Below are 230,686 nucleotides of genomic sequence, written 5' to 3'. Positions count from 1 at the left end.
ACGAGTGAATCGACTGCAACTTGCGCTTGAGACGGCGTCACTAACGAGAAAATGCACTGTGCGCCAATAATGGCTTCGGACGCATTAAACGTTCCTTGTACTTGATGTTCGATGTATTCAAGTAACTTAGCCTCCCGTTCAAGAGTGGAACGAGTTTTAATGTCGTAAGCGCTGATCACTTCAGGCAGGTTATTTTGCCATCTATCTATGAAAGATTTCGCGGCTTCACCAAACCCTATAAATGCAGTTCGTGTTACTTTCGCCATAACCTTCCTTAGTTTTAACTGTATTTTGCTTAGTAAAAAGACTCTAACATTCGCGTTGTTTGGCGAATAATCAAAATAAGAGTAAGGGTATTCAGTTTTGGTGAAAGTAACGCTAATTATGACTCGATCGCTAAGCCATTTTTACGCAGTAGGCTGACAAAATGAGACTGCGTTGAAGTGGCAAACCAATTCTTACGGACTGTTAAACCAATGGGTCTGGACTGTTGGCTACAATCAAAAGGCAGTATTTTGAAATGACCTTCATTTAACTCTCTATGGATTTGATGTTGGGAAAGTAGAGTCAATCGGTCGCTGCCCAAAAGTAGTTCTTTAACTAACATCTGTGAGCTTGCCTCGACCAACCGAGTTGGTGCTTCAACCCCTTCGTTACTGAACATATCCTCAAACATTTTGCGCCCAGGAGTGTTTGCGCCTGAGACTACCCAACTTGCTTCGTGCAAATCTTTTAGGGTGAGGGACTGAGCTTTGGTCAATGGATGTTCTGCGCGGGCAAGTATACGGTTCTGCGATTCAAATAGCGTTTCTTGCCTAATGTCAGTGCTTGGGGAAGGGAAACGAAGTGCACCAATAAGAATATCAATTTCACCATACTTTAAGTGATTGAGTAAGTCGCTATAAGGGCCATCAACAACTTGGATTTGGCAGTCTGGATATTCCGCTGTGAACTCATTAATGGTGCTAGGTAATAAACAGGTTCGCGCAAGAGGTAAGCAGCCGACAGTAATCACACCGCTGTGTCTGTTACTCAGAACGTTTACTTCTTCAATTCCTTGCTTTATTTCAACAAAAGCGAGTTTGCTGGCTTTGACCAATGCACTGCCGGCTTTGCTGACAACAACGCCATTACTGTTTTTTTCAAACAAGGTAAACCCAAGGATTTCTTCCAAGTCTTTTGATGCTCGGTAAACAGAAGATTGTGATACAGACAGAAGGCGACTTGCTTCAGTGAAGCTTTGTCCGTTAGCGACCGCGACCAGCGCTTTTAATTGCGTGGTGGTGATGTTGTATAGATAGCGTTGAACACTGGTTTTTCTTTGCCCTTTGGCAATTTTTAGTGATTCAGTGATTCCGTCACTGATGTACTCAAGCGCTCGGTCAATACGAAAAGCAAAGGCGGAGCCCTGTTTAGTCGGGGACATACCATCTGTTGTTCGTTCAAAAAGCTCACTATTTATATTCTTTTCGAGCTTTGAAATGGCTTGTGTAATGGCGGGTTGAGAAAGAAAAACCGTTTCAGAAGCTTTGCTGATACTGCCAGTTTGTACTACTTCTGAAATGGCTCTTAAATGCCTTAGGTTAGGAATATTAAACATCTTTACACCTTTATGGTTGTAATTATATTGGCTGACTCTGAATTTAAGTAAATATACTAATTTAGTATTTTCAACAGTAAATTTACGGCATTGGATTAAATATAAAAGTTATGACCTTTCCTATTTATTAATACATAACTGACAAGTGGAAATGAATAAGAAATATAAGTTTTTGTAGCAAAGATGTGACAATTATCCCCAAAATTGAATTAAACAAAAGTTTAATGTATTAACAACTAATTAATACATCACTGATATTTATGTTTAAATAAGTATTTGAAATATAACGGTGTAAATTGATTATTTGAAAGTTATTGGTTTTCCAGTAAGCGTTGGTTATCTAAAAATTGAATAACACTTTCACTATATGAATTATCAATTGTTAATTCTTGGTGATAGCTTTGTTTACTGATGAAACAGGAGGTTCACGAATGAAAACTATAACGAAACTTTCACTTGCCTTATCGCTAGCTTACGCAGGTTCAGCTGCAGCTTTAGATATCACTATTGGCCATGTCGATTCTCAAGACTGGACTATTTCTAAGAAAGGTGCCGCTACTCAAGTATTTAAAAATATCGTAGAAGCGGAATCTGGCGGAAAAATTAAGGTAAACATTTACCCATCTGGCCAGTTAGGCGGTGAGACAGAGTTACTTCAGTCTACTCAAGAGGGTATGCTGACGATGACGATGGTGTCTGGTGCGTACTCAAAACTATGTAAAGAAGCGAACGTACTAGAAATCCCATATCTATTCCCGTCCTCTCCAGTAGCATGGGAAGTGCTAGATGGTGAATTCGGCCAAGCACTTAATGAACACTGCTTGAAGCAAACCGGCTTGAGAAACCTTGCCTATGGTGAAACTGGTTTCCGCCACTTCACAAACTCTAAGCGTGAAATTAACACTCCTGAAGATCTACAAGGTCTAAAAATCCGCGTAATGACGACGCCACTTTATGTTGAGATGTTGAAGTCATTGAAGGCAGAGCCTACGCCAATCGCATTTCCTGAGGTTCCAGCTGCACTTACTACAGGTGTTATCGACGGACAAGAAAACCCAGTGAGTGTGATTAGTGCGAACAAGTTCTACGAGCTACAAAAATACATCACGCTTGATGGCCACGTATACAGTACCGATTTCCTATTAATGAATGACGACTTTTACACCTCTTTGAATGCAGAGGATCGTGCAATTATCGACCGAGCAGCAAAAGTCGCCGGTACCGTTGGTCGCGCTATTCAGCAAGTAAACTCTGCTGAAGGCCTAGAAACATTAGCTAAGAAGGGGATGAAGATTACTTCGCTAACCCCTGAGCAACAAAAACAATTCCGCGATCAAACTCAACCAGCTGTGATCAAATGGTTGGAAGGCACAGTAGATGCTAAGTGGATTGATGGTGCGCTACAAGCAGTAGAACAAGCGAATCAGTAAAGATCGTGCCGCAGTGCAGGGCGCTGCGGTACTTTCCCATGGAGAAAGGGAATTATGATTGAACAATACAAAAAGCTACTTGCTGTGCTTGCCGGTACATCACTGTTCACTCTCTTTGTTGTCATGCTTGTGACGACAATCTGCCGATACTTCTTCAACATCTCAATTCTTTGGGGTGAAGAACTCAGTAAGTATTCAATGATTTATGGGGTCATGTTCGCAACTTCACTTTGTTACCTAGAAGGGCTACACATCAAGTTTGCGGTGCTAGATACAATTAAATCAGCCAAGTTTCAAAAGACATTAGAAGTTGTTGTTGACCTATGTGTCTTGGCATCTTCAGTGATCTTAACATGGTCGGCCTACCTGTTTGTTTCTAAACGTGGTGGGATTGAATCACCGGGTATTGGCGTGAATATGTACTACTTCCAGTCTGCTCTGATTGTTGGTGGTGTGTGCTTGTTTATCGCAGCGACTTTGCGCCTGATTTCTCATGTCAAAGTGCCACGTTCAGAGCGTGAGCCAACGTTAACTCAAAGCGACGTATAAGGATTTACTATGCCATCTATTGCTTTAATGGGAACCATGTTGGTTTTCGGGGTGCCGCTTGTCTTTAGTATCATCCTTGCCATGTCTTTTTATGTCACTAGCACACCTATTTCGATTAGCTTAGTGGCTCAGCGTATCTTTAGTGGGCTTGACTCATACTCAATTCTTGCGGTGCCACTGTTTGTGTTAGCGGGCGAACTAATGAACAAAAGCGGTATTACTAACCGCATTATCGATTTTGCTAACGCGCTGGTTGGCCACTTTAGAGGTGGGCTTGCACAAGTAAACGTGTGGTCCTCGGTTATGTTTGCTGGCATCTCTGGTTCTGCTGTTGCAGATACATCAGCACTAGGGCGAGTGTTTATTCCTCAAATGGAAAAAGAGGGTTACAGCAAAGAGTTTTCGTCGGCGTTGACTGCAGCATCATCTGTTATTGGGCCAATGATCCCGCCTAGTATTCCAGTCATCATTTACGCGCTAATCGCAAGTGGTGTCTCTGTTCCTGCACTATTCTTGGCAGGTATTGTGCCAGGCATCATGTCGGCAATTGCTTTATCCATTTTTGTGTTCATCTACGCAACTCGACACAACATTCGTAGCTCTGTTGTAAGACAAAGCCGCCGCAAAGCATTGGTTAAAGCGTTTATCCCGCTCACTATGCCAATCTTTATCCTTGGTTCGATTCTGTTGGGGATTGTTACTCCAACCGAAGCTGCTGCTTTTGCTGCCTTCTATGCATTAAGCGTCGGTATGTTTGTATATAAGTCACTGACGATTCGTGATTTACCTGAAGTGTTTATGCGCTCGATGCGTGACTCGTCGATAGTATTGATTTTAATTGCAGTAGTATCCGTTGCTAACTGGTTGCTGACGTTCTCACGTGTGCCTCAATACATCAGTGAGCAAATCTTAGCGACAATCAGCGATCCAATCATGTTCCTGATTATGGTGAACTTGATTTTGCTAGGGGTAGGGTTATTTTTGGAAGGTATAGCAGCGATGCTTATCCTAATTCCAATTTTCCACCCAATCGCGATGAGCTTTGGTATCGACCCAGTACACTTCGGAATAGTGGTGATCTTCAACCTAATGATTGGTTTAATTACACCGCCAATGGGCATCTGTTTATTTGTATCGAACACTATTTCAAAAGTTGGAATCGCAGCCATCTCGAAACAAGTTATTCCGCTGTTCCTGCTGGAGGTTGCGGTACTGTTCTTCATCACTTTCGTTCCACAAAGCGTGCTCTTCTTACCTAAATTATTCGGGTATTAGCGAGCCAACATGTCTGTAATAGAAATCTTCCTGCCGCTCGTGATAATCGTTGCGGCAGGCTTTGTGACGACTAAATTACGCTTTTTCTCCGACAAATTTATCGGTGACATTAGCAAGTTTGTTCTGTATTTCGCACTGCCATCAGTCATCTTTTCCGGCCTTACGCAAATGGAAATGAGCGACATCATCCAACCCAACTTCATGTTGGTTTACGCGATGGCAGGGTTGTCGTCTATGGCAATCGTAATCTTGATTACTCGAGGTTGGATGAAACGGTCTTGGCAAGATTCGTTTGTAAATGCACTGGGAAGTGGAATGCCAAATAGCGCATTCGTTGGTTTTCCTGTCGTATTGTCGCTTTTCGAAGGGCGCTACGTTGAAGCGTTCCTCATGTGCGTATTGGTAGAGAACTTAATCTTTATTCCTTTGTGCCTTGTATTGCTTGAGTTTACACAAAGCAACAATACGTCACTTAAGCGGCAACTAATATCTGTCGCGGCTAGGGTAGGAAAGAATCCTATCGTGCTAGCGATATGTGTATCCCTTGTTGTCAATATTGTGGGTTTACCGCTCCCCGAAGTATTGATGAACAGTGTGGGTTCCATCGCCAACACTTCAATCGCATTGGCTTTGTTTGTGATTGGAGGGGCATTGGGTCAATCACTTAAATTTGAACAAAAACGCCGAATGGCGTTGGTCAGTACAGTCAAATTGGTGTTTTTCCCACTCGTGGCGTTGGCATTTATGAACATATGGCCTGTTCAAGGCGAGATTAAGTATGCGCTGTTGATCTTTAGTGCTGCACCTATGTTAACCATCTACCCAATGCTTGGTGCGCTCTATAAACAACAGCAGTTCTGTCTAAACACTCTCGTTGCGACGACGATTGCATCAGCACTGACGCTGTCGGTCGTGGTATCGATGAGCAATCTATAACAATAAGTGAAAAATAAGGTCGAGAAACATGGAAAAAGTGAGAATCTCTGTCGCTGGTGCGGGACTCATCGGTAAAACTCATATTAAGCTTGTTGACGAAAACCCACACTGCGAGCTTGCCTCGATTATTGACCCATTCCCAGCTGCGCAAGAAGTTGCGCAGCAATATGGAGTGAAAGTCTATGCAAGCTTGGCTGAAGCCTTCGAGCAAGATAAGCCTGATGGTGTGATCTTAGCTACGCCAAACAAACTACACGCTATCCAATCTCATGAATGTATTGCCGCTGGTGTACCTGCAATCGTAGAAAAACCAGTGACGGACAGTATCGAAGATGCCATCGAATTGCTGAAACACGCTAAGCAAGAGCAGAGCATCATGTTGGTCGGACATCACCGTGCGTACAGCCCTTTGCTCGAAACGGCTAAAAAAGTCATCGATAGCGGTGAACTAGGTAACATCGTATCCATTATGGGCAGCGCTGCTTTCTATAAGCCAGATTATTACTTTGATGAAGGTGAATGGAGAAAAGTGAAGGGCGGCGGCCCAATCTTCATTAACATGATTCATGAAATAGGCAATCTTCGTCACTTGGTTGGTGATATCGTAGGGGTACAGGCATTAAGTTCCAATAGCACCCGAGAATTTGAAGTGGAAGATACAACGGTAATGTCGTTCCGCTTTGCAAATGGAACCCTCGGGTCATTCTTACTTTCAGATGCCTCTGCAAGCCCTCGTAGCTGGGAGCAAACCTCTCAGGAAAACAAATCGTACGCTACGTATGATACCGAAGACTGCTATCACGTTGCTGGCACGAACGGCTGTTTGTCTATTCCAACGATGCAAGTGAAATCTTTTGGCTCGGATGTTACGCCATCCTGGTGGAACGCCATGGAGTCTCGCCAAGAACCAATTAACCGTGAAGACCCGCTAAAACGACAGCTCGAACATTTCTGCGCATTGATTCGCGGCGACGAAACGACACCAAATGTCAGTATTTGGGATGGGCTACAGAACCTTCTCGTTATCGACGCCATCATCGAAGCGTGCGAGTCGGGGCAGTACGTGCCGGTACGTGATGTCACGCCATTAATTGGTTAGGAGAGTGGGTATGAAATATTCAATCGCGACTGTGTGCCTTTCTGGCACGTTAGAGCAAAAAATGCATGCGGCTGCAAAAGCGGGCTTTCATGCGATCGAAATCTTCGAAAATGACTTAACCCAGTACCGAGGATCGGCGTCGGATGTCAAACGTATCGCCGACAGCCTAGGGTTAGAGATCCTAGTGTTACAACCGTTCCGTGATATGGAAGGGTTACCACCTGCGCTGCGGGATAAAAAGTTCAAGATGATGGAGCGCAAGATGGATCTCGCGCATCAGTTGGGAACAAACCGTTTGATGATGTGCAGTAATGTTCATCCACTTTCATCGCCGAACGTACATCAATGTGCCGATGACCTACATACATTAGCTGAACTTGCGAAACGCGAAGGTATGCAGTTAGGCTACGAAGCATTGGCATGGGGGCGACACATTGCAGATTATGACGATGCATGGAACCTAGTCAAAATGGTTGATCATCCAAACCTCGGCGTTGTACTTGATACTTTCCACATGTTTGCACGTGGTAATACCTTAGATACGCTCAAGAACGACATTCCCGTAGAAAAAATCGCACTCGTTCAGGTTGCTGATGCTCCTAAAATGCAAATGGACATCTTGCAATACAGTCGACACTATCGCTGTTTCCCTGGGCAAGGTGATTTCCCAGTGATTGATTTCGTTCAGACACTAAAAGACAAAGGCTACAATGATTACCTTTCTCATGAAGTGTTCAATGATGAATTCCGAGCATCCTCGCCAATTGAAAAGGCGATTGATGGCGTACGTTCATTGAAGTGGCTTGAAGACCAAACGGATGAAGCATTTGATGCTCCTAAAGTTAGCGATGTCAGCTTTATTGAATTCGCGGTTAAAGATCGCGAGAACAACCCGTTTACTGATGTAATCGAGTCGCTAGGTTTTAGCAAAACTCATTGTCATAAAAGTAAGAATGTCGATTTGTATCAAGCGGGTGATATCAACTTCATCTTCAACTACGAGAAGAACAGCAACGCGCAAAACTATTTAGATGGACACGGAGAAAGCGTGTGCGCCCTTGGCGTACTGGCCGAGGATTCAAACCGTCTGGTTGAGCTAGCGAAGCGATACAACAGTCCAACCATTTACCAAGCTAAGCAAGAAAATGAATTGGATATGCCGACACTAAAAAGTTCGAGCCAACTTCTGATTCACTTATTAGATGAAAATCAAGCCGAGAAGTTCTACGACGTCGATTTTGAGCGTGTTGCACCTCAGGTAGAAGAGAGCAGCAACTTTAAACGCATCGATCATATGGGGCAGGTTGTGTCACCAGAAACTTTGCTATCGAATTTGTTTTTCTACAAATCGATCTTTGGCTTTGTACCTGAAGAAAGCTTTGATTTACCAGACATTAACGGCTTGATAATGAGTCGTACGATCAAAAGCCCGAACGGGAAGATCAAAATCGCATTAAACAGTACCAGTGCGAAACGTACGTCGGCACAGCGCTTCCTCAACGACTCAAACGGAGCAAGTATCAACCAGATTGCAATTGAATGTAGTGACATCTTTGCGGCTGGACGTTCATTATCGCCGATCTATCAGTTAAAGATCCCGAATAACTACTACTTAGATATTCAGGCTCAGTTTGATTTGTCGGACGAGTTTATTGCTCAGCTAAAAGAGAACAATATTCTTTACGCGGAAGACGATACTGGTAGCTTCTTGCATTTTTACACCAAAGAAGTGAATGGCCTGTTTTTTGAGGTGGTTCAGCGTTTAGGGGATTATGCAAAATACGGTGAAACCAATGCCTTTATTCGTTTAGCGGCGCAATCATACCAAGGCTAACTAACCGCTAAACAAATGGGTTTTAATCCTTTTGCTGCACTTATAGGGCTCTTCTATAGTGCAGCTTTTTTGTCTTTACGTAGCTAAAACTGACTGTAGAAGTAGGGAGTAGACTAGTGATCGTAATAAAAAAGGCCAGCACTACGCTGGCCTTAACGTTTAATGGATTTTGCTAGAGTTTAAGCTCACAATTTACCCATTGCCCACCTTGCTGGTGAGACTCGACGGTTGCATCCGAGAAGCGAACTCCTGCAGCACCACTTTCGACACGAGGAAATTGTAGCCAATCGTGTGGTGTTTCTAAGCCATCTTTGCGTGCCGCCACAGCGAGGGCAAATTCGGTGTACAAGTTTGCCCACGCTTCAAGAACACCTTCGGAAAAACCGCGAGCAAGGCGTGTACTGCGTTCTACTTGTGGGAACAGCTCTCCGCCTTGTCCACGAGTCAATACTCGATCAGCCTCACCAAACTTGCTGTACTTGAGACGTTCAGGATATTCCATATCCCACTCAATTCCGCCTTTGTCGCCATAAACGCGTAAACGAAGCCCACCACGGTTACCAGAAGCTAGGCGGGTAGCCATGAGTGTGCCAGGGATAGCGTTGTCGTATTTAGTCATCATAATCACGGTATCTTCCAGCGCTTTAGGCGCGCCACAAACGTGCATTTGCGCAAGAATGTCGGTCATAGGTAAGCCTGTCACAAACGTAGCAAGGTTCTGAGCATGAGTTCCTATGTCACCCGTACAGCTGGTGGAGCCACTTTTCTTTGGATCTAAACGCCATTTAACGTGCTCGGCTTGAGAAATATCCTCATTCATCATCCAATCTTGCATAAATTCAACATGAACTTGGTTGATTTTGCCTATATCACCACGTTCAACCATAGCTTTGGCTTGGCGGATCATTGGAAAAGCCGTGTTGACGAACGATACGCCAAATACCATTCCTGTTTGTTGAGTCAGACGAATCAACTCAACGGCTTGGTCGATTTCATTGGTTAACGGTTTATCGCAAAGAACGTCAATGCCTGCTTCTAGAAATACTTTTGCAGCATCAAAGTGTAGGTGGTTCGGCGTGGTGATCATTACTGCATCAATGCCATCATCACGTTCCGATTCTTTGTTGGCCATCTCTTCAAATGATGAATAGCAGCGGTCATCGTCTAAGTACCATTGTTGGCCTTTGGCTTTCGCTTTAACTGGGTCCGATGACAGAGCACCGGCTTTGATTTCCCAATAATCGCTTAAACGGGCCGCGATTGATTGTGTGACTGAAATTCGCCCCCCACCAACAATACCTAGACGTAAACGCCTAGACAAACGTGGAAATGGGCCGGAAAAAGTTAAATCGCTTGGTAGCAACTTTTCGGTCATTGGGGTAGCTCCTATGCTGTTTCTAGTTGTTTGTTTGGATTTACTGCATCTTCGGGTTCCATTTCTAGTTCAATAGCCATGAAAATCCCTGGTGTAATGGTTTCATACTGGTGCCATGGGTAGTTACCATTGGCGTCATACATTGGTTTATGACTGGCACCCGGCGCGAGTGGATCTTCCAAATACAAGGTCGAAATATCTTTTTCGAAGCACTGCTGCATTTTTCCGAATCCAACAATTTGAGTATGAATTTCTCGAAGGTGTTTAAAGCCGACGTGAGTTTGATGTAAGCCCACTTTCAAAGGCACACTGCCTGCGTGATACATAGAAAACGCAAGGTTGCCGATTTTTTGTTTAGGTGACATCCAAAAATCGATACCTTTAAGACGATCTTCTCCACGAACATCGTAGGCTAGCGGCCAAGTCGTTTTTACCTCGGCCAACAGCGCTTGTTCGTCGGGATAGGCATCAAAGCCTTCAATCAGAAGAACTCGCTTCAAATCTTTTAGTGTCACGTTGCCTACTATTTTTGACTCATAGAATTCAAGGGCTTGAGTGTTAACATTAAAGGGTTCAGTCGCCAAGTATAGTAGAATGGCTTGACCGGTAAGCTGGAAGTTAGCTTCACCTTCAATCAATGTGGCACTAAAAAATGGTTTACAAAAATCGAGTTGTGTAATGGCCATAATGTATCCTTAAGCGCTTGTGGCTAATGTGTGTGATTCAACCGTACAGATTTCAATCGTGACGTCTTCTGAGTGAGGGAAGTCAGTCGGTAGCAGGGTAGGCGTACTGCAGTCGGTTGAGATGTGTTCAAACTGACCAGATTGGTTTGAACGGACGATCGACTCCATAATGTCACAAACGTGAAGGGCCATTTCACCGCTCGCTCTCGGAGCGCGTCCTTTAATAGCGGCATACGCAAGATCAACAAGGCCTAAACCTCGGCTGTCTTCGCTGAATCGATGCTGGTCATCTGCAACTGACCACGCTTCTAGGCCTTGTACTCGAGGTCGATAGTTCCAGCGGGCGGTCTCTTTGGTCTTATAGAGCACCTCACCACCAAAGATATTGGTGCCGTCTGTCGGATCTGGGTCGTTAATACACAGCGTTCCTTCGGTGCCGTAAATCTCTAGTCTAGGCAATTGCGAGTCCCAAACATCGAAACTGGTCATCATCATGCCAGTCACACCGTTCTCAAACTCCAATAGACTGTTGATGTGTGTATCGACTTCGACATCGATATACTCACCAGTCCGTGGTTTTGATTCAATTAAACGTTGATTGAACGAGCGTTTCGCCATACCCGCGCAGCGTTTAACAGGGCCGAGTAACGCGATCATCGCTGTTAGGTAGTATGGGCCTAAGTCAAATAGAGGGCCGCCACCGGGCTTGTAATAAAAATCTGGGTTCGGGTGATGGCGCTCAACACCATGCGTACCGACAAACGCATTCACTCCAATAGGTTGGCCAATTAAACCTTCTTGGATTAGGCGTTGACATGTTTGAACTCGGCTGCCTAAAAATGTGTCCGGTGCATTGCCCACAAGCACATTGTTTTGCTTGGCTAACGCTAGGATTTCTTTTCCTTGCTCTAAATCAGTCACGAATGGTTTCTCTGAGTACACATGTTTTCCGGCTTTGACTGCTGCCAAAGAGATCTCGCCGTGTACCGCTGGGATAGTGAGATTGAGCACTGCATCAATAGACTCATCGTTAATGATTTCTTCCGGAGTGCAGACTTTTGCAATGTTGTATTGCTGTGCTTTTGCACGAGATTCTTCTATGTTGAGGCTGGCACAAGCTACGATATCAAGCACATCAAACTTCTGACTGGTTTTAAGGTAGATGTCACTTATTACACCACACCCAATGAGTCCAACTCTTAATGGTTTCATTTGTTCTTCCTTTGACTGTATGAACGGTGATTAGAGATCGTTTTGAGCTTGCTCGACTGAGCTTTGAGCCGATGTCATCCACTCCTTGTCGATACGGCTTGAAAGCCAACTGATCATTTTCGGCTGTGAAGCAGTTCGGAACGCTTCCAACTCGTTTTCGGTCAAAGTGGTGACTTGCATGCCGTTCTTCGTAAGCGTTTCGAGGCCTTGAGCAGAGTTGATTTGTTGAATAGCGCGGCCTACGGTACCGGCAACTTTAGCGGCACGATTAATGATGGCTCGGTCTTCATCAGATAATCCTTTGTAAAGATCGTCGTTGATCACGAGGAAATCTGCGCTGTACACGTGGCCATCTAGTGTGATGTGGTCTTGTAACTCATAAAGCTTCATTTCTACTATCACGCTGACCGGGTTTTCCTGACCATCCACCACTTTGGTGGTTAGAGCTGCAGGTAACTCAGGCGCCGAGATAGGCGTTGCTGTTGCTTTGAGTATTTTCATGAACTCAATAAACGATTGGTTTGGCATGACACGGATTTTCATACCTGCAAGATCTTCTGGCTTTTTGATGACTTTTTTAGAGTTGGTGAAGTGACGAAACCCTGTTTCTCCATAGGCGAGGGTACGAATACCTGTTTTTTCTAAGCAGTGCTGTGCGAGTTTTTGCCCGAACGGACCGTCTAACACTTCCCACGCCACTGGTGATGACGGGAATAAGTATGGTATTTCAAGTACGGCCGCTTCTGGGCAGATTTTGGAAAACGAACCTGACACGATCGTCATGCCTACCATGCCTTCTTGAACAGATTGAAGTAAATCCGTTTCGCTTCCCAGTTGTCCGGAGGGGAAAATATCAACGGAGATGCGACCGGCAGACTCAGCTTCCACTAGGTTTTTGAACACTTGTGTTGCAGCCCCTTTTTTGGAGACTTGCCAGTTTTGTGAATCGACATGGCCGATACTGATTTTAGTTTCAGCGGCAAGTGCCGACTGGCTGAATGCGCAAGCAGCTAGCAGCGCTACGGCAGTTTTAGCGAGTTTCATTCTAATTTCCTTATTATATTCACGGTTCGTTATTGGATCTGTTAACGAGGTGTTAACAAAACTATGTTGAGTAAAATTTGTCCTAATATGAAATTCAAAATTAATGGCGAATATAAGGAATTGAGAGATTGTAGCGCCAAAAGGCGCAAAGATACGTTGAAAAAAGTGGACGTTAGTTAGTAAAGAGAAGAACTAAAATAAGCGGGAAGGGTATTCAATAAATGAAAATAGGTGCATTACAGCACCTATTTATTTGAGGTTTGATTAATCTTCTAGCAAATATTTAACTGCTAGTGGGTAGCCTTTAGTACCCATGCCAATGATTGTCCCTGCTGCGACAGGTGAAATATAAGAGTGATGGCGGAAAGTTTCACGCGCATGGACGTTAGAAATATGAACTTCGATAACCGGTACGTCGACACCTTTAATTGCGTCATGTAACGCGATTGAAGTATGCGTATAGGCTCCAGGGTTGAATACCACACCGACACATTCGCCATTTTTAAATTCGACACCTGCTTTGTGAATAGCATCGATTAGGTGGCCCTCAGTGTTACTTTGAAAGCATTCTACTTCACAATCAAATTGTGCCGCGACTTGGCGACATTTTTCTTCGACATCTTTGAGTGTTTCATGACCGTATTGGCCGGGCTCACGCGTGCCTAATAGGTTGAGGTTTGGTCCATTTAGTACAAGTAGCTTTGTCATTGTTTTGTCCTTAACGTAAATCTGAAAACTGATCTTTTCGAAACTGACTCAATTGGTCAGCGGCCAGATCAAGGCCGGCAAAGAGTTCAAATGCATCTGTGGCTTGATTGAAGAACAACTCAAAGCCGCTTAAGGTTGCAATTTCTTTGTGCTTGGCGGCAACTACAAACTCAGTGTCGATGGGCGTGTATACAGCGTCAAACAGCCATTGTTGTTGGTTAATCCACTCGGAGGGGATTGGTGTGCCAGGAAGACTGTAATGGCCAACTGGAGTACAGTTAACTAATCCGTCTGCATCCAACGCTCGTACTTTTAGTTGCTCTTGGCTTGTTGGTATATCAACAGACACATTATCATGTTCGAGCTCTTCGGCCAGTTGTTTTGCTTTCGATAGGTCGTGATCGTAAAGACTGATGTGCTTAACGCCAAGATCCGACAAGCCTTTCGCAATCGCCTTACCTACGCCACCACAGCCAATCAACACCACATTACCCGGCTTCGCAACGCGAAAGGCTTTATAGGCTGCTATAAAACCTGAGTAATCGGTGTTGTACGCGACAATCTTGCCATTTTTACTAACCAGAGTATTTGCGGCGCCGACTCGCTGAGCGGAACGATCGAGGATATCGGCTACTTCGATAGCCGTTTCTTTGTATGGGTAAGTGATATTGGCAGAGTCAATATTAGAAGTCAGTAATTGACTGGCTCGTTGCTTAAACTCTATTGAACAACCACTGTCTATCGATTCCAAATGATAATTTAAATCAATATTTAATTGTTTAGATAAAGAGTTATGGAAATTAGGCGACTGTGATTTTGTGATGTTTTTTCCAAATAAGCAGCAACGAATCATAATACATCTCTCCGTGATATTTAATGTTACGTTAACAGAGCTAATATACTTCACATAATTGTTTTTTCTTAACACCCATTCAATTTTGAACAAACTCGGTAGGTTAAAGGGTTAGGGGATATTTAAGTCGCTGTAATTTGTCTTGGTTATCTCAAAAACTTATAGCAACGAAATAAATTGAAATAGTCGAACCATAATATTGCTCGATATAGTAATCGTAAATCAAAACAAAAAAGGAATGGATAGATGATTATCGATTGCCATGGACACTACACAACAACGCCTCCTCAAGTAGGTGATTACCGAGAAAGCCAAAAGGCAGCGTTGGCAAATGATCCAAACTACGTTGGTTCAAAAGGCACAATCCATATTAGCGATGACGAAATTCGTGAAAGTATTGTCAACAACCAACTGCGTTTACAAAAAGAGCGCGGCACAGACTTGACGATTTTCTCTCCAAGAGCAAGCTGGATGGGGCATCATATTGGCAACGAACACACTAGCCGTTTTTGGACTGAGCATCAGAACGACTTGATCCGCCGCGTGTGCGATCTATTTCCTAACAACTTTGCTCCAGTTGCTCAGCTTCCACAGTCTCCGGGTATTAGCCCTGAAAAATCAATTCCAGAGTTGGTTCGTTGTGTTGAAGAAATGGACTTTATCGGCTGTAACCTCAATCCTGATACGACAGGTGGTTTCTGGAAAGACGCTTCTTTGGGCGACCGCTCTTTCTATCCTCTGTATGAAAAAATGGTTGAGCTTGATGTTCCAGCAATGATTCATGTAAGCGGCTCGTGCAATTCTTGTCTACATACGACCACTTCATACTACTTGGGTGCGGACACGACAGCATTTCAACAACTAATGACTTCAGACGTGTTTAAAGATTTCCCTGAACTGAAAATCATTATTCCTCATGGTGGTGGTGCAGTGCCTTATCACTGGGGACGCTTCCGTGGTATCGCACAAGATATGGGGCTACCTCCGTTAGAAGAAACCGTACTTAAGAACATCTACTTTGATACGTGTGTCTATCACCAAAAAGGGATTGATCTGTTGCTCGACATTCTCCCGGCGGAAAACATCCTGTTTGCTTCAGAAATGATTGGTGCTGTTCGCGGTGTTGATCCGGAAACGGGTCATTACTTTGATGATACCAAACGTTATATCGATGCAAGTGACAAAGTCACTGATGCTGAAAAAGCACTTATCTTCGAGGGCAATGCTCGTCGTGTGTTCAGCCGTTTGAAAGTGTAGGAGTCGGTTATGCAAAACGTAGTAGTACAGAACATCGAGCGAGCAGATCAAGAAGTGATTGAGGGTTTGCGTAAGTGTGGTGTTGCCACTATCCATGAAGCACAAGGTCGTCGTGGGTTGCTCGCTCATTACATGCGACCAATTTTCGAAGGCGAAGCGGTAGCGGGATCGGCGTTAACAATTTCCGGCGCGGCGGGTGATAACTGGATGATGCATGTTGCGATTGAACAAGCACAAAAAGGTGACTTTTTAGTGTTTGCGCCAACATCGCCGTCAAATCATGGTTACTTCGGTGACCTACTGGCGACTTCTGCTCAAGCTCGTGGCGTTGTAGGTCTTATTATCGAAGGTGGTGTCAGAGATACGCGTGACTTACGAGAGATGAATTTCCCTGTGTGGTCAAAAGCGGTATTTAGTGAAGGCACTATCAAAGAAACGCTTGGCTCAGTAAATGTCCCGATGACGTGTGCGAATGAGTTGATTTACCCTGGTGACATCATGGTCGCTGATGACGATGGTGTAGTGGTAGTACGCCGTAAAGAAGCGCAACAGGTGTTGTTAGCATCACTTGACCGTATGGAGCGCGAAGAGGCGAAACGTGTACGACTTGCTAATGGTGAGCTTGGTTTAGACATCTACGATATGCGCGGTCGTTTAGCTGAAAAAGGGCTGAAATATGTCTAGCGGCACTCCGTGCATGTGGATGAGGGCTGGCACGTCTAAAGGGGCGTTCTTCCTAAAATCCGATCTACCTGCTGACAGCTCAGCAAGGGATGCATTTCTGATGTCGGTAATGGGAACACCTGACGAAAGGCAAATCGATGGTATTGGCGGCGCGGATCCTCTTACTTCTAAAGTAGCCATCGTAGAACCATCAAGCAGAGATGGTGTAGACGTTGATTATCTTTTCTTACAGGTATTCGTCGATCAGGCCCTCGTCAGTGGTAAGCAAAATTGTGGCAACATTCTTGCCGGAGTCGCTCCATTTGCAATCGAGCGCGGATTAGTTGAAGCAAGGGACGGTGAAACACCAGTACGTGTGTTTATGGAAAACACTCAACAAATTGCAACGGTTACCGTAAAAACACCAGGAAAGAAGGTCACTTATCAAGGCAATTGCTGTATCGACGGCGTGCCGGGTACGGCGGCACCAATAGCCGTAACGTTTGAAGATATCGCTGGCTCTACTTGTGGTTCATTGCTGCCAAGCGGTTCTCAAGTCGATGTTATAGATGGTGTTAGCGTGACACTTATTGACAACGGAATGCCGGTTGTAGTGCTCAAAGCGCAAGATTTTGGGTTGAGCGGTGATGAATCCCGTGAACAACTGGATGCAAACGACGAGCTAAAGCAAAAGTTAGAGTCGATTCGTCTGCAAGCGGGACCACTGATGAACTTAGGTGATGTAACAGAGTTATCGGTACCAAAAATGTCTCTGGTGAGTGCTCCTCAATATGGAGGTGCGATTTCCACTCGAACATTTATTCCACGTCGCTGCCATGCATCGATTGGGGTTTTGGGTGCAGTTAGCGTTGCAAGTGCTTGTATTCTTGAACAATCACCAGCGAATGAGCTTAGCTCAGTAAAAATGAGTAACACAATGACTTTAGACGTCGAGCACCCAATAGGTAAAATGACTGTGGTGTTGGATGTTGAAAATAACCAAGTCCAATCTGCAGCGATCTTAAGAACGGCACGTAAGCTGTTTGATGGTTGTGTGTTCGGCAAAGAATAATTAAGGAAGAAACATGGACGCTGATTACTTACCTTTCCATCCAAACCCAAGTAAACCAACGTTTGTCGTGCCAAAAGGGGCGGTAGATGCACATTGCCACGTTTTTGGCCCTGCAAACCAATTCCCTTATTCGCCACAACGTAAGTACACACCTTGTGATGCGTCAAAACAACAACTATTTGCGTTGCGTGACCACCTTGGTTTTAGCCGCAACGTAATAGTACAGGCTTCATGCCATGGTACAGACAACTCCGCCTTAGTTGACGCACTAGAGTCTGCAGGTGAACTGGCTCGTGGTATCGCATTTGTTGACGAACATGTTACTCAACAAGAGCTAGAAACTATGGACGCAGCGGGTGTACGTGGAGTGCGTTTTAACTTTGTTAAGCGCTTAGTCGATACCGTACCCAAAGATAAACTCAAACGAATCGCAGATAAGATTCGTCCATTAGGCTGGCATGTCGTGGTCTATTTTGAGTCGCAAGACATTGATGAAGTCGCACCTTTCTTAGACGAGCTGGATATGACTGTTGTTGTTGACCACATGGGTCGTCCAGACGTGGCTAAAGGGGTAGATAGTCAAGAGTTCTCAAAGTTCATCAATATGATGGAACGTAACCCAAACATCTGGACGAAAGTGAGCTGCCCAGAGCGTTTAACACTGACACCGCCAGATTATTCTGATGTAGTTCCATTCGCGAAAACGTTGGTTGAAAAATTCCCAACTCGTGTTTTGTGGGGGACGGACTGGCCACACCCGAATATGAAGTCACACACACCGAATGATGGTCATTTGGTTGATGTAATTCCAAAGATTGCAGTGACAGAAGAGCTGCAGCAAACCCTGTTAATCACTAATCCAATGAAACTGTACTGGTCGGAGAGCGTATAGCTATGTCTTACTTAAAAAATAAATCATCCATTCCTGGCACGACCATGTTCGACGGTGAAATGGCACAGAAGGGATACGGACTAAATAAAATGTGCCATTCACTAAACGGCGCTGAAGGCCGAGAAGCCTTTCTTGCGGATGAAATGGCCTACTGTGACAAGTATGGGTTAACAGAAGCACAAAAAACAGCAATCAAAGAGCGTGACGTACTGGGCCTACTTCAAGAGGGTGGCAGTATCTACTACTTAGCGAAGTTTGTTGGAATGCTTGGTTTGAACATGCAAGACATAGGTGCACTGCAAACGGGAATGTCGGTCGAAGAATTTAAACAAATGCTATTGGACGCAGGGAAGTAATTATGGCGAATATTATTGGTGGTATCACAACTTCACATATTCCTTCTATCGGTAAAGCGATAGAAAATAACCTTCAACAGGACCCTTATTGGAAACCTCTGTTTGACGCGTATCCGCCTATTCACCAATGGCTTGATGAAGTGCAACCAGATGTCGCGATCGTTTTTTACAATGACCATGGCCTCGAATTTTTCTTGGATAAGAAACCAACATTTGCGATCGGTGCAGCGCAACAATACAAAAATGCCGATGAAGGTTGGGGCATTCAAACTATTCCCGATATTCAAGGTGACCCAGATTTGTCTTGGCACATCTGTAACGAGTTAGTCGAGAACGAGTTCGATATTACTATCTGCCAAGAGATGAAAGTGGACCATGGATTGACTGTGCCAATGCAGCTTATGTGGCCAAATCAATCCTACGGACACATGAAAGTTATTCCAGTTTGCATCAACGTTGAGCAACATCCTATGCCTTCGCCTAAGCGTTGCTACGACTTAGGAAAAGCAATTGGTAAAGCAGTAGAAAGTTACGACAAAGACCTAAAAGTTGTCGTTCTAGGCACTGGTGGGCTTTCACATCAACTTGATGGTGAGCGAGCAGGGTTTATCAATAAGAAGTTTGATTTATATTGCATGGACAAACTGATCGATGATCCAGAATGCCTAACCAAGTTTTCGATTCTCGACTTAATTGAAAACGCTGGTGCGCAAGGGCCTGAGTTCATTATGTGGTTGGGTATGAGAGGTGCGTTACAGGGTGACTTAAACGTACTCCTCAGCAGTTATCATGCACCTGTTTCCAATACTGGGGCAGGAACCATGTTGATAGAAAACAACTAACCGTAAAAACAAAAACGCCGTCACTGACGGCGTTTTTTCGATCTAATCATTTTGCTTGACGGGAAGGAGAGCTACCTAACTTGTCTCAATTCCTAGGCCGTTACGTAGCGCGAACTGGACCAATTCTGTATGTGTGTTTAAATCAAGTAAATCCAACATACGGTACTTATGAGATTCTACAGTGCGTGGGCTAACGTAGAGCTTTTCTGCTATCTGTTTAGCTGTGTACCCTTGAGCGAGCAAACGCAAAATATCACATTGCTTCTGGCTTAATAGCAGTAGCTTTTTATTGTCACTTTTTCCTGCTTGCTTATCTGCATTCAAACTCAAACTCAAAGTCGCGTGATGCCAGTAATGAAGCCAAGTGTCTGATATCAACTTTAAACGCAAAATATCACGCTGTTGGTGTTCACCTGCATCATTGTTAAAGCGAGAAAAAGCAATGCCTCCCCACTGTTGGCCAAACTGCTTGAGCGTTACTACACCATGGTAGCGGATGCCTTCTTTATAGAGTTCTTTAAGTGGGTCGAGAGGGTGGCTTTTTAACTGCTCATCATGAAACAGCTGCCATTGCTTGTCGGTACGCAAAATCTGTAAGTAATCACGATAGTTACCCACCATCAAGTTTTGCTTGTTCAGCGGAGGGACACCATCACGTGAAACAGAAATGCGTTTGTCGGCATCAAGCAAAATCATAGAGTTTGGGAAAAGCGTTAGCCTATCTAGCTTAAACCAGTCGAGAGCGAGCCGTGCAACATGGTTCAGCGTTTGATCGTAGTCTTTAGCAGGGCGGTTGGTCAATATGTCGGTTTGAACAAAGAGTAAATCTTCAAAACTATTAATTTTATACATCAAGATTCAGGCTTAGCGATATGAAAAAGTTGCAATAGAGAAAACGAGTTTATGACGGTGATCGTACTTGAACAATACGGTATATGAGTGCAGTAAATTTACTGTATTTTCAATATTATCGATTAAATAAACTAATTACTCGATCATCATCAAATAAAATTATACATGGAAGTCACTAAGAAAAATATCCTACTCCTTATAGGTAGTGCGGTGTGTTCGGTGATATTAGTTTTTTTAGTGACTCACTTTCTCTATCATGATTTTGTCCGTGATAAGGAAGAACTTAAAAATAACCAAATCAATGAGTTAACCGAGCGGATAAATATATCCAACACCCAATTCGTGCAATTTATAAAGTCGGAATACGACCACCTTCGCCAATACTCCCAATTATTAATAAGGATGGAGGAGGCGTCTTATCTCGATATCATTATGAAGCCGCGATTACAGGTACTTCAAAGTCCCGACAGTGACTTGCTAATGAGAGTGAACCTCAACGGTGTGGTAATCGATGCTTCTGGGCATAGAGCAGAGCAAATGTTTGGCAGAAATGTCTCTGACAGGCGTTATGCGATAAGAGCATTCGAAACTGGGCGTTCATATCAACTCCAGCTTGATCAAGCGAAGCAGACGGCTGATATCGTAATAGCCGATCGCATTGAGAAGTCGGGTAAAGTTCAGGGGCTATTAATAAGAAAGATTAATATCCTCTATTTAATCAAATATATACATGTAAATGACAGTGCCGTTTTATTTGTCGATGAACGCGGTGTAGGTATCTCTAATCTTAGGATGGATCAATTACGCGTATTTAGGTTAGTGGGAGATGGGCCAAGTTGGAATTACAAACCGACAAAAGAAAGCCTCGATTTACTTCCTGACGTGATTACCCGTACTGAAATCGAAGGTTTCACCATCTTTAAAGCCAATATATTTCCCAATCAACTATTTTTGGCCCAGTCTATGCCACTTCCAAATGGTGGTGAAATTATCGCGGTAAGAAGCGCGAAGAATGCATTGGACCAAATCCGAAGCTTAAGACGTAATGCGATTGTGAAAGGGGCTTTGTTTGCATTTTTAGTTCTTGCCTTGTACTGGTTATTATACTCACATTTAAAAATCAGATGGTTAGTGAATATCGACCCGTTAACGGGTGCTTATAATAGAGCGCGCTTTGATACCGATTTTGGCGAATTCTGCCAAATAAACGCCAAAAATGAGCGTCAATGTTATTTGCTGCTACTAGATATCGATCATTTTAAATACGTTAATGACCGATTTGGCCATCTAGTAGGAGACGAAGTACTAAAAGCAGTTGCTAGCACCATTCGACAAAACTACAACGTCGAAGCGCTGTATCGTTACGGCGGAGAAGAGTTCGCTATATTGCTTCATAGCCTAAATCGTGCTGAAGCATTGCGAGTCGCTGAACAAATCAGAAATGACATTGAACTCCAAGCAAGCCGTCATCATATGGTCACTGTGTCGGGGGGAGTAGCTACACTGCGCTACATGGAGCTGAGTCACCAGCTATTCAAACGAGCAGATGATTTATTGTATCGAGCCAAAAGACAAGGTCGAAACCGAATTGAATTGGATGATGATCGTAACAATCTCGACCAGTTGCATTGGGTGACGGAATCCTAACCAAGTATGAGTATCGGAGGACAGCACACTTAAGTTCGAGATGCCTGCCTAAGAATTGGCAACGAATGTTCGCGAATAAGTTAATGTTTACTATGGTTTTTATAGTATCATTGCTCGAGTGAATATGTAGGTTGTGGATAAATTAATGCACACGGAAAAGCCACATAGTTTCACCATATCTTGAACAATTCAAAAATGTACGTAGAAGGAACAAACGTATATGAAAAATGCTGCACTCTTGAGCGTCCTAGCGCTTTCAAGCCCTGTCTTTGCCAATGACATTCAATCTGATGACGAATGGGAGTTCTTGCTGGTTTTTCCCATGATTTGGGCACCTAGTATTCAAGGTGACGTTAATTCCGGTGGAGATGTTGTACGCGTCGATGTGCCATTTGAAAACATATTGGATGGCTTAGCTTTTGGGTTAATGGGGGACTTCTACGCCCAAAAAGGAAAGTGGTTGGTAGGCGTACGTGCTAACTACCTATACATGAAAGATGAGGCGACAACTCAAGGGATGACAGGGCCAATATTCGGTACAGTTATTTCCCCTGGCCATAATGTCACCACGCGTATGCATTTATCGGTAAACGACTTGTTCTTTGGTTATGAAGTTTACCCGAAACTCGAGATACTGACCGGTGTAAGGCATACGTTTAGCCAAGTGCAACTTGATATTAGTGCGCGATCTGATGAGGGGTTAATCAATATAAACACTTCATCTATCCTTGCCGACGAACATCTTTTCGATTGGTTAGTTGGGCTCAAGTACAACACATACTTTAATGATGACTGGGGAATCAGTGTCAGTGCTGATTTTAATCTCGCTGGCGATAACGATGTAAACCGCAGTTTTAATCTTTCTGGGATTTATCGCTTTAACGAATCTCACAATCTTTGGTTTGGCTATCGTTACTTAAATATCGCCAATGAAACCAGAAGTGGAGATACCGTTTTGGAAATCGATCTTGTTGAGAAAGGGCCGCAGCTTGGTTATGCCTATTCATTCTAGGAGCGTTTCATTATGAAGATGCTTGATGTCGCTTCGAAATGTGTGCGCCAATGTGTATTGTTGTCTCTAAGTGCGTTGTTGGTGGCTTGTAGTAGCGCGCCGGATTCACCAATGTACCAATCTTCTCCATCCATCGCAGAATACCAGCAACCAAGTTTTGGCCTTTATGTCTCCGAAACCCGCGAATGGTTGAAAGATAATCGAGTTTTTCATGGCGACGATAAGGAAAAAGAGCTCGCAGCCGTAATGCCTTATGAACTTATCCCAGATAATCCAAACGGTGAAGGGGTCTTGTTGGTTCATGGGCTAGGCGATTCCCCATATTCGTTTTCAGATATTGCTCAGTCTTTTTACAATCAAGGCTATCGAGTAAGAGTGCTACTGCTACCAGGCCACGGAACGCGGCCAGCTGATCTAATGTTGCCTGAGCTTAGTGATTGGAATGGTATTGTTGACCATCACGTCGCACTTTTTGAGACGAAGGTTGATAAATTGTGGTTGGGTGGATTCTCGACTGGGACAAACTTGGTGACGACCCACGCAGCTCAGAACCCGTCAATTTCTGGACTCATACTGTTTTCTCCTGCATTTGTGTCGAAAGATCCATTGGTTAAATACGCGACGTTCGCAAGTAAATTCATAGATTGGGCCGACAGAGATACCGAGTTAAATTACAGCCGTTACGACTCGCTAGCCATGCATGGCGCGGGCTTGTATTACCAATCAACTCAAGAACTTGCTGAAACGTTAGAAACTGAAACCATCGATGTACCTGCAATCTTAATGATGAGTGAGGCTGATGAACTCATCTCATCAAAAGCCGTCTACGATTTATTTCATTCTTCGTTTACTCACCCGAATAGTCAGCTGATTTGGTACGGTGAAAAACAGTATGCCGACGAGCGCTTTGTACTATTCCCAATGAACCGTCCGGATCTATACATTCATACTGGCTCGCATATCTCCCCGCTATACAGAGAAGTGAACCCTTTGTATGGCAAAGACGGAGAAATGCGTCGCTGCGGTAAAGTGAATGAAGAAGATGAGTTCAGCACGATTGTTTGCCCAGAGATGAATAACGTTTGGCACTCCGCATGGGGGCTTTTATACCGCGAAGATGCAGTAGGCGCCCGCCTCAGTTGGAACCCTTATTTTGATGAGACAATGGCAAGAGTGTTTGAAGTGATGGGGTCAAGTGCACAGCGTTCTGAGGCTAAAACTGCGACCAAAGAGTAGAATGACCTAAACGATTGAGGCCTAGCTTTTGCTACTTTTGTCCGTAAGCCAATGCGACTTTAGATGTTGGCTTACGCCCCAACACCCGATTGATAAACCAACTGGTTTCAATCATTTTATCTAGATCGACTCCGGTTTCAATTCCCAGTCCCTTGCAAAGGTAGAGCACTTCCTCTGTGGCGACATTGCCACTTGCGCCTTTGGCGTAAGGGCAGCCGCCTAGGCCACCAATGCTGCTATCAATTGTCCCAATTCCCATGTGCAGTGCTTGGTAGATATTGGCGAGAGCCTGTCCATAAGTATCATGGAAATGAACGGCTAGCTTTCCTTTATCAACATCTGTCATGACGGCTTCTAGCATGCGTGCGACACGAAGTGGAGTGCCAGTGCCGATAGTATCGCCCAAAGAGATTTCATAGCAGCCTAGATCTTGCAATTGTTTTGCGATGCTTCGAACTTGCTGTGGATTGGTACTACCGTCATATGGGCAGTCAACGATGCAGGATAAATAAGCTCTTACAGGAATTCCGAGTTGTTTTGCTTTTTCTACGACAGGGATAAAGCGCTGGATACTTTCGTCAATGGAGCAGTTGATATTCTTTTGGCAGAAACTTTCGGACGCCGAGGTAAAGATTGCGACTTCATTCGCTTTTACTTCTACCGCCGATTCTAACCCTTGAAGGTTAGGCGTTAACGCCGAATAGCAGATACCTGAGTGGCGTTGGATGCGTTCAAATACTTGCTTAGAGTCCGCCATTTGTGGAACCCATTTAGGCGAAACAAACGAACCAACTTCAATATACGACAAACCGGTTTTGGACAGTTGATCAACGAGAAGCACTTTGTCCTCTGTTGAGATTTGTACTTCATTTTGTAAGCCGTCTCTTGGTCCCATCTCTTTAATGGTGACTGATTGGGGAAGGGAAGTAGAGTTACTCATAGTTTTCATATCATCATTTCACCCAGTTAGGTAAGCGCTTTTCAAAATACGCATTGAGTCCTTCTTGCCCTTGCTCCGATACGCGAATATTAGCGATCATTTGACTGGTTTCATTGATAAGCGCGGTATCTATCGGCTTGGAATCACAAAGTTGGCATAAGGTTTTGGCTTTGGACAGCGCTGCCGGGCTATTTGAAAGGATCTGCTTAAGGATATGGTTAAGCGATTCTTGCAGTGTATTGTGTGAACATAAATAGTGAAGTAGGCCGATATCTACCGCGGTTTTAGCTTCGATTCGTTCTGCGGTGAGCATATATCGGCGAGCATGACGTTGGCCAATCGCTCGGCAAACATATGGCCCAATCGTTGCTGGAATTAAACCGATTTTTACTTCACTCAAACAAAAGATTGAAGACTCTGTTCCGAGCGCGATATCGCAACAACAAATAAGGCCAAGTGCACCGCCAAAAGCACTCCCATGAACAACAGCAATAGTAGGATGAGGAAAGTTATCTAACACCTGCATCAATTTAGCGAGTTGAACCGCGTCATCTTGGTTTTCTTGCTTTGATTTGTTGGCCATTGACTTCATCCAATGCAAATCGGCACCCGCTGAAAAGTGTTTTCCGTTACCACGTAACACAAGGCAGCGTATAGTTATATCCGAACTAAGAGTGTCTATCTCGCGTATAAGTGATTGAATTATAGAGGCATCAAACGCGTTACTCTTATCGACGCGATTGAGGGTAATCGTCGCAACGCCGTTATCGGTTATGTCTGTAAGAACAGTGTTGTTTGATGATTCTGCCATTTGAGTGATTCCCTCTCATAATCTTATCGTTATCACATGCGGAAGATACCAAACTGGCTATCTGGAATGGACGCATGTGCGACGGCCGCTAATGCTTGAGAAAGTACTGCACGTGTATCTTTTGGGTCGATAATGCCATCGTCCCAAAGCCGTGCACTAGCGTAGTAAGGACTGCCTTGTTCGTCATACATATCAATAATAGGTTGCTTGAAAGCACTCTCTTGTTCAGCTGTCCAATCTTCGCCTTTACGCTGTTTTATTTCTCGGGTTACTTGTGACATGACACCCGCAGCTTGCTCACCACCCATGACTGAAATTCGGGCGTTTGGCCACATCCACATTAGGGTTGGGTCGTAGGCGCGGCCGCACATTCCATAGTTACCCGCTCCAAATGAGCCGCCAATAACAATGGTAAACTTAGGTACATCTGCACACGCAACCGCCATGACTAACTTCGCACCGTGCTTGGCAATGCCTTCTTCTTCATACTTCTTACCAACCATAAATCCAGTGATGTTTTGCAAGAACAACAACGGAATTTTTCTTTTGCAGCAAAGCTCGATAAAGTGCGCGCCTTTTTGTGAAGATTCTGAAAATAAGATGCCGTTGTTCGCTACGATCCCAATTGGATGGCCGTCAATGTGGGCAAACCCGCACACTAATGTTTTTCCGTACAGAGCTTTAAATTCGTCGAACTCGGAGTTATCGACAACCCGCGCAATGACTTCTCGTACATCGAATGATAAGCGTAGATCGGCGTTCACTATGCCGTAAATTTCACCGGCATCGTATCTAGGTGGCGGCGCACTTGCTGAGTTTGAAGACAATTGGTTGGAATAGGGCACTGCACTCGAAACAGCCTGCTTTGCAAGGGTCAACGCTTCAACTTCATTTTGTGCATAATAATCGGCAACACCGGACTTTTTGCAATGTACATCCGCGCCGCCGAGCTCCTCGCCCGTAACCACTTCGCCTGTCGCGGCCTTAACCAGTGGTGGGCCAGCGAGAAAAATTGTCCCTTGGTTCTTAACGATGATCGATACATCAGCCATCGCTGGAATATAGGCGCCACCAGCAGTACATAAGCCAAGCACAACCGCTATTTGTGGTATCCCTTTCGCTGACATTCGAGCCTGATTGAAAAAAATCCGCCCAAAATGGTCTTTATCGGGGAAAACTTCAGCTTGATGAGGCAGGTTAGCGCCTCCAGAGTCAACCAAATAGATACAAGGGATTTGGCAACGCTCTGCGATTTCTTGTGCGCGTAAATGCTTCTTAACCGTCAACGGATAGTAAGTGCCACCTTTGACCGAAGGATCGTTAGCAATGATCATGCAGGTGATGCCATTTACGGTAGCGATACCCGCAACCACGCCGGCACAAGGAATCGGTTCATCGTACACTTTCCATGCCGCAAACTGCCCAACTTCTAAAAAGGTAGACTGGTCGTCGATAAGGGCCTCAATTCGCTCTCGAACTGGCAGTTTGCCTTTACCTCGTTGACGCGCAATGGCTTTTTCGCCACCCCCCTGTTTGATACAGGCGATATCGTCTTTTAACTGTCCGACTAAACGCTCCATGTTTTCCTGATTACCAGTAAACAGAGGCGTGGAGGTTTTAATTTTAGTAGATAGCACGGCCATGAAACCTTCCTTAGTTCGATTCTACGAATATCTCACGACCAATAAGCATTCGTCGGATCTCAGAAGTACCAGCACCAATTTCATAAAGCTTGGCGTCACGCAGTAGTCGGCCAGCTGGAAACTCGTTGATGTATCCATTGCCGCCAAGCAGTTGAATCGCATCAAGTGCCATTTGAGTAGCGAGTTCCGCCGAATAAAGAATAACGCCAGCTGCATCTTTGCGGGTCGACTCGCCTCGGTCACACGCGGCTGCGACGGTGTAAACATAGGCTTTCGCAGCATTCATTCGGGTGTACATGTCGGCGACTTTGGCTTGTACCAGTTGAAATTCACCAATGGAGCGGCCAAATTGTTTACGGTCGTGGATATAGGGAACAACAAGGTCGAGGCAGGCTTGCATAATGCCCAATGGACCCGCTGCGAGTATGACGCGCTCATAGTCGAGCCCACTCATTAGCACTTCAACGCCGTGGTTCACTTTGCCAAGCACGTTTTGAGTAGGGACTACACAATTTTCGAACACCAGTTCACATGTATTTGAACCACGCATGCCTAACTTATCGAGCTTTTGGGCATGGCTAAATCCTGCAAACTGCTTTTCGATAATAAACGCAGTAATACCGTGCGACTTTGCGTCGGGATCTGTTTTTGCGTAAACAATTAGAGTGTCAGCATCGGGCCCATTGGTAATCCACATTTTAGTACCGTTAAGCAGATAATGATCGCCATTTAGTTTGGCGTCAAGCTGCATGCTTACCACATCTGAACCTGCATTTGGCTCACTCATGGCAAGAGCTCCAACGTGGGAACCATCGATTAATTTGGGTAGATATTTTTGCTTCTGTACGTCAGTGCCGTTGCGAAATATTTGATTCACGCACAAGTTAGAGTGCGCCCCATAACTGAGCGCGACAGAAGCGGAAGCTCGGCTGATTTCTTCCATAGCGACGACATGCGCAAGATACCCCATTCCTGAGCCACCATATTGTTCTGATACCGTTACTCCTAATAGTCCCATTTCACCAAGTAGCGGCCAAAGGTGGTTAGGGAACTCGTTGTCGTGATCAATTTGGCTTGCGATAGGGGCTATGTGCTCTTGGGCGAATCCAGACACGTGGTCTCGAAGCATGTTTATAGTGTCATCGAGTCCAAAATTCAGAGAGTGATAATTGGAAATCATATTGCCTCCGACATTTTAATTTGGATTGGTGCGATTGAGAGCGTCAAGACAACGTGCTTTGGCAGTATCAAGCTCTGACATAACAGCGCTTATGTCGTCGAGTTGTGTTTGTAGAGACGCCTGCTTTTGGGCAATGATGTCGAGCATTTTGGTCAGCTGAGTATCGGTTTGATTGGTATCGTATAAATCAAACAATTCTCGAATTTCGGCAAGGGAAAACCCCAGCCGCTTGCCACGTAAAATGAGCTTTAGCCGAATTTTATCGCGGTGTTGATATACGCGAATACTCCCTTTTCGTTCAGGATGAATCAGATCCATATCCTCATAGAATCGGATACTTCTGGTTGTGATTTCAAACTCTTTCGCGAGCTCACTGATCTTAAATGTTTCCACTTGATGATCTCCCCAAAAGGCTTGGCATATAAGGCTTAACCAAGGGTGGTGTCGCTAATGAAGCGGACTTGATTACACACTATAAAACCTAAAGTAGATTGCGAATGTTGACGCAATCATTGGGCAAAACACATCTGATGTTAGGTGTTTAAAAATCTTGACATGTAATCAACTTGTTTCTTTACGTTTACGTAAATGTTAGTGCTATGCTTACGAAAACGTCAAGAAATTGCAGTACAGAAAATAAACAGGTTAGCTGCATTGAATTTGGCGACGACGATAGCGTTATTGGAGAAAGAACAGCGGTGAATTAATGCGATAGCTAACACGCACCAACAAGCCATCTGTAACCCAATAAATCGTCGGTAAATAGAAAACGGAATGTTAGAGGGCATGATGGACGAGAACATTTGGATTGTTTCAGCGAAACGAACACCAATGGGTAGCTTTCAAGGCGCTCTTGCCAACGTGCCTGGGCCTAAACTTGGTTCAATAGCGATTAAAGGCGCGCTTGCAGACGCTCATCTTCCAAACGACCTGGTTGATGAAGTCTATATGGGATGTGTGTTGCCCGCTGGTGTAGGGCAAGCGCCCGCAAGGCAAGCTGCGTTGGGCGCTGGGTTACCAGAATCCGTTGGCTGTACCACTCTCAACAAAGTATGCGGTTCTGGTCTTAAAACGGTCATGCTTGCGCACGATCTAATACGCGCTGGCAGTATCTCTTGCGCTGTTGCTGGTGGCATGGAAAGTATGACCAACGCTCCTTATTTACTGACCGAGTCACGTCAGGGCATGCGAATGGGGCACAAATCTACCTACGACCATATGTTTCTCGACGGGCTACAAGATGCTTACGAAGGTGAGTTGATGGGGGTTTACGCTCAGCAGACCGCCGATAGATTTGATTTAAGTCGTGAAAAGATGGATGAGTGGGCCAGGTTGTCTGTCGAGCGAGCATTAGCTGCGCAGAACAGCGGTAAATTTTCCTCTGAAATTTCTCCGGTCACCATTTCAGACAGACACGGCAATGAAATCATCATTAGTGACGATCAACACCCTCAATCAATCGATTCAGCCAAAATCCCTAAGTTACGTCCTGCGTTTTCCAAAGAAGGCACTGTAACCGCGGCCAATTCCAGTGCAATTTCTGACGGAGCGGCTGCGTTAGTGTTAATGAGTGAATCGGCCGCCAAAAAGCAGGGGCTAACGCCATTGGCCGTTATCGCTGGCCATGCAACACACGCTAGGCAGCCAAGTGAATTTACCACCGCGCCTGTTTATGCCATGCAGGCCTTGCTTGACAAGTTGGACTGGAAAGTCGATGACGTTGATCTTTGGGAGATCAACGAGGCGTTCGCTGTTGTGACACAAGTAGCTGTCGAGCAACTTGGTATCGCGGCTGAGAAGGTCAACATTCACGGTGGTGCGTGTGCGTTAGGCCACCCAATAGGCGCAAGCGGTGCAAGAATCTTAGTAACGTTAATTTATGCGCTAAAGCAGCTGGATATAGCGAACGTAAAACCATTACGAGGTGTAGCCTCTTTGTGTATTGGCGGCGGTGAAGCTGTCGCTATAGGAATTGAAGTACCGCGTTCTCATTGAGCTACGCGGTAAAAATCGGAGTCTAGAGCTGACCCGTGAAAGATCAACAGCCCCTAACATGCAACTACAAAATGTAGCGGGCTAGTCATATAAGTCGATAGCGAAGGTAATTAGAAAACGCATGTGAGCAGATAAGGATGGAATGATGGCTAAGTCAGTACCACTATTTATCAACGGTGAATTTAGAGAATCAAAAACCTCAGAATGGGTAGATGTCACCAACCCAGCAACCAATAAAGTTATTGCACGGTTGCCATGTTCGACGCCTGATGAAATGCAACAAGCTGTCGATGGGGCATTAAGTGCGTTCAAAACATGGAAAGAAGTGGCTGTTCCGGAGCGATCAAGGCTAATGCTTCGCTATCAACATCTACTCAAAGAGCACCACGATGAACTCGCCACGTTGCTGTCACAGGAAACAGGCAAGATCATATTAGATGCAAAAGGCGATGTTTGGCGTGGGATAGAAGTAGTCGAACAAGCCGCCAATATTGCCAGCAATATGATGGGGGAAGTGGTAGAAAACGTCGCAACGGACATTGATACCTTTTCGGTCATTCAGCCTCTTGGAGTGTGTTGCGGCATTACACCGTTTAACTTCCCGGCTATGATCCCCCTTTGGATGTTCCCAATCGCTATTGCCAGCGGTAACACCTTTATCTTGAAGCCGTCTGAACAAGTACCTCTCACTTCAATCCGGCTAGCTGAACTGTTTATGGAAGCTGGCGCACCAGAAGGCGTGCTTCAAATAGTGCACGGCCGTAAATCTGAGGTCGACTTCCTCCTAGAACATAAAGATATTCAAACCATCTCATTTGTTGGCTCTGTTTCAGTCGCGCAGTACATCTACCACAAAGGTACTCAACACTTCAAACGAGTACAGGCATTCGCTGGGGCGAAAAACCATATGGTTGTCATGCCCGATGCAAACAAAGAACAGGTGGTAAGTAACTTAGTTGGTGCTTCTGTTGGTGCTGCTGGGCAGCGGTGTATGGCTATCTCAGTGGCGGTATTTGTCGGTGACAGCAAAGCGTGGATTCCAGACCTAAAACAAGCCATGTCGAAAGTCGGTCCGGGGGCTTGGGATAACGACGACGCAGGTTACGGCCCGTTAATCAGTAAAACTGCGAAAGAACGCGTGCTTAGGTTGATTGCAGAAGGTAAGGCGCAGGGGGCAACGTGCGAATTAGACGGCAGTGAATGTTCGATAGAAGGTTACCCTGACGGTAATTGGGTAGGACCGACACTGTTTAGCAATGTGTCCACTGAGATGTCGATTTATACCGAAGAAATATTTGGTCCTGTGCTGGTCTGTATTGAAGTCGACACACTACAAGACGCCATCGAACTAGTGAATCGTAATCCTTATGGCAATGGGACATCTATCTTTACTGCGAATGGCGGCGCTGCGCGCAAGTATCAACATGAGATTCAAGTTGGCCAAGTCGGTGTAAATGTACCAATTCCTGTACCTCTACCGTTCTTTTCATTTACGGGATGGCGCGGCAGTTTTTATGGCGATCTCCACGCCTATGGTAAGCAAGCCGTGCGTTTCTATACCGAAACCAAAACCGTCACTCAGCGTTGGTTTGATGATGACATTCCAACAGGCCCGAATATGACAATCCAGTTAAGGTAATGCCCTAAACAAAGATGGCGATAAACAAGCAAGGTAAGGAGTTCCTATGGATTTCGAACTTAGTGAAGACCAAAGAGCATTTAGTGACACAGCGTATCAGTTCGCCATGGATAAGCTCGCGCCGATGGCTGCTACTTGGGATGAAGAACATATCTTTCCTAAGGAGGTCATTCGTGAGGCCGGCGAGTTAGGGTTCTTAAGCCTTTATACGCCGGAGGAGGCGGGTGGCCTTGGGCTCAGCCGATTAGATGCTTCAATCGTATTTGAGCAACTTTCCAAAGGTTGTACTTCTACCACTGCCTACATGACGATTCACAACATGGTGTCGTGGATGGTTGCTAGTTTCGCAAGTGAGCAAGCCAAGCAACACTTTTGCCCTAAACTCATTACTGGTGAATGGTTAGGTTCGTATTGCTTAACAGAGCCTAACGCTGGCTCAGATGCGGCGTCGCTTGCTACAACAGCACAAAAGCATGGGAACAAATACTTACTCAATGGCGGTAAAGCCTTTATATCCGGAGCGGGTGAAACCGATGTATTGGTTGTGATGGCTCGAACAGACATTAACCAACTCGGAGCTAAAGGTGTATCGGCATTTGTGATTCCCGCGGATACACCGGGAATCAGTTACGGCCGGCCAGAACCTAAAATGGGTTGGAACAGTCAGCCAACGAGAGCCGTTACGTTCGAAAACGTAGAAGTTCCCAACGACTACTTACTAGGTGAAGAAGGTGAAGGTTTTAAGTTCGCGATGAAAGGGCTCGATGGTGGCCGGATCAATATTGCTACTTGCTCCATCGGCACTGCGCAGCAAGCGCTAAATAATGCAACCCAGTACCTTCAAGAGCGAAAGCAATTTGGTCAAAGCCTCTCTCAATTCCAAGGGCTGCAATTTAAGTTGGCTGATATGGCTACAGAGCTAGTTGCGGCGCGTCAATTAGTAAGGTTAGCAGCATCCAAACTCGATAATCAAAATCCAGATGCCACAACGTATTGTGCGATGGCCAAACGCTTTGCCACCGATGTGGGCTTTAAAGTCTGTGATCATGCCTTACAGCTCTATGGCGGCTACGGATACATCAAAGAATACCCAATGGAACGCTTCTTCCGCGATGTTCGTGTCCATCAAATTTTAGAAGGGACCAATGAGATCATGCGATTGATCATCACCAGACGAATACTGTCGGGGGACGAACTTACTTAACCGGCTGTAAGTTTTCGTTCACGAGTTTAGTCCTAACTTATGTTGGAATGTCGAGAGTATTCAAAGAATGAAGCAGTAGATAACAGACGCAAAATGCTAGGAGAATGCCAATGAGCCAAAAAGCCAATGACAGCGTTGCAGCGATAGAAATGAAGGTCATCGGGCACGTTGCGCAGCTAACAATGAATAACCCGCCAGCAAATACATGGACGCAAGACAGCCTGACTCAACTTAAAGCATTAGTAGAGTCGTTAAACCATGATAAGAACATTTATGCGTTGGTGCTAACTGGCCAAGGTGAAAAATTCTTCTCCGCAGGTGCCGATCTAAATTTGTTTGCGGATGGCGACAAAGCGATGGCTTCGACGATGGCGAGGGTATTTGGCGAAGCGTTTGAAGCACTGTCTTCTTTCAGAGGAGTCTCTATTGCTGCAATCAATGGTTATGCCATGGGAGGCGGACTTGAAGTTGCGTTAGCTTGTGATATTCGAATTGCAGAACGACAAGCCGTGTTAGCGTTGCCGGAAGCGAAAGTTGGACTGCTGCCATGTGCCGGTGGTACGCAAAACCTTACAGCACTAGTCGGTGAAGGTTGGGCAAAACGCATTATTCTCTGCGGGGAACAGATCAAAGCTGAGAAAGCATTAAACATAAGGCTTGTCGAAGAAGTGGTGGAGCAGGGGCAATCTCTTGAAAGTGCAATGAAGCTAGCGGAATCGGTAGCCAATCAATCTCCGTTATCGGTGACCGCATGTAAAACATTGATTCAGATTACGCGTGGTGCAACCCAGCAACATGGTTTGGTCAAAGAGCGAGATTTGTTTCTCGACCTGTTTGATACCCAAGACCAGAAAGAAGGCGTACAAGCGTTTTTGCAAAAACGTAAACCAGAATGGAAAAACGGTTAAACCGCAAGGTATAGCGTATGGCAATTAACGGTAAAAAGGTTCAAAGAAGCTCAGATCTAAAAAGAAAAACGGAGATACCCAAAGGTGCGGGTCAAGTGGCATTTCGTGAATTGCCGTGTGAAAACGGCTACTCAAAAATTGCCATTGCGACACTCGATAATCCTGGCTCGTTGAACGCGCTCTCATTCCATATGTTGGTAGAGCTAAAGCAGCAACTGGAACAATGGCAGCGAGACCCAAGCATCGCTTGTGTGGTGCTAGAGGGCTCGGGTGAAAAAGCGTTTTGCGCAGGCGGTGATGTACGTGCAATGTATGACGTGATGTACACAAAAAGTAAAGCCGAGGCACAAGAATTCTTCGAGGCCTATTTCACCGTCGAATACCAGTGCGACTACCTTATACATACTTATAGCAAGCCTTTGATTGCTTGGGGTGAAGGTATCGTCATGGGCGGCGGGATGGGGCTATACATGGGCGCTGAATTCAAAGTCGTTACACCAAAATCCCGACTGGCGATGCCAGAAATTAATATTGGGCTTTACCCAGATGTCGGCGGGACATGGTTCCTCAACCAATTGGACCAAGGTGTCGGGCTGTTCTTAGGTTTGACGGGCAGTATGGTTAATGCGACGGATGCTGAAGCAATAGGATTCGCCGACGCGGTGATATTGCCAGAACACAAACAGAACTTATTTGAGCAACTGCAGCACATTGGTTGGGAGGCGCTTGACGATGAATCTCAAGCAGTAAAAGAGCTCATTTATAGTCTATCTAAAATGGCGTCGGCAGATAAACCAGACCCACTCTTAACACCTTATCTAGACGCCGTGAAGTTCGCTTGCATGATGGGTGACACTGTCACTGTGGTCGGCGAAATTTTATCACTTGATGTCCCGACTACAAGCCCTTCGTATAAGTGGTTTGAATCTGCTAAGTCCGCGCTGCGTTCAGGTAGCCCTATTACTGCGCACATTTGCTTTGCGCAAACCCACCAATACCGCTCGTTATCTTTGGCGGACTGTTTCCGATTTGAACTTAGTTTGTCAGTGCGATGCGGATTACTTGGCGAGTTTCAAGAAGGGGTACGCGCGAGGCTGATAGATAAAGATGGCAACCCCAATTGGCTTTACAAAGGCGTTGATGAAGTACCGAACACTACGATGGATGAACTTTTTGCACCGCTCTGGACAGAATCTCAGCATCCATTAAGGGCACTAGGACAAATCCAAGAGGAGCAATAACATGGCTAGCAATAGTATTGCGTTTATCGGGCTTGGCAACATGGGTGGCCCGATGGCGACCAACTTACTCAAAGCAGGAATGGCCGTAACGGTCTTCGACTTAAACGAAGAAGTGACGAAACCATTAGGTGATCTCGGTGCGGTCGTCGCGTCTAGTATGGAACAAGCAGTATCTGAAGTTGCAACCGTTGTGACCATGTTACCTGCTGGGGTTCATGTTCGAGCGGTGTATTTAGGCGATCATAATGGCAATAAGGGTTTGCTATCGCTGGTGAACGCGGGAACTTTCCTTATTGATTCTTCAACTATCGATCCCGATAGCGCAAGATTGGTAGCCAATGAAGCGCACAAAAACAACTTAGAATTCGTCGATGCACCTGTTTCTGGCGGCGTAGCAGGAGCAGTGGCAGGTACGCTTACTTTTATTGTGGGCGGATCAGATTCGGCTTTCAGCAAAGCAGAAGCTGTGCTGAAACATATGGGTAAGAACATTTTCCATGCAGGGCAGGCAGGTGACGGGCAGATGAGTAAAATCTGTAATAACCTGATGTTGGGTATTTTAATGTCGGGCACGTGTGAGGCGCTCAATCTAGGTATCGAAAATGGGCTCGATCCAAAAGTGCTCTCTAACATCATGCTGCAAAGCTCGGGTCGGAACTGGGCGTTAGAGCTGTATAACCCTTGCCCCGGTGTGATGGAAAATGCGCCCGCAAGTAATCAATACCAACCTGGATTTATGTCTAAGTTGATGCTCAAAGATCTTGGCTTGGGGCTAGATGCTGCATCGAATAGCCAATCGCCTGTACCTATGGGCTCACTCGCTAGAAATCTATACGCATTTCATAACGCCCAAGGCAACGAAGAGCTCGACTTTTCGAGTTTGTTTGAATACTACCAAAGCGGGAAATCAAGTTAAGCGTTTCGACGTGGAAACAGCTTAGTTGAACAACGATTACAGCAAAGGATTATAAAGAATGAACCTTAAAGAGAGTGTGATTGCAATTACTGGCGCAGGCCAAGGGCTGGGGCAAATGATGGCGGTGACGTTAGCGCATTCTGGTGCTGAACTCGCTCTACTCGACGTTAACGAACAAGCGTTACGCGAGACCCAAGAGCAATGTCATATGCTAAGCACCAAAGCGATGATTTACACGGTGGATGTTACTAACGAGCAGGAAGTTGAGCACACTTTTGACCGGGTGGTTTCAGACTTTGGGCAGTTAGATGGGCTTATCAATAATGCCGGCATCCTTCGTGATGGGTTGCTCGTTAAGTCCAAAGACGGTGAAGTGAGTAAGATGTCCCTCGAGCAGTTCAATTCGGTTATCAACGTTAACTTGAATGGGACATTTTTGTGTGGCCGTGAAGCGGCAGCCAAAATGATAGAAACCAACCGTAAAGGTGTCATCATCAACATTTCGAGTGTTGCGAGGGCTGGTAACATCGGGCAAAGCAACTATTCAGCCTCGAAAGCCGCAGTCGCCGCGATGGCAACGTGCTGGGCGAAGGAACTCGCTCGGTATGGGATACGTGCTGCAGCTATTGCTCCCGGGATCATTAAAACCGCGATGGCGGACTCTTTAAAACCAGAAGCGATCGACAGGCTTAACAAAATGGTACCTGTGGGCAGAATAGGTGACCCCGCAGAGATTGCCCATGCTGTGAAATACATCTTCGAAAACGACTATTTCACAGGCCGAGTTCTGGAAGTCGATGGCGGAATGAGAATGTAATGTTGCGAAAAAATGGGAGCTACTCACTTGATTCGCTGAGTAGCTCCCTTTTTACGTGTACTAGCTCTTATTGCGTAAACCTATTTAACAGGTTATGCGATGGCTTCTGAACGCAGTGTTTGTTTTAGAACTTGTAGTACACCAGATTCCTTGTTGCTTGGCGCTGAAAAACGAGCAATCTTCTTTACGCCTTCGTGAGCATTTTCCATCGCGTAAGAGTGGTAACTTTCTTTAAGCATCTCTGCATCATTAAAGTAATCACCAAAGCTCATTGTTTGCTCATAGGTAAATCCGAGGTGCTGTTGTAAGAAGCGGATAGCAGCCCCTTTGGAAGCTTGGCGATTCATCACATCCAACCAAATCTTTGCACTAATCACTACCTGATGTTGCTGGCCAAATTCGGTATTGATCGACGGGTGAACATGTTTTTCAGCACCATCAAAGTGACAGATAGCTACCTTTACAAACTCATCATCAACATCGAGTAGGTCACTGACCACTTCACGCCTGTGGTAATACTTCTGAATCTCTTCTAGTGCTTGTGGGTCTTGAGTTTCAATATAGGCCGACTTTTTACCGCATAACACGATATGTGCGCCATTAACTTTACGTGCATCGATAATGATCTTGTGAATTTCTTTGGTATCAATCGTACAGCTGTAAAGCTCTTTCCCTTGGTGCATCACTATGGTGCCGTTCTCAGCGATGAACATCATGCGATCTTTAATTGGTTCGAACGTTTCCAGCAAGCTGTAATACTGCCTGCCAGAGGCCGCCGCAAAGATAATGTTTTGTTCTTCTAACTTAGGAAAGATTTCATAAAACTCTGGGTCGAGTTTACCTTGTTCGTTAAGTAGGGTGCCGTCCATATCGGACGCAATAAAGCGAATAGTGTGTGATGTCATGGATATGTTGTCGCCTAGCGCGCGTGCAGCAAATAAGAAGCCGTAGGATACCAAAATTTGCTCTAATTGGTTCGCGTTTGGTGCTTATTTAACAAATATTTTGGAGAGCGGACTGACGACGCCATTCGCACCTCTGTCGATGATGTGAGTGTATATCTGAGTTGTTTTGATGTCTTTATGTCCTAACTGTTCTTGTACCGTTCTTATATCAGCGCCATTTTGGAGTAGGTGTGTCGCAAAGGAATGCCTCAACGTATGGCAAGAAATGCTTTTGTGAATGTCTGCCTTAGTGCATACGACTTTTATGTGCTTTTGAAGTGCAGTCGGGTGAATATGGTGTCTTCTCAACTCGCCAGACGATAAGTCTTGAGACAGCCGACTTGAAGGGAACAAAAACTGCCACTCCAATGATGTTTCTGCGTAAGGGTATTTCTTTGCTAGCGCGTTAGGTAGATATACACCGGAATAAGCACTGTTGTTCACATCTTGTCGAAAGTAGTCGTTGACTGTTTGCTGCTGCTTCTTGATGGCAGGAAAGAGTTCAGGGGCCACTGTGACAATACGGTTTTGCCCGCCTTTGCCTTGCCATATACGTATCGACTTATACTCAAAATCGATATCTTGCACACGTAAGCGTAAACACTCCATCAAACGCAATCCTGATCCATACATTAATTGATAAGGTAACTTATAGAGTGGAGAACATTGGGTAAAGAACCGTTCAATCTCTTCCTGACTCATTACTGTCGGTAGTTTCTTTGATTTGTCGGAACGCCGAAACTGCATGTCTAAATCAATAGGTTCCTGAATTATTTCCCTATAAAGAAATACCAAAGCATTAAGGGCTAATCGTTGAGTTTTTCTTGCATAGTTTTTGTCGACAACTAAATGAGACAAGAAGTCTTCAACGTGTTGAGATTTTAATGTTCTAGGGTGTTGCTTGTTGTGATAAAGGATGTATTGGTGAATCCAATAAATATAGGCTTGTGTTGTGCGCAAAGCATAATGCCGGCTAAGCATGTGCTCTTTGATGAACGTTAAAAAAGGGGAGTTACTCATGCTAAGGTGTACTGGTTGTATATACAGCATAAGCGGTCTGGCACATAGTGTCATGTTATACAGAAATATTCTGTATTTTGTCTTACAACAAATGAAGTATAGTCCCTAACTGACTGTTAAATTTCATAAAAGAGAGGTATGGTGAGTGATAACGTAGGTGTTAGACAGAAAAAATCTATATTTAAATGCTGAATCTTTCTGTCTAATAACTGTTATGTGCAAATTTTCCAAGAGTTTCCGTATAGGTAACAGTCATTTATCTCAGCTTTAGTTGCGTTCGTGCATATACAGTTGTACTTTCAAGTGATCAGAACTTGAGAGCAATCACTTAGCTATGAAAAGGAAAAAACTCAAAACAGTAGATGTCTTGATTGACGAATATTTAACTTGTGCTAAGTCAGTCAACGAGGCTAATTTTCGACTCATTCAATCTAAAAGCGGTTTCAGAAATAGGAAGATTAAGCTAAGTATCGAAAAGGCTCTCATAGAGTATGAAAACTTTATCGTGGTGCTTGAGGAGTTAGAACCGTCCTTTATCGGTGACTTAGAGACCTATTACCATACTGACATTGCTCTTTTGGGGATAAAGCAAGTTAATCAAGACGCAGCGACACGAGCGAGAACCGTTTTTCTTGATAGTCTACAGCGCTTTAACAGTACCATATGCACAAAAGAAGAGAGTATTAACTTCAACCAAACGACTAATTTGGCAAGACTAAGTATCCTGATTGCTGCTCTTTCATTTGTGATTAGTTTTGGTTACTCAATACTAGTGACTTAAAATTTACACATAACAATCTGTTTAAGAGTGATTCGCAACGCGCGGCATTTTCACTATGCGTTGCGTTTGGTGTTTAAGGTGGTATGCAGGAGCTTCGGTATTGCGTTGCTCACACCTTAACAGGGCGTTAGCTTCTCATCGTAACCATTGCTTATGTACTATTAAGCTCGTTTTTTGTTCGTTATTGCATGTTTTCCTTCCTTAATACGGACCTTTATGTACTGGTTTGGTTCCCTTTGTGTACTATCTGTTTGTGTGTTAACTTACTGTATAAAAAGAGAATGTTATAAATATCTGTTTGTAATTTTCAATACTGTCTCTAGAAAGGATATCCATACCAATTTAAAATTTTTGTATTGAAATTGATTTGAGGTGTCCTATGGATGGTGTTTTAGAGGTAGTTAGTTCTGTTTTAGGGTTGCCGACAGAGAAACTAGCCTTAGTTATTGCAGGTTTGTCTTTAATGGTTGTTTTAGTCGCTTTGCGCCTGATTTCATCAGTGCTTAGTGAGGGAAGAGGGAGTAAATAAGTGAAAGAGTGGTCGAAAATGCCATCTTCTGTATTTATGGAGGCGAGTGATTCGCCTCTTAGATACATGATTTGGTCAGGCGAGAACAAATCAGACTATATAGCAGCACTGATGCTCTACATGGTGTTAGTACATCATGTTAATGAGCAAAATAGCCTCCTCAATGGTGAAGCAGGAACGGTCAGTCTTTCCTATGAGGCACTTTGTGAATTAACAAACATAAGTCGAACTAAAGTTTCTAAAGGTCTTGATGTGCTTGAGCGCTACGACTTAGTGAAGCGAACTACCGTAGGGCGAATAAATGTATATGAAGTGGTTGGCTATCTTAGTTATAGCGGTTGGGCAAAATTGCCTGCGAAAGGGGTATATGACAAAAACCTATCTCATGTTGAGGCATTCAAAAGTTTTAAACTAAGAAGCAAATCGGAGCTGAATGCTCTAAAAATTTATCTAGTTCTAGTAGCGTTTCGGGATGACCTGACAAATCACACAATGTTAGGTTATGACAAAATATCAGAATATGCGTTCGTACAACGTAACGATATAAAATCAGCTCTGTCTTTACTTGTTGCAATGAAGTTTATTCACATTGACTCGATTGCTACTGAGCACAATGCATACAGTACAAACAATGTGTATCGCCTGTGTTATCTTGAGGTATATAAACACAGAGGAACAAAAGCTCTTAGTGAGTTTATTGCACAAAGCTAACAAAGCGTTTAAGGCAGATTCGCAACGCGTGGCATTTTGGGTTTTATTCAGCTTAAGTGTTTATGGCACAATACTTTAGGTTCAGTGGAGGCGTTGCTCACTACTTAACGCGGCGTTAGGTGCACGCAGGAAATCGTGCTTTTGTAAGTATAATTGTCAAGAGGAAGTATCATGGCGTTAGTAAACGAAGTGAACTCAAGAAGTGTAGCGGACATTCTTGTTTGTGAAGTGAAATCAAGAAGTGTTGCTGATTTGTTGGTTTGTAAGGTTGATTCAAGGTCAATTGCTTCTGGTAATGACGGACTATGGTGTGAAGTTAACTCACGCAGTGTAGCAACCTCACTAATTAACTGGGTTTCTTCCCGTAGTGTTGCTGATTTATTGGTTTGTTTTGTTGATTCAAGGTCAGTAGCCGGTTGGCGAAGAGATCATCCACTAAAAGGTAAGCTGTAAGCACCTAACAAATCGCTTAACAGGGACTCCTAACGCTTGGCCACTTTTATACAAATCGGCTTCAGCGTTTAGGGCACAAATTTTAAGTTGGGTGGTATAGCGTTGTCGCCCGTTAGCAAGGCGTTATATTTTCTAAGATTCATCGCACCAAATGTGACTTGATTCATATCTTTGTATTGATTGCATAATTGTCCTAACCATAAAGTGGTCTTTATGATAAATGTGTTAACTAGATAGATAATTCTTCATTATTACATGAAGTTGCAGACTGCTGTGACAAGGAGGCTAGGTGGAAACTAATACTATCGCAGTTGAGAAACATAATGTTGCGCCATACTTATCTGTTTTATTAGGCGCAAAATCAACTAAAGAAGAATCATGTTCCGTTCATGAAGTAATTCTTCAACTATTGAAAGAAGAGTCTTCCGATGAAATGACGGTAGGACCAACTGTCAATGATGAAGTAGGAGAACTTGGAACAGTAAAAATCACATCATACACCATCTCAAAGGAACCTAGCTGGGCTAAAGGTTTGCCCCTTAAAGACTTAGAACACCACGTCTTCGTTAGCTTTAATGTTAGGGACCACTTAGCTTTCTATTTCTCTGAAAAAGGTAAAAAAGATACCATCCGAGAGTTTTTTGGGAAAAAACGATTGCCTAACTTGTTCCCAATTCCAATAAGTAAACTCAATGGCAACTTCATTAATGAAGATGAAATCAAAATGTTGTGGTTGTCAGGCATTCACGGTAGAGACAACTTTAAAGCAGACTCCAAAGTTTTAGGTGGTAAAAGTGTTGCTGACACACTTGACCCACTGATTGATCAATCGTACATGATGTCAGCTGTACGAACTGAAGTTTGGGGAACAAAATCAAAAAGCTCTGTCGGAATTAACCCGTTTAAATCGTCAATATGGCGAGGGCCTTGCAAAGATTGGAGTACTTTTGAGAACAGAGTACTAGAAATCTTAGATATACTGTCTGTTAACAGTGTTGAGTCAGAGAGCCCTATAGGGATTTTGTCTTATCCAATATCTAATTCTGATGACTTAAAAAAGCCATATGATTTTTCTCTTGTAGATTATGACTTTCTGCCAGAGGAAGACGGGCAACATCGTAAAGAATTGTTGAAAAAACTACAGTATGACTTTCATGTTGAACTGGTAAACAGTTTCATTGAAAGTGATGTTTCACTCGATATCTTCCACACAGGCAAGAAGGTGGGCAATATATGTGTAGAAGTTGAAGTTGACGACTATAAAGTTGCCTTTAAAGTTAAAAGTGAAACACCTTTAACCAAAAGTAAAAAACACTTCGACTTATTCAAGCGAGTGTTTTTGTATCCTGAACTTGTCAAGTGTTGGTTTGAGTCAGGGCACGCTGTAGTAAATGGCATGGTTTTCAGAACTGGTTATCAAGATGTAGAGTATGACAAATTCTTGTGGGCTGACTTTGAAAAATACGATATTAAAAAGGAAAAGCCTGGAGCAAATGCACAAAAACCATCGTTAAAGGACATTGGAAAAGAAAAGTCTTTATTTTGCTGGGTTCAAAAATGCTGGAGTGGAAATTGGCTAACGTCAGATGACTTTAACACCACAGAAAAACCACAAGGCTGGCTTTATTGTGATGATGGTGCTGGTGAAAAAGCCGACTTCATTCATTATGTTCAGCATGGCTCTCTTCACCTAATATCTTTAATTCACGTCAAAGCATCAAAATCAAGTGAGGCGTCCCGACGAATATCCGTAGGTGCTCACGATGTGGTACTAAATCAAGCTGTTAAGAATCTTAGGTATACTGCAAGGAAAGTCCTTGTTGAGGATCTAAAAGCAAGACATGACAATGCTGCTCACAAGGGATGTTGGTGCAATGGAGTCGAAGCAAAAGCTGAAGATTTCTTTGATGTGCTATTGGCTTTAAAAGATAACAAACATGTTAAAACTCGCGTTATTGTCGTTCAACCTCATACGCAGAAAAGTGTTTATCAAAAAAGTACAGGTAGCAAAATCAAAACTCAGCTAGATGTATTATTGGTCAGTGCTGAAAATGCAATTAGGTCTTCAGGAGCAGACTTTCATATTATTGGCCTTGCGGACAAATAAATATAACAAAAAGTTTAAGATGGATTCCAAACGCGTGCCGACTCGCTTACGCTCAAACATAGCACGCGTTTGTCACCACTTAACTTGGCGTTAGGCTAAATTATTTTAGTTAGGAGATACGGCTCTATGGCAGTAGAGAGAGTAGAGGCAATTAAAACAACATATAATGGTATTGAATACCGCTCACGAACAGAGGCTCGTTGGGCTGTGTTTTTTGATGGTATTGGAGTGCAATTTGAATACGAGAAAGAGTATGTAGAACTATCAAATGGTCAAAAGTATCTACCAGATTTTTTCCTTCCCGAATTCAATGCATTTTTTGAGGTGAAGCCAAATTCAGATGCTATAGTCACTGAGGAATGCGTCAAAGCTCGCCAGCTTTCTCAGGATTTGGCTGATAAAGCGATTAACGTTTGGTTAGCTACTGGTGGCCCCTCAGAGCAAAATGGAAATGTGATACCACTAAACCATTGGGATTTAGCAGATAACATTGAGCATATTCTATCCGTCAGGGAAAACCGTTATATGTTTTATCAGGATCGTAGAGACGAAGGTATCTACTGGCTATATGCGGTAGATTATTCAGATACTATGAGGTCGGCATACTTTATTGGTGGTTGGGGAACTGAAACCGATCATATGAGAGAGCCAATGATGTTTGGTCAGGTTCAGGCTGCATATCAAAGAGCCCGTGAGTATTCGTTCGAAAATTAAGCCTAACAATCTGTTTAAGAGTGATTCGCAACGCTTGGCATTTTTGCTATGCGTTGCGTTTTGTGTTTAAGGTGGTATGCGGGAGCTTCGGTATTGCGTTGCTCAAATATATGGTCTCCCCCTGTTTTGCAAGTCAGTAGCGTGATTAAAAGCGCAGGTTAACTTCCATATATGCGGCCTGTTTTAACGGCTATTGCCTTGGCCAAGATGAGGAAGTCGAACACGAAGTCCTAATCACCTTATCGACTTTAAAAGCCAGAGTGAGCAGAAGGTTTTCAACGTGTAGGATTTATCCTGTTATTCATCTCACTACGTACTTTGCAAAGGGTGGTGTTTGCTGTTTGATGTTGGTTGGTACTCTTCGTTTTTGTTGTGACTTATAAGCTACTATTAAGTCTCACGCACTACTAAGGTTGGAGGACCTATGAAAGGTAAAGGGAAATGTCTATGTGGTTCGGTAGAGCTGGAAGTAGAGTACGCCAGTAAAGAAGTGGCAGCTTGCCATTTTAGTATGTGTAGAAATTGGTCGGGTGGCCCGATGTTAGCGATTGATTGTGCCGATTCAGTTAAGATAACGGGTGAATCTAATGTAGTTAGATATCAATCATCCGATTGGGCGGAAAGAGGTTTTTGCGGTAAGTGCGGTACTCACTTGTTCTACTTTTTAGTACCGAACAATCAATACCACCTTCCTGTTGGGCTATTGGTGTCCGGCGATGAGTACAAACTCACTCACCAAATCTTCATTGACGAAAAGCCCGAGTATTACGAATTTAAGAATGAAACTCATGATATGACAGGAGCGGAAGTTTTTGCTCACTTTGAAAGTGGTGAATAAATAACGCCTTTTTGGTTACGCTGTAACTATAAGCTCATTCTAAATTGAACTTAATAAGGTTTGGTATATTGTCGTGGTAACCTTGTACCCGTACAAGGGCGTTAAAGGAAGAACATGATTATAGGACTTAACCATATAACTATTGCTGTTAGAGATTTAGAGCGTTCTTTAAAGTTCTACACCGAAACCTTGGGCTTCGCCGCTCACGTAAAGTGGGATAGTGGAGCTTATCTCTCCGTTGGTGAACTTTGGTTTTGTCTTTCACTCGACGAACCTTGCCCTAAACTCGACTACACACACATTGCGTTTGATATCGAATCGAAAGATTTTGAAGCTTTTACAGAGCGTGTGATTTCATCGGGTGTCGAAATCTGGAAAAAGAATAAGAGTGAAGGGCAATCACTTTATCTGCTTGATCCTGATGGGTATAAACTAGAAATACACTCAGGCTCGCTCCAAAGCCGATTAGAGTCGCTAAAAGCTAAGCCTTATAACGGCCTAGTTTGGCTTTAATGTTCCTTTCCTTTCAAACTTCCCATTCGCATGTTCACATAAGTCGTTCTCCTTTTATTGAGTATGACTTATGTGTGACCGGCGCATATCTACGACAAAATGATTCCATTCTTTACCAAACTCGCTAGATTAGTAACAACCAAAGGGTAGAACTTCATAAAACAGTGTTGTGTATCAACACGTTGATAATGACTTCGTGAGAGGACGTTTTATATTGATTTCATTTCAGCCTACCGCCGACTTAGAGGCTTCTGCCAAAGTAACTTTCGAAAATATGGCCCCTTATTACGCCCACTATGGCGTTGATTGGGAATGCTCGAAAATACACGAGCAAATTGTGTGTCTCGAAAACTTGGGATGTGCTGTACAACGGTGAAGTGGTCGGTGCTATTCGCTTAGCTTATGATGGCGATGATTGTTGGTTACGTGACTTACAAGTGAGCGGCGAGTATCAAAATAAAGGTATCGGTGCGGCAGCGCTATCTGAAGTTGAACGTTTGGCTCACAACAAGGGTTCGCGCCGAATGTGGTTAAGAGTATTTAAAATCAGCCCAGCGCGAAACTTGTACTTAAGATCTGGCTTTGTCATGGATAGAGAAGAAGAACGATTCCACTACATGTGTAAAGAACTATAGACTGGAAACTAAACAAGCAATAAAAGACCATAGCTAAGGAGAGCGAATGGATACGGATATCTTTAAAGTTGAAGTGTTAACCAGTGAGCACGTGAAACACGTTACTCAGCTGTGGCGCGATTCAATGAGTGAAGCGCTTGGCATCGAGCCTGTTCATTCTTTTCAGTCTCAAGCCTATTTTCTCGAATACGTTCTTCCCACCGATTATCAGGTTGTAGTAGTTGTTGACTCGCTTAGGGGGTTGAGGTCCAACGGAACGAAAGTGTACGTTTAGAGGGTTAAATTATTGATAAGACGTAATTTATCTTTCTCATGTCGACTCAATATTTATCACTATTATTAAGGTTTAAAGGTCTTAACTCTCCTTTCTCTAAGTCTTCTGGCAAGGTAAATGTGTAATGACCTAACATATTGATATGTTTGTATATTAGTGGAGATAGCCGAGATATATCGTCTTCTATAATTTCTTCATTGTTGGACCGCATCCAATCTAATGCTTCCTGCATATAGAGAGTATTCCATAACACGATGGCATTGGTAACGATACCTAAAGCACCTAGCTGATCTTCTTGCCCCTCTCGATAGCGCTTTTTAATTTCTCCACGTTGACCATAGCAAACCGCTCTAGCGACGGCGTGCCGACCTTCTCCTCTATTGAGCTGTGTTAAGATCCTACGGCGATAATCTTCATCGTCTATATAGTTAAGCAAGTACAAGGTTTTGTTCACTCTGCCAACGTCCATAATGCCTTGAGCTAAACCTGATGGACGGCTGCTCTTGAGCAAAGACCGAACTAGCTCGGATGCCCGAATAGTGCCGAGCTTCAATGAGCCAGCGGTTCGCATCATTTCATCCCACTGCTCTTCAGCTTTTGAAAGATCCGTACAACTTCGAGCTAGATCATCTAGCGGCCCGTAGTCAGCAGACTTATCTACTCGCCAGAATACCGCTTCTCCTGCATCAGCCAATCGTGGGGAGAACTGATACCCTAACAGCCAGAATAAACCAAATATAATATCGCTAGCGCCAGTAGTATCTGTCATGATCTCAATGGGATTGAGCCCTGTTTGCTGCTCCAGTATTCCTTCCAATACATAAAGTGAGTCTCGTAACGTTCCTGTCACGACGATGCCATGAAAACCAGAATATTTATCTGAGATGAAGTTGTACCAAGTGATCCCACGTCCAGCACCAAAGAATTTCCGGTTCGGACCTGCATTCACTGTTTTTGCTGAGGAAGTTAAACGCATTCCATCCGCGGAAGCAACATTTCCGTCACCCCAAGCATTTGTTAATGGTTGTTTTATATGGAAAGTAACTAACCTAGTATTCGCGTTAGTTAATGTTTCTGCTCGAAAGTAATTTTGTTTAACCCAACTTAATCTGTGCCGAGTTAGGGCAGGCACATTCGATTTGATCAATGGTTCTAGACCGATATTGCAAGCTTCAGCCATCAATACCGCACATACACTGATGTGTAACCCCTGCGCTCTTGCCTCGGACTCCCTAACGTGGGTAAATTCCTGTGTAAAGCCTGTCCAAGCATCAACTTCGAGTAATAACTCCGTTAAGTCTACTGGCGGGATCAACTGCTTTACTCGGCGATTCAGAGTTTTTAATGACAGAGACTCTTCAAGTTTATCTAAATTCGAAATGGTCAATGATGGGTGCTTACCATTGGTACAAATACTCACTTCGGTGTTTTCATCAAATCTGTCAGCGACTTCTCTCCATGTATCGTCTAATTGTCGCGCGAGCTGCCGCATAGCTTCATGACCGTTCGTTGGATGGCCAAGAGCCCGACAAACGGGCACTCGTTGAGCTTGCCACGCTTCACCATTTAAGAGCTTTTCTCTAGGATTACCCCAACGGTCACTCTTTGTCACCCAGACGTCTCGGCGGCGGAGTGAATCTTGCAGACGCTCTAAGAAACACAAAGAGTAACCGGCGCGTTGTATACGACCATCCCCGTCATATACAAGCCTTTTCCATGATGTCTTAACGATGTGCTCAGGCGCATCGTCGAGAAAGCGTCTTTTCGTCTTTTTCAGCTCGGCAAGGTAATGAATGCTTTCCAGTGTACTCTCCCCAGCGGCAACCGCTGAGAAATGAAGCTCCTCTAGAACCGTCGGTAAAAAGCGTTTTACGCGCCCATATTGCTCAACCATTTCGTCACAAAAATGATTGTTCTGGGAGCGAGCGAGCTCATTGATTTTTTCAACAGACTCAAGCAGATTCTCTTCTGAAACTCGCTTAAATATCGACGTTCTCAGTTCCGTGTCACCGGTTTTTTCGTCAAGCAAAACAGAGCAAGCTCTTGCTAACAACAAGGCTGCTCTGTCAAGGTCTTTTAAGGTTCTGAGTCGCTTTTTTTGACCGATTTTTTTGGCTTCGCGTGTAACATCAGTGATCAAGAGGTCGAGTACATCAATGGCGTCATCCAAAGCAATAATTTCTTGCGCTTTGACGAAAGCTGTCAGTACTGCAAGCTTTCGCTCCTCTGGCATTCGAGAAATATACTTCACTGAAACCATCCCCGCATAGCGAGCCAAGTTACGCAGTTGTATGAGAGGGAGATCTGTAAAATTTAGTTTAGAAATCTCTAAACTACGCAAAGTTGAATATTGAGAGAGTGCACTCAGAACGGAGGGACCGCTAATGGTGGTTGGGCCTTTTCTTAGTAATTCAAGTTGTGATAAGCGTTGACCTTCAGGCACTTCCAATAGCGCCAGCAACTGAGCCTTTTGCCATTGGTTGGGAAGTGCGGCCAACTTCTTCCAGAGTCTTTTCTGTGCTCGCTCGCGAACTTCACTAATCAAGCGAACCAATGTTGTGGCGCCTGGGAGCAAGACCTTATTTTGAAGTAGCCAGGCAGTAGCAAAATCAAACATGAGTCCTGGACGTTCATTACTCAACCATGCTCGAGCGAACAGTTGTCTCTTTAGGCGAAAAGACCAAGGAAAACTACCAAAATCTCGATAGCCGTAATGCTTTTTAATTAGAAAGGTGTGTTCTCGGTGAGTGGTGGGACGCTGAGCGTAACGCATGAGCACTTGCGGATGACGGATCCCAATTTGTTTGGCGACAAACTGTTTCACACTGGGGTAAATCGGCTCTAAGTCGGTAACGAATGTTCCAAGAAACCGAACCGTGGTCAGTTACGATTGTGCTTTCCTCGACGTTGCTGGAAAACGCCAGATCGCGCTCATCAAGATGGAAGTAACGAGCTAATTGAACATCATTTGGCTCGGCGGCATAACACCCATAGTTTTGCTTTTGTTCCTCGGTCAAAAAATCGACTGGCATATTCTTTTCCTACAAACTGAAAATTTAACAATCTCGCAACCGTCCGAAATGTTATAATTTATCGGACACCATAAAACAGATGCTTATGAGTGTCTATTTAATCGACAAAATGAGATAGTAGACACGGATTGTCTACTATTCGATATAGGAGACGATTTTGAGATTATTTGGGTATGCACGTGTATCGACCAGTCAGCAATCCCTCGATATTCAGATCAAGGCGCTAAAAAGTGCTGGCGTAAAACCGAGTAAAATTTTTAGCGACAAAGTTTCAGGAAATACTCAGAACAGGAAAGGACTCGAATTGCTTCAGATGAAAGTGGAAGAAGGTGATGTAATTCTAGTCAAAAAACTGGACCGATTAGGTCGTGACACAGCAGATATGATCAGTCTGATCAAATTATTTGATGGGATGGGTGTAGCCATCAAGTTTCTAGATGATGGGATCAGCACTGAAGGTGAAATGGGAAAGATGGTGGTCACCATCTTATCAGCTGTGGCCCAAGCTGACCGTCACCGGATACTAGAACGAACTAACGAAGGACGAATAGAAGCAAAATTGAAAGGGATTCGGTTTGGTCGTGAACGTTCTATCGATCGAAAACTACTGCTTGCCTTGCATGAAGATGGTATTGGGGCCACTCAGATATCTCGGCAGTTAAAAATTGCAAGGTCTACGGTCTATAAGATCCTAAAAGACATGGTGTAAATTCACCAAATTCAAGCACTCTGAAGAAGTCTTGGATGGACCTCAAAATTGACTCAAACTAAGCAAAGGAATATGATAATAACCTTACAATTTCAAAGGTTAAATTGTATGAGTTATTCAAAGCCAACAGTTTTAGCAAAAAGTTCTAAGTATATGGCGCAATGTCGTCCTAACAGCAAACCTAGCGGCAGACCTTGTAATCCACCTGGACCAAGTGGGCGTTAATTTTCACAACTGACACAACTCGAAGCGGCGATATTTTCGTCGCTTTTTTATTTATATAGAGGGGCATTGTTGCCTAAATCCATTGAACCTTTTCTAAGTCCTGCGATCTGATCCTTTGTGATGGCTAGAACGGCGGTGACATGGGTAAAGCAAAACCCATCATGGTAAGTGTGGTAGAGGCTTCCAGCATTCAGATACAGCGATTGAAACTGCCTTGATGCTCAAGGGGATTTTCTCTCTGCCATTGCGTGCACTTCAAGGCTTTATCGACTCGATCTACGAGTTATTGGATGTTCCGCTGACGTCCCCTGACTACACCTGTATCAGTAAACGCTCGAAGATGGTTCAGGTTAAATATCGTAATAAATCTAGAGGTGCTATTCGCCATGTGGCTATTGACTCAACTAGCCTCAAAGTCTTTGGCGAGGGTGAGTGGAAAGTGAAAAAGCATGGCGTAGAAAAGCACAGAATATGGCGTAAATGTGGATACTCACGAAGCTGTTAGTGCGGAAGTCAGCCTTGTAAATGTTGGCGATAGTGAAGTGCTACCGACGCTGCTCAATCCACTACGCAGAAAGATCACTGCCGTATCTGCCGATGGAGCATATGACACCCAAAATTGTCATGAGATTCTGAAAAAGAAAGGTTGTACTGCGTTGATACCGCCTCGGAAGAATGCAGCACTTTGGGAGGATGGTCATCCCAGAAACGAAGCGGTGGTAGCTCTGAAAAATGGCACAATAGCAAAGTGGAAAGCTGAATCTGGTTATCACTATCTCTCAATATCTGAGACCGCAATGTCTCGATATAAAGGACTAACAAGCGGTAAATTCAGCTTGAGATGTCACAACGCTCAAGTTGGTGAAATCATGGCGAATGTCAAAGCCATAAACAAAGTCATAGGACTAGGTATGCCCGTCAGAGGCTAACGGCTAGTTATACATGAAGTCGTTGTTCTCCTACCTGATTTGATCAACAACGCCCTTTACAGGTAATGACCCGTACCAGTGTGTACTATGTGGAGGCAGAATGGAATTTACAGGCTTTATGAAAGGTCCAAAAAAATGACCAACTACTGGATAATCGTCGAATGAGCATGCGCGAATCGCGTCGATTAGGCGTAGCAGCTTAGGATAAGTCCGTCTAAGTCCAGTAATTTAGTAGAAAAAATACCCACATTGTCTATAAAACAATCTGACCTTAAATTTGCAGTAAACACTCACGATTCAAACTGGATATTTACCTCGCAAACGACCTTGATGGTTATGATTGAGTTTCTTAACCATCAAGGCTGCACGCCTATTGTCTCCATAAAAATTAGTCATAACTTGCTTGTGCTTCTAGCTAATGTGACTTTATTTCCAGCCTCAAAAAAATATTGTTCTAATAATGACCACTTAATTTATGCTCCCTTTAAATATGAACCAAGTGGCACTGCTCATTTGTGCCTATGTTAGTTAGAGGAAGTAAAATTGTTACCTTATAAAGCGGTTGTTTCTGATTTGGACGGAACATTACTAAATGATAGTGGACAGCTATCCGATACTACACTGTCTGTGCTCACTGAACTTTCAAACAAAGGAGTCGAACTGATACTAGCGACAGGCCGCCACCCAAAGGATGCACAACAAATTGTCGGCGCCCTAGGGCCTAAAGTGAGTATTATTGGACTCAACGGTGCGCTAACTTTATGTCATGAAAATGGAAGTATTATTGATGAGCATCATATTGATGCAGGTTGCATGGCCGAGTTGCTAGAGCTGATTAAGGCAGAAGGTATCCACTTAAGTATTTTTGACGACGAAGGCTGGAAGTTGCACGAAGTCAATAAGATGGTCGAAGCATACGCATCCTTCTCTGGTTTTCCATACACATTAGTATCCCCTCAACAGTTCAACAACTTAAAAGTGAATAAACTTTTGTTATGGAAAGAAGAAGGGATCTACGCTGTCGAGAAAAAAATTAACGATACTATGGGGGGACGAATTGAGTGCTATCGAACGTCACAGCATCAGCTTGAAATCGGCCCGCCTAAAACGTCTAAAGCAAGTGCCGCAATTTACTTGCTGTCCAATAAAGGCATCTCTTTTCAACGTCAGGCTATAGCTTTCGGCGATGCCCTAAACGATTTACCCATGCTCAGCCAAGCCGCACAAGGGGTGTTGATGAAAAATGCAATGCCAGAGTTAGCCAATCAACTGAGTTCGTTACCAATAGCCAGTTGTAATGTCACCGATGGTGTCGCTCACTTCCTCAGACAAACGTTCAATATCTAAATATTAAAAGGTATATAGAATGAAACACCTTGCATCCAGCTACGAAAAAGCATTCTTCATTGATTCACAAACAGAAGCTCACAACGTTATCTCGAACACTTATCTTGTCCTCGATATTGAAGGGGAGCTCAAGCCAGAACTAATGCAGAAATCCATTGCTTACGGCTTTAGTTTTCCATGCTTTCATTACCAATATAAATTACAGAATGATCAGCTGTACAAGGAATTAAAACCTTACACAGTAGAAATTCCCTACTTTGACTTTTCTAACCAACCTTGTTCAGAACAATCGTTTCAAAACTTACTAGAAGGCTATTACCAAGATAAGCTTGTATTCGACGGGAGGCCACTGTTTAGAGGAGCAGTGTGCAAAATGGGGTCAAACCTCTACAAAGCCATTATCATGTGTCACCATATATGCCTTGATGGCACCGGATTTCAGATATTCTTTTCGCATATAAGAGAAGCTTATCAGACCCTCAACCTTGGGCAGTGTTTAGTCCCGCTTCATGAACAGCTTGCACTTGATGAGTATGCTGTTAAGGCAACGTTGTCAAAGGCAGACAAAGAATGTGCACTGCACTTTTGGCAAAGTACTTTAAACGGTGCACCATCCAAGGTTGAGTTCGACCATGTCGTATACCCTAATCAGAGACAAGTAGCCAGTGAACATCTGTCACTAGGACATCAATTAAGTCAGCAAGTGAAATCCTACTGTCGTAAAAAGGGCCTGACTACAAATATGTTCTTTAAGGGATTATACGCACTACTTGTATCACGAATGGCAAATCAATCGGTTGTTACTGTAACGTCGCCAATGGACAGAAGAACGAAACATAGCAAGCAACAAATGGGGTGTTTTGTTAATACTCGTCTAGATGTATTTAACTTGGAAACAGTGAAAACGCTGGATGATTATTGGTTGCAGATCAAACAATTCAATCGACTAAGTAAAGCATATGGTGATCTTCCGTATATGGAACTGGTACGGCACCTTAAGCAATATGGTGAAGAGCCTGAGTTGATGGTTAACAACGTTGCATTCGGCAGTACTATAGGCATCAACAACATGCTAAAACTGGATGAGCAATGTCACATCACGCAGAACTACAGTTTTATTGACCTTAATGCAGACATTCAGCTACTTTTCTGCGAAAGCTCTCAGCAAAGCTTCAACTTTCGTTTCGACTATCTCCAAACGTATGTAGAAAGTGGCTTGTTTACTGATTTTTTAAAGCGTTTAAAACGCATAATCGACTTTGTCATTACCGAACATCCACAATCACTGGCGAGTATTCCTCTTCTTGAACCTCAAGAAACACTCGAACAGCGATATCAAGGTTTTCCAGAAAAATCTCTTGCGCAGTTGGTGCACCAGTGGGTAGTTGAGTCCCCTGCCACGGTGGCAATGATTGATACTGTATCTGGTGAAGCAATGAGTTATCGCCAGCTTCACCGCCAAGTGTCTGACGTTGCACATTATCTAGCTCAAGTCAAAAGCCAAGTAAATGAGAAAAATGCATGCGTCGCTATAAACCTATCTAGTCTCAGTGACACCGTTATTACGATCCTTGCCACACAATATCTAGGGATCCCATTTACCTGCGTTGACTGCAGTGCTCCTATGGCGCGACAGCAATCAGTTATGAAGCAACTTTCACCAATGGCGTTAATTGGTGAGGCTATTCCTATGTCAGATGAAGTAAGTTATCGCCACCTTCCTTCACTTGAGGGGCTTACTATTGCCCCTCAACTCGTTGAACCTGCAATGACCTATGACTGTGGTATTAGTCAATACATATTTACTTCAGGTACAACAGGCCAACCGAAAGCAGTAGCTTTATCTCACCGTGCTTTTGTTAGCACGCTACATAACAGTGAGGCGATCCCAGTTGGTCAGAAAATTCTCTACTCCGCCAATGAAGCTTTTGATGCAGCCTCTCTTCAGCTGTGGTTAGCTTTTCTTCACGGTCGCACTTTGGTTATACCTGGACGAAATGAAATCGCCAATCCAGAATCAATGGAACGATTGATCAAAGATTATAATGTTGACCATATGTTTTTGACGACCGGATTGTTCGAAACCTACATGTCTTCTAATAAACGTGAAATGTTTAACGGGCTTGAAACACTTGTTTTTGGAGGAGACGCAGTTTCAAAACAAACGGTAGAGCGCGGACTGGATTGCAATATTCGTAACCTTATTAACATTTATGGCCCAACAGAAACAACCATTTATGTCACTTCGCACCGTTGCTCCCGCGAGGATCTCACCGCGAGTGCTATTCCGATAGGAAAACCTCGACCGAATGCCCAAGTTTGGGTTGTCGATAATAGTGATCGACTGCTGGGACCAGGTATGGTTGGACATATTATTGTAACAGGAGATTGTATATCAGAGGGCTACGTCGGTGTATCGTCACAAAACGATAAGTTCTGTGATGTATCAATTAATAGACGCACGCAAAGAGCCTATCGAACCGGCGATTATGGTTACTATCGTGAAGATGGAGTAGTGGTTTTCCGAGGGCGTAAAGACGATCAGATTAAGCTGCGTGGTTATCGAATAGAGCTGGCTGAAATTCGTCAGGCACTTGAACAAATCCCAGAAATTCAAATGGCAGCGGTGATACTCAAGAAGAAAGCAAATGGTAAACAGTTACTTGGCTATTATCAATCTGAGCACCCAATAGCGCCGCATGCGTTACGCAAGCAACTAAATCATTGGCTTCCGAGCTATATGGTACCAACATTCCTTATTCATGTTGAATCTATGCCGTTAAACCGAAATGGCAAGCTGGACAGGCACATGCTTCCAGAGCCAGATGTGGCAAAAGAAGATTTACGTGAGCTTACTGAATTACAACGAACTTTACTTGAACAAGCTTGTGATGTGCTAGAACTGCCGTCTTTATCTCTTAGTGACGACTTTGTTTCTCAGGGCGGAGATTCAATTTCGGCGATATTGCTATCTGTAGGCTTGGAAGAGAAGGGAATGCGACTGTCTACCTCAGATATTATGAAGTTCCGTTGTTTTGATGAGATGGCAGAAAAGATTTCTATATCCGAAAAAAAACAAATAATGCTTGGAGAAAAGCAAGGTAGCTTTAATTTGCTCCCAGCTCAGAGGTGGTTTTTTGAACAAAACTTTGCTAAGCCTGAACACTTTAATCAGGCGGTGCTGATGAAACTTCCCAGTTTAGCGGAATTTACACGCTTATCTGCAGCACTCACGCAACTCACGCAATACCACGATTGTTTTTGGTTGCGGTTTAAAGACAAGACACAGCAAACCTTTATAAACAAAGACCACTGCCACTTTGAACTCAAAGAAAAACAATTGGCTAATTGGGAGGAGGTAGAAGGAGAAATTGCAGCTCTGAATGCCTCGTTTGAGTTGAATGGTGGACCTTTAATGAAAGCTCTTTTACTACGGATATCTGAAGAAAGCCAACCTTACCTGTATCTTTGTGCCCACCACCTCGTTGTTGATGGCGTCTCATGGCGACGCATTAGTACAGACTTACAGGGTTACTTTGAGCAAGGTGCGAACTTTCAACCTGCCCCCTATTCCAATACACAATGCTATCAAGCGCATTGGGAGTTATTCGAGTTCGATGAAAAAGAAGTCGATTACTGGCTAAGCATGGAAGCAAATGCCTCTACGTCTTGCGGTGATGTCTTAGATAGTGTCATCACACGGCATAAAGTGGTCCTAACAGAGTCCCAGACTAATGCACTTCTTGGTGTGGCCAATCAACCTTATGGAACAAACAGCAACGAACTTCTCATCAGTGCACTTTACCGTGTATTTAGCGAAACGGATAGAGCATTTAGCCTACTGATAGAAGGCCATGGTCGTAAGTCTTTTAGCGATACAGTGCGCTGTGATGCCACGGTTGGTTGGTTTACTAGTATTTTCCCGCTTTGCCTAACAGCAAATGAAGGCGGATGGGCTGAGTTGATCAAAACAACGAAACAAAGTTTACGTAGCTTACCTTCCAAAGGAGAAAACTACCTTGCTCTTGCTTATGGGCATGCAGAAGAGAGTGTGAGAAAAGGTCTTCAGGCGTTTTTAAAACTTCCCGTCAGCTTTAATTTTCTGGGGCGTTTTGGCCGTGGCGATGGCCATGATTGGCAGATAGAGCAGCGTTACAACCAACAGCTCGTCAGCGTAGCTAACAAGCCTTTTCGTGCCCTAGATATTAACGCTTGGGTCAGTGGCGAAAAATTGTGCGTTGAGTTTGAAATGCTTGAGGGTGCCTTCAATCACCTGACGGTAGCTCAGTTGGGACACAAATTCCATACGACACTTCTGGAATTAGTTGAACATTGTAATGCTCCTGATTGCCAAGGAGGGCTAACGCCCTGCGACCTCACAGATCTTGTAGTGAATCAAAAAACTATTGAAAGCTTAGAAGATAAGGTCGGACCGCTAGAAGATATATATACAGCGACAGAATTTCAGCGTGAGCTGTTATATTTCAACCGAGTGAATCCTGACTACCAGATTGACCAACTTTACTTCGAACTTGAAGGCGAGCTAGATCAAGACGCTTTTAGGGCAGCTTGGACTCAGGCGTTAATCAAACATGATATTTTGAGATCTGGGTTTGATGACTCGGTTACGCCTGGACTCCCGTTGGTGCTGGTACCTCGTAAGACTCAATTGCCATTGATTTACCAAAACTGGGAAGAGTTGGATAATGAACGTCAACTAGAGGAGGCAATCGCCAGTGAACGCCAGCGCCCATTTGATTGGCATAATCCGCCACTGCTAAGGCTTTTATTGGCGAGAACTAGCGAAAAGCGTCACTTCTTGTTGTTCACTTTTCATCATGTGTTGTTTGATGGTTGGTCTATGCAGATATTCCTACGCGAGATTCGGGAAGATTATGAACGTTTAGTAAAAGGAGAGCCTCTGAATGCAGAGCTACGTCGTTTTTCTGATTTTCCCCGCTGGCTAAGTGCCCAGCCGAAACAAGCCGCATCACAATATTGGGCACAGTACTTATGCGATGCTCAGATGAATATGCGGGTTATACCAGATTGCAATGATATCGATAGTGCTGGATTACGTATTCAGTCAGTGAAAGGGAAACTAAAGCAATCACATAGTGAAAAATTACGACAAGCGGCTATTAACAAAGGTGCAACATTAAATCAGTTCTGTCAGTTTGCATGGGCGGCAACTTTATCGAAATATGCGGACAGCCGCGATATTGTATTTGGTACAACTCTCACTAAGAGACCAATGGAAATATCTAAAGTGACCGAGCTGGTTGGATTATTTGTAGCAACTCCGCCACTGAGAATACCGCTTGAGGGCTCTATTTCAAATATGGTTCAACGGTTGAATGAAAATAATGAACAGCGTATGGAGCATGCGTTCTATGACCTCAATCATTACGATGAGCATTGGCGACCAACTGCACCATTCGGAACTTTGTTTGTGTTTGAAAACTACCCCGAGCAAAACATGGGAGATAACTATAGTTTGGGGTATCACCATTTAGGTACAGTGAGTGGTACAAATCACCAGATAGTGTTGTGCTTGTTCCCTGGGGAGCAACTGGAGTTTAGTCTGTTTTATGACAGTTCAGAGATTTCCGCTGAATTGGCAAAAAATATTATACATGACTATCAGAAAGTGTTAACAAAACTGATTGATGCAGAGAGAGCTGAGGGCTTATTACTTACCACATAGTCACTGCCAGTGAGCCTTAAGCCCCTCATTAGAGTATTCTGATGAGGGGCTTTACACCTTAATAATAGTGATAAATATTAAACCGACATAAGAAAGATAAATAGCGTCTTATCAATAACTTAACCATCTAAACGTACACTATCGTTCCGTTGGACCTCAAACCCCGCTTACTGCATTGCCCGCGGCCTTTATGGCAAGTTCTGATCTTGAAGTAAACCAGTTGTACGTAGCTCCGCAGTACCAAAACCTTGGTATCGGCCGGCATTTATGAATTTAGCCAAAATGCGTTCAAACGGCTCGCTTATGTTGCGTACATTTGAAGTCAATCTTCGCGCACAAACATTTTATCAGTCCCACGGTTTTACCATCATAAGCGGCGATTCGAATAATGAAGAGGGCTTGCCTGATCTGGTTTGCCGCTGGAATCGTTAATGCCAGTTTCAGCAGCCCTGCAAATTACGCGCTAAGTGTTTGAGCGCTCAAACAAGGAATAGTTATGTCTCAGGAATTAAAAGCATCTTCTTTAAAGGTACAAACGTTTTTGTCTGACCGAGGACAAGACTTTGTTGTCCAACAAATGCCTAGTTCGACAAGAACGGCTAAGGAAGCCGCTGATGCGATAGGGTGCACGGTGTCCCAAATCGCAAAATCGCTGATTTTTAAACATTCGGAAACTGGCGAGCCTGTTTTAGTTGTGGCTTCTGGCACTAACATGGTGTGTTCCAATAAAGTAAAAGATGCAACGGGCATAGTTTTGAAAAAGGCTGACGCAGCATTTGTACGAGACAAAGTCGGATATGCAATTGGTGGGGTTCCACCTGTCGCGCACAATGAAAAAGTACACACCATTTTAGATAAAGATCTGCAGCAATATACAGAGATATGGGCGGCGGCGGGCACGCCTAATTCGGTATTTAAGCTTAACCCTCAACATTTGGGTGAATTGACTCATGGGACATGGATAGATTTGGCGCAATAGATGATGTAAATGGAGATTGCCCCGAAAGGGGCAGTCTTAGCAGCTTCTGAGTAGTAATGAACGTAAATCGCCACCAGAATTAAAGTAATCCATATGCTGAACTCTTCAATTATTCGATGTGACCACGACTGTGTTTATTGGGTTGAAATAGAACGAATGTTCCAACGCGAATGGCCCGATTTTTCATTTGATGATTACTCTAAGCAATTGCCTAATCCGATCGCTTTTTTCAATCAAGGTGCCTTAGTCGCAGCCCTTGCTTATACGTTTTATAAACACCCACTAAAAGATCAACAAGCGCTTTGGGTTAACGCGTTGTACGTAAATCTTAATATGCGTGGAAAAGGTATCGCCAGTAAGCTGATAGAACAGGCTATGGCTGATGCGGAGAGTTCAGGATATAGCCAATTGCTGGCTTATACCGATGCACCTAATTTGTATGAACATTTGGGCTGGAGCGAAATCGAGGCTAGCTCCGAGCCAAACCACAAAGTCATGGGCATTGACTTAACGCCAAAATATCATAAGCAGAGTGAGCAAAATTCATATCGGTAACGGACAGTCCGACACTAGCCTTTATACCTAATGTAAACTATCAATAACGAAACGTCATAAGCGATTTAGGTGAAAGGGGTTTTAACTTAGTGAAGTAACCCAATATATTCAAATACGTTCAACGTAATTAACGTCTTACCAATCTCGCTCTTTGCTAATGTTTGTAAAAGCGACATGAGTTTAGACAGCAAAGCACATCAGGTGCGAAATAATAAGAAGGACACACCATGACAAACCAATACACACCACCAAAAGTTTGGGTCAATGAAACAAATGGTGGAAACAAATGGGCTAACATCAATAGCCCGGTATCAGGTGCACGTTTCGATAAAGAACTTCCAGTTGGCGAGCATGCTTTACAACTTTATTCGCTTGGCACACCGAACGGTCAAAAAGTGACTATTATGCTTGAAGAGCTTCTGGCTCAAGGCATTAAAGAAGCTGAATACGATGCGTATTTGATCAACATTGGCGAGGCAGACCAGTTTTCTTCGGGCTTTGTGGGTGTAAACCCAAACTCAAAAATCCCAGCTCTCGTTGATAAATCTGGTACAGAGCCTGTTAATGTTTTTGAGTCGGCTTCGATCCTTGTCCACTTAGCGGAGAAATTCGATAAGTTTTTACCTAAATCCGGAGCGGCTAGAACCCAAGCGTTTAACTGGCTGTTCTGGGCACAAGGTTCAGCGCCATTCCTAGGTGGTGGCTTTGGTCACTTCTATGCGTATGCCGATGAGAAGCAAGAATACCCAATTAATCGCTTTGCGATGGAAGCGAAACGTCAATTAGATGTGTTGGACAAGCAGCTTGCGAACAACACCTTTGTTGCGGGTGAAGAATACACCATTGCTGACATGGCGATTTGGCCTTGGTACGGTAACTTAGCGCTTGGAAAACTGTACGATGCAGCAGAGTTTTTACAGGTTCATGAGTATAAGAACGTGGTTCGTTGGGCGGAAATGATGGCTGAGCGTGAGGGAGTTCAGCGTGGTCGTATTGTTAACCGCGCGTTTGGTGAAGAGTGGGAACAATTGGCCGAGCGCCACAGCGCTGCAGATATCGATGCAGTACTTGCGAAAGCGCCGAAATAATCTCATTCAGCGTCACCAGAGATAACGAAAGAACCCACATGAATGTGGGTTCTTTTTTAGTTAAATAGGCTTGGCATTAAGCAGGAGTGAACGGGTTCGTTGTTGTAATCCAATTCTGTAAGAAGCTTGTCACCTTGAACGGTAATGTTCTTTACGCCCATATGGTGAAGATCGTCGATTGTGTAATGCCAACCATCGATAGTTTGATTGTTCTGACAAGAGGTGTTTTTTGTTTGACCGTAGTTGGTAATGTGCTGATCGACTTCAATGGTTTCAAAGAATTTGGTTTCTTTTATTCGCAAGTGGTTTAAGTAAGCAAAGAACTGCTCTTGTGCGTCGATAGGTACTGAATGTTTCCACAATTCATCATCTTGCTTCGCGCCGCCATGCCAACCTATGAGGCTATCTTTTTTTACTTCGACGTTTTTTCCCGCCGTTAATACATAGTTTGCGCAGGCCGAAAAACAGAGTTTACTGACTACAACGTCCCAATTGTTCTCTTTCACAAAATAGCCAAATTCAATCCCTGCTTCCATGTCTCCACCAGGGCTGGTGATTCGAAGCGTATCAATTTTTTGGTCTGACTCTCGAACGATTCTTATCGCTTCCAGTACAGCTCCGCCGGTAATTGCGCCGTCGTAGACTAGAGTATTCCCTGTTTGCTGCTCGGGAAACCAAACTTCGGTCGTTGCACAGCCAGATAATAGGGCAGCAGTGACGACTAATGAGGCTCTGACCATTGAAAATATTCCTTGCTGTCGAGATAAAAGATGATGAGTCTAAGTAACGGATAACTAAGTCATCTTCACACGAGCGGAAGATTTCAAACACGAGTAAACCAGATTGATTCGGCGCTATTCACGGTTTGTTTGTTAACGTTACATTTGTGTATTAGATAAGTGCCGCTGTTTACTACCAGCAATTTTAACGATAGCTATGACTACATATTTTGATAGTTAGGCCCGTCGCCACCTTCCGGCGGGCGCCAAGTGATGTTTTGCGAAGGATCTTTGATGTCGCAAGTTTTACAATGAACACAGTTAGCTGCATTAATCTGTAGTGCTTTTTGTCCCTCAGTTTCTACGATTTCATAAACCCCAGCAGGGCAGTAACGCTGACTCGGTTCATCGAATGTCGCTAGATGCTGACTAATCGGAATTAAATGGTCCGCTAATACGAGATGACAAGGCTGATTTTCTTCGTGTTGAGCGCCTGATAAGTAAACAGAGGACGGTTTATCAAAGCTCAGTTTCCCATCTGGCTTAGGATAGGAAATCGGCTTAGATTCTGAAATGGAATTGAGGCATTGATGATCGCTTTTCGTGTCTGAGCCTGAAAGTGGGAAAGGGCGTGAAAATATCGGTTGCCAAACATTTTGATCCACAACGTTAAGCGCACCGCCTAGTACACTACCAAACTGGTGAATATAAGGGCCAAAGTTTCTCGATTCATTGAGTTCTTCAAACAGCCAAGACGATTCGAAATGTCCCGCATAATTGGGTTCTGTATAAGCATTACCTGCGTTGAGTTGTTCGGCAATCGCTTCAGCGGCGAGAATACCGGACTTCATCGCTGTGTGGCTTCCTTTGATTTTGGCAACGTTAAGAGTGCCGGCATCGCACCCAATGAGTAACCCACCAGGGAACTGCTGTTTAGGGAGTGATGGGAGTCCGCCTTTGGCAATCGCCCGTGCGCCATAGGCAATCCTTTGGGCGGTAGAGAGATGCGTTGCGATTGCTGGATGATGTTTGAAACGTTGGAACTCGTCGAATGGACTCAGATGGGCGTTCGAGTAATTGAGGTCGGTAATAAGGCCGACGGCGATTTGATTATCTTCCATATAATAAAGGAAACCACCACCGGTGGTGCTTGTTTCACTTAAGGGCCACCCAGTGGTGTGAATGACTTGTCCGGCTTGGCATAGCGCACTCTCTGTATCAAGTTGCCAGATCTCCTTAATGCCTAACGCATAGTGCTGTGGTGCGCAGTTAGCGTCTAGGTCAAACTGTTTGATCAGTGCTTTGCCCAAGTGCCCACGAGCCCCCTCGGCAAACACAGTGTATTTTCCTCGTAGCTCAATACCCGATTCGTAATTTTGCTTTAGGTTGCCTTTTTTATCTAACCCCATATCACCCGTGTTAATACCTGTCACTGCACCTTCTTGGTTTAGATTAAAATCGGCTGCAGGAAAGCCAGGAAACACTTCAACACCAAGTTGCTCTGCCTGTTGTCCAAGCCAGCGACATAGGTTAGCAAGACTAATAACATGGTTGTCGCTAGTGTTAGTCATGAGTTTCGGGGTTAGAAAGTGAGGGACAGAAACGTGGTTGTTTTCAGTCGTCAGGTAGACAAAAGAGTCACTGCTTACAGGTGTAGAAACTGGCGCGCCTAGAGAGCGCCAATCTGGAAACAGTTCTTCTAAGGCGTGAGTTTCAAACACGGCGCCAGACAAGATATGCCCGCCAACTTCGGCCGCTTTATCAACTACGCAGATACTAATGTTGCCTTGAGTTAGCTGTGCGAGTTTACAAGCACAAGATAGACCGGCAGGGCCTGCGCCAACGATAACAACGTCAAACTCCATGCATTCTCTTTCCATTTCTACACTCGCTCTGTTGGTGTTGTAAAGCTGCAAAAACAGTTAAGCCACAACAATAAATATAGTCCAGTTGACGTAAACGTAAACTCAACTAAGCTCATTGGTAATAGCGAAGCTCCCCTAAGTCTGGGAGGCAAATAGCTGGTGAAGCAATGAAATCTGTAGAGCTATTCGAAAGGAGGCACTGTGAAAATATTAGTTGCGATTAAACGAGTTATTGATCCTTACGTAAAAATTAGAGTTAAGCCCGATCACTCTGGGGTTGAGTCTAACAACGTTAAAATGTCGATGAATCCATTTTGCGAAATCGCTGTCGAAGAAGCCGTACGGCTTAAAGAAGCTGGCAAAGCTGAAGAAGTGATCGTAGTTTCCGTTGGCGATAATGCGAGCCAAGAGCAACTACGAAATGCCCTAGCACTGGGCGCTGATAGGGCAATTCATGTCCAAGTTCCAGAGCAGAGTTCTCCGTTAACTATTGAGCCCCTTACCGTCGCTAAAGTGCTTAAATCCATAATGGATAATGAACAACCGGGTATTGTGCTTTTAGGCAAACAATCTATAGATTCCGACAACAATCAGGTTGCTCAGATGCTTTCGGCGATAAGTCGACGTGGGCAGGCTACATTTGCCTCTAACGTGGATATTTCCGGTGACGCTGTCACGGTGGTTAGGGAAGTCGATGGTGGTTTAGAGACCGTCCAACTCGCCATACCCGCAATTATCAGTACGGATTTAAGGCTAAACGAGCCGAGGTATGCATCGCTCCCTAATATCATGAAAGCTAAGAGAAAGCCGTTAGAGGTTATTACGCCAAAGAGTTTAGGTATTGAGCTAACTAGCAGCCAAGAAGTCCTCGAGGTGATGGCACCACCGAGCAGAAGCGCTGGGATTAAAGTGGATAGCGTAGAGCAATTGGTTGATAAGCTTAAGAACGAAGCTAAGGTGATTTGAGGCTAAATTAGCTGATATAAAATACTTATTACTAAGTTGCTTGTTACCAAAACGTTTGGAGCACAACGACTTTAATTATTTCGTGTAAGGGAGACAGCGATGAGTGAATCCAACACAAATGTCTTGATTATCGCAGAGCACGACGGGCAATCTTTATCACCCGAAACCTTTAGAACAGTTACGGCATCGAAAGCGTTGTCTGATACTGACAGTAGAAGCGTTTCAGTTTTGGTTTTCGGTGGCAATGATCAAGTTACCGAGCAAGCTAAAACTCTTCCCGAGGTGAGTTGCGTGATAAGCGCAAACCAGCCACAGTTTGAGCATTTACTGGCAGAACCTGTTTCCGAGCTAGTGAACTTACTGCAGCAGGAAAAGAAGTTTACTCATATTCTCGCCGCAGCAACAACGTTCGGAAAAAATCTTTTGCCTAGAGTGGCGGCTCTGCTCGATGTAGGGATGCTTTCCGATGTGATTGACTTTGAATCCAGCGATACAGTTTTAAGGCCAATCTATGCTGGCAACGCACTTGCGAAGATTAAATCTAATGATTCCGTTAAAGTCATTACTGTCCGAGCCTCCGCGTTTGATTTACCAGAAGACATAACCAGTGGCGAAGCGACTGTAGAGAGCTTCGATGCTGAAATCACTAATGAAGTATCAAAGTACATTAGTGAGCAAAAAGTGAAGTCAGAACGCCCAGAACTACCTGCTGCAAAAGTAGTCGTCTCGGGCGGGCGAGGGCTGGGAAGTAAAGAGAACTTTCAGTTGGTTGAAACTCTGGCCGACAAACTAGGTGGTGCAATAGGGGCGTCAAGAGCGGCTGTAGACGCTGGATTTGTGTCGAATGATTTACAAGTTGGTCAAACAGGTAAGATCGTTGCGCCTGACTTGTATATTGCAGTCGGTATATCCGGTGCGATTCAACACTTGGCTGGAATGAAAGATTCAAAGGTAATTGTTGCGATTAATAGCGATGCTGAAGCGCCTATTTTTGAAATTGCAGACTACGGATTAGTCGGCGACTTATTTGAAGTACTCCCGCAGCTTATTGAAGCGTTAGATTAATCAGCAAGAAGTGAGAGAGGAAAACAGTTGGAAGAAGCTGTTTTCCTTTTTACGTCTTATCTATTGTCTCTTATCTCTTATAAAGGGGTTAAATTAAAACGCCCCATTCCCTCAGCGAATGGGGCGTTTATCTTATTAGACATTGGCTATTTCATGATTTGATTTTAGCTACTGGATTTCTGTAAGTGCTTAACCAGCGCTTTTATGAATCGAGCAGCTTCTCCGCCCGTACAAGCACGATGGTCAAAGGTCATGGATAATGGCATCGCTTTTACAGCGATTGGCTTGTCATTTTTCATGACGACTTTCTCTATGATTCGTCCTGCTCCCACAATCGCTACTTGTGGTGGTGAAACTACCGGTGTCGCATAAATACCAGCAATAGCCCCAAAGTTAGAAAGCGTTATGGTTGCATGCTGCAACTGTTCTCTACCAATTTTGCGTTGGCGAATGCCATCTACAGTGTCGTCTAACCACTGCCTGATGCCTTTTGCACTGTAATCATCGGCGTGACGTAGCACTGGTACATAAAGACCATGACTACTGTCTACGGCGATACCAATATTAACGGCCTCGTGTACACAACGAGTCATGGTTTCTGCGTCAAACCAAGCGTTTAACGCTGATTCTTGATGGCACGCGTGGATCACCGCTTGGATCAAACGGATAGAGGTGTCCTCACCATCACGCCACTTGTCCAAAAGTGCTTCTTCGGTGATCGTTACGTTAGCGACATCGTGATGCGACTCCGCCATGGTGTTCACCATGGTTCTCCTTGCTCCTTTTAATACCTCTGTACCGGGCTTTTGTTTGTCGCACTGCGAGTAAATATCAGCGTCTACAATCAAGCCATCAGGTCCGCTGCCGGTGATCAACTTAAGATCCACCCCAAGTTTTTGTGCGAGTAGTCGTGCGGAGGGCATTGCGCTAATCACATCGGCTGGTGGCGTGTTGTGTTGGCTCCCAATCCAGAAATCATCGACTTCAACTTGATGATTTTGCTGCGAAACATTTCCTACAACAGTCGCAGCATCTTGTTTCGTTGCCGAGGCGGTGGATTCAGCTTGCGCTTCGCCTTCTACTTCTTCTATTTCAAGTAGCAGGGCTCCGATATTAATCACATCTCCTTCATTGCCGTACCTTCTAACTATTTTCCCACTATAAGGAGCGGGAACCTCAACGACTGCTTTTGCAGTCTCAACCGTTAGAATGACTTGATCGATCTCTACTTCGTCACCGACGTTCACGTGCCATTGGATAATCTCTGAATCTGCTAAGCCTTCCCCTAGATCGGGCAAAGTAAATGTTTTCATTTCCATCCCTCCACAAGCTCTCGCGCTGCGTTCACTATGTCTTGCTCTGTGACTAAGAAATAATCTTCGTTACGGTAGTACGGCATCACGGTGTCCATGCCCGTAACCCGTTTTGGTGGTGCTTTAAGTAGACACATGGCTTCTTCGGCGGTACGGGTAATGATTTCAGCGCCAACACCACATGTTTTACTCGCTTCGTGAACCACAAGTAAGCGTCCTGTTTTTTCGACGGATTTAAGAATGGTCGCCATATCAATGGGTTTGATACTCGCGAGATCAATCACTTCAACTTCTATGCCTTGTTTTGAAAGAGCTGCAGTGGCTTGCAGCGCTTCGACTACACATGCCCCCCAGGTCACTAAAGTCAGATCTCGGCCTTTGCGTAAGGTAAAACAGGTATCTAAGGGAAGTGCTTGACCGTTATCGACAACATCGGATTTTACGGTTCTATAAATGCGCTTGGGTTCGAAGAACATAACCGGATCGTTACTGCGAATCGACGCGAGCAATAGTCCATATGCACGCTGCGGAGACGATGGAATGACAACTTTAAAGCCAGGAATGTGAGCAAATAAGGCTTCTATACTTTCTGAGTGGTGCTCTGGGGCATGAATTCCACCGCCGAACGGCGCTCGAAACACAGCAGGGCAGGTTAACCGCCCCCGGGTTCGGTTTCGCATTCTAGCTGCATGACACATCAAGTGTTCCATAGCAGGAAATACAAAACCTTGGAACTGGAACTCAGCGATAGGGCGTAAACCTTGCGTCGCCATCCCAACAGTTACGCCGCCTATCAGAGCTTCGGCTAGAGGGGTATCGATGACGCGCCGTAGCCCATATTTTTCTTTGAGCCCAACAGTGGCACGAAACACACCGCCGTTATCACCGACATCTTCTCCTAAAACGACGACATTATTGTCGTGTTCCATTTCATGATGCAATGCTAGGTTTACGGCTTCGACTAAGGTGATTTCACTCATGTTTACCTCCCTGCATGCGCATCGCTTTGTTAATCAACTCGTCTCGTTGACGGTGAAGCTCAGTAGGCATGGATTCGTAAATGAAATCGAACGCCGACTCTGGCGCTTGGGGTGGCATGGTTAAATACCGTTCTACGGCTTGCTGGACAAGTTCTTTGCTGTGTTCAGTCCACTCGACGTCTTGTTCTTCCGACCACTCACCTTGTGCGATGAGGTACTTTTTCAAGCGAGCGATGGGTTCATACTGCCATGCTTGCTGTAATTCATCTTCGCAGCGATATCGGCTGGCGTCATCTGCTGTAGTGTGGTCGCTGAGTCGGTAACTTATTGCTTCGATGAGGGTTGGGCCTTTGCCTTTTCGTGCTCTATCTAATGCTTCCGACACGGTGTCATACATAGCAACAACATCGTTGCCATCTACTGTTATCCCGTGAATTCCAGCGCCTTTGGCTTTTTCTGATAAAAATTCAGCGGCACATTGAAGTGCTCGGGGGACGGAAATTGCCCATTGATTGTTGTTCACCACGAAAACCAACGGAATGTTCCACGCGCCAGCGCAGTTAATCGATTCGAGGAAATCTCCTTTGGAAGTTGCGCCATCTCCGCAAGTAACCAGTGCAGCTTGATGCTGACCTTGAATTTTTAGCGCTGATGCAACACCTACCGCATGTGTACATTGTGTCGCGATAGGAACACAGAAAGGCAGGTCTCTACATTGATGGCTATCGTTATTTCCATCTTTTATGTCCATTGGCCAGAAGTCACTACCACGTTCATCGCCGCCCCAATATTGGAGGTTTTTCTCCATCGGAATTCCACGAGCCCACATAGCGGGTAGATCACGATAGTAAGGAATGAAAACATCGTCTTTATGCAGTGCTCTACCTACTGCGATACCGACGGCCTCGGCTCCTAAATGAGAAGGGTATGTGCCTAGCTTCCCCGTCCTTTGTAGAGCAACAGCTTTGTTGTCATAAGTACGAGTCAGCACCATGTCGCAGTAGAAACTTTTTAACTTTGCAACATTAGCCCAATCGGGAAGTGAATCGACAAGATTACCTTGATTGTCGATATAGCGTTTCATTGGTAATGCCTGAACGTTCATCTCAAGCTCCTTTTGAGTATGCCCGCAGGCTAGCTTCATATGAGCTCGCGACTAACAGGCAAATCGAAACCAACATTCATTTTCTGTTTCGGATGAGTGTGCTGTAGAAACCAACAACACCGCTTTATTTTGCTATTAACTCCGAACTATTTAGTGATGAATCTTGGAGTCACTGTATAAGTTAAGTGTAACTAAAATGTTAAACCCTGCTAAAAATCGAAAGCAAGCAAACAGTAAAGAGGGGCTTACAGTGCTTGTTTTTAGATGAATATTTCAGTTTTTCTTATGCTGAAGAGCAAAAATTGAAAACTTTCACTAGAAGCGACGAAAAATTCGCAATAAACGAGCGGGCATTTTTTCTTACTCGGAAGCAAGAGAGTTCAATCGAGTATGACCGAGATCTTAATCTTGTATAAGTGTTCTGCTAGAAGTCTAATTAAATGCTAATTTTATCATTATATTAAGGACTTATTGATCAAGTCTTAGTGACTTATTTAGTCAATGAAAGGAGCTCGAAATGGAATTTGATTGGGTCGAATGGTTTGGGTACTTAGCGTCATTGGTAGTGCTAGTCTCACTTACGATGACTTCTATCGTCAAATTAAGGGTAATTAACTTTATCGGTTGTTTGCTCTTTGCTGCATTTGCGTATTTCATTGATTCGTATCCCACAATGCTAATGAATCTGGGTATTGCAGGTATTAACGTGTATTACCTTTACGGGCTATACACGGCAAAAGAGCGTTTTAAACTGATTGGCGCTTCTGTTGACTCTGAATACTTCCAACACTTCGTCCAAACCAATCAAGCGGACATTGAGCGCCAAACCGATGTTGGCACTTTAAAGACTGCTGACACTGCCTTTTATATGCTGAGAAATAACAGCATAGCGGGTGTATTAGTCGGTAATTGTAACGATTCAGAAACCCTAGACATTCAACTCGATTTTGTGACACCCGAATTTCGAGACATGAAAATCGCACATTACTACTATGAGTCACACCCTGATGTGATGAAAGAAAGAGGTATTTCTCAGTTACGTGCGGTAGCGAAAACTGAAGAGCACCGCGAATACTTGCTCAAAGTTGGATTCGAAATTGATCAAGACCTTGAAGGTGAACTGCGTTATATAAAAGCACTTTAATTCAACTCGCTAATAGACATTACATAGGAATACATAGCGCATTCGGTGAGGTATACTGGCTTGGTTACAAGTTTGAACAGTAAAGGAATGAGATGAGTAGTATTTTAGAGTGTATACGCACAGTTGGACGAGGTGAAAGGGGGCGTAAACCTTTAACATTTGAACAAGCTTATCGTGTAATGAAGGAATATCTCGCCGGCGAAATGCATGATGACCAAATGGCCATGTTGCTGATGTTGATTCGTGTACAGAATGAAACCAAGCAAGAAATCGCAGGATTTGTTACCGCTTTCCAATCTTTAGTCCCAAATATCGGCGTTGATATTGATTGGCCATGTTATGCGGGAAAACGACCAGCAGCAGGTAAGCCATGGCATGTAATCGCTGCGCGTTTGTTGGCTGACAATGGCTATACTGTTCTTCTTCATGGTTACGACGACAAACCCGCAAGCAGAGAACACGCAGAGCACTATCTTGATGCGTTAAATATCCCACTTGCCGACAATGCTGACCATGCTAAAGCGCTCATTTCTGAGCATGGTATCGCTTATTTGCCGCTTGGTCATTTTGCTCCTCAAGCAGAAACGATGATCAGTTGGAAAAGTCGCTATGGCCTGCGAACTCCTATCAATACCGTTGTTCGAGCGCTCAACCCTGGCGGTGGCCGACTAGGGTTACGTGGGAGTTTCCACCCAGGCTTTCAACAACTACACGCTGAAATTGAATATGAAATAGGAGAGGTTGCTCATTCTGTTATCTCTTTTAAAGGCCAGTCAGGTGAATCGGAATACAATCCTATAGTGAGTCAAACAGTTTGGTTGAGTCAACCTGACGGCGTTGAGTCTTACTATTGGGATTCAATTTTCGACGAAGAGCCTTGTTTACCTGCAACTTGCCCACTTGGTACGCCAGAAGAAGAGGCTGTGAACATGGCAAACACTGTCATTTCTACGATGGCGTCAATATTGTTTACCGATTTGAAAGATCGAGAGCAAGCTCACCGTAAAGCAACAGATATTTGGAATACCTACTGTCAGCAGTAATAAACGGGTTCAATAAAAAATCCCGCGATAAGACGCGGGATTTTTTGTATCGATGGGAAATCTAGAGTTACGCTGTAACTATGCACCATGCAACTATGTAGTTATGCATACTGAGCAATCAATGATTCCCAAGATTGCCTTTGATTCTCTAAGTTCTTCTTAATTTGCTTATAGCGCACACTCAAGACTGAGTGTTCATACTTTTTAACCAAATCCGCTTTCTTACTTTCTAGCAATTGCTTTTTCACTTCATAGTATTCGTTCATGCAAGACATAAGTGCTTCGAACTCATTCTGAATATTGCTGTTCAGTAGGTGATAGTTAGGCAAGTGCTGGATTTTACTTTGAGCCGATTTCAACGTCATTTGTGCACGTGTCTTATCAATCTTAAGCTGGGGTGCCTTGCGCAGTTTTTTCGCTAACCCCAACCAAGAGGCACATTTAATTAGCCATTTAGTTGGATCGTATTGATACCAAAGAATGCCATTGCGGTAGTCATTTTCAAAAATATGATGGTAGTTGTGGTAGCCCTCGCCAAAGGTAAAGAACGCCAGAACACCGTTGTCACGCGCGGTGTTCTTATCGGTATAAGGCTGGCTGCCCCAGATGTGCGCAAGAGAGTTAATAAAGAATGTAGTGTGATGGTTTAGCACAAGTCGAACTGCACCAACAATTAGGAACATCCCGATGACATCGCTATAGATAAAACCTAGCCCGATCGGAACACCAAAATTCATTAATAGCGCCAAAGGCACGTAGTATTTATGTTGCCACATAACGATTTCATCTTTTTGCAAATCGCGGCAATTACTGTAATCAGAGTACTTGGCTTTGTTGTAGTGGCGAAGCATCCAGCCAATATGCGAAAACCAAAAACCACGTTTAGCTGAGTAAGGGTCTTTATCGTTGTCGTCTACGTGCTTGTGGTGGACACGGTGATCGGAACTCCAGTGCAGTGCGCTATTTTGCAAGGCGAATGCACCGCCCAATGCGAATAGGATTCGAAGGCTCCAATGAGCTTCGTAGGCTTTGTGAGACCATAGGCGGTGGTATCCGGCGGTAATCGATAAGTTGCAGAAAGAAAACGTTAAGATCAGCCAGACTAAGTGCTCTAGTCCGTATCCATTGAAGTAACCGTAAATCGGTGCTGCCACGGTAGCGAGCAGCATGCTTGAAGAAAAGATAAAGATATTTAGCCAAATCAACGGTGGCTTATCTTGGGTGTTCATTGTTGAATTTTCCTTTGAGCTAACAACTGTTCGCTAGAATATCAGCGAACACGTGTAAGTCAAATTGCGATTTTAAAAAATGTGAATAGAATGTTTGGCTTTCTAACTGTAAATGAATAGTATGAATGTTGTAATTTCCTCTTACAGGAAGTAATAAGGAACTAAGAATGGAACTTAAAGTAGCTGAATATAGCGATTACGAACGTATCGCGCAGCTTCATGCGCAGAGTTGGCGCACATACTACAATGGAATCCTAGGCGATTCTTTTCTTAAAAACGACGTCCAAGACGACCGTTCGGTAATCTGGCAAACGCGTTTGATCAATCCACCATTCAATCAACATGTGCTACTTATCGAAGAAGGCGGCCTGCTTTGCGGTTTTGTATGCGCATTTGGTAACCACGACTTCGAAAAAGGTACGATTATCGATGCATTACACATCGACGAGAACTACCGTGGTAGAGGGCTGGGGCAAAAACTTTTAATTGAAATAGCGAATTGGATTGAACAGCACTTTGGTCAATCGGGCGTGTACTTAGAAATTATGGCAGAAAACAAGCAAGCTGTTGAGTTTTATGACCGAATGGGTGGTAAGAATTCCCTACAAAGGCTTTGGAATGCGCCATGCGGAAATCAAGTACCGGAGTTAGTTTACACGTGGGATTCAGCGGCAGATTTGAAGAAATCGATAATTGAACATCACTCGAATCACTTCGTAACAGATTGAAACAGTTGAGCAAGTTGTCCTGATATTTCTCGGACATTGTAGCAATAGGCATTGATTAAATTGGAATATAGGTTATTCCTATTTAATTTAACGGTCTATTCATGAAAAAAACTCTTCTCCTATCGACGCTAGCCAGTGCAGTTATACTCGCTGGCTGTAGTGACGAACAAAATAAAAACACACCGCCTCTACCGTTAGTCGTTACGCAGCAAGTAACGCCAGTCGAACATAATCAAAGCAAATCTTACATTGGCCGAATTGAAGCTGTTGAAGATACGAACATTACCGCGCAAGTATCTGGATATCTTCAAGAGCGTCACTTCGAAGAGGGGCAAATGGTTGAGAAAGGCGATCTCCTTTACTCCATTGAGCCGTCTTCATTTGAAGCCCAATTAGCAAGTGCCAAAGCTGCTCTCGCTCAGGCTAGTGCAGCCCTTAAGAAAGCAGAGCTGGACTTCAATCGTGGTAAAAACCTATTACCTCGCGGCAGTATTTCACAATCGGAATTCGATGCGTTAACCGCAGCACTTTTGGGCGCTGAAGCAGAATTAGAAGCTGCGAAAGCGCAAATCAAACTTGCTGAAGTTAACCTTTCTTACACTCAAATCCGAGCGCCATTCAGCGGTCGTATCAGTGATAGTAAAGCAAGTAAAGGCGACCTAGTTTCTCCGTCGTCTGGTATTTTGACAACTTTGGTAAGCTTAGACCCTGTTCATACCGCGTTTAGCGTCAGTGAGCGCGAGCGCTTAGCTCTAGGGATGGATCGTATTCAGGGCGATGGTACTTCAGAAGCGCAAGGCGTAGAAGTTCAAGTTGTGCTTGAAAACGGTGAAGAGTTTGCTCACATGGGGCAGTTGGATTTCTTAGGAAACCGTATCGACATCAATACCGGCACTATCGCAATGCGCGCGGTAGTACCAAATCCAGAACAGCAGCTTTTACCTGGTCAACACGTAAAAGTCGAACTACGTGAAAAAGAAACAACGTCAGTTTCTGTTGTTCCTCGCCGTGCAGTGCAAACTGATTTGGAAGGCGATTTCGTTATGGTGCTGACAGAGGGCAATGTTGCAGAGCGCCGAAACGTAGCACTTGGTAAGCAGCTTGATGAAGGGATTATTATTCTAAGCGGCATTGATAGCAAAGACGTGGTGATCACTCAAGGCCTACAACGTATTCGTAATGGTATGCCAGTACGTGTAGAGCAACCTGAATCCGTCGAAGCAGAAAAAGCAGAATAAGGTTCTTAGATGTTAAGTCGTTTCTTTATACAGCGCCCTAAATTTGCGCTGGTAATTTCCATAATACTGACGTTAGCAGGTGCCATCTCTCTTGCTATTCTGCCAGTTGCGGAATACCCCAAAATTAGTCCACCGTCTGTAAGCGTTACTGCTTACTACACTGGCGCGAGTGCGGAAGTGGTAGAGCAAGCTATTGCCGACCCCATAGAAACTTCGGTTAACGGTGTTGAAGGTATGATCTACATGTCTTCTAAAAGCGCCAACGATGGTTCGTACAATTTGAATGTCACGTTTGAAGTTGGGACTGATCCAGACATGGCCCAAGTCAACGTTCAAAACCGTGTATCCCAGATTGAGTCAAAGCTGCCGGAAGAAGTTAGGATGGCGAGTGTAACGGTTAAGAAACGTTCACCCGACCTTCTTATGGTTCTTAACTTCTACTCTCCGGATGGTAAATATGATGATAAGTTCTTAATCAACTATGTGAATTTAAACGTCAAAGACCAGCTTTCTCGCGTTTCTGGAATTAGTGAAGTTAACGTAATCGGTGGCGGTGAATATTCGATGCGTGTCTGGCTGGATCCTGAAAAGATGGCCAACCTGAATCTCACGACTTCTGATGTTTATGCCTCATTGGCAGAACAAAACGTACAAGTCGCTGCTGGGCGAGTTGGTGCTGCGCCTTACAGCTCTCCTCAAGAGGTACAATTTAACCTTATTACTAAGGGCCGACTAGAAACTGTCGACGAGTTTGAAAATGTAGTTTTGCGTGCAAACCCAGACGGCTCAACGGTATACCTAAAAGACGTTGCCAGAGTTGAACTTGGCAAAAAGTTCTACGATGCGGCAGGAGAATTTAGGGGACAAGACGCATCCATAGTGACGTTGTCACTGCAGTCTGACGCTAATGCGTTAGAAAGTGGCAAGGCAGTTATGGAGTTGATGGAGAGAATGAGCCATAACTTCCCAGAAGGTTTAGCGTTTGAAACGAGTTATGACACAACCTTGTTCGTGTCTGAGTCTATCAAAGGTGTAGTTAAAACGCTTATTGAAGCGATTCTACTTGTAATTGCGGTAACTTATCTGTTCTTAGGTAGTGCGCGAGCTACGTTGATTCCTGTTGTCGCAATACCTGTGTCATTGGTCGGTACATTTGCCATCATGCAAATGACAGGATTTACGATAAATACTGTTACTTTGTTTGGGTTGATCCTAGCGATAGGTATTGTGGTTGATGATGCTATCTTGGTTATTGAGAACGTAGACACGACGATGGCGAAAGATCCAACGATGTCGCCACGTAAAGCTACGCTTCAAGCAATGAAAGAAGTAACAGGACCAATCATAACCTCTACGTTAGTTCTTCTCGCAGTGTTCTTACCTGTATCTATGCTACCGGGTATTACAGGCATAATGTACCGACAGTTTGCTCTAACCATCTGTATTTCGGTTGTAATATCTTCAATCAATGCTTTAACTCTATCGCCCGCTCTATGTTCTCTGGTGTTAAAACAGGGCGGAGGCAATACGGCAAATTGGTTTAAAGCATTTAATAGAGGTTTGGAGAGAGTTACTGGAGGTTACGGTAAAGTCGCGGGATACCTCGTCAAAAAGTCATTGCTATTAATTACATTCTTTGTGATTGCTCTTGCTGCGGTAACGTATTTCTCAAAGACAACTTCGACAGCTTTCGTGCCACAAGAAGATAAAGGTATTTTATTAGTAAATGTTCAGCTTCCAGATGCAGCGTCACTCTCACGTACGGAAGAGGCGACTCAGCAATTAATGGAAATAGTTAATCAAGAGCCTGGTGTTGATGGTGTGACTTTGGTTAATGGCTATGCATTTATGACAGGTGCAGCCGCCTCTAACGGTGCTTCACTATTTATCAAACTGCATGATTGGGAAACTCGTAACGCTCTGGAAGGGAGTCATTCAGCCCAAGATATATCACGTCGTATCAACGGCAGAGCCGCGACAGAGCTTCCGCAAGCAGTAGTGTTTGCCATGGGACCTCCTGCAGTACCGGGCATGGGTGCAGCATCGGGCTTTGAATTCGTACTTGAAGACACATTAGGACGCAGTCGTACCGATCTCGCTTTGGTGATGGAAGATGTTATCAAGGAGGCGACAAATCAACCTGAAATATCTCATACATTCAGTACCTTCCGAGCAAATGTTCCTCATTACTATGTCGATATTGATCGTGAGAAAGCACAGCAACTTGGTATCCCTTTATCCGAAGTGTTCCTAACTCTTCAAGGTAACCTTGGCTCGTTGTACGTTAATGACTTTACGATGTTTGGTAAAAACTTCCGTGTCACCGTACAAGCTGATAGTGAACACCGTACAACCATGGAAGATATGGAAAGGTTCCATGTGCGTTCATCTTCCGGCGCGATGATCCCGCTTAGTACCTTGGTAAGTTATGAGCAGGTGTTTGAACCGGATGTAGCGTGGCGTTACAACATGTACCGCAGTGCTGTCATTCAAGGTCAGCCAGCGCCAGGTTACTCAAGTGGTGATGCGATAGCGGCTATGGAACGTGTCGCTGCGGAAGTTCTACCGCAGGGTTATCAATACGAGTGGACTGGTATGGCATACCAGGAAGTTCTAGCGGGTAACCAAGCTATATTTGCTTTCGCATTGGCATTGATCTTTATCTACCTGTTCATGGTTGCTCAGTACGAAAGTTGGACTATACCTCTGGCAATCATTTTGGTGGTTCCGGTAGCAACGCTTGGATCTTTCCTCGCATTGAATTTAACGGGTACACCGCTGAACTTGTACGCGCAAATAGGTCTCGTCTTACTCATAGCGCTCGCCGCGAAGAACGCAATTTTGATTGTGGAATTCGCGAAGGTAGAGCGTGAAGAAAAAGATGTACCAATTGATGAAGCAGCAGTACAGGGTGGTAAGTTACGTTTCCGTGCGGTTAACATGACATCCTGGTCATTTATCCTTGGTATTTTCCCATTGATCTTCGCGGCCGGTGCAGGTCACGTGAGTCAAAACTCACTGGGTATTTCCCTAATAGGTGGTTTGTTGTGTGTACTACTTGCGGGTACGTTCCTCATCCCAGGTTTCTACGCATTCGTACAAAGACGCCGCGAGAAAATCCATGGTGGCAGTACCAAACTTGTGCCACTAGATGATGATTAATTAACAAGAAAATGAAAAGAGGGCCAATTGGCCCTCTTTTTTTACTGAAGTTTTAGGCTGTTTATATCAATGCCGTCACCATCGTATGGATTTACCGCTCCGCTCCCATAGATACCTAACGCATCTTCTACTTTAATCACCGAGACCGCACAGTTTTCGAATCCTTCACCGAAGCTAAACGAGAACGATTGGGCAGACTTGAAGGTCTTAGAACCATTGTCTAGATCATTCGTGAGTAGAGTAAATCCAGAGTTCAACTCCTGATTAGTACAGTGCTGTAGCTTAACCTTAACCATACCTACCTCGTTGTAGGCGGTAGGTGCAACCTCGTTAAGCGATAGCGTCTTACCAAATACTGGACAAGTGGAAATGAAGCCTTGCTCACGTAGTCTCAATACAACATTTCCGCTTTGGCCGAGTGAAAGGTGTAAAGACTCAGAAAGAATATTTGATTCAATACTGGTATTTGGATCCGCATGGCCAGTATCACTTTCACCTTGTTTCCAAACCATGACCGATTGAGTTAAATCACAACCAAGTTGCTCAGGTTCTTTATCGCCTAGTAAGCACATCGCTTGTGCATCGCCTTTATGCGGATAGATTTCTTCACATTGCGCTTGGCGTGGATTATTCGCAAATTCGGATACATTCACTGAGCGAAGAAGAACAGGGTTACTGCCATCTGGGCCTTCTTTTTGAATCGTCAAAGTTGTATGGAATTTACTTGCGGTTATAAATAGAGTCTCCGTTTTAAAGCCTTGTTCGAGCTCTTCATCCGGCTCAACTTCAGTAGACAAATAATTTAATTCTCCGCCAATATTAACAAACAGACTTGGTGATTCTTCCGATGTATCAGCAAACGTAATCGCTTTTACGGTGAAGTCACTGTTATCAGCTTGGCGATATGAGTTTCCATTACCTGCGGCTTTGAGAACAATCTTGTCAAAGCCGGAGTCAATGGTTTCAAAACGCTTGGTGTAACTGCCGTTTGCGCTGTCGGAAGCAAAGGTCTGTGTAGAAACCTTGATGCCATTTTTGTAGAACTCAGCAACACCGGTTTCTTTCTCATAGGCATAGAAGTGCTTAAATTCAATTTCAGCGCTGTACGAGATATTGTCTTTCAGATCGAATGTGAGTGCTTCCGAGACACCTTGGCGATACGCAAAGCGGTAATCAACTTCGTTTGAAAGAGCGAAACCATTACTTACGTGGCTTCTTACTCCAAGGCCAGAGTATGAACGATTGACGAACGCCCAGCCAAGGTGTGCAGAGCCTGGCCATACAAATCCTTTAGCGGTAACGGTGATACCATCTTTATGTAAATGGTAAAAATTACGTCCGTAGCCAGCAAAATCGATACGGCCAGTTAATACGCCATCAACCGATGTCGTATTTGCATCACTCTGATTACGACACCAAGGGTGATGCCAGTTACCTGAGCCCCAATGACGATTCAAACCATAAAAATAGTTGAGTAGGTTAGAGTAGTAACTGTAGCTGCCGTGGTGATAATTACGGTATGGCCCGTATGGGTGGTAGTGACACATGTTGTTGTCTGACGAATCATCGACAACCGGTTCTACCTGACGGTATTTAACTTCATACGCATAGATGGCACCGGGTACTGTAGGAATGTAACTCCTCATGCGGTAGTTTTTGTTACTTCCATCTTGATTGCACGATTCAAGCTCTAAGTTGGCAACCTCACCATCTGCTTCTGAAGGTGGAAAATCAGTTGCGGCAGATTGAGCAAAAATAGGTTTACATGCAACATTGTTTCTTAAATCATATAACGCTTCTTGTCTGCCTTTTTCTGTCTCTTTGTTAGGGTAGGCTGCCCATTCATCCGGGTACATTGATGACAGTGAAGAAAAGGTCCAACGGATATCAAACTTGATCTCATTATTAGTGGTAAAGAGGTCTTTTACGTAATCAGGTAGCATATCTGGATACAGTTCGACCTGTTCATCAAACTCTAAACCTTCAATGACTCCCCAATTGGCGTCTTGATTACCACCTTGGTAACCATAAACATACGGCTGAGAGGCAGCTTCTTCAGCAGTCGCGTTCATACACAACCCAGCTAAAGCTATGCTTACTGCGATTTTCGTTTTCATTGTTGTCCCTTACTTAAGAACTATTATTCGTGGAATAGACAAGTTCACTGCGTAATCGATTAACGATTCAGTTGCGCAGATTTTGGGACTAATCTCACATCAAATACACCGTGCTAGCCTCATTTAATGCAAATTCAGTGAAATAGCAGCGTTGAAAAGCCGAAAGGACTAAGAAAGAGGATTGGGGTAATCGACTATAAGACTGAGAAAAGCATGAGTTATTGCTTAGGTAATTAGGTATGTACAAAAAAGCCCCAGCAAATGCTGAGGCTAGATATTCTGTATGGTTTTAACGACTACTTAAGCGGTTGTTTCTACGCGATTCGCTTTCTTTTCGCTTTGCATTTTTGCTAAGAAGTATACATTAACACATGCGATGAAGCCGTTGGTGACAACAACTGGCCATGCGTCGATCATCAAACCGTAAGCTGTAAATAGTGCACAACCGATGAAGTTTAATACACGTAGTTTAACGATATCTTTCATGGTGAGTGAGATAGCAACCATAATCGACGCTGCGTAACCCAGTATTTCAACCATATTCATGTCCATAATTTGACCCTCTAATTTTTGCCGATCCTATCGGTACCAATTCTTCTCTCCTGAGATTAGTGAGGAAGCTCCATGCCTCGAATGGTCTAATTTGAATAACTGGGCGCTAATATAACAGGGCTAAATATGTGATGAAAGCCCCAAAAAGGACATCGGTGAAGGTTAGCGATTACGCAAACGTTTAACGCCAACTACAGAAAAAGTAATTACTCTTTCTGTTGCTGGCGCTTAGTTGTTTTCAGTTGCGTGGTGAATGATATTTTTACTTTAATCGTTGAGCGTTACGTCATAAATCCGAGGTTATTACTCGCAAAGTTATCGATATGAGGGAACACATACCGAAGTTCTTCAGGGTGCTGGACCCCCATCCATCGCGCTAACGTAGCGTGAACTTGGTCGCTAGCCAGTGTAGGAATCAATCTGCCTTTAGATATGTCATCGTCCCCATCTACCTGTAACTGAGGCCAAACCCCAATACCTTGATTTCCATTGACCGCTCCACCGAACACAAACTGGTGACCACCCCAACCGTGATCAGTCCCGTTGCCATTTGATGCTAAACGTCTGCCAAATTCAGATGTAGTAAACGAAGTTACGGCATCCGAAAGCCCGTGATGGGAAAGTGCATTATTAAAAGCTGCGACGTTTTTCGCTAAGTCAGCCAGTAATAGGGGATGCTTCTTCAGTTGATCGTCATGAACATCATAGCCAGTCTGTTTTAGGTAAAAAACTTGCCGACTTTGACCGAGTTGAGATTGACTTACAATAAGTTTGTAGGCGATTTGAAATTGCTTACCTAGATTGGAACTAGAAAACTCCGGCCAATCACTTATCTTGTCAATTTGGGCTGCTAACGCTTGGCTCACATGCATGGCATCACCCATAACACTGCGCATTTGAGCGATGAATGGATTGTCGGAGTCAGCCTCTGATATCTTTTGATAGTTCGATTCCATATGCTCATTGCTTAGCCCACTTAGTTTGATACTGCCATTCTGCTTTAATACATTTTGGCTGTGATCAGCTGAGCGCAACAACAGTGTATTTCCCGAAATACTGAACAAGGGTGCAATAGAGGTGTTGCTTTCAAGTACGTCAAACATCCTTCCGGCCCAACCCAGCTGAAGCGAGCTTCCTGCTGCACCGCGTTCCCATTCACTGGTTTGTGAATTGTGTGAGAAAAGCTGAGGTGGAAGTGGTTTCAGTTGAGACTCAATGTCCGATTTGGATAACGGCTCTTTAAGTATGCCGCTATTGATGATCACTGTGGCATTACCATCCTCAAATAGTGGCTTTAGGGGCGCTAGTTTAGGGTGCAAACCCAGTGTTACGGGCTGTCCATGGTTATCTAGAACTGTTTGAGGGATTTCAACAATCGTCGATTTTGAAACAGCAATACTCGGCCGAACCGCTTTGTACTCGTCGTAATGATTGTCATCTGTTGGCACTATGGTATTTACCGCATCGTTCCCCCCCGCTAAGTTGATACAAACAAGGGCTCGATAGTCTGTTTCGCCTGCTATAGCGACAGTGGGCACTGAAGTTGCGATAGAAGCAAGTGAGAGGCCACCTAAACTTGCAACAAAATTGCGTCTTGAGATTTTCATTAGCGTGTCCTCTAATTTTGTATAAAGAATTCGTCACTTGATAAAGCAATAATGACAGCGTGATAAAGCTTCTTGTACGGATTTACGTTGTCTCCATATTCGTCTAATCCATCAACTAACGTCATTTCGAGTTGCTGGCTCATCGTTCCGCCAAACAAGCGCAGGTTTACAACTTCTACCAGTTCAGGGTTGTTATCAACGACGTCGTACAACTCATCTAAGTCGAGGTACATATCAGCGACAGCCCCTTTTTTCAGGTAATGGCCTAAATGGTTGACCAAGGAGGCATAAGTAGACCACCCAAGTAGCTCAAATTCAGGTGCATAAAGGTCTTGGTCGTCAAGAATGCCGGGGGGCTGGTAGTCTGGAGAGTAATAATTAAATACAGAGGGTGATGCTTGTGGTTCTTGCTCTGCATTATTCATAACGCGATTGGCAACCGTCATTCTCGCACCGTCATACATAAGGCCCATCGCTCTATGATAGTGAGTCGCGACTAAAAGCGGTTCTTTAAGTTTAATCGGCTTATGAACGTCTTCACCCAAGGCTTCTTGATCAGTGAGGATAGCGACCAGCACAGCTTTCATGTCACCTTTTACGCCTTCGCCGTTGTCATTAAAAACAGAAGATACGCGTTTAATATAATTTGGAGAGGGGTTTGAAGTTACTAGTCGTTGAATGAGTAAACGAGAAACGTGTGGAGCAAGGTTAGGGTGCTCGAAGAGGATATCGAGAACAGCCGTCACATCTCGGTAGGGAGTTTGATTGGCAGGGAGCGTATGACCAAGCACGGTTTTCTCACCAAAATCATGATATTTGTCCAAACTTTTCATTGGTTTCATGTACGCCCAATCGCTGTTCTTCCACCCTGTGAATGCTCTTGCGACTTCTTCGATATCGGTTTGGGTATAGGTTGGAATGGGTTGGCCACTTTGCAATTTATGTGAACCATCAAGATTTAGCTCGTAGAGCCCTATAGTAAATAACTGCATTACTTCGCGAGCGTAGTTTTCATCGGGGTAACTGTTGGTGTTGGGGTTAGCGACTTTGCTACCTAGCATCGAGAGGTAGTTCCCCATTGCTGCATGCAACGTTGCTTGTTCAAGTATATCGCGATAGTTTCCGAACGCGTTGTTGACCAACATGTCGTAATAATGCGTTAAGGCTTTAGCGCGTGAGTTTAGCTTTCCGCCATGCCTCGACACAACTAAGACTTGGCTTAGAGCATAAGCGTATTTTTGGCGTAACTGATCGGGTGAAGATATCGCTATCTGATACCAGGCATTTTGCCTATTACGCTGAGCGTGACCGGGAAAAGAGGTGGAATAAAGCGCTAAATGGGAAGTTGGCAGTAATTCGAATTGGTCGCTAAGCCACTCGTCTAGCCCAATGTGTTTTAGCTGCTCAATGGAACTTGCGGTTGGGCCAAAGGTTGCCTGTTCGAGAAACCGGTAAGTTTGTTCATCGGATAATTCTGTTTCGCTAGCATTGGTAGGCTGCACAGTCCACCAACTGACAAAAATACAACATGTCAGCAACCAACCACTAAGGTAATTAGTTCTGATCATAATAACTCTCTTATCGCTGAAATGCGTATGCAATCATGCGAATATCTAATAAATTAACAAAGTCAACATGCAAACTGTCTTATTTCTGAGAATTCAATAATTTAGCTCGATGTCTCGGTAAATTATAGGCACAGATCACGTTTCGGTGAGCAAAATAACAAAGTGCATATATCAATACACTCCATTAACGGACGTAAGCGGATGTACTAAAAAGAAAAAATGATTCTATAAAATATTTGTGACTTATTTTTTGCCAAATTAGGTCAGTATTGATATTGGGAATATTGCACTCGACCTCAAAACTTAATTTGATAAAGAAAGCTATCTTTGCTGTAGTGGTATTTCTACTTTGCTGAAAACAAGGGAATTAAATGAAAACTATTGGAATGATTGGTGGAATGAGCTGGGAATCAACGCAGACCTACTATCGACTGGTTAATCAATACACCAAACAACGCCTTGGTGGCCTTAATTCAGCAAAAGTTACGCTTGTTAGCGTCAATTTTGATGAAATCGAAAAACTTCAATCATCCGGTGAGTGGGATGCGGCAGGAGACCTGCTAGCCAATGCTGCACTTAGCGTAGAGAAAGCTGGAGCAGATTTTCTACTGATCTGTACCAACACCATGCATAAGGTGGCAGAGCAAGTTTCAAACTCAATAAATATTCCTTTGCTACATATTGCCGACGCTACGGGTGAAAAATTGAAATTTGATGGAGTAAAAAAAGTAGGGTTACTTGGTACGGCCTTTACAATGGAACAATCGTTCTACAAAAGCCGAATTGCCGACAAATATGGTATTGAAGTCTTAGTTCCAAATGGGGTTCAACGTAAGCTAGTTCATGAAATTATATACAATGAGCTATGCCAAGGAGTGATATCTAATCGCTCAAGAAATGACTTTCTTACGGTTGTCTCTGACTTACATGAAATGGGAGCCGAAGCGATAATTCTTGGCTGTACTGAAATTTCACTTCTGATTGGGCAGAGCGACACAAACATACCATTGTACGATACAACGTCGATTCACGCGGAACTGGCAGTTCAAGAGGCGCTGTCTTGAAAGCAGAAATCAAACGTATCTCGACTCGCGATACGTTAGCGATCAGGCAACAAGTTCTATGGCCAGACAAATCGCTGGAAGAAGTTAGAGTGCCAGGCGATGACAAAGCGATGCACATAGGCGCATTCATTTCTAATAGCTTGGTGTGTGTGGCTTCTCTATTTGTTAGCGACGATTCGGCAATTCGACTAAGAAAGTTCGCCACGATAGAAGCTCACCAAGGGAAGGGAATAGGGACAGAAGTACTGAACTACGTGTTGGATTTGGCCGTCTCAAAGGGGGCTACCCATTTTTGGTTTGATGCACGTGAAAGCGCATTACCTTTCTACCTTAGATTTGGCTTTGAATCGAAGGGAGAGTGCTTCTACAAAGGAAGCATCCCTTACTTTCGAATGGCAAAACCGCTAAAGCATGGCGAGAGGTAGTTAGTCCGCACCTTGACGCTGATTGAGCTGATAGGCTCTCATCGCGTTAAACAAATACGTTTCACTTTGCCCGTTTAATGAAGGGTAATTTTTATTAGAGTTGGGGCCATTAGGATTGTGGCAGAATACACAGCTAGGAGCTTTCAGCTTTCCCGCTGCCGCATCGCCTTGAGCATAAGCTGGTAAGATGTTCGCAACAGCAATTAGTGCGATAAAACAAAATTTTTTCATAAATTAAGCGAAATTGGTCATCAAGCCTTGAAGATAAAGCTTCCCCTAAGGGGAAGCTCAATCGTTTTTACAGACACGCCGCAATCTTTTCGACCAATGTATCAATATCTTGTCGGCTCACATCGTTGTGAGTAACAAAGCGAATTGGGTTTCCTGGGCTAATAATGATGTCTTGTTTCGAAAGCTGCTCAGCGATACCTGAGATGTCGACACTATCATCTAATTTAGCGAACACAATGTTAGTTTGAACAAACTCCGCATTCACGTTGAAACCACTGAGTTCATTGAGGCGTGTCGCTAGATGCTTAGCATTCTCATGATCGACTTTCAGTTGCTCTACTTGTTCAGTTAAGGCGAGCTTACCAGCGGCAGCAAGGATACCTGCTTGTCTCATACCACCGCCGACCATTTTTCTTAGGCGGCGAGCTTTTGCTATGTACTCCTTACTACCGAGTAATAGAGAACCAATCGGCGCGCACAATCCTTTAGACAAGCAAATCGTCATAGAGTCGAAGTGTTTCGCGATTTCTTTGACATCAATATCAAGTGCTACCGAAGCGTTGTATACACGAGCGCCATCTAAGTGCATTTTTAGACCATGCTGGTCAACAAACTTACGCGCCTCAGCTAAGTAAGACATTGGAAGTACTTTGCCATTGATAGTATTTTCTAAGCTGAGCAAACGCGTTCTAGCAAAGTGGCTATCATCAGGTTTGATCGCAGCGGCAAGCTTGGATAGCTCTATTGTGCCATCTGGATTATTTTCGATTGGTTGAGGCTGAATGGAACCTAGAACAGCAGCTCCTCCTGCTTCGTATTTATAGTTGTGGGCTTGCTGACCACACAAGTACTCGTCTCCACGCTCACAATGTGCCATTAGCCCCAACAAGTTAGCCTGAGTACCTGAACTGGTGAAGAGTGCAGCTTCAAAACCATGACGCTGAGCTGCCCACTGTTCTAAATCGTTAACGGTAGGGTCATCGCCATACACGTCATCACCAACTAACGCATTCGCGATAGCTTCGCGCATTTTGGGAGTAGGGCGTGTTACGGTGTCTGATCTAAAGTCCATGAATGTCTCCTAAAGGTAGCCACATAACTTGGCTTTACTTAAACAAGCGATAGTTTTGGCATCTGTTATGGTGCCTTCTATTATCATTTCTTCTAATTTTTTGAGTGACAGCGTCACTACCTCAATGACTTCATCTTCATCGCATTGATGTGTTTCTACAAGCGAAAGAGACTTGGCCACGTACAAGTATTGTATTTCGTCGCAAAACCCTGCGAGTGGCGTAACTTGCCCTAGGGGGACAAAGGTATCTGCGTGAAACCCCGTTTCTTCGATAAGTTCACGTTGCGCACACTGCATAGGGGTTTCTTGTTGTTCGATCGTACCAGCAGGTAATTCAAGTAACCACTTGTTTAATGACGGTCTAAACTGGTTGATCAGAACAATATCACCTTGCTCGTCTATCGGAAGAATGACAGCTGCACCGGGGTGAGAAATAGTGGTGTGGGTAATTGATTGACCAGTTGGTAAGGTGACTTGCTCTTCTACTAAAGAAATACGCTTCCATGTGTGTATGGTTTTGCTCATGCAAAAAGGGCCGTTATTATAAAATAAATAATTATTAGGACTCACAATAACGGGATTAGTTCGCTAAAGAAACCCATAAATATGACCCCAGGTTAAACTTTCGTATAATCAACGTGTTGAATCGTAAAACTGCAAACAATGATTACATGGATCGCGTTAATAAAATGTTGTGATATAAGAGCCCCCTTATAGTTGAAAATCCACTTGTAACAAAGTGATAACAAATGTATAAACTTATATATATCCTATCTCCCCAAGGAAGTGCTCAATGATCCAACCTTCTCACACTTCGCATACCCAAAAAGCGTTGTTATCTGAAAGAATAAACAAATTAACCAAAGCGTTGTGCGACGGGGTATATGAGCGAGAAGAAACCATTAAACTGTGTTTACTTGCGGCTCTTTCAGGAGAGAGTGTTTTTCTATTAGGGCCTCCTGGTATTGCGAAGAGTCTGATCGCTAAAAGGCTCATTCAAGCATTTGATAACTCGAGCTACTTTGAATACCTAATGACTCGCTTTTCTACACCAGAAGAAGTCTTCGGTCCACTAAGCATTCAAGAATTAAAAGATAACGGACGCTACGTTCGTTTAACAAAAGGTTACCTTCCTACTGCGCAAGTTGTTTTCCTCGATGAGATTTGGAAAGCAGGCCCTGCAATACTCAACACGTTACTTACCGTTGTTAATGAAAAAACATTCAAAAATGGCAGCGATATTGATCGCGTACCGATGCGCCTATTGATTTCTGCTTCAAACGAATTGCCTGATGAAGACAGCGGTTTAGAAGCCCTTTACGACCGAATGTTAGTTCGAGTATTCGTTAATCGAATTCAGAATAAGCAGAATTTCAAATCAATGCTAACAGTTGGCACGCCACAAGAAGCCGTCATTCCTGAAGGGTTAGCAATCACAGACGCTGAATACCACCAGTGGCAGCAAGAGCTCGACCAGCTCGAATTAAGCGATCAAGTATTTGAAAAGCTATATGCACTAAAATCACTACTAGAAGAATCTGTAGAGTCTCAGGGCGTAGATATCGCGCAAACAGATATGTATGTGTCGGACCGACGTTGGAAGAAAGCGGTTAAGCTTTTAAAAGCCAGTGCATTCTTCAATGGCCGTGAATCTATTAACCCAATGGATCTGCTGCTATTACAAGACTGTTTATGGAATAGCCCTGAATCTAGGGAAGTGATTCAAGACGTAATCCGTAAATTTGCGCTTCAGCATGCGTTTGATCAACAAGATGTTGAGATGCAAATAGCTCATTGCCGTGAAGAGTTAAGTGATATCCAAGACGAATTAGAGTCCAAATTTGGCGTCGCCCTAACTGAAGAGTCTACGACTGGGTTATTAAAGAAGCATGTACATCATTACGATATCTCAGGCGCAAAAACCTACACCGTAGGGGCAACTTCCGGGCTAGTTAAACTGGTATTGCTACAAAGCAATATGTCTGTTTCTGAATCAGAAAAAGGCGACAGTCGCTGGGTGTATGTGCAAAAGAATGAACTTGAGCGAGTAATCAAGGAAGGTCACGGTGATGTTTATGGCTACGTTAACCAAAACACCAACATGTGCCGCATGCGATTTGACTTAGACGCAGACAGCAACCTTGTGATTAAAGACATCGCAAACAGGGCAGTTCTAGTTTCTATTGTGACTTGCTTTGGGCTAGATGAAGAATTGTACCAAGCTTGGGTTGAACGCACAGAGTCTGCATTGAAGCAGTTAGAGTCTGCAGAGCACCAATTGAGGAAAGCGAAATCCGATTTTCATGGTGCATTACCGCATAGTTTCGTCGATGAAGAATATCCTCGTCAGATGGAAGTGAGCCTGCAGCATTTACAACAGCAACTTGAATCAGTGAAAACAGAAAGTGAGAAAGCTGCTTTCCGATTCAAAAGCCTTAATCAATACTTTTCTTGAGGAACTCTCATGCTTGGAGCTGACGGCCTAAACTTAGCCATCATGGTTGCAGAATCGGGAATCATTGACACTGCTGTTAATGATCTTATGGCTCGTTCACAAGTAATGATGATGGCTGAAAACCGAGGGGTAAAATCCTCGGTCAAAAATCATCTTTTGAAATGGCGCGGTAGTGTTAAGAAACGCATCACAAAAGTATGCGAAACGGAACGTATTCAAAAAGAACTAGAGTTGTATCAAGAAGTCATCCACTGGGATGAAGTACAATTTTTCCTCAAAATTGAAGAAGTCATCAAAAAGTTAGAATGGCATTCCGCTTTTTACCTCAAAGCTCGCCGATTGCTAGAACAAAACAATACAGTACATAACCCGATGTTCCCGCATTACTTTTGTGACCAATGGTATCAAAGCCTAGCGGATGCGGTTAAACAAGCACAAATCAATGAGCTTGAAGCAAACAAGGAAAAGATGCTCAAAGACCTCTACCAGCGTATGGAGACCATGAAAAACATGGATAACGTCGCTGAAAGTGGGGATGAAAACAGCATCGGTCGCCTTTGGGACATGGCATCTGCAAAGCTAAGTAAAACCGACTTAGGGGTTATGAAGCGTCACGCCGATTTTTTGAAGAAAAATAAAGGTCTACAAGAAATTGCCGAGCAATTAGGTCGTATGGCTGGCCAAGTTGATGATCCGGATTTGAACAAAGCGCCGACTGAAGAGCCACAAATGGTTGAAGAAAAGTCGGACGAAGCTACTGATGACATCGTGGGAATTCATGAAAGTGATGACCTCAATAAATTGCTTCCAAATGAAACTATGTTTTTGGCGTACCCAGAACTTGAAGTCGTGTTCTATAAAAACTTAGTTGATAAGCGTTTAATGAACTACCGCATGCAGGGAAAATCTCGAACTTTGCGTAAGGTCAAAGCCCACAAACCAGACAACAAACAAGTTGATGTAGAGAAGGGGCCTTTTATCGTTTGTGTGGATGCATCTGGCTCAATGAGTGGTTTTCCAGAGCAAAGTGCAAAAGCGATGGCGTATGCACTAATGCAGATTGCCTTAGCTGAAGATAGGGATTGCTATGTGATTCTGTTTTCTACCGAGCAAATCACTTACGAGCTCACTCGTCAGGATGGATTACGTGAAGCCGCCGACTTTCTCACATATAGCTTCCACGGTGGCACTGATTTAGAGCCAGTTCTTATCAAATCTGTTGACCTCATGCACAGTGGAAAATACAAGAACGCAGATTTAGTTGTACTATCTGATTTTATCGCGCCAACCCAAACCGACGAGGTGATCGATAAGATTAACTCCCTCAAAGAAACAAAAAACCGCTTCCATGCAGTAAGTTTGTCCAAATATGGCAATCCTGAGCTAATGAAAATGTTCGATCATTGCTGGGGATACCATCCAAACCTTATGGGTCGAATCATGAAGAAGTGGTAGCGCCAGTTGCATTTACACCAAAAGGCGATCATTACTTCATCGAATTGATTCAAAACCAAGCAAGCGAATTTTTTTCTACTTTTTTTGTTTGACTCTTATCGGTAAATCCGTAAAGTACGCATCGAACGCAACGGTGGTGACATCTAAAGCGTTGTTATAAAAGGCGTGTTGGCAGAGTGGCTATGCAGCGGATTGCAAATCCGTGGACCTCGGTTCGACTCCGGGACGCGCCTCCAAATTTTGAAGTATGGAATACATGAAGTATTCGATACTAAAGATGGTGTCTTACCCATCGCAATAAAGAATTGCGTGCCCTGGTGGTGGAATTGGTAGACACAAGGGATTTAAAATCCCTCGGCGTTCGCGCTGTGCCGGTTCAAGTCCGGCCCGGGGCACCATCTCTCATTATCTTCCAATGAAATGGCGTGTTGGCAGAGTGGCTATGCAGCGGATTGCAAATCCGTGGACCTCGGTTCGACTCCGGGACGCGCCTCCATTTCAAACTAACTTTTCTCGACTCAATCTAACACTAAAGCACGACAACCTGTTATAACCCCTCATTTTAGAAGCTTTCACTTGGTAAATAAGTTTATTATTTGTAATATTCAATCGTTATGAATTGATTCACCTATATTTAACAAGGAAGTTAAATCTATGTCGTTTACTTTTCGCGCACTTGCGCGCAGTATCGTTGCAACCGCTTTTCTATTTTCCTCATATTCATTCGCTGACTCTAATGCAAGTTACCCAGAAGGCTGGGAAACTTGGCCTGTAGTAAAAGAGTCGATGAACTTGCCCGCAGATACCGTATTACCGCCAGATACATCGCTATTTATTCAAGAATCCGTAAGGGCGTACAGTTGGATTAACAATGGTAATGGTTCGCCACTTACCATTAGGGTTAACCCAGAAAAACTCGAGCAATACAAAACACACGGACCATACTCAGATGGTCCCACAGTGGTTGCTGTATCCGAAGTGCAGGGGATTGTTTGGGTAACGGAACATATAGGTGGCGTTGCGATATACGGTAGTTACGATCGCCAAGGAAAAGATATAACCTCAATGCACCCAACGCTTGAGCCAAGTTTCTGCCAAAACTGCCATACAACCTATAAAGATATCTGTATCAACGGCACCTGCGCAGAGCCCGTGTTACAAGTATACGGATCTAAATAGGTCGTTCAGCTTGCGAGCGCGATTCTTCCGTAACCTCACAATAAACCAAATGTTGTTCATTTCGCATTTGGTTTTGGTGATGACTATCATCGTTGGGATGACGTATGCACGTTATAACAGCGAGTGGTCGATTCGCGTATCGAATGCAACGTCACTAGCTGTTAGCCACTTATCTTCTCAACTAACATTTCTTTCAGGTTCTATAGCTGGACGTAACTATGCAAACCTAGTTATGCCGACAACCAAAGAAAACATTCTCAATATTCCGGATCTCATATTTTTAGAGGTCAAAGGTGTATCCGATTACCAATCTCAACCTGTCGGTGTCCGTTATTTAGTCTCGAGTAACCAAGTTTGGCGCACGGATGTTACTGACGAAGAGATTGAAGCACTACAAAAAAGTTATGACCGTATAAAAGGCATGATGGACGGTGAGGATGAGGGCTCAAAAAACAAAAAGCTTACTTACGTACTTAACAAGATTGAAAACGACTTGTATGGAACTACACAAAGCAAAATTCTCCACGATTCGAGCCGCTTACACTGGGCGAAACCTAACTTTAGTACATCAGATTCAATCTTAAAATTAGAGCACAACGAACTGCATTTGAAGCTCCCTTTACGAAACAAAAATGGGGGAGAAATATGGGCAGTACTAGACGCATCAAAACTTAATGAATTTCGTGCCGAACTAATTTCTTGTTTGCTTAAAGAAGCATTAATCGCATTATTCGTTTCTATGGTGCTTATTTATTGGGTCACGCTGTGGATTGTCAGCCCACTTAAACACCTTTCACATTCGATGAAGCAAGATATCGAACATATCGAGCAGCATCGCCCTGTTGAAATCGTCCGAAAGGATGAAATTGGTGACCTCGCAAGAGCGTACATGAGTCTGATCAAAAAGATTAAGAATCAGCTTAAAGTTCTTCAGCTACAAACAGACACCGATCCCTTAACCGGTTTAGGTTCAAGGTATAAATATGCTCGCTATTCAGAGTCATTCTTGGCTCTCTCGTTTTCACAGGGCGATCACGTAGGTTACCTAGTCTGTGATATCGACAACTTCAAAGCATACAACGATAGCTATGGCCACATTGAAGGAGACAACACGCTCACTATGGTTGCCAATGCAATTTCGGATGCAGTGTCAGGCAACGATTTAGCATGTCGTTTAGGAGGAGAAGAGTTCATAGTGTTGGTTCGAGCTTCTTGTAATGCCGAAGTGTTTGCCATTGCTCAACGCATCAATTCTGCGGTTGAAAATCTAAACATTCTCCACGTTAACAACCCACCGTACAAAAAAGTTACGATCTCCATTGGCGCTGTGGCAATAGGCCCACAGTGCCGCTCTGATTCAGAATTTTTGGATGATATTTTATCTAAATCGTTCAAACAGGCTGACATCAGTTTGTATCAATGCAAAGCAAATGGCCGAAATACGGTGATTTGTGAAAGCTACGACAGCGAAAATCAACAAGCAAGTTAGGATGACTTATGCAAAGTGTAGATATGGATTCTCGTCCATGTGACGAACAAGTGCGTCTATGGATCGATACTGATATTACTATAGGAACCTGCGGTAAATTAATGGCATTTCGCGACGTCGATGACGGTTACGCGATAGGCGCACTATTTCGTAGCCAAGAAGTCGATATCGTCGGCTTAAGCTCTACTAGGGGAAACACCGAAGACATTAACCTATCTACCGACATTGCAAAGTCCTTCGTTAAAAAGTTTGGCCCTGTAAGTTTACAAGTCAGCGAGGGTGCAAGTGAAAATTTTAATACATGCCAAACCATCCCAAAAGCGGTTGAAGATCTGGCCAACGAGCTGCGAAATGGCCCTTTAACTATATTAGCCATTGGTGCGCTAACCAATATTGCGTTACTGATTAAGCACTTTCCAGACACTATCGAGAACATCACTCAGGTAATTAGTGTTGCAGGAAGAAGGCATACCAATGATCATTTCATTTCTGGTTCCCATCAGCCAAAGCCTTTTAGAGACTTAAACTTCGAGTTTGACGTACCGGCGTTTAAACAAGTATTGGAAACTAACATTGAGCTAACACTTGTCCCGTTCGAAGTGTGCAAGCAAATGTGGGTAGACTTTTCAGCATTAGAGCAATTGGCACTGCACAGTGGATTAAGTCGTTATCTAGCTGAGCATTCTCTAGGTTGGTACAGCGAATGGAAACTTGTGTTTGGATCTAAGAATGGGTTTAACCCTTTCGACATGGTGGCAGCTGCATTTGCCATCAACTCTGAGTGGTTTACAGCAAAACGATGGAACGCTGAGGTTGTTGAAGCAGCGAGCGATACTTCGAAAGGGGAGCAAAAGCCTTACCTTATTTGCAACGAAGAAGTCACTAATCATCGTCCGGTGAACTACTTGGTAGAAGTCCAACCAAAGGTTCAAGACATTCTATTGCAGAGACTAGCTGAAAACGACATCGGGTCATTTGTGCTCGGACTATCACACATCAATGTGATCGTCGATGATGTTGTTGAAGCCGCTAACTATTACCAAAGAGTTCTTGGTTTTGAAGCAGCGTTCGATGAACAAGGTAATAAAATGGAATACTTAGGTGTTTCGATGGCTGAGTTTAATCAAGATGCAGGACTCGCAGGTCAAGATGTTAATGTTGACGTGAAGTTTGTGAAGCACCCTTACGCCAAATTGTATATCGAACTCATGACGTACCATCAGCCTGTGGGTAAGCAAACTCTACCGGAACAACCTAAAACATACGACTTTGGGGGGCCTAGACATATTGCGTTAGAAGTATCTAACTGCAACCAAGTATTTAACTACTTGAAGTCACAGCCAGATGCGAAGCTGATAGATCCTAGGCCAGACTATCACCCAGAGAAGTTAGCCGGATTTCCTATCACTTTTTTCTACTGGATTGATAAGTATGGAGTCCAATGGGAAATGGAAGAAGGGCGTAGAGTAGGGACGTCGAGAGGAATTGTGTAACGCAGAGCCAAGGTTAACACCTTGGCTCTTTCTTTTTGCGCTACTCATTGTGTGGCACAATAGAAGCTTAACAACATCAAAATGATTAAGAGAACAAGTTGGAAAAAGTCGCCATATTCGTCGATGTACAAAATGTGTACTACACGACTAGAGATAAATACCGTGCTAATTTTGACTACAACCAATTTTGGTATGTCGCTACTCAAGGCAGAGAGATTGTACAAGCCAATGCTTACGCAATTTCCAGCCAAGATCCAAAACAACGTCAATTCCACCACATTTTAAGAGGCGTTGGGTTTGAGGTTAAACTAAAACCGTTTATTCAACGTAAAGACGGCAGTGCAAAAGGCGATTGGGATGTCGGTATCGCATTGGATGCAATTGAAGTTGCCGAGCAGGCGGATGTGATTGTGCTGGTATCTGGAGACGGTGACTTGGAGGTCTTAGTCGACAGAATTCAGTCTCGATTCAATAAAACGGTTGAAGTCTACGGCGTTCCTGGCTTAACCGCTCAGAACCTCATTGATGCTTCGAACCGCTTTATAGCAATCGATGAAGATCTACTCTTGAGATGAAGAAGCCTCAGAACCGGACTCTGATTGTTCGGTCTCTTGTTGTAGTTCCATCTTTTCGCGCTCAGCCTTAGAAATATATTTAGGCTTATTGCTTTTGTGAAGCTTAGCATTTTGTTTTTTCAGCTTCTTTTTTAGAATTTGGTTTATCTTCTTTTTGCGGTTCATGGGGTTTGAGCACCAATGGAACAGAAAACAACGTTAAGAGGGTTAAGTGTTTGTATTAAAATAAAAAGCTCCACTGATTACAGATTGTAGTGGTACTACCTAGGTGTTTGATATTGATTTCTGAAGTAACGATATGAAGCCGACCATTACATATAAATTAGGGTATGTACCCCGTAAACTTTAAGAAAATCAAGCTTAAGATAAGGGCAATACAGCTCCACATCCCTAATGCATTCACCCACATAAACACTTTAAATTTAGTTGATTTCGTTGTTGCTCGTTTACGAATAAATGGGTACTTCACCCAGTAATCAAAGCAACGACTCCCTATCTCCCAAGACAATTGATATTTAGGTCGCATATAACCGTTATCGTCATAGTATTTACTAAGTTTCTTAGCCAGTTGTTTATCCATAAAAATAATATGCTTAAGACTACCTAGAGATACAATCGCACTCATAATAACACCCGGAACAGCCCAGATTGTAGCGTAGCCTCCGAAAACCAAACCTAAAAGCGCCACGACAGACTCATACCAAACCATCAGAATTTAGCCTCTATATCAGATACAATTTTGTCTGAACTTTCATATAGAAAATACAATCCATCTCCAACGGCTTTACCTGCCGTAGAGCCTGCAACCCCACCGACAAAACCACCTGTGACAGCTCCACTAATCACCGCGACAGCAAGTACTGGGGCGGTAGCAGTTATGCTGATGGCTAAAGCGATACCAGAAACGGCTGTTACAGCGAGCCCCACTCCAACGCTTCCACCTTTGATGCCACCGTATACTCCTCCAATAAAGCCCCACACTTCACGAGTTGTTGTCTTACCACATTCACCTGTACCATCAACCTTGCACGCTTCATAGATATTATCGACACCGCTGACGGTTCCCACTAGTAAACCAACATAACCAACGCCTCTAGCGGCAGAAATGCCAAGGGCAATATTGCCAATCCGCTTCCCTAGTTCTTTTACAAAGCCAGTCTTGAGAATTTCATCCGCATTGTGAACGACTGATTTAGTGGATAGTTTTAGATTGCGCTTGATTTGCGCATAGATGGGAAGTTGAACGCTACGCTTGGAAAGCATTGCAAATGAACCATCAAGTTTTTTGAATAACGCCGCTCGGTCAGCTACAAATGTTCCGTAATTTACCCCGCCAGTGCGACTAGCCATTGCTACTTGAGATGCATACAACTCGTTAATTTCTAACAGTACATTTTGAATATTTTTTAGATTCTGCTCGACTACGACTGCTGTAGCTCCAACGCCGGTTCCAACTTGAGCATAGTAGTCGGCAGGTAAACCATCCGATTCAATCCGCTCTTCCAATTGGTGAGAGAAAAGCTCAAAATGACGATTGAGTGTGGCCACTTCTTCATCAAGAAGCTTCCCTAATTCCTTACTGGCAATCTTCGCTTGTTCAATCCAAAGATTGAGCAGCTCTCGTTCATCCTTTGTTTTAGGCTCTGTAGTTGGAAGAAGGACAATTTCACCCTCTCGAACGGGCTCGTTCAAATGAAGATTACAACGCTTGATGGTCTGCTTTTGTTCCTCACTTGTCTCTGATGTAAAGAGGTTTGCCCACAATTTATCTTGTGATTGAGTGACAAGGGATTGCATCCAGCCTAACTCAAACGCCACCTTTCGCTGTGCTAGCGTTTCCGCTCTTTGCGCAGCATATCGAGACTGATTGGCCTGTACATACCTCCAAGATTCTTCGGATTGTTTCATTCGCTCTTGACGCTGCCTTTCAATCTTTTCGCGTGAGGTTTCTTGTATCTGTACTGGTTCGACAGTCGTACTCTGAGCAGGTATCAAGGAGCCTGTAGATGCAAAGTTTTTTTCCGTAGCACGTTTTAAAGCGGCCCCCGACTTAGCAAAGCGCCTAGCCGTATCACAGCTAGCACATGGACAGGCTTCAGGATTGGGATGACCTAATGGGCATCGATGAGGTTTCGTTTTATCAAAGACATCGGTGAGCATAAATAGAGCCGTGGATTTTAATTGTTTGAAATAGCATAACAGCAAATATTGAGAGGCAAAAATTTGCTCAGATAACGTCCTGTTTCATTTGTTTAGAGACTTTAGATATCGTGTGTCTTGAGCACCCAATAAGTGCTTCAATTTGACTGTAACTCTTTTTCTCTCTTAACAATCCTTCTATTTTCTGGTGTAGAACTTTGTCAACTGGTCGACCTTTGTATTTCCCTTCTTGCTTCGCTCTTTGTACGCCTTGTGCTTGGCGGCGGCGCCGATCTTCATAATCTTTTCTGGCTACGGCTGCTAGCATATCGAGCATCATGCTATTGAGAGCTGCCAGCATGCGCTCAGTAAACTCGTCGGTAGTGTGCATAAATTGATGACTGGTTGGTAAACCCAGCGCCACGACCTTCAATCCTTTACTGGCGATGATATTTTTTAGTTGTTCCCAATCTTTCGTGTTAAGACGGCTTATCCGGTCAACTTGTTCAACCAGAATGATGTCGCCAGCCATCGCTATGTCGAGCAGACGAAATAATTCAGGTCGGTGTAAGCGTGCTCCCGATTCATTCTCCTCAAACCAATAAGCAACGGGATAACCCATTTTTTCTGCAAACTCAATCAGGTCATTTTTTGCTCGCGAGGCATCTTGCTCGTCGGTCGAAGCTCTTAGGTAGCCATAAATTCGAATATTGGTTGCCATTAGTGCACTTTACATTGGTTTAATTAATTCGGTGCATTATACATTTATTTTTACGTATAAATGCACCAATTACACTAAGTGCATTAAAGGTACACCCAATTTAAACCAAAATGTATTCGTATTGATCTTGTTTTTCGGTAATGATAGTTTAAACGTAAGTTAATAACTTTACGTGAGTGTTATTATGGAGTTTAGAAATCCCGTTGCAGCAACTGAAGCAAATGCGTCTTCACTTAATTACTTGACGAAGAACCTATCTAGACCCGAAAAAGGCGAAGCTGAGTTTGATCGCTTGCTAAAAGTGTTAGGTCATTCAGTCGATAGCTATCCTGATTGGCATCCCATTTTAACGATTCCAAATAGAACGCGTACGCATGGCGAAACGTTACAAACACTCTATAAAGGGCTCGATCATACGAGAATGTTTGTTAGAGGCTTTGTTACTTGCCCTTATGATGAAAGCAGTGCAGATGCCCTTGTTGAGTCTGCTAGTATGTTGTCTGGAATTAATGCTTACCGACTCAGTACGCCATTGTATGCGGATACGGCCTATCCTGTTGTTGTTGAGGCCACTCAAGTTGAACTCGAAGCGGATGGGACAATCCGTAGCCGTGATGCATTAGCTTGGTACGTACAAAATATTTCCAAGCATGCACATTATGCTGAAGTGGCTGAAACATGGTGGAATATGAGAAGCTGCATTTTGGGAACACCACATGGCTCTCGTTCGTCACTCTTCGTGAATCAATACACAGGTGGCCACATGAGAAAAATCCTTGATGCCTTAAACAATAGTGGGATGTATGGACCAATTAAAGAATGGTCTTTAGATATGCTCTCTAAGAAAAAGAGAGATAAAATTGGTCAAACGCTAATTCGTACTGCTGTCAAAAATTACCAGCCTAGCAATGAGCAGTTTGAGTTCGAGCTTCACGGAGAAATTTGTAAAGCCACAATCAGAGATACATGGGATGACGGTACCGAGCTTTCTGTTAAAGTGCAAATCGGTGATATTGGTGATACGGATTTATCCGTGACAGGCTTTTATTATCCAGAGCAGAACTTGCTAGAATCTTCGGATCCAAAGGGTAAACGTGCTATTGCGGAAAAATTTCTGTGATTCAAGATAAGGGAGCGACGAAAATGCCTAAACTTCCACATGAACTCACTGACGATGAGCTGGCCTCAATGTACGGTGAAGCTCAAGAAAATAGCTTGCAACGCAACAAAATGGAAGGTGAATCTCTTCGTCGACAGTTATTGATGAGGCGTGAAGAGCTAAAATGGATCCGTACTGCGGCAATAACCGCCATCGTATCTTTGGTGGTTCTTGGTGTATGTGCAATTGTTGGTGTTGCTATCGATCTCATTCAGTGAAGGATAGCATTGATTTACACCGGATGAATAAGGATGTGGGCTTGATTAGTGGCTGCATTCCATTCTTTCATCTCAGCGATAAAGCACCCATGTGAATTGATCACGGGTACGAGTTCAGGCGCTCTTTCTGACTCAATCAATAAAGAAAGGGGGGCAACTTGGTTATTGTCAGCATCAAACCCAAGCTCTATATGTTCTTCCAGCATATAGAGCACGCCTTTTTTCGCTTGCTGTTGTTCATCGAATAAACGAGATTCTATCCCTTCCTGATCATAAAGAAAGACCAAGAGTGAATAGAGTTTTTCAGCTCCAGCCACTTTGGTTTGCTTCGCTTTATCATTGAGTTCATAGAGCTTTCTTTCCAAGTTGCCTCCTTTTTGACGAGCCACATTTATCATCAATTTAATGTCCTTTTTAATCATCGTATGTTGGCGCTCTTTCAATTTCGGTTTTAAGTACTTGATGAGCAGCTCATTGCGCTTCGAAGTGGGTAAATGACGCTGGCTCAATGAGACGTGAACAAGAAGATAAAGTAGCGCATGGGTTATCGTAGAGTGTAAACAGCGATAATAATCAAAGTCTTTTTTAATTTGCATAACAACAGACAGATGAGTCAGAACCTTCAATCGATATAGAGTGACTAATACCACATCATCATGCTAAGTGAACGTTGTATCTCAACACGTGAACCACTACATAACTCTTTTAGTAACAACAACATAGATCAATATCGACGGAACAAACAGCTTAATAATTAGTCAAAGTTTACCATCTTTCCACTATTCAAAAAATGCCTTCATGCCCGTAGAATTACTGACAAAAGAGCAAAAGCAACAATACGGTTCTTTTACCGACATCCCCAATGAATTACAGCTTACCCGATACTTTCATTTGGATGAATTTGATTTAGCATTGATCAATAAGCATCGAGGGAAGCACAATCGCCTCGGCTTTGCGTTACAGCTGACTTGCGTACGCTTTCTCGGAACTTTCTTTATGGAGTTCGACCGTATTCCTGAAGATGTCTTGTTCTTTGTTGCTGCTCAATTGAACATCAAAAACATTGAAGTTATGAATCGGTATTCTTTGAGGAAGAATACGTTATGGGAGCATCATCGGGAAATCAAACAAGCTTATGGTTATCAAGAGCTTCATGACGCCCATATGGGATTTCGCCTTATTCGGCAAATGTACAGTCGGACTTGGGTGGCTAACGAACGTCCAAGTGCGTTATTTGACTTTGCCACTTCGTGGTTGATAGACAATAAGGTCTTGCTACCTGGAGTAACCGTCCTCATTCGTCTAGTGGCTGAAGTCAGAGAGCGAGCAGATAAAAGATTATGGCGAAGATTGGCGTCGATACTTACAGAAGAACAAGCAAGAGAGTTATACACGTTACTGGAAATTGAACATGACGGTGGTAAGCAGTCTCGTTTAGAACGTTTAAGGAAAGGGCCGACGACTGTGAGTGGACCAGCGTTTGTGTCTGCTATTCGCCGCTATGAACACGTTCTCAGTTACCCAATACCGAAGGCTGCATTTGAAGCTTTGCCAGAAGCTCGTATTCAATCCATCGCCCGTTATGCCGTCACAGCTTCGGTTAATCGTTTAGCGCGAATGCCTGAAGACAAAAAGTTATCGCTATTACTGGCATTTATCCATACACATCGATTGACGACACTAGATGATGCCATTGATATACTCGATATGCTGATCACCCAAATGAGTACGCTTGCAAAAAATATCGGACAAAAAAAGCGTTTGCGTACACTAAAAGATCTCGATAGATCGGCGCTTTTACTTTCTCAAGTATGCAGTTTGCTCATCGATGATGATATCAAAGATGAGCACCTACGTGAGACCATCTTCCAACGTTTTTCTAAACAACAAGTGAGCCATTCACTGAATGCCGTCAAGGAGTTAGTGAGGCCTGCTAATGCACCGTATCATCAAGAGCTGGTCGAGCAGTACGGTCGTGTACGACTCTTTTTGCCTACCTTGCTCAATAAAGTACCTTTCAAAGCTTCTCCTGCTGGAGAGCCCTTGCTAAACGCCTATTATTATTTGAAAGAAGGCGGGATCAGCCATAGGCGGATTTTGAAAAACGCGCCTACCGAGATTGTGAAGCCGACATGGAAACACTTAGTGTTTCAAGAAGATGGACAGATCTCCAAGCAAGGCTATTGCTTGTGTTTTCTTTCGCAGCTTCAAGATGGGCTACGTCGACGAAACCTGTTTTTGGAAGAGAGCAATAATTGGTCAGATCCACGCTCTAAGTTGCTGTCAAAAGAAGCATGGAAACAGACCCGTCATCATGTTTGCCGTTCCCTAAGCTATCCAGTAGAACCACAAAAAGCATTAGAACAATTAAAAGCCCGACTCGATCAAACCTTTCATCTCGTCGCTTCGCGCTTTGATGAGAACAGTCAAGTTTCTGTAGAAATAAAGGACAATAAACCTCGTTTAAATATTTCAGCACTGGAACCGGATAAAGAGCCAACCTCCACGGTGGAGTTGAGGCAACAACTGACTCAATTGCTCCCCAAAGTGGACTTAACGGAACTTTTGGTTGAAATCAACGCCATTACGGGGTTTACCGAAGAGTTTACCCATGTCAGTGAGTCCAAGGCGAGAGCAAAAGATATTGATATCAGCATTTGTGCAGTGTTGATGTCTGAAGCATGCAACATTGGACTGGAGCCATTGATCAAACCTCATATACCTGCATTAAGTCGCTCAAGGCTTCAGTGGGTAAAACAAAACTATTTTCGCTCAGAAACCTTAATTAGAGCTAATGCGCGCTTAGTGGAGTATCAAAGCCAACTGTCTATCGCGCAAATATGGGGTGGTGGTGAAGTGGCCTCTGCCGATGGAATGCGATTTGTCACACCAGTGCGTACTATCAATTCAGGACCTAATAAAAAGTACTTTGGCGGTTATCGAGGTATTACTTGGTATAACTTCATGTCAAATCAATACAGTGGCTTTCACGATATTACCGTAACCGGTACCTTGCGAGATTCCTTGTTTGTTTTAGAAGGGTTACTTGAACAAGAAACCTCCCTAAACCCTGTCGAGTTAATGACTGATACAGCGGGTTCTAGCGATCTGATTTTTGGGTTATTTGCTTTGCTAGGCTATCAATTTTCTCCTCGGTTAGCTGATGTCGGGTCATCGAGTTTGTGGCGGTTTGATAAACATGCCGATTATGGCCCACTGAACGACGTTTCCACCAATATCTTAAAGCCTGAACGTATTACTGTTGAATGGGATGAGATGATGCGAACGGCAGGCTCTCTCACGTTAGGCAAGGTCAAAGCTTCTGAGTTGGTCCGGTCACTATTAAAAAGTGACAAACCCTCAGGACTTACACAAGGTATCATTGAACTTGGAAAAGCCAATAAGACACTGTATTTACTTAAATACCTTGATGATGAAGATTACCGTCGACGGATCCTTACTCAGCTCAATAGAGGGGAAAGCCGCCACGCCGTCGCAAGAAATATTTGCCATGGAAAACGCGGTGAAATCCGCAAGAAATACAGAGAAGGTCAGGAAGATCAGTTAAGTGCGCTTGGGTTAGTCACCAATGCAGTCATTTTATGGAACTCGATTTATTTACAAGAAGCGGTGGAGCATGTCAGCAAGCACGAAAACGTCAATAATGAAGATATCGCACGTATATCACCTCTGATGACTCGACATATTAATATGCTGGGTCAGTATTCATTCAATGTCTCACCAAGCATTCTACAGGGTGAGCGGAGGCCGCTTTACTTAGCAGAGGAGTCTTAAAATTCAAACAGAGCAGAAAACATCCTTAAATAAAAACTATTGCCTTGTAGAACAAGTAGTTAACCTTCTTAACGTTGTTTTCTGTTCCATTGGTGCCCAAACCCCTTCATCAGAAACCCCTCATTAGTTCGAGCGGGGAGGATATAGCTTTTGTTTATCAATCGCAAACATTAGTAACCCCTCAAATCTCGGTGACAATGTAACAGAATGGTTTTACGATGTATCAAAGTAAAATACTACTAGGTGAGTTAGCGCTTGAGTTCAAAACCGTGTCTGCAATGGTTGGGATTTATTGTCGCGGTCACCACAGTAGCGAGAAAGGCTTATGTAATGAATGCCAAGCGTTGTTGGAGTACGCGGAAGTAAGGTTGGACCGATGCCCCTACGGTGAAGCTAAGCCTACTTGTAATAAGTGTCCAATACACTGTTATAAGCCAGAACCAAAAGAAAAAATGCGACAGGTAATGCGTTACGCAGGGCCAAGGATGTTGTTACCGCATCCGATTTTATCGATTCGCCATTTGTTACACGAGCGTAAGCCTATACCGAGCAAACCCGGAAAACAGGCTTCAAATCGTCACAAGAGGGCGCAGAAATAAGCGCCCCCTTTAATCAGGTTACTCTCCAGCCATAATTTGGCGTTTACCTTTAACACTAGCAAGTAACATATAAATACATGTCGCTAACAGCGAGATAAACAAGTATCCCATTAAGCCATGTTGCGACTTCATAAATAGGTCGGCAATAACAGGGCCCAAAACAGATCCTATGCTGTAGCTAAATAGCATTACTTGAGTCGCAGATACAATATAACTGGTGTCTAATTTGTCGCAACCCAAGTTAATCGCGATTGGATACAGTGCAAAAGTCGCCATGCCTAGCAAAAATAAACATACCGCTAGCACTCCAAGGTTTGAATCCATTGCAGTTAGGGCGATAGAAGCAACTCCTAGCAGGCAAAACATCGCCATTAATAGAGTACGACCTAGATATTTTGACATCCACGGTACCATTGGCTGAACTGCCATTCCTCCCATAATCACAAGCGCCATTAGTGTGCCCACTTCAGTGTGATTAATCCCGCGTTGGCTTAACTCTAATGGCATAAGCCCGTAGATCGCGCCCAAAGTCAGCCCTGACACAATACACCCAATAATCGCTGCATGATTGAGCTTTGCAATTTGTTTTAAAGACAATGATGATGAATGTTCAGTTTCAGGTTGGTCTGATTCACCATAAATAAGCACCGTTACCGCTAATAGCATTAGCGTAAAGATTGCGATAAAAGGCACACCGCCTTCAGTCCCGAGTAAACCGATACCAAATTGACCTAATGCACTTCCGCCATAAAGCGCACCCATGTATAAGCCGAGACGTTTCGCTCGACTCATTTCATCGCCATGGAGCAACCAAGATTCAACGATCACGAATACTCCTGCCACCGCAATACCTGCGATTAAACGAGCAAACAACCAAACCGCAGCATTATGGAATACAGGCAGTACTAAAATCGTGGCAGTAAGAACGACTAAGCACCATACAAATGCATTTCTATGACCAAGCCTTACGACAACGGGCTCGATGCCTGCTGCACCAATCAAAAGTCCCGCATAAAACACACTCGCTAACCAACTGGCTAAGTCGCTGTCTAATCCATAATGCGGCAGCATTAATGGAATAAGGCTCATTAGGTAGCCTGACGCAACGGCATATAGAGTAAGTGCGATGACCGGCACCAAAATACGTGGAGTAGGTGCTGGAGACAGAGTGTTTTCCACAGTGTTTAGCCTCGAAATTAGTGGTAAGGATAGAAAGATTTCGGGGCGAATATGCAGCTTATAGGGGGGAAGGTAAAACGAATATTTATGACCATTACGACAACAGATATTTATCGTTTGATCGGGAGGGTTTACGCACTAAATTGCCGACCTAAATCGGCAAACATAACTATTACTATTTGGATAGTGCCTCATTAAGCCACTGATCAAATTGACCTTTAGGCAACGCGCCATTGATCATATCAACTCTCTTGCCGTGCTTGAACACCATCACTGTAGGGATGCTACGAATTTGATACTTGGCCGCGATCGACTGCTGCGCTTCGGTATCGACTTTTACAAATCGGACTTGCCCTTTACGTTCGGCCGCAACATCAGAAAATACGGGAGCAAAACCGACGCAAGGATTACACCAAGGTGCCCAAAAGTCGATAACGACTGGATGCTCGCTGGTTAATAAGGCATCAAGGTTAAGCTCAGTGCCTTCGACGGGAGAACCATCTAATAATTGTCCTTGGCATTTCCCGCAGGTTGGAGATTCTGAAATTCGGTTGAGTGGTACTCTGTTGACACCACTACACGATGGACAACGCGTGTTGAAAGTTGACATATATTTCTCTTCGTTTTCTTTGTTTTATTGTCGCTATGATTCCATTATTAAGTTTATATGGAAATTTAGCTTACTGGCCTTACCAGCAACGGTCATTTAGCCGTATACTAACGAGCATACGAGAAGAACAACAAAGAATAAATAGGTTATTAATGACAAACTATTACGCCGAAATTACAGGGTGGGGGAAATGCCTACCGCCAGCCGTCCTTTCTAATGACGATCTCAGTACTTTTTTAGACACTTCGGATGAGTGGATTAGAACTCGTACAGGGATTGAAAACCGTCGTATCAGCCACGTTAACACTTCAGAGCTTGCGACTGTCGCTGCAAAACATGCCATTGCGTGTGCAGGCCTTGAAGCTAAAGATATTGATATCGTTATCGTAGCGACCTGTTCACCGGACTCATTACTGCCTAACACAGCCTCAAAAGTGTCGCAAAACCTTGGGATTAAAACAGCAGCGGCATTTGATCTTAACGCTGCATGTACAGGTTTTGTTTATGGTTTAGAAATGGCGACACGTCTAATTCAAGCGGGTAACTATGAGCACGCATTGATCATTGGCGCTGAAAGGCTTTCGTTCTTCATCGATTGGACTAAGCGTGACACGGCCGTTTTATTTGGCGATGGAGCCGGTGCAGCTGTAGTTTCTCGTACAGAACAACAAACTGGTTTGCAGCAAGCTCAACTAGGGTGTGATGCAGCAGGGCGAGATATCCTAGCAGTGCCTAAATTCGGCACATCTATGGACAGGTTTGCTGCCGATAACGGTCACTGGGACTTTAACTTTGTCGGTAAAGAGATCTTCAAAAGAGCGGTTAAGGGCATGGGCTCAGCGGCTAACACTGTGTTAGGTCGCTCTGGTTTAACGAAAGATGACATTGACGTAGTTGTACCACACCAGGCGAACGTACGTATCATCCAAACACTTTGTGATTTGTCGGGTATCGACCAAGAAAAAGCGTTCGTTAATATTCAGAATTATGGAAACACATCAGCTGCAACAGTGCCAATCGCATTATGTGAAGCGGTAGAGCAAGGTAAGATCAAACCAAATGACAATTTGCTAGTTGCTGCATTTGGTGCAGGCTTAACATGGGGGGCTGGCCATATTAAGTGGGGCACTCGCGTTGAACCACTATCGACTTCAGATGCTGTATTACCTGATTGCGAGTCCAGCGCACTTGAACTAATGGCAGATGCTATCAAGCATTGCCAAAATAGACCCGAAAGCACTGAATAGAAAATAGGGCTAACTACTTGAATTTTAAAAGGAGCATATAAATTTGCTCCTTTTTTTATTTTTTTGCTAGACGAGGGGAAAAAGCAGGAATACAATTCGCTCGTTTGGGGAGTAGTCGCCTTGAGTTTACTTATCGTCATCTCGTTAAGCATTCGCTTATCCGGTAAGTATAAGTTTTAGCGCTGAGTTCAGTGATAAAACTTCGACGAGACCAACGCATTCGAAGCACATAACAGTGGTGTATCAAACACCTCCTGTATGGCACGTTTTGTATGCGGAAGGTATCGTCATTTTTGCTAACGCTACGACACCATCCTTCCGCTTTTGGAGGATACATGACCCCAACCACTTACCTAATTTTTGGTTTATTAACCTTATCTTTAGTTGCCCTCGATATCTGGCAGACTCGTGGTGGCAACATTACTATCAAAAAAGCAGCGATCTGGAGTGTATTTTGGTTTGTACTTGCGTTCGTATTTGCAGGTTCAATCTATCTGTTTTGGGACTTCTACGCGCCCACCAGCCACTATAGCGCAGAGAAAGCGACCGTTTCTTTCATCACAGGCTACCTTCTGGAAAAATCGCTAAGTGTCGATAACTTGTTTGTCTTCGCTATTATTTTCCATCAGTACATGGTTCCCCAACACTTGCGTCCGAGGGCACTACTTTGGGGTGTTATAGGCGCACTCGTTCTACGTGCGATTATGATTGCTGTAGGGGCACAATTGCTTGAGCAGTACCACTGGTTACTTTACGTGTTTGCGCTGTTCTTAATTTGGACAGGTATCCAGCTTGCCCGAGATAAAGGTGATGAAGAGCTAAATCCTTTACCTGAAAAGCTCATTCGCAAAGTTGCAAAAGTTACTGATGATTATCGTGGTAATGCTTTGATCATAAAAGAGAAGGGGATCTGGTTTGTTACACCGATGATGGTCGTTATTGGGGTGATTGCGTTTATGGACGTGATGTTTGCACTAGACTCAATTCCGGCGATTTTCGCGGTAACAAGAGAACCATTCCTTGTACTCGCAGCTAACGTATTCGCGTTGTTAGGTTTGCGGTCACTTTACTTTGTACTGCAAGGGATGATGGATAAGTTCGTTTACCTCAAACCTGCGTTGTCGTTCATTATGGTGTTTATCGGTATCAAAATGATGTTGGTCGGCAGTAACTGGGAGATTCCAACTTCAATTTCTTTACTGGTATTACTCGCTACTATGACAACAGCGGTAGTCGCTTCAATAGTTAATCAACGTAATAAGTCGAACGAAATGATAGGGTAAATGGATAGATAATCTAATCCCATAATTACATATCACTTAACTAATTAGGCACTTAGAACATAAATATATTGTAAATATTATGTGATCCACAAGTGCCTTTTTAGCACCCTGAAATCTATTTATTCATTTAAATGCGACCTTTTTTGAAGTTTAATTCACTAATGATGCATAACTTTACACCTAGCATGTTAACTTATTGTTTCATTAGAATATATAATCCGAAAATGTAATTTTTGTCATTTTTTGACCGGTAAAAAATTGCTTAATATTTACCGCATCAAAACGAATTAACGATTTATAGAGAGGCAATCATGGCACAAGCAATGCACATCGAAACAATCGCTGCACCAACCTCTATGGATAAGAAGACCTACTCGGTTAACTTCAAAGGACTAATTGCACACTTACTAGACATTCTATTTGTAGATAACAGCGCACCACGTGCTTACTACGCGACTGACATGTCTAACCACATGCAAAAAGATATTGGCCTAACTCGCTAAAACAGCATACAGATTAAAAAAGCCAGCTTATTCAGCTGGCTTTTTTGTTTTCTACTCTTCAGAACATTCCATTAACTATAATTAACTAAATGGTCATCTATGGGTTTAGGTACGTTGTGTACAAACAAACCAAGGAGGGCACGATGACAATCGCAACCAAAGTTAATTATTTCTTAGAAAAGAATGACATTCATTATCGAAGTATCAGGCACTATCACAGTGCAGGCTCAATTAGCAGCGCATTAGCTGCTGACATTTCAACGAAACAAATGGCTAAAGCCGTGATCTTAGAAGACCACGATGGACACAAAATGATGGCGGTGTTACCGGCAGATAAAAAAGTCAGCTTTTCGGTCATCAACGAAAAGTTTAACGCCAAATATCACCTGATCAGCGAAACAGACGTACATCGGATGTTTTCCGATTGTGAGGCAGGGGCAGTACCTCCAGTAGGGGGGGCGTACAACATTCGAGTCATTTGCGATCAGCTACTGGATATACTTGATGAAGTTTATATCGAAGCAGGCGATCACCAAACGTTATTACAACTCGATAAGCCTGCGTTTAAGTCTCTCATGTCCGGCGCAAAACATATGCGATTTGGCAAAGAAAGTTATCACTGATAATAAAAAAGGCGCTCAATATGAGCGCCTTTTCATTCACTCGAATACATTACTTCTTACGACAAAACTCAGCAATCACGTACATTGATTGGCCGCCATTCGCTTTACCAGATACAAGCTTAGGATCGTCGCCAATACTAATACCGCGGATTACTGTACCTTGTTTAATTACTTGGTTAGTGCCACGTACTGGAAGATCTTTAATTACCGTTACGTCGTCACCTTTTTTAAGTTCTACGCCGTTGCAATCAAGTGGCTTATCGTCAGCAGACATCCCTTGCATCGCCCAGTTCATTTGTTCTTCTTCCATGTACATCATATCAAGTAGGTCTTGAGCCCAACCTTCACTGTTTAAGCAAGTCAATTGACGCCATGCCGTTACTTGTACTGGTGGTTCTTGGCTCCACATGCTGTCATTTAGACAACGCCAGTGGTTGATGTCCTTTGGCTCATCGATTTCGCTTAAGCACTTGTCACACACCATAATCGCGTGGTCCACTGTTACATGGCTGTGCGGTGGAACTGCGTAGGCCGTTAATGATGTATCAGCACTACATAACTCACATTTAGATTGACAGCGTTCTAGCATGGTTGCTTCAGAAGACATAATGAACTCACATTTAATAGGGTGTTTAATTAAGGCGCATATTATCCACTTTATGTTTAGAAAATAAAGCGGATTTGTCTTTACACAACAATAAGCAGATAAAACTGACGTCAACGACTTTTTACACACGGATTAGTGCCCGTATCACAGGAATAAACATTGCCTTACCTTGTCGCAGTTGCTCACCAAGAGGTTGCTAGGCATAATCTTGCTCTTCGCGTAATCACGATTAGGTAACAAGTTGGAATTACTCTCCATATCATTATTAGGAAAGCCTTTACGGTTAGAAGGTTCAATGGCAGGTTGGCAACAGCTTTATTGGGACAACACGCTGGTTTCGCAACTCAATGCCGATTCCGACCGCGGGTCCCATGCACGCCATGAGTTTACGCTACAAAGAGGTGAAGAACGCTTGTTATGCCAAATCGACTCACAGTTAGAATGGCAACCATTTTCAATTGATTACTCTGTAACGGTTAACGGCGAGCTGCACGCTGAAGGCTCTAGAAACGAAAAAGACATCGAGCAACAAGTCCCGGTGAATGAACCTAAAGCCGAAAGACGATTCAGTGTCATCGGGCTGCTGTCGTTAGGTATGAAAGCGTTCAAAAGTGCGAAGCTCATTAAAGTTGTCCTAGCTTCAGCGAGCTTAGCCGCATATTCGTGGCTATTTTCATTTCAATTTGCATTAGCACTCATTGCCTGCTTAGTTTTCCATGAATACGGTCATGTACGCGCAATGAAGTACTTTGGCATGAAGACTAAAGGTATTTACCTGGTTCCGTTCCTTGGTGGGCTTGCGCTAAGCGATGAGAAAATAAACACCCGATGGCAAGACGTTGTTATCTCGATAATGGGGCCTTTCTTTGGGCTTATTTTGTCGTTGATTCTTGTCGTTGCGTACTGGGTGACAGGTGAAATGTTTTTCGCTGGCTTAGCGGTATTCAATGCGTTTCTGAATCTATTTAACTTGTTACCGATCCTGCCATTAGATGGTGGTCATATTCTAAAAAGCATCAGCTTTTCGATGAACAGTGTCACAGGAATTGTTCTTTGTACGCTTGCAGCCATTGGTGGCGTAGTATTGAGCTACTCACTAGGGCTTACTCTGTTTGGTTTCCTTTTAATAATGGGAACCATTGAAATCGTACTTGAGTGGCGCACAAGACATAACAGTCATTTGCTACCGTTGAACCGTTACGCACAAATTGTCTCTGCTGTTTGGTATGTTGGCTTAGTCGCGGCGCTAGTGGGGATTATTTGGTACTTCGCAAGCACCGGTGATGAACTGCTTAGACTGCCACTGTTGATCTTGGGAACGTAAGTTTAAGTGTTACGGATTCCATCTAAACACTAAAACGGGAAGCCTATGGCTTCCCGTTTACTCATATACCTAGCTACAGTTCGGCTTTTTACCTTCGTACTTAGGTAAGCTTTTAATCTTGGCACTCAAATCTCCGATACGAGTGTCGTGTGATGGGTGAGTAGAGAGAAGCTCAGGTGGAGTATTTCCGCCAGACGCCTTCGCCATGTTCTTCCATAGCTCGACACTTTGCTTTGGGTCAAAACCTGATTTGGCCATCAGCTCTAAGCCTACAATATCGGCCTCAGATTCTTGTGTACGACCATAAGGAAGAATGACGCCATATTGAACACCAACGCCTAATGCAGCCATAGTTGCGTTGCGGTATTCAGAGTATTCGGATGCACCTAAGGCAACGCTGGTCACTTGTAAGCCTGCATTAGCAAGTTGGGATTGAGATAGGCGCTCGTTACTGTGATCAGCCAGCACGTGAGCCACTTCGTGGCCGAGTACCGTCGCCAATTGATCTTGATTGACCGCGACGTCCAATAAACCGGTATAAACGCCAATTTTACCTCCGGGTAGGGCAAAAGCATTGACTTGGTCACTATCAAACACCACGACTTCCCACTCTTTAAAGCTGGATTGTTTAGGGACATTATCGGTAATGCTCTTAGCCACACACTGAACGTAAGCGTTAACCTTTTTGTCTGTGCTGATCTTCAATTCCTTTTTCATCTCTTCAAAAGATTGAGCGCCTAGGCTACTCATATCTTGGTCTGAAAAGAGGATTAATTGGTTTCGACCAGTCGGCGAGGACGAACAAGCGACTAAACCTGCAAGCACAGCTACTGCAGAAAATGATTTCCAAGCCTGCATTAAGATCTCCATATCATAAGTGGAAGCAATAATTGATTAATAATGAAGTAGTTTCGTGAAAAAAACTAGCTACAATAGCTCGGTAGATAACAATTCAACCATCGCTAGGAAACCTACCTATGAGCATCTGGAAACGCCCAATTGATCTAGAAGCATTAAATACGACTTCAAAAAACACTTTGATCGAACACCTAGCTATTCAATATACCGAAGTCACCGACAACACCATTTCCGCGACTATGCCCGTTTGTAGCTTCACTCATCAACCGTTAGGTATGCTACATGGCGGCGCTTCTGTAGTGCTTGCCGAAACATTAGGCTCTGTAGCCGCGAACTTTTGTGTTGAAGAAGGCTCATACTGCGTTGGACTGGATATCAACGCAAACCACGTAAGAGCAATGAGAAGCGGGCATGTTATTGGTACTGCTTCTCCGATTCATCTAGGCGTATCAACTCAAGTTTGGCAAATTTCGATTACCGATGAGCGTGAACGGCTCGTTTGTACCAGCCGATTAACCATTGCTGTTAAGCAGAAAAAGGAGTCAAAGCTTAGAGTCTGTTGATCTTTCGAGCTGATTTTTGCAGCACTTTATGGGAGATTTCTACAAGGCAGAGGCTTTGATGTGTAGCTAGCCTACATGAGAAGCCGATAACGCAGTAGAAATGAACCATAAAGGCTGCCCGAAGGGTTCGGTTAAAATCGTTTTATGCTTTGTTGAAGACTGTTTGCTTAGAATGACTAGGCTACACAGTCTTCGCCTCGCCTAAAACGTTTTTATCTCGAACAAAATTTAACCACAAAAGATCAACAGACCCTAGTATGCTCATCGAATTTAAAGGCGGAAAAATCATTACTACAGCGCACGAAATCGTTGTGAAAATTAATGGCGAACATATGATCACTTTGCAAGCTCAAATAGACGCTGTTCAGTTAATCGGCAGAGGGGCTAACGTCATCTCAGCCAACAGCGGGGAGGTAAAATGGTCAATAAAATTAGATAACTTACAACAGCTTGAGCAGTTAGCGACTGAGATAAGCGCTCCCATTCAATAATCGATACGAGTCTTGCAAAAACCTCATAAAATGAGGAAACTACTACTCACAGTCCATTTGGTGGAATTTCCTCTTTAAGACTTTCTACAATGACTTCCTTTGTGACTTTCTGCATGTGAGTAGCCCTATATGAGTAGCCCTCGTCTTCGCGTCCAATTTGAAACTTTGTTTGAACACTACAATGGGAAAGATTGTGGTGTTCAACTTGATGAAATTACGGAAGTGCTTTTTTGTACAAGGCGTAATGCACGAATAGTTCTTAATAAGATGGAGGAGGAAGGCTGGATTGAATGGCATCCAGCTCCAGGACGAGGCAAACTTTCTCAGCTCAAATTCAAGCGTAGCCGTACCGACGTCAGTGAGAATCTCGCAAGGCGATATCTGGATGAAGGTAAAATCGGTCAGGCGCTCAATGTACTCGATCAAGACACAGCGAAGCTTGCACAAGTCATCGAAAGCTACTTAGGTGTTCAACACCAAGAAGGGCTTCAGGTTGTGCGCTTGCCTTACTACCGCTCGTTATCAATGCTCAACCCGCTTAAGCCGATGCGTCGCTCTGAGATCCATATTATTCGTCAGATATTCAGCGGATTAACCAAACTGGATGAAAATGAAACGCTGCAGCCTGACTTGGCCCACTCCTGGGAGCAACTGTCTGACACTCATTGGCGCTTCTTTATTCGACCTGGCGTTCGATTTCACAATGGGCATCTTCTCACCACAGACTGCATTATCGAAAGTTTATGTTCGCTGAAAAGCATCAACTTATTTACTCATATCGATCAAGTTTCTTCACCATCCAATTGGGTCGTTGATATAACACTCGGTCAGCCAGACATGCATCTGCCTCTATTGCTCTCAGAAGCTTGTGCAAAAATTTTGCTTCCTGAGTCTGAACGGGCGGAAGACTTTGATTTATCACCAGTGGGTACAGGCCCTTATAAAGTCATTCAAAACGATCAAAAGCGACTAGTGTTGCAAGCTAACGATACATACTTTGGATTTAGGCCTTTGATTGACCGTGTTGAAGTATGGGTCATTGATGAAGTTCATTCCCCAATTGTGTTTCCAAGCCTGAACCACCCAATAAAGCCAAATGTCAGTGAATTCTCTGAGGAAGTTGCCCTTGACCCTGGGTGTACTTATCTACTGCTTAATCGAAGAAATGGGGTAGCCAAGTCGCAAGATTGGGCTCTGTATTTCTCTAACAAGCTGAACACACTGAATTTATTCAAACACATTCCACAAGATAAAGTTGTCGATTTTGGCCTGTTACCAGCACACGGATTAAAACCAGGCTGGTATCATCACACGCATTCCGACACCGAGATAAAGCCACCGCACTACAAACGTATCAAAGTCGCTTATCAAGCTTTGCATCCCATGTTTCCAACACAGGCAAAGCTCATCGAAATGCTGCTCAAAAAAGATGGGTTAGACGTTGAACTGATCAAATATGATTCCACGGTCCCAGACGTGTCAGAGGTCGATATTTGGTTGAAACCGATGGGAATAGCGAACCATCGTGACGATGCATTGGCCGGTTGGCTACTCAATTACAGTGACATTGAGCAATTGAGCACTACTGATGACTTCGAATATTGGAAAGGGCTTATCAATGACTGGCGTGCTCAGTCACAAGGGTTATTCCCGGCTCGTGAAATTGGTAAATCACTTATCGAAAGGCTGCAGATTATTCCGACTTTTCATTGTTGGCTTGGCGTAAGTAAAGATCAGTGCGGAACGTTACAAAACGCTAAGTGTAATGCCCTAGGCTGGTTTGATTTCACTCAAGTATGGGTGAAACCGGATTTGCAGAGTAATTAACATGTCGAAACCAAACAAAAAGCAGCCTACAAAAACGGTCGAAATCTATTGTAGCAAGTGCAAAACCTTACTTTTTAAGTATCGAAAGGGTGGAAAAGGCGCCTTAGTAAAATGTTTTAAAGAAAGGATTGTAAAAGATATGACTGTTACACCTTGCCATTGCCCTGGTTGTGATTGCGAATTCGCTCGAGACACCTTGGTAAGAGGGACTCCAGCTTATAAAATCATTGGCGGCAAGGTCACGATGAAGTAGGGGCTAAATCCACAATAAATTAACAAACATCCTAAGTTATATTGCGTAAATAACGTCTTGAAATCCTCACGGCCGATTATTTTTTGATCTAGATCGATAAAAGACTAAAAAACAAACACGATTGTTATATTAATTTTTAAACAGTGTTAGACTCGCGCCCAGTCCATATTTTGTTACATAAATTTTCTTCAAATAGGAGTCATCAATGGAATTAGGTCTGATCATCGCTTTCATCGTGACGTCTGCTGTAATGGTTAAAAAAGAGATGGCCTCAAACAAATAGTTTTCATTCGACTCACTTTTGAATCCCTTTATAGAATGAAATAGAAAAGCCAGCATTACTGCTGGCTTTTGTCGTTTTAGGCTAGATTAAAATTCGTAATCTAAGCTCACGCCCCAGTTACGGCCTGGTTGGCTGTAAAAGTCTAGGTTGTCTTCAGAATCTTTGTCGCGCAGATCATTGTACGTCCAGTACTTCTTATCGAACGCATTGAATAAGCCAGCACGTAGCGTCAAGTCAGTAACAGGGCGGTAGTATGCCGTTAGATCTAGGATACCGTAGCCACTTAAACCTACGTTATCTTCATCTGCCCAATCATCTTTACCGGCTACCATAGTTAGGTTAGCCAACGCACCAAACTTGTATTCAACGTTGTCGTAACCAAGGCCGAAGATACCAGTAAGCGGCGCTACTGAATCCAGTGATTTACCTGTTGTTTTGTCTGTACCTTCTGCGTACGCAATAGAAAGTTTAGTGTACGTACCAGTTGGAGCGTCGAAAGCGCCGTCCAGTAGGATAGTAGAGCTAAACTCTGCACCTTTGATTTCAACTGCGTCCCGGTTAACAACTGTGTAGCTTTCTTTGCCATTTACAGTGCCTAGATCTTCTGAATCAATGAAATCATCGTAATCGTTGAAGAAACCAACCAACTCGAACTGTGCGTTGTTGTTTTGACCACGGAAACCAATTTCGTAAGAAGTACTCTTTTCAGCTTCTAGGTCTGGATTTGGTACAAAAATCGAGCCAGTTTCGTATTCGTAGTAAAGCTGTTCAACAGTTGGCGCTTTGAAGCCTTGGCTTACTTGCGCGAAAGTACTTAGTGACTGGTTGAAGTGATAGACCGCACCAAGTTTACCTGTGAACGCATCGTTGCTGTTTTTGTCTTTCGGCGTAGTAAAACCATCATCAGTAGACGGGTCTGCTTCAAATGAGTCGTAGCGGATACCAGCATTAAGTACCAAGGTTTCATTTAAGAAAAACGCGTTGTCTTGAAGGAAAATACCCCATTCAGTAACTTTTGCATCTGGGATAGTTGTAGTACCTGGTGAAGTTGTACCGTTATCGTGGAAGATGTCTGTGTTGTTTAACGAGAAGTCTGTGCCTTTATAGTTAAATCCGTAAGTGAACTCGTGCACAGAGCTGTCAAACTCCACAAGCTTGTCGAGTTGAGCATCCAGCTGGATAGACTTATCTTCTGCCTCACGTAAACGCGTACGATCGCCGTTGTAACCAACGTAGCCCATGTGGTCAGTTAAAGTGGCAAAGTTTGCATTTGATGATTCAGTTACTTGATAGTCAACAGACCAAAGTAAGCTATCGAAAGCAGCATTTGGTGCCGTGTACTCGTGGTTGAAGCCAATTCGCGTACGCGTATTTTCATCTTGAGCACGAGAATTGTCGTAAGTTAATCCTGGCATCGGGCCAAAGTACATTGTGTAGTCACCATCTAAACTACGCTCGTCGTAGTTATAGTTGTAGCGTTCAAACACAAGACCAAGGCGGTTAGTTTCATTCAGTTGGTAATAGGCTTTTGCCAAAATGTTGTTAAGATCTTTTTCTGCTGGATTCTCCAAGCCTCGATCTTCGCCAGAAATGTCTGCACCATCACCGTATGTTTGAGTTTCTTTGCCTTCAGAGTAGGTACCAATTAGAAGTGTCTCTAACTTACCTTGACGCATAGCCCACGTAAGTGTGTTCTTGAACTGTTCATCGCCAGAACGGTAGCTGGACTTGATACCAAAGCGGTGCTCATCGCCCTCAGTTCTTAGAATATCTTCCGGATCTTTGGTTTGCATTACAACAGCACCACCAAGCGCGTCAGAACCGTATAGTGAAGAAGATGGGCCTTTGTTAATTTCGATACTTTTTAACGTATCTAACTCTATTGCGTTAGGGTAGATAGCCTGAGTAGCGCCGCCGCCTGGGTTGAATGGTGTTGTTTGTGTCACACCGTCGACGATCACTTTTACTCGATCGCCGTCCATGCCACGAATGTTAAAACCAGAGATACCGAATCGGCCTGCAGTTGTCGCATCGACACCAGGGGTGTACTTAAGTGCATCTTCCAAATCATTAGCAATCGAAGATTCAAGTTCATCCGAAGAAACTGATTCGATACTTGCCGATACATCCTGTTTGCTTTGTTCCGTTCTTGTCGCCGATACTACCACTTCATCAAACGTCGCTACCGATTCAGCCATTGCCGAAGGTGACAGGGCTATTATAATTGAAGCTGACAATAGAGTTTTCTTGTACATCTTGTTATTACCTTAAATCCTTAGGTTGTTTAGCGAGACGCATTTTATTAAACCTAAATGATAATTGCTATCATTCTCGTTATTGATAAATATAATTAATTTGCTTGTAAATTTAAATTGTTATATTTTTCAATAAGATAATAACCGTACGTAATGACGATAATATTCATCATTGTGATATAGATCACTTATATATATTGAACTTTTGGGGAGAAATGAGTTGCAAAGCCCAATTACGCTTGAAGCTCTTCATATTCTGGATGCAATAGAAAGGCGAGGAAGTTTTGCCGCTGCAGCCAACGAATTGAATAGGGCGCCTTCTTCTTTAAGCTACCAAATTCAAAAACTTGAGCAGGATCTCGATATTACGATCTTTGATCGTTCGGGTCACAAAGCAAACTTTACTGATGCTGGCCAGTTGATCCTAGAGCGTGGTCGCGCAATTTTATCTGCAACAGAAAAATTGGTGAATGACGCTAACTTGCTTGCTAATGGTTGGGAACTCGACTTAACCGTTGCTTATGATGGAATCATTCCGACCGCAAACTTTTTCCCTATGGTCGATGCCCTCGGAAATGTCAGTAAAACCAGAGTTCGTCTTCAAGAAGAAATTCTGGCCGGTTGCTGGGAGTCGCTAGCTGAAGGAAGAGCCGATTTACTGATTTGCCCTAAGCTTGAAACACTGCCTCATGATGTCAAGGCTGAAACGTTAGGTGAAATGTCAATGTTGTGGGTGGCGGCTGCAGATCATCATGTACACAAGCGTTCAGGCCCATTCGACGACGACGCCCGCGAACGTTATCGCGTTATTGCCATTGCTGATACTGCTAGGGGTCAGCCTGCAATAAGTGTTAATGTACTGCAAAAGCAGCCAAGACTCACTGTGACTAACTTTAACAGCAAGATAGATGCGCTAGTCCAAGGCCTGGGGATTGGTACGTTACCAACTCAAGTTGCCAAGCCTCTAATCGAATCCGGTCGGTTGAAAGTGATCGAGGGAACAGAGGAACAAAGCATAGACATCATACTCGCATGGCGACGTAATAAGATTGGTGAGGCTAAATCTTGGTGTATTCAATTTCTGAAAAAGAATTGGAAATTAGTGTAGAAAACAACGTAAAGGAGCGCGATGAGCGCTCCTTTTATTTTAATGAAACCTTACTGAAGCAACAGAACCATATCGGCAGTTCCGTCTTCAAACTGAATATCGAGTTCAAAACCAAGCTTTTGCGCTAATGTGAGCATGCCTCGGTTTGTCGGCATCGTCATCCCAGACATCTGTTTCGTTCCCTTGGAGCGGCAATAATCGATGACTTTATTCATCAATATCTTTCCGAGGCCATTTCCTTTCAGGTCGGAGCGAATCAAAATAGCAAACTCTGCGTCCGTGTTATCTGGGTTAATCAATGCACGTGACACCCCGATAATAGAAGGAAACCCATCAGCGTTTGATACTGCCACAAAAGCCATTTCTCGGTCATAATCGATTTGAGTCAAATTTGCTAATGCTTCATGATTGAATTCGCCTACGTCAGTAAAGAATCGCTTATACAAATCCTCTTTTGAGACGTTATGTATAAACTCTGCGTGCAGAGGCTCATCTTCAGGCAATATTGGACGCAGCAGTATTTGATTTCCGTCTCTAAGCACGACTGACTCTTCAAACTCAACAGGGTAAGGGCGGATAGCCAATCTCTGCTGAGCATCACCAACGTAAGGCTTCAAAATCAAGTCTGCATCAATGATGGTAAAATCGTTCCCATTTGCCAATACTGGATGGATATCCAGTTCATGTATTTGTGGACAATCGACCACCATCTGAGAGATGCGCACCAAGAACTCAGATAAACCAGTAATGTTCATCGGCTCTGGCAGTTTTTGAGGGCGTATCTTGCCGCCTTTAATCGCTCTAACGATTAAGTAACGCGCTAGTGTCATGTTAAGCGGAGGCAATGCGGAAGCGGCGTCTAGTCCTTCGTTCCACTCAGAACCGCCTTGACCAACAAGTATGACAGGACCAAACGTTTTGTCCGTTTTCACCTTGATTCGTATTTCTTCTCCACCCGCTAATTTGGCCATACCTTGTACTAACAAGCCATGAATATGAGCAGATGGATAACTCAACTTAGTACGATCTAGAATCGCTTCCGAAGCGCTGGCAACTTCATGACTATTACGCAAGTTAAGCATGACTCCCTGTACATCAGACTTATGCGCGATGTCGGGTGAGCGAAGTTTAACGGCAACAGGGTAGCCAATTTGTTCGGCAACATGGACTGCTTCACTGGAGTCGGAAGCAATCCAAGTCGGCAGCACTTTGAAACCAAAATGCTTCAAAAAAGTACCGATTTGATGTGTATCCATGGATACTGTATTTTTATCCAGTAACTTGTCTTGTATCCACTTTTGAGCTTTCGATAAGCTCTCGATATCCACTTGTTTAGCCGTAGTTGGTGTTTCCATCAACTGCTTTTGGTTTCGTCGATACTCAACTAAGTGCATGAACGCGACCACGGCACTTTCTGGGGTTCGATAGGTCGGTATGCCAGCTTGAGTAAATACTTGTCTGGCTGGCTTTGCCGTTTGCTCTCCAGACCAATTAGTTAGGATGTTAAAGCGCTTATGACGCGGATGCTTTTTAATCGTCTCTACGATTTTTTGCGCGGTTTGTTCAGAGTGAGCCACCGCTGAAGGGCTATGCATGATTAGGATTGCGTCTGCGATATCACTATCAAGTAGTGTATTGAGCGTATCGACATACCTTTGATGGCCGGCATCACCAACCATATCGATAGGATTACTGCGAGACCAACTAGAGGGTAACAATCCATCCAGTTTCTCAGTCACTTGATCATCAAGTTCTGCGAGTTTTCCGCCACGCTCAAGCAGTGTATCTACCGCCATGATTGCAGGGCCGCCGCCGTTGGTAATGACAGCCAAACGCTCACCACGAAGCGGAACTGAGTGAGTTAGCGTTTCAACGGCAGCAAATAGCTCATGGGTATTTTTAACTCGCAGCATACCCGTACGACGAATCGCGGAGTCATAAATGATATCGAGCGTGTCATCGCCGCCAGTATGTAACTGCGCTGCTTTTCGACCAGCAGATGTTCGGCCACCTTTTAACACCAAGATGCGCCGGTTGCGCGATGCTGCACGGGCAGCAGACATAAAACGACGCGCGTCTTTAATGGTATCGACGTACAGCAAAATTGCGTCGGTATGGGAATCCGTACTCAAATAATCCAATAAGTCTGCAAAATCGACATCAACTGCATTTCCGAGTGAAATGAAAGCAGAGAAACCAATTTCTTTGTCGTTGGCCCAATCCAAAATAGTAGTGCAGACAGCTGCAGATTGAGAAATGAACGCAATGTTTCCTTTTAACGCGGTAATCGGAGAAAACGAAGCGTTAAAGTTTAGCCAAGGGAGAATCATTCCAAGGCTATTGGGTCCCAGAAGCCTCATACCGTTTTCTTTCGCGATTTCTATGCAACGGGTTTGGATCGTATCGCCGTCCAAAGTTAAGTTGTGCATATCTGAGGACAAGATGATAACGGAACAGACACCGGCCTCTGCAAGTTGCGAAATAAGTTCGATGTTTCTAGACGCGTGAGTACATAAAATAGCGAGATCAGGAACAATCGGTAATTGACCAATAGACGGGTAGGCGAGCACACCACAAACCGATGGGTATTTTGGTGTGACCGGCATAATGGCTCCTTCAAAGCCGCCTTGTAGTAAATTCTTCATTACGATGTTACCGGCTCGCATGTCTTTAATCGAAGCGCCAACGACAGCGACTGATTTTGGCTTCAATAGATGATGTAAAGTGTTCATGCGCATCTCTCAACAACGTAAATACTGTGTATAGGTTAACCAAATTTATAGGCAGGAAAGCGAGCAAATATCGTCACTGTGATCATTTACACACAGTATGTCGAACAGTTTGTGCCGTAAGTCACAGAGTATTGATATATAATTAAAATGTTGGCTTGATTCTAAGCCTTTCAATCGGCATGATTTACAGTAATTTCCACTTAAGGCGTAAAACATTTCATGAAAAAGATTTCAATTGTTGGCTTGTCTGCTCTTTTAGCTGCGTGTTCATCTGGTACATACACTACTGATGTCACCTCGGAAAGCTATCGCGAAGACTACAAAGTCGCTGAAGTAGAGCAGCCAGTAGTCACTAAGGAAGGTACAGCAACAGGCGTTACAGAAAGTAATGTCGAGTCTAAAGTGGTGAAGATGTCACCAGAGACAGCTGAGAAAGAAGTGGTGAAAATGAAACCGCAAACCAAGCCTGCTGTCGCAATCACACCACCAACAGCTAAACAAGTTGCAATGAACCCACGCTACGGTTTCACGATTCAAGTCGTTGCTTTGGGATCTCAAGCAAAAGTTGACCAATTTGCACGTAAGCTGCCAATGGATGAACAGCAACCGATCTGGGAAAACTACAAAGTAGTGAATGGAACGAAGTGGTACACAGTGCTTTACGGCGACTACGCTACGCGTAAAGAAGCACAGAAAGCAGTGAAGTCACTTTCAGAAGAGTTCCAATCACTGAAACCATTTGTTAAGAGTATCGACTCAATTAAAAACTCTGAGTTCCCAACGCTTAACAAACTGAACTAATTCAAATTTAAAAGGGGCTTTTGCCCCTTTTTCGTGTCTAAAATTCACCCAAACAAACACCACAGCGTGAGTATTGACTCTTTACGAGTGTAACTTCTCAGTAGATTGATTATGATATCTGCCATGATTCTAACGTTGTGTCATGGAAAGAGCCTTAATGACTAAAACTACCATTCTTCTTCTTTGTGGCGGTGGCTCAGCCGAGCATGAAGTGTCACTTGTTTCTGCTAACTACTTGCAAGACCAATTAGGTCAAACTGAAGACTTCAATGTCATCCGCGTTGAAATGAAGCAAGAGGGTTGGTACGACTGTCATGGTCGCTTAGTTTACCTAGATACAAACACCGCCTCCTTAAACAGCGAAAATAGCTCAACCTCTATTGATTTCGTCGTACCTTGTATTCACGGATATCCTGGTGAAACAGGAGACATTCAATCAATGCTAGAGCTTGCCGGCATTCCTTACTTAGGGTGTGGCCCAGAAGCAAGTACCAATAGTTTCAATAAGATCACATCTAAGCTTTGGTATGACGCGTTAGGTATCCCGAACACACCATACCTGTTCCTATCTCAAAACGACGAAGAATCGTATCAACGCAGTGAACAAGCTTTTGATAAGTGGGGCTCTTTATTTGTGAAAGCTGCACGTCAAGGCTCTTCTGTCGGTTGTTACAAGGTAACAGATAAGGTGCAATTAAAAGAATCTATCGATGCTGCTTTCACCTATTCCGACCAGGTTTTGGTTGAAAAAGCGGTGAAACCACGTGAATTGGAAGTAGCTGCCTATGAGCAAGATGGCAAGCTATATATCAGCAAACCTGGTGAAGTTATTGCGCCAAGCGATGCATTCTATTCTTATGAAGAAAAGTACAGTGCCGATAGCCATTCAACTACCGTTATTGAAGCCACTGATCTGACAGAAGCCCAACGTGATATTATCGCTCACAGCGCAGAAACTGTTTTCACGCAAATGCGCCTAAGACATTTATCTCGAATCGACTTCTTTTTAACGGAAGAAGGGGAGATCTACCTGAACGAAGTAAATACATTCCCAGGTATGACTCCAATATCTATGTTCCCTAAAATGGTTGAAAACGCCGGACTGCCTTTCTCAAGGTTTTTAGCAAATTGCGTAAAAACGTCGTTAAAGAATTAATCCCAATTCTTGATTGATTTAAATTTTACCATTTCAGACTCAGAGCTTTCGACATTACCGAGATACTGGTAGGGCATAGCAATACTTTGCCAGCGTCCAAAGCTCTGAATATCTTTCACTCTAACACCTTGCTTTGCTAACTCTCTAGCTGCTCCGACACGCGTCGATTGGCCAGAAAACGACAAATCACCACCGATCAAATCCCCCGCATGTCGGACTATTCGATATATTGATGAATCATCCAATTGGTTTTTACCAATATTCCCGTGACGATCAATCCCTCTGAACACATACTGTGAATCGTTTTGGCTCATATTAATCCACTTAGCGACCGCAACAGTGCCTTCAAGGCTTAGTGCATATTTGTGTTCATTTAAAACAACCAGGTATTTGTTATCCACCAGCTCTAACTGAGTTCGGGAAAGTGACTTCAACTCCCGACGTTTGAGTGCGCATTCAAACATAACGTAATAAATAGCAAGATCGCGTACATCCTTCGCTGAGGAAGAGCTGGACAGTTTTTCATTAAGGATGTTTAAATGGGACGCAGTAAACTCGGCTGCTTGTTTTGCATCTCCTTTTTTGGCTAGTCTAAGTTTTGTTACGGAATTGCGTAGTAAGGCATTGTTAGTGGGATCAGGAAGTGACAGCAATCGGTGCACAACACCAATAGTCACCAGATAGCGCCTAATCGTCGAGTACTTACGGGTGCGAGCTTCTTTCTCTATAAACTGGCGAATTGCCGCGATAGACGAAGGTAGGGGACGAACGTTTCGAGTTTGGCAGAATTCAACGAATAGATTCCAGTCTTTAGTCATTGCTAACAATGTGTTGCGAGAATATTCGGAGTGCGTTAATTCATCGAATTTCTCTAATGTCACCAATTGGCAAAACTCCCCAAGCAATTGTTTCAAAACTGTTTGATCGGTGGTTATAGGTATATTTTTTCGCATCCTGACGCACTATAACGTTGTTTTTCAACACAATATACTTGATAACATCGCAGATACAATTATTATTTAAGTAACTATATCAATAAGAAATGTTATCAATATGGCTGTCGCGACTTATAGAGGCTTTAACCTCCAATCTGCTGGAAGTACCACCGATGTGTGGCAAGTTAAGATCAAAAACCATGTTTTATCTGGTAGCATGGCTGCTGTTAAAAAGAGTATTGATTGGTTTTGCGATACAGCAACAATCATCGACCCTAAGGAGTTTTCATCGGTAGGTAGAAAGCGAGAAGAGTCTGGTTCTCCTGCTGCGGAAAATTTTGGTGGCTACGCACTTAAAAACGATACTGGCGAGCCTAACGCGTGGTATTGTTTTTTCAACGGCCGTCTAATCAAAGGATCGAAGATCGCCATTCAGAAACATATAGAAGCCTATCTGCTCGCTAAGCAGAAAGCTGATCAACAAAAGAAGTAATTTAACTATGAGTCTCGTTTATTCCACTGAAGTGGGTCGAATTAAGCCAGAAGTAGAAAAAGTAGAGCGCCCAAAAGGCGATGGTATAGTGCGTGTTCAGCGTCAAACGAAAGGCCGTAAAGGCAAAGGAGTTTGCATCGTTACCGGGTTAGACCTTGATGATGCACTATTAAAACTGCTAGCTGCGGAACTTAAAAAGGTCTGTGGCTGTGGTGGCTCTGTGAAAGACGGTAATATTGAGATCCAAGGTGATGCTCGAGATAAAATAAAAGCACACCTCGAAAAGAAAGGTCATACAGTAAAACTTGCTGGTGGCTAACTCGAACAACGTTGGAAAGCCCGCTTTATAGCGGGCTTTTTAGTTCAAACAAACTCTTAACTCGTTAAGGTTTTCTCTCGGCCTTTAGTTGTAAGAACACCGACGTGTTAATGACTAGAAGGCGATATGGTCGTTTCATCAAACGAAATAATCAGTTAGAGAATCGAAGATTAACTAACTGATTATTAGGTATTTTATGGTAAATCACTATTATGTTTAATATTGTAGATTTAAAGGTGTAGGGAATAGGAATAGCGACATTATTAGTTCTTACTTAATGTCATTTAACATAAGATAGATAATACGCACTAAAGTCAACAATAGAATGAGCAAACTTTTGGTTTGTAAGGTTGTCAGTAGCGACCACCTGTTTTTATCATTCATTATTGCAACCCGGCTTCTACAAAACCTTCGACGCCATCTTTCATAAAGTAATAGTTACTGTAGCCTTGGCCCTCTAGAATATATTGAAGCCACTGTACCTGTTTACCCACAGCATCATAAATCATTATCTTCTGATCTTTGCTCTGTGTTTTAAGAAATGACTCAAAACGTTCAATTGGAATGTTTCGTGATCCAACGTTTGTGAGAATAAGGATGTCTCTCTGAATTGGATCTCTTACATCGACAACCAATGTTTCAGAATTCGAGGCTTGCTCCTTAAAATCACTCGGCTCTAATAAGTGCTCACCGAACTTATCTTTACTAATGATCTTGTCTTTATCATTAAGAGTCGCTCCCAACAAAATACTGTCTTGAGGATACGCTTCAGCCCAAGAAAACACACCACCACAAAAGCAACGACGTTGTTAACGCCGACGGCCATAGCTCTTTGAGCGGCAACATACGACTTTCTGCAAGTAATCCCGTTACAGTAGAAAACGATGCCCTTGGAGTTCGAACTTAACTTTTTAACTTTGTTTTCAAACCCTTTGTTCGACAATGTAATGTGTTTTGCGCCTTTAACGTGTAATACGTCAAATTCAAGCTTCGAACGCACATCAACAATATCTACTTCAGTCATCGTCGCATGAAGCTCGGACAGCTCTATTGTTTTTACATCAGGATATTCAGAGCGATAAGGAAATTCAGAAGCGATTACACCAAGTGGCAAAATAACGAGTATAAAAAGACAAATCGTTCTGATTCTTTTCATGATAAAGGCCCCCTATTTGATACCTCTATCAGTAATTGTAGAGCACTGTCAAAGATATGTGATATTTGTCACATAAAAATCGGCCAACCAAGGTTACACGGTCACTTAAAACTTCAACCCTCTAAGGTTCTGGACATGCGTCGCAAAAACCTGTTTCTGAAGTGCTTTAAGTAAGTGGTTGGTTTCGGACATCCCCATCGCATATGGATCACACTGCTCGTATCCAGGTAACCTGCCGCTCACATACGCCATTGTCCATGCTTCAAACATACGATTTGAAACTGGATAAGTTGCAAGGACCTTTAAATCAGTATGACGGCGATCCTTCATAATATGAGCGAGCGTAGCATTGACACGTTCAGCTGAACCCTCCAAACATTGAATAAAGAAATCTAGATTGAAATACAGTACGCCAGTAACACCGTTAGCGTGATTATTGTCATTGGACTTTTCTAGGATGTTTTCTGTAGCACTAAGTGATCCGTCTACCACTCTACTCACATAAGTTAATCGTACTAATGACATCTGCTGTGTACCGTTTTATTGGCTAGTCTACTAAATCTAGAACATGGCATTCCCTAGTCAAGAACCTTCATCACGACCCACTGTTCACTCTCAGAGCCAGTGTCGTGAATCTGTTACGTGATCACAGTAAAGTAGAATCCTCTAGCGAAAGTGAGTACAAACTTACTACCAAACAACCATCTGTAATTTAATTACAAATCAGACAGCGCAAGAACTCAAGCCAACACAACGTGCTAGCATAACCTGTTGTTTTTATTTGTATTTAAGTTAAAAGACAACAAGTTAACAGCCAGGAACCCGACAAAGGTTAGGTGTCATTATTTTTGTCACCAACTATGTAAGCCTCTATACATCCCAGTTCGTACGAATAGAGGGCACAAAAAAAGGAGCGATTACTCGCTCCCTTTGTCTTGGTTTTCTTCTCGTATTTGTTGTGCGACTATCTTTATCGCTTCAGCAGTACTTATCCCTTCAGCCATTAGCTTCTGAATTTTTTCTACCGCTTCTTGCTGTTCAGCATGACTTAGGACTAAATCGTCAAACATAAAAAAGCTCCTTTCGAAAAAGGAGCTTACTATATACCGAACAAACGCTTGAGACTATTGCTTTAATAGCTTCCAAGGAAGTTGACGTACACACCCATAGAATTTTCGTTGGTGTAACTGGCACCGATGTCTAAATTAAACAAGTTCAATGGCGTGATGCCGATACCTGCTGTAATCGTACCGTCGAGATCATCATATGCTAAGTTTTGTTTGTAACCTGCACGCAATTTAAGTTGGCGCATGATATCGATCTCCCCCCCTACTCTCAGCATTTGAGTGTTGTCGTCAAAACTCGTAAAACGCTCTTCCTCATTCAGGTCATAATCCACACTGATCGTCGCGTAGTCTGCTACCAAACCCACACCCACTGTGTATAGAGGGCGCATTTGATAAGCATAACTAACGTTAGGTCCACCCGTTGCTGAAGGAATTGAAGCAGTATCAATATCACGACTGATCAGGTTTGAGGCAGAGAATCCCACTCTTAGCGGACCATAAAACCACAATGCCCCTGCATCTAGGTTAAACATAGTCTCACCGGTACCATTATCACGGATATCACCTAAATCGTAATTTGTTAAACTCGCCTCATAAACATAGGTGTAGATTCTTTGAAGCTTTGGGGACACACCAAAAGAAATGTGCTGACCTAGAAACGTTTGGTATTTCGCAAGAGACATGCCCACTTCGGCAACGCCGATTGACACCGCATTGACCGTACTGTTAGACGCATTTTCAACTGTTCTTAAATCTTCTGTGGGTAGTGTGCTATCTGTAGCAATCTGTGGGGTTGCATAAGATTCGGTATAGATCTTGCCAAACACGTTAGCAGCAATATATCGGTTAGGTATAGCAAACGCTACGACACCACCCGCCTCTAGCTTCACTTGATCGCCTTCTAGAGCATCCAAAGACTCTTGCAGCGCTGGGATGTTGGCTGGGTCTAAACTCTCAATTAAACCAGCAGCAGTGTCTAAGTCATCGACCATATTATCTTCGTCGTTATAACTTAAGCCAATACTTGGAATGATCATACCAACATCGTCATTACGGCGGTATATTGCAACTAATGCAGGGTTATAAAAGGGAGCGGTAAGAAAGTTGGCTGAAACTACGCCGACGCCACCCATTGCGTCACCTCGAGCTTCGATAGCATAATTTGCAGCTAATGAACTGCTAGACGCTAGAGCAATAGACAACGATAAGATTCTAATGGAATTTTTCATAATATTATAAACGTGGAGTCCTTTATGTTTATAACGACCTATTGTCTATTAACTTTAGCTACTCCTCTACAGAAACATCATAAGTTTTGCTAATAATTTGTGACTGCTCAATAATTACCTGCCCTTGCCACCTTTGGTGACTCATCGATACCGCTAATACGTAACGGTCTGGGTCAATATTTATAGAATCCAAAGACATAGGGTAATCAGATTCATAAGTATTACTCCATACCTCATCATACTTACCGTCAACATAATCGTAGAGGGCAACAGTCAGCTTAGGTAAGGGGCAATAATCGTTAAGTAGTTGACGTTTTTCGATCACCCATTGATCTTTAGATGCCCAACGAACTACTTGCTTCGCTTTAGCGTCACCAAGAACGATCCAAGAACTCCATGTCTCTTGATCTTTTGCTGTGATATCGAGTCGATACAGTCCCATTTGAACACGGCTATTCAAGTTATAACGCTTTTGATAGACCAGTTCTGGTTGCTCTAGGTCGATATCAGATGGCTTGATAAAGAACGAAGCATCTGTTGAAAGTGGTTTATCAACCCAACGTTTGAGGCTGATATCCTGAATTTCTTTTTTTGCTGACACCAAGACATTCGCTCTGTAAGCATCTCGACCAGGACTTTGGATATTACTGCGGCGAACGATGACAGAAGACACCCAGTCGGGTAACTGCTTATTGTCTAATGACTGACCACAGTCGGCCTCTAACGCTTGGATGAGAAGATCGTTTAGATGGTTTCTTATGGCAGGACTTTGATCTCTTTGAAAAACTTCAACCAAAGAGTTAAACATCCCGGGAAGGTTATCATTTAAGAGGTGTTGATGAGCTTGAGTGAGTGGTGTGTTTGCTTCAAACCACTCTACACTGTTAGCTGTGAAAGGTGTGCAAGCAAGCACACCTAACAAGACAAACGCTTTTCGCATTACGCTTTCATCTTATAGCCAACGCCACGTAGCGTTTCAATCTCTAAACCTGGTAGTTTTTGGCGCAGCTGCAGTACGTGAGTGTCGACTGTACGAGTTGTTGGGAAATGGTTGTAACCCCAAACATGATCTAACAGTTCGTCTCGAGTAAATACACGACCTAAATTACTTGCCAAAAACAAAAGAAGATCAAACTCGGTACGAGTCAAAGTTACAGATTGATCTTGGTAAAATACTTCACGTGTAGCTTTATCAATTACTAGGTGTTCGGTTACGACTTTAGAGTCATCCATTTCACCTGATTCTGGTAATCTTAATTGCGCGCGAATACGAGCGAATAGCTCAGCTTCTGCGAAAGGTTTCGTTAAGTAATCGTTCGCACCAGCATCTAGCCCTGTCACTTTGTCTTTCACGGTGACAAGTGCCGTAAGTAAGATTACAGGCACGTCTTTCAGTTTTTTCCACTCTACTAAGTGGCTAACAGAATCACCGTCAGGTAACTGTCGATCCAGAATGACCAAATCCGCAGACTCCCAGTGTTGACTTACTTCCGCAATGGTTTCTGCGTGCAAACATTCATATCCTGCTTGTTCTAAGCTGACTAATAAGCCATCTGCTAGGTTTTTATCGTCTTCAACAAGTAGCAGTGTCTGTTTCACAGGGTATCTCCAATATAAACGTTGTTGGTGGGCCCGCAAGAGTCATACTCCCGCCCATTCGGCCTACCATAGATTCTACAATAGTCAGTCCAAGTCCTAATCCGGCTTTACTCACAAACGGTTTTCTTAACTGTCTCCAGTCTTTATGCGTGAGTGACCCTTGGTCAATGACTTTAAATGTAATTCCATTACTTGCAGTTGTTACGTCGATCAAGACTGGCGCTACACCATATTTGACCGCGTTTCGAATCAAGTTATCAATACAAGTGCCGAGCCAATACACATTGAGCTTTGCAGCGACATCTTGATTGATCCTCAATTCAATATCTGCAGAAAATTCTTCCTCTACTTTAAATTCTAACCAATCTTTTACTGATGGTACCCAGCTGGTTGACAGAGGTTTGTTATCAGATTGCAAGTAATCCTTACTTGCTTCGGCTAATTGCCTTAATCTACGTGAATCTTCACACAATCTTCTGAACTCATCATAAACACTTTCAGGTAAACGCTCAAATTCTCGCCTAAAGCCTTCAACGGTTAGCGACAAACTTGCAATCGGTGTACGCAACTCATGAGTCAAAATCTGTAGAACGAGCATCCGGCTTTTCATTTCCTGACGCTTAGTGTTCCAGCGGTATATCGACCAACCTAACACCAGTAGAATGTTTGCGATTACCAGCACTACCATGCTGATACGTAGAATGTCGGAATGATCTTCTATATCCCAACAAATATTGCCACGCTGTACAAAACAGGTATTGCTTTCACTTGAAAGCGCATAGCTCAACCCTGCTTTACCGATGTTCGGGCGCCACGTTTTTGAATCAAAAACGTAGTATGCATCCCCTTTCTTTAGCCAAAGTTCACTTTGCTCAATGAACATATTCGCTCCCGATAGCAAAGCGGTAACACTTTCTGTGTTCATTTGCTGAATTCGGCCAAGTAATGTGTCCGAAGCTGCAGGCGGGCGCTCATTGATGTGCATGTATTTCTGAAGTGACTCAAACTTCTCTGGGAATTTCGTCGCATAACGGAATGCATATGTACCACCACCAGGGTGAATTAGCCCACTACGTGCAAACCAGCGGGTTGAAAGCTTGGTGCCTTTACAGACTGAACGAGTAAACACTAAAGGTTCAGTAATAAGTGGACTCAAAGGCAACTTTCCCGTACATGTTTGCGACAGTTTATAGAGTTTCTGAATATCTCTGAGTGGATATGCCGACGTTTGTGGCAGCATTGTGTCTGGTGTGATGAGACGTGTTGGGTATTCTGATTGGATAATTCGAATGTCGTACGACACTACCGCAGCACTATAGTCAAAAAGCCCGACAAAGTTATCGATCCTTTCTGGTAGTGAGTCGGCTTGAGCGCTCGCCGATAACAGGACGAAACCGCTCAAAAGATGTTTGAGTGCTTTAGCGAACAAAGTGAATAATCGTTAAATCAGTACGTTACAAAACTATAAATCATTCTCCCACAAATATACATGGATTATGTGATATCTAGGTCAATATTAGTTGAGTAGATATAAAAAAGGCTCGCATTAAGCGAGCCTATATAAATAATGCGTTTAATTACAGCGCTTTAGAAATTGCATCTACACTTTCTTTCGCATCACCAAACAGCATTTGAGTATTCTCTTTAAAGAATAATGGGTTTTGAACCCCAGCATAACCAGTATTCATTGAACGTTTGAACACAATAACATTCTGAGCATTCCACACTTCTAGCACTGGCATGCCCGCGATTGGGCTATTAGGATCTTCTAGTGCCGCTGGGTTAACCGTGTCGTTTGCACCGATAACAAGAACTGTATCAGTCTCAGGGAAATCATCATTGATTTCATCCATCTCTAGAACAATGTCGTATGGCACTTTTGCTTCCGCCAACAGAACGTTCATGTGACCCGGTAATCGACCGGCAACAGGGTGAATACCGAAGCGTACTTCAACCCCCTGAGCTCGTAGCTTCTCCGTAATTTCATGTACTGGGTATTGAGCTTGAGCAACCGCCATTCCATATCCAGGAGTAATAATTACAGACTTCGAACCCTTTAGCATCTCAGCGACTTCTTCCGCTGATGCTTCTCTGTGTTCGCCCTGCTCTTCATCGCCGTTTGAAACACTTACGTCTTGGCCAAAGCCACCCGCTATCACGCTGATGAAGGAGCGATTCATCGCTTTACACATAATGTAAGACAGAATTGCGCCAGATGAACCGACTAATGCCCCAGTTACGATGAGTAGATCGTTTGCAAGCATAAACCCAGCCGCTGCTGCTGCCCAGCCAGAGTATGAGTTAAGCATAGACACAACTACCGGCATGTCAGCGCCACCAATTGAGGCAACTAGGTGATACCCGAACACGAATGCGATAAGCGTCATGACAATCAACGCAAACATACTGCCATCAGCTTTAACAAAATAAGACAGTAAATAAGCCGAGACCAAAATCGCCGCTAAGTTCCATTTGTGTTTATGTGGAATGTTTAGCGCCGAAGAAGAGATGATTCCACGAAGCTTACCAAACGCTACAACAGAGCCGGTGAACGTAACCGCACCAATGAACACACCTAAGAACACTTCCACCAAATGGATTACGTGTTCTGCGTGGATATCCGCTGGGTTTACTGAAACCGCAGCAGGTGGATCGATATAGCTGTTATAACCAACAAGCACTGCGGCCATACCAACAAAGCTATGTAGTATCGCTACTAGCTCTGGCATTTCAGTCATTTCAACTTTTTTCGCGTAATGGATGCCAATACCGCCACCGATAACCATCGCAATAATGATCCAAACCACACCTTGTGAATCTGGGCCAAAAATAGTCGCTAATAGCGCAATGGCCATACCCGCGATGCCATAATAGTTACCTGAACGTGCCGACTCTTGCTTTGAAAGACCCGCTAAGCTCATGATAAAGAATACAGCAGCAACGATGTAAGCTGCTTGTACTAATCCTGCAGACATATGTTACTCCCTTAATCTTTACGGAACATTTCGAGCATTCGTTTGGTTACTGTAAAGCCACCAAAGATATTAATACTCGCAATTAAAACAGCGATAAACGAAAGAAAAGTGACAACGCCACTTCCTTGCCCTATCTGCAATAGTGCGCCGACAATAATAATTCCTGAGATTGCGTTAGTAACAGACATCAGCGGCGTATGCAGTGCATGGGTTACATTCCAAACTACGTAGTAACCAACCACACAAGCTAATACGAAAACCGTAAAGTGGCTTAAAAACGCAGCCGGTGCCACAGAAGCTACCCATGCAAAAGCGCTTATACCCGCAGCTACCGCTACAAGCTTTTTGATCGTAGATTTAGGCTCTTCTACCTTAGTCTCTGCTTGCTTTGGAGGCTCTGCTTTTGCCTGTGGTTGAGCAGAAACTTGTATCGGCGGAGCTGGCCAAGTAACTTCCCCTTCTTTAACGACCGTGACACCGCGCAATACAACATCTTCAAAATCGATATTAATATTGCCGTCTTTTTCTTTACACAGCAGTTTCAGTAGGTTGACGATATTGGTGGCATACAGCTGGGAAGATTGGGTAGGTAAACGACCGACCATATCGGTGTAACCGACAATTTTAACGCCGTTATCAGTGGTAATGACTTTATCGGCAACGGTGTACTCACAGTTACCACCGTTTGCAGCCGCTAAGTCAACAATGACCGAACCGGCTTTCATGCTGTCTACCATTTCTTTGGTAATTAGCTTTGGTGCTGGACGACCTGGGATCAAAGCTGTAGTGATAATGATATCTACGTCTTTAGCTTGCGCGGCGTACAACTCTTCCGCTTTCTTATTGAAAGCATCTGACATTTCTTTTGCATAGCCATCGCCGGCGCCCGTGTCTTCTTCGAAATCAACTTCTAAGAATTCTGCGCCCATAGATTGAACTTGTTCTTTCACTTCTGGACGGACATCAAAAGCCCTAACGATCGCACCCAAGCTACCTGCTGCACCAATGGCAGCAAGCCCTGCGACGCCAGCTCCAGCTACAAGAACTTTGGCTGGTGGAACCTTACCAGCAGCGGTGATTTGCCCCGTGAAGAAACGGCCAAACTCGTGAGCTGCTTCTACAACCGCACGATAACCTGCAATGTTTGCCATGGAAGACAAGGCATCTAACGCTTGCGCACGAGAAATTCGTGGTACCGCGTCCATAGCCATTACATTGATGTTTTTGCTAGAAAGTTGTTCCATCAATTCAGGGTTTTGCGCTGGCCAGATAAAACTAATAAGACTTGCACCCTCATTTAGCAATGCAATCTCATCGGTTTCACCATCCACGACAGGCGCATTCACTTTAAGAATTAGTTCCGAGTTCCAAACTTCTTCTTTAGTGACTATTTTTGCACCCGCCGTTTCATAGGCTGCGTTTTCAAAACTTGCAAGCTCACCGGCTTGCGATTCTATTGAGACTTCAAATCCCAACTTTATTAACTGCTCCACCGATTTTGGTGAGGCAGCCACTCGCGTTTCTCCAGCGAGTACTTCTCTAGGTACACCAATTTGCATAGCTATTCCTTGACTATTGGCACAATGACTACTCTGTTTTTATCGAACGGATGTTTTAACTTCAAGCACTTTGTAATAAAAATACTAAAAATCATTACATATAACCGTAAGTAATGATTGAATTAGTAATTTCAGGCCGTAAAAAAACAACATATGTCGCCAGCCTTACTGGTCTTACCAGATTAAAATATAGCGTTTGATAACAGACACTTACTAAAGCTTTTTATAAAAAAAGAGCCATCAGCATAAAGGCTAATGGCTCTGGTATTTATGATGTTAATCAAGTTGAGGGGCAACTAATTGAAAATGCTGTCACCCATTTGGTCAATCAACATTTGTGATTTTTTAAGCATAAGTTCGTCAGCGTCATCTTTGCTAGACAATACATCAGATCGAATAAATCGATGAGTTTTCAGTTCACCATCAATCTCTTTCGTAATTTGACCAGCTACCCGGTACTGACCACTTTCAGAAATAGAATTTTGGTAAATAAGACACCCTTTATATTCTACTGGTTCTATGACAGGTTCAGGCTTCGGTTCGGATTTGCCAAAAAGGCGTGAAAAAAGTCCCACTTATACTTTCCTCTATACTTCGTTTTTCTTTTGTATTAACGGCTTTTCAAACCACTCAAGTTCAACGTCATCGTCAAAACGCGGTTGACTGAAAACGATTGGTATATCGTCACTACGGTCTTTTCTGCGATCATCGATGATCATGATCTCCGCTGTTTCTACCGCTGTTTTGGTATATTGCTTGAGAATAACAAGACGAGTCTCAGGCAAAGCGGATAAAAAATCGATATCGTGGCGAATATAAATTGGCCTTAATTGGCTAAGCGCCAAGCAAGCTAAATCCGCCAATTGACCATGATCGTATTTATTAACATATTGGTCTTTGGCGAGCTCATGACCTACTAGGGTTTCCATATAGTTATGGACATCTACGCTAATCTGCATTCAAAGACTCCTTGTCAACACATCAACAACTAATTTCATGGTTAACTTACCCTGCCAAGTCAATGACAACAAGTTCACTTGGTCAAATTTGGGGCTAGTTACAATATGACTCTATTATTCATTCATTAGTTTAGCAAAAAGCTTGGCAATTCAGTAAATCAAAGTATCCTATTACTTGTATAGTATAAAAAAAGTCGTCTACTACGACATGGAAAAAAATTTCATCAATGTCTCCATCAATTATCACGTCAAATTGGTTTAGATTTTCATTCCCATTGTTGCTAGCTGCAGTACTTGGGTTTGGAATGAATAACGTGATTTCAGTAACTCAAGCAAACCTTGGTATCGCAATGAACCTGCCTACGGTTCTTTTCCTTACTGCGATCATATTAGGACATACGTTCAACCAGAGTCGATGCTCAATGGTCGCTCTAGCAATGCTCATCACCTACAGCTTGATTCAGTATCGATTGCAAACCTCATTATCAACGGGCACAACATTGCTAGAGCTGTCCTTAATGAGTGTGCTACTCCCCATTGCCTGCTTACTTACATACGCATTCAAAGATTCAAACATTCTAACATTCTAACATTCTAACACGCACTTTTATCTACTATTGTGCAGTACTATTGATGTTCATCGCGTGGTCGTATCTTATTCTCCAACACTTTGCCTCTGGCGGGTTTGATAACTTTATCGATGATTTACTGTTCTCGGTACCTCAGGTCTCTAAGCTTCCTTTTGTGTTGGTACTCTATCTGATCGCATTATCTGGTATCACCGCGATTCTCGTACTCAAAAATAATCGTATCGCCGACGTGGTTGTTTATTCAGCGATTGTCACGGCTAGTTGTACATTTATCTTCTTCCACGTTCCTTATGTTTCAAGCACCATGTTCAGCCTTTCCGGTGTATTACTGCTGGTTTACCTTGTTTCGGCGAGCCACGAACTTGCGTTTAACGACAGTCTAACTGGCATTCCTGGTCGCCATGCACTTGAAATGGATCTCAAACACTTGGGACGTAAATACAGTATCGCAATGCTAGACGTAGACCATTTTAAATCGTTTAACGACACGTACGGACACGACACAGGAGACGATGTGTTGAAATTAGTCGCAAGTCGCTTAGCACTTATTACTGGGCGAGCCAAAGTGTACCGTTATGGGGGCGAAGAGTTTACCGCGATATTTAAAGGTAAGTATGTTGATGAAGTATTAGATCATTTAGAACTACTTCGAGTTGATATTGAAGAGTATGAAATGTCGCTGCGTAACATCGCTTCTAGACCAAAAAGTGATGTTGATGGGACTAAAAAACGCGGTAAAGCTAAGAAAACAGATACCGTCAACATTACCATCAGTATCGGTGTGGCTGATTCCACAACTGACAACAAACCGGAGTCAGTGATCAAAGCCGCAGATAAAGCGCTCTATAAAGCGAAGCAAACCGGACGAAATAAGGTAGCGTATTAGGATTAGTTGTACTAGCTCAGTCCTGATTGAAGAATAGAACGATACTTCCGCCTTTTAGGGCGCTACCATAATTGAAGTTGAGGCCGATACCTATGTTTTCTATCCATTCGGATTCAAACGGCGGCGTCATGAGCCAACCCACTGCGGCTTCATAATAGTAATGAGTACCAAATGGATCTGCAGTATCAGCCCCAAGATCGATCCGCCTTAAACTACTGTAAACAGACTGTACAGCCCTTCCCCAGCGGTCAAAATTGTACTTAGCGGTCACCTCATTTGCGATGTACCACCCCTCAGGATTGCCGACATCACCATGGTTGGCTTCTCCCCAACCATAGCCATAAAAATAGTGCCAAGTAGAGTTGACGTTCCAAGAACCCCAGTCTTTGTCTTTATGATATTTAAGCTTTATGGACGGTTCGTAAATATTGGCCCAAGCATTCGTATTGACCAAGACACCATCAATTGCAGGTTTAATTGAGTTAAAGAAATCACTCTTATAATCGAAGTCATTCTTGTAGTACATCAGGTGTGTACCTAATGAAGGCGTTAGCGACCAGCTCTCAGTAATTTGGTATTGATATCGATAGGCGACGTAACCGGAAAGCACCGTGTCTTTTTGCTGATCGGAGAATTCTGTTCCAAGAACTTCAACATTTTGCTCTGAGACAAACGCGGCAAGTCGAGTAACTAAAAAGTGTTTATGAGTTGCACCTTCTTCACTCAACTCAAACGTTATTGGTAGCGTACTGACCGTAATTTGCTTACGTAAACTTAGCGATTCATCAGAGCCTATTTGTTCATTTTCTAGGTTAAACCATTCATTAGGGTCAAAATCATGAATACCGAATGTTACAACGTCACTATCCATTAAGATGACAGCTGCCGAGAAGGTTTTTTCAAGGTGTTTTTCAAAAGCAGGAGAACCCTGCGCCCAAGCAGGGTGAACAATTAGGCTAGACGTCAACACTATAGCGGTGGTGCTACCCTTGAAGCGCATTTATCCCTCATTAATATGCAATTGAAACAACTAACGCCTTGGATTCTAACCCAAATTCAATTCTGAAATAAGAGATTTGTTTACCTAATCATCACTACTGATTAGACTGAATCACTTATCACAAAACAGTTGCGCCCTTGGTGTTTCGCTTTGTACAGCGCTTCATCTGCATAGTTGTAGACGTCACTTATGCTCTCTTTTCCGGTAGGGACAAAACCACACACACCCTGTGACACCGTCACGTAACCCAACCCTTGGTTGTAGTCATGTGGATAATGCATATCCTTCATAGCTACTAGTATACGGTCTGCCGCCATTTCTGCTGCCTCTCGGTCGGTATGACTGAGGATAACTACAAACTCTTCACCACCGTACCGTCCAACATACTCACCACTTCGCCCAAATAAATTTTTCGTAACTTCAGCCAATGCAATCAAACATTTATCGCCTTCAATATGACCGTAGTTATCATTAAAAGGTTTGAAGTTGTCGACATCGAGTAAGATTAACGACATAGGCAATTTGTGCCGACCATGCCAGCTGAGCATTTCGGCTAATTTCTCATCCATAAATCGACGATTGAAGAGTTTCGTTAACCCATCTTCATTGACTTGTTGCTGCAGTGCATCATTAAGCTCTTCGAGTTTTGCGGAAGCGCGTTTGAGTTCTCGCCTCATGTGGGCAATACGCTGCATTGCAATGAGCTTTGAGTTGAGTACGAGCTTATCGACAGGTTTAGTAAGATAGTCATCTCCACCAGCATCAATCGCTTTCGCAATCATGCTTGGTTCTTCATGGCTACTAAGAAAAATAATAGGAATCCAATCTGGATAAAGGCGGCGGATTTCTTGAGAAACTTCAAAGCCGTTCATATCCGGCATTGTAATATCAAGCAGAACCAGTTCTGGATCAAACTGGCTGTAGATGTCTAACGCTTCACGACCACTTCCTACGGACTCAACCATATGGCCCAATTGTTTAAGCCTGATAGCAAGTTGCATCCGATCCATTTGAACATCATCGACAAGTAATATCCTCATAGAGGAACCATTAACCGACATATTTGCTCCTATTAAATTGCTCTCATATGACTTATAGCACTTCATTCACTATATTTCACGAGTTAATTGATAGAGTTATGTGGACTTGATACCATATCCAACTAGCATTACGTTTTTATATAAAGAGATAAAGTCATGTCTGACGAACAACAAGTTGAACAACAGAAAGTCGACTTAGCAACTGTTTCACCTGAGCTACGCCAGGTTATCGAGTTTGACCAAGTACCAGAAGCGATGCACTTTATGGTGACTTCTATTCACGAAGTATCAGAAGAAGCGGTTCGTGAAGCATGGGATTCATTGCCAGCAAGTGCTCAAAATGTGTTAGATAACTTTGAACAGTTTCACGCACTCATTTCAGTAAGCCAAGCTTTTGCAGGTGTGAACGTAATGGAAGAGTTTCCTACCCTACAGTTGCCTGAAGGTATGACGGACGAAGATAAAGAAGCTTACCGCTCTACATTACTTGACCAAGTACTACACAACTGTGTGAAAGATATGGTCAAGCAGATCAAGAAAGCTCGCCGAGACGCAATTTTAAAGAAAGATTTCAAAGAAGTTTTCTTAAAATAATGTGCCTATGCATTATCACATAATGTATAAAGTCGCACCGTTTGGTGCGACTTTTTTATTCTGGCCCTTAAAACACATCGGGCCAAAGCTTAGATAACTCTAAATGCTCTTCAATCGCGTCAGCAATACGCTCAATGGCTTGTTCATTGCGCTGTTGGTGATCGAATGTCTCGATATCTTTAACACCAGCCCACTCACTAACCAACCTAACAACTTCTTGATTGTCGAAGAATCCATGTAAATAGGTGCCTAGGATTTGTTTACAATCTGACACGGCTCCGTCTGGTGTGCCATTGGTCAGTTGAATTGGAGATGTGTTATTCGTTTTAGTGCGGCCTACATGAATTTCGTAACCAGAAACTAAAATGCTTTCACTGTTGAACGTAAACATACCTTCAACATTGGATAAACGTTTTTCCCCAGTAAGCACGGTTGTTACCGGCAGCAAACCTAAACCATCCGAAGCCCCTGCAACACCCTCAACACCATCAGGGTCAGAAATAGACTCTCCGAGCATTTGGTATCCACCGCATATACCGATCACCTTACCGCCATAGCGTAAGTGCTTTAAGATATCATTATCCCAACCTTGCCGGCGTAGGTACTCTAAATCAGAGCGAACAGACTTCGTCCCTGGCAAGATGATGATATCCGCATTGTCTAATCGCTCACCTTTACCGACATAGCGAAAGTTGATTTGAGGATGCAAACGAAGTGCATCAAAATCTGTATGATTGCTGATTCTCGTAAACACAGGCACGACTACATTAAGTTTTGCTTGTTCATCTACATTTTGAACAGCAGAAATAGCGTCTTCAGCATCTAAATTAAACCCATGCAAATATGGAAGTACGCCAATCACAGGCTTACCCGTTTTAGCCTCCAACCAATCCAAGCCCGATTGCAACAGTCCGATATCTCCACGAAAGCGATTAATGACAAAGCCTTTCACTCTGTTTTGTTCAGACTCAGAGAGTAACTCTAAGGTGCCATACAGGTGAGCAAACACACCACCACGATCAATATCCGCAACGATGATAACGGGTACATCTGCTTCTTCGGCAAACCCCATGTTCGCAATGTCGTTTGCTCTCAGGTTTATTTCCGCTGAGCTCCCTGCTCCCTCTATCACCACGCTTTGATATTCTTCGTCGAGCCTTGTATATGAGTCCATCACTGTGTTTAACGCCACTTTTTTGTAGTCATGGTAACTCTGCGCTTCCATATCAGTAATGGCTTTACCTTGCAGTATGACTTGCGCCCCGGTGTCAGAGCATGGCTTGAGCAGCACTGGATTCATGTGAACAGTTGGTTCAACACAACAAGCCTGCGCCTGCACTGCCTGTGCACGTCCAATCTCGCCGCCGTCTTTTGTGACCGCACTATTCAACGCCATATTCTGCGGTTTAAAAGGGGCGACCTTTATCCCTTTTCTGTACAACACGCGGCATAACCCTGCCACCAAAACGCTCTTTCCAGCATCTGAAGTGGTGCCTTGTACCATCAAGGGTGAAATTTTTTTAATCATTAGAGTTTACCAATCTCGTGTTTTGCAGATTTATGCTAATAGAAGCGCTTTAATAACGAGAATTATATCAAGCCCAAAAACGAATTGTTGAGCTTATTCATAGCGTCGCACGTTGTAATCATTGGTCTTACTCGAGTTTTTTGTCTCTTCGTCACGACAATAAGTGAACGGAAAATGAATGTCTTAATCAGTATTAGTTCAATTTGGCAGTGCTTTAATACAACCATCGAAACGAACACAGTCATAAGGACAAACACCATGAAAAAAACAATCATTGCTACAGCCGCGGCACTAGTTCTTCTTCCAACACTTGCACTAGCCGGCAACGACAACCACAAACAAGAGTCTGTTATTAAGTTTAACGGCCCGGTAGATGTTGTCACTGTGCAGTCGTTACTTGAAGATACCAGTATGTTCACAGAACGTGATGTAGTAGTAGAAGGAACGCTAGTAAGACAGGTGCGCAAAGATACGTTCATCTTCAGCGATGGCCAAGCAGAGATCCAAGTCGAGTTAGACGATGATATCCACTTAGATACTGCGCTAGACACTACGACAAAATTGCGATTATTTGGCGAATATGAGGGTGGAAATACGCCAGAAATCGAAGTAGACCACATTCAAGTCATGTAAATAGTTGAAAGACTGATAAGTAACAGCAACAATTGATAGTATTAATGGCCTGCATTTTGCAGGCCTTTTTGCAATACGTCAAAATACTATCGATACACATAGACTTCGGAGTGTCCATGTTTCGTAAAATTCCAGCTGTAGGGCTGTTTAGCTTATCGCTTTTATTACCGCTATCTGCTCAAGCTAACAACTTCAATTACAATTACTTTGAAGTGAGGACTTCTTTCTCTCCTGAGGTCGTAGGTGCAGAGTTCAGCACATTCCTAACAGAAAACTCACACGTTGTTGCACGAGTTGACTCACAATTTGATAGCGACTGGGATGCTGCTGTAGGGGTGGGTTTCAACGGGCCAGTAGGTCAATTCGCTGATGTTTATGGGCAATTCCTTGTGCACCATATTAACTATACAGAGCGAGGTTCTAACGATACCGATATTGAAGCAGAGTTCAATATCGGAGGGCGTTTGTGGCTAGCAGAACAACTTGAGCTTACAGCTCGACTAGGTAAACTCGGGGATAGTTCTGTGTTTCATGCAGGAGCGCGCTTCCACTCAACTCAGCAACTTTCTCTTTCTGCTGAAGCTCGTAACAATGGTATCCACGGCCCTCAAATTACGATGTCTGTTCGTTTTCAATACTGAGCATTGTTTTTGCCTGTAATGCAAAGCCATCAATATAGCTATCTGATGGCTCTTTTATGCTCTTACGATTAGTCGCCTAGGGACCAGCTCGACCCCTGGCACATAGCGTTTAGATGCCGCATTAAGCGCAAGCGCTAACGCGCTATCAGCGATAACTTCAAATTGCTGCGGTAAAGAGTTGATCTTTATAGGCAGAAAGTCCAACAAACGGTTATCACCAAACGTAGCCAGTTTTACTCGCCCCATAAGTTCGGGTTTCTCCGACAATACGTCCAATACACCTTCAAGCAAAGTATATGATGTGGTGATGAGCGCATCTGGAATTTCGCCGTCTTCTACCCAACAAGAAAACAGTGCTTTTCCTTCTTCACGGTTAAAATGATTGCCATACGCCACTTTATGTAGTTTTCCTGCCTGCTGTACCGCAGATTCAAACCCGAGCTCTCGTTCCTTTGAAATCGTCAGCTCAGGAAGCGCACCAATTAGCCCGACACTAGTGACGCTGTCACGCATCAGCGACTGAGTCAAATCGTTCGCAGCACCAAAGTCTTCGCTAATCACACAGGAAAAATGTTCATCATCTAAAGGGCGGTCAATGGCAATAACAGGTGTACCTGATTTTTGCATCGTTAGGTAAAATTCGCTCCCTTCCGGGATCGCACTAGCAACAAATAATGCATCTATTCTTCGGCTAACCAACGCATGAGCAACCGTCTTTTCTGTTTCCGGGTCATCATCCGAGCAAGCAATTAAAATTTGGTAACCTGCTGAACGTGAGTTCTGCTCTAACAACTTTGCTAAACGCGCGTAACTGGTGTTTTCCAGATCGGGAATGATTAAGCCAAAAGAGCGACTTTGCCCTGCTCTCAAAGCACTTGCGGCATGGTCGGGTTTGTAGTCATGCGCTTCTACCACGGCCATTACTTTTTGCTGAGTTTTCTCGCTGATTCTATATTTCTGAGCTTTACCATTAATGACATAGCTTGCCGTAGTTTTGGATACTCCAGCAAGTTTCGCTATTTCATCTAGTGTCATATCAACAGCCTTAATCTGTGCAGTGGATCATAATTAGCCACTCGTGATCATTCTAATATTTGCATTATATGCTGAATCCATTCAGCATAAAAGCTGAAAGGATTCAGCAAGCGTTATTTGTGAACTGAAACAAGAGATATCACTCATAGCTGTGTTTTGTTTTATGAATAATGATTTTTGAATTTTTTTTGCCCTTTTGCTGAAACGATTCAGCAAAATATCAATTGGCGTTTCCGAATAAACAGAGGTAAGCATGCTTACACTAAAAGAATCAGACATTACATTGAACCAAGCTTTCGATAACAAGACGAAAGCGATAGAGAGCATTGCCCAACAGTTAAGCTCATCTGAACTTGTGGCGAGTGGTTATGTACAAGGAATGCTTCAACGCGAACAGCAAAACTCAACCTACTTAGGTAATGGCATCGCGATTCCACACGGCACCACCGACACTCGCGATTTAGTCAATAAGACCGGTGTAGCAATCCACCACTACCCTAAAGGTGTTGAATGGGGAGATGGAAACACCGTTTATGTAGCGATTGGTATTGCCGCTAAATCCGATGAGCATTTGTCGATTTTGAAACAGCTAACTAAAGTCCTTGCATCAGATGGCGTCGAATCAAAGCTTAAAAGCGCGAATACTAAACAAGACATCATCGCCGTATTAACCGGGCAAGCTCAGCTTGAATTCGATTTTGATGCATCTCTAATCCAAACGCTTTTCCCTGCAAGCGACATGCTTCAGATGTGTGCGGTAGCCGGTGGATTACTAAAAAATAGTGGCAATGCCGGTGCTGAGTTTGTCGCAGATATCATCACTAAGTCACCAACCAGCTTAGGTAAAGGGTTATGGCTTGCTAGTTCAAACAGTTCGGTTTCACGTACGGGGATGTCCGTTGTTACTACTGCCAACGACTGTCAATACGAAGGACAGCCAGTTAAAGGGCTTATTGCTTTTGCTGCCTGTAATGACAGCCACTTACCGGCCCTAAATAAATTAACTACTCTCATTGCGCAAGGTAAACAAAGCGTCTTACTGGATTCAACTCCAGAACAGCTTATCTCTCTATTTAAGTCTGAGCAGTTACAAGCAGATGTTAGCTCTTCAGACCAAGCAAATAGCGCTGGAAATACTGCCGTATTTGCGATCAAAAACGCCCACGGACTGCACGCCCGTCCAGGTGCAATGTTGGTAGCAGAAGCTAAGAAGTTTGAAAGTGATATTCGTGTATCTAACTTGGACTCCGAAAGTAGCCCTGTTAACGCCAAAAGCCTAATGAAAGTAATCGCTCTTGGTGTAAAACACGGTCATAAACTTCAGTTTTCCGCGATAGGTTCAGATGCTGAACAAGCCTTGGTCGCAATTGGTAAAGTAATCGAATCAGGCCTTGGTGAGGGTTAATTCAATGACGAATAAAGTTGTTACTATCACCCTAAATCCAGCACTCGACCTTACAGGAAGCCTATCAAGGCTGAATATCGGAGAAGTAAGCCTAGTAGAATCTAGTGACTTTCACGCAGCAGGCAAGGGGGTCAACGTAGCGCAAGTACTTTCCGACCTAGGTGCCGAAGTCACCGTTACCGGTTTTCTAGGCCAAGATAACCAAGAACTGTTTACCAAACTGTTCAATGAAATGAATGCGATTGACGCATTCGTTCGAGTTGAAGGATCGACGCGTATCAATGTCAAACTGGTTGAGCAAAATGGTTCAGTAAGCGACATCAACTTCCCGGGAATGAACGTAAGTGCGCAAGCCATCGAAGATTTCGATAAACAGCTTAATGCGTTGATGCAAGACCACGACTTCTTCGTGTTAGCTGGCAGCGCTCCAAAAGGCGTCACGACTGAGCATATCAATGGATGGATTCACACACTAAGGTCGGCTGGAAAGAAAGTCATCTTCGACAGTAGCCGTAATGCACTTGTTGAAGGAGTGAAAGCGAAACCTTGGATGATAAAACCCAATGAACATGAACTCTCTGATTTAGTGGGTTCCCCACTCCATAGCCGGCAGGACTGCCTGAATGCCGCAAACACTCTAACCCAAAGTGGCATAGATAATATTGTCGTTTCTATGGGCGAGCATGGTGTGACTTGGCTTGCTGACAACATTCACCTCAGTGCTAAACCGCCAAGAATGGACGTTGTAAGCACCGTCGGTGCCGGTGACACGCTGGTAGCTGGCTTTTGCTGGGGTCAAATGCAATCAATGCCAGCTAAGGAACTACTTAGCTTCGCTACAGCCTTGTCGGCTCATGCAGTTGAACAAATCGGCGTTGGTGCAAAATCAACAGCGCGTATCAAACAAATACAACAACAAGTAGAGCTTATATCGCTATCTACAGAAGAAACAAATCAGGACTAAAGGTATAGACTATGAAAATTGCGATTATTACTGCATGCCCGAGCGGCGTTGCAAACAGCATCATCGCAGCAGGTTTACTTGAACAGGCTGCACAATCTCTTCAATGGAATGCTTCTGTAGAGCGTCAATCTAGTGTTATTGACTCCCCACCACTGACTCAGGAACAAATTGATGAAGCGGACGTGATCGTTATAGCTGCAAACGCTAACATTAACGACAGTCGCTTCATTGGTAAAAAAGTGTACCGCTCTGAGATCAATACCTGTATTGACGACCCTAAGTCGTACCTAGAGAACGCGGTTAAAAGCGCACAAGTACTATCAGAATCAATAGAGTCGCACTCCACAGAACCAACATTAGAGAAAACCACTAACATTGTCGCTATCACCGCTTGTCCAACAGGCGTCGCGCATACATTCATGGCTGCTGAAGCGTTAGAAGAAGAGGCAAAACGTCTTGGCCATCAGATTAAAGTTGAAACACGCGGTTCTGTTGGCGCCAAAAACCAACTGACAGAACAAGATATTGCGCAAGCCGATCTGGTTATCATTGCTGCCGACATTGAAGTGCCACTAGATCGCTTTAACGGCAAAAAACTTTACAAGACCAGTACAGGCCTAGCCCTAAAGAAAACTGAGCAAGAGATCAATGCAGCATTCGACTCTGCCACTGTCTTTACAAGTTCAGCGGAATCACAGCCTGCATCAGAAGAGAAGAAAGGTGTCTACAAACACCTTATGACAGGTGTATCACATATGCTACCAGTCGTGGTAGCTGGTGGCTTGATTATCGCCCTATCCTTCGTGTTTGGTATCGAAGCGTTTAAAGAAGAAGGCACACTAGCAGCAGCGTTAATGACCATTGGCGGTGGCTCTGCATTTGCTTTAATGATTCCGGTACTGGCCGGTTTTATTGCGTTTTCTATCGCTGACCGTCCAGGTCTAGCCCCTGGCCTCATTGGCGGTATGCTCGCAAGCTCAACTGGCGCGGGCTTCCTCGGTGGTATTGCAGCAGGCTTTATCGCAGGTTACTCGGCAAAACTTATCGCCGACAAAGTACAACTTCCTCAATCCATGGAAGCATTGAAACCAATCTTGATCATTCCATTTATTGCCAGCCTTATTACTGGCCTAGTGATGATCTACATTGTTGGTGGACCTGTATCTGGCATCATGTCAGCAATGACAGATTTCCTTAACAACATGGGCACATCAAATGCTGTGTTATTAGGCATTATTCTAGGTGCTATGATGTGTTTCGATTTGGGTGGTCCAGTAAACAAAGCCGCATACACGTTCGGCGTTGGTCTATTAGCGTCGCAAACATACGCACCAATGGCCGCAATCATGGCTGCGGGCATGGTTCCAGCACTTGGTATGGGCCTAGCAACATTCCTGGCAAAGGACAAGTTTGAAGCGGGCGAACGCGAAGCAGGTAAAGCCTCTTTCGTACTAGGTCTATGTTTTATTTCAGAAGGTGCTATCCCATTTGCAGCGAAGGATCCGATGCGCGTGATCCCTACTTGTATGATTGGCGGTGCATTAACTGGTGCGCTATCAATGTTGTTTGGTGCGCAATTGATGGCACCTCACGGTGGCCTATTTGTTCTACTGATTCCAAATGCAATCAGCCCTGTATTGATGTATCTAGTGGCTATTGCAGCAGGTACAGCGGTAACTGGCTTTAGTTACGCATTCCTGAAATCTAAGCAAGATACTCAATCTCGCAGTACGGCTACAGCATAATCCCCCACAACCTGTAGTAACTTGTACTCAAAGGGCTTCCATTTGGAAGCCCTTTTCTTATAACGATCGTGAACGATCTTAATCTACTGATATTCCACTTAAATCACAGATACAAAAGTGTGAGATTGGTACAATAAACGACTTGTTAACTTTGCCAATCATCCTATGAACCGTCGAATCCCTCGCTTTATTGCTCAATTTGCTTTGGTATTCATCGCGCTTTCTGTCGTCCCTACTATCTATTTCACCACAGAGCTGAACAAAGTTGACTCCATCGCCAAAGACAAAGTAAGCAGCCAAACTCAAGCACAAATAGAGTTCACATTGAATGCGCTGAAATCGACCACTAACAATATTCGACGTTCAATCGGTATATTGGCACGTAACGGCTTACTCTATAATACAATAACGAAGCCGAATAATTACAACATTGAAGCGCTACAAGACCTTTGGATTCTAACGGCAAAAACCCAAGGCTATTATTCACTGCTCAAATTAGTAGATGCGCAAGGCAATGAAATTGTTCGCATCAATCAACGTGGCTCGAGTATCGAAATTGTCGCTAAGGATCATCTGAACAACGACTCGCAACAGGACTATTTTCAGAAAGCTCAACTTCTTGCCCCGAAAACCGTCGAGGCCTACAGCAGCAGTAATGATCGCACTGAAAATTCAGGCTTCACAAGCCTTGCTGAACGAGTCACTTCACCCATTGATATCGGTGGTGAACGTTTAGGCTACTTTGTAGCCGACATTAATGTTGATGCTATCTTCAAGGCGCTCACCTACGCCGGTACAGCAACCAATCGTCCTGATATGTTAGATGCCAGCGGCTATTATATTCGCAGCAATAACCCAGACATACAGAACTCAAGTGATACAGATGTTCATCTCAGTGACATCAACCCAGCGGTATGGAAACACGTACAAAGCGCCGACTCAGGGGCTATTTACAATGCTGGGAACTGGTGGGCATTTCAAAAGCTAAAACTGCCAGTGAACACCATCACTGAAAAGCTAATCCTATTAATTGTTGTCCCCGAGTCCTACATTGACGCATTAAAGTCAGACGAAATCACCGACCTCGCCATCCTCGCCATCCTCGCCAGCACCACCTACTTACTGATTTTCTTTTTGTCGGTGGTGTTTATGGCTTGGCACATCAACCACGAAAAAAACAGCATTGAGAGCCAAATCGCTCGCGCTGCGATGAATGGCATGTCTGCGGTTGTGATCACCGATAAAAACAACCGCATTGTACAAGTTAACCAAGAGTTCACGCGCTTGAGCGGTTATACATTGGAACAAGTAAAAGGCAAACGGCCCTCTCTATTTGCGTCTGGCAAGCATAGGCAAGAGTTTTACATGAACATGTGGAAAACACTGACTAGCGAAGGGATGTGGGAAGGTGAAGTCACCAATAAGCGCAAAGACGGCTCGTACATTACAGAAATTCTAAGAATTCAAACCGTCACCGATCGAAATGGTGACATTCAGTTTTACGTGGCTTCCTTTGTTGATATCACTCACCGTAAAGAGCTCGAGAATCGGCTACGTGAACTAAGCGAGCGCGATGCATTAAGTAAGTTGTGGAACCGTCGTAAGTTCGACATCGAGCTAAAAAATGAGTGTCGATTGGTTGATCGTTACCCTGAGACTAATCACTCCTGCCTCGCCGTATTGGACATTGACCACTTCAAACGGATAAACGATGCGTTGGGTCATGATGAGGGAGACCGTGTTATTCAATCTGTAGCGAAATCGCTGCTCGGTGAAATCCGTGACACCGATTTCTTAGCCCGTATTGGTGGTGAAGAATATGCGCTAATTATGCCCCATACCCATTTAGACGAAGCGGAGATCGTTCTTAATCGTTTAAGAACCTCTGTCTATCTTGCCCACAATGAGCAAGTATCAATTAGCGGCGGTGTTACCGATATTAAGTCCTCAGTACAAGAATCTTATAAGCGTGCTGACGTCGCGCTATACCAATCCAAAACATCTGGTCGAAATTGCATATCGACTTTTTCAAGCGCTCAAATAATCCTTAATGCACCAAATCGAGCCATCCCATTCTCTCGTTTGGTGCAATTCAACCCACTAGTTCTCTCCCACCCCAGTAAACTCAACGAAAATGGTTCTGGCCTATTTTTTGAAGTTTCATTTAGTGAAAATTTTTATAACGCTGCAATGAGCACCTTAAGTGATCAATAAAATGCACAAAGACAGGGAGAATGTCGATGCAAGATACACTAACCGTCGTTTTAGCTGGAGGAATGGGCTCTCGCCTCAGTCCGCTGACAGATAACCGCGCTAAGCCTGCCGTTCCATTTGGAGGTAAGTATCGAATCATCGATTTTACCTTAACCAATTGTTTGCACTCAGGGTTAAGACAAATTCTAGTATTGACCCAATATAAATCTCATTCACTGCAGAAGCACTTGCGTGATGGTTGGTCTATTTTCAACCCAGAGCTTGGTGAATACATTTCCGTTATACCTCCTCAAATGCGTAAAGGCGGAAAGTGGTACGAAGGAACTGCCGATGCGATTTACCACAACTTGTGGCTCCTATCACGCAGTAATGCCGAATACGTTGTTGTACTCTCTGGCGATCATATCTACCGAATGGATTATGCGTCGATGTTAGAAGAGCACAAACAAAACGGTGCTTCATTGACGGTTGCCTGTATGGACGTTCCCAAACAAGACGCTTCTGAGTTTGGCGTAATGGCAACCGACGAGCAAAAACGCGTCATTTCGTTCGTCGAAAAACCAGAAAGCCCACCCGCGATGCCACATAACCCAGAGCGCAGTTTAGTCTCAATGGGTATCTATATCTTCAACATGTCTACGCTGACACAAGCACTTATCGAAGATTCTGAGAACCCTTATTCGAGCCACGACTTCGGTAAGGACATTATTCCTAAATTGATCGACCAACAGTCGGTCTACGCTTACGAATTTGGCAATGACAAAGGACGAGTAGCTAAAGACTGTTATTGGCGAGACGTGGGGACTATCGATTCATTCTATCAAACAAACATGGACCTGCTCGAACCAGTCCCACCTATGAACTTGTATCAACCCAATTGGCCAATACGAACCTATGAGGCTCAGTTCCCTCCGGCACGCACTGTGTCTTCTGCTACCGGAAATGAAGGCATATTTATCAATTCTATTATTGCCAACGGCGTAGTTAACTCAGGCGGATCGGTTCAACACTCGATCATCTCATCTAACGTTAGAATTCACGACAGTGCCACGGTCACCGACAGTATTTTGTTTGATGAAGTCGAAATTGGTGAAGGTTGCATCATTGCCAATTGCATCGTCGATAAACACGTTAGTATTCCACCGAATACAACAATTGGGATTGATAGGCTGGAAGACCAAAAGCGTTTTCATATTTCAGAAAAAGGCATAGTTGTTATACCAGAGAGCTATCAGTTTTAAAGTTAACCCCGGCTAAATAGTTACATTGTAACTATGAATGATTTTATTTAAATACAAAAGCTTAACAAAGTTTTTAATTCTCAAAGGATGAAAAACAGGCCTTAGTCGGACGACTATGGCCTGCTCTTAATTGCGTTAACAATCTATCTTACGCACCACAGTAAAGGTTATGGACAAGTCACTTCATCCCAGAACCAATTCGACTGCGTTGGTGTTTCCCAGCTACCAGGGTTGTTTTTCGCCGTAAAACATTTGTCGTTGTACGAGTACGTTTCACCATTCTTTGGCTGAGTCGCACCAGGCTCAAATGCAGTAACGGTGTCAGAAGAACCCCCGTTGTCACCTCCACCTGTATTTCCGCCGTTATCTCCTCCACCCGTATTCCCAGATGAAATATCGCCGATTGGCAGGTCGGGTTGCTCAAACCTAAATGCGTAGTCAACACCATTTATGCTAACGGTGTAGTTAGCAGGGCCAGAAATCGGCAAGTAATACACCATATCAAGCTCATAGGTACCACCATTCGGAAGGTCTTTCCATGATGGCAATGAGAAAGCGACTCTGTGCATTGGTCCGTCCAGGCCACCAATGTTATCTGCGCGTGAGTGCCCTGACGCGATTACGGAAAGGCCGCCACCAGATTGATCTTTTGCGTTGTCCGGCGCTGATACAGGGATATCGAACTGGAATTCAGTTCCTCCAGGTAGCGCTTGACCCGTATTATTGGTAAAGGTCACTTTTGGATTAATTGGGTAGTTCTGATCGCCCACTTTGAATCCACCAACGGTGACGGTGATATCTAACGCTTCAGCAGGAATAGCGCCGGTCGCCACTTTGTTACCATATGGCGTTGCCGACTTAAACTTCTCGTAAATGGCTTTGGTCATAGTGTTACCCATGTGATATTCACCATTGCCCGAATTACATGCCTGTTCAGACTCATCGACTCCAGTTCGGTTGCCCGCTGAATCGAGCGTATAACAGTTGTAGTCACCCGCAAGTTCCCAGAACATGATGCCACCAATTTCTTTATCGATGACATAGTCGGCCTTCACGTTGATAGACGCTTTATCTTCTGTTGATAAGAATACACTTTTCTCTGCATTCCATAGCCAAGGAGCCACAGCCACACTATCGTAGTTGCGCGTATAGGTACCCACAATTGGGTTGGTTACAGGATCTAAATTGTAAGCGGCTGCATAAGAACCCCAAATGCCTTTCTCAAGGTTTTTCGCATGCCACATTGGGTTAGAGCCAGCCCCCATTTCCCTGCCTTCAGGATCCTTATCGTGCCACATGTTGTCGATACCCATAGCACCGTAACCACAGTTATTCTTTTCCCCTTCACCGGTACCAGCTGCACATTCGTTTTGATTTGGTAATGGTGCGCGCCCCCACAAACCATTTTCACCACCCGTCACGTTTTGCCAGCCGCGTGTGTAGTAAGGCACACCAATGTTGATACGCCCTGCTGGCATCGAGCCACGGAAATAGTGATACGCCCAATCCGTATTCAGATAACCGATTCCGCCATAAGCGGCTGTGCCATATACGTTCCACTGGGCTAACTCAGAGTCCTTACCAGTATCAAACAACGCAGCGTTATGTCCCACATGGTCGTTCCAAGCACCATGTAAGTCGTAAGACATGATGTTGACGTAATCGAGATACTTGGTCACATCGAACGTTTCCATACCACGGAGCAAGTAACCTGAAGAAGGCGCCGCTATCGTCAGCATGTAGTGAATCCCATCTTGCTCAGAAGCTCGATCTACTTTTTCACGTAGAACTTTCATTAGCTCTTGGTAAGATGCCCATAGATATTTACGGCGTGGTTCCATAAAGTCTTTATCGTATGGGTTACCCGCACCCGCCATTGAAGTTGGGTATTCGTAGTCGATGTCTAATCCATCAAATTTGTAGTGGCGCATCATTTCAACGGCTGAGGCGGCGAATGTTTCGATGCCTTGGTGGTTGATAGAACCGTCTGCATTAGTGGTCATGGTATAAAAGCCACCATCTGCAACTCTAGTACCATCACTGGCAAAATGACCGCCTGTTTCAGCCCAGCCACCGATCGAAATCAGCGTTTTAACACCATGCTTTTGTTTGGCAGTCGCCAATGCACCAAAATGCCCTTTGAAACCAAGTGCCGGATCGACTTCCACTCCAGGCCACTCTTTTCCTACTGCCGCATTCTCTGGATCATTCACATCACCGATGTTGGCTTTACCGTTAGCCCCAATACTTACGAACGCATAGTTAATGTGTGTTAGCTGTTCCCATGGAATGTCTTTTACTAAATATGCTGCTTGTGGGTCGTCACCTGCGCGCCAACTCGTGAAGTAACCAATAACACGTCGTGGATGATCAGCTCCCATGAGCTCGCGACCTTCTTCATCATAGACGGTACAGTAAGGTACATTGACCCCCTCAGTTTGATAAAGGCCATCTGGTCGACAATTAGCAGTCGTTGGCAATCCGTTTACAGTAAGCGTTGTCGCCGATGAATCAGTAGTCGCACCACGATCATCCGTTGCTTTAGCGTAAACAGCCAAAGCCCCCACTTTAGACGTTGTATAGTTAAAGGTGTAAGGCGCTGTAGCCACCGTACCGACTAATGATCCAGCAACAAAAAAGTCGACTTTTTCTATGCTCCCATCACTGTCGGAAGCATTTGCGGTTAACGAAACCACTTCGCCTACTTCGACACTTGTAGTAGAAACCGACACATCTACGACCGGTGGCACATTGACTGGTCCACTTGTTTCAACATTCAGAGAAAGAGAACTCTCGTTGCTGGCTGCATTTTGATCGTCGTACGCTACGACACTAAACAGCTGGGTACCAGCGACAGCAGTCCAACTGGTAGAATATGGTGACGAAGTTGACTGACCGACTAATACGCCATTAACTAGGAATTCAACTCGGCTTACGGTGCCATCACTGTCTGAAGCTGACGCGGATAGAGTGACAGCGTCACCCTCAACAATGGAATCTGACATCTGGGGCGAAGTTAGCGTAGCGACAGGTAGTTCGTTGGTACCACCACCCGTAGTTGAACAGCTATCAACCACTGACCAATGCGCATAATCCCCAGAAAAATCTATAGGGTTGTTGTTCTGTGTCCAATAATTCGCTTTATACGCAGTATCTAGGTGCTGTACTTGATCACCTCCTGTATAGACCGTTCCTGAATCCCAAATAGGCAAGTTACTACAGTCAACTGCTGCGTAGCTATTGAAAGCGATTAGGCACGATGCGGTCAGAGTGCTGAGGGTAAAGACCCCTTGCCCGACCTTTCCTTTGGTTATAAGCATAATTGCTCGTTCCTTTGTAGTTTCGACGTTGTTAGTGAAATAAAATCTAGTGAGCTCGAAGTGTCATTAGACTTAAAATCCAGCCCGAAGAAACCATAGGAAAGATCTTTGAATTGCGTGATTTCATTTGTATATTTTATACAATCACTCGCAATTCTCTGCTACATGAATGCAACATAAGGCTACTTATTTTGCATCAATAACCAAATTTTGAGAAAGAAACGAACGTAAAAAAGCCCATATTTCAAAATAAAATATGGGCTCAGTTACCAGAGACTGACTAGATCTCTATAGGGGTTAAACATAGTATGCAGAAATGCTGATTGTTATAAAACAGTAATCTTGTAGGAATTTCTTTCCCCTTTTCAATCAACTCGCTTTCATCCCTTTCGGAGTCTCATTAAAGTGCCTTTTGTATTCACGGCTGAACTGAGAAGAGCTGCTGTAACCAACCATCCTAGCGGCATCGCTGACTCGTCTTCCCTCGCCATGGATAAGCTCTTTAGCTCGTGTGAGCCTGACTTTTTTGATGTATTGCAAAGGTGATTCAAGTGTTACTGCGCGAAAAGCGGAATGGAACGCAGACACGCTCATGCTGGCTTCTTCGGCCAAAGACTGAACCGTCAACACTTCATCATAGTTACTGTGTACCTTACTCAGCGCTTTGGCAATTCGAGCATACTGTCCTTCTTGGTGCGCTAACTCAAATAAGATGTGCCCTTTTGGACTTCTCAATGCACGATAGACGAGCTCTTCAATGATTGAGTGCCCTAAAATTTCTGTTTCTGCGCGATCACACAGCGCATTAACCAATCGAGTGCAGCAATCAAGCATGGTTTCATCCATAGATACCGACTCTAACCCGCAAGTCTTGTGCTCTTTAATTGGTGTACATTCCACTGACATCTTTTCCAGTGAATTAACTAATTTGTGTAGCAGAGTCGCCGGAATATCAATTGAAATACCGAGCAGAGGTTTGTCTTCTTCGGGAAACGCTTCACACTCCAATGGCATAGGGACACCAACAACAAGGTAGTCACCTTCCCCGTATTTCACCGCATTGTCGCCCATGTGAATGTGTTTTTTACCTTGGCCAAGAATGATGATCCCAGATTGATAGACAAATGGCTGGCGCTTATTACCTTGGCTGCTGCGATAAAACCACACACCCGGAAGCTGGGTTTCACACACCCCCTCCAGTTCATTTAACCCTGCGGTATCGGCGTATCGTTGCATTGCCTGCTGTAATTTCATTGGTGATCTTTTCTGGTTGGAACGAAGTATTCAAAATACCAAGCATGTAGAAATAGGCAAGTAAATTCCACAAATCAGCCTTTAATGACGCAGTTTTCAATACTAATATGCACAACATAGAATTTATTTACCGCTCAGATTTACAGCACGGCGCGTAAATAAGGCATAACAACAAAGCCCATCCACTGGAAGCAAGAGGTTCAAATAATGAAATTCTCGTACGTTAACCCAACTCAAATTCACTTCGGTCAAGGTCAAATTGAGACTGTCGCATCGTCTATTCCAACGACTGAAAAAGTCTTAGTTATCTATGGTGGCGGTTCAATCAAATCCAACGGTGTTTATGACCAAGTCGCTAAGGCGCTAGAATCTCACACGTGGCAAGAGTTTTCAGGTGTAGAACCTAACCCAACCAAAGAAACGCTCGACAAAGCCGTGGCTATCGTGAAACAAGATGGTATCGACTACATCCTTGCTGTTGGCGGAGGTTCAGTCATTGACGGCTCTAAATACGTTGCAGCAGCCGCGAAATATGATGGCGAAGGTTGGGATATTCTAACGGGCGATCATCAGGTAACAGATGCGACACCGATCGGTGCAATTCTAACGCTACCCGCGACAGGTTCTGAGTCCAACATGGGCGCTGTGATCACCAAAGCTGAAACGCAAGACAAACTCGCATTTCTAGCGCCAGCGGTACAACCTAAATTTGCTGTACTTGATCCAGATGTAATGAAGTCTCTACCTGAAAAGCAACTAATCAACGGTATTGTCGACGCTTGGGTACACGTATGTGAACAATACTTAACGCTACCAACCAATGCGATGGTACAAGATGGCTATGCTGAGACTCTCCTTCGTAGCTTAAAATCACTCGGTGAACAGTTTGAACAACGCGACAACGACGAATGGCGTGCGAATCTCATGTGGTCAGCGAACCAAGCTCTAAACGGTTTAATCGGCAGCGGCGTTCCACAAGACTGGGCTACGCATATGATCGGTCACGAGCTAACTGCGCTATGGCATGTTGATCACGCTCGCTCTCTAGCGATCGTTCAACCGTCACTCCTGCGTAATCAACTTCAATACAAACGCGCTAAACTTGAACAAATGGGCGTTAACGTATTTGCATTAGACAAGTCTGAAGACCTAGCAGAGCGCACTATTGATGCTATCGAACAGTTCTACCTACACTTAAATGTTCCGACTAAACTGACCGAGCACGGCAGTGATAAGGCAGCAGCAATTGATGCAGTCATTGATCAACTTACTCAACACGGCATGGTAGTACTCGGTGAAAACCAATCTATTACGTTAGAAAAGAGCCGTGAGATTTTAACCGAAGCGATCGCTTAACAGTTTTCTCTCATAGATGAGAATAACAGTCGCATAAAGTTTACATTTAGTTAGAATAAAACAGCGCTTACTCCAAGCGCTGTTTTTGTATCTATTCTGTAGGATTATTCGCTTTCATGTGGTTGTTGATTACGCTTATCGCTGCTATCCATATCGTCTCAATCAACAATGGGCCGCGTTGGTTATTCTATCTTTCTAAACCACTGCCTATCTTACTGATGATTGGTTCGCTGGTCTTTAAAGGCCCAGAGCTGCCTACGTACGTCTATTTCGTTATATCAGGGCTGACTTTATCTGCACTTGGTGATGTCTTTCTCATGCATCCTAAAGATAAGTTTATTCAAGGCCTTAGCTCATTTCTTCTCGCTCACATTGCCTATTTCGTAGCCTTCCATCAGCAATTAGATGGGGCGGTAACAATTTGGGTACTAGGACTACTAATTAGCCTTGGCGTGATCGTGTACTTGCTGCTATTGCCCGATCTAGGTGAAATGAAACTTCCAGTCGCCGCTTATGTCACCGTTATCCTAGCTATGACATGGGCCGCAATTGAGTATCGTCTGACAGGCAGTACTCCCTCATCAGCGACCGCTCTCGTTGGTGCATGTTTATTCATGCTTTCTGATCTAGTGTTAGCCATCGACAGATTCCGTTCCTCATCCCGTTTTTCGCAACATGTGATTATGGTGACCTACTATACGGCACAATTACTTATCACAATGTCCGCATACGCCCTCATCGAACGATCCTACGGTTTTTGAACAATCCACCAGCATCAATTTCATCAAGATTGAAGCACATCAACTCCACACTACTTGTAACCTGATAACATAACCATACAAACACTACGTCAAATAGCCCTTTACAACAGATAAAATAACGCTATTATCCTGACGCAAACGTTTTCCTCACTATATTTACGGTTATTCGCGAGGGTTTTATGCTACAAGATATAGAAATTTGTCGTCAGGCAGATTTAAAACCAATCACCCAAGTTGCGTCTGAGTTAGGTCTTCAACCGGAAGAGTTTCATTCCCAAGGCAAGTATAAAGCCAAGCTATCGCTATCAAGCCTAAAGCGCCTACAAGATTCAACTTCAGGCAAGTTAATTGTGATCACAGCCATTACGCCGACGCCGCTCGGTGAAGGTAAAACTGTCACCACTATCGGCCTTGCTCAAGGGCTCAAAAAGCTTAACCACTCTGTTGCGGCATGTATTAGGCAACCCTCTATGGGGCCTGTATTTGGTGTTAAAGGCGGTGCTGCAGGCGGTGGCTACTCACAAGTCGCCCCTATGGATGAACTAAACCTGCACCTAACAGGCGATATTCATGCCGTAACAGCGGGTCACAATTTGGCCTCAGCAGCCATTGATGCGCGCATTTACCACGAACAAAGACTGGGTTACGCCGATTTCGAAAAGCGTACTGGGATGAAAGCCCTCAAGATCGATTCGAACAGTGTGGTTTGGAAACGAGTACTCGATCACAACGACCGCGCGCTACGCATGGTGACCATCGGCAAAAACGAAGTAAACAAAACCGTTAATGGCTTTGAACGTGAAGACGGTTTCGATATATCTGCAGCATCAGAGTTAATGGCTATTTTAGCTCTCGCAACCGATTTGAAAGATTTACGCGCTCGAATTGGCCGTATCGTGGTCGCTTACGATATTCACGGTAACCCAGTGACGACCGAAGATTTGCAAGTTGCTGGAGCAATGGCTGTAAGCATGAAAAACGCCATTGAGCCTACGTTAATGCAGACTCTTGAAGGCGTCCCAACACTCATTCATGCGGGCCCATTTGCAAACATTGCGCATGGCAACTCTTCCATCATTGCTGATGACATTGCGACCAAGCTGTGTGACTTCACCGTGACTGAAGGCGGCTTTGGCTCTGATATGGGCTTTGAAAAAGCATGCAATATCAAAGCTCAAACATCTGGCAAAGCGCCAGACTGTGCCGTGATTGTTGCTACTTTACGTGGCCTTAAGGCGAACTCAGGCTGTTATGATCTTAAACCTGGCCAACCGATCCCAGATTCTATTTTTGAGCCAGATTTGGATGCGCTTACGCAAGGCTTCGAAAACTTAAAGTGGCATATCAATAACGTCAATAAGTACGGCGTGCCTGCTGTTGTGGCGATAAACCGATTCCCTCAAGATGATCAAAATGAACTCGAGCAGCTGAAATCAATGATTGAAGCACTTCCGAATAACGTTGAAGTTGAAATCAGCGAAGGCTTTGCACAAGGTGGAGAAGGTACAATTGCACTAGCTCGTAAGGTGGTAGAGCAATGCCAACAAGAGGTCGAGTTCAAGCCATTGTACCAACTCTCCCAAACACTTGAAGAAAAGCTCATGAGCGTTGCTGAGGGTGGTTACGGTGCTAGAGGCATTACTCTTAGCTATAAAGCAACCAAACAACTCGAGCAATTCAAGCAAAATGGATTTGACAAGCTCGCCGTTTGTTTAGCCAAAACTCCCCTTTCGATTTCTACCGATGGTTCAATAAAAGGTGCGCCGCAAGGGTTTGATGTGCCTATTCGAGAACTCAAATTATGTGCTGGGGCTGGATTCGTGTATGCGCTGTGTGGCAACGTCATGACGATGCCAGGTTTACCTGAGAAGCCTGCTTTTATGAAACTCGATTTAGACGATGAAGGAAATATCATCGGTCTCAGTTAAACCCTCGGTCTCAACTAAACCAATAGGGCTAGCGAGCAAATCAACCTCGCTAGCTCTATAAGCGGTGATTCATATTATAAAGTGATCTTTTTTTGAAATTTATTCATATCTAACTCGTTCTTATTAGTAGCTGTTATCACAACTAACGAGGTTGGTATGAAATTCAAAGCCATTCTATTTCCCGTAGCCCTATTTGCTGTCGCTCTTTCACTTTTCAGCCAAGCTGACGACAAAGGCTCCGAACGTATTGTCTCTAGCGACATCGAAATCGCAACACTGGCTGGTGGGTGCTTTTGGTGTACCGAATCAGATTTAGAGAAACTTGAAGGCGTGATTGATGTCGTTTCAGGTTATGCTGGCGGTGATGTCGAAAATCCAACCTATAAACAAGTCTCATCTGGTAAGACTGGGCATATCGAAGTCATTAAAGTTACTTTCGATCCAGTTGTTGTTTCATACGAACAAGTCTTAGACCAATTTTTCCGCCATATCGATCCGACAGACGATCAAGGCTCTTTTGTTGACAGAGGACGACACTATCGCCCTGCTGTGTTCTATCACAATGAACAACAAAAGCAGATTGCAGAACAATTTATGGCTGAGATTGATGATCTAGGTGTGTTTAAGAAGCCACTTAAAACAGAGCTGATTGAATTCACTAAGTTTTGGCCAGCGGAAGCCTATCACCAAGATTACTACAAACGTAATAAAGTTCGTTATAACTATTACCGATATGCTTCAGGCCGAGATAAGTATCTAGATAAAATCTTCGGTGACGATCGAGAAGAAAACCCAGTTACACTGCGCCAGCTCATTGATGACAAAAACAAAGTGGCGAATATTAAAGCCTACAGTAAGCCTTCTGATAAACAGATCAAGGCTAAGTTAACAGACCTTCAATACTACGTAACACAGGAAGAAGGAACTGAGCGTGCGTTTAAAAATGAGTACTGGGATAACAAGCAAGAAGGTATTTATGTTGATATCGTCTCTGGTGAACCACTGTTTTCATCGACTGACAAATACAAGTCAGGAACCGGCTGGCCTAGCTTCACCAAACCTATCAACGAAGGTTACATTGTCACTAAAACCGATTATCACTTACTCTATCCAAGAACAGAAGTAAGAAGTCGATTTGCTGACTCACACCTAGGTCATGTGTTTAAAGATGGCCCAGCACCAACGGGTTTGCGCTACTGCATGAATTCAGCAGCGATGCGTTTCATCCCTGTCGAGCACCTTGAAAAAGAAGGCTATGGTGAATATCTATCCCTATTCGACAGTTAATCCATCCAAACGTCGACAACGAAAAAGGGCAACCTGTTTGGGTTGCCCTTTCTATGTACGCGAACTCGCGTCTTACTACAGTGTGTTTTTATAAACCAGCCCGTCTTTCATAATCAGCTTCTTCGACTCGTCGCTCATCACGCAGGCTACCCCCTCTAGTGGATTGCCATCAACGATCAATAAGTCCGCATATGCCCCTTCGCAAACTCGACCCAGTTTACCTTCTTGATAAGGGTGCTGGTAGGTCGATAGCTCGAACAGTCGACCGCAATTAGAAGTTGCCATTCTTAACGCAGTAATGGTGTCGAATACTTCTTCTATCGCTGCGAGTTCCTGCATTTGGGCTTTATGGACATCCGATTTACCGACGCAATCCGTGCCGTAAACGATATTCTCAATATTGTATTTCTTAATTAGCTCCGCCGACTTCATCATCGCCTTACCCACACGCTCGGTCTTCTTGTAGGTTTCTTCATTTGGCATTGGAATTTTTCGGTTAGCAATAAGTTCCGACGTAAAGTACGAAGGCACTACCCAGATACCTTTCTCTTTGATGATCCGAGCAATTTCGTCGTCCATAATCGTTGCATGTTCAAAAGACATTACTCCAGCTTCTGCAGCTCGCTTCATTGCCGGTGCAGTGTGAATATGGGCTGCAACGTATGTACCGTAATCCGAAGCAGCCTCAACCGCTGCTTTCATCTCATCCATGGTGTATTGCAGAGTATCAAGTGGGTCGAAAGTCGAAGACGCGCCACCACCCGCCATGATCTTGATTTGTGATGCACCCATGAATAGCTGTTCGCGTACCGCTTTCAATACTTCAGCCCGGCCATCAGCCACTTTGAATGCGCCAGTCTTCATTAGCGGTGAATCTTCGTGGCCGTTCGCCAAACGCTCTTGTGCACGGTTCTGACGATAGTCTGAATGCCCACACGTTTGTGAAATCGCAGCCATTGAAGGAAGAATTCTCGGCCCTGTCGCATACCCTTTATCGATGCTATTTTTTAGACCCAATGTGTTGCCCGCGACATCACGAATTGTCGTAAACCCGCGCATTAGCATTTGCTCTGAAATCCTCGCAGAACGAATCGCGATTTCTTCTCGCGTCATAGCATCCAACTCATTGAACCCTGCAGACATGGTGATATGCACGTGGGCGTCGATGAGTCCCGGCATCACAGTACCGCCCTTTGCATCGATAACTTCATCAGCGACAGATACATCAATATCACCAATACGAGTAATGAGGTTGTTTTCTATCAGTACCGATACGCCCTCGATTAGCTTGTCATCGGTGCCATTAAATACGTTCGCATTAATAATCAGTTTTTTCATCTTGTTGCCTCATCGGTAGGAAACCACTTGGTTGATGAAGCGATCATAAACACTCGGATTAGAATTAAATTGCCATTTGATGACATGGCTGATACTAGGTTCTGTATTGAATACGAGTATGCAGATACGAAAATAGCGACCTCACAGGGTCGCTATTTCAAATTTCAGCAATTTAATACCTGCTAGTCGTTATACGCTTTGAGCCTGGGTATGCTCCACTTTGTCACCCAACTTGAAGTAAATCTTCGAGACCGCAATTTCAGCTATTAAAATCGTGAAAACCACAGCGAAGAAAGCAACAACGCCATTCCAAGGGCCGGTAAATTCTACTTCGCTGCCAAACGCCAAGTTAATCGCTTCCAACATAACAAACTTTGAACCCACTAAAATTATGTATGAAGATAATCCGCGCATAATTTTCGGCGCTAACCCTTGCTTAGATTTGAAATAGTTGGCCAATTGATGCTCTGCTTTAATCGATAGTTTTAGGAGCAATTGAAGTAATACTGCGGCAGCTAAAGAGATAGAAAAAGAACTGATCGTTACATAACCCCAAAACTCGTTGTACAAATTCAGCACAGTAAGGTCGACCAATACTGCAAGTGTATATCCAACGAACAAACGTTGAGGAGTGTTAAAACCATATTCTTTCTGTGATGCGCTCATATCTCTACCCTTTTAATTGCCTATAATTTCGGCTCGTTCTTATTTACGAAATCAATACTATGGGTAAACAAACGCCAATAATTGCCATTTCACGCCAATTTGGAATTCAACCGAAATAAAAAAGGGTAGCCTTATTACAAGGCTACCCTTCCTACTTGTTGCAATATGAGTCGGTTACTTCATGACTCGCGCTTTAAAGTTGCGACCTTTCATCTTTCCAGTTTGTAGCTGTTTTAGCGCTGGCTTGACGATATCGTGCTCTAGCGCGACATAAGACACCATTGGCAGAATATTAATCTTACCGATCTTATTGCCGTCTAAGCCCGCTTGTTTAGTCAGTGCACCCAGAATGTCACCTGCACGTACTTTCTGTTTCTTACCACCTAAGATTTGGATGGTCTGCATCTTCGGATAGTACGGGCGCTCAACTGGCTTCTCAGGCAATACTGATGGGTTGATCGCAATATCCATATACTCATCAATACGCGCAACACGATACTCTTCTTTTTCGTTGTAAAAGCTGAATGCAATACCTTTCGAGCCTGCACGACCAGTACGGCCAATACGGTGGACATGAACTTCAGGGTCGCGTGACAACTCAAAGTTGAAAACAGCATCAAGGTTGTCAACATCTAAGCCTCGAGCCGCTACATCGGTAGCAACTAAAATAGAAATGCTCTTGTTGGCAAACATGGTTAACGCTTGCTCTCGTTCTCGCTGTTCCATATCACCGTGCAGCTCAACAACGCTAAACCCGCGATGGCTCAATTCATCAGTCACGTTTTGCACTTCTCTTTTGGTATTACAAAACACTACTGAAGATTCAGGCTTGTGTGTAAGTAGCAGAGTTTCAAGGGCGTTATCTCGGTCTTCCGTGCTTTCTATTTTGTAAAAACGTTGCTCGATAGTCGTGGTTTGATGCGTTGATTCCACTTTGATCATCTCTGGATCAACCATCACTTTCGCAACCAAAGACTCGATGTTATCAGGGAAAGTTGCACTAAATAAAAGCGTTTGGCGCTTTGAAGGCGCCGCTTCAATGATGGTATCAATGGCTTCTTCAAAACCCATCTCTAACATTCTGTCTGCTTCGTCCAGCACTAGTGTGTTTAGCTCATCTAAGCTAATGCGCCCTTTCGACATGTGATCAAGAATACGACCTGGCGTGCCCACCAAAATGTGAGCCCCATGCTCTAGTGAGCCGATTTGAGGCCCCATTGGCATTCCACCACACAAAGTCAGCACTTTGATATTGTGAATACCACGCGCAAGAGTTCGGATCTCTTTTGCTACTTGGTCTGCCAACTCTCGAGTCGGACAAAGCACCAACGTTTGCACACGAAAACGCTTCACGTTTAAATTGCTAAGTAAACCCAGTGAGAACGTCGCCGTTTTACCAGAGCCCGTTTTACCCTGTCCAATGACATCTTTACCTTCCAGTACCATCGGAAGTGCCTGTTGCTGAATCGCAGTCATCTCGGTGTATCCCAAACTGTCTAGCGTTTCGGTAAGTTCCGGTCTTAAATTCAGCGTCTTAAATGAAGTCGTCACAATATTATCCTTGTAAGGATTGGCTAAATGAACATTTCAACTAGCAGTATAAAAGTAAAAACCGCTTCTTAAACGAAGCGGTTTTGAAAAATCTTAGTACGTTCCGACGTACTATCGAATCCCGTGTAGAAACTCGTGTCGCGTTGCAGGGTTCGATTTGAAGATCCCGCCTAGTGCTGTTGTCGTGGTTTCGCTCGTTGCATCCATTACGCCACGTGATTTCACGCAGTAATGTGTTGCATCAATTGTTACAGCAACATCATCTGATTCGAGTAATGTTTGCAGCGCAACTAAGATTTGCTGCGTCATACGCTCTTGCACTTGAGGGCGCTGGGCGAAGAATCGAACAATACGATTAATTTTAGACAAGCCGATGATTTTTCCACGCGGAATGTAAGCGACAGCGGCGCGGCCGTCTATCGTCACTAAGTGGTGCTCACAAGTACTGGTTACGGTAATGTCTTTTACTCGAACCATCTCGCTTACGTTCATCTTGTTTTCGATGACAGTAATCTTAGGGAAGTTTTGATAGTCAAGGCCAGAAAACACTTCATCAACATACATTTTCGCGATGCGATGCGGCGTTTCTTCGAGGCTATCATCTGTTAAGTCTAATTCCAGCAGAGATAAGATCTCTCGCATATGATGCTCGATCTTTTCCTTTTTCTCTTCTCGGCTTACCTGATTAGGACGCATCGGCGTTTCTAATCCACGGCTTTCTAGCGCATCTTTTACCAACTTCGCGGATTCGCTAAGACCTGACATTCCACTTCCTCTATTTAAACTAATCTTGCTTGATGAAAGTGCTCTACTCCGCCGCTTTCATCGACTGCTTACTCTTATCGTTAAATCTTTAATACGATTGAAAAGTTAGGCAGCTCGGCATGCCCACAGCTCAAGGAGTTTAACCCTTTTAGATGGCTGACAAGGATACTCGGATTTATCGATAATTACACCCATAATTTAAGGGAGGTCATTATTGCCGTTGATAAATCTATGCTAAAGTCCCTTGCTAACAGAATTTACAATAAAACATAGGATTTAAACATGGGCTGCTGTGATGCTCCAGGCTTGATGCCTCTTGAAGATGCCATGGACAAAATGCTTTCTCGCATCAAACCAATCCAAACGACTTTGCGCCTGCCTCTTGCAGAAGCACTAGGCTATGTCCTTGCTGAAGACGTTCTTTCACCCATTTTTGTTCCACCTTTTGACAATTCAGCGATGGATGGTTACGCCATCAGACTGCAAGACTTAGCTCAGTCTTCTACGTTACCACTGGCAGGAAAATCTTTTGCAGGGCAACCATTTGAAGGTGAATGGCCTCTAGGTACCTGTATTCGTATTATGACCGGCGCTAAGATCCCTGAAGGCTGCGACGCGGTAATCATGCAAGAAAACACGCAAGTCACTGATGACGGTATTCTTTTCACTCAAACTGATGTCAAACCACAGAACAACATTCGTCCTTGCGGTGATGACATTAAGCAAGGCGACCTTGTTCTGGCGAAAGGTTCACGCTTGTCACCGCGTGATATTCCTATGATTGCGTCACTTGGAATTAGCCACTTAACGGTTGTTCGTAAGCCTAAAGTAGCGTTCTTTTCGACTGGTGATGAGCTGAAACCGCTGGGTGAACCTTTAGCAGACGGGCAAATATACGACAGTAACCGATACGGAATTAAGCCGTTGATTGAAAACTTCGGCTGCGAAGCAATCGACCTCGGGATCATTCCTGATTGCCCTACCAAGCTAAAAGACACGTTTGAAAAAGCTCAGTCGCTGGCTGATGTTGTCGTTACTTCCGGTGGAGTAAGTGTCGGTGAAGCAGATTACACCAAAGATATTCTTGAAGAGCTTGGGGAAATCGGTTTTTGGAAACTCGCCATCAAACCGGGTAAACCATTCGCTTTTGGCGAGCTAAGCAATGCTTGGTTCTGTGGATTGCCCGGCAACCCAGTCTCTGCAGTGTTAACCATGTATGTGCTGGTTCAACCTATGCTGGCTAAATTAGGTGGTAACACCCAATGGTCAGCACCTGAATCGATTCCAGCTATCACCAAGACAGCGTTTAAGAAGGCGCCGGGGCGTACCGATTATCAACGTGGTATTTACACGCTGGAAAACGGCCAATTCGTTGTGGAAACAACCGGCAACCAAAGTTCAGGCGCATTCCGCTCAATGAGTCTTGCTAACTGTTTTGTTGTGCTTGAGCGTGAACGTGGCAGAGTTGAAGTTGGTGAAACGGTTCAAATCCAATTGTTTAACTCAACACTCTACTAACAGGAGCTAATGTTGGAGATCCTTTCAGATCAAGAAATGCTTCGCTACAACCGCCAAATCATTCTCAAGCAGTTTGATTTTGATGGGCAAGAAGCGTTGAAACAGGCTTCTATTCTCGTATTAGGTGCTGGTGGTTTAGGCTGTGCTTCTAGCCAATACCTCGCAACTGCCGGTGTAGGCCACATCACTTTGATTGATGATGATGTCGTCGAATTGTCTAATCTTCAGCGCCAAGTTCTCCACACCGACAGTGATATCGGGCGTCACAAAGTGGATTCCGCTTCAGACTCACTAAAGCAGCTTAATCCACACCTAAGAGTTGACACCGTTTCAGAGCGATTAAGCGACGATAAACTTTCTGAATTAGTTCAGTCACATTCGATCGTGCTTGATGCTTCAGATAATGTCGAAACCCGTAATCAGCTCAACAGGTTGTGTTTCGTGGCCAAAACACCGCTCATCTCCGGTGCTGCAATACGGATGGAAGGTCAAGTCAGTGTTTTCACCTATCAAGACTCTGATGCGCCTTGCTATCAATGCTTAAGCGCCCTGTTTGGGAATACCGCACTTACCTGCGTTGAAGCTGGGGTAATGGCTCCATTGGTCGGGATCATAGGTGCGGTTCAAGCCATGGAAACAATCAAGGTCATCGCCAACTATGGCGAACCAAAGCAAGGTAAAATTCTGCTGCTCGACGCACTCACGATGTCATGGCGTGAAATGAATCTAATGAAGATGCCGAGCTGTCCTGTTTGCAGTTAATTCAAACATTTCTCAAGTTGAAAGCCAGCATTCGCTGGCTTTTTTATTTTGACAATCAGATTAAGAAGCCATTGAATCAATAGACACTTACCCCTTAAATATCAACATCTTAAATAATGGTACAGTCCTTGTAATAGCTAGATAAACGTCTATTGGAAGGAGTTCATTATGACGAGGTTCATCTTATCTCTAACAGCTATTTTGTTTTCATCACACGCTTTAAGTACGCCGTTTGACACCTGTCCAAGCAAAGCGTATTTATTCCAATCTCGCCCGGTTCAGGTCTATGGTGTCAATCTAGTAACCGGTACAACCACTCTGCTACAAGACGATACAGGTACCAACGGTAACGTGAACGCTGTAGGGTTTGATTACGAAGACCGTTACATCTATGGATACGACACGACCAACATGCAAGTGGTACGTTTAGGTCAAGATTTCCAAGTACAAACACTAAACGTAACTGGCTTACCTTCTCATACCTTTTATGTGGGCGATGTGTACGAGCACGTGATGTACTTCTACAGGAAAGGGAAAGGTCTATTTAAAATTGACCTCGCCCCCCTAGATACCGATCCAACCGCTACACTCGCTCTTGAACAGATTACCGCGACTTCATCTGTATCCCTAACTGACTTTGCGTTCCATCCGTCAAATGGAAAACTGTATGGCGTCGACAACGGTTCAGGTAATTTGTACGAGTTTAACACCGACGTGGGTGGTGAGACGTTGCTTGGAAACGTCGGTGTGACGGGTACATTTGGCGCTGGCTATTTTGATGTAGACGGCTATTACTATATTTCCCGTAATTCCGATGGTCATATTTTCCGTATTGACCTATCCGACCCGGACAATATCACCGACGAAGCGATAGCCGCACAGATATTCGCCTACGGCCCGGCATCTGGTCAAAATGATGGAGCTCGCTGCGCGAATGCACCTGTAATCGATGAAGATTCAACTATCGACTTTGGTGATGCGCCCGACTCTTACTTAACACGCCTAAGTTCAAATGGCCCTCGTCACGGTATCGGGTCTGGGTTTTACCTTGGTTTAATCAGCCCTGATGGCGAAGGTGATGGCCTGTTGCCACCGTTAGATGACAACAAAGCTGGCTCACAAGATGAAGATGGTGTGGGTTTTGTCACGGCTATCGAAGCAGGCATGAACGCGCTCGTTGCGGTACAAGCCTCTACAACTGGTTACCTTTCTGCTTGGATTGACTGGAACAAAGACGGTGACTTTGCAGATGCTGGCGAAAAAGTATTCTCCGACCAACAACTAACAGCAGGAACCAACACTTTAACGCTCTCTGTACCGAATGATGCCACTCAAGGTTCAACTTGGAGCCGTTTCCGTTTCAGTGACCAAACAGGTATCGACTACTTCGGTGGTGCTCAAACAGGTGAAGTGGAAGACCACCAGTTATTGATCACCAAGGACGGTGCTGCTGTTAGGCATTACCCAAGTGAGTCTGGATACGCGACGGTTGCATTCGAAGATAACTGGCCGCACACCGCCGACTACGATATGAACGATGTTGTCATTCGTTACCGCGTCACAGAGACAATCCAAGATGGCCGAGTAGCAAGAAGTGTCATTGAAGGATATTTGTCAGCCTATGGTGCAGATTATCGTAATGGATTTGCGATAAGGCTCGCGGGTTTGAATCGTACAGATATCGACACCACCCTAACGACTCAGTCTCAAAATGGGATTGTACTGGCTGATAGCGGATTAGAGTCTGATTCGAATGAAGCCATCTTCATTATCTCTGAAGACTTATCGCAGTTTACTGGCTCAAGTTGTGAGTTTTACCGTACCCAGCAACACTGCCAAGATGGGCTAACACTGTCTTTCGAAATTGATATCACCACTAACGATGATGCCGACACGAGTGGATTAATGGCGATGCCGTATGACCCATTTATCTTCGCAACACCAGGATATTACCACGGCGAATCACTCCCACTTCACCCTGGCAGAACTTTGGAAATTCACTTAGCCGATCAATCACCAACCGAGAAGTTCGACGACCAAAACCTCTATGGTTTGGGAGTAGATAGCAGTGATGCAGCACAAGGGCGTTACTTTAAAACATCCGATAATCTACCTTGGGCACTGCTAATTCCACACGATTGGAAATGGCCGCGCGAAAAAGTTGACTTGGTCAACGCCTATCCAGAGTTTGCAGAATATGCCGAGTCTTCCGGTAGCAAGAAACAAGATTGGTACTTGGAAGAAAAAGCAACCAACAACAAATATTACCAACCACAGGAGTAATCACCATGAAAACTAAATTACCCTACTTTGCGCTGATTGGTTTACTTACTGCCTGTGGTGGCGGTGGTGGAGATGGCGGTGGTTCATCGGCAGGCTCTGCTGATTCGGGCTCGCCTAGCACAACTCCGGCTGATGCGAGCACAACAGAAGATGACGTGACATTAAGATCGATGTCGGATTTGAGTATCGCGGATGGATTCAGCTTCAATCCAGTAATGGGACATAGCTTAGATGTTGATATCAGTGCTTACAGCACAGAAAGAGCTTACGTTTCAGTCTATGGCGAATACGTCGAGAATGGTGACGGTAGTTATTCGCCTAACTACAACAGTCGAATCAGTTCATCCTCATTAGATAATGGTACCGTAAGCTTGGATTTCTGCGTGTCAGAGGCCCAGCAATATGTTCTTGCGGAAGTGTGGTTTTATGACGGTTCAGCGCCAATTCAAGAGATCCTAGATACCTCTTCGATGAGCATTATTCAGTAAGTTGTTGGCATCACTCATAGAATCACATCTCAAAGAGCCCTTATTCAGTGCTCTTTCTTTTGAATGTCTCATACAACTAGTACACTGAAGTTACCTATATTTTAGTGCCCTATTCAACCATTAGAATCCGCTGACTATGAACAACCCAAAAGTTTACGTTCTGTGTCTGCTTGTAGCATTCGGCATACTGTTCGCCGTATTAAAATTGCAACCAGATACCTCGATAAATGTAGAAACTCAAGCAACAGTATTGGAGTCAACGCTAACTCAATCGCTTGATGGTCATCGCCGTTATCTAACCGTAGAAACACAGCAGGCGAAATTGTACCGCGTCAGTGTCCCTATCACTAATGAGTGTACTAAAGGAGACACCGTAAAATTACGTGGTAATACTTCCAATTTGGAAACATCGACCAGCTTTCAATTTATTTCTTGTAAATAATTGATTATCTTGAGTAGTCAATGAATCACAATAACAACAAGCACAAGGAGCTGTGATGTATCCACTCGTTACTCCGCAATGGCTAGCCGAACAAAAAATTTCCAATCAAAACCTATTTATTCTGGATGCCAGCATCGATTTTCAGATCCCAAGTGAAACTGAAAAAGACAAAGAGCACATGATTCCGGGAGCCATGCGTTTTGATTACGACAAACAATTTTGCGACCCAGAGGCTTCACTCCCGCATATGATGCCGAGCGAGGAGCGATTTAATCAATTGGCGCAACAACTCGGCTTAAACAACGACTCTACCATCGTTGTTTATGACAATAGCGGTACATTCGCTTCCCCACGAGCATGGTGGATGTTTAAAACGATGGGACACAAAGAAGTCTATGTGCTAGATGGCGGCTTAACCGAATGGAAAAACTCAGGGCAACCTCTAGACACCTCATACGCGGTACCTTTAGCTAACGGCAATTTTTCCGGCCAGCTGAACCACAGCCTGTTTTTATCTGCACAACAGGTACTCGAGCAAACCAGCAATGATAGTAGTTTAACCGTAGATGCTCGCTCAAAAGCGCGATTTTTCGCAGAAGTTCCTGAGCCAAGAGCTGGGATCAGAAGCGGCCACATTCCGAACTCAGTTTGCCAACCATTTGCTGAGTTAATGGACGGTCACAAAATTAAGCCAGTGGAACAATTAAAGCCGATTCTATCTTCTTCAATCGCCCAAGATAAAACAAGCTACATCTTCAGCTGTGGCTCTGGCGTAACCGCCTGTATCGTTCTACTTGCGAGCCAGTTGTGTGGCTATGAAAACTTAGCTGTATACGACGGTTCTTGGACCGAATGGGGCCAAAGACAAGATTTACCGATTCAAACCCAATAGTTTGATAACGTTAAACAACCCTTAATAGAAAAAACCCTCGCAGTGCGAGGGTTTGTTTTTAAGCATTTAGCTTACTTGTTCATTTCTTGGTGCATTATCTCGACCAGTTCACCTGATGGGTCGCCCGACAGCTCCCAAGTGAAAATGCCACCTAGTTTAGTCGATTTAGCCCATTCAACTTTTGCTTTGATTGAACGCTGATCTTCAAAAGAGATAAACACTTTTTCTTCATCATTCCATAAAAATGGCGCTTGCGCTTGCTCATCATACTTATAGGCATAGCCTTGGTCTGCACCATAGTTTTTCAGCAGATCCCAGAACATGAAGTATCCATTTTCACCCGTACCGAACTGAGCACCTTGTTCGGACACGAGATCACTTTTAACATTGCTGCCGTCAAAATCTTTTGTTCCTTGCCAGCCTCGACCATAAAACGCCGCGCCGATAACGAGTTTCTCTGGAGGAATTCCCTGCTCGATCATTTGATTAATGAACACGTCGCTACCCATGCCCCACCAACTATTGTCGGTCGCGTGAAGGTTGGTCATATGGCCAGTTTGCGTACCCCAGCCTCCCAAATAATCGTAAGTCATTGCGAACATGTTGGTGAGGTATTGACTCGCTGATTTCCAATCAATTTGGGCCGATTTAGCTGCAACACCAACGGCTGTAGAGAGTTCATATTCTCGCTGAGTTTGCTTTTCAAGCGCATCAAGATCGCCACGCATAGTCTTCACTAAAAATGTGAATGCATCACGCTCTTTTGCCTTTTGCTCGTCGGAAAGCTTGGTATCAGGATTCCAAGGCGATGTCGTCAGGCCGCCGCCACCTGGGTATTCCCAGTCGAGGTCGATACCATCAAAGAATGGGTATTGTGCGATAAGTTCAACCGCTGTTTTAGAAAAATGTTCCATCGCTTTTGGATCTTGTGCCATTGCATGGAAAGGTTCAGACATTGTCCAACCACCAAATGAGGGTAAGATCTTAATGGAGGGGTTATCTTGTTTGAGCTGGCTAAGCTGGGCGAAGTGGCCTTTGTAATCCACTTTTACATCAACGTTGCCAAAGTCATGCTCTAACGCCGCCTCGCGATCGACAATGATAGCGGTATAAGGCGCTTTCCCTTCACATGCCTTGGCAACTTGGTTCTGAACGAGCTCACTTGCACCTGTATGTGGACCACACATACTCAGAAATGCATAGATAATGTGAGTTAAGTTTTCAGCCGGAATATCCTTAACCGTATATCCGTTATCTGGATTGGCGTACTGCCAATCGGCAAAGTAACCGGCAACGACGTTAGTGTTCGCTTGAGCACCAAAAGCGGTTGTTGCGGCAATAGCCAAAGTTATCAGTGATTTGTTCATGTTCTTCTCCCTTAGTCTGTATACAAACTAAGCAGAGATTTTTATTTTCACCGCTAAAGTTATTAACACTGCGAGTGATCATCAATTTCGCGCAGTGACTATTACATCATTTTCATAGCAATTTGATTTAGTTAATGTTTTTCACTCAGCAACAACACTTGCCATTTGCTCGTCAAGGTTAAGAACTGTCAGCGCATTGCTTACCGTCGTCGCGATTACATCGATTGCTCCAGTTCTCAACGCTCCCAATAATGCTAAGGGCTTACTGTTCTCAGCGGCAATGGCGATAACTTCTGAAATTGGTCGAAACTCGTCGAGGCTCAAACCGATAACGCGATCGCTCATCACTGTCACCGCTGACTCACCGTTGATATCAAAGAAATCATACCCGGCAAAGTCACCGACAACCCCCTGCAACATACGTGACTGCACAACTTCGTCGGCGGTAAACCACCCTAGGTCAACCATATAACTGTTTTCACTCATATCGCCGATCCCCACTAGCGCTACGTCTGCTTTACGTGCAAGGTCGAGAGTTTGTTTCACGGTGGCATTCTGCATAAAGGCCAGCTTCTGTTCACGGTTTTCTGCATAAGCCGGAGCATAGAGCGTTTCTGAACTGCCCCCATAGGTTTTCGCAAACTGACGACAAATATGGTCGGCATTAAACATACCGCCCCTTGGGTGAATACCGCCTATACCACAAACAAACTTAACATCACGCTGCGGAATAACGCCGATGTGGTGGGCAACCGCAGATACATTTCGCCCCTGACCAACAGTCACCACCGTGCCATTTTGTAGAGTCTTTGCCATATACTTGGACACTAAACCCGCCACCTGTAAGCGCTGCTGCTCCTCACTCGGTTGATCTAGCGCTACCAAAGCACGTTTAACTCCAAAACGCTCTACCAGTCGTTGTTCGATTTTGGCACTAAACACTGGGTGGTACTTAACTGTGATTTCTACGATACCTTCATCGCGCGCTTGCTTTAGCATCCGCCCAACTTTTGCGCGTGAAACAGCAAATTTTTTTGAGATCTCTTCTTGTGTTGCACCATCTTGGTAATACGCCACCGAAATCTCGGTTAGAAGATCCGCGCTATCATCTGACATCTCATTTTGCGTCTTACTCATAAAGCCACCCGCTCCTGCTTGTTTAGTTGGAACATATGTTCATAGCTGTAGCATATGCTATATCGCCAAATAACACCAACATTTGCTCACTACCATTACATTTTCTCACCCTTAGTTCTATACATTAACTTGTGTTTTTCAGCCCTATTTACACTGGGCAAACGTTACACTTCAGCGCTTATTCCTTATAAGGATAAAATTACTTGATGAATGTCACCATAACTTCCATTCCCAGATTGACTTTCTCGCTAGATAAGATAAATATGAACTCATCATTTACTCAACGACAGAGCAAATGTTCACGACATCTGCTCATACGCTGAAAAAATTTCTGGTCAGTTGATTTTCCAAGCTGATTTGTCGCTTTGGATAGTTGGCTGCCTTGCTTGCAAATGCATTACTCACGTTAATCAAATTACGTGGGAGCCCATTAAATAGGATGATCGAAATGAGCAACAAATTAGAGCAACTTCGTAAACTAACGACAGTAGTAGCAGACACTGGTGAAATTGATGCAATCAAAAAGTACCAGCCAGAAGATGCAACAACTAACCCTTCTCTGATTCTTAAAGCAGCTCAAATCGAAGAGTATGCACCACTTATCGATGCTTCAATCGAATACGCTAAAGCACAAAGCGCTGATAAAGCACAACAAGTACAAGACACTTGTGACATGCTTGCAGTAAACATCGGTAAAGAAATCCTGAAAACAATCCCAGGCCGTATCTCTACAGAAGTAGATGCTCGTCTTTCTTACGACACTGAAGGCAGCGTTGCTAAAGCTCGTCAGCTAGTAAAAATGTACAACGATGCTGGCATCACTAACGATCGTATCCTAATCAAACTGGCTTCTACTTGGGAAGGTATCCGTGCTGCTGAAATCCTAGAGAAAGAAGGCATCAACTGTAACCTAACGCTTCTATTCTCTTTCGCACAAGCTCGCGCATGTGCTGAAGCTGGCGTATTCCTAATCTCTCCATTCGTTGGTCGTATCATGGACTGGTACAAAGCGAAAGAAGGTCGTGACTTCGAAGCATCTGAAGATCCAGGCGTAATCTCAGTAACTGACATCTACAACTACTACAAAGAGCATGGCTACAACACTGTTGTTATGGGCGCAAGCTTCCGTAACATCGGCGAGATCCTAGAACTTGCTGGTTGTGACCGTCTAACTATCGCTCCTGCTCTTCTAGCTGAACTAGAAGCTGCTGAAGGTGAAGTAGTAGAGAAGCTAGTTGACTCTAAAGGCTCTAAAGAGCGTCCTGATCCAATGACTCACGCTGAGTTCTTATGGGAGCACAACCTAGACGCAATGGCAGTTGAGAAAGTTGCAGAAGGTATCCGCAACTTCGCAGTTGACCAAGGCAAACTAGAAGACATGATCGCAGCTAAGCTGTAATCACACAGAATTAAAAAAGGGGAACGTTTGCGTTCCCCTTTCAATTTCCAATCCAATATTTAAACACTGGTAGTTATTATGGACCGTAAACATTTAGCTAATGCTATTCGTGCTCTAAGCATGGACGGCGTACAACAAGCAAACTCTGGCCACCCAGGAGCACCTATGGGTATGGCTGACATCGCTGAAGTTCTTTGGCGTGATCACCTAAACCACAACCCATCAAACCCAGAGTGGGCAGACCGCGACCGTTTCGTTCTTTCAAACGGCCATGGCTCAATGCTGATTTATTCTCTGCTTCACCTAGCAGGCTACGAGCTATCAATCGAAGATCTTAAGAACTTCCGTCAATTGCACTCTAAGACTCCAGGTCACCCAGAGTACGGCTACGCACCGGGTATCGAGACAACAACTGGTCCACTAGGCCAAGGTATCACTAACGCTGTGGGTATGGCACTTGCTGAGAAAACTCTAGCAGCACAATTCAACAAAGAAGGCCACGACATCGTTGACCACTTCACTTATGCATTCATGGGTGACGGCTGTCTGATGGAAGGTATCTCTCACGAAGCATGTTCTCTAGCAGGTACACTAGGTCTTGGTAAGCTGATCGCTTTCTGGGATGACAACGGCATCTCTATCGATGGTGAAGTTGAAGGTTGGTTCTCTGACGATACGCCTAAGCGCTTTGAAGCATACGGCTGGCACGTCATCCCAGCAGTAGATGGCCACGACGCTGAAGCAATCCATGAGGCTATCGTTGCAGCGAAAGCAGATCCGCGCCCTACGCTAATCTGTACAAAAACTATCATCGGCTTTGGTTCGCCAAACAAATCTGGTTCACACGACTGTCACGGTGCACCACTAGGCGCTGAAGAAATTGCAGCTACACGTAAAGAACTTGGTTGGGAGCACGGTCCTTTTGAAATTCCGTCGGAAGTCTACGCAGAGTGGGATGCGAAAGAAGCAGGCGCAGCTAAGGAAGCAGCGTGGAACGAGAAACTTTCTGCTTATGAAGCAGCACACCCCGAGCTGGCGGCTGAGTTTAAGAGACGAGTAAACGGCGAGCTACCTGCACAGTGGGAAGAGAAAGCAAACGCAATCATTGCTGATCTTCAAGCTAACCCAGCAAACATCGCATCACGTAAAGCATCTCAAAACGCACTAGAAGCGTTCGGTGCTATGCTACCTGAATTCCTAGGCGGCTCTGCTGACCTAGCACCTTCAAACCTAACTATGTGGTCTGGTTCTAAGTCTGTTTCTGCTGAAGATCCAGCAGGTAACTACATCCACTACGGTGTACGTGAATTCGGTATGACTGCGATCATGAACGGTATCGCTCTACACGGTGGTTTCGTACCATACGGCGCTACTTTCCTAATGTTCATGGAATACGCTCGTAACGCAATGCGTATGGCTGCTCTGATGAAAGTTCAGAACATCCAAGTTTACACACACGACTCTATCGGTCTTGGCGAAGATGGCCCAACTCACCAACCAGTTGAGCAAATGGCTTCTTTACGTCTAACTCCAAACATGAGCACATGGCGTCCATGTGACCAAGTTGAGTCTGCAGTAGCTTGGAAACTGGCTATCGAGCGTAAAGACGGTCCAACGTCTCTCATCTTCTCTCGTCAAAACCTTGCACAGCAAGAGCGTAACGAAGAGCAAGTAGCAAACATCGCACGTGGTGGTTACATCCTGAAAGATTGCGAAGGCAAGCCAGAGCTAATCCTTATCGCTACAGGTTCTGAAGTTGAACTAGCGGTTAACGCTGCTGCTGAACTAACAGCTGAAGGTAAGAAGGTACGTGTAGTATCTATGCCTGCAACTGACGCATTCGACAAGCAAGACGCTGAGTACCGTGAATCTGTACTTCCATCTGACGTAACAGCTCGTATCGCTGTAGAAGCTGGCATCGCTGACTTCTGGTACAAGTACGTTGGCTTCGGTGGCAAGATCATCGGTATGACAACATTCGGCGAATCTGCACCAGCAGGCGAGCTATTCAAGATGTTCGGTTTCACTACTGAAAACGTAGTAAACACAGCGAAAGAACTTCTAGCATAACTTTGATTTATCAAGTTACCTAAGTAAAAGCCCCGCTAGCATAGCGGGGCTTTTTTATTTGGCTGCTCGGCTATTCATGAGCACTCAAATCTATCTCCGTTGAGAACTTCACTGTTCTCAGCGATACCGACGTATGAAATTTACGAATGTTTAAATCGGTGTGTAATACCCTTTCAACAAAACCTTCATAGGCTTGAATGTCTTTAACACACACCACCAGCATAAAGTCATAACTCCCAGAGATCTGATAGCACTGGCTCACCTCTGGTGCTTTCATTATCGATTGCCTGAAAATTTGATAGATATCGGCTCGGTCACGCTCCATTTCTACCGATACCAGCAAAGTCATTTTGTTGCCCGCCAATTCAGGGTTGATGATCGACACATCGTTCACTATCACCCCTCCTTCCCTCAAACGCTTCACGCGCTTAAGGCACGCTGGTGCGGACAACCCTACAGACTCCGCCAATTCAATGTTAGGGATACGGTTACACTTTTGTAGTTCGACCAATATTCTGCGATCAATTCTGTCAATTTCCATAATTTCCCAATGAGCACTCTAAAGAAACTTTTGAATCACATAGTGGTTCAAATAAGAAATATTGTCCACTTCAAGTATGTGAATAGAAAATTTAACAACAGTCAAATCACTTAAAATAGCCCCTAAGTTAAATATCAAGGACGTATCCATGCCACACATCCGAACCTTTTTTATCGAGCTATTTAAAGAAATCATTGATGTCACCACCACTCTGTTCAAAATAATGATCCCGATTATTATCGCAATTAAGATCATTGAGGAGTTTGGAGGCATTGTGCTACTAAGCAACGCATTAGGACCCGTGATGGAAATGGTTGGCCTACCAAAGGAAATGGGGCTAGTTTGGGCAACAACTATTCTCACCAATATCTACGCTGGCCTAGTTGTATTTATTAATATGGATGCAACATTGAGCGTCGCCCAAGTCTCCATATTAGGTAGCATGATGTTACTTGCGCACTCACTGCCAATCGAGGCAGCGATAGCGAAAAAAGCAGGAGTAAATCTCAGTGTTACTTTGCTTATTCGAGTCGGCGGAAGCTTGTTGCTCGCATCGATTCTGCACTTCACCTATGAGACAGGTGATCTTTTGAACCAAACGGCCGTTACTATTTGGCAACCCGACCTTGCTGAAGATCCTAGCTATTTGGTTTGGGCATTAGAGCAATTAAAAAGCTTCGTGATGATTTTTGCAGTTGTCTCTCTACTGTTGTTTGTATTGAAGGTTTTGAAACTTATCGGAATAGAAAAAGCGATGGCTATCCTGCTTCGCCCATTTCTACGATTATTGGGGATCAGTAAAGAAGCGACGAACCTAACGATCATCGGAATCACTTTAGGTTTGTCATTTGGTGGTGGGCTATTAATCAACGAAGCCAAGCGTGGTCATATACCCGCGAGAGACGTGTTCACGGCCATTATGCTATTGAATCTACTCCACAGCTTGATTGAAGATACCTTGCTCATACTACTGATAGGAGCAGACTTCTTCACGATATTCTGGGGACGCTTGATTTTCTCCGTCATACTGATCGCCATTGTTGCTCAAGGAATCAAACGACTAGACGAACGTACCTGCCAGCGATATTTCTACCAAAAAGTCTCTGAAAACTAATATCACTGCAACCAACTAATGGGCGTTTACAAATTAATCGAAACTAAAGCGCCCTCCGAGTTGGATATTGTTTTGTTTTAGGTGCTTGCTATATGTAACCGTAATTCGCTTCTAATGAAAACCATGAGCTTAGGCGAAATACGTTGCCAACCTGTAGCTTGTTGATCCCGTTACTGTAGACATCACTGCAACTATAAGAAGGATGCATCGACCAACGGTCATTCAAGTAATATACGCCACCTACTTCACCATACATGGCTGTGTCTTTATTGTTTGTCACTTCACGATCACATGCGCCAAGCAAATCATCATTGCGACAAGATGAACGACGTTCGGCCGACACCCAATTTACGCCAGTATGAATGTAAAGCTCAAGGCTTTCCGATGTTGAAAAACTGTACCCTGCACCGAAGCTAAAATCAGATACGGATGTCGAACTTCGAGTAGTCGCTTCTAAATCCGCAGTCACAAACCAACCGTTACTTAACGCGTGGTTTCCGCCAAGAAACACACCGTAGAGATCTTTGCTCCCTTGGTTATTGTATGCACCTTCAAAATAATCTTGGAAACCGTTGTCACTAACGCGAGCGTTTTGATACCCAACGTACACGTAGTCGGACGTTTTAGACGCGAGAGCGAGGCTTGGGCTAGCAAGTACTGAAGCAAGAAGACAAAAACGAAAAAGCTGCATAAATGACCTATTTACTTAATTAAGTAGGCAATTTATAGCAGCTTTGTTAACGAGTATTGGAATTTGGGTTATTCCTAAACATTTCAAACAATGCTTAGGAAATACGCATCAGTTATTTGAAACAATAAATAGCACTTCTACGCGGCGATTACAGGCTTTACCCGCCTTGGTTTTGTTTGAACACGCCGGAACGTATTCTCCATAGCCACGAGTGAATATTGAGTCCATTGCCACATTGTTTCTTACCAGTGTCTGTTTCACCTGCTTAGCACGACGTAGTGACAACCCATCGTTAAAGTTTGGTGTGCCCGTGCTGTCAGCGTGGCCATCAATGACAACATCAATGCCCGGCTCTGTCGCCAAGTAGCGCCCCATCATACCTAACCAGTATGAAGAGTCAGGAGAAACGACACTGGATCCGGTTTCGAACTTTACTGTATCTTTCAACTTCACCATGACATGGTTGCCCGGTAACACTTCGTAGTCGACACCGTTTTTAAGAAGGAAACTCTGCAATGAGTCATAGCTAGTGGTGCGCTCTTGCCCCATAGGGCCTTTCACGCCAGCTACCGATGTTTTCGGAGCATCACCCCAACTTGGTTGACGCACATCCATATCACCCTTTGGCGCAGTATCAAGCATACTATCACCAAATAGCATCGCATCTGGCGGTAGCGTTCCACATCCAGTTAATAGTAACAACATAGAAAGAGATAAATACTTCATCGTCACACCGTCTCGTATTCCAACTTACATAGACTTTATCGGCACCGATATAGAAACTTTAGCAAAAAATAATTCGAATCACTTTTCTAAAAGATATCGGTTTTCGATTACAGCCTTAACCGCTAGAATCTAGGCACTTTCTTTTACTTTGTATATTTATATGAAAAAACTCTCTCTGATGTTTGCAACGGTAGTCCTAAGTGTTACTGCACTGATTGGATGCTCTGAATCTTCTCTGCCAGTCGAAGGTAAACAGTTCGAGCAGTTGCCAGCAAACCTGTCTACTTACCGCCTCCCGCCAGTGACAGAGGTATTCTCACTAAACTGTGGTCACTGTCGTAAAATGGAAGCTGTCATCCCTGAGCTCGAAAAGCTAACCAACCAAAAATTTGGCAAGGTACACGTTACCTTTAACGAAAGTGCTCAAATTGGTGCAATGATCTACTACTCTGCAGAAATGCAACTGGGTAAAGCACCAGACCATAAAATGATGGAAGAATTGTTTGCTGCTGTGCAAATGGGTGACGGCGCGACACTGCAAGAGAAAAAAACAGCAATTGACACTGTATTCACCAGTCGCGGCTTGATCAGCCCATACGATTTCGATGAAAAGCAACAAAAACAACTGTTTGCAGCCATGCAAGTCGCTGACGATATCTCAGTGAAAGCGCAGATCAACTCGGTTCCAACTTTCATTGTTAATGGTAAATATCAGGTCATTACAACGGGCCACAAAGACGAGCAAGACATTGCTGCAACGATTAACTACTTAATTCAGAACTACTAAGGACACAACAACATGGGCAAGTTTGCTTTTCCTATTATCATTTTCCTACTAGCGGGCTTTTTCATTTACCGCACATGGACTAACCACAAAGCTGCCGATGTAAACTTCCAAGAAGGCCAAGCATTTCTTGCTGAAAATGGTCAAAAGGAAGGTGTCATCACCACTGAGTCTGGATTGCAGTATCAAGTGCTTCAAGAAGGTACCGGCACGGTTCACCCAACCGCGAACAGCCGCGTAAAAGTTCACTACCACGGTACGCTAATCGATGGCACTGTGTTCGACAGCTCAGTAGAGCGTAATGAACCAATAGCATTTGGTCTTAACCAAGTGATTAAAGGCTGGCAAGAAGGTGTTCAGTACATGGTAGAAGGCCAAAAAATTCGCCTGTTCGTACCAAGTACACTTGGCTACGGTAAAAGCGGCACCGGCCCTATCCCACCTTCAGCGACACTGATTTTTGATATTGAGTTACTAGAAATCCAGTAACAGTGCCTCATTAATGAGTAAGACAATAAAAGCCCCGCTTATCAAGCGGGGCTTTTTATATTGACTGAATAAGGGTTTACTAGGGCAATGGATAGAAAACCAGTTTATCACCTTCGACCATAACACAGTCCATTCCAGCAGCATGCGCTGCTTGCTTCCCCAATGCGGTGTCTTCAAACACAACGCACTGCTGTGGCTCTAAACCGAGTTTTTCAGCCGCCAACAAAAAGGTGTCTGGCTCCGGTTTGTGCTTGTCGACGTCGGTCGCCGTCACAACTGCGTCTAACTTATTAATGATACCTGTTGTGTCCAACAACCTATTTGCACTGTCGCGCTGGCTTCCCGTTCCAACCGCCATTTTCTTTTTACCGTAAAATTCATTTAGTACGTGATTTGTGCAAGGAATGATAGCACCGAAATCTTCGAATGATGCGAATGTCGACATCTTAAACTCAGACACCTCTCTCGGATTTAATGCCATACCGTGCTTACGATTTATCTCGCCTACAATTTTAACACTTGGCATTCCACCCAAGCTGTGAAGCCATTCTTTGGTGAAAGGGAATTTGAAATGCTCTGCCGTTTGAGACCAAGCTTCGAGGTGGGCAGGCATGGTATCAATAAGGGTACCATCCATATCAAAAATGAGGCCTTGATACTTCTCTAAATCAATGTACATTCTCGTACTCTAATAACTTCTGGATGTACGAGCAGTATGCTGAAAATATCAAACACTGTCACCATACAAGCATGGGAAATTCAACTCACTGCAATTCGAGCTCAAGGTGCGGGCGGACAAAATGTAAATAAAGTTTCCTCCGCAATACATCTACAGTTTGATGTCGCTCACTCAACATTACCCCCTTTCTATAAAGAAAGGCTTCTCGCATTAAGGGATAGCCGAATCTCAAAAGAAGGCGTTATCACCATTAGAGCCCAGCAGTTTCGTACCCAAGAACAAAATAAGGAGGACGCATTAAACCGGCTAGCCGAACTAATACGGGGAGCAACGGTGGTACAAAAGAAACGTAGAGAAACGAAACCAACAAAAGGTTCTAAAGAACGCCGATTAAAAGCGAAGAAAACACGCTCGACAACCAAAGAGCTGAGAGGAAAATACAAGTTTTAATATTAAATTTCGGTTACTCGTTCAGCACTCTGAACAAAAAACTTGTTTTGTTACAAAAAGATATGAGAAAAGCGTCTAACAAACGTTCTCCTAGCCATCCCATCTATTGATATTCATATAATTAATGCCTACGCTTATTTCATAATTAAAATAATGCATTAAATATTATTAACTTAGGTAATCTTATGAATATCAAACAAAAACTGTATTCATTAGGGGTTATTGCCATTGTCGGAGTTATAGCACTTGTTACAGCGACGACTCAATTTGCCCATACTACAGAACAACTTCACAAAGCCACTAGCTTAGTACAACAGTTAGAGATTCGGCTTTTAAACTTGCGTAGAAACGAGAAAGATTTTCTACTGCGTAAAGATATGAAGTATCTAGACAAGTTTGATAAAAACATGGATACCTTCTTATCTCTAGAATCTGAGTTATCAACCATTCTCACCAGCCACGAACTTCCATCTAGCCAGCAGTTACGTTCCGATATCCTTAGTTACCAAAAAGGCTTTCAAGCTTTGGTCGCTGCCTACGCTGCACATGGCCTAAAACCCGATCAAAACTTACTAGGAACGTATAACTCTGCCATGGCAGCCTACGAGTCGTCATTGAGTGATACTCAGTTGGTTAAGATGATTGAGTTTGATCGCCTAATACGTAAAGGTGAGTTGAATGAATCTTTGGTAACCGCACCTGGGGCGAGTTCGTTTATCACGGCGGCACGTTCATTGGTCAACCAAAAGGTTGTAATTGGCCTTAAATATAATGAAGGTGCGTTAGGACAAACTCGCGCTTTATCCCACACAGTAGAAGAGCAGTTCAAGAGCTTTTCTTCAGCGTTAACATCAGAAACAGCGGCATCGAGCGAACGACTCTTCATGATTAAGCAAGCGGTTACGGTAGGTGTCATCCTGTTGATCATTGCGTTGGTTTATCAGATCTCACGTTCAATCAACACGCAAGTTGCTCAGTTGCTATCCGTTATCCAAGATATCGCGAGAACGAATAATGTCAGTATGCGCGCTGATCTAACCGGTAAAAATGAATTAGTCTCTATCGGTAATTACTTCAACCGCTTGTTGGATAAACTCGAAACCTTAATCTCTAGCACTCAAGAGAAATCGGGGCAGCTTTCTAGCAGTACTAATAGCATGCACAACGAGCTACAAGGTGTGATTGAGCAGTTCCATGTTCAAGCAGACCACACCACTACTATGGCGACGTCGGTGCAGGAAATGGTTGCTACCATTAACGAAATTTCTGAAAGCACCGCCGTAGCAGTTGAAGGGGTACAACAGGCTTCTGTGAATGCGCAAAATGGCCGCCAAGTGGTTGAATCAACGGTACGAAATATTGACGAGCTTTCTCATATTCTTGGTGAAAGTCAGCACTCAATTTCGTCATTGAACGAACATGTCGACAAAATTGGCGGTGCAGTCAACATTATTCAAGAGATTGCCGAACAAACCAATCTACTGGCTCTTAACGCTGCGATTGAGGCCGCTCGTGCGGGCGAGCAAGGCCGAGGCTTTGCGGTCGTTGCCGATGAAGTTCGCGCTCTAGCTAGCCGTACACACCAATCGACTGAAGAAATTACCAAAGTGGTATCTGCGATCCAGAGCCAAATGTCCGCGGTTGTGGTGAACATTGATAAATGTAACGACCAAGGGCAACAAACGTTGTCGGCATCTCAAACTCTGGATGAGAGCTTAAGCCAAATCATTTCAGATATGGACAATATTCAAGCCAACTCAGAACGAATTGCTTCAGCGATTGAAGAGCAAGGTATCGTAATGAATCAGGTAAGTGAGTCAATTACTGAGCTCAACAGCATATCAGACAACAATATGCAGTCGGCTCAGCAATGTTTAACCGAAGTGGATGTAGTGTCTGGTCAAGCCAAAGACATGGACGTTGCTGTTGCAGAGTTCACTACCAACAAATCGTAGTTAACCAAAGTCAAACGGGTTCGAACGCTAGAAAATTCTACGCTTCAAGCCCGTTCTTTCTAGGATTCTGGTGGAAATTTCTTCTACCGACATGTTCGATGTATTGATATACGGTATCGCTTCCCTTCTAAATAAACTCTCTACGCTATTGAGCTCAGTCTTACATTGAGCCGCACTCGCATAATCACTGCCTGCTAGGCGATTACTGCGAATCTCAGTTAAACGCGATGCATCAATGGTAAGGCCAAACAACTTATGTCGATGGATTTCAAACTGTGGCAGCAATCTAAGCTTAGCAATATCTTCATCAATAAAGGGATAGTTAACGACTCGCAGGCCAAACTGCATGGCCATATATAAACTGGTTGGCGTTTTACCACTTCTGGATACTCCAAGTAGAATGAGATCCGCTTCTTCTAACCCTTTTAGAGACACGCCATCATCGTGAGCTAACGTGTACTCAATCGCTGCTATACGGTCGAAATAGCCTTCGTGATCTTTTCCAACACTGTGCGAACGTTGCAGTTTCGGTTTCGCTTCTAGATTTAAGTCTTTTTCAACCAAGTTCACCATGGTATCGAGGACATCATAAAACAGTGCGTTTGCGGTCAATAAACGCTGCTTTGCTTCAGGTATAACCATGGAAAAGAAAACCAATGGTTTTTCTCCGCTCTGGTTATAGGAACGCTCAATTTCTTTAACAACATCTTCAACTTTGTCTTCATTTTCGATGAAAGGAAACGTTTGCTGGTTCACAGAGAAGGGAAATTGGCCTAGAACGGTGTGCCCTATCGTTTGACATGTGATGGCAGTACCGTCAGAAACGTAGAATACATCACGACTTTGAACTTCTGTTTGCATTTTCTGTTTAAACCATAAAATTTTTTTGAGTAAGATAACAAAATAATAACGATAACTTACTAGAGTGTTCTATTACGTAGCCCACAGCCTTACAAAATAATTACATTTTTTTAGGTATGTACGTAAACGTTTGCTCCCCCCTACAAACTTGCTGAATGTTTCTGGAGAAATACATGCAAAAGTACACCCTTTGGTTCAACACCCTGTCCATGAATGACGTGAACCAAGTCGGCGGTAAAAATGCCTCACTTGGAGAAATGGTTTCAAACCTATCTAATGCGGGCGTTTCAGTCCCTAATGGTTTCGCGACTACCTCCTTTGCCTTCCATGAATTCTTAGAGTATGAAGGACTAAACTCTCGAATTTACGAACTGTTGAACAAGCTAGATGTAGAAGACGTAGATGCACTACGCGAAACTGGCGCAACTATTCGTAATTGGATTCTAGACGCACCCTTCCCTGCCCTACTAGAAGAAAATATCCGTACTCACTACGCAACGCTTATTGAGGACAACGAAGAATTGTCTGTAGCGGTGCGTTCTTCAGCTACAGCTGAAGACTTACCTGATGCCTCTTTTGCAGGGCAACAAGAAACATTCCTAAACGTGAAAGGTATTGATGCCGTGCTTGAGGCAACTAAGCACGTTTATGCTTCATTATTTAACGATCGCGCAATTTCATACCGTGTTCACCAAGGCTTTGACCACGAAGGCATCGCTCTTTCCGCAGGCATCCAGCGTATGGTGCGTTCAGATAAAGCTTCCTCTGGCGTGATGTTCACTCTGGACACTGAATCTGGTTTCGACCAAGTGGTATTCATCACCTCTTCTTGGGGCCTAGGCGAGATGGTTGTTCAGGGCGCTGTTAACCCAGACGAATTCTACGTACACAAACCATTACTAGAAGCAGGCCAAGCGCCAATCGTTAAGAAAACCTTTGGTTCTAAACTGACTAAGATGATCTATTCAACCAACCAAGAGATTGGTAAACAGGTGGACATCATCGACACCACGTCTGAAGAGCAAAATGCATTCTCGCTGAACGACGACGAGATCAAAAAGCTGGCTAAACAAGCGATGATCATTGAAAAGCACTACGAGCGTCCTATGGACATCGAATGGGCAAAAGATGGCATCGACGGCAAGCTCTACATCGTTCAAGCTCGCCCAGAAACGGTATGTTCTCAAAGTGAGCAAAATGTCATCGAGCGTTATGAGCTCAATAACAAAGCTGAAGTTCTTATTGAAGGCCGTGCTATCGGCCAGCGTATTGGTTCAGGTACAGTTCGACTGGTTGACTCATTGGATCAAATGTCACTGGTAAAAGAAGGCGATGTACTGGTTACAGACATGACTGACCCTGATTGGGAACCTGTCATGAAGAAAGCGGCAGCGATCATCACTAACCGCGGCGGTCGTACTTGTCACGCAGCGATCATTGCACGTGAGCTTGGTATCCCAGCCATTGTAGGCTGTGGTAATGCAACCACAGCTCTAACCGATGGCAGTGTTGTTACCGCTTCTTGTTCGGAAGGTGAAACGGGTTATGTTTATCAAGGCGAACTGGATTTTGAAATCCGTCGTTCTGCGGTTGATGAACTGCCGCTGCTACCAACGAAAGTAATGATGAACGTCGGTAACCCAGATCGTGCTTTCGACTTTGCTCAGATTCCAAACGAAGGGGTTGGTCTGGCGCGTTTAGAGTTCATCATCAACAAGATGATTGGCATCCACCCTAAAGCCCTGCTTAACTTTGACCAACAAAGCGAAGAGCTGCAAGAAAAGATCCGTCACTGCATCCGTGGTTACGACAACCCTATCGACTTCTATGTTAGCAAGCTAACTGAAGGTATCGCGACCATTGCAGCTGCATTCTGGCCAAAACGTGTGATTGTTCGTATGTCTGACTTTAAGTCAAACGAATACAGCAATCTAATTGGTGGCCAAGGTTACGAACCGCATGAAGAAAACCCAATGCTGGGCTTCCGCGGTGCATCTCGCTACATTTCTCCTGTTTTCGAAGACTGTTTTGAGCTAGAAACTCAAGCTATCAAGCGTGTTCGTAATGAAATGGGATTGAAGAACGTTGAAATCATGATTCCATTCGTTCGAACTCCAAGCGAAGCCGCTTCTGTTATCGACCTACTCGCTAAGTTTGACCTGCGCCGTGGCGACCAAGGCCTGAAAGTTATTATGATGTGTGAACTACCATCAAATGCGGTACTGGCAGAAGAATTCCTGAAGTACTTCGATGGTTTCTCTATCGGCTCTAACGATATGACTCAGCTGACTCTAGGACTAGATCGAGATTCCGGCGATGTTGCTCACTTGTTTGACGAACGCAACCCAGCAGTTAAAGCGATGCTGAAAATGGCGATCGACGCGGCAACCAAAGCGGGTAAATATGTGGGTATTTGTGGCCAAGGACCATCGGATCACGATGATCTGGCTAAGTGGCTAATGGAACAAGGCATCAGCTCTGTGTCATTGAATCCAGATACCGTTATCGATACTTGGCTGAAATTAGGCGAAATCTAATTCAATCCATTTTATGTAAAAACTCAAAGCCTAGCGATTTCGCTAGGCTTTTTTATTTATGAATCAATACAGTAGCTATTCGCTTGAAGCACCTATTGGAACCCCGCACCTCTTGAATAGCCGTTGCCAATAATCCACATGCGCCTTTACCGCTAATCTAAATCTTTCATGATTGTTCTGTAATGAGTATTCATAGCCCGATTGGTGCGTTAGAAAAGTAAGCTGTGGGCTCGCTTGTAGATAAGCTCCATCTAACAAAGCGCTGTATGGTTGGATCTGCGCAATGTAATTGTTGTTAAACACATTGCGAAGGTATCGAAATTTTGTAGAGTCGCGGTTTTGGCGGCATATCACTTGAGCATCATTAGCATTTAGCAAGATCGTGATACGCTCTAGCCATTGTGACGAACGCAACAACGAGAAGTTCAACTCTCCAATTAGCCTTATTTTGTCGAGTGACTCTTGATATTGGGTCACATTGATTGGATCAACAGGAGCTGTATTAGCTATCAAGATATGAGTTTTGTTGATTGCAGTTAAGGCCGGCAATAACGTTCCTAAGTTCCAAGTATCCTCTTCAATCAACCATCGACTACTTTGTAGTTGGTTGCGCATTGCATCATCTCCAAACACCATGTTTTCAAAATGGAGCATCAATTGACTTTGCTTGAGCGCTGCAACTCTATTGAGCTCAGAAGCGACTTCAGAACTAATAGATTCATCACTTAAACATTGATATGCAGTATCAATAAAATTGAGCTGATAGTCGAAGTTACGAAACTTGTCATGAACTTTGCCGAGCGACGAGTTTTTCTCCGCTATGAGATGAAACAACCCACACGCTTTGAGCTGATAACTGTCCAATAACCCCATAGTGATGGCTGGAATATCATGCATTAGTTCACGTTTAGCGGGTAATGAAATGGACGTCGTAGCCGGCGGTTCTGGGGCATCAACCTCTAAGACATTTGATAGCCTTTGCAGGTAATCTTCAAAGCTGGCTTCTATCTTTTGAGATGGGCTATCACAACCAGACAATATAAAAAGGCTAGTCAATACGAAAATGTTAGTCGCTAGCTTACGCACTCGTTTATTCCAATTAACACCGTTTGTTCTAATTAGCTTACCAACGATTTCGCGTGTCAGAGGCCCTGAAACGCGAAAAACCGCTAGCCGAACACGAAAATCAACACCAGTATACCTAGGGCAAACCCGCCAAAGACCTTCAACAACATACTCAAACTACGCGTACCACCAATCGGTGATTTGTTGCAACAAACCATAATATTTCCTCCAAGAATTCATTTACGGTAAAGCCTCACCTTAGGTTAAGGTCAATCAAAGGCTTTACTCTCAACGAATTCCCCTTACAATTAGCGCAAACTTAAAAAGCTCAAGGTTGTCACCATGTCTATCCAATGGTTTCCGGGCCATATGCACAAGGCTCAAAAAGAGATTGCTGAAGCAATCCCTCAGATTGATGTAATTATTGAGGTGCTTGACGCTCGTATCCCTTTTAGTAGCGAAAACCCTATGATTGCAAAATTAAAGGGGGATAAGCCAGTTGTAAAAGTGCTTAATAAACGTGATCTTGCCGATCCTGAATTGACTCAACTTTGGATTGACCATTTTGAGAAAGAGCACAATGTAAAAGCGATTGCCATTACCACATCTCAGTCGCACGAAGTTCAAAAAGTCATGGAGTTAGTTCGTAAACTTGCGCCTCACCGTGAAGAGATTGGTAAAAACATTCGCACCATGATTATGGGTATCCCGAATGTGGGCAAGTCGACAATCATCAACTCACTGGCTGGTCGTACTATAGCTGTCACCGGTAACCAACCGGCAGTAACACGCCGTCAGCAGCGAATTAACCTGCAAAACGGTATTGTGTTGTCTGATACACCAGGAATCCTTTGGCCTAAAGTAGAAAACCCACACAGTGGTTTTCGTTTAGCGGCGACAGGGGCCGTAAAAGACACCGCGATGGAATATGATGAAGTGGCATTCTATACCGTCGAATACCTTGCTCAACAATACCCAGAGCTATTGAAAGAGCGCTACCAAATCGAAGAGCTTCCAGAGTCGGACATTGAGTTGATGGAGGCGATTGGCCGCAAACGTGGTGCACTTCGTGCGGGCGGGCATATCGACATCCACAAGTGTTCTGAAATCCTACTTCACGAGCTTCGCGGTGGTATTCTGGGTCAAGTTACCTTAGAGCTTCCAGAGATGATCACTCAAGAGCTGATCGAAGTTGAAGAAGAAGCCGCTCGTAAGGCTGAAGAAAAAGCAAAGAAAAAAGAAGAACGCAGAAAGCGCTACCTAAAAAACAAACGTTGATTATTTCGATACCATCAACGAAAAAGGGCGAACTGAGTGTCCGCCCTTTTTTATCGCCATTAACTTAAAGTTCAATACCCGCTAATTTCAGCAATATTGATTCAAGGTCGCTCCAAGGCATCAATTGCGAATCAATCACCTCCAGTCGAGACTCAAACCCTTCTAAGCTCAACTCATTAACCGACACAACACCATTAGCTACATTGAATGCGTAGCAACCTTTGTTAGTGTTCACGACGGCCTTGACTCGTTCCGCGGTAAGCGCACTGAGCATTGAGAATAACTCATCGAAATCAAAACGATACTCAGCACCGAACAGCCACCCACAACTAAAGTAACCTTGCCCTTTGTTTTCTTTGCGAATGTATTTTTCGCCTGGCGGTAATTCAAACTGCGGCTCTTGTTCTGCGTGCGCGTGATGGTGTGATTCAATTTGGCTTGAGGCTCCGTCGTACATACGTTCAATATCGAGTACTTCAATCGGAATACTGCCATTTTGAACTAGCTTGCTAAATACCTTCGATGGTGTTTGGTTCGTTACCCAGTCATTAAACTCATCGACATCATGTACAGTACATTGGTCAACTTTGTTACCTATAATCACATCGGCACTTGCCAGTTGGTCATTAAAATTCTGATTTTGCGTGTACTTTTCAATGCTCAGATTTCTTGGGTCTAGTAGCCCGATTGTCGCTTTCAAATCCACATAAGGTTGATACTGACTAGAGGTTAATGTGGCTATCACTTGTTTAGGGTGCCCAAGTCCGGTTGGCTCAATCAATAAGCGATCTGGCTTTTGTCTGAGCAACGCATTGATGCCAACAGACATAGGAACACCGGCAGTACAGCACATACACCCGCCTGGTACTTCTTTTATTAAAGCACCTTGATCAGTCATCATGGCACCATCAATGCCGATCTCACCAAACTCATTAACTAGTACCGCCCAGTTTTCGCCTTCGGGCTTATTTTTAAGTAACTCTAAAATTGCGGTAGTTTTACCAACACCTAAAAAACCGGTGATGATATTGGTGGGCACTTTGTTTGCCATTCAATACGCTCCTATCTGTAAAGGCTAAGCATTTGGTAAGTATACCCAATTAGCTCAAGAAAGTGTGTTTGAGTGCGGCAAACATCCATCTGTTTTTGACCATTTAAAACGACAAAAGGCGCACTACTAAGAGCGCGCCTTATCCCTCGTTACTCAATCGTGAGTTTGCGAATCAAGACGTCTATTGATGCGACTTGAACTGTTACGAGGATCTAGATTTGATTAGTTTGAATCCATCCAAATTGTAGGTAAGGCCAATTTGTGTCCTCCCTGCGAGTCGGTTCAGATTGCCTTACAACTTAACTATGGCTCAAGATAGGTAAATTACAAGCCACTGCATGTTTCATTTTCAAGAATGTGGCATAGGTCAAATCACGATAATTGAAAATCAATATTGCAAATATGTCGCTATAGTTAGACCAACTCAAGCGTATAATTCAAAGGTATGATTTCCTAGTCTTATTAAATGCCAGAGGCCTTCCTTAAATGACCAAAAGAGAGAAATTGAAGCTTTCACTACTCGCGCACATGCCTAAAGATGCGATTAACCAATTTCTTTCTTCAGATAAAACCCCATTTTCAGTATTAGCAATGTCTCTCATTGTCGGTATCTTAGCTGGATTAGTTGGAACCTATTTCGAAATTGCCGTTCATTTTGTGTCAGAGACCCGTACAGAGTGGTTAAAGAGTGAAATCGGCAGCGCAATTCCGCTTTGGCTGACCGCTTTCATTATCAGCGCCCTACTTGCGTTTGTTGGATATTACCTAGTACACAAGTTTGCTCCAGAAGCTGCTGGCTCCGGAATTCCAGAGATTGAAGGTGCAATGGATGGAATGAGACCCGTACGCTGGTGGCGTGTCATTCCAGTAAAGTTTTTCGGTGGTATGGGCGCTTTAGGCTCAGGGATGGTACTAGGTCGTGAAGGTCCAACGGTTCAAATGGGCGGTGCTATTGGCCGGATGGTGACGGATATCTTCAAGGTTAGTAACGACGACACCAAACACTCCCTATTAGCATCGGGCGCTGCTGGCGGCTTGGCCGCCGCATTCAATGCACCACTTGCTGGCATCATGTTTGTGGTTGAAGAAATGCGTCCGCAATTTCGCTATTCGTTGATTTCTATTCGAGCAGTGATCATATCGGCTGTATCCGCGAACATTGTATTCCGTTACATCAATGGCCAAGACGCCGTTATAACGATGCCGCAGTATCAAGCTCCCGAGATACCAGCCCTATGGCTGTTTTTATTGCTCGGTGCACTATTCGGTGTATTTGGCGTCTTATTCAATCGACTAGTGACATTGTCACAAGATATTTTTACTCGCATCCATCAAAATGACCGTAAACGCTATCTGATCACCGGCTCATTAATTGGTGGTTGTTTTGGCCTACTACTTATTTACGTACCTGAACTTACCGGTGGCGGTATCGGGCTGATACCCACCATTACTAATGGTGGGTATGGCGCTAGCTTCCTTTTACTCTTATTTTTAGGAAGAATACTCACCACCATGATCTGCTTTGGCTCTGGGGCACCAGGTGGCATTTTTGCGCCGATGTTAGCTTTAGGTACCCTGTTTGGCTATGCATTTGGCGTTATTGCTAAGGGTAGTTTTCCAGAACTCGATATCGTACCTGGCATGTTTGCTATTGCAGGTATGGGCGCATTATTCGCCGCTACCGTTCGAGCCCCTATTACAGGAATATTGCTGGTGATAGAAATGACCAACAATTACTACCTAATTCTGCCCTTAATTATTACCAGTTTAGGGGCCGTTATTTTTGCTCAATTACTTGGCGGCCAACCAATATATAGCCAATTGCTTCGTAGAACTTTGAAAAATGAGAAGTTGAGGCAGGAAGATCTGCCTAGCGAGCCTAAGAGTTAATTGCTTCATCAGCAGTGAAATTGTTACTATTTCTCGCCTTCACCACACATACCTGTTGGCACTATCTTTCTAATCTATTTAGGCTCATGGAGTAAGAGTTGAACTGGAAACGTCTCACAAAATTTCAAAATGTTCCCCCTTCTCAGGCTGCGTTGGCGCTGGGGATGATCGGTCTTGGGCATGCGTGGGCGTTGTACATTCCAGAAGTAGGTATTCCAATACGCCCTTATTTGGCAACGATGGGCGCATTACTGCTATTGCCCGTTCTGCTCAAATACTTCACCAGCTACTCCACATTTATTAATGACATTCGCCACCCTTTAAGTGGTAGTTTAATGGCGCCAATGAGCATGTCGTTACTGATGCTTTGTGATTACTTGGCCGAGATATCGCCGATTATTGCTTACCCTATGTGGTTTGCCGCGATATTACTTCATTGCACAATGATGATTATGTTTTTTGGGTTCCAACTCACTAACTTCAAGATGTCTAATATAGTCCCAAGCTGGTTTTTGTATCCAGTTGGTTTCATCAGTAGTTCGTTAGCTGGCACTCAATTTGGCCATGATGTGTTTTCTTCCACTTTGGTTAATATCTGCATCACGATTTACTTCTTCATGTTACCACTAGTGCTTTATCGCTTAGTGTTTGAAGGCAGCTTACCTCGTAGAGCTCGTCCAACCCTGGCTATTATGGCTGCGCCGATCAATTTAACACTCGCCAGTTATCTCGTTAACTTCCATGAGCCAGACCCTATCTTAACAGGCGCGTTAGCGGGCATCGCGATTACTATGACACTGCTGATTTACCTGTGCTACATCCGTTTAATACGTTTGAAATTCCAACCATCGATTGCCGCAGTGACGTTCCCATCGGTGATCAGCGCCGTCGCCATGCACCGGCTTACCTCATTCTTCGAGCAATACCACCCACAATGGCATTGGCTTCATAATTTCGGTTTGTTGGAACTTTCGATCGCGACAGGCTTGGTAATTTGGGTATCTGTGGACTATGTAAAAATGTATTGGCCTGAATTGAGTAAGGCTTAACAAAAATATATTCCGTTTCCTGTTGCTATTAGAACTAAGATCACACTCTTAATTTAGCAAAGCACGTTCATTCGTGTATATTTCACATCTGATATATTTAATTATATTTCAACGATTTAAATCAAATTATAGGTCCAAAACCCTAATCAACTGTATTAAAAACGAAAGTATCAATATTTTTATTTGTAATCATACGCAATAAATTAAATATTGTGCATCGACGTACATAAAATTCCGGTTCATAAATACCTTGTCAGCTGGCACTGATTCAAAAATATTAAAGGTATAACTATGAATACTTTGCATACTCCTATCCGCTTACCGGAATTTGTTGATACGCGCCTTAATTTCTTTATTGATTCTCTGCTAGACACTAAAGACACAGGTCGTAACTTAGTCCTAGGCTTAGCACCCCAAGAAACGGATATTAACCTTCAAAGCAACGACTATCTTAATTTGTCGTACCACCCAGACATAATAGACGCTCAGATCCGATCATTAGCGTCTAAAAAAGGCACACCTTTTATGTCTAATGTGTTTCTTCAAGCCGATGGGCTCGACAAGCAAGTTGAACAACAATTAGCTCGATTTGTTGGTTTCGATTCTTGTATCGTCAGTGCATCTGGTTGGACTGCCAACGTAGGATTGCTCCAAACTATCTGCGACAGCAGCACCAACGTATATATCGACTTCTTCGCTCACATGTCATTGTGGGAAGGTGCTCGAATCGCTGGTGCCAACATCCACCCGTTTATGCACAACAACGTTCGCCATTTGAAAAAGTTGATAAACCGTAACGGCCCGGGCATTGTGCTGATAGATTCGGTCTACAGCACCCTTGGTACCATCGCTCGCTTAGAAGAGATTATTGCGACTTGTAACGAACTCAACTGCGCAATTGTTGTAGACGAATCACACTCGCTCGGCACCCACGGTCCTTCTGGGGCTGGCTTGTTGCAAGAACATGGATTAACGAAACAAGTGGACTTTCTAACCGCCAGTTTGGCCAAAACCTTTGCCTACCGGGCAGGAGCCATTTGGTGTAACAATCGATTTGGCGATTGCTTACCCTATGTCGCGTTCCCATCTATATTTAGCTCAGCAGTGATGACACATGAATTAGAACGAATTGAAGCAACGTTAAAAGTGATACGCGGCAGTGACCTTGCGAGAAATAAGCTTCATCAGAACGCGAAACGAATTCGGAACGCTTTAAGAGGCATAGGGTTCGATATTCGCAGTGAAACACAAATCATAGCGTTAGAGACTGGTGGAAACACAGAAACCCGAATAGTGAGGGACTATTTAGAAAGTCATGGTGTGTTTGGTTCGGTATTTTGTCCACCAGCAACACCTAATAATAAGAACGTTATTAGATTATCGATTGATAGCCAATTAACAGACGGGCAAATTGATCACTTAATTAATGTTTGTAGTGATGCGTACGATAAATATTTTGCGCATCAGAATTCGTTTGCCACCAAGCCCAAACAAGCCAGTTAATTTTATTGGTTCTTATTACACTGTGTGAGTGAAACAATAAAGCAGCCTATTTGGCTGCTTTGTCATACTGTTGTTTCTGTTCGAATTGACGATTTACCATCTAGTGGGAATATCGTTCTAGTTCAGAGCATGGCGTACCTTTGCAAAAATGGGTAATGCCATATTGAGTCATCAGCAAAATTTCAAATTCATTGAGCTTAACGTATTCCATCATATCGCTAGATAAAATCGCACCTTGACTGACCATGACCTGCTCATAAAACGCCAGTTCTCTGCTCGGGATGATCTTATCGTGATTGTCTTCCTGCAAAGAAATGCTTACTGGTGACACAATATATTGACCGGAGGAAGTAAAACCAACCTGCTTACTCGTTAAGTACAGCAAATCATAGTGGCCATTGGTCTTGAACTCGACATTGACTGAGGACTCATTGAACGTATTTCCTTGCTCCGACTTATATATAGATGCGGAACGCGCAAAGTAGTGACCTTGAATATGGGAGTTTGAATACTGTGAAATACCCCAGCCAACTACAACACCGATAGCGACCGCAAGCGTTAGAAGCATCCCTTTTTTAATCACAATTCACCTCCTCACTACCTGGAGGGAAACTGAACGAACGCCCTTCGCGATCGACCAAAATCTGCTTGTTTTTGTATTTGTAAAGTGTCACATCATCTAGTGTACTAAATGATAGGCTATCTGTATCAATTTGGCATGAGCTGTATTGCTCAATCTCTAATACCTCCTCTGGTTTGAAGCTGCTTTTCGAAAAATAGCTGTATGACAAAAATGCCGTCAGTCCCGTCACCAAAACTAATAGCGCCACAAAGTGATGTGTAAGCAGAAGGCCCTCATGGGTATCAGGTTGTGCCGCTTCTACCGAGATATCTTCTCGTTCAAGTTGAGCCGAAAAAATATACCCTTTGCCGCGCTCAGTCACAATTATCTTGCCTTCACTATCTTCAAGCGCTTTTCGGCATACAGAAATAGTCTGCATCAAACTTCCGTCTTCAACGTGAATCCCTTTTGATAACCAAACTTGTTCTATTAACTCTTGCCTAGCCAACACTACATTTGGGCGCTGAAAGAAATACATCAACAAAGCCACTTCATTTGAGCCTAATCGATAGGTGCGCCCAGAGATTCGGTGCTGAACTTCCGACTTATCCAGATTCACTTGGATATCACTATTGATGATGAAGTGTTCCGACATGAGCTCTTCTTGGTGTTAATACAATGAAGCAGGAATATAACAAATAACTTCATCGGTATAAACTGAAGCAATTTATGTGCTTACCAAGCTTTCTAAAGTCATATAAAACAACCTAAAAGCCTCAACATAAGAACCGCTTTATCCTCAATAAGCATGTTTGAGGCTGTATCTCCCTTTCCTATTGGCATACTCCAGCATTGCTTGATAGCTGAGCCGTAACAAGCAGACATACAACAAACGCGGGCCGCTCTCCGCCCGTTTCTCCTCCACATATATTTGTACGCGCGATAAAAATAAGGAGTCATTTTGCTCTATTTAAAACGACAATATATATACGCTCTCGTAGGCTTATCACTATTTGGATGTAATTCGGACGAAGGTTCAGTTCAAGAACCAGTGTCTGTTTATGTACCCTACGACATTAGAGAACTGCCTAAACCAAATGATGGTTATGGATACGATGATGACAACACTATCCGAGGTGTAAATGAACCATCTGGGTATTCAGCATCAGAGCAACACCCCTACTATCAAGACTACAACAACTCCTACGCCGCTTTGGATGGTTGGGGTCTTTGTGCTGAGCCTATTTTGATCCCATTGCAAAGTGCAGATTCTGAGAAGCGCTTTCCTTTGGATCCAGATTCACTTGATGGGAATGTCGCTCTATACGATGAAGACGGCGACATAGTCCCAACACAAATATCTGCGGATGGCTCAACGATTAAAATTCAGTGTGAGCAGAGCTTGCAACCGGCTACAACCTACAGCGTAGTGGTCACAGACGGTGTGAGAACAGATTTCAATCACCCCCTACAAGCGGACGCTTCTTTTCTCAATCTGATTAGCGCATCAGAAGGAGACTTAGATGACGAGCAAAAAGAGCTACAGCAACAAGTCTTTGCAGCAATGAATCATCACGGTAGCAGCGCTGGATTTGTCTATGCGGCGCAGTTTACAACGCAAAGTTCATATTCAGCGCTTGATGCAATGCGAGACAATCATATCTCGAAAACTACGCTCTCTAGCGCTGCGCCCCTTAAAGAGAGTAAGAATCGTAAATACAATTTGTTCACCTACACACTCAATGCACCTTTCTATTTACCGTTTACGAAAGACAGAGAAGAAGAATGTGTGATTGATGAGTTCGACCCTAAACCAGCATGTCCTCCGCTGTATGAGTGGATGACAACTGAACAGGATGGCTTCCCTACCTATAACAATCCATTGCCGCAAGTCGTTGAAATGCAGGACATCGAAGTCAATGTTTATGCCCCCAAAGACCTTGATATGGTTAACGATGAAATACCTGTAGTTATCTTTGTTCACGGTGTAACAGGTCAAAAAGACGATACATCTCTAATGGCGGCAGACTACACCCAAAAGGGGATAGCGGTTGTCGCTATTGATATGCCTTACCATGGCACTCGTGTGCGTCATGATATCAACGGCGTAGAAATCAGTGCCAGAGCCAACAAGTCGTTCTTCATTAATATTGATTCGCCTTTAGCTCTGCGTTCCAACCTTCAGCAATCGGTATCTGACTTCTTAGGGCTTAGGTACGCACTTAACTCTTTGCCTTGGGTAAAGAATGATGATGTACATCTGGTAGGTCTGTCACTTGGTGGAATCATGTCGGTAATGATTACTGAATTCACCCAAAACCATCCTGATTTTTCACTAAAGACTGCCAACTTTGTAGTACCTGGGCAAGGTCTAACCAATCTAACGTTAAGCTCGAAAACCCTCGGTCCTGAAATGTCAACGGCAGTAAAAAAATCGCCTGATGTTCAACGCAGTATCGCAGAAACCGTGATACCAAATACTTGTACTGCAAGTGCAAGCAACCAAGAGTGTATTGAAGCGCTACGCGATTTTGTCGACGTATCTGAAGAAAACGCAATAACTGTCACACAGTTAGAAGACGACATTTATACGCTCATCGAACCAGGGCTTCTTCAAGGCGTACAGTCAACGATTGATAGTTCAGACCCAGCAAGCTTTACTCGCGACCAAGTGTGGTACAAACAACCAACCTTGCTTATTGAAGCCGTTGGAAACTGTGGTGAGACATGTGAGGTGGGTGAGTACATGCCAGATACTGTCGTGCCAAACTCAGCGCCAAACAACATCAGAACAGGTACAGACCCACTAATCAAAGCACTCGACCTCGATCCATTAGTAGATACCTACAACATTCAACCACATACCCGCGGTGTAATTAGAGCAATCACAGGTGGACACGGTACATACTTGTTCCCTTATGAGGGACCTATGGATGAAACAGGCCTGCCGGGCTTCCCAGAGGGCGAAACAATGAAGTTTGTTATGGACGCCAATAACACTCAGAAAATCGCAGTGAGATCTATGGTTCGTAGTGATTCTCACGCGGTTCGAATCGAGAATATTGAACACATCGAGACAGAGGTACCAAGCGATGAAGAATAAACCTATTCAGATTTTAGGCTCATGTGCCCTACTCGTTCCTTGTATTTCTCAGGCGGCTGGTTTTCAGCTTAATGCTCAATCTGCAACCGGTTTAGGGCGTGCTTTCGCGGGAGACGCCGTCATTGCGGATAGCGCGGCCATTGTGTCTAAGAACGCTGCAGCCATGGCATATCTCGAACAACCGACCATTTCTGTTGGAGCGGTCTATATCGACAGTTCCGTTGAAGCGTCTAACATCAGTTACACTCCTCTGGTTGGGGATACGACTCAACTCGCAGACACAACCCTTGATTCAGGTACATTAGTGCCCAACCTGCACTACGTTCACCCGCTAGAAAACTCTAAGTTCACCTTAGGTTTTACGGTTCACTCTAACTTCGGCACGACTATCGAGTTTGACGATTCGTTCTCCGCAGATGAGTTCTCAGGTACCACAGCCCTGACAAGCGTAAACACGGGTGTTGCACTAGCGTATGAAGTCAACGAACAGTTCAACATCGGTGCAGGCATTGACGTGATCTACGGTGCTGGAGAAATTTATCGCAAAGGATTGGTCGATATTGATGCTGATGGTATTGGTATTGGTGCAAACGTTGGGGCAACCTATCAAGTCAACGACAATAATCGGTTTGGGTTTGCCTACCGTTATAGTCCAGACATTGAAGTGGAAGGCACAATCACCAAAGCTGGCGTACCTGCTGACAAAATGAATGTCCCTTTGCCTGATATGGCAGAGTTCTCCGGCTGGCACAAACTCAATAGTACATGGGCAGTCCACTACAGTCTGCAATGGGTAAACTGGTCAGAATTTGATTCTCTTACTTCAGATTCATACAGTGACGCAATCAAAGAATACCAGTGGAAAGATGCTGGACACCTATCTGTTGGCGCAACCCACACCGTTTCTGAAAAAGTCGAGTTGAGAGCTGGCTACATGTACGACATGAGCCCGGTAGATGAACTTACCTCACTGTCTATCCCTGATTCAGATAGACACTGGTTAGCATTTGGAGGCACTTATCACTTCACGAAAGCTAGTTCAGTTGATTTGGGGGTAAGTTTCTTGTTTGGAGAGCAAACTCAGGTCGATGAAAGTTTAACGACCATCCCTGATACGTACACCAACATTACGTCCGACATTTCAACTGGCGCTGTACTATTTGGTCTTCAGTACCAACACAAGTTCTAACCTCATTAAGACGTTCAACTCTTAAACCGCGTTGTTCATGGCTCGACAAGGATGTCGAGCCAGTTTTTATCTACTACAAATAATTCTCTAATGTTTCCAGCAAATTATCTTTACTGACCGGCTTGATAAGGTAGTCGTTCATTCCAACCAGTTGCATTTTTTCAATGCTTTCCGGTGAACTGTCTCCGGTGTGACCAATGATTGGAATCGATGCAAAACTTTTACTTGAATTGCGAATATCAGAGGCTGCGGTATAACCATCCTTTACTGGCATATCAATATCTAAGATCACTAAGTCGATATCGCTGTTCTCGAGCGTATCAATCGCCTCTGCCCCATCAGACACTTCCACAACATGATAACCTTGTTTAGATAGCAAGATGGAAGTCAAACTGCGCAGAGAAACGTTATCATCTGCAAGTAAGATGGTTTTGTTATAGTTCACTTCTCGAGAAGGGATATCTCCACGATTGGCATGATGAGCATCGAAAATCAACCCATCCAGAACTTTACCAACGTTCTCTATTACACTCTGTTTTGAGGTAGGGTAAATCTCCAGGAATCGATTCCAATTGCCAGTGTAATGCTTGTTCTCATCATATAGGTAGGCAAGCTTACCAACGGTGAAGCCAAGTTTAGATTCAATCATAGATAAAGCATTGTCATTGAAGCTATCCAAATCGAGTAGCAACAAGTCATACTCAAACTCGTACTCTTCCAACCCTAATGCTTGCTCAGGCGAAATCGCTTTAAACGTGAAGCCTTGATAGAAAGCATGCTCATTAAACTTGCGGATAATTGGTTTCGACTCTCCCATATACAGGACGCTACGCGCACTCATTAAATCCAACTTAATTGATTGCACTTCACGTGATTGGTACTTAGGAAAGGTCAACGTAAACTCCGTCCACTGTTCAAGCTCCGAACGACATTCAATGTTACCGCCAAAAGAGTTCATCACCTTTTTACAAAACGGTAGGCCGAGGCCGTAACTACCATTCTTACCATGAGTATAAAAATCATTGAATATTTGGTCTAGGCTGTCTTCGTCGATGCCGATACCATTATCTTTGAATACTAGCCTGTTGTGCCATTCATCTTCATACAATGTAATGGTGATTTGAAATTCACTGTCATTTTGATAATAAAATGCGTTCTTCATTAAGTTATATAAAGAATACTTCAACAATAAATCACTACCAAAATATTCAAAGTTATCAACAACCTTTAACGACACGACATTTTTAGCGGATTTACTTTTATACGGGTAACTATTGAGAGTGTCTTCAATGACTTGCTGAATTGAATGACGTGTAAACGTAGAGTTGGACACTCGATTTTTGTCGATAGACGTCAACAATAAATCGATCGCTTCGTTGCCGTTTCTAATCACTTCATCAGCACCTTCCAGCAACTCCGTCACGACTTCGAGATCTTTTGCTGAAATCGTATAGCTATCCGAGCTTCTGTCATGCCCATTCGGCAACGTACTTTGGATTACATCGACAGACGTTTTTAATGCACTGAGAGGGTTGCGCATTTCGTGTGCAATACCAGCACCAAAAGCTTTGGCTATCGATACCTTCGATTCGTGTTCCGCTTGATTACGGAAATAGAACAAATTACCAAATACATAGGTAAACAAGAAGATTGGAATATATGGCCACATGACCATGTTGTAGGTAATTTCACCTTTTATCGTCCATGTAGTCAGTGCAGCAGCAATAATGGAAAGGATCGTCTGTAAAAACAGCACTTTACTTTCATGCACTAACAGCACATGTAGAAAGATACACGCCATCAAGGACATAACCCACACAGTTGACCAATCATTCATCAGAAGCATAAACATGAAGAAAAATGGCAAGCAGAACGTTATGGTAGCAACGTAATAATACGGTAGGTATTTTTGTAGGTAACTGGGAATATAGTCACGCAGCGCTAGTACGAGAAGAACAACCGCGCAAAAGCCACGAAGCAACATTGACTCATAGGGCTGTGGAAACATGAACGCCCAGATGTAGTAGTATACAGGGAAGCCTACAAAGCCCATCCACCCTACTAACGTAAGGTTAGGCTCCGCATAATGATAGATTTTCTTTACTACATCCATCTGTTGTACACTGGCAACTACTCAATAGTCCTTTGTTATTAACTGTATAGCCAAAACTGCATTGGTGCACTTAATTTAATATGCACAATGAATAACACCGCAAATAATTTTAAGCAGATCGCTATTTAAAGCAGTGAGGCTCAGCGTTATTAGGCATTCGTCACTCTAATCTGACTGCCAGAACGGCTCGAATTCACGTCAATCCGAAGTGCCATTTGCTCTTTGAGCTCACTCACGTGGGAAATGATGCCGATTGTTCGCCCCCCTTGCTGTAAATCGATCAACGTTTGTAAAGCCAACTCAAGCGACTCGGGATCTAAGCTACCAAAGCCTTCATCGATGAAAAGCGTGTCTAAACGGATACCACCACTATAAGATTGCACGACATCCGATAACCCCAACGCGAGAGCAAGTGCAGCCATGAAGGACTCCCCGCCTGAAAGAGTCGCCACATCGCGATTTTTTCCGGTATAGCCGTCTTCGACAGAGAGGTCTAGTCCTCGACCTGCGGCACCTTTAAAGCCTTCCGTCTTACGAACCAATCGATAGCGCCCCTTGCTCATAATATTCAAACGCCCAGAAGCCTGAATCAATACATCATCGAGCAACACTCCGAGTACAAAACGGTGCAGGCTTATTCGGCTACCTGTTTTACCACTAGCAACATCATACAAAGTGCCATACACCTTATAGTCGGCTTCCAGCTTCTCATTTTTCTGATGAAGTATCGCAATATCTTGGCCGACTTTAACAACTCGCTGATATTGCGATTTCGCAGTATCCAAAGCCTCTCGAGCCTGATTATAGACCAGCTCTTGTCGTGAAAGTTGCACTGTCAGCTGCTCTAATTGTGGTTGCTCGACATCTTTCAGCTGAGACTCCAGATCAGAAATCGTCTGCTCCAGGCGAGCTTTTGTTTCTGAGAATTGCTGAACCCCTAGCTGCCACTGCTCAATGGTTTGCTCTGAATGTCGGTTCGCTAAATAGTGCTCTTCACTCTCGAAGTCACTTAGCTTAAGTTTATCCAGCCACTGGGACGATGCTGCCGATAAACCGTTTTGCGCCTGAGCAAGGTATTCAAGATTCGTTTTAAACTGAGTGTCCAACTCATTGTGGGCAACCATCGCAGACTGATAAGCTTTTTGAGCATGCTCTGCATTCGCATTGATTCGAGAGATCGCTTGTTGAGTGTTCAAGTAATCCTTCTCAACATCTTCTAGAGATTGATATTGTGGATCAATCGAATTAACCAGAGAAGTAACTTGGGCTGTCTGAAGTTCAACTTTACTGTCATTAGCCGAGATTTGTTCTCGCACTTCATTGATCTTGTTATCGCCCGTTACGCATCGCTGGTTGAGCTCCTCAACGCCCTTTTCCATTTGCGCCAAATCAATGCTGTTTAATTGCTCAAGCCTAGCCACCAACTCGGTAAGCACTTGGTCAATTGATTCAATGCTTTGGAATGTCGTTTCACCTAGATTTGCTTGCTGCTCATCCCGTAGCTTTCCTTTTTCAAGCAGTTGAGATTTGTGCTGTTCAAATAGGTTATTGTGGTGATTAAATTTATTCAGTGCATCTCGCTCATTGGATCTTGCCGCCTGAACTTGTTCTTTGGATACAGCTTCACCAACAAATTGAGCGGGCGCCGGGTGATTTTCACTACCACACACCGGGCATGCTTCTCCTTGCTGTAGCTTCTGCGCTAGGATTGACGCCTGCGACGTATGCCATTTAAGTTCTAGGCTGTCTGCTGTTTTCTGCTCGGTATGCCACAGGCTCCGTGCACTGACTACATTTGCCTCAAAAGTTTGGCTTTGCTGTTCAAGTTGACCAATCTCTCTAATCGTCGCTTGTAGCTTGATGAAGTCGGAATGTAGCCTTTGATGCGCCACCAACTCAGCTTCAAGCTTTACTTTTTCATTAAGGTCTAGCCTTGCCTTGTCCAAATCTTGCTTTAACTGCTGAGCTTCTTCACTCAGTTTGTCTCTGAAGCTAATGTATTGGCTTAACGTCTTATTAAGCTCTCCTTTCGCAGCTACGTAGCTGGATAGCTGTTTTTCTGCAGTGAGCTTTTCAGACCACTTGGTTTTCACTTGTTCGATTCTAAATAACTGCTCACTTAGATGAGGAAGCTGGTTAGATTCTTCGCTGGCCTTCTCTTGCTGTTTCTCGGCTTCAGTTAGCTCAGCTTTTGCATTGACGACACGCGCTTTGAGCTGCTGATCTTGTTGGCCAAGCTCAGTAAACTGCTTCTCTGCATTTTGACGCGTCACGTAAGCTAGCTCTAACTTATTGGCTTGATTTGCCAAAGCTAAGCGACTCTGCCAAACCTGAACCTGCTCTTGCTCAGAGAGGTGCTGCTTTAACGAGGCTTGAGCATTAGAATACTTGGCAAACTCTTGATTCAGCGCTTGAGCTTTCTGTAACTCTGCATTGAGTCTGCTTTGTTCACTTTGTGCTGTTTGTTCATCTAGCTGAAGTGTTTCAACGCGAGCGGTTAACTGGCTGGCCAATTCTTGAAGCTCATCTTCACTACTTACTTCAGCAACCGTTAGAGCGCCGCGGATCTGATTATCAAACTCATCTTTGGCCTTAACTATCTCACCTGCCTTATCTTTTAGCGCAAACTCGATTTTCTTGTAGATATCTGTTTGAAACAGCTGACCAAAGATGGCCTCACGCTCTTTTGAGCTCGCGAGTAAAAGCTCTCTAAACTTGCCTTGAGGGAGCACCATCACCTGCCTAAACTGAGTTTCATTCAAGCCGATAAGCTCAGTCACTTCAGTTTTGACCTGCGCCGTTTTGCTAGTTATGAGTTTATCTTCAGCCGTAAGTTCATAGTCGGTAACGTCATACAGAGAGGCGGTGTGTTTACGGGTCGTTGTCCCCTCTCCGCGTGCTTTAGGGGCTTGCTGCTCGGGTGAACGTGTCACTCGATAACGTTTGTTGCTTAGCGAAAATTCAAGCGTGACTTCTGTCGGGGTCGCGATATCAGCTTGGTCGCTTCGCATTTGCATACCTTGGCGCTCATTGCCTGTCGTTTCGCCGTACAGCGCAAAACAAATCGCATCAAGGATCGACGTTTTACCCGACCCTGTAGGGCCATTAATCAAAAAGAGTGGATTGCTACCAAGCTTGGTGAAGTCTATATGTTCTTTAGAAGCAAATGGGCCAAAGGCCTGAATGGATAACGAAATAGGTTTCATTGTATTGGCCTTAATGAGTGTTGAGCTGCTTGATAATCCCGCTGATCGCTTCGTCTTGTTCCGCGCTAAGTGACGCATCCTGCGCTTCTAGAAAGAAATCCCTAAACATGTCAACTTCGCTTCTGGCGAGCTTTGCTTTGGCCATCTGTTGTTCGACACCAACTAACATCCCAGGCTTTTCGATATGCAGAACATTTGGGTATACCGAACGTAACTTGTCCATCGGATTTAAGATCGCATGCTTGTCTAGCAAACGCACCAACAAGTAATCATGACTTTTCGGATCTGTTTTCCCTTTGACGATAATCTCATCCAACTCTCCCTCTACAATTCTCATTTCATGAGGGGCAACAAGCTCAAAATGCTGAGCACTTTTAAATCCGTTTGCGTCCAATTCAACCAAAGTGAAGCCTTTCTTCTGGTGCTGCTCGGAAAAGCTGTATTTCATGAGCGAGCCCGAATAGCGGATGTACTCTTTTCCTTTGTATTGGGGCTGATGCAAGTGGCCGAGAGCGACATAATCAAAAGGCAAGAAGTGGCTATGGCTGACTCTATCGGAACCACCAATAGAAAGCGGACGCTCGGATTCTGATTCAATAGCGCCGTCAACAAAGCAATGGGAGATCAGAATGTTACGTTGTTTGTTACTAAAACGAGCCACGATTTCTTCAGCAAGTATTCGATGAGCGTCATCATGGTCCTTAACAGGCTGCTTAAAATGATGTCGAACAAGTTCAGGATCGCTGTACGGCATACCAAAGAATGCTACTTCACCCGCTTGTTCCGTTTTGATGACGACAGGAGTCAACATGTCATCAAAGTTGCTAAGAATGTGTAAGCCTGAATCGGTCATCTGCTTTGCAGCAAAACCTAACCGTTGAGCACCATCATGATTTCCTGGGATAAGAATGATTGGCGTCGAAAGTTTGTTACACACCTTTTCGACAAGTTGACTCATCAGCTCGATTGCAGCCGTGGGGGGCACCGAGCGATCATACACATCACCGGCAATGACAAGCGCATCGACGGGGTTTTCTGCCATGTAGGCTACGAGATCATCGAGTACGGCTTTTTGATCATCGAGAAGAGAAACGTTATGAAACTGGCGTCCAAGGTGCCAATCAGAGGTGTGAATGAACTTCATTCAAGTCCTGTAGAAGCTGATACTAAATGGCGCTCAATATAGCAAGAAACCGCCTCTGATTCATCTAATTAACGATGCATCTACCAGCCTCAAGACCGTAGAATCACACGTAAAAAGCCAATCAGCGGCGGTTCCATTAAGGCTGCTACTTGGAAAAGATTACACTCCACCAAGTGGCACGAAATAGACTAGCGCAGACCAAACGCCTACCCAGGCGAATACGACTGCAATATCTACCCAATCCTTACTCCACATAAGCTTCCCCTTTTCATCTGCGCCTCTTTGCATAGAAAAGGCAGTTAGACTCAAACAAGCTGAGCAAGCTTTATGCCAAACCGTAATATGTCTTAGATAAGGCTGTTCAGAGGCTTTAGCAATTCAAAGAGCACGCTGCTCTTAGCTCAAGATTCAATGTTTCAGGTGTATCTTTGAGCAACTCGATAAAACAGTCGGCCATGGACACCGTACTTACCCACCCTTCACCTCTCATACGTAGGATAGCGTCGTAACCCTCTTTTCCTTTCATGGTATAGGCCGATGAACTACCAGTATAAAGCTTTGATTGTTCAACATTTACCCAGCCTAGACTCTCATCATGTATCTTAAGGTTCACTATACGTTCACCTTTTTCATTGCTCGCAACGTAATCAAACTTGAGGTTGTGGGTGTACGGGAATGACCCAGAACCCGTCCCTTCGACACCGTTGTTTAGCGCATTGTTAATTGCTCCCTCTAGGGTATCTCGTAATGCTTCCCCATTGAGCTGGTAAGTGCCAATCGGTACGGCAAATGGCAGCAACTTTCCGGCAATATCGGCAACGGAGACGTCACCGGCATTAAGTGAATTACGAACGCCTCCAGCATTATGGATAGCAAACTCAACGTCATGGCCGCGCTTTCGCATAGCGTGACAGAACGATTTTGCGACCAATGGGGCTAACTGGCTTGGCCCTTTCTCGTCGGGTAATCGAACATGCCTTAGTGTATGTTCTGCATTCGCAATGACTTGCTCCTGTAATGCTTTCACTCGTGGCATGTATTTATGGGTCAATAAACTTTGTACTTGAGGATCTTTCTTACAGACAACGACGTTAGGGTGATTGCCTAGAAAATCGCAAGCAACTTGATGGGCTTCGCCTGTGCCAGCTTCACTTAAGCTAGCATCCAAAAACAACCGCCTTCCCAGTAGCAGTTCGTTCTTGCCATTAAACGAAACAACCTTGCCCGACGCATCGAAGTCGATCACGCTGTGCCCCATACTCAACGCGTGATAACCCGCCTGAACTATGTAGGTGTTGTTCACCCTTACCCCGTATTCATCGTCTTTGTTTAGCCCAATAGCACTAAAGTCACCTTGTAAGCGATGGCTGTGCCCGCCAACAATAACGCTCAGTCCATCAACCTGACCGGCTAATGCGATGTCTACGTCGTAACCAAGGTGACTGAGTAATACAATTTTATTGATGCCACTTTGATGAATCTCTTCAATGGTTGCTTTGGCGGTTGATAAAGCGTCGATAAAAGGCGTATCAGGATCTGGGTTGGCAATATCTGTCATCTTATCCAGCGACAAGCCGAATATAGCGATAGGTTCCCCACCCACGTCTTTTGTTATCCAATTCGCGATGCGTTTGTTTGGGTCGTAACTAACAACACGATGATGACCATTCAGGCCGTGCGCTTTTTCTTCGCGTTCGTTCGATAAGTCCCAATTGCCACAGAGCAGCGGGAACTGAGTTTTAGTCACAAATTGTGCAACAGGTTCGTTACCCATATCCAATTCATGGTTCCCTAGTGCCATCGCATCAATATTAAGTGCGTTCAGCAAATCAGCATTGGCACGCCCTTTAAACAAAGAGAAATACAATGTGCCTTGGAAACAGTCACCGGCATGAAGAAACAAAAAGCCTCGATTCATTCGGGCAGCATCATCTCGAAGCTGATTAACACGAGTGGATATTCTAGCGAAACCACCAGCACTCACATAAGGCGTTAGTGTTTCTTGTCCCGCTTGTAACGTGAGCTGTAAAGAGGTGGGCTCGAAATATGAGTGAGTATCATTGATGTGTGCCAGGATGATTCTTGCTGGTTTATTTTCTGTCTTCGTCATTCTTTTCTCTCTTCTCTTCACTTTCATCCTAGCGTGTAAATCATGACAGAATCGTGACTTTTATGAAACGACTATGAAAAGAAATTTCCGTGATGTTTCACGGGTCTAGTTTAATAAATAATAATACTTTTTGAAGGTACTTATCGTTAACACTGAAATTGTGAGCTAAGAGTCTGCTTATATTGAGTTTTTACATTATGCTTTAAGAACAAAGCGTGCAGAACCGACACTCTCACAGGGTAAATCTAAGGCAGGAGCCGCCTATGCAGTTAGACCGAATTGAAATTTCAGGGTTCAGAGGCATTAAACGTTTATCGTTGTCATTTGGAGAGCTCACCACATTAATTGGTGAGAATACTTGGGGCAAATCCTCACTACTGGATGCCTTGTCTGTCGCTCTTCCCGCTGAAGGTGAACCCTATCAATTCGAAATGCAAGATTTCCATGTCGATTACTCAGTTGCCCATCCACAAACCCAGCACCTTCAAATTGTACTCGCACTCATCTCAACGGATAAGAAAGAGATCCGGGCTGGTCGATATCGAAAAATAAAGCCAATTTGGGTGACGGACGAAAACAACCTTAACCGAATTTACTATCGAATCAGTGCGACGCGCGATGAATACGACATTACGACTAAATATGCGTTTCTAGACATAAACGGTAACCCATTACCACTCCATCACTCTGAAAAGCTAGCCCAAGAATTGATGTCCCTTCATCCTGTTATTCGCTTGAAAGATTCGCGACGCTTTGAGCGCCCGTTTTCTGCCAGCAACAACGATAACGTCCGCATAGAGAAACGAATCAATAATACCTGCCGACGACTGATGGCGATCCCAGGCCACGTTAACAAAGGCGAGATGCGAAGCAGCCTCAATTCGATGAACAGTCTTGTCGAGCACTACTTCTCCTTTAAAAGTAACAATAGGAAGAATCCAAGGAAGCAGCGAGACGGGCTATTTTTTAGCAATGCTAACCCCGAAAAAAGCCTGTCTCAGGTCGTTGAAGAAACTAAAAATAAGCAAACACGATTGCTTATGATGGGGCTTCTTAATGCGTATTTACAAGCAAAGGGCCCAACAGATCTTCGCCGCTGCGCGCGCCCTCTTCTGATTTTGGAAGATCCTGAAGGTAGGCTCCACCCGACGCATTTAGCACGCGCTTGGAGCTTATTACAGCTCTTGCCAATGCAGAAGATTCTCACAACCAATAGTGGTGAATTGTTAGGGCAAGTACCGCTTGGGACAATTCGTCGGTTAGTTCGTCAATCAGATAAAACGATTGCAACGTCACTCCCTTCGAAAGGATTCAATAACGACGAATTAAGGCGCATTGGATTTCATATTCGTTTTCATCGCTCTGGTGCTTTATTTGCGCGCTGTTGGCTATTGGTTGAGGGTGAAACCGAAGTTTGGCTATTTAACGAACTGGCCAACCAATGTGGATATAACCTCGCCGCAGAAGGCGTGCAAATCATTGAGTTTGCTCAGTCTGGCTTAAAGTCTCTGATTAAGGTAGCTAAGGCATTTGGGATCGATTGGCACGTGGTCACTGATGGTGATGCGGCAGGTAAGAAATATGCCGCTGCGGTACGTGGGCAACTAGACAACGATCAAGAGCGTCATCGTCTTACTGAACTACCAGACCGTGATATTGAACATTACTTATACGCCAATGGGTTTGAGTACTTCTTCAAAGACATGATAAAAATCCCTCACGACCACCCTATTCCAGCCAAGAAGGTCGTGACTCGGGTTCTTAAAAAACATGCAAAGCCAGATCTCGCGTTATCTATTGTCTCCTATTGCGAAGAGCGCGGAGTTGAATGCATCCCACTACTGCTTCGATGGACATTAAAACGTGTGGTCACTATGGCCAATGGTAATACGTGACGGCGAACGGTAATACCTGCTCATACCGGAGTAATAAAAAAGGCACTCTATTGAATAAATAGGGTGCCTGTATCTAAAAATATTATCAGGAAATAGTCGATACTAATCAATCGGGGGTTCCAAACTAAGCCTGCAGCTAACGCCTCCCCCTACTAGCGGGTTTCCATCGCTTGCTCGGTACTTAACTTTGGTTGAGATGATTTCTGATGCAGCCACAACCCAGACGCTTTCATTAGGTAACCAAAGAGTCCACCCAAGATCAATGAAGGCACTACAAGCTTCCAATCACCACTCGCCGCAAACGTGGCACACGAACCAATAAATGTACCCGGGATGTAGCCCAGCCACGATTGCTTCGCTTGAATGCACATCATAAATGCAACAATAGCAGTGATGACATAACCTAGAATATCTAAGCTAGCGTATTGTGAAGCATGAATAATCACCATTGCCCAAAATACGCCTGTCATGTTGGTGACAAGGCTTTCAGCCAGCCCTTTCAGCCCACTATTAGGTGAAGCAAAGTAACTCGTACACCCTAAAAAACCAGCCCATGACAATAATCCCAATGAAATGGCGATCCATCCCCATAGTCCAGACAAAATCCCAGTGGTCAGTGAAATAGCGACTAAAGTACTCATCTTTTTCCTCGCATTACCGCCCAGCAATCTAATGGTTAAGCGGCATCAGTGAATCAAGATGAAATACTAAACTACCCGTCGTAATATTCACTCGATCATGATCACACTTAAAATACAGAAAATAACATTTGTTTCATTATTTGTGTGATGCAATCGAATTTTCAACAGAATTCGATAATAAGATGTAGTAACGAATAGAAAGGTCAAATAGCAAACGGCCAGCATTCGCTGACCGTTTAACTGAGGTAAAATTAAATGAGTACAGTTGAGTAAAGCACACCAGCTAAGCCTAGGCTTGCGAGTATCCCCACGACTTTCTCGGCCATCTTACCCTGACGTTCCGCCGCTTTACCAAACATCCCAAATACCAATGGATGAACTAAGAAAGTCATTGCAAAAGTAAAGGTGATGAGACTCGCTGCTGTGTCTCCAAACATGCCCTCCTGTACCGCAGCAAAGAGGCCGAAGTGCGATAAGCCAGATGAAGCTGACATTGAAGCGTGCTCAAGTGACATGCCCGCTACGCTAAGTAGCGTGAAGCTACCGAATACCGCAACGATTTGCCAGCCAAGAGAAAACTGCATTAAGCCTTTTACTTCTGCCGCGGTATCGCCATTTGCACGACGCAATGTTCTTAGTGAAAGTACAACAAACGCGGCACCAATCAGAATGAGCGGCAACGTCCATTCGACCATTAGCGTCCCTTTCTCCGCGCTAGCAGCCAGTATCGTGAAAACAAAGATATGACCAGCGAACGGGATATTGATCATAATCGGCGCGCGTGAGGCAGCAGTTTTACCGAAGTCACCCGCAGTACACGCCCCTGTTAGCCCTGAGTGAGACAATCCACCAGCCATGCCTGGAGCGAGGTTACGAAGCTGATTTGCTTTACCCACAAAGATCAATAACGCTAAGCCGCCAAACATCCAGAACACTTGCCCTGCAAAACCGTACACGATTACGCTCTGTAAACCTGGAATAGAGAATGCTTCAAGCATATGCGAGCCACCGACTAGGAAGCTGCCTGCCAACACTAATGGAATACCCGCAAACAATAATGAGTTCATGGTCGGGCCGAGTTTCCATTTCGGCAGCATCACACCGAGCCCCGATGAAAGGATCATTGCAAAGAAGATTTGCGGTAAACCAATGATGTCTTGCACAACCGTTGATAACCAAAGCGAAATTTTCAATACGATGATAATGGTCACCGCTTCAACGAAACCTTTACGAATATACGATTGTTTACAAGCAAAAATCGCCTTGCTGTCCACGAGCACAAATGCAATCGCTAAACTGATGTACGCCAACAGCAGATACGAGTCACCCAGCTGGAAATCGGCTGTGCGACCTGACATCAGAACATCTGCCATTTCAATACCCAGTAACAACAAGAATGCGCGAATAATGAATGTCAGCTGCGTGGTGTTCGTACCTAATATCACTTCTTTATTTGAAGGCGTAAAGAAGCCCTCTTCACTGAACTCCTGCTTTGACAGCAAGCGTTTAATTTCCTGACCTCCGACAAAAAACGAAGCAATCAGTGCGATAACCGTGGTTTGACTCATCATGACAATAACCGGGAAATCTACCAACCCAGGTTGAGCCATGTCTGTCTGTACTAACAATGCACCTAACGCCAAGCCAAACACAACAATCACTAAAAGTGATGAGTACTTAGTACCCGCGACGATCGTGCGAGCCACCAATACCATGATAGATAACGCTACAAACGCCAAAACGAAATGGTTGAACGCAGCGAGATGAGAAAACTGTTCCATTAGAACTCCAGTAAACGTTTTGCCCGACTGTTAGTTTAAAATGCACAAGACTCGTATCTTTTCGGCAGTTCGAGTCGGAAAAAACTGTTGAATAAGTGAAATGCGATTAGGCTACAGGCGATGCAATACTTGACGCTGTAGTCTGCTCAACAGGAGGGCTTACCGAATCTGTAAACAAAGTACGCAAGCCTGCCAATACTTCTTTTCTCGAAACGGTTCCCACATATTTTCCTGCATCAACGACTGGAAGAATCTGAGGTCGATTCACTTTGATTGACTTAGCACGCTCTTCTACAGATAGGGTTGTCAGGCGCGTGGCATAACCCATACTGGTTGTTGGATAAAGTTGTTCTTTGTCCAGAGCCAAAAACTCCATAACATCGGTGAGTCGATCGTTCGCTTTGATGGACACCACATCAGTCTTCATCAAGCTGCCAACGGTAACATCCTGATCTGGGATGTAATCTTGGCACCACATTTCTACCATCACATCGTGAGCAGAGAAGAAACCCTGCAGATTACCTTCACTGTCACACACCGCTGCCCCATTGATTTGATTCTTCAACAGCATATCGATTGCAACAGGTAAGCTAGCATCTGCGGTTAATACCGGCGCTTGTGGATTGACAATGTCGCTAACAGTTAACAATGCACTCATAACGTTCTCCTAATTTGAACCTTAAATACGGTCAATTCATTAAAAATTGGTTCGTTAAAACTCATAAATTCGCAGGCTAAGCTGCTCTGCTGGAATGCATGTTACTTACCACCAATGTATTAGTAAATTTGATTTTATTTATTTTTAGATTCAATTTTATTGATACAAATCCAAAGAGACTCAGTTTTCTGCATCCAACCTCCATCTATCAGAAATAGTGATTCGATTCTTTTCAGCGCATTCAGAACAATAATGAAAGACAACAACTTAAAAGGAGCATAAATGTAATACTGGCAAGGGTTTATGGCCCAAATTAAGAGACAAAGGGTGGAAGCATTTCATAACGTATTAATTGATATGTTTTAATATCTTAATCAGCTTTTCTGATATAGAATCGTATCTAGATCACCTCCCACCCGTAATGAAAGGAAGAAAATTGCGCTATTCGTTGAAACAACTTGCGGTATTTGATGCCGTTGCCGAATTGGGAAGTGTTAGTCAGGCGGCAGAAAAGCTTGCTGTTACCCAATCGGCGGCAAGCATGTCTCTGAGCCAACTTGAAAAGCTACTCGGCCGAGAACTATTTATCCGTCAGGGTAAGTTTATGCGGCTGAGTCACTGGGGTAACTGGTTACGCCCTAGAGCAAAGCGTTTACTACAAGATGCAGAGCAAATTGAGATCGGGTTTTATGACCAGCATCTCTTCAGTGGCAACATCAACATTGGCTCTAGTCAAACCCCTGCTGAGCACTGGGTCCCAGAGCTTATCAGTAGAATTGATAACGACTTTCCAGAAATCCGTACTGCACTAGAAGTCAGAAGTACCAACCGCATCATTCAAGGCGTGCTCGATTACAAATATGACTTGGGCATTATTGAAGGTCGTTGTGATGATACTCGAACTCATCAAGAAGAATGGTTCCGCGATCACCTGGTTGTTATCAGCGCCTCACACCACCCATTTGCAAAGCATGAACGAGTGAGTTTGTCTCAGCTAGAGCAAGCACAGTGGGTGCTTAGAGAAGGCGGAGCTGGTACTCGTTCTATTTTTGAAAGTGCCATGGTGCCTTTAATTCCTGATCTCGATGTATGGCGTGAATACTCTCACGTTCCAGTCATTAGAAGCTTAGTTGCGAACGGCAAATACCTTTCTTGCTTACCGTTTCTAGATGTCGCTCCTCATATTGAACGAGGTGAACTCGCAGCGTTAAATGTTCCAGAGCTGAAAATGGATCGTGCCATCTCATTCATTTGGCGTGCGGAAATGGGCGATCACCCTCTTCTAGAATGTATCAAGCGCGAAGCTCATCGCATGATGAAAAATCGCAAATAGCAGGTAATAAAAAACCCAACGTTATTCGTTGGGTTTTTTAATCGATTTATAGCTCGTAATAAGCTTTCGAAGCATTCTATAGATTACTTCTTGATGCCTTCTACATGAAGTTCCATATCTACATAGCTTGATGAGCCCATAACTTGAATATCGAAGTCTTTAAGCTCTAGACGAGTTGTACCGATAAAACCTGCACGCTCACCACCCCACGGGTCTTGGCCTGCGCCGATAAACTCAGCGGCAATTGTGATTGGCTTAGTTTGACCATGAAGAGTTAAATCCCCCATTACATCTAGCTGACCGTCACCTTTATCAACCACTTTAGTACTGGTAAATGTTGCTGTAGAGAATTTCGATGCATCGATAAAGTCAGAGCTACGAATATGCTTATCACGTTCTGCGTGGTTTGAGTCTAGGCTTCGTGTATCAACATTAACGGTAACACTTGAGTCGGCAACGTTAGCTGGGTCGTAAGAGAACTCACCATCAAATGTGTTAAAGCGACCTTTGATAAAGCTGTAACCCAAGTGGCTCACTTTAAAGTTAATAGAAGCGTGCGCACCCTTCGTATCAATCACATAGTCTGCTGCGTTTGCGGTAAAAGGCAGTGCCATAGCGAAGGCTAATCCTGTAGCAAATAACGATTTTTTCATTTTGAAGTTCCTATCATCTTACGTAGTGTATTGTCTTTATCAATTACGTGGTGTTTGACTGCTGCAAGTGCATGTACCGCAGCGAGTAAAATTAGTGCCCAAGCGAAGTAAAAGTGGAGTTCACCCGCGAGATCTGCTTGCCCTTCAAATAGAGCACCAAGACCCGGGACGGTGAACCAGTTAAACACTTCAATTCCTCGGCCATCTTCAGTAGAAATCAGATAACCTGATACTAGAAGGAGAATGAGTAATACATACATTGCGAGGTGAGTCAGTTTCGCTGCTGCGATTTCGTAAGACTTACCTTCAACCTTTGGTGACGGCGTAACAGTTTTCCATACAAATCGAAACACGGTCACTGCAACCAAAATAATGCCAACAGACTTATGCCAGTGCGGTGCGGTTCGATACCATTCACTGTAGTAGGACAAATCAACCATCCATAATCCAACCGCGAACATACCAATCACGACCAAAGCTGAAACCCAGTGAATGAGCCTGACCAGCAAATTGTAGTTTTTTACTTCATTATTCATGTTCGTATCTGACCCAAATTATCATCTAAGGAATGCGAATAGCTCTCATAGAGGTTATCCTCTGTTGCATTCACGTAACACAGTATTTACTAATCTTTACACAGATAAAATCCATGGTTATTGATTAAGTCATTCGAAAAACTTGAACAACGCAAATTCGAAAGTCGATTTTGCTTCAGTATTTGCTCTCTTTGGCAATGTCATATAGCTCATCAGACACATCTAACATTTTCTTTTCTATAACTAATTGAGCATCGGCAACGCCTTTATTGTAAAAGGCTGGACCTATCTCCTTGCAAATAAAATCAAGCAAAAACTCGCCATCAAACTGGCCTAGCTCGGCATCCAGTTCGTTTTCGAAGTACTTTTGCAGTTCGTCCACAATGGCTTGTTTTTGTTGACGAGAGAATTCAATTTCTGACATATTTTGTTACTTATTAGGGAAATAGATGCATACTATTATATACACTTAAGCGGGAACCCTTCCTGAGTTCATTCAGAAAATTGAACCAGAGCCATTCAATTTCTTTATAGCCCTCCTTGATAACCCAGTTGTTTATACCGGTATTGATTTGGTGCGAAAGATCATGAAGTTAGCGTTTGCCAATTTGTAAAAAATAGAAACGTGCTAATCTGTAAGTCTTATTGAGCAGAGCGCTCAATTATATGGAGAGAAACAGTTGTTATTGGATGTTCTAATTCAAAGTGTGAATGAGTTTCAAGCTGATTGTATGAAGCTATGTGAAAAGCACTATCCGACGATTCACAACCAAGGTATGAGTGAGCACCACCTCGGACTCGCTTTTGCAAGAAGGCTAGCTAGAACACTGAATGAATTTGGTCACACCTGCGATTACAACTCACTGGAGTCCACCAAGCAAACTGACTTCCCCCATCACTATCGTGTGAGTTCTGACGTCGGAACGGTGTGGGTGTTAACATCCCACATGATTAGCGCCGGTAAAACCTGTCGACACAAGTTGATGAAAGACATTGGCCAGTGGAAATCGGAATATGGGTATGCGATTCAGCCTAATGATCTACTGCTACTTCTCACCGACCATTGGATAAGCCGCAGCAAACAGAGTCGAGAACTGCTTCACTGGTGGACAGGGCAACTGCCAGACGAAATCGATGAGTACAGTGCGCAAGGCATCAATCTGTATGAGAGTGAATCTCAGCTGAGTCAACTTCTCGAGGAACAGTATTCTTTGAGCCCTTACTTTATCAAGTTTTCTCACCCACTCAAGCGCTCTACCAACCAACAGCTAGTCCGAAAGTACATTCAGCTCTACGCTGTCATTCAATGGAACTAATTCTTCGCCAGCCACACTATTGACTGTCATACTTCGGTCATGCATTGGAGGCATGCTGGTTATTACCATGCCTCAATATGCTTGAATCGAATTGAAGACTCTTAAACGCTATCAATATGAAAAGTATGCGGTTCTGTGTAATTTGGCTTATCAGCGTACCTTAAAACAAACGCGCTACGGCTTTTCTCCTACCGGTCAGCGAATCATTCGTAATCGTCTCGGGCAGACTTTTATTCGTATTCTATGGAATGAGCACAACGATGAAGTCATTGTGGTTATCAAAGGGTCTCATAACATTTGGGATTGGCTACTGAATTTAGCCATGTGGAAACGAAGTTGTAAGCCATTTGGTCTGAACTACTCTATTCATTTTGGCTTCCACTATTTACTTGCTCAAGAAAGCTTACCGCATTACAACTCGGACAAGCTCGGACTGACTGTATTCGAGCGCGTTATCAAAGTGATTGAACCCTTGATATCTCACGGCAAGCGAATCACATTCACAGGACACTCATCAGGAGGTGCCATTGGGTGCGTACTGGCAGATGCAATAGAATACCGGAATCCGAAGAGTATTAAGCGGGTCGTAACGTTTGGCCAGCCTGCACTTGGTGGGCATTCATTTAAACATCACTACGCAATTAAGAACCGTACTTACTTAATATGCTGCGATCTTGATATTGTTACCTTTCTTCCCCCTCTCCCATTTTTGTATTGCCACTGTGGAAAGCAACTCTGGCTCTATAATGGAAAAATTCACGAGAATACTCCAACCTACATTAGGCTATTTCGCTCACTCTTTTCATGGGTTATCCGCCCTTTTTCCTATCATTTGATGAGCAAATACATTCGAAATAAAGACTACTTTGATGAGCGATAAAGCCTGTTCTGTGAGTTACGTCGATTACTGACAATACACACAGTACAATTTTTAGGTCTTCATGTATCAGATCAACAAATCATAAATCGGACAATGCATAGTTTAGGTAGTTAAATGTGTTTTAATTTTGGCCGGTGATGAAGCGTTGTTTCACAAAAATCAATGTAGCAATTACATTCGATAAATATTGCTAGAAATTTTTACGATGTATAATTTACCCTGTTCTGCCAAGCCAATGCGATAGCGTGATTTAATCGTTTTTAAATGCATTAACTTGAGTGACGAAATGTTAGATGTGTTTTTAATCAGGATATTTGAAGCAGTATGATCCTATCGACAAAAAATCAGTTTCAGCAGTGCCTTTCAACTAGCGAAAATGGCGAGTTCGTTGCTCAATTTAAAGACCTATCGTTAAGTAGTGTTTTTCAGCCAATCTATAATAAGTTCAACGATGTAGTCGGCGTTGAAGCATTAGTACGCATATTTAATAACCGAAGCAAAACGTCCATTCGCCCCGACCAGTTTTTTCATTCATCACTCACTCCGCTGGACGATAAAATCAACGTCGAACGTTTGAGCCGCGTCATTCATATCCGCAACTTCGCCATTTCTAGTTTTGCTAACACATCACTATTTCTTAATATTCTCCCTGCTGCAGGAGAATCTTTTGCGTTGAGTGACGTGGAAACGTGCTTGCTTTCTTCAAGGCTCAAAGAGCTTCAGATAGATCGTTCTCAGTTAGTCATGGAACTATTAGAAATAGAAGAAAACAATACGTTTCAATTCAAAACCGCCATTCAAAAACTGTCCGACGCGGGGTATCAGATTGCTATTGATGATTTTGGTGTGAGTGCCTCTACGGAACAAAGGGTTAAACTTCTACAACCTAATATTATAAAGATCGACCGTTCTTTACTTGTTAAATACTTTCCGGTGATACCTCCCCATTACTCAATGGCGTAAAAATAGCCAATGACATTAACGCAAAGGTTGTCGTCGAAGGCATTGAAACCGAAGAACAATTCCATGCAATGAAATCCCTCAATATTGATATGTATCAGGGCTATTATCTTGCTATGCCGTCACCAATCACACCGACATTAAAGTGCACTGGGTAACCACTTTGCTCTAATATCTCCTCAAACTCCCATAACTTTCAATCTTGCATTATTTCGCCTGCAATTCTTTCTAACTCTTACCAATATTCTTACCCGTTTAATTCCACATAATCAAAATCAACATCTAAACACGCCCTTATTTACATAATTTATAACCATTATTTTACATATAAGTAATTTATTGTTTTAGATCATAACTCATTCGATTATGGCTCGTGCTACAAAATAGATTTATGTACATTCATTGACATAGTTTGAAACAGTTTCTTTATAACTTTTATAATTTCACGGAGATTTCTATGTTAGAGCTCTTAATTGGCTTAGTGGTCACTATTTCAGTGGGCTATTTTATCGTCAAAGGCTATAAGCCTGCCGGGGTCCTACTGACCGCAGGTGTATTGTTACTTATCATAACCGGACTGATTGGGCACACCGTTCTACCAGACAATGTTGCATCTACTGGCAATATGCTCACCGATTCGCTGGAATACGTGAAATACATGCTGCAATACCGTGGCGGTGGCTTGGGTATGCAAATCATGTTGTTGTGTGGTTTTGCCTCTTACATGACTCACATCGGCGCGAATAACGTTGTTGTAAAACAGTTTTCTAAGCCGTTGTCGGTTATCAAATCTCCATATGTGTTACTGGTTGCGGCTTATATTGTTGCGTGCTTGATGTCATTAGCTGTCAGCTCTGCAACTGGCCTTGGCGTGCTGCTAATGGCAACCCTATTCCCTATGATGACAGCGATGGGTATTTCGCGTCCGGCAGCCGTCGCAGTATGTGCCTCACCAGCAGCCATTATCCTTTCACCTACCTCAGGTGATGTTGTAATTGCAGCGGAGAAATCTGGTTTAGCGCTGCATGTTTTTGCGGTCGAAACGGTTCTACCTGTTTCGATTAGCGCTATCATTGTCATGGCTGCCGCAGCATTTTTCTGGAACAAGTATCTAGATAAGAAAGACAATTCACCTATGGAACGCGTCGATGTTTCAGAGATTGAAGTTAACGCGCCGGCTTACTACGCAATCCTGCCTTTCTTACCTATCATCGGCGTGTTTGTATTCAATGGTGAAACGATTGAAGGCCTTTATCTAGACATTTATACCATTGTGGTACTTTCAATCTTCATTGGTGCACTGGTAGATTTCATTACTAAGCGATTTGATGGACAGAAAACCATCGAAGATCTCGAAGCATGTTACCAAGGGATGGCTGACGCATTTAAAGGCGTTGTTATGCTGTTAGTAGCGGCTGGTGTATTTGCCCAAGGTTTGATGTCCGTTGGAGCGATTGATAACTTACTTCACCTTGCCGAAACAGCAGGCGCAGGTGGTATTGCACTAATGCTTATTTTGACTGGTCTTACCGTTGCCGCTGCAATTGCTACTGGTTCGGGTAACGCACCATTCTATGCTTTTGTGGAGCTTGCACCTTCTCTTGCCGCTAAGATGGGTTTAAATCCAGCGTTTTTAATCATTCCTATGCTACAAGCATCGAATCTAGGTCGTACTATTTCTCCAGTATCCGGTGTAATAGTAGCAACCTCTGGTATGGCTAAGATCAGCCCATTTGAAGTGGTTAAACGAACTTCGGTGCCTGTTATTTGCGGATTGGCGACTGTTATCCTTGGTACACTGGTACTTGTCCCAATGGCTGCCTAGTTTGATGCCAAGCTAGAACTGCATACAAGTAAAAGAAAAAGCTCCTTTTTAAGGAGCTTTTTTATATGCCAATACCGGTGATCATAAATAGTGGTTTATTTAATGTCGCCATACCTTTCAAGATATAAAACTGTCGCAGCGGTTCTTGAAGGGACTTGAAGCTTTTTAAGTAAACTCTTCATGTGCACTTTCACTGTGGATTCAGAGATAAATAAACGGTCTGCGATTTGTTTATTCCTGAAGCCTTTTGCTACTTCTTGAAGGATCTGGGTTTCACGTTCCGTCAGTGTTTCGAATACATCTTCATGATCTTGACGTTCAGTTAAGTACTTCGCTACTTCCTGGCTATACGCTTTTGCACCAGTGGTTGCTTGCTTTAACAGCTCAACCAACTCGTCTGGCTCGGTATCTTTCAAAAGGTAACCATCCGCACCAGCGCGCACGATTGCTTCAATATCGGCGCTGTTGTCCGAAACGGTAAGAATCACGATTGCAGCTGTCGCGCCGTCTGCGCGCAACGCTTTCAATGTATCCAGACCAGACATACCCTTCATGTTCAAATCAAGCAGTATTAGATCTGGCTCTACTTCGTGAGCCTTTGCAATGGCATCTGCACCATTACTTGCTTCAGCTATAACTTCAAATTCATCTTCAAAGTCGAGTAATTGGCTGATCCCTCTTCTCATCAGAGGATGATCATCCACAAGCATTACTTTACATTCTGTCAAAATTTACGCCCTTTATTAATCTCGTCGGTATTCTAACGTAACTTTACAGCCTTCGTCGTGAGAAGAATCAATACGCAGCTCTCCTTTCAGCCTAGCGGCTCTCTCCTGCATTATACTCATTCCGTAGTGATTAATCTTCTCGCCAGATCGCTCAAATCCAATTCCATCATCAGAAATTTGTACTGTGACGATGCCGTTACTTTCAGCACAAGACACTTCAATCTTAGTTGCTTGTGCATGTTTAATTGCATTTATTGTCGCTTCACGGATTAGTTGCAATAAGTGGACTTGCTGATGCGCGTCCAAATCCGTGGTCGATAATTCATTGTTAAGTGTAATTTCCGCAGTAGTTTGGTCATCCAGTTGATCCAACATTTCATGCAGCGCTTGGCCAAAGCTTCCTTCTTTAATCGCCAATCGGAATGTGGTGAGCAATTCCCGCAATTGAGTGTAAGCAGAGGATAGCCCCGTATCTATTTCAGAAATCACCCGCTCTGCTTTCGGTGTGTTATCACTTTCAGGCAGCTTCTTCATCGCTTTCTTAAGCAGCGATACTTGAATCTTCAAATAAGAAAGAGACTGAGCAAGCGAATCATGCAGTTCACGCGCTATCGTCGCACGCTCTTCCATTAGAATTAACTGCTCTGCCTGACGCTGTGCTTGGTTATAGTAGATTGCACGCGACAGAATGTGCACAAAGTTATCGAGAAGCGCTTGATCCGGACACGGCAGCCCACACTGCAGATGCAAGTATCCCAAATGTTGATTGTCGAGCATCAGGGCTCGCGATGTAAACTCATCACCTTTGGGGTCCCCCCAAACTAGCATCGAATTTGGTTCACCGAATTCATCGATTTCAAGCTTAGCTGCTATCACGCCTTCTAAGCTGACAATCTGCTTCAATATCGCCTCAAAATTGTCTTGGGTAATTCTCGCCGCGGTAAGCTCTTGAGACGATTTATACAGCACTTCTAATGAGTGATTCGCATGCTGAAGTTTATGCGTTTTCTCGTTGACCGCTTTTTCTAGCCCACGATATAGTTTGCCGAGATCAGACGCCATATGATTAAAAGTACGCGCTAAAATACCCATTTCGCTGTTACTGCTGGTATCGAGCTCGACATCAAATGAACGAGAGGTAATCTGTTCACTGGCAATCACCAACGCTTGGAGCGGCTTGACCACTTCTCTTCGCACAAAGTGGACAACGTAAACAGCCAATAGCAAAATCGCGCCTAGGCCAATTCCACCAACCCACGCTAATTTAATCAGTTTAAGTTCGGAGAACTCCTGCAGCTTGTAAACAAACGCATCAATTTGGGAAACAAACCCAGCAACCAACTCTAGATAGTGGTCGTTGTTAGGGCTCTGTAACACGTCTTTGAGCTCATGCCATCGTATGATGAGGAGGTAGTAATCGTTAGTGATGTCGTCGGGAACCGTCCAGTTCTGCAACGCTTTCATCGACGGAGAATAAATAGAACGCTCAAATAGCTCGATGTGCTCCGAAAAATCAACAGAGCTAATCTGAATGTCATGTGCGAGGCGATAGCTCTGCATTCGCATTGAACCAGCAATATTCACTGCTTCGGCATCGTTAAGGCTCGATGCTAAGGTAATGATTGCAAAGCTAGTAGTAGCGATCGACAGCAGTACAATCAAAGACATTGCTTTCGCGATAGTGCGTGTTACCGACCGTTTAACACTCTTCAACAAAACTCTCTCCCAGTGATTATTGTTAACTTATTTTCTTCGTGAGCGAGTCCATTATCTGTCAACTATATCAATATGTGATCACTCTCGACGGAATTTATTGATCTAAAACAAAAATACCCCCTCATTACCCCCTTGGGGGTATTTATTGGAATGTGTCAAAAACTAAAATTTATGTAAGCATAAATGAAAGATTATTAATAATAATAAGCTACTCTTAAGTAGTAATTCTCAATAGTTAGGTGAAGTAGTGGTAGACCTTTCAAGAAGACGCCTGTTTAAAAGAAAAGTTGTTAACAGCGACCAGCTCTGCCTACCCTGGGTTAAAGACCCAAGCCACTTTACTAACGATTGCACTCGCTGTGGCAAGTGCGTTGAGAATTGCGAAACCAACATAATTGTTAATGGCGATGGCGGCTTTCCTACCATCGATTTTTCAATTGGTGAGTGTACATTTTGTTACCAATGTGCGATTGCATGCCCGGAGTCACTTTTTAAACAAGAAGATACGGCACCTTGGCAAGCAGTAGCTACTATTAATAACAAGTGCTTATCACAGCAGAATATTGAATGCCGTAGCTGTGGTGATATGTGCGATTCAATGGCAATACAGTTTAAGTTGGAGGTGGGTAAAGTTGCCCAACCCCATATAAATCTAGATGAGTGTAATGGTTGTGGCGCCTGTGTAGCAGTCTGCCCTACTTCATCCATCGATGTGAGCAATTTTAATAATAACGAGAGATAACTATGGCACTAAATGAAGTGCACATTTCGAGTTTAGTGGTGCATGTTTCGCCAGAGCACTTAACTGAAATCAAAACTCAAATAGAAACATTCGATTGTACTGAGATTTACGGTGATAGCCCTGAAGGCAAGATCGTGGTTGTTCTTGAGACAGGAAACCAAGGTTTTGTAACGGATACCATCGATGCTATTAACAATCTTCCAAATGTTCTGAGCACAGTATTGGTTTACCACCAAATCGAAACTGACTTAGACGATACGGATATAGACACTGGAACTAACCATTCCCAAATTGAGGGTGAAGTATGAAAATGACAAGACGTGCGTTTGTGAAAGCAAACGCAGCAGCATCAGCAGCTGCAGTCGCGGGCGTTACACTGCCAGCATCTGCAACCAATCTGATTGCTAGCTCCGACCAAACAAAAATCACGTGGGACAAAGCACCTTGTCGTTTTTGTGGTACTGGCTGTTCAGTATTAGTTGGTACTCAAAACGGTAAAGTAGTAGCAACTCAAGGTGATCCAGAAGCGCCAGTGAACAAAGGCCTAAACTGTATCAAGGGCTACTTCTTGTCGAAAATCATGTACGGTAAAGACCGTCTTGAAACACCAATGCTTCGTATGAAAGATGGCAAGTACGACAAAAACGGCGACTTCACTCCTGTATCTTGGGACGTAGCATTCGACACCATGGCTGAAAAGTGGAAAGAAGCACTTAAAAAGCAAGGTCCTTCTGGCGTAGGTATGTTCGGTTCAGGTCAATGGACCGTTATGGAAGGCTACGCAGCCGCTAAAATGATGAAAGCCGGTCTGCGCTCAAACAACATTGACCCTAACGCTCGCCACTGTATGGCATCAGCGGTAGTTGGTTTTATGCGTTCGTTTGGTATTGATGAACCAATGGGCTGTTACGATGACTTCGAGCACGCTGATTCATTCGTGCTATGGGGTTCAAACATGGCAGAAATGCACCCAGTATTATGGACTCGCATCACTGACCGTCGTCTAAGCCACCCTCATGTTAAAGTAAACGTACTGTCTACGTTCTATCATCGTTCTTTCGAATTGGCGGACGAAGGTTACATCTTCGAACCACAAACAGACCTAGCGATTGCGAACTACATCGCAAACTACATCATCCAAAATGATGCGGTAAACTGGGACTTCGTGAACAAGCACACGACATTCAAGCAAGCAACAACCGATATCGGTTACGGCCTGCGTGATGACAATCCTATTCAGATGAAAGCGAAAAACCCTAACTCGGGTGACATGAGCAGCATTTCATTTGAAGAATACAAAAAATCAGTTGCACCATACGACGCTAAGATGACATCTGAGCTTTCAGGTGTTTCTGAAGATAAACTTTTAGAGTTAGCTAAGCAGTACGCAGATCCTAACACTAAGGTAATGTCACTATGGACTATGGGTACTAACCAGCACACTCGTGGTGTTTGGGTTAACAGCCTGATTTACAACCTACACCTTCTAACTGGTAAGATTTCTACTCCGGGTAACAGCCCATTCTCACTAACCGGTCAACCTTCAGCATGTGGTACAGCACGTGAAGTTGGTACGTTTGCTCACCGTCTGCCTGCAGATATGGTTGTTGCAAACCCTAAACACCGTAAAGTAGCGGAGAAAATTTGGAACATTCCAGATGGCGTTATCCCACCGAAACCAGGTTACCACGCTGTACTTCAAGACCGCATGCTAAAAGACGGTAAGCTAAACGCTTATTGGGTAATGTGTAACAACAACATGCAAGCTGGTCCAAACATTAACGAAGAGCGTCTGCCAGGTTACCGTAACCCTGAAAACTTCATCGTTTGTTCTGACCCATACCCAACAGCAACAGCGCAAGCTGCTGACCTTGTTCTTCCAACTGCAATGTGGATTGAAAAAGAAGGTGCTTACGGTAACGCAGAACGTCGTACTCAAGCTTGGTACCAACAAGTTGGCACCGTTGGTGAAGCGAAGTCAGACTTATGGCAAATCATGGAGTTCTCTAAGCGCTTCAAGATGGAAGAAGTTTGGACTGAAGAGATGCTAGCAACAGCACCTCAGTACCGCGGTAAAACTATGTATGACATGCTGTTCAAAAACGGTCAGGTTGATAAGTTCCCTATCGAAGAAGCTCGTGAGCTTAACGATGATGCTCACCACTTTGGCTACTATGTACAAAAAGGTCTATTCGAAGAATACGCGACCTTCGGACGTGGTAAAGCACACGATTTGGCACCTTATGATGTATACCACCAAGTACGCGGTCTACGCTGGCCTGTTGTTGATGGTAAAGAAACACTTTGGCGCTACAAAGAAGGTTCTGATCCATATGCTAAGAAAGGCTCAGGCTGGGATTTCTACGGTAAACCAGACGGCAAAGCATTCATTATTTCTGCTCCATATGAAGCGCCACCAGAGTCTCCGGATGAAGAGTTTGACATGTGGCTATGTACCGGCCGTGTTCTGGAGCACTGGCATACAGGTACTATGACTCGCCGTGTGCCTGAGCTGTACAAAGCGGTTCCTGATGCATTGTGTTACATCCACCCTGCTGATGCGAAAGCGAAAGGCCTACGCCGTGGTGACGAAGTTCTTATAGAGAACAAGCGTGGTGAAGTTCGCGTACGTGTTGAAACACGCGGTCGAAACCGTCCACCTCAAGGGTTGGTATTCGTACCATTCTTTGATGCACGAATCCTGATTAACAAACTGATCTTAGATGCAACCGATCCTCTGTCTAAACAGACAGACTTCAAGAAGTGTCCGGTGAAGATCACTAAAGTTTCTTAATTACTTACGGAATCAAGCTGGCAGCCTGTTTTTCAGGCTGCCAAATCAAAGAATTAGCCATAAGGCGGAGAATTTAACATGAAAAAACTGATTACAGCGCTTTTGTCAGTTGGTGTTCTACTAACAGGTGTAGCCCAAGCTGAATTGGACAACCCTGGTGGTATCGGTGGGCTTGAATCACTGCGTGGTGCAAGTGAGCTTGAAACCACTCGTCCAGCTGATGATTTTAAAAAGTTCCCACGTGAACAAGCACTAGATAGCAGCTACGTTTACCAGCCACCTCTTATTCCACACAACATCCGTGGCTACGAGGTATCTCTAAACGCGAACAAATGTCTAGCTTGTCATAGCTGGAAAAACGCGAAAGAAATGGGTGCAACTAAGATCAGCGTTACCCACTACGTAAACCGCGAAGACGCCGTACTAGCTGATATGTCGCCGCGCCGTTACTTCTGTCTACAATGTCACGTTCCTCAAGCTAATACTCAACCGCTTGTTGAAAATGAATTCAAGAGTGTAGATTCACTTAAATAAGTGACTAGCGAGTAAATAAGAGGCGATCTATGAAATTATTGAAAGCGTTTTGGAAAAGGCTAACAAGCCCAAGTAAAGCTGCCGTAGGTGTAGTTTTATTTATGGGTTTCGCTGGTGGTCTTCTATTCTGGGGGGCATTCAACACGGGTATGGAAGCAACTAACACAGAAGAATTCTGTTCTGGTTGTCACGCACCTATTGTTGCTGAAATCCAAGAGACCATCCACTACTCTAACCGTTCAGGTGTTCGTGCTATCTGTTCTGACTGTCACGTACCACATGAGTGGACAGACAAAATTGTTCGTAAGGTACAAGCATCAAAAGAGCTATTTGCACACTTTATTACGAAGACAATCGACACTCCGGAGAAATTCCAAGAGCGTCGCGCTCACTTGGCCGAGCGAGAATGGGCTCGTTTGAAGAACAACGATTCCTTAGAGTGTCGTAACTGTCATGAGTTTGAGTTTATGGACTTCTCAGAGCAAAGCACACGTAGCTCTAAGCAACACTCTACAGCGCTAGCATCTGGTGAGAAAACATGTGTAGACTGTCACAAAGGTATCGCGCATAAACTACCAGACATGCACGGCGTTGAAGGCTGGCAATAAGGAGAACAGACAATGAGTACATTAGAATCCGTTATCTGGCATATCCTTGGCTACAGCGCAATGCCAGTCATCATACTCGGTGGCTTTGCCGGTGTCGCAGTTGTGTCACTTTGGCTACTGTCACTAGGTAAAGACAAAGAAGTTGAATAAATAAAGCATCACAATTTTGCCTATTTTGTACGATGCAAAAAAGCCACCTATTCGGTGGCTTTTCTTTTATCAAGACTTTAAATTTAGCCTGGGTATCCGTCTGGATTGTTAGATTGCCAGCGCCACGTATCTTCCGTCATCTCGTTAAGTGTACGCTCCGCTTTCCATCCTAGATCGTTAATTGCCTTAGAAGGATCAGCCCAACATTCAGCGATATCCCCTGCTCTTCGCTCCACCAGCTTATAAGGCACAGGCTTACCAGAAGCGGCTTCAAATGCTTTGACCATTTCCAGTACGCTATAGCCGTTACCAGTGCCTAAGTTGTAGATATGCAGCCCAGATTTATTACCTACTTTCTCCAACGCAGCAACATGACCATCGGATAAGTCCATAACGTGGATATAGTCACGTACGCCAGTACCGTCTTTAGTTGGGTAATCGCTGCCAAACACAGATAAGAACTCACGT

201 protein-coding genes, 3 tRNA genes and 5 pseudogenes (2 of these 209 cut by a window edge) are annotated in these 230,686 nt (G+C 43.9%); 121 read left to right on the top strand and 88 right to left on the bottom strand.

The genetic code is table 11. The features are described from left to right. Both ACXABW_RS17225 and ACXABW_RS17220 read right to left on the bottom strand, forming a co-directional pair. Positions 1-266, bottom strand: the 5' portion of a protein-coding gene (locus ACXABW_RS17225; protein ID WP_457526481.1) for a DUF1932 domain-containing protein. 667 nt of this gene lie to the left of the window's left edge; 266 of the gene's 933 nt are visible here — the first part of the coding sequence; it begins with the start codon at positions 264-266; the stop codon falls past the left edge of the window. A gap of 116 nt (positions 267-382) precedes the next feature. After that, the gene (locus ACXABW_RS17220; protein WP_172848654.1) at positions 383-1,600 is read right to left on the bottom strand and encodes a LysR family transcriptional regulator; all 1,218 of its coding nucleotides are present in this window, start codon (positions 1,598-1,600) and stop codon (positions 383-385) included. Positions 1,601-2,031: 431 nt separating this feature from the next. On the opposite strand from ACXABW_RS17220, the gene ACXABW_RS17215 reads away from it, so the two are divergent. Genes ACXABW_RS17215 through ACXABW_RS17190 form a run of 6 tightly spaced genes read left to right on the top strand, consistent with a single transcriptional unit; the run spans position 2,032 to position 8,723 of the window. Next, positions 2,032-3,030 carry a TRAP transporter substrate-binding protein gene (locus ACXABW_RS17215; RefSeq protein WP_252030933.1) on the top strand — a complete coding sequence of 333 codons (999 nt, stop codon included), beginning with the start codon at positions 2,032-2,034 and terminating at the stop codon, positions 3,028-3,030. A gap of 54 nt (positions 3,031-3,084) precedes the next feature. After that, positions 3,085-3,579, top strand: a complete 495-nt coding sequence (locus ACXABW_RS17210) for a TRAP transporter small permease (protein ID WP_095664392.1) — start codon at positions 3,085-3,087, stop codon at positions 3,577-3,579. Positions 3,580-3,588: 9 nt separating this feature from the next. After that, entirely contained in the window at positions 3,589-4,854 is a 1,266-nt protein-coding gene (locus ACXABW_RS17205; protein WP_252030932.1) for a TRAP transporter large permease, read from the top strand. Positions 4,855-4,863: 9 nt separating this feature from the next. Further along, on the top strand, positions 4,864-5,790 hold the full coding sequence (locus ACXABW_RS17200) for an AEC family transporter (protein ID WP_457526478.1): 927 nt from the start codon (positions 4,864-4,866) through the stop codon (positions 5,788-5,790). Positions 5,791-5,818: 28 nt separating this feature from the next. Beyond that, positions 5,819-6,889, top strand: coding sequence for a Gfo/Idh/MocA family protein (locus ACXABW_RS17195; RefSeq protein ID WP_457526477.1), 1,071 nt, complete (start codon positions 5,819-5,821; stop codon positions 6,887-6,889). Between the two features lie 10 nt (positions 6,890-6,899). Beyond that, a complete protein-coding gene (locus ACXABW_RS17190; protein WP_457526475.1) occupies positions 6,900-8,723 on the top strand; it encodes a bifunctional sugar phosphate isomerase/epimerase/4-hydroxyphenylpyruvate dioxygenase family protein in 1,824 nt (607 codons plus the stop codon). 172 nt (positions 8,724-8,895) lie between these two features. Here ACXABW_RS17190 and ACXABW_RS17185 read toward each other — a convergent pair whose 3' ends face one another. From ACXABW_RS17185 to ACXABW_RS17160, 6 genes are all read right to left on the bottom strand, one after another. Then, the gene (locus ACXABW_RS17185) at positions 8,896-10,098 is read right to left on the bottom strand and encodes a Gfo/Idh/MocA family protein (RefSeq protein WP_457526473.1); all 1,203 of its coding nucleotides are present in this window, start codon (positions 10,096-10,098) and stop codon (positions 8,896-8,898) included. A gap of 11 nt (positions 10,099-10,109) precedes the next feature. Then, complete coding sequence (locus ACXABW_RS17180) at positions 10,110-10,784, bottom strand: hypothetical protein (RefSeq protein WP_457526471.1); 675 nt, start codon at positions 10,782-10,784, stop codon at positions 10,110-10,112. A 9-nt stretch (positions 10,785-10,793) separates the two neighbouring features. Beyond that, the gene (locus tag ACXABW_RS17175) at positions 10,794-11,996 is read right to left on the bottom strand and encodes a Gfo/Idh/MocA family protein (protein WP_457526469.1); all 1,203 of its coding nucleotides are present in this window, start codon (positions 11,994-11,996) and stop codon (positions 10,794-10,796) included. 30 nt (positions 11,997-12,026) lie between these two features. After that, positions 12,027-13,040 carry a DctP family TRAP transporter solute-binding subunit gene (locus ACXABW_RS17170; protein WP_457526467.1) on the bottom strand — a complete coding sequence of 338 codons (1,014 nt, stop codon included), beginning with the start codon at positions 13,038-13,040 and terminating at the stop codon, positions 12,027-12,029. Between the two features lie 264 nt (positions 13,041-13,304). After that, on the bottom strand, positions 13,305-13,748 hold the full coding sequence (gene aroQ / locus ACXABW_RS17165) for a type II 3-dehydroquinate dehydratase (protein ID WP_457526465.1): 444 nt from the start codon (positions 13,746-13,748) through the stop codon (positions 13,305-13,307). Positions 13,749-13,758: 10 nt separating this feature from the next. Further along, entirely contained in the window at positions 13,759-14,601 is an 843-nt protein-coding gene (locus ACXABW_RS17160) for a shikimate dehydrogenase family protein (RefSeq protein ID WP_457526463.1), read from the bottom strand. A 246-nt stretch (positions 14,602-14,847) separates the two neighbouring features. On the opposite strand from ACXABW_RS17160, the gene ACXABW_RS17155 reads away from it, so the two are divergent. Genes ACXABW_RS17155 through ACXABW_RS17130 form a run of 6 tightly spaced genes read left to right on the top strand, consistent with a single transcriptional unit; the run spans position 14,848 to position 19,683 of the window. Beyond that, the gene (locus ACXABW_RS17155; protein WP_065741914.1) at positions 14,848-15,858 is read left to right on the top strand and encodes an amidohydrolase family protein; all 1,011 of its coding nucleotides are present in this window, start codon (positions 14,848-14,850) and stop codon (positions 15,856-15,858) included. Positions 15,859-15,867: 9 nt separating this feature from the next. Next, positions 15,868-16,542: a 4-carboxy-4-hydroxy-2-oxoadipate aldolase/oxaloacetate decarboxylase gene (locus tag ACXABW_RS17150; protein WP_171354007.1), complete on the top strand. Its 675-nt coding sequence runs from the start codon at positions 15,868-15,870 to the stop codon at positions 16,540-16,542. After that, positions 16,535-17,593: a 4-oxalomesaconate tautomerase gene (locus ACXABW_RS17145; protein WP_457526460.1), complete on the top strand. Its 1,059-nt coding sequence runs from the start codon at positions 16,535-16,537 to the stop codon at positions 17,591-17,593. The genes ACXABW_RS17150 and ACXABW_RS17145 overlap by 8 nt, the downstream gene beginning before the upstream one ends. Positions 17,594-17,606: 13 nt before the next feature. Then, positions 17,607-18,485: an amidohydrolase family protein gene (locus tag ACXABW_RS17140; RefSeq protein ID WP_457526459.1), complete on the top strand. Its 879-nt coding sequence runs from the start codon at positions 17,607-17,609 to the stop codon at positions 18,483-18,485. Between the two features lie 2 nt (positions 18,486-18,487). After that, positions 18,488-18,841, top strand: a complete 354-nt coding sequence (locus ACXABW_RS17135) for a protocatechuate 4,5-dioxygenase subunit alpha (RefSeq protein WP_065741910.1) — start codon at positions 18,488-18,490, stop codon at positions 18,839-18,841. Between the two features lie 2 nt (positions 18,842-18,843). Further along, positions 18,844-19,683: a class III extradiol dioxygenase family protein gene (locus ACXABW_RS17130; RefSeq protein WP_457526457.1), complete on the top strand. Its 840-nt coding sequence runs from the start codon at positions 18,844-18,846 to the stop codon at positions 19,681-19,683. A 75-nt stretch (positions 19,684-19,758) separates the two neighbouring features. On the opposite strand, the gene ACXABW_RS17125 is transcribed toward ACXABW_RS17130, so the two are convergent. Further along, positions 19,759-20,535: a response regulator transcription factor gene (locus ACXABW_RS17125; protein ID WP_457526455.1), complete on the bottom strand. Its 777-nt coding sequence runs from the start codon at positions 20,533-20,535 to the stop codon at positions 19,759-19,761. A gap of 432 nt (positions 20,536-20,967) precedes the next feature. Here ACXABW_RS17125 and ACXABW_RS17120 point away from each other — a divergent pair, with 432 nt between their 5' ends. The 3 genes from ACXABW_RS17120 (at position 20,968) to ACXABW_RS17110 (ending at position 24,430) form a co-directional block, all read left to right on the top strand. After that, on the top strand, positions 20,968-22,182 hold the full coding sequence (locus tag ACXABW_RS17120) for a GGDEF domain-containing protein (protein WP_457526452.1): 1,215 nt from the start codon (positions 20,968-20,970) through the stop codon (positions 22,180-22,182). A 220-nt stretch (positions 22,183-22,402) separates the two neighbouring features. Beyond that, positions 22,403-23,194 carry a hypothetical protein gene (locus tag ACXABW_RS17115; RefSeq protein ID WP_457526450.1) on the top strand — a complete coding sequence of 264 codons (792 nt, stop codon included), beginning with the start codon at positions 22,403-22,405 and terminating at the stop codon, positions 23,192-23,194. A 12-nt stretch (positions 23,195-23,206) separates the two neighbouring features. Continuing rightward, positions 23,207-24,430 carry an alpha/beta hydrolase gene (locus ACXABW_RS17110; RefSeq protein WP_457526449.1) on the top strand — a complete coding sequence of 408 codons (1,224 nt, stop codon included), beginning with the start codon at positions 23,207-23,209 and terminating at the stop codon, positions 24,428-24,430. A 31-nt stretch (positions 24,431-24,461) separates the two neighbouring features. Here ACXABW_RS17110 and ACXABW_RS17105 read toward each other — a convergent pair whose 3' ends face one another. From ACXABW_RS17105 to ACXABW_RS17085, 5 genes are read right to left on the bottom strand one after another with little or no spacing between them, the layout of a single operon-like run. Beyond that, positions 24,462-25,370: a hydroxymethylglutaryl-CoA lyase gene (locus tag ACXABW_RS17105; RefSeq protein ID WP_457526447.1), complete on the bottom strand. Its 909-nt coding sequence runs from the start codon at positions 25,368-25,370 to the stop codon at positions 24,462-24,464. Positions 25,371-25,383: 13 nt separating this feature from the next. Beyond that, positions 25,384-26,181 (bottom strand): enoyl-CoA hydratase-related protein, encoded by a 798-nt coding sequence (locus tag ACXABW_RS17100; protein WP_457526445.1) that lies wholly within the window; start codon positions 26,179-26,181, stop codon positions 25,384-25,386. 32 nt (positions 26,182-26,213) lie between these two features. After that, positions 26,214-27,824, bottom strand: coding sequence for a carboxyl transferase domain-containing protein (locus tag ACXABW_RS17095; protein ID WP_457526444.1), 1,611 nt, complete (start codon positions 27,822-27,824; stop codon positions 26,214-26,216). A 10-nt stretch (positions 27,825-27,834) separates the two neighbouring features. Next, positions 27,835-29,004, bottom strand: a complete 1,170-nt coding sequence (locus ACXABW_RS17090) for an isovaleryl-CoA dehydrogenase (protein WP_457526442.1) — start codon at positions 29,002-29,004, stop codon at positions 27,835-27,837. Positions 29,005-29,019: 15 nt separating this feature from the next. Next, on the bottom strand, positions 29,020-29,397 hold the full coding sequence (locus tag ACXABW_RS17085; protein ID WP_457526440.1) for a MerR family transcriptional regulator: 378 nt from the start codon (positions 29,395-29,397) through the stop codon (positions 29,020-29,022). A gap of 396 nt (positions 29,398-29,793) precedes the next feature. Between ACXABW_RS17085 and ACXABW_RS17080 the strand changes: the two genes are divergently transcribed. The 7 genes from ACXABW_RS17080 (at position 29,794) to ACXABW_RS17050 (ending at position 37,724) form a co-directional block, all read left to right on the top strand. After that, on the top strand, positions 29,794-30,999 hold the full coding sequence (locus ACXABW_RS17080) for a thiolase family protein (protein ID WP_457527210.1): 1,206 nt from the start codon (positions 29,794-29,796) through the stop codon (positions 30,997-30,999). A gap of 145 nt (positions 31,000-31,144) precedes the next feature. After that, positions 31,145-32,638 (top strand): CoA-acylating methylmalonate-semialdehyde dehydrogenase, encoded by a 1,494-nt coding sequence (locus tag ACXABW_RS17075; RefSeq protein WP_457526439.1) that lies wholly within the window; start codon positions 31,145-31,147, stop codon positions 32,636-32,638. Positions 32,639-32,684: 46 nt separating this feature from the next. Next, on the top strand, positions 32,685-33,842 hold the full coding sequence (locus ACXABW_RS17070) for an acyl-CoA dehydrogenase family protein (RefSeq protein ID WP_457526437.1): 1,158 nt from the start codon (positions 32,685-32,687) through the stop codon (positions 33,840-33,842). Between the two features lie 104 nt (positions 33,843-33,946). Beyond that, the gene (locus ACXABW_RS17065; RefSeq protein ID WP_457526435.1) at positions 33,947-34,750 is read left to right on the top strand and encodes an enoyl-CoA hydratase; all 804 of its coding nucleotides are present in this window, start codon (positions 33,947-33,949) and stop codon (positions 34,748-34,750) included. A gap of 17 nt (positions 34,751-34,767) precedes the next feature. Beyond that, positions 34,768-35,991 (top strand): enoyl-CoA hydratase/isomerase family protein, encoded by a 1,224-nt coding sequence (locus tag ACXABW_RS17060; RefSeq protein WP_457526433.1) that lies wholly within the window; start codon positions 34,768-34,770, stop codon positions 35,989-35,991. A 1-nt stretch (position 35,992) separates the two neighbouring features. Then, the gene (gene mmsB, locus ACXABW_RS17055; protein ID WP_457526431.1) at positions 35,993-36,907 is read left to right on the top strand and encodes a 3-hydroxyisobutyrate dehydrogenase; all 915 of its coding nucleotides are present in this window, start codon (positions 35,993-35,995) and stop codon (positions 36,905-36,907) included. Positions 36,908-36,965: 58 nt separating this feature from the next. Continuing rightward, positions 36,966-37,724 (top strand): SDR family oxidoreductase, encoded by a 759-nt coding sequence (locus tag ACXABW_RS17050; protein ID WP_457526429.1) that lies wholly within the window; start codon positions 36,966-36,968, stop codon positions 37,722-37,724. A 92-nt stretch (positions 37,725-37,816) separates the two neighbouring features. On the opposite strand, the gene ACXABW_RS17045 is transcribed toward ACXABW_RS17050, so the two are convergent. Beyond that, positions 37,817-38,629 carry a Cof-type HAD-IIB family hydrolase gene (locus ACXABW_RS17045; RefSeq protein WP_457526427.1) on the bottom strand — a complete coding sequence of 271 codons (813 nt, stop codon included), beginning with the start codon at positions 38,627-38,629 and terminating at the stop codon, positions 37,817-37,819. A gap of 84 nt (positions 38,630-38,713) precedes the next feature. After that, on the bottom strand, positions 38,714-39,688 hold the full coding sequence (locus tag ACXABW_RS17040) for an integron integrase (protein ID WP_457526425.1): 975 nt from the start codon (positions 39,686-39,688) through the stop codon (positions 38,714-38,716). Between the two features lie 334 nt (positions 39,689-40,022). Between ACXABW_RS17040 and ACXABW_RS17035 the strand changes: the two genes are divergently transcribed. The 10 genes from ACXABW_RS17035 to ACXABW_RS16990 all read left to right on the top strand — a co-directional run bounded on the left by ACXABW_RS17035 (position 40,023) and on the right by ACXABW_RS16990 (position 47,243). After that, complete coding sequence (locus tag ACXABW_RS17035; RefSeq protein ID WP_457526424.1) at positions 40,023-40,469, top strand: hypothetical protein; 447 nt, start codon at positions 40,023-40,025, stop codon at positions 40,467-40,469. A gap of 379 nt (positions 40,470-40,848) precedes the next feature. Further along, entirely contained in the window at positions 40,849-40,998 is a 150-nt protein-coding gene (locus tag ACXABW_RS17030) for a hypothetical protein (protein ID WP_395342594.1), read from the top strand. Continuing rightward, positions 40,999-41,709, top strand: coding sequence for a hypothetical protein (locus ACXABW_RS17025; RefSeq protein WP_395342597.1), 711 nt, complete (start codon positions 40,999-41,001; stop codon positions 41,707-41,709). Positions 41,710-41,880: 171 nt separating this feature from the next. Continuing rightward, positions 41,881-42,162 (top strand): DUF6150 family protein, encoded by a 282-nt coding sequence (locus ACXABW_RS17020; RefSeq protein ID WP_457526421.1) that lies wholly within the window; start codon positions 41,881-41,883, stop codon positions 42,160-42,162. Positions 42,163-42,451: 289 nt separating this feature from the next. Next, complete coding sequence (locus ACXABW_RS17015; RefSeq protein WP_457526420.1) at positions 42,452-44,269, top strand: hypothetical protein; 1,818 nt, start codon at positions 42,452-42,454, stop codon at positions 44,267-44,269. Between the two features lie 126 nt (positions 44,270-44,395). Further along, on the top strand, positions 44,396-44,983 hold the full coding sequence (locus ACXABW_RS17010) for a hypothetical protein (RefSeq protein ID WP_457526418.1): 588 nt from the start codon (positions 44,396-44,398) through the stop codon (positions 44,981-44,983). A gap of 424 nt (positions 44,984-45,407) precedes the next feature. Then, a complete protein-coding gene (locus ACXABW_RS17005) occupies positions 45,408-45,821 on the top strand; it encodes a GFA family protein (RefSeq protein WP_457526416.1) in 414 nt (137 codons plus the stop codon). 114 nt (positions 45,822-45,935) lie between these two features. Next, positions 45,936-46,334, top strand: a complete 399-nt coding sequence (gene fos, locus ACXABW_RS17000) for a FosG/FosC2-related fosfomycin resistance glutathione transferase (protein ID WP_457526414.1) — start codon at positions 45,936-45,938, stop codon at positions 46,332-46,334. 296 nt (positions 46,335-46,630) lie between these two features. Next, positions 46,631-46,969, top strand: coding sequence for a GNAT family N-acetyltransferase (locus ACXABW_RS16995; protein ID WP_457526412.1), 339 nt, complete (start codon positions 46,631-46,633; stop codon positions 46,967-46,969). Positions 46,970-47,015: 46 nt separating this feature from the next. After that, positions 47,016-47,243 carry a hypothetical protein gene (locus ACXABW_RS16990; RefSeq protein WP_457526410.1) on the top strand — a complete coding sequence of 76 codons (228 nt, stop codon included), beginning with the start codon at positions 47,016-47,018 and terminating at the stop codon, positions 47,241-47,243. A gap of 46 nt (positions 47,244-47,289) precedes the next feature. Here the strand turns inward: ACXABW_RS16990 and ACXABW_RS16985 are convergent. Then, positions 47,290-50,275: pseudogene (locus tag ACXABW_RS16985) on the bottom strand (Tn3 family transposase). A gap of 157 nt (positions 50,276-50,432) precedes the next feature. On the opposite strand from ACXABW_RS16985, the gene ACXABW_RS16980 reads away from it, so the two are divergent. The 8 genes and pseudogenes from ACXABW_RS16980 to yghU all read left to right on the top strand — a co-directional run bounded on the left by ACXABW_RS16980 (position 50,433) and on the right by yghU (position 61,814). Then, positions 50,433-50,984, top strand: coding sequence for a recombinase family protein (locus ACXABW_RS16980; protein WP_457526408.1), 552 nt, complete (start codon positions 50,433-50,435; stop codon positions 50,982-50,984). Positions 50,985-51,366: 382 nt separating this feature from the next. Then, positions 51,367-52,138: pseudogene (locus tag ACXABW_RS16975) on the top strand (IS5 family transposase); the annotation flags it as partial. Between the two features lie 55 nt (positions 52,139-52,193). After that, positions 52,194-52,341 (top strand): annotated as a pseudogene (locus ACXABW_RS16970) (IS91-like element ISVa3 family transposase); the annotation flags it as partial. A 340-nt stretch (positions 52,342-52,681) separates the two neighbouring features. Further along, on the top strand, positions 52,682-53,485 hold the full coding sequence (locus ACXABW_RS16965) for an HAD family hydrolase (RefSeq protein ID WP_457526406.1): 804 nt from the start codon (positions 52,682-52,684) through the stop codon (positions 53,483-53,485). A 19-nt stretch (positions 53,486-53,504) separates the two neighbouring features. Next, complete coding sequence (locus ACXABW_RS16960; protein ID WP_457526404.1) at positions 53,505-59,192, top strand: condensation domain-containing protein; 5,688 nt, start codon at positions 53,505-53,507, stop codon at positions 59,190-59,192. A gap of 496 nt (positions 59,193-59,688) precedes the next feature. Beyond that, positions 59,689-60,171 (top strand): YbaK/EbsC family protein, encoded by a 483-nt coding sequence (locus ACXABW_RS16955; RefSeq protein ID WP_457526401.1) that lies wholly within the window; start codon positions 59,689-59,691, stop codon positions 60,169-60,171. Between the two features lie 93 nt (positions 60,172-60,264). After that, positions 60,265-60,726, top strand: a complete 462-nt coding sequence (locus tag ACXABW_RS16950; protein ID WP_457526399.1) for a GNAT family N-acetyltransferase — start codon at positions 60,265-60,267, stop codon at positions 60,724-60,726. 227 nt (positions 60,727-60,953) lie between these two features. Further along, positions 60,954-61,814, top strand: a complete 861-nt coding sequence (yghU, locus tag ACXABW_RS16945) for a glutathione-dependent disulfide-bond oxidoreductase (RefSeq protein ID WP_457526398.1) — start codon at positions 60,954-60,956, stop codon at positions 61,812-61,814. Between the two features lie 56 nt (positions 61,815-61,870). Here the strand turns inward: yghU and ACXABW_RS16940 are convergent, their stop codons facing one another. Together ACXABW_RS16940 and ACXABW_RS16935 are read right to left on the bottom strand one after the other, a co-directional pair. Further along, a complete protein-coding gene (locus tag ACXABW_RS16940; protein ID WP_457526396.1) occupies positions 61,871-62,554 on the bottom strand; it encodes a hypothetical protein in 684 nt (227 codons plus the stop codon). A 200-nt stretch (positions 62,555-62,754) separates the two neighbouring features. Beyond that, positions 62,755-64,413 carry an electron transfer flavoprotein-ubiquinone oxidoreductase gene (locus tag ACXABW_RS16935; protein WP_457526394.1) on the bottom strand — a complete coding sequence of 553 codons (1,659 nt, stop codon included), beginning with the start codon at positions 64,411-64,413 and terminating at the stop codon, positions 62,755-62,757. A 186-nt stretch (positions 64,414-64,599) separates the two neighbouring features. On the opposite strand from ACXABW_RS16935, the gene ACXABW_RS16930 reads away from it, so the two are divergent. Together ACXABW_RS16930 and ACXABW_RS16925 are read left to right on the top strand one after the other, a co-directional pair. Then, positions 64,600-65,364 carry an electron transfer flavoprotein subunit beta/FixA family protein gene (locus tag ACXABW_RS16930; protein ID WP_457526392.1) on the top strand — a complete coding sequence of 255 codons (765 nt, stop codon included), beginning with the start codon at positions 64,600-64,602 and terminating at the stop codon, positions 65,362-65,364. Positions 65,365-65,463: 99 nt separating this feature from the next. Then, positions 65,464-66,429: an electron transfer flavoprotein subunit alpha/FixB family protein gene (locus ACXABW_RS16925; protein WP_457526390.1), complete on the top strand. Its 966-nt coding sequence runs from the start codon at positions 65,464-65,466 to the stop codon at positions 66,427-66,429. A 164-nt stretch (positions 66,430-66,593) separates the two neighbouring features. On the opposite strand, the gene ACXABW_RS16920 is transcribed toward ACXABW_RS16925, so the two are convergent. From ACXABW_RS16920 to pdhA, 3 genes are read right to left on the bottom strand one after another with little or no spacing between them, the layout of a single operon-like run. After that, positions 66,594-67,742, bottom strand: a complete 1,149-nt coding sequence (locus ACXABW_RS16920) for a dihydrolipoamide acetyltransferase family protein (protein ID WP_457526388.1) — start codon at positions 67,740-67,742, stop codon at positions 66,594-66,596. Next, positions 67,739-68,722 (bottom strand): alpha-ketoacid dehydrogenase subunit beta, encoded by a 984-nt coding sequence (locus ACXABW_RS16915; protein ID WP_252030884.1) that lies wholly within the window; start codon positions 68,720-68,722, stop codon positions 67,739-67,741. Before ACXABW_RS16915 ends, ACXABW_RS16920 begins: the two co-directional genes overlap by 4 nt. Continuing rightward, on the bottom strand, positions 68,715-69,827 hold the full coding sequence (pdhA, locus tag ACXABW_RS16910; RefSeq protein ID WP_457526386.1) for a pyruvate dehydrogenase (acetyl-transferring) E1 component subunit alpha: 1,113 nt from the start codon (positions 69,825-69,827) through the stop codon (positions 68,715-68,717). Before pdhA ends, ACXABW_RS16915 begins: the two co-directional genes overlap by 8 nt. 517 nt (positions 69,828-70,344) lie before the next feature. On the opposite strand from pdhA, the gene ACXABW_RS16905 reads away from it, so the two are divergent. Continuing rightward, positions 70,345-70,971 carry a hypothetical protein gene (locus ACXABW_RS16905; RefSeq protein WP_252030883.1) on the top strand — a complete coding sequence of 209 codons (627 nt, stop codon included), beginning with the start codon at positions 70,345-70,347 and terminating at the stop codon, positions 70,969-70,971. A 92-nt stretch (positions 70,972-71,063) separates the two neighbouring features. After that, on the top strand, positions 71,064-72,014 hold the full coding sequence (locus ACXABW_RS16900) for a glycosyl transferase family protein (RefSeq protein WP_457526384.1): 951 nt from the start codon (positions 71,064-71,066) through the stop codon (positions 72,012-72,014). A 101-nt stretch (positions 72,015-72,115) separates the two neighbouring features. On the opposite strand, the gene ACXABW_RS16895 is transcribed toward ACXABW_RS16900, so the two are convergent. Then, a complete protein-coding gene (locus ACXABW_RS16895; RefSeq protein WP_457526382.1) occupies positions 72,116-73,243 on the bottom strand; it encodes an acyl-CoA desaturase in 1,128 nt (375 codons plus the stop codon). 167 nt (positions 73,244-73,410) lie between these two features. Between ACXABW_RS16895 and ACXABW_RS16890 the strand changes: the two genes are divergently transcribed. The 3 genes from ACXABW_RS16890 (at position 73,411) to ACXABW_RS16880 (ending at position 78,371) form a co-directional block, all read left to right on the top strand. Beyond that, on the top strand, positions 73,411-73,971 hold the full coding sequence (locus ACXABW_RS16890) for a GNAT family N-acetyltransferase (RefSeq protein ID WP_457526380.1): 561 nt from the start codon (positions 73,411-73,413) through the stop codon (positions 73,969-73,971). Between the two features lie 101 nt (positions 73,972-74,072). Next, complete coding sequence (locus ACXABW_RS16885) at positions 74,073-75,209, top strand: efflux RND transporter periplasmic adaptor subunit (RefSeq protein WP_252030878.1); 1,137 nt, start codon at positions 74,073-74,075, stop codon at positions 75,207-75,209. A gap of 9 nt (positions 75,210-75,218) precedes the next feature. Then, on the top strand, positions 75,219-78,371 hold the full coding sequence (locus tag ACXABW_RS16880; RefSeq protein WP_457526378.1) for an efflux RND transporter permease subunit: 3,153 nt from the start codon (positions 75,219-75,221) through the stop codon (positions 78,369-78,371). A 41-nt stretch (positions 78,372-78,412) separates the two neighbouring features. On the opposite strand, the gene ACXABW_RS16875 is transcribed toward ACXABW_RS16880, so the two are convergent. From ACXABW_RS16875 to ACXABW_RS16860, 4 genes are all read right to left on the bottom strand, one after another. Then, complete coding sequence (locus ACXABW_RS16875; RefSeq protein ID WP_457526376.1) at positions 78,413-80,488, bottom strand: hypothetical protein; 2,076 nt, start codon at positions 80,486-80,488, stop codon at positions 78,413-78,415. 300 nt (positions 80,489-80,788) lie between these two features. After that, positions 80,789-81,040, bottom strand: a complete 252-nt coding sequence (locus ACXABW_RS16870; RefSeq protein WP_457526374.1) for a YgjV family protein — start codon at positions 81,038-81,040, stop codon at positions 80,789-80,791. Between the two features lie 281 nt (positions 81,041-81,321). Next, on the bottom strand, positions 81,322-82,647 hold the full coding sequence (locus tag ACXABW_RS16865; RefSeq protein WP_457526372.1) for a DUF1501 domain-containing protein: 1,326 nt from the start codon (positions 82,645-82,647) through the stop codon (positions 81,322-81,324). 11 nt (positions 82,648-82,658) lie between these two features. Next, positions 82,659-84,215 carry a DUF1800 domain-containing protein gene (locus tag ACXABW_RS16860; protein ID WP_457526370.1) on the bottom strand — a complete coding sequence of 519 codons (1,557 nt, stop codon included), beginning with the start codon at positions 84,213-84,215 and terminating at the stop codon, positions 82,659-82,661. A gap of 371 nt (positions 84,216-84,586) precedes the next feature. Here ACXABW_RS16860 and ACXABW_RS16855 point away from each other — a divergent pair, with 371 nt between their 5' ends. Further along, a complete protein-coding gene (locus ACXABW_RS16855) occupies positions 84,587-85,279 on the top strand; it encodes an aspartate/glutamate racemase family protein (RefSeq protein ID WP_265689660.1) in 693 nt (230 codons plus the stop codon). Then, complete coding sequence (locus ACXABW_RS16850; protein WP_457526368.1) at positions 85,276-85,704, top strand: GNAT family N-acetyltransferase; 429 nt, start codon at positions 85,276-85,278, stop codon at positions 85,702-85,704. Before ACXABW_RS16855 ends, ACXABW_RS16850 begins: the two co-directional genes overlap by 4 nt. Here ACXABW_RS16850 and ACXABW_RS16845 read toward each other — a convergent pair whose 3' ends face one another. From ACXABW_RS16845 to ACXABW_RS16835, 3 genes are all read right to left on the bottom strand, one after another. After that, positions 85,705-85,935, bottom strand: a complete 231-nt coding sequence (locus tag ACXABW_RS16845) for a c-type cytochrome (protein WP_457526366.1) — start codon at positions 85,933-85,935, stop codon at positions 85,705-85,707. A gap of 67 nt (positions 85,936-86,002) precedes the next feature. Then, a complete protein-coding gene (gene ltaE / locus ACXABW_RS16840) occupies positions 86,003-87,007 on the bottom strand; it encodes a low-specificity L-threonine aldolase (RefSeq protein ID WP_457526364.1) in 1,005 nt (334 codons plus the stop codon). A 9-nt stretch (positions 87,008-87,016) separates the two neighbouring features. Then, positions 87,017-87,532, bottom strand: coding sequence for an NUDIX hydrolase (locus tag ACXABW_RS16835; RefSeq protein WP_457526362.1), 516 nt, complete (start codon positions 87,530-87,532; stop codon positions 87,017-87,019). Between the two features lie 268 nt (positions 87,533-87,800). Between ACXABW_RS16835 and ACXABW_RS16830 the strand changes: the two genes are divergently transcribed. The 9 genes from ACXABW_RS16830 (at position 87,801) to ACXABW_RS16790 (ending at position 95,653) form a co-directional block, all read left to right on the top strand. Beyond that, on the top strand, positions 87,801-89,462 hold the full coding sequence (locus ACXABW_RS16830; RefSeq protein ID WP_457526360.1) for an ATPase RavA domain-containing protein: 1,662 nt from the start codon (positions 87,801-87,803) through the stop codon (positions 89,460-89,462). A 9-nt stretch (positions 89,463-89,471) separates the two neighbouring features. Further along, positions 89,472-90,917 (top strand): ATPase RavA stimulator ViaA, encoded by a 1,446-nt coding sequence (viaA, locus tag ACXABW_RS16825; RefSeq protein WP_457526358.1) that lies wholly within the window; start codon positions 89,472-89,474, stop codon positions 90,915-90,917. Between the two features lie 162 nt (positions 90,918-91,079). Then, a tRNA-Cys gene (locus tag ACXABW_RS16820) sits at positions 91,080-91,153 on the top strand. 75 nt (positions 91,154-91,228) lie between these two features. After that, positions 91,229-91,315, top strand: a tRNA-Leu gene (locus ACXABW_RS16815). A gap of 24 nt (positions 91,316-91,339) precedes the next feature. Beyond that, positions 91,340-91,413 (top strand) — tRNA-Cys (locus tag ACXABW_RS16810). Positions 91,414-91,571: 158 nt separating this feature from the next. Then, positions 91,572-92,096: a hypothetical protein gene (locus ACXABW_RS16805; protein ID WP_265688664.1), complete on the top strand. Its 525-nt coding sequence runs from the start codon at positions 91,572-91,574 to the stop codon at positions 92,094-92,096. Between the two features lie 79 nt (positions 92,097-92,175). Then, positions 92,176-93,585 (top strand): GGDEF domain-containing protein, encoded by a 1,410-nt coding sequence (locus ACXABW_RS16800; protein WP_457526355.1) that lies wholly within the window; start codon positions 92,176-92,178, stop codon positions 93,583-93,585. A gap of 8 nt (positions 93,586-93,593) precedes the next feature. Next, the gene (locus ACXABW_RS16795) at positions 93,594-95,078 is read left to right on the top strand and encodes a nucleoside hydrolase (RefSeq protein ID WP_457526353.1); all 1,485 of its coding nucleotides are present in this window, start codon (positions 93,594-93,596) and stop codon (positions 95,076-95,078) included. Positions 95,079-95,176: 98 nt separating this feature from the next. Beyond that, positions 95,177-95,653, top strand: coding sequence for a LabA-like NYN domain-containing protein (locus ACXABW_RS16790; RefSeq protein WP_457526352.1), 477 nt, complete (start codon positions 95,177-95,179; stop codon positions 95,651-95,653). Here the strand turns inward: ACXABW_RS16790 and ACXABW_RS16785 are convergent. The 4 genes from ACXABW_RS16785 to ACXABW_RS16770 all read right to left on the bottom strand — a co-directional run bounded on the left by ACXABW_RS16785 (position 95,639) and on the right by ACXABW_RS16770 (position 98,513). Continuing rightward, positions 95,639-95,818, bottom strand: a complete 180-nt coding sequence (locus ACXABW_RS16785; protein WP_457526350.1) for a DUF2986 domain-containing protein — start codon at positions 95,816-95,818, stop codon at positions 95,639-95,641. The two genes, ACXABW_RS16790 and ACXABW_RS16785, sit on opposite strands and share 15 nt — an antisense overlap. Positions 95,819-95,975: 157 nt before the next feature. Next, on the bottom strand, positions 95,976-96,362 hold the full coding sequence (locus tag ACXABW_RS16780) for a hypothetical protein (protein ID WP_457526349.1): 387 nt from the start codon (positions 96,360-96,362) through the stop codon (positions 95,976-95,978). Continuing rightward, a complete protein-coding gene (locus ACXABW_RS16775) occupies positions 96,362-97,561 on the bottom strand; it encodes a hypothetical protein (protein ID WP_457526347.1) in 1,200 nt (399 codons plus the stop codon). Before ACXABW_RS16775 ends, ACXABW_RS16780 begins: the two co-directional genes overlap by 1 nt. 319 nt (positions 97,562-97,880) lie before the next feature. After that, the gene (locus ACXABW_RS16770) at positions 97,881-98,513 is read right to left on the bottom strand and encodes a recombinase family protein (RefSeq protein WP_457526345.1); all 633 of its coding nucleotides are present in this window, start codon (positions 98,511-98,513) and stop codon (positions 97,881-97,883) included. A gap of 184 nt (positions 98,514-98,697) precedes the next feature. Between ACXABW_RS16770 and ACXABW_RS16765 the strand changes: the two genes are divergently transcribed. Together ACXABW_RS16765 and ACXABW_RS16760 are read left to right on the top strand one after the other, a co-directional pair. Further along, positions 98,698-99,633, top strand: coding sequence for a hypothetical protein (locus ACXABW_RS16765; protein ID WP_457526343.1), 936 nt, complete (start codon positions 98,698-98,700; stop codon positions 99,631-99,633). A gap of 23 nt (positions 99,634-99,656) precedes the next feature. Continuing rightward, positions 99,657-99,890: a hypothetical protein gene (locus ACXABW_RS16760; RefSeq protein WP_180827204.1), complete on the top strand. Its 234-nt coding sequence runs from the start codon at positions 99,657-99,659 to the stop codon at positions 99,888-99,890. 14 nt (positions 99,891-99,904) lie between these two features. Here ACXABW_RS16760 and ACXABW_RS16755 read toward each other — a convergent pair whose 3' ends face one another. Then, positions 99,905-100,486, bottom strand: a complete 582-nt coding sequence (locus ACXABW_RS16755) for a DUF2913 family protein (protein WP_457526341.1) — start codon at positions 100,484-100,486, stop codon at positions 99,905-99,907. A gap of 202 nt (positions 100,487-100,688) precedes the next feature. On the opposite strand from ACXABW_RS16755, the gene ACXABW_RS16750 reads away from it, so the two are divergent. Both ACXABW_RS16750 and ACXABW_RS16745 read left to right on the top strand, forming a co-directional pair. Then, positions 100,689-103,685, top strand: a complete 2,997-nt coding sequence (locus tag ACXABW_RS16750) for a Tn3 family transposase (RefSeq protein ID WP_457526339.1) — start codon at positions 100,689-100,691, stop codon at positions 103,683-103,685. A 218-nt stretch (positions 103,686-103,903) separates the two neighbouring features. Beyond that, positions 103,904-104,284 (top strand): nitrous oxide-stimulated promoter family protein, encoded by a 381-nt coding sequence (locus tag ACXABW_RS16745; protein WP_457526338.1) that lies wholly within the window; start codon positions 103,904-103,906, stop codon positions 104,282-104,284. Between the two features lie 18 nt (positions 104,285-104,302). Here ACXABW_RS16745 and ACXABW_RS16740 read toward each other — a convergent pair whose 3' ends face one another. Then, the gene (locus tag ACXABW_RS16740) at positions 104,303-105,463 is read right to left on the bottom strand and encodes an MFS transporter (protein WP_457526336.1); all 1,161 of its coding nucleotides are present in this window, start codon (positions 105,461-105,463) and stop codon (positions 104,303-104,305) included. A gap of 175 nt (positions 105,464-105,638) precedes the next feature. Next, on the bottom strand, positions 105,639-106,073 hold the full coding sequence (gene trxC / locus ACXABW_RS16735) for a thioredoxin TrxC (protein WP_457526334.1): 435 nt from the start codon (positions 106,071-106,073) through the stop codon (positions 105,639-105,641). Positions 106,074-106,225: 152 nt separating this feature from the next. Between trxC and ACXABW_RS16730 the strand changes: the two genes are divergently transcribed. The 4 genes from ACXABW_RS16730 (at position 106,226) to ACXABW_RS16715 (ending at position 109,729) form a co-directional block, all read left to right on the top strand. Continuing rightward, a complete protein-coding gene (locus tag ACXABW_RS16730; RefSeq protein ID WP_265689330.1) occupies positions 106,226-107,320 on the top strand; it encodes a ketoacyl-ACP synthase III in 1,095 nt (364 codons plus the stop codon). A gap of 335 nt (positions 107,321-107,655) precedes the next feature. Beyond that, positions 107,656-108,603, top strand: coding sequence for a TerC/Alx family metal homeostasis membrane protein (locus ACXABW_RS16725; protein WP_457526332.1), 948 nt, complete (start codon positions 107,656-107,658; stop codon positions 108,601-108,603). A gap of 311 nt (positions 108,604-108,914) precedes the next feature. After that, on the top strand, positions 108,915-109,106 hold the full coding sequence (locus tag ACXABW_RS16720; protein ID WP_252034094.1) for a hypothetical protein: 192 nt from the start codon (positions 108,915-108,917) through the stop codon (positions 109,104-109,106). A gap of 143 nt (positions 109,107-109,249) precedes the next feature. Further along, a complete protein-coding gene (locus ACXABW_RS16715; protein ID WP_457526330.1) occupies positions 109,250-109,729 on the top strand; it encodes an aminoacyl-tRNA deacylase in 480 nt (159 codons plus the stop codon). A 49-nt stretch (positions 109,730-109,778) separates the two neighbouring features. Here the strand turns inward: ACXABW_RS16715 and ACXABW_RS16710 are convergent, their stop codons facing one another. Continuing rightward, complete coding sequence (locus ACXABW_RS16710; RefSeq protein ID WP_457526329.1) at positions 109,779-110,336, bottom strand: PhnA domain-containing protein; 558 nt, start codon at positions 110,334-110,336, stop codon at positions 109,779-109,781. Between the two features lie 241 nt (positions 110,337-110,577). On the opposite strand from ACXABW_RS16710, the gene ACXABW_RS16705 reads away from it, so the two are divergent. Beyond that, positions 110,578-111,660, top strand: a complete 1,083-nt coding sequence (locus ACXABW_RS16705; RefSeq protein ID WP_457526327.1) for a site-2 protease family protein — start codon at positions 110,578-110,580, stop codon at positions 111,658-111,660. A gap of 69 nt (positions 111,661-111,729) precedes the next feature. Here ACXABW_RS16705 and ACXABW_RS16700 read toward each other — a convergent pair whose 3' ends face one another. Beyond that, positions 111,730-112,518 carry a M48 family metallopeptidase gene (locus ACXABW_RS16700; RefSeq protein WP_457526325.1) on the bottom strand — a complete coding sequence of 263 codons (789 nt, stop codon included), beginning with the start codon at positions 112,516-112,518 and terminating at the stop codon, positions 111,730-111,732. Positions 112,519-112,637: 119 nt separating this feature from the next. Between ACXABW_RS16700 and ACXABW_RS16695 the strand changes: the two genes are divergently transcribed. The 4 genes from ACXABW_RS16695 to ACXABW_RS16680 all read left to right on the top strand — a co-directional run bounded on the left by ACXABW_RS16695 (position 112,638) and on the right by ACXABW_RS16680 (position 115,652). Continuing rightward, complete coding sequence (locus ACXABW_RS16695; protein ID WP_457526323.1) at positions 112,638-113,081, top strand: hotdog fold thioesterase; 444 nt, start codon at positions 112,638-112,640, stop codon at positions 113,079-113,081. A gap of 257 nt (positions 113,082-113,338) precedes the next feature. Beyond that, on the top strand, positions 113,339-113,572 hold the full coding sequence (locus tag ACXABW_RS16690; RefSeq protein WP_457526322.1) for a DUF3389 domain-containing protein: 234 nt from the start codon (positions 113,339-113,341) through the stop codon (positions 113,570-113,572). A gap of 129 nt (positions 113,573-113,701) precedes the next feature. After that, positions 113,702-115,399: an SgrR family transcriptional regulator gene (locus ACXABW_RS16685; protein ID WP_457526320.1), complete on the top strand. Its 1,698-nt coding sequence runs from the start codon at positions 113,702-113,704 to the stop codon at positions 115,397-115,399. 1 nt (position 115,400) lies between these two features. Beyond that, complete coding sequence (locus ACXABW_RS16680) at positions 115,401-115,652, top strand: hypothetical protein (RefSeq protein WP_252034086.1); 252 nt, start codon at positions 115,401-115,403, stop codon at positions 115,650-115,652. Positions 115,653-116,021: 369 nt separating this feature from the next. Here the strand turns inward: ACXABW_RS16680 and ACXABW_RS16675 are convergent, their stop codons facing one another. Next, positions 116,022-118,190, bottom strand: coding sequence for a TonB-dependent hemoglobin/transferrin/lactoferrin family receptor (locus ACXABW_RS16675; RefSeq protein WP_457526317.1), 2,169 nt, complete (start codon positions 118,188-118,190; stop codon positions 116,022-116,024). A 220-nt stretch (positions 118,191-118,410) separates the two neighbouring features. Here ACXABW_RS16675 and ACXABW_RS16670 point away from each other — a divergent pair, with 220 nt between their 5' ends. Continuing rightward, entirely contained in the window at positions 118,411-119,298 is an 888-nt protein-coding gene (locus ACXABW_RS16670; RefSeq protein ID WP_457526315.1) for a LysR substrate-binding domain-containing protein, read from the top strand. 50 nt (positions 119,299-119,348) lie between these two features. Here the strand turns inward: ACXABW_RS16670 and ACXABW_RS16665 are convergent, their stop codons facing one another. Further along, positions 119,349-122,030 (bottom strand): bifunctional acetate--CoA ligase family protein/GNAT family N-acetyltransferase, encoded by a 2,682-nt coding sequence (locus tag ACXABW_RS16665; protein WP_457526313.1) that lies wholly within the window; start codon positions 122,028-122,030, stop codon positions 119,349-119,351. A gap of 219 nt (positions 122,031-122,249) precedes the next feature. Here ACXABW_RS16665 and ACXABW_RS16660 point away from each other — a divergent pair, with 219 nt between their 5' ends. Both ACXABW_RS16660 and ACXABW_RS16655 read left to right on the top strand, forming a co-directional pair. Continuing rightward, positions 122,250-122,831 (top strand): SPOR domain-containing protein, encoded by a 582-nt coding sequence (locus ACXABW_RS16660; RefSeq protein ID WP_252034082.1) that lies wholly within the window; start codon positions 122,250-122,252, stop codon positions 122,829-122,831. A gap of 157 nt (positions 122,832-122,988) precedes the next feature. Then, positions 122,989-123,987 carry a D-alanine--D-alanine ligase gene (locus ACXABW_RS16655; RefSeq protein WP_457526310.1) on the top strand — a complete coding sequence of 333 codons (999 nt, stop codon included), beginning with the start codon at positions 122,989-122,991 and terminating at the stop codon, positions 123,985-123,987. Here the strand turns inward: ACXABW_RS16655 and ACXABW_RS16650 are convergent. After that, a complete protein-coding gene (locus tag ACXABW_RS16650) occupies positions 123,984-124,940 on the bottom strand; it encodes a tyrosine-type recombinase/integrase (protein WP_457526308.1) in 957 nt (318 codons plus the stop codon). The genes ACXABW_RS16655 and ACXABW_RS16650 overlap by 4 nt on opposite strands. A 100-nt stretch (positions 124,941-125,040) precedes the next feature. Between ACXABW_RS16650 and ACXABW_RS16645 the strand changes: the two genes are divergently transcribed. Both ACXABW_RS16645 and yciH read left to right on the top strand, forming a co-directional pair. Continuing rightward, positions 125,041-125,415, top strand: a complete 375-nt coding sequence (locus tag ACXABW_RS16645) for a DUF3319 domain-containing protein (protein WP_252034079.1) — start codon at positions 125,041-125,043, stop codon at positions 125,413-125,415. A gap of 7 nt (positions 125,416-125,422) precedes the next feature. Then, complete coding sequence (yciH, locus tag ACXABW_RS16640) at positions 125,423-125,734, top strand: stress response translation initiation inhibitor YciH (protein ID WP_457526306.1); 312 nt, start codon at positions 125,423-125,425, stop codon at positions 125,732-125,734. Positions 125,735-126,117: 383 nt separating this feature from the next. On the opposite strand, the gene ACXABW_RS16635 is transcribed toward yciH, so the two are convergent. From ACXABW_RS16635 to ACXABW_RS16580, 12 genes are all read right to left on the bottom strand, one after another. Next, positions 126,118-126,519 carry a rhodanese-like domain-containing protein gene (locus ACXABW_RS16635; RefSeq protein WP_457526304.1) on the bottom strand — a complete coding sequence of 134 codons (402 nt, stop codon included), beginning with the start codon at positions 126,517-126,519 and terminating at the stop codon, positions 126,118-126,120. Beyond that, entirely contained in the window at positions 126,411-126,890 is a 480-nt protein-coding gene (locus ACXABW_RS16630; protein ID WP_457526302.1) for a rhodanese-like domain-containing protein, read from the bottom strand. The genes ACXABW_RS16635 and ACXABW_RS16630 overlap by 109 nt, the downstream gene beginning before the upstream one ends. A gap of 105 nt (positions 126,891-126,995) precedes the next feature. Continuing rightward, positions 126,996-127,415, bottom strand: coding sequence for a BLUF domain-containing protein (locus ACXABW_RS16625; protein WP_457526300.1), 420 nt, complete (start codon positions 127,413-127,415; stop codon positions 126,996-126,998). A 392-nt stretch (positions 127,416-127,807) separates the two neighbouring features. Beyond that, on the bottom strand, positions 127,808-127,960 hold the full coding sequence (locus tag ACXABW_RS16620) for a YoaH family protein (RefSeq protein WP_252034062.1): 153 nt from the start codon (positions 127,958-127,960) through the stop codon (positions 127,808-127,810). Positions 127,961-128,022: 62 nt separating this feature from the next. Then, a complete protein-coding gene (locus tag ACXABW_RS16615) occupies positions 128,023-129,186 on the bottom strand; it encodes a conjugal transfer protein TraF (RefSeq protein ID WP_265689039.1) in 1,164 nt (387 codons plus the stop codon). A gap of 58 nt (positions 129,187-129,244) precedes the next feature. Further along, entirely contained in the window at positions 129,245-130,126 is an 882-nt protein-coding gene (locus ACXABW_RS16610; protein WP_457526297.1) for a DUF2861 family protein, read from the bottom strand. Continuing rightward, a complete protein-coding gene (gene vxrB, locus ACXABW_RS16605) occupies positions 130,126-130,785 on the bottom strand; it encodes a response regulator transcription factor VxrB (protein WP_252034058.1) in 660 nt (219 codons plus the stop codon). Before vxrB ends, ACXABW_RS16610 begins: the two co-directional genes overlap by 1 nt. Further along, positions 130,760-132,214, bottom strand: a complete 1,455-nt coding sequence (gene vxrA / locus ACXABW_RS16600) for a sensor histidine kinase VxrA (RefSeq protein ID WP_457526295.1) — start codon at positions 132,212-132,214, stop codon at positions 130,760-130,762. Before vxrA ends, vxrB begins: the two co-directional genes overlap by 26 nt. Positions 132,215-132,362: 148 nt before the next feature. Continuing rightward, positions 132,363-133,760 carry a Re/Si-specific NAD(P)(+) transhydrogenase subunit beta gene (gene pntB / locus ACXABW_RS16595; protein ID WP_457526293.1) on the bottom strand — a complete coding sequence of 466 codons (1,398 nt, stop codon included), beginning with the start codon at positions 133,758-133,760 and terminating at the stop codon, positions 132,363-132,365. A gap of 11 nt (positions 133,761-133,771) precedes the next feature. Beyond that, entirely contained in the window at positions 133,772-135,319 is a 1,548-nt protein-coding gene (locus ACXABW_RS16590) for a Re/Si-specific NAD(P)(+) transhydrogenase subunit alpha (protein WP_457526291.1), read from the bottom strand. Positions 135,320-135,615: 296 nt separating this feature from the next. Continuing rightward, positions 135,616-135,894: an HlyU domain-containing protein gene (locus ACXABW_RS16585; protein ID WP_457526290.1), complete on the bottom strand. Its 279-nt coding sequence runs from the start codon at positions 135,892-135,894 to the stop codon at positions 135,616-135,618. 12 nt (positions 135,895-135,906) lie between these two features. Further along, positions 135,907-136,278: a late competence development ComFB family protein gene (locus ACXABW_RS16580; protein ID WP_252034051.1), complete on the bottom strand. Its 372-nt coding sequence runs from the start codon at positions 136,276-136,278 to the stop codon at positions 135,907-135,909. A 227-nt stretch (positions 136,279-136,505) separates the two neighbouring features. On the opposite strand from ACXABW_RS16580, the pseudogene ACXABW_RS16575 reads away from it, so the two are divergent. Further along, positions 136,506-137,754 (top strand): annotated as a pseudogene (locus ACXABW_RS16575) (GGDEF domain-containing protein). Positions 137,755-137,770: 16 nt separating this feature from the next. Here ACXABW_RS16575 and ACXABW_RS16570 read toward each other — a convergent pair. Both ACXABW_RS16570 and ACXABW_RS16565 read right to left on the bottom strand, forming a co-directional pair. Then, on the bottom strand, positions 137,771-138,754 hold the full coding sequence (locus ACXABW_RS16570; RefSeq protein ID WP_457526287.1) for a Solitary outer membrane autotransporter beta-barrel domain: 984 nt from the start codon (positions 138,752-138,754) through the stop codon (positions 137,771-137,773). A 101-nt stretch (positions 138,755-138,855) separates the two neighbouring features. After that, positions 138,856-139,815 (bottom strand): GGDEF domain-containing response regulator, encoded by a 960-nt coding sequence (locus tag ACXABW_RS16565; protein ID WP_252034045.1) that lies wholly within the window; start codon positions 139,813-139,815, stop codon positions 138,856-138,858. A gap of 135 nt (positions 139,816-139,950) precedes the next feature. Between ACXABW_RS16565 and ACXABW_RS16560 the strand changes: the two genes are divergently transcribed. After that, positions 139,951-140,388, top strand: coding sequence for a DUF3069 domain-containing protein (locus ACXABW_RS16560; protein ID WP_252034043.1), 438 nt, complete (start codon positions 139,951-139,953; stop codon positions 140,386-140,388). A gap of 67 nt (positions 140,389-140,455) precedes the next feature. Here ACXABW_RS16560 and ACXABW_RS16555 read toward each other — a convergent pair whose 3' ends face one another. Then, positions 140,456-141,916 (bottom strand): cobyric acid synthase, encoded by a 1,461-nt coding sequence (locus ACXABW_RS16555; protein WP_457526284.1) that lies wholly within the window; start codon positions 141,914-141,916, stop codon positions 140,456-140,458. A 258-nt stretch (positions 141,917-142,174) separates the two neighbouring features. On the opposite strand from ACXABW_RS16555, the gene ACXABW_RS16550 reads away from it, so the two are divergent. Beyond that, positions 142,175-142,549 carry a YgiW/YdeI family stress tolerance OB fold protein gene (locus ACXABW_RS16550; RefSeq protein WP_252034040.1) on the top strand — a complete coding sequence of 125 codons (375 nt, stop codon included), beginning with the start codon at positions 142,175-142,177 and terminating at the stop codon, positions 142,547-142,549. Positions 142,550-142,665: 116 nt separating this feature from the next. Beyond that, positions 142,666-143,190, top strand: a complete 525-nt coding sequence (locus ACXABW_RS16545; protein WP_457526282.1) for a hypothetical protein — start codon at positions 142,666-142,668, stop codon at positions 143,188-143,190. A gap of 54 nt (positions 143,191-143,244) precedes the next feature. On the opposite strand, the gene cra is transcribed toward ACXABW_RS16545, so the two are convergent. After that, positions 143,245-144,225: a catabolite repressor/activator gene (gene cra / locus ACXABW_RS16540; protein ID WP_457526280.1), complete on the bottom strand. Its 981-nt coding sequence runs from the start codon at positions 144,223-144,225 to the stop codon at positions 143,245-143,247. Between the two features lie 253 nt (positions 144,226-144,478). On the opposite strand from cra, the gene fruB reads away from it, so the two are divergent. The 5 genes from fruB (at position 144,479) to glgC (ending at position 151,794) form a co-directional block, all read left to right on the top strand. Then, positions 144,479-145,630, top strand: coding sequence for a fused PTS fructose transporter subunit IIA/HPr protein (gene fruB / locus ACXABW_RS16535; RefSeq protein ID WP_457526278.1), 1,152 nt, complete (start codon positions 144,479-144,481; stop codon positions 145,628-145,630). A gap of 4 nt (positions 145,631-145,634) precedes the next feature. Beyond that, positions 145,635-146,594 carry a 1-phosphofructokinase gene (pfkB, locus tag ACXABW_RS16530; RefSeq protein WP_457526276.1) on the top strand — a complete coding sequence of 320 codons (960 nt, stop codon included), beginning with the start codon at positions 145,635-145,637 and terminating at the stop codon, positions 146,592-146,594. 11 nt (positions 146,595-146,605) lie between these two features. After that, entirely contained in the window at positions 146,606-148,339 is a 1,734-nt protein-coding gene (fruA, locus tag ACXABW_RS16525; RefSeq protein ID WP_457526274.1) for a PTS fructose transporter subunit IIBC, read from the top strand. Positions 148,340-148,504: 165 nt separating this feature from the next. Next, the gene (locus ACXABW_RS16520) at positions 148,505-150,553 is read left to right on the top strand and encodes a diguanylate cyclase (RefSeq protein WP_457526273.1); all 2,049 of its coding nucleotides are present in this window, start codon (positions 148,505-148,507) and stop codon (positions 150,551-150,553) included. Between the two features lie 26 nt (positions 150,554-150,579). Further along, the gene (gene glgC / locus ACXABW_RS16515; protein ID WP_265688680.1) at positions 150,580-151,794 is read left to right on the top strand and encodes a glucose-1-phosphate adenylyltransferase; all 1,215 of its coding nucleotides are present in this window, start codon (positions 150,580-150,582) and stop codon (positions 151,792-151,794) included. 167 nt (positions 151,795-151,961) lie between these two features. Here glgC and ACXABW_RS16510 read toward each other — a convergent pair whose 3' ends face one another. Further along, on the bottom strand, positions 151,962-155,114 hold the full coding sequence (locus ACXABW_RS16510) for a chitinase C-terminal domain-containing protein (protein WP_457526271.1): 3,153 nt from the start codon (positions 155,112-155,114) through the stop codon (positions 151,962-151,964). A gap of 369 nt (positions 155,115-155,483) precedes the next feature. Beyond that, positions 155,484-156,368 carry an AraC family transcriptional regulator gene (locus tag ACXABW_RS16505; RefSeq protein ID WP_457526269.1) on the bottom strand — a complete coding sequence of 295 codons (885 nt, stop codon included), beginning with the start codon at positions 156,366-156,368 and terminating at the stop codon, positions 155,484-155,486. Between the two features lie 207 nt (positions 156,369-156,575). On the opposite strand from ACXABW_RS16505, the gene ACXABW_RS16500 reads away from it, so the two are divergent. The 4 genes from ACXABW_RS16500 (at position 156,576) to msrB (ending at position 161,700) form a co-directional block, all read left to right on the top strand. Then, positions 156,576-157,724 carry an iron-containing alcohol dehydrogenase gene (locus ACXABW_RS16500; RefSeq protein ID WP_457526267.1) on the top strand — a complete coding sequence of 383 codons (1,149 nt, stop codon included), beginning with the start codon at positions 156,576-156,578 and terminating at the stop codon, positions 157,722-157,724. Positions 157,725-157,840: 116 nt separating this feature from the next. Beyond that, positions 157,841-158,485 (top strand): lysoplasmalogenase, encoded by a 645-nt coding sequence (locus ACXABW_RS16495; protein ID WP_252034026.1) that lies wholly within the window; start codon positions 157,841-157,843, stop codon positions 158,483-158,485. 179 nt (positions 158,486-158,664) lie between these two features. Continuing rightward, positions 158,665-160,413 (top strand): formate--tetrahydrofolate ligase, encoded by a 1,749-nt coding sequence (locus tag ACXABW_RS16490; RefSeq protein WP_457526265.1) that lies wholly within the window; start codon positions 158,665-158,667, stop codon positions 160,411-160,413. Positions 160,414-160,569: 156 nt separating this feature from the next. Next, positions 160,570-161,700 (top strand): peptide-methionine (R)-S-oxide reductase MsrB, encoded by a 1,131-nt coding sequence (gene msrB / locus ACXABW_RS16485; protein ID WP_457526263.1) that lies wholly within the window; start codon positions 160,570-160,572, stop codon positions 161,698-161,700. 75 nt (positions 161,701-161,775) lie between these two features. Here the strand turns inward: msrB and ACXABW_RS16480 are convergent, their stop codons facing one another. The 4 genes from ACXABW_RS16480 to folE form a co-directional block, all read right to left on the bottom strand. Beyond that, on the bottom strand, positions 161,776-163,038 hold the full coding sequence (locus ACXABW_RS16480; protein ID WP_457526261.1) for an amidohydrolase family protein: 1,263 nt from the start codon (positions 163,036-163,038) through the stop codon (positions 161,776-161,778). 189 nt (positions 163,039-163,227) lie between these two features. Next, positions 163,228-163,704, bottom strand: a complete 477-nt coding sequence (locus ACXABW_RS16475; protein ID WP_457526259.1) for a hypothetical protein — start codon at positions 163,702-163,704, stop codon at positions 163,228-163,230. Between the two features lie 174 nt (positions 163,705-163,878). After that, positions 163,879-165,255 carry an ATP-dependent RNA helicase DbpA gene (gene dbpA / locus ACXABW_RS16470; protein ID WP_457526257.1) on the bottom strand — a complete coding sequence of 459 codons (1,377 nt, stop codon included), beginning with the start codon at positions 165,253-165,255 and terminating at the stop codon, positions 163,879-163,881. Between the two features lie 111 nt (positions 165,256-165,366). Further along, on the bottom strand, positions 165,367-166,020 hold the full coding sequence (folE, locus tag ACXABW_RS16465; protein ID WP_252034019.1) for a GTP cyclohydrolase I FolE: 654 nt from the start codon (positions 166,018-166,020) through the stop codon (positions 165,367-165,369). Positions 166,021-166,302: 282 nt separating this feature from the next. Here folE and moeA point away from each other — a divergent pair, with 282 nt between their 5' ends. From moeA to ACXABW_RS16435, 6 genes are all read left to right on the top strand, one after another. After that, entirely contained in the window at positions 166,303-167,538 is a 1,236-nt protein-coding gene (moeA, locus tag ACXABW_RS16460) for a molybdopterin molybdotransferase MoeA (RefSeq protein ID WP_457526254.1), read from the top strand. 12 nt (positions 167,539-167,550) lie between these two features. Beyond that, positions 167,551-168,300: a molybdopterin-synthase adenylyltransferase MoeB gene (gene moeB / locus ACXABW_RS16455; protein WP_457527208.1), complete on the top strand. Its 750-nt coding sequence runs from the start codon at positions 167,551-167,553 to the stop codon at positions 168,298-168,300. A gap of 168 nt (positions 168,301-168,468) precedes the next feature. Further along, positions 168,469-170,583 (top strand): LruC domain-containing protein, encoded by a 2,115-nt coding sequence (locus ACXABW_RS16450; protein ID WP_457526252.1) that lies wholly within the window; start codon positions 168,469-168,471, stop codon positions 170,581-170,583. Between the two features lie 5 nt (positions 170,584-170,588). After that, complete coding sequence (locus ACXABW_RS16445) at positions 170,589-171,071, top strand: hypothetical protein (RefSeq protein ID WP_252034013.1); 483 nt, start codon at positions 170,589-170,591, stop codon at positions 171,069-171,071. Between the two features lie 136 nt (positions 171,072-171,207). Beyond that, positions 171,208-171,513: a hypothetical protein gene (locus ACXABW_RS16440; protein ID WP_457526250.1), complete on the top strand. Its 306-nt coding sequence runs from the start codon at positions 171,208-171,210 to the stop codon at positions 171,511-171,513. A gap of 55 nt (positions 171,514-171,568) precedes the next feature. After that, entirely contained in the window at positions 171,569-172,405 is an 837-nt protein-coding gene (locus ACXABW_RS16435; protein ID WP_457526248.1) for a sulfurtransferase, read from the top strand. Between the two features lie 71 nt (positions 172,406-172,476). Here the strand turns inward: ACXABW_RS16435 and ACXABW_RS16430 are convergent, their stop codons facing one another. Together ACXABW_RS16430 and ACXABW_RS16425 are read right to left on the bottom strand one after the other, a co-directional pair. Continuing rightward, on the bottom strand, positions 172,477-173,772 hold the full coding sequence (locus tag ACXABW_RS16430) for a glycoside hydrolase family 18 protein (protein ID WP_457526246.1): 1,296 nt from the start codon (positions 173,770-173,772) through the stop codon (positions 172,477-172,479). A gap of 141 nt (positions 173,773-173,913) precedes the next feature. Further along, positions 173,914-174,909 (bottom strand): sugar-binding transcriptional regulator, encoded by a 996-nt coding sequence (locus ACXABW_RS16425; protein ID WP_252034006.1) that lies wholly within the window; start codon positions 174,907-174,909, stop codon positions 173,914-173,916. 448 nt (positions 174,910-175,357) lie between these two features. On the opposite strand from ACXABW_RS16425, the gene tal reads away from it, so the two are divergent. Continuing rightward, entirely contained in the window at positions 175,358-176,308 is a 951-nt protein-coding gene (gene tal, locus ACXABW_RS16420; RefSeq protein WP_457526244.1) for a transaldolase, read from the top strand. A 78-nt stretch (positions 176,309-176,386) separates the two neighbouring features. Then, a complete protein-coding gene (tkt, locus tag ACXABW_RS16415; RefSeq protein ID WP_457526242.1) occupies positions 176,387-178,378 on the top strand; it encodes a transketolase in 1,992 nt (663 codons plus the stop codon). Positions 178,379-178,448: 70 nt separating this feature from the next. On the opposite strand, the gene ACXABW_RS16410 is transcribed toward tkt, so the two are convergent. After that, on the bottom strand, positions 178,449-178,919 hold the full coding sequence (locus ACXABW_RS16410) for an Lrp/AsnC family transcriptional regulator (RefSeq protein WP_252034002.1): 471 nt from the start codon (positions 178,917-178,919) through the stop codon (positions 178,449-178,451). A gap of 148 nt (positions 178,920-179,067) precedes the next feature. On the opposite strand from ACXABW_RS16410, the gene ACXABW_RS16405 reads away from it, so the two are divergent. Next, positions 179,068-180,033: a hypothetical protein gene (locus ACXABW_RS16405; RefSeq protein ID WP_457526239.1), complete on the top strand. Its 966-nt coding sequence runs from the start codon at positions 179,068-179,070 to the stop codon at positions 180,031-180,033. Between the two features lie 88 nt (positions 180,034-180,121). Here the strand turns inward: ACXABW_RS16405 and ACXABW_RS16400 are convergent, their stop codons facing one another. Both ACXABW_RS16400 and ACXABW_RS16395 read right to left on the bottom strand, forming a co-directional pair. Beyond that, complete coding sequence (locus ACXABW_RS16400) at positions 180,122-180,724, bottom strand: outer membrane beta-barrel protein (RefSeq protein ID WP_457526237.1); 603 nt, start codon at positions 180,722-180,724, stop codon at positions 180,122-180,124. 108 nt (positions 180,725-180,832) lie between these two features. Further along, positions 180,833-181,450, bottom strand: coding sequence for an OmpA family protein (locus tag ACXABW_RS16395; RefSeq protein ID WP_252033997.1), 618 nt, complete (start codon positions 181,448-181,450; stop codon positions 180,833-180,835). Between the two features lie 160 nt (positions 181,451-181,610). On the opposite strand from ACXABW_RS16395, the gene ACXABW_RS16390 reads away from it, so the two are divergent. Together ACXABW_RS16390 and ACXABW_RS16385 are read left to right on the top strand one after the other, a co-directional pair. Next, positions 181,611-182,237 carry a thiol:disulfide interchange protein DsbA/DsbL gene (locus tag ACXABW_RS16390; RefSeq protein ID WP_457526234.1) on the top strand — a complete coding sequence of 209 codons (627 nt, stop codon included), beginning with the start codon at positions 181,611-181,613 and terminating at the stop codon, positions 182,235-182,237. 12 nt (positions 182,238-182,249) lie between these two features. Then, the gene (locus ACXABW_RS16385; protein WP_252033993.1) at positions 182,250-182,723 is read left to right on the top strand and encodes an FKBP-type peptidyl-prolyl cis-trans isomerase; all 474 of its coding nucleotides are present in this window, start codon (positions 182,250-182,252) and stop codon (positions 182,721-182,723) included. A gap of 79 nt (positions 182,724-182,802) precedes the next feature. Here ACXABW_RS16385 and ACXABW_RS16380 read toward each other — a convergent pair whose 3' ends face one another. Continuing rightward, complete coding sequence (locus ACXABW_RS16380; protein ID WP_252033991.1) at positions 182,803-183,402, bottom strand: beta-phosphoglucomutase family hydrolase; 600 nt, start codon at positions 183,400-183,402, stop codon at positions 182,803-182,805. Positions 183,403-183,438: 36 nt separating this feature from the next. Between ACXABW_RS16380 and arfB the strand changes: the two genes are divergently transcribed. Further along, positions 183,439-183,852 carry an alternative ribosome rescue aminoacyl-tRNA hydrolase ArfB gene (gene arfB / locus ACXABW_RS16375; protein ID WP_457526232.1) on the top strand — a complete coding sequence of 138 codons (414 nt, stop codon included), beginning with the start codon at positions 183,439-183,441 and terminating at the stop codon, positions 183,850-183,852. 185 nt (positions 183,853-184,037) lie between these two features. Further along, positions 184,038-185,807, top strand: a complete 1,770-nt coding sequence (locus tag ACXABW_RS16370; RefSeq protein ID WP_457526230.1) for a methyl-accepting chemotaxis protein — start codon at positions 184,038-184,040, stop codon at positions 185,805-185,807. Between the two features lie 27 nt (positions 185,808-185,834). Here ACXABW_RS16370 and ppsR read toward each other — a convergent pair whose 3' ends face one another. Further along, positions 185,835-186,668, bottom strand: coding sequence for a posphoenolpyruvate synthetase regulatory kinase/phosphorylase PpsR (ppsR, locus tag ACXABW_RS16365; RefSeq protein ID WP_252033984.1), 834 nt, complete (start codon positions 186,666-186,668; stop codon positions 185,835-185,837). A gap of 155 nt (positions 186,669-186,823) precedes the next feature. Here ppsR and ppsA point away from each other — a divergent pair, with 155 nt between their 5' ends. Further along, positions 186,824-189,205, top strand: a complete 2,382-nt coding sequence (gene ppsA / locus ACXABW_RS16360; RefSeq protein WP_457526227.1) for a phosphoenolpyruvate synthase — start codon at positions 186,824-186,826, stop codon at positions 189,203-189,205. 75 nt (positions 189,206-189,280) lie between these two features. Here the strand turns inward: ppsA and ACXABW_RS16355 are convergent, their stop codons facing one another. Continuing rightward, on the bottom strand, positions 189,281-190,291 hold the full coding sequence (locus tag ACXABW_RS16355; protein ID WP_457526225.1) for a DUF3080 domain-containing protein: 1,011 nt from the start codon (positions 190,289-190,291) through the stop codon (positions 189,281-189,283). A 321-nt stretch (positions 190,292-190,612) separates the two neighbouring features. Here ACXABW_RS16355 and ylqF point away from each other — a divergent pair, with 321 nt between their 5' ends. Next, on the top strand, positions 190,613-191,548 hold the full coding sequence (gene ylqF / locus ACXABW_RS16350; RefSeq protein ID WP_252033978.1) for a ribosome biogenesis GTPase YlqF: 936 nt from the start codon (positions 190,613-190,615) through the stop codon (positions 191,546-191,548). A gap of 64 nt (positions 191,549-191,612) precedes the next feature. On the opposite strand, the gene ACXABW_RS16345 is transcribed toward ylqF, so the two are convergent. Next, a complete protein-coding gene (locus ACXABW_RS16345; RefSeq protein ID WP_457526222.1) occupies positions 191,613-192,599 on the bottom strand; it encodes a CobW family GTP-binding protein in 987 nt (328 codons plus the stop codon). A gap of 486 nt (positions 192,600-193,085) precedes the next feature. Here ACXABW_RS16345 and clcA point away from each other — a divergent pair, with 486 nt between their 5' ends. The 3 genes from clcA to cqsA all read left to right on the top strand — a co-directional run bounded on the left by clcA (position 193,086) and on the right by cqsA (position 197,041). Next, on the top strand, positions 193,086-194,489 hold the full coding sequence (gene clcA / locus ACXABW_RS16340) for a H(+)/Cl(-) exchange transporter ClcA (protein ID WP_457526220.1): 1,404 nt from the start codon (positions 193,086-193,088) through the stop codon (positions 194,487-194,489). A gap of 98 nt (positions 194,490-194,587) precedes the next feature. After that, positions 194,588-195,538: a TDT family transporter gene (locus ACXABW_RS16335; protein ID WP_457526218.1), complete on the top strand. Its 951-nt coding sequence runs from the start codon at positions 194,588-194,590 to the stop codon at positions 195,536-195,538. 291 nt (positions 195,539-195,829) lie between these two features. Further along, on the top strand, positions 195,830-197,041 hold the full coding sequence (gene cqsA, locus ACXABW_RS16330; RefSeq protein WP_457526216.1) for an alpha-hydroxyketone-type quorum-sensing autoinducer synthase: 1,212 nt from the start codon (positions 195,830-195,832) through the stop codon (positions 197,039-197,041). A gap of 100 nt (positions 197,042-197,141) precedes the next feature. Here the strand turns inward: cqsA and ACXABW_RS16325 are convergent, their stop codons facing one another. Together ACXABW_RS16325 and ACXABW_RS16320 are read right to left on the bottom strand one after the other, a co-directional pair. Continuing rightward, the gene (locus ACXABW_RS16325) at positions 197,142-197,624 is read right to left on the bottom strand and encodes a hypothetical protein (protein ID WP_457526215.1); all 483 of its coding nucleotides are present in this window, start codon (positions 197,622-197,624) and stop codon (positions 197,142-197,144) included. Continuing rightward, the gene (locus tag ACXABW_RS16320) at positions 197,617-198,258 is read right to left on the bottom strand and encodes a winged helix-turn-helix domain-containing protein (RefSeq protein WP_457526213.1); all 642 of its coding nucleotides are present in this window, start codon (positions 198,256-198,258) and stop codon (positions 197,617-197,619) included. The genes ACXABW_RS16325 and ACXABW_RS16320 overlap by 8 nt, the downstream gene beginning before the upstream one ends. Positions 198,259-198,564: 306 nt before the next feature. Here ACXABW_RS16320 and ACXABW_RS16315 point away from each other — a divergent pair, with 306 nt between their 5' ends. After that, entirely contained in the window at positions 198,565-200,706 is a 2,142-nt protein-coding gene (locus tag ACXABW_RS16315; protein WP_457526211.1) for an Ig-like domain-containing protein, read from the top strand. Beyond that, complete coding sequence (locus tag ACXABW_RS16310; protein ID WP_457526209.1) at positions 200,696-201,895, top strand: outer membrane protein transport protein; 1,200 nt, start codon at positions 200,696-200,698, stop codon at positions 201,893-201,895. The genes ACXABW_RS16315 and ACXABW_RS16310 overlap by 11 nt, the downstream gene beginning before the upstream one ends. Positions 201,896-201,968: 73 nt before the next feature. Here ACXABW_RS16310 and ACXABW_RS16305 read toward each other — a convergent pair whose 3' ends face one another. The 4 genes from ACXABW_RS16305 to ACXABW_RS16290 all read right to left on the bottom strand — a co-directional run bounded on the left by ACXABW_RS16305 (position 201,969) and on the right by ACXABW_RS16290 (position 210,468). Then, positions 201,969-204,008, bottom strand: a complete 2,040-nt coding sequence (locus tag ACXABW_RS16305; protein ID WP_457526208.1) for an ATP-binding response regulator — start codon at positions 204,006-204,008, stop codon at positions 201,969-201,971. Between the two features lie 149 nt (positions 204,009-204,157). Continuing rightward, the gene (locus tag ACXABW_RS16300; protein WP_457526206.1) at positions 204,158-207,214 is read right to left on the bottom strand and encodes an AAA family ATPase; all 3,057 of its coding nucleotides are present in this window, start codon (positions 207,212-207,214) and stop codon (positions 204,158-204,160) included. 10 nt (positions 207,215-207,224) lie between these two features. Next, positions 207,225-208,358 carry an exonuclease SbcCD subunit D gene (locus tag ACXABW_RS16295; protein WP_457526204.1) on the bottom strand — a complete coding sequence of 378 codons (1,134 nt, stop codon included), beginning with the start codon at positions 208,356-208,358 and terminating at the stop codon, positions 207,225-207,227. A gap of 370 nt (positions 208,359-208,728) precedes the next feature. Then, positions 208,729-210,468 (bottom strand): bifunctional metallophosphatase/5'-nucleotidase, encoded by a 1,740-nt coding sequence (locus ACXABW_RS16290; protein ID WP_457526202.1) that lies wholly within the window; start codon positions 210,466-210,468, stop codon positions 208,729-208,731. Positions 210,469-210,731: 263 nt separating this feature from the next. Between ACXABW_RS16290 and ACXABW_RS16285 the strand changes: the two genes are divergently transcribed. After that, a complete protein-coding gene (locus ACXABW_RS16285; protein ID WP_457526200.1) occupies positions 210,732-212,363 on the top strand; it encodes an ATP-dependent endonuclease in 1,632 nt (543 codons plus the stop codon). A gap of 152 nt (positions 212,364-212,515) precedes the next feature. Here the strand turns inward: ACXABW_RS16285 and ACXABW_RS16280 are convergent, their stop codons facing one another. The 3 genes from ACXABW_RS16280 to ACXABW_RS16270 form a co-directional block, all read right to left on the bottom strand. Next, the gene (locus tag ACXABW_RS16280; RefSeq protein WP_252033953.1) at positions 212,516-213,004 is read right to left on the bottom strand and encodes a DUF1097 domain-containing protein; all 489 of its coding nucleotides are present in this window, start codon (positions 213,002-213,004) and stop codon (positions 212,516-212,518) included. A 251-nt stretch (positions 213,005-213,255) separates the two neighbouring features. Then, on the bottom strand, positions 213,256-214,785 hold the full coding sequence (locus tag ACXABW_RS16275; protein ID WP_457526197.1) for a hypothetical protein: 1,530 nt from the start codon (positions 214,783-214,785) through the stop codon (positions 213,256-213,258). A 106-nt stretch (positions 214,786-214,891) separates the two neighbouring features. Next, positions 214,892-215,443 (bottom strand): CBS domain-containing protein, encoded by a 552-nt coding sequence (locus ACXABW_RS16270; protein ID WP_252033949.1) that lies wholly within the window; start codon positions 215,441-215,443, stop codon positions 214,892-214,894. Positions 215,444-215,879: 436 nt separating this feature from the next. Between ACXABW_RS16270 and ACXABW_RS16265 the strand changes: the two genes are divergently transcribed. Further along, positions 215,880-216,776 carry a LysR substrate-binding domain-containing protein gene (locus ACXABW_RS16265; protein ID WP_252033947.1) on the top strand — a complete coding sequence of 299 codons (897 nt, stop codon included), beginning with the start codon at positions 215,880-215,882 and terminating at the stop codon, positions 216,774-216,776. Between the two features lie 83 nt (positions 216,777-216,859). On the opposite strand, the gene ACXABW_RS16260 is transcribed toward ACXABW_RS16265, so the two are convergent. From ACXABW_RS16260 to ACXABW_RS16250, 3 genes are all read right to left on the bottom strand, one after another. After that, positions 216,860-217,429 (bottom strand): YceI family protein, encoded by a 570-nt coding sequence (locus ACXABW_RS16260; RefSeq protein ID WP_252033945.1) that lies wholly within the window; start codon positions 217,427-217,429, stop codon positions 216,860-216,862. Next, positions 217,426-217,965 carry a cytochrome b gene (locus tag ACXABW_RS16255; RefSeq protein WP_252033944.1) on the bottom strand — a complete coding sequence of 180 codons (540 nt, stop codon included), beginning with the start codon at positions 217,963-217,965 and terminating at the stop codon, positions 217,426-217,428. The genes ACXABW_RS16260 and ACXABW_RS16255 overlap by 4 nt, the downstream gene beginning before the upstream one ends. A gap of 175 nt (positions 217,966-218,140) precedes the next feature. Then, the gene (locus ACXABW_RS16250) at positions 218,141-218,389 is read right to left on the bottom strand and encodes a DUF2164 domain-containing protein (protein ID WP_252033942.1); all 249 of its coding nucleotides are present in this window, start codon (positions 218,387-218,389) and stop codon (positions 218,141-218,143) included. A gap of 256 nt (positions 218,390-218,645) precedes the next feature. Here ACXABW_RS16250 and ACXABW_RS16245 point away from each other — a divergent pair, with 256 nt between their 5' ends. From ACXABW_RS16245 to dcuC, 4 genes and pseudogenes are all read left to right on the top strand, one after another. Continuing rightward, on the top strand, positions 218,646-219,281 hold the full coding sequence (locus tag ACXABW_RS16245; protein WP_252033940.1) for a hypothetical protein: 636 nt from the start codon (positions 218,646-218,648) through the stop codon (positions 219,279-219,281). A 91-nt stretch (positions 219,282-219,372) separates the two neighbouring features. Then, positions 219,373-220,161 carry a lipase family protein gene (locus ACXABW_RS16240; RefSeq protein ID WP_252033938.1) on the top strand — a complete coding sequence of 263 codons (789 nt, stop codon included), beginning with the start codon at positions 219,373-219,375 and terminating at the stop codon, positions 220,159-220,161. Positions 220,162-220,485: 324 nt separating this feature from the next. Then, positions 220,486-221,279, top strand: a pseudogene (locus ACXABW_RS16235) (EAL domain-containing protein). A 299-nt stretch (positions 221,280-221,578) separates the two neighbouring features. Next, entirely contained in the window at positions 221,579-222,946 is a 1,368-nt protein-coding gene (dcuC, locus tag ACXABW_RS16230) for an anaerobic C4-dicarboxylate transporter DcuC (RefSeq protein ID WP_252033934.1), read from the top strand. 95 nt (positions 222,947-223,041) lie between these two features. Here the strand turns inward: dcuC and ACXABW_RS16225 are convergent, their stop codons facing one another. Together ACXABW_RS16225 and narQ are read right to left on the bottom strand one after the other, a co-directional pair. Then, positions 223,042-223,674 (bottom strand): response regulator, encoded by a 633-nt coding sequence (locus ACXABW_RS16225; protein WP_252033932.1) that lies wholly within the window; start codon positions 223,672-223,674, stop codon positions 223,042-223,044. A gap of 15 nt (positions 223,675-223,689) precedes the next feature. After that, entirely contained in the window at positions 223,690-225,390 is a 1,701-nt protein-coding gene (gene narQ, locus ACXABW_RS16220; RefSeq protein ID WP_457526193.1) for a nitrate/nitrite two-component system sensor histidine kinase NarQ, read from the bottom strand. A gap of 247 nt (positions 225,391-225,637) precedes the next feature. Here narQ and napF point away from each other — a divergent pair, with 247 nt between their 5' ends. From napF to ACXABW_RS16190, 6 genes are all read left to right on the top strand, one after another. Then, the gene (gene napF, locus ACXABW_RS16215; protein WP_457526191.1) at positions 225,638-226,132 is read left to right on the top strand and encodes a ferredoxin-type protein NapF; all 495 of its coding nucleotides are present in this window, start codon (positions 225,638-225,640) and stop codon (positions 226,130-226,132) included. 2 nt (positions 226,133-226,134) lie between these two features. Further along, a complete protein-coding gene (locus tag ACXABW_RS16210; RefSeq protein WP_457526189.1) occupies positions 226,135-226,440 on the top strand; it encodes a chaperone NapD in 306 nt (101 codons plus the stop codon). Then, positions 226,437-228,926, top strand: a complete 2,490-nt coding sequence (napA, locus tag ACXABW_RS16205) for a periplasmic nitrate reductase subunit alpha (RefSeq protein ID WP_457526187.1) — start codon at positions 226,437-226,439, stop codon at positions 228,924-228,926. The genes ACXABW_RS16210 and napA overlap by 4 nt, the downstream gene beginning before the upstream one ends. A 78-nt stretch (positions 228,927-229,004) precedes the next feature. Further along, entirely contained in the window at positions 229,005-229,460 is a 456-nt protein-coding gene (locus tag ACXABW_RS16200; RefSeq protein WP_457526185.1) for a nitrate reductase cytochrome c-type subunit, read from the top strand. A gap of 29 nt (positions 229,461-229,489) precedes the next feature. Next, the gene (locus ACXABW_RS16195) at positions 229,490-230,068 is read left to right on the top strand and encodes a NapC/NirT family cytochrome c (RefSeq protein ID WP_252033922.1); all 579 of its coding nucleotides are present in this window, start codon (positions 229,490-229,492) and stop codon (positions 230,066-230,068) included. 12 nt (positions 230,069-230,080) lie between these two features. Further along, positions 230,081-230,218 carry a TIGR02808 family protein gene (locus ACXABW_RS16190; protein WP_252033921.1) on the top strand — a complete coding sequence of 46 codons (138 nt, stop codon included), beginning with the start codon at positions 230,081-230,083 and terminating at the stop codon, positions 230,216-230,218. Between the two features lie 83 nt (positions 230,219-230,301). Here the strand turns inward: ACXABW_RS16190 and galE are convergent, their stop codons facing one another. Then, positions 230,302-230,686: the end of a UDP-glucose 4-epimerase GalE gene (gene galE, locus ACXABW_RS16185; RefSeq protein WP_265688244.1), read on the bottom strand. 629 nt of this gene lie beyond the right edge of the window; the window shows 385 of its 1,014 coding nt (coding positions 630-1,014); its start codon lies beyond the right edge, outside the window — the gene reads right to left on this strand; it ends in the stop codon at positions 230,302-230,304.

The organism is Vibrio paucivorans (assembly GCF_054053395.1).
This window is presented reverse-complemented; position numbering and strand designations above follow the sequence as displayed.

Excerpts from the sequence above, each read along its gene's own strand:
- ACXABW_RS16665 (WP_457526313.1), bottom strand. The coding sequence starts at position 122,030 with ATGAACACTTTACATCATCTATTGAAGCCAAAATCAGTCGCTGTCGTT.
- tkt (WP_457526242.1), top strand. The coding sequence starts at position 176,387 with ATGGACCGTAAACATTTAGCTAATGCTATTCGTGCTCTAAGCATGGAC.
- ACXABW_RS16900 (WP_457526384.1), top strand. The coding sequence starts at position 71,064 with ATGAGTAGTATTTTAGAGTGTATACGCACAGTTGGACGAGGTGAAAGG.
- ACXABW_RS16255 (WP_252033944.1), bottom strand. The coding sequence starts at position 217,965 with ATGAATAATGAAGTAAAAAACTACAATTTGCTGGTCAGGCTCATTCAC.
- ACXABW_RS17135 (WP_065741910.1), top strand. The coding sequence starts at position 18,488 with ATGTCTTACTTAAAAAATAAATCATCCATTCCTGGCACGACCATGTTC.
- ACXABW_RS16950 (WP_457526399.1), top strand. The coding sequence starts at position 60,265 with ATGCTGAACTCTTCAATTATTCGATGTGACCACGACTGTGTTTATTGG.
- ACXABW_RS16865 (WP_457526372.1), bottom strand. The coding sequence starts at position 82,647 with ATGAAAATCTCAAGACGCAATTTTGTTGCAAGTTTAGGTGGCCTCTCA.
- cra (WP_457526280.1), bottom strand. The coding sequence starts at position 144,225 with ATGACACTAGATGAAATAGCGAAACTTGCTGGAGTATCCAAAACTACG.
- ACXABW_RS16700 (WP_457526325.1), bottom strand. The coding sequence starts at position 112,518 with ATGCAGGCTTGGAAATCATTTTCTGCAGTAGCTGTGCTTGCAGGTTTA.
- ppsR (WP_252033984.1), bottom strand. The coding sequence starts at position 186,668 with ATGCAAACAGAAGTTCAAAGTCGTGATGTATTCTACGTTTCTGACGGT.
- ACXABW_RS16430 (WP_457526246.1), bottom strand. The coding sequence starts at position 173,772 with ATGAACAAATCACTGATAACTTTGGCTATTGCCGCAACAACCGCTTTT.
- ACXABW_RS16610 (WP_457526297.1), bottom strand. The coding sequence starts at position 130,126 with ATGCGAAAAGCGTTTGTCTTGTTAGGTGTGCTTGCTTGCACACCTTTC.
- ACXABW_RS16615 (WP_265689039.1), bottom strand. The coding sequence starts at position 129,186 with ATGAAAAATTCCATTAGAATCTTATCGTTGTCTATTGCTCTAGCGTCT.
- ACXABW_RS16685 (WP_457526320.1), top strand. The coding sequence starts at position 113,702 with ATGAGTAGCCCTCGTCTTCGCGTCCAATTTGAAACTTTGTTTGAACAC.
- ACXABW_RS16475 (WP_457526259.1), bottom strand. The coding sequence starts at position 163,704 with ATGAGCGCATCACAGAAAGAATATGGTTTTAACACTCCTCAACGTTTG.
- ACXABW_RS16675 (WP_457526317.1), bottom strand. The coding sequence starts at position 118,190 with ATGTACAAGAAAACTCTATTGTCAGCTTCAATTATAATAGCCCTGTCA.
- ACXABW_RS16345 (WP_457526222.1), bottom strand. The coding sequence starts at position 192,599 with ATGGCAAACAAAGTGCCCACCAATATCATCACCGGTTTTTTAGGTGTT.
- ACXABW_RS16450 (WP_457526252.1), top strand. The coding sequence starts at position 168,469 with ATGACGAGGTTCATCTTATCTCTAACAGCTATTTTGTTTTCATCACAC.
- ACXABW_RS16590 (WP_457526291.1), bottom strand. The coding sequence starts at position 135,319 with ATGCAAATTGGTGTACCTAGAGAAGTACTCGCTGGAGAAACGCGAGTG.
- fruB (WP_457526278.1), top strand. The coding sequence starts at position 144,479 with ATGCTTACACTAAAAGAATCAGACATTACATTGAACCAAGCTTTCGAT.
- ACXABW_RS16915 (WP_252030884.1), bottom strand. The coding sequence starts at position 68,722 with ATGAGTGAAATCACCTTAGTCGAAGCCGTAAACCTAGCATTGCATCAT.
- ACXABW_RS16725 (WP_457526332.1), top strand. The coding sequence starts at position 107,656 with ATGACCCCAACCACTTACCTAATTTTTGGTTTATTAACCTTATCTTTA.
- ylqF (WP_252033978.1), top strand. The coding sequence starts at position 190,613 with ATGTCTATCCAATGGTTTCCGGGCCATATGCACAAGGCTCAAAAAGAG.
- ACXABW_RS17010 (WP_457526418.1), top strand. The coding sequence starts at position 44,396 with ATGGCAGTAGAGAGAGTAGAGGCAATTAAAACAACATATAATGGTATT.
- moeA (WP_457526254.1), top strand. The coding sequence starts at position 166,303 with ATGGGCTGCTGTGATGCTCCAGGCTTGATGCCTCTTGAAGATGCCATG.
- ACXABW_RS17040 (WP_457526425.1), bottom strand. The coding sequence starts at position 39,688 with ATGAGTAACTCCCCTTTTTTAACGTTCATCAAAGAGCACATGCTTAGC.
- folE (WP_252034019.1), bottom strand. The coding sequence starts at position 166,020 with ATGTCAGGTCTTAGCGAATCCGCGAAGTTGGTAAAAGATGCGCTAGAA.
- ACXABW_RS16890 (WP_457526380.1), top strand. The coding sequence starts at position 73,411 with ATGGAACTTAAAGTAGCTGAATATAGCGATTACGAACGTATCGCGCAG.
- tal (WP_457526244.1), top strand. The coding sequence starts at position 175,358 with ATGAGCAACAAATTAGAGCAACTTCGTAAACTAACGACAGTAGTAGCA.
- ACXABW_RS16520 (WP_457526273.1), top strand. The coding sequence starts at position 148,505 with ATGAACCGTCGAATCCCTCGCTTTATTGCTCAATTTGCTTTGGTATTC.
- ACXABW_RS16770 (WP_457526345.1), bottom strand. The coding sequence starts at position 98,513 with ATGGCAACCAATATTCGAATTTATGGCTACCTAAGAGCTTCGACCGAC.
- ACXABW_RS17060 (WP_457526433.1), top strand. The coding sequence starts at position 34,768 with ATGGCAATTAACGGTAAAAAGGTTCAAAGAAGCTCAGATCTAAAAAGA.
- ACXABW_RS16320 (WP_457526213.1), bottom strand. The coding sequence starts at position 198,258 with ATGTCGGAACACTTCATCATCAATAGTGATATCCAAGTGAATCTGGAT.
- ACXABW_RS16190 (WP_252033921.1), top strand. The coding sequence starts at position 230,081 with ATGAGTACATTAGAATCCGTTATCTGGCATATCCTTGGCTACAGCGCA.
- ACXABW_RS17100 (WP_457526445.1), bottom strand. The coding sequence starts at position 26,181 with ATGGCAGAATCATCAAACAACACTGTTCTTACAGACATAACCGATAAC.
- ACXABW_RS16300 (WP_457526206.1), bottom strand. The coding sequence starts at position 207,214 with ATGAAACCTATTTCGTTATCCATTCAGGCCTTTGGCCCATTTGCTTCT.
- ACXABW_RS16645 (WP_252034079.1), top strand. The coding sequence starts at position 125,041 with ATGGCTGTCGCGACTTATAGAGGCTTTAACCTCCAATCTGCTGGAAGT.
- ACXABW_RS17130 (WP_457526457.1), top strand. The coding sequence starts at position 18,844 with ATGGCGAATATTATTGGTGGTATCACAACTTCACATATTCCTTCTATC.
- ACXABW_RS16925 (WP_457526390.1), top strand. The coding sequence starts at position 65,464 with ATGAGTGAATCCAACACAAATGTCTTGATTATCGCAGAGCACGACGGG.
- ACXABW_RS16250 (WP_252033942.1), bottom strand. The coding sequence starts at position 218,389 with ATGTCAGAAATTGAATTCTCTCGTCAACAAAAACAAGCCATTGTGGAC.
- ACXABW_RS16580 (WP_252034051.1), bottom strand. The coding sequence starts at position 136,278 with ATGCAGATTAGCGTAGATGTCCATAACTATATGGAAACCCTAGTAGGT.
- ACXABW_RS16795 (WP_457526353.1), top strand. The coding sequence starts at position 93,594 with ATGCAAAGTGTAGATATGGATTCTCGTCCATGTGACGAACAAGTGCGT.
- ACXABW_RS17140 (WP_457526459.1), top strand. The coding sequence starts at position 17,607 with ATGGACGCTGATTACTTACCTTTCCATCCAAACCCAAGTAAACCAACG.
- ACXABW_RS16555 (WP_457526284.1), bottom strand. The coding sequence starts at position 141,916 with ATGATTAAAAAAATTTCACCCTTGATGGTACAAGGCACCACTTCAGAT.
- ACXABW_RS16400 (WP_457526237.1), bottom strand. The coding sequence starts at position 180,724 with ATGCAGCTTTTTCGTTTTTGTCTTCTTGCTTCAGTACTTGCTAGCCCA.
- ACXABW_RS16370 (WP_457526230.1), top strand. The coding sequence starts at position 184,038 with ATGAATATCAAACAAAAACTGTATTCATTAGGGGTTATTGCCATTGTC.
- ACXABW_RS17095 (WP_457526444.1), bottom strand. The coding sequence starts at position 27,824 with ATGGCCGTGCTATCTACTAAAATTAAAACCTCCACGCCTCTGTTTACT.
- ACXABW_RS16405 (WP_457526239.1), top strand. The coding sequence starts at position 179,068 with ATGCCACACATCCGAACCTTTTTTATCGAGCTATTTAAAGAAATCATT.
- ACXABW_RS17030 (WP_395342594.1), top strand. The coding sequence starts at position 40,849 with ATGGATGGTGTTTTAGAGGTAGTTAGTTCTGTTTTAGGGTTGCCGACA.
- ACXABW_RS16620 (WP_252034062.1), bottom strand. The coding sequence starts at position 127,960 with ATGTTTGACGATTTAGTCCTAAGTCATGCTGAACAGCAAGAAGCGGTA.
- ACXABW_RS16730 (WP_265689330.1), top strand. The coding sequence starts at position 106,226 with ATGACAAACTATTACGCCGAAATTACAGGGTGGGGGAAATGCCTACCG.
- pfkB (WP_457526276.1), top strand. The coding sequence starts at position 145,635 with ATGACGAATAAAGTTGTTACTATCACCCTAAATCCAGCACTCGACCTT.
- ACXABW_RS16550 (WP_252034040.1), top strand. The coding sequence starts at position 142,175 with ATGAAAAAAACAATCATTGCTACAGCCGCGGCACTAGTTCTTCTTCCA.
- ACXABW_RS17205 (WP_252030932.1), top strand. The coding sequence starts at position 3,589 with ATGCCATCTATTGCTTTAATGGGAACCATGTTGGTTTTCGGGGTGCCG.
- ACXABW_RS16500 (WP_457526267.1), top strand. The coding sequence starts at position 156,576 with ATGAAATTCTCGTACGTTAACCCAACTCAAATTCACTTCGGTCAAGGT.
- ACXABW_RS17120 (WP_457526452.1), top strand. The coding sequence starts at position 20,968 with ATGAAGCCGCGATTACAGGTACTTCAAAGTCCCGACAGTGACTTGCTA.
- ACXABW_RS17170 (WP_457526467.1), bottom strand. The coding sequence starts at position 13,040 with ATGAAACTCGCTAAAACTGCCGTAGCGCTGCTAGCTGCTTGCGCATTC.
- ltaE (WP_457526364.1), bottom strand. The coding sequence starts at position 87,007 with ATGGACTTTAGATCAGACACCGTAACACGCCCTACTCCCAAAATGCGC.
- ACXABW_RS16495 (WP_252034026.1), top strand. The coding sequence starts at position 157,841 with ATGTGGTTGTTGATTACGCTTATCGCTGCTATCCATATCGTCTCAATC.
- ACXABW_RS16385 (WP_252033993.1), top strand. The coding sequence starts at position 182,250 with ATGGGCAAGTTTGCTTTTCCTATTATCATTTTCCTACTAGCGGGCTTT.
- ACXABW_RS17150 (WP_171354007.1), top strand. The coding sequence starts at position 15,868 with ATGCAAAACGTAGTAGTACAGAACATCGAGCGAGCAGATCAAGAAGTG.
- ACXABW_RS17020 (WP_457526421.1), top strand. The coding sequence starts at position 41,881 with ATGGCGTTAGTAAACGAAGTGAACTCAAGAAGTGTAGCGGACATTCTT.
- ACXABW_RS16445 (WP_252034013.1), top strand. The coding sequence starts at position 170,589 with ATGAAAACTAAATTACCCTACTTTGCGCTGATTGGTTTACTTACTGCC.
- ACXABW_RS17110 (WP_457526449.1), top strand. The coding sequence starts at position 23,207 with ATGAAGATGCTTGATGTCGCTTCGAAATGTGTGCGCCAATGTGTATTG.
- ACXABW_RS16295 (WP_457526204.1), bottom strand. The coding sequence starts at position 208,358 with ATGAAGTTCATTCACACCTCTGATTGGCACCTTGGACGCCAGTTTCAT.
- ACXABW_RS16940 (WP_457526396.1), bottom strand. The coding sequence starts at position 62,554 with ATGGTCAGAGCCTCATTAGTCGTCACTGCTGCCCTATTATCTGGCTGT.
- ACXABW_RS16380 (WP_252033991.1), bottom strand. The coding sequence starts at position 183,402 with ATGTACATTGATTTAGAGAAGTATCAAGGCCTCATTTTTGATATGGAT.
- ACXABW_RS16310 (WP_457526209.1), top strand. The coding sequence starts at position 200,696 with ATGAAGAATAAACCTATTCAGATTTTAGGCTCATGTGCCCTACTCGTT.
- ACXABW_RS17185 (WP_457526473.1), bottom strand. The coding sequence starts at position 10,098 with ATGACCGAAAAGTTGCTACCAAGCGATTTAACTTTTTCCGGCCCATTT.
- napA (WP_457526187.1), top strand. The coding sequence starts at position 226,437 with ATGAAAATGACAAGACGTGCGTTTGTGAAAGCAAACGCAGCAGCATCA.
- ACXABW_RS17175 (WP_457526469.1), bottom strand. The coding sequence starts at position 11,996 with ATGAAACCATTAAGAGTTGGACTCATTGGGTGTGGTGTAATAAGTGAC.
- ACXABW_RS16680 (WP_252034086.1), top strand. The coding sequence starts at position 115,401 with ATGTCGAAACCAAACAAAAAGCAGCCTACAAAAACGGTCGAAATCTAT.
- ACXABW_RS16905 (WP_252030883.1), top strand. The coding sequence starts at position 70,345 with ATGGAATTTGATTGGGTCGAATGGTTTGGGTACTTAGCGTCATTGGTA.
- ACXABW_RS17145 (WP_457526460.1), top strand. The coding sequence starts at position 16,535 with ATGTCTAGCGGCACTCCGTGCATGTGGATGAGGGCTGGCACGTCTAAA.
- ACXABW_RS16855 (WP_265689660.1), top strand. The coding sequence starts at position 84,587 with ATGAAAACTATTGGAATGATTGGTGGAATGAGCTGGGAATCAACGCAG.
- ACXABW_RS16510 (WP_457526271.1), bottom strand. The coding sequence starts at position 155,114 with ATGCTTATAACCAAAGGAAAGGTCGGGCAAGGGGTCTTTACCCTCAGC.
- ACXABW_RS16715 (WP_457526330.1), top strand. The coding sequence starts at position 109,250 with ATGACAATCGCAACCAAAGTTAATTATTTCTTAGAAAAGAATGACATT.
- ACXABW_RS16765 (WP_457526343.1), top strand. The coding sequence starts at position 98,698 with ATGGAGTTTAGAAATCCCGTTGCAGCAACTGAAGCAAATGCGTCTTCA.
- ACXABW_RS16830 (WP_457526360.1), top strand. The coding sequence starts at position 87,801 with ATGATCCAACCTTCTCACACTTCGCATACCCAAAAAGCGTTGTTATCT.
- ACXABW_RS16955 (WP_457526401.1), top strand. The coding sequence starts at position 59,689 with ATGTCTCAGGAATTAAAAGCATCTTCTTTAAAGGTACAAACGTTTTTG.
- ACXABW_RS16805 (WP_265688664.1), top strand. The coding sequence starts at position 91,572 with ATGTCGTTTACTTTTCGCGCACTTGCGCGCAGTATCGTTGCAACCGCT.
- ACXABW_RS17215 (WP_252030933.1), top strand. The coding sequence starts at position 2,032 with ATGAAAACTATAACGAAACTTTCACTTGCCTTATCGCTAGCTTACGCA.
- ACXABW_RS16760 (WP_180827204.1), top strand. The coding sequence starts at position 99,657 with ATGCCTAAACTTCCACATGAACTCACTGACGATGAGCTGGCCTCAATG.
- ACXABW_RS16200 (WP_457526185.1), top strand. The coding sequence starts at position 229,005 with ATGAAAAAACTGATTACAGCGCTTTTGTCAGTTGGTGTTCTACTAACA.
- ACXABW_RS17210 (WP_095664392.1), top strand. The coding sequence starts at position 3,085 with ATGATTGAACAATACAAAAAGCTACTTGCTGTGCTTGCCGGTACATCA.
- ACXABW_RS17090 (WP_457526442.1), bottom strand. The coding sequence starts at position 29,004 with ATGATTTCCAATTATCACTCTCTGAATTTTGGACTCGATGACACTATA.
- ACXABW_RS16560 (WP_252034043.1), top strand. The coding sequence starts at position 139,951 with ATGTCTGACGAACAACAAGTTGAACAACAGAAAGTCGACTTAGCAACT.
- ACXABW_RS17065 (WP_457526435.1), top strand. The coding sequence starts at position 33,947 with ATGCCAATGAGCCAAAAAGCCAATGACAGCGTTGCAGCGATAGAAATG.
- ACXABW_RS17050 (WP_457526429.1), top strand. The coding sequence starts at position 36,966 with ATGAACCTTAAAGAGAGTGTGATTGCAATTACTGGCGCAGGCCAAGGG.
- ACXABW_RS17160 (WP_457526463.1), bottom strand. The coding sequence starts at position 14,601 with ATGATTCGTTGCTGCTTATTTGGAAAAAACATCACAAAATCACAGTCG.
- ACXABW_RS16775 (WP_457526347.1), bottom strand. The coding sequence starts at position 97,561 with ATGAAACAATCCGAAGAATCTTGGAGGTATGTACAGGCCAATCAGTCT.
- ACXABW_RS16275 (WP_457526197.1), bottom strand. The coding sequence starts at position 214,785 with ATGGAACAGTTTTCTCATCTCGCTGCGTTCAACCATTTCGTTTTGGCG.
- trxC (WP_457526334.1), bottom strand. The coding sequence starts at position 106,073 with ATGTCAACTTTCAACACGCGTTGTCCATCGTGTAGTGGTGTCAACAGA.
- ACXABW_RS16425 (WP_252034006.1), bottom strand. The coding sequence starts at position 174,909 with ATGAGTAAGACGCAAAATGAGATGTCAGATGATAGCGCGGATCTTCTA.
- yciH (WP_457526306.1), top strand. The coding sequence starts at position 125,423 with ATGAGTCTCGTTTATTCCACTGAAGTGGGTCGAATTAAGCCAGAAGTA.
- ACXABW_RS16835 (WP_457526362.1), bottom strand. The coding sequence starts at position 87,532 with ATGAGCAAAACCATACACACATGGAAGCGTATTTCTTTAGTAGAAGAG.
- ACXABW_RS16885 (WP_252030878.1), top strand. The coding sequence starts at position 74,073 with ATGAAAAAAACTCTTCTCCTATCGACGCTAGCCAGTGCAGTTATACTC.
- ACXABW_RS16490 (WP_457526265.1), top strand. The coding sequence starts at position 158,665 with ATGCTACAAGATATAGAAATTTGTCGTCAGGCAGATTTAAAACCAATC.
- ACXABW_RS16880 (WP_457526378.1), top strand. The coding sequence starts at position 75,219 with ATGTTAAGTCGTTTCTTTATACAGCGCCCTAAATTTGCGCTGGTAATT.
- ACXABW_RS17195 (WP_457526477.1), top strand. The coding sequence starts at position 5,819 with ATGGAAAAAGTGAGAATCTCTGTCGCTGGTGCGGGACTCATCGGTAAA.
- ACXABW_RS17070 (WP_457526437.1), top strand. The coding sequence starts at position 32,685 with ATGGATTTCGAACTTAGTGAAGACCAAAGAGCATTTAGTGACACAGCG.
- ACXABW_RS16410 (WP_252034002.1), bottom strand. The coding sequence starts at position 178,919 with ATGGAAATTGACAGAATTGATCGCAGAATATTGGTCGAACTACAAAAG.
- ACXABW_RS17155 (WP_065741914.1), top strand. The coding sequence starts at position 14,848 with ATGATTATCGATTGCCATGGACACTACACAACAACGCCTCCTCAAGTA.
- ACXABW_RS16960 (WP_457526404.1), top strand. The coding sequence starts at position 53,505 with ATGAAACACCTTGCATCCAGCTACGAAAAAGCATTCTTCATTGATTCA.
- ACXABW_RS17105 (WP_457526447.1), bottom strand. The coding sequence starts at position 25,370 with ATGAGTAACTCTACTTCCCTTCCCCAATCAGTCACCATTAAAGAGATG.
- ACXABW_RS16780 (WP_457526349.1), bottom strand. The coding sequence starts at position 96,362 with ATGGTTTGGTATGAGTCTGTCGTGGCGCTTTTAGGTTTGGTTTTCGGA.
- ACXABW_RS16270 (WP_252033949.1), bottom strand. The coding sequence starts at position 215,443 with ATGAGTGCATTGTTAACTGTTAGCGACATTGTCAATCCACAAGCGCCG.
- dcuC (WP_252033934.1), top strand. The coding sequence starts at position 221,579 with ATGTTAGAGCTCTTAATTGGCTTAGTGGTCACTATTTCAGTGGGCTAT.
- ACXABW_RS16195 (WP_252033922.1), top strand. The coding sequence starts at position 229,490 with ATGAAATTATTGAAAGCGTTTTGGAAAAGGCTAACAAGCCCAAGTAAA.
- ACXABW_RS17125 (WP_457526455.1), bottom strand. The coding sequence starts at position 20,535 with ATGTATAAAATTAATAGTTTTGAAGATTTACTCTTTGTTCAAACCGAC.
- ACXABW_RS16690 (WP_457526322.1), top strand. The coding sequence starts at position 113,339 with ATGCTCATCGAATTTAAAGGCGGAAAAATCATTACTACAGCGCACGAA.
- ACXABW_RS16440 (WP_457526250.1), top strand. The coding sequence starts at position 171,208 with ATGAACAACCCAAAAGTTTACGTTCTGTGTCTGCTTGTAGCATTCGGC.
- ACXABW_RS16650 (WP_457526308.1), bottom strand. The coding sequence starts at position 124,940 with ATGCGAAAAAATATACCTATAACCACCGATCAAACAGTTTTGAAACAA.
- ACXABW_RS16895 (WP_457526382.1), bottom strand. The coding sequence starts at position 73,243 with ATGAACACCCAAGATAAGCCACCGTTGATTTGGCTAAATATCTTTATC.
- ACXABW_RS17220 (WP_172848654.1), bottom strand. The coding sequence starts at position 1,600 with ATGTTTAATATTCCTAACCTAAGGCATTTAAGAGCCATTTCAGAAGTA.
- ACXABW_RS16845 (WP_457526366.1), bottom strand. The coding sequence starts at position 85,935 with ATGAAAAAATTTTGTTTTATCGCACTAATTGCTGTTGCGAACATCTTA.
- ACXABW_RS16785 (WP_457526350.1), bottom strand. The coding sequence starts at position 95,818 with ATGAACCGCAAAAAGAAGATAAACCAAATTCTAAAAAAGAAGCTGAAA.
- ACXABW_RS17200 (WP_457526478.1), top strand. The coding sequence starts at position 4,864 with ATGTCTGTAATAGAAATCTTCCTGCCGCTCGTGATAATCGTTGCGGCA.
- ACXABW_RS16745 (WP_457526338.1), top strand. The coding sequence starts at position 103,904 with ATGTATCAAAGTAAAATACTACTAGGTGAGTTAGCGCTTGAGTTCAAA.
- ACXABW_RS16750 (WP_457526339.1), top strand. The coding sequence starts at position 100,689 with ATGCCCGTAGAATTACTGACAAAAGAGCAAAAGCAACAATACGGTTCT.
- ACXABW_RS16285 (WP_457526200.1), top strand. The coding sequence starts at position 210,732 with ATGCAGTTAGACCGAATTGAAATTTCAGGGTTCAGAGGCATTAAACGT.
- ACXABW_RS17080 (WP_457527210.1), top strand. The coding sequence starts at position 29,794 with ATGGACGAGAACATTTGGATTGTTTCAGCGAAACGAACACCAATGGGT.
- aroQ (WP_457526465.1), bottom strand. The coding sequence starts at position 13,748 with ATGACAAAGCTACTTGTACTAAATGGACCAAACCTCAACCTATTAGGC.
- ACXABW_RS16870 (WP_457526374.1), bottom strand. The coding sequence starts at position 81,040 with ATGGACATGAATATGGTTGAAATACTGGGTTACGCAGCGTCGATTATG.
- pdhA (WP_457526386.1), bottom strand. The coding sequence starts at position 69,827 with ATGAACGTTCAGGCATTACCAATGAAACGCTATATCGACAATCAAGGT.
- yghU (WP_457526398.1), top strand. The coding sequence starts at position 60,954 with ATGACAAACCAATACACACCACCAAAAGTTTGGGTCAATGAAACAAAT.
- ACXABW_RS16655 (WP_457526310.1), top strand. The coding sequence starts at position 122,989 with ATGACTAAAACTACCATTCTTCTTCTTTGTGGCGGTGGCTCAGCCGAG.
- ACXABW_RS16505 (WP_457526269.1), bottom strand. The coding sequence starts at position 156,368 with ATGAAATTACAGCAGGCAATGCAACGATACGCCGATACCGCAGGGTTA.
- ACXABW_RS16695 (WP_457526323.1), top strand. The coding sequence starts at position 112,638 with ATGAGCATCTGGAAACGCCCAATTGATCTAGAAGCATTAAATACGACT.
- ACXABW_RS17045 (WP_457526427.1), bottom strand. The coding sequence starts at position 38,629 with ATGACATCACACACTATTCGCTTTATTGCGTCCGATATGGACGGCACC.
- msrB (WP_457526263.1), top strand. The coding sequence starts at position 160,570 with ATGAAATTCAAAGCCATTCTATTTCCCGTAGCCCTATTTGCTGTCGCT.
- ppsA (WP_457526227.1), top strand. The coding sequence starts at position 186,824 with ATGTTTCTGGAGAAATACATGCAAAAGTACACCCTTTGGTTCAACACC.
- glgC (WP_265688680.1), top strand. The coding sequence starts at position 150,580 with ATGCAAGATACACTAACCGTCGTTTTAGCTGGAGGAATGGGCTCTCGC.
- pntB (WP_457526293.1), bottom strand. The coding sequence starts at position 133,760 with ATGTCTGCAGGATTAGTACAAGCAGCTTACATCGTTGCTGCTGTATTC.
- ACXABW_RS17075 (WP_457526439.1), top strand. The coding sequence starts at position 31,145 with ATGGCTAAGTCAGTACCACTATTTATCAACGGTGAATTTAGAGAATCA.
- ACXABW_RS17190 (WP_457526475.1), top strand. The coding sequence starts at position 6,900 with ATGAAATATTCAATCGCGACTGTGTGCCTTTCTGGCACGTTAGAGCAA.
- ACXABW_RS16860 (WP_457526370.1), bottom strand. The coding sequence starts at position 84,215 with ATGATCAGAACTAATTACCTTAGTGGTTGGTTGCTGACATGTTGTATT.
- ACXABW_RS16395 (WP_252033997.1), bottom strand. The coding sequence starts at position 181,450 with ATGAAGTATTTATCTCTTTCTATGTTGTTACTATTAACTGGATGTGGA.
- arfB (WP_457526232.1), top strand. The coding sequence starts at position 183,439 with ATGCTGAAAATATCAAACACTGTCACCATACAAGCATGGGAAATTCAA.
- viaA (WP_457526358.1), top strand. The coding sequence starts at position 89,472 with ATGCTTGGAGCTGACGGCCTAAACTTAGCCATCATGGTTGCAGAATCG.
- ACXABW_RS16630 (WP_457526302.1), bottom strand. The coding sequence starts at position 126,890 with ATGAAAAGAATCAGAACGATTTGTCTTTTTATACTCGTTATTTTGCCA.
- ACXABW_RS16660 (WP_252034082.1), top strand. The coding sequence starts at position 122,250 with ATGAAAAAGATTTCAATTGTTGGCTTGTCTGCTCTTTTAGCTGCGTGT.
- mmsB (WP_457526431.1), top strand. The coding sequence starts at position 35,993 with ATGGCTAGCAATAGTATTGCGTTTATCGGGCTTGGCAACATGGGTGGC.
- ACXABW_RS16990 (WP_457526410.1), top strand. The coding sequence starts at position 47,016 with ATGGATACGGATATCTTTAAAGTTGAAGTGTTAACCAGTGAGCACGTG.
- fruA (WP_457526274.1), top strand. The coding sequence starts at position 146,606 with ATGAAAATTGCGATTATTACTGCATGCCCGAGCGGCGTTGCAAACAGC.
- ACXABW_RS16920 (WP_457526388.1), bottom strand. The coding sequence starts at position 67,742 with ATGAAAACATTTACTTTGCCCGATCTAGGGGAAGGCTTAGCAGATTCA.
- ACXABW_RS16875 (WP_457526376.1), bottom strand. The coding sequence starts at position 80,488 with ATGAAAACGAAAATCGCAGTAAGCATAGCTTTAGCTGGGTTGTGTATG.
- ACXABW_RS16260 (WP_252033945.1), bottom strand. The coding sequence starts at position 217,429 with ATGAAAAAATCGTTATTTGCTACAGGATTAGCCTTCGCTATGGCACTG.
- clcA (WP_457526220.1), top strand. The coding sequence starts at position 193,086 with ATGACCAAAAGAGAGAAATTGAAGCTTTCACTACTCGCGCACATGCCT.
- ACXABW_RS16800 (WP_457526355.1), top strand. The coding sequence starts at position 92,176 with ATGACTATCATCGTTGGGATGACGTATGCACGTTATAACAGCGAGTGG.
- ACXABW_RS16280 (WP_252033953.1), bottom strand. The coding sequence starts at position 213,004 with ATGAGTACTTTAGTCGCTATTTCACTGACCACTGGGATTTTGTCTGGA.
- ACXABW_RS16995 (WP_457526412.1), top strand. The coding sequence starts at position 46,631 with ATGGCGTTGATTGGGAATGCTCGAAAATACACGAGCAAATTGTGTGTC.
- ACXABW_RS17180 (WP_457526471.1), bottom strand. The coding sequence starts at position 10,784 with ATGGCCATTACACAACTCGATTTTTGTAAACCATTTTTTAGTGCCACA.
- ACXABW_RS16545 (WP_457526282.1), top strand. The coding sequence starts at position 142,666 with ATGTTTCGTAAAATTCCAGCTGTAGGGCTGTTTAGCTTATCGCTTTTA.
- ACXABW_RS16305 (WP_457526208.1), bottom strand. The coding sequence starts at position 204,008 with ATGGATGTAGTAAAGAAAATCTATCATTATGCGGAGCCTAACCTTACG.
- ACXABW_RS16625 (WP_457526300.1), bottom strand. The coding sequence starts at position 127,415 with ATGTCATTAGTACGATTAACTTATGTGAGTAGAGTGGTAGACGGATCA.
- ACXABW_RS16755 (WP_457526341.1), bottom strand. The coding sequence starts at position 100,486 with ATGCAAATTAAAAAAGACTTTGATTATTATCGCTGTTTACACTCTACG.
- ACXABW_RS16720 (WP_252034094.1), top strand. The coding sequence starts at position 108,915 with ATGGCACAAGCAATGCACATCGAAACAATCGCTGCACCAACCTCTATG.
- ACXABW_RS16210 (WP_457526189.1), top strand. The coding sequence starts at position 226,135 with ATGGCACTAAATGAAGTGCACATTTCGAGTTTAGTGGTGCATGTTTCG.
- ACXABW_RS17115 (WP_457526450.1), top strand. The coding sequence starts at position 22,403 with ATGAAAAATGCTGCACTCTTGAGCGTCCTAGCGCTTTCAAGCCCTGTC.
- fos (WP_457526414.1), top strand. The coding sequence starts at position 45,936 with ATGATTATAGGACTTAACCATATAACTATTGCTGTTAGAGATTTAGAG.
- ACXABW_RS16290 (WP_457526202.1), bottom strand. The coding sequence starts at position 210,468 with ATGACGAAGACAGAAAATAAACCAGCAAGAATCATCCTGGCACACATC.
- ACXABW_RS16390 (WP_457526234.1), top strand. The coding sequence starts at position 181,611 with ATGAAAAAACTCTCTCTGATGTTTGCAACGGTAGTCCTAAGTGTTACT.
- ACXABW_RS16935 (WP_457526394.1), bottom strand. The coding sequence starts at position 64,413 with ATGGAAAGAGAATGCATGGAGTTTGACGTTGTTATCGTTGGCGCAGGC.
- ACXABW_RS17005 (WP_457526416.1), top strand. The coding sequence starts at position 45,408 with ATGAAAGGTAAAGGGAAATGTCTATGTGGTTCGGTAGAGCTGGAAGTA.
- ACXABW_RS16710 (WP_457526329.1), bottom strand. The coding sequence starts at position 110,336 with ATGTCTTCTGAAGCAACCATGCTAGAACGCTGTCAATCTAAATGTGAG.
- ACXABW_RS16565 (WP_252034045.1), bottom strand. The coding sequence starts at position 139,815 with ATGTCGGTTAATGGTTCCTCTATGAGGATATTACTTGTCGATGATGTT.
- cqsA (WP_457526216.1), top strand. The coding sequence starts at position 195,830 with ATGAATACTTTGCATACTCCTATCCGCTTACCGGAATTTGTTGATACG.
- ACXABW_RS16435 (WP_457526248.1), top strand. The coding sequence starts at position 171,569 with ATGTATCCACTCGTTACTCCGCAATGGCTAGCCGAACAAAAAATTTCC.
- ACXABW_RS16570 (WP_457526287.1), bottom strand. The coding sequence starts at position 138,754 with ATGCGCTTCAAGGGTAGCACCACCGCTATAGTGTTGACGTCTAGCCTA.
- ACXABW_RS16480 (WP_457526261.1), bottom strand. The coding sequence starts at position 163,038 with ATGAAAAAACTGATTATTAATGCGAACGTATTTAATGGCACCGATGAC.
- ACXABW_RS17035 (WP_457526424.1), top strand. The coding sequence starts at position 40,023 with ATGAAAAGGAAAAAACTCAAAACAGTAGATGTCTTGATTGACGAATAT.